A 230,686-nucleotide genomic window follows, 5' to 3' on the forward strand; every position below is an offset into this window, starting at 1 on the left:
TCACGCGCGCGCTGGTATAGCATCGCTGCGGCGCACGGCCCGTGCCCAGTCGCGTGCGGTCATAGACTGGAGCAATGCGTGAACAGGAATCGGAGCATGATGAGGAGATCCGGCAGACGCCGATCGTCGAGGAGGACATCGACCGTCCGCTGACCATCGCATTGGTGGTCGACACGGTCGGCAACCAGGGCAACGGCACGTCGAATTCGGCGTTGCAATGGGCCGCCGAACTGGAACGGCAGGGGCATCACGTGCGTCTCGTCGGCGTCGGCTCGCCCGACTATCCGGCGCGCGTCAACAAGGTGCCGCTCGTCTCCTGGGTGGCCGCCAAGCAGCAGATGCAGTTCGCCGAGCCGAGCGACACGCTGTTCCGCACCGCGTTCCAAGGCGTCGACGTCGTCCACATCTACATGCCGTTCAAATTCGGCCGGCACGCCGCGAAGGTCGCCCGTCGGATGGGCATCCCCGTGACCGCCGGATTCCACCTGCAGCCGGAGAACGTGCTCTACTCCGCCGGACCATTGCGCTACATCCCCGGCATGGAGCGGTTCCTCTACTGGCTGTTCCGCCAGTGGCTGTACAAGCGCGTCGACCACATCCACACGCCCACCGAGATGACCGCGAGCCTGCTGCGCGAACACGGGTACAAGGGGACGATGCACGTGATCTCGAACGGCTACGCGCCACGGTTCACCGCGCGCGAGCCGTTCGATCCGGACGCGCCCGCGCACGTGCCGTTCCGCGTCGTCGCGTCCGGCCGCCTCGCACACGAGAAGGACCAGATCACGCTCATCAAGGCGATCTCGATGAGCCGGCATGCGAGCGACGTCCAGTTGGTCATCGCCGGCACCGGTCCGCTCAAACGGTATCTCACGTTCCGCGCGAACCGTCGCCTCAAGCGCAAGGCGGACATCGGCTTCCACCGCAACGTCGACATGCCGGCGCTGCTGCGCTCGTGCGACCTGTTCGTGCACTGTTCGATCGCCGACATCGAATCGGTGAGCGTCATCGAGGCGATGGCGTGCGGCCTCGTGCCGGTCATCGCCGCGTCCGAACTGTCCGCGGCGAGCCAGTTCGCGCTGACCGACGCCTCGCTGTTCCCGGTGCGCGACGCGGCGATGCTCGCGCGCCGCATCGACTGGTGGATTGATCATCCGGACGAGCTCGCGCGCTGGGGCGCGGTCTACGCCGAGCACACGCGCGAGCATTATTCGGTGGAGGCGTCCGTCCACCGGTTCGTCGACATGGAACGCGAGGCGATCGCCACGGCGGAGGCATGACACGACGGGGCCGTTGTAGCGGGGACCGCTACAGCAGGGATCGCTACAGCAGGGCGATGAGCCGGTCCGTCTCCTCGTCCGTGGTGGACCAGCTCGTGCAGATGCGCATCACCGTGTGCGTCTCGTCCGCCTTCTCCATGAAGCCGAGACGCACGTCGCGTTCCAGACGGTCGATGGTCGGCTGGTCGAGCGTGACGAAGATCTGGTTCGTCGGCGCCTCGAACGTCAACGTGTAGCCCTTGTCGCGCAGCGCGGCGCGGATGCGGTCCGCCTGCGCGTTCGCGTTGCGGGCGATGCGGAAGTAGAGGTCGTCGGTGAACAGCGCTTCGAACTGCGCACCCAGCAGGAAGCCCTTCGCGAGCAGGGCGCCATGCTGCTTGATCTCGGTGAGGAAATGACGCGGTGCGGCGGAACGTTCGTCGCGGTTCGCGAACACGACCGCCTCGCCGAACATCGCGCCGACCTTCGTACCGCCTATGTAGAAGACGTCGGCGATGCGGGCGAGGTCGGGCAGCGTCATATCGCAGCCGGTCGCCGTGAGGCCGTAGCCGAGACGCGCGCCGTCGACGAACAACGGCATGTCGTAACGGTGCGCGACGTCGGCGATGGCCTCGAGTTCCGCCTTCGAGTAGACGGTGCCGTATTCGGTCGACATGGAGACGTAGACGCATCCGGGGAAGACCATGTGCTCGTGATTGCCGTCCGCGTAGAAGGTCGCGCAGTACTCGTCGAGTTCGGCCGCGTCCATCTTCCCGTCGTGATGGGGAAGCGTGAGCACCTTGTGACCGGAGTATTCGATGGCGCCCGCCTCATGCACGTTCGGATGGCCGGATGCGACGGCGACGACGCCCGCGTACGGCGGCGTGACCGCGTCGATGACGATCTGATTGGCCTGCGTGCCGCCGACCAGGAATCGGATGTCCGCCTCCGGCAGGGCGCACGCCTCGCGGATCTTCGCCTTGGCGCGCTCGCAGATCGGATCCATGCCGTAGCCGGGGTAGAGGTTCTCGTTGATGCGGGCGATCGCGTCAAGCACCGCCGGGTGTGCCGCGCGAGAGTAATCGTTCTCGAAGGAAAGCATGACGACCAGTGTAGTGGCCGGCCGCTCCCGCGCGGAGTCCGGTTTCTCGCTCCCGCATGGAGTTTCCGCTCCCGCATGGAGTTTGCGCTCCCGCTGGCGGGAGCTGTCAGCCTACGGCTGACTGAGGGTGGTCTGCATGACCGAGCGTATCCGTACCTCTTCGCTCCCGCCGGCGGGAGCTGTTCCGCGAAGCGGGGCCGAGGGGGGGGGGCGTGCGAGGCCTCGTGTCCCGCGCACAAGAAGATGGCCCCCGGAACCGAAGGGAAGAAGTTCCGGGGGCCATCTGATGGGGAAGGAGGCGATGGTACGCTTTGCTGCTTTCGCCGCGCCGCCTTGCGCGGCCTCCTTGCAATGATGAACCACAAACAACCAGTACACGTGTTTCTTTCGCGGCCCGGCGCCTGCGCCGTGTTGCCTTGCCGCACCTCGGTGAATTCACCATCGATCGCTGTTCAGTTATCTCGAAGGCGTTGCGCCTGCGGCCTTACGGCTTTCTGCGCTTCGTTGCGACCTGCCGGATTCCCGGCCGATCTTAAACTCCGGCCTTCACTGGTAAGTATACCAAAAACCGAACATGCTGCACGCTTCAACACGCCGGAAAGCCAATCGGCAGTAAGGGTGACGGGCTATGTTGAAATGAACACAAGCGAACAATGTGACCGTTCTCATGTGCGTATGCGAGCGATTGGGTGGGGCGATGACGGTTCGCAAAGGCGACGTGGGATGCAGGGTTTGCCGGGCGTGGGTTTTGCTGCGGCGCGGGCGGCCGTACTTGTGAAACGAAGGGACCGACGGTGGAACCGGTGGGGGCGTGGTGGAGTGGCGGGCGGGCGCGCCGCCTACGTGCGGCCGTCCGCGTGCGTGGAACGGAGGCGTCACCCGCCCCACCGCGCAGACATGCATCGGCGGCTGTCCGAGCGCGAAGAGCGGAGGTCAGAACTTCGCCAACGCGTAACCACCCGTGATCAGCCGTCCGCGCGCGAGGAGCGGAGGTCGCGGGCGCGCCCAACGCGGCGAGTCGGGCCTGCAGCCGTCCGCGCGCGAGGAGCGGAGGTGTGGTGCAGAGGGGACGAAATGGGCGATGCGGCGTGGGATTCCACGATTTCGCGAATAGTTGCGTGCTTTCCTGCATCGTGCTCTTGGGGTATATATGCCCTCAATCCTTGGAAACAGGCGCGACACGCCGTAGTTGGACAACGGCGGAAACTCCTGTATTGTATTCACTCGTTGCCGACCGGCGAGAGCGGGTCGAGAACAATGGTGGCTATAGCTCAGTTGGTAGAGCATCTGATTGTGGTTCAGAAGGTCGCGTGTTCGAGCCACGTTAGCCACCCCACCAAGACCCCGGGGGTAATCTCGGGGTCTTTTCGTATCCCCTCCCGTCGTTTCATCCCATGGTGCGGTAAAACCCTCATGGTGCGGTAGGCGAAAACGGCGGATTCTCGCCGATGTGGAGAAATTGTGTTGCCGCACCATGGGGATGATGGGGTTGGAATTGGAGTGTGGCGGGGTGGAAGCGAGGTTGGGGCCGGGGTTGAGGAGGGGCGTGGGTGAGAGTCTGGCGTGTCGTTGTCCGGGCGGTTCGTAATATGGATATTCGTGTGTGCCAGCGGTACGCCTTATGTGACAGGAGTACGGCGCTGGGATATCCCGTGAATCGCATGGATCGCGCGCAGCAATGCGGCGGCGAGAGAGGAACGGGCCATCGGGCCGGTGGACAGTGGCTGACTTTCCGATTCGGAACGGGGTTCCGGATGCTCGGGGGAGTGTGGCTCACGGTGCTGCGGGCCTCACGGAACCAAGAAAAACACTGAATCGGAGAATTCAAGTTGCCTACTATCGAACAGCTCGTCCGCAAGGGACGTTCGCCGAAGCCGAAGAAGTCGAAGACTTTGGCGCTCAAGGGCAGCCCGCTGCGTCGCGGCGTGTGCACCCGTGTCTACACCACCACCCCGAAGAAGCCGAACTCGGCGCTTCGTAAGGTCGCCCGTGTCCGTCTGTCCTCCGGCATCGAAGTCACCGCCTACATCCCGGGCGAGGGCCACAACCTGCAGGAGCACTCCATCGTGCTCGTGCGCGGCGGCCGTGTGAAGGATCTGCCGGGTGTGCGTTACCACATCGTGCGTGGCGCGCTCGATACCCAGGGTGTCAAGGACCGCAAGCAGGGTCGTTCCCTGTACGGAGCAAAGAAGGCGAAGTAAGAGATATGTCACGTAAAGGACCCGCTAAGAAGCACGTCGTGCTGCCCGATCCGATCTACGGTTCGACCGTCGTCGCGCAGCTGATCAACAAGATCCTCCTGGACGGCAAGAAGTCCATCGCCGAGGACATCGTCTACTCCGCGCTCGACATGGTCAAGGAGAAGACCGACCAGGAGCCGGTCGCCGTCCTCAAGCGCGCGCTGGACAACATCCGCCCGTCCCTCGAGGTGCGTTCCCGCCGAGTCGGCGGCGCCACCTACCAGGTGCCGGTCGAGGTCAAGCCGAACCGCGCCAACACGCTGTGCCTGCGCTGGCTGACTGACTTCTCCCGCGCCCGTCGCGAGAAGACCATGGCCGAGCGTCTCGCCAACGAGATCCTGGACGCCTCCAACGGCCTCGGCGCTTCTGTCAAGCGTCGCGAGGATACTCATAAGATGGCAGAGGCCAACAAGGCCTTCGCCCACTACCGCTGGTAATCACTCGCCTGAGGAAGACTAAGGATAAAGATGGCTGCAGAGCTTTCGGACCTTCATTTCGTCCGCAACATCGGCATCATGGCCCACATCGATGCCGGTAAGACCACCACCACCGAGCGCATCCTGTACTACACCGGTAAGAACTACAAGATCGGTGAGACCCACGATGGCGCCTCGACGATGGACTTCATGGCGCAGGAGCAGGAGCGCGGCATCACGATTCAGTCGGCCGCCACCACCTGCTTCTGGAGCCGTCAGTCCCACGACACCAAGGAAAAGTTCCAGATCAACATCATCGACACCCCGGGCCACGTGGACTTCACGGCCGAGGTGGAGCGCTCCCTGCGCGTGCTCGATGGTGCCGTCGCCGTCTTCGACGGCAAGGAGGGTGTGGAGCCGCAGTCCGAGACCGTGTGGCGTCAGGCCGACAAGTACGGCGTGCCGCGCATCTGCTTCATCAACAAGATGGATAAGCTCGGCGCGAACTTCTACTACTCCGTCGACACCATCAAGGAGAAGCTGGGCGCGACCCCGATCGTCATGCAGCTGCCGATCGGCGCCGAGAACGACTTCACCGGCGTCGTCGACCTGGTCGAGATGGTGGCCTACGTGTGGAACGGCACCGACAGCCTCGGTGCCAAGTACGACACCACCGAGATTCCGGACGACCTGAAGGACAAGGCCGCCGAGTACCACGAGCAGCTGGTCGAGGCCGCCGCCGAGGCGAACGACGACCTGATGAACAAGTTCTTCGAGGACGGCGAGCTGTCCAAGGAGGACATCCGCGCGGGCGTCCGCCAGCTCACCATCGAGAAGAAGGCCTTCCCGGTCTTCTGCGGTTCCGCCTTCAAGGACAAGGGCGTTCAGCCGATGCTGGACGGCGTCGTCGACTTCCTGCCGTCCCCGGAGGACGTGCCGGCCATCAAGGGCTTCGAGCCCGGCGACGAGTCCGTCGAGATCGACCGCAAGCCGACCAAGTCCGATCCGTTCGCGGCCCTCGTCTTCAAGATCTCCACCCACCCGTTCTACGGCAAGCTCGTGTTCGTGCGCGTCTACTCCGGCTCCGTCAAGCCGGGCGACAACGTGCTCGACTCCACGCGCGGCAAGAAGGAGCGCGTCGGCAAGATCTTCCAGATGCACGCCGACAAGGAGAACCCGGTCGACGTGGCCGACGCCGGCAACATCTACACCTTCGTGGGCCTGAAGAACGTCACCACCGGCGACACCCTGTGCGCCATGGACGCTCCGATCTCCCTCAACTCGATGACCTTCCCGGATCCGGTGATCCAGGTCGCCGTCGAGCCGAAGACCAAGGCCGACCAGGAGAAGATGGGCATCGCCCTCGCCAAGCTGGCCGAAGAGGATCCGACGTTCCAGGTCACCACGGACGAGGAGTCCGGCCAGACCCTGATCGCCGGCATGGGCGAGCTCCAGCTCGACATCATCGTCGACCGTATGCGTCGCGAGTTCAAGGTCGAGTGCACCCAGGGCAAGCCGCAGGTCGCCTACCGCGAGACCATCCGCAAGGCCGTCATGGACCAGGGCTACACGCACAAGAAGCAGACCGGTGGTTCCGGCCAGTTCGCGAAGGTCCTGATGAACTTCGAGCCGCTCGAGACCACCGAGGGCAAGACCTTCGAGTTCGAGAACGCCGTCACCGGCGGCCACATCTCCCAGGAGTTCATCCCGTCCATCGAGGCCGGCGTCAAGGAGGCCATGGAATCCGGTATTCTCGCCGGCTTCCCGGTCGTGGGCGTCAAGGCCACCGTCACCGACGGCCAGATGCACCCGGTCGATTCCTCCGAAATGGCCTTCAAGCTCGCGGGCTCCATGTGCTTCAAGGAAGCCGCCCCGAAGGCGAAGCCGGTCATCCTCGAGCCGATCATGGCCGTGGAGGTCCGTACCCCGGAGGACTACATGGGCGAAGTCATCGGCGATCTCAACCAGCGCCGTGGCAACATCCAGTCCATGACCGACGCCACCGGCGTCAAGGTCATCGACGCCAAGGTCCCGCTGTCCGAGATGTTCGGCTACATCGGCGACCTCCGCTCGAAGACCCAGGGCCGCGCCATGTTCACCATGCAGATGGACTCCTACGCCGAGGTGCCGAAGAGCGTCTCCGACGAGATCATCAAGGCCCAGCGCGGCGAGTGACACGCGTAGCTACGTTGATTTGCGCCACGTCTCCAGTCAGCGGTAATATCGTGTACCGCTGACTGGGTTCTGGCTCCTTCAATGTGGCACGAAACCCAGAAACCCAGTAAACCTACGAAACGTCCAGGAGGACAAAGTAATGGCAAAGGAAAAGTACGAGCGTACTAAGCCGCACGTTAACATCGGCACCATCGGCCACGTCGATCACGGCAAGACGACCCTGACCGCGGCCATCTCCAAGGTTCTGCACGAGGAGTACCCGGATGTCAACCCGGAGTACGACTTCAACCAGATCGATTCCGCTCCGGAAGAGGCCGCCCGCGGTATCACCATCAACATCGCCCACATCGAGTACCAGACCGCGAAGCGTCACTACGCTCACGTGGACTGCCCGGGCCACGCCGACTTCGTGAAGAACATGATCACCGGTGCCGCCCAGATGGATGGCGCCATCCTCGTTGTGGCCGCCACCGACGGCCCGATGGCCCAGACCCGCGAGCACGTCCTGCTCGCCCGTCAGGTCGGCGTCCCGAAGATTCTGGTCGCCCTGAACAAGTGCGACATGGTCGACGATGAGGAGCTCATCGAGCTCGTCGAGGAAGAGGTCCGTGACCTCCTCGACGAGAACGGCTTCGATCGTGACTGCCCGGTCATCCACGTCTCCGCCTACGGCGCGCTGCACGACGACGCTCCGGACCACGAGAAGTGGGTCGAGCAGATCAAGAAGCTCATGGACGCCGTCGACGAGTACATCCCGACCCCGGTCCACGACCTCGACAAGCCGTTCCTGATGCCAATCGAGGACGTCTTCACCATCTCCGGCCGTGGTACCGTCGTCACCGGCCGTGTTGAGCGTGGCCAGCTGGCCGTCAACACCCCGGTCGAGATCGTCGGCATCCGCCCGACCCAGAACACCACCGTCACCTCCATCGAGACCTTCCACAAGACGATGGACTCCTGCGAGGCTGGCGACAACACCGGTCTGCTCCTCCGTGGCCTCGGCCGTACGGACGTCGAGCGTGGCCAGGTCGTGGCTGCTCCGGGCTCCGTCACCCCGCACACCAAGTTCGAGGGTGAGGTCTACGTCCTGACTAAGGATGAGGGTGGCCGTCACTCGCCGTTCTTCTCCAACTACCGTCCGCAGTTCTACTTCCGCACCACCGACGTCACCGGCGTCATCGAGCTGCCGGAAGGCGTCGAGATGGTCCAGCCGGGCGATCACGCGACCTTCACCGTCGAGCTGATCCAGCCGATCGCTATGGAGGAGGGCCTGACCTTCGCCGTGCGTGAGGGTGGCCACACCGTCGGCTCGGGCCGTGTCACCAAGATCCTCGCCTGATTCCCATCAGAGAGATCTTCGACACGCTTGAACTAGCGTACTAAAGAACCCCGGAACCCAATCGGTTCCGGGGTTCTTTCATATCCGGGCATTGACCACCCTCAGTCTCGCTTCGCGAGCCAGCTCCCGCCAGCGGGAGCAGGAACGGACTCGCTTCGCGAGGCCGCATTGTCTTTGCCCCCGCTGGCGGGGGCTGTCGGCGAAGCCGACTGGGGGTGGTTTCCGGCTTAGTTGGAAGGTTTAGCTGGAAGGTTTAGCTGGAAGGTGGACCACCCTCAGTCAGCCTTCGGCTGACAGCTCCCGCCAGCGGGAGCGGGAAACGGACTTGCTTCGCGAGACTGTGTCGTTTTACTCAGCGGGGAATGGACTCGGTTTGCGAGACTGCATTGTGGCACGCTGGGGCGTGGACTCGGTTTGCGAGACTGTGGCGCTTTTCGCCAGCGGGCACACGGGACTCGCTCCTTTTCCACGCGCCTACACTGGGAAACATGCTTCCCTATAACAAAGCCAATGTGGCTCTCGCACGACGGCTACGCGCCAACGCGACCCCGTGGGAACGCAGACTCTGGTCCGATTATCTCCGCACGTATCCGTTCCGCTGGCAACGGCAGAAGCCGATACTCGACTACATCGTCGATTTCTACTGCGACAAAGCCAGGCTCATCGTCGAGCTTGACGGTGGAGGACATTACACGGAGGAGCAACGGCTGGCCGACCGACATCGGACCTCGGAACTCAATGGTCTTGGACTCCATATGCTCCGTTACTCGAACCTCGATGTCGACCGCCATTTCGGCGCGGTCTGTGCGGACATCGACAGAAACGTGCGAGAACGTTTGCCGATGTGACGCGTTTCCGGCTGTGTTGACCGCCCCCGGTCCGCTTCGCGGACAGCCCCCGCCGGCGGGGCAGAAACATTGTCTCGCGTAGCGAGGCGATTTCCTTGCTCCCGCTGGCGAGGAAACGGACCGGCGCAGCCGGATAGTACTCTTGCCCCCGCTGGCGGGGGCTGTCGGCGAAGCCGACTGGGGGTGGTCCACCACCAACCTAAGCGACAACCACCCTCAGTCAGCCTACGGCTGACAGCTCCCGCCAGCGGGAGCAAGAAAACGCTGTCTCGCGTAGCGAGTCCGTTTCGCCAGCGGAACGAGAAAACGCCTCGCTTTGCGAGTCCGATGTGCCGGTGTGGCGCGGTAGGGGGGTGGTGGCATAATAGCGAAGGCAAATTTTGGGTAAGCCCTCGACACTAGAAATAGGTGAGACATCGTGGCACAGACTACCAATGACATCAAGAACGGTTCCGTCCTGAACCTGGACGGCCAGCTGTGGACCGTCCTCAAGTTCCAGCACGTCAAGCCGGGCAAGGGCCCCGCCTTCGTGCGCACCACCATCAAGAACGTGCTCTCCGGCAAGATCGTCGACAAGACCTTCAACGCGGGCATGAAGATGGAATTCGAGACCGTCGACAACCGCAACCTCCAGTACTCCTACGAGGACGGCGACAACTTGGTCTTCATGGACATGACCACCTACGACCAGGTCTACGTGCCGAAGTCCATCGTCGACACCAAGTTCCTGCTCGAAGGCACCGACTGCATCGTGTCCTTCCACGACGAGACCCCGCTGAGCGTCGAACTGCCGGCCTCCGTCGTCCTGACCATCACCCACACCGAGCCGGGCCTGCAGGGCAACCGCTCCAACGCGGGCACCAAGCCCGCCACTGTGGAGACCGGCGCCGAGATCCAGGTCCCGCTGTTCATCAACGAGGGCGAGAAGGTCAAGGTCAACACCACCGACGGCTCCTACCTGGGCCGCGAGAACTGATCCGCACACCCGCTGATCACACCGATCGCACCAGTTCCAACCGGTAAACCGACGACACGAAGGACGAAAGAGCTGCATGGCACGTTCCACCGCCCGTAAGAGGGCTCTGAACACGTTGTATGAGGCGGACGAGAAGGATCAGGACATCCTGTCCCTGCTCGACGAGCGCATCGAGACGCCCGGCGCGCAGACGCCGCTGCCCGAATACGCCATCGAGATCGTCAAGGGCGTGGCCGAGCACCAGCACGAGATCGACTCCACCCTGGACGAGCACTCCACCGGGTGGAAGGTCCGCCGTATGGGCGTGATCGACCGCAACATCCTGCGTATCGCCGCCTGGGAGATCCTCTTCAACGATGACGTGCCCGACAAGGTCGCCATCGACGAAGCGCTGTCCCTCGCGAAGACGCTGTGCGACGGGGATTCCCCCGCATTCATCCACGGACTGCTGTCCGCGATCTGCACGGCCAAGGAAAAGCCGTTGGACTGATATTTCTTTTTGAACGCCTCCCCGCAACACGGGAGGCGTTTTTATGAGAGCGTGGGCCGGGCGCGACCAACCGGCACGAGAACAGAACGGCCGCGAACGGCGACATGCGCGTGTGTCCTGCGCGTGTGCGTCGGCGCGGGCCGATAACCTTGAATACGGACGACCCGAGAACGAAAAGGGGGTTTTGGTGAGCGAGATCGCGAACTATGGCAAGGACGATGCGGTCCTTGTGCTGGAGGATGGGCAGGTGTATGTGGGTGAACCCTACGGGGCCCATGGCGCGACCACGGGTGAGATTGTGTTCGCCACCGGCATGACCGGATACCAGGAGACGCTCACCGATCCGAGCTACGACCGTCAGATCGTCGTGCAGACCTTCCCGCACATCGGCGACACGGGCGTCAACCACGAGGATCCGGAATCCTCCCGCATCTGGGTGGCCGGCTACATCGTGCGCGAGCCCTCCCCGAACGTGAGCAACTGGCGCGCCGAGGGCAGCCTCGACGGCGATCTCGAAGCCAACGGCATCGTCGGCCTTGCCGACATCGACACCCGCAAGCTGGTGCGCCACCTGCGCTCCGCAGGCGTGATGCGCGCCGGCATCTTCTCCGGCGACGCGCTCCTCGGCGAGGGCGGCCGCCTCAAGACCATCGACGAGCTGCTCGACGCGGTCAAGGCCACCCCGCAGATGCAGGGTCTGAGCCTGTACGACGAGGTCTCCACCAAGGAGGCGTACACCATCGAGCCGTGCGGCGAATTCGAAGGCAAGGAGCCGCTGTACACCGTGGCCGCCGTCGACCTCGGCATCAAGGCGATGACCCCGCACCGCATGGCCGAGCGCGGCTGCCGCGTGCACGTCGTGCCCTCCACCATCACGTTCGAGGAGCTGACCGCCCTCAACCCGGACGGCGTCTTCTTCTCCAACGGCCCGGGCGACCCGGAGCAGGCCGGCCCGGAGGTCGAGCTGCTGCGCAAGGTCCTCGACGCCGGCTACCCGTTCTTCGGCATCTGCTTCGGCAACCAGCTGCTCGGCCGCGCGCTCGGCTTCGGCACGTACAAGCTGAAGTTCGGCCACCGCGGCATCAACCAGCCGGTCAAGGACCTCACCACCGGCAAGGTGGAGGTCACCGCCCACAACCACGGCTTTGCCGTCGACGCGCCGATCGGCGAGACCGTCGACGCCCCGTTCGAGAACGGCAAGTACGGCAAGGTGTTCGTCAGCCACATCGATCTCAACGACGACGTGGTCGAAGGCCTGCAGTGCGTCGACATCCCCGCGTTCTCCGTGCAGTACCACCCGGAGGCCGCCGCGGGCCCGCACGACGCCGCGTACCTGTTCGACCGATTCTGCGATCTCATGAAGAACAATCCGCGCGATTCCCGCGCCGTCTCCAAGGAAGGTAAGTGATATGCCGAAGCGCACCGACATCAAATCCGTGATGGTCATCGGCTCCGGCCCGATCGTGATCGGTCAGGCCGCGGAGTTCGATTACTCGGGCACCCAGGCATGCCGCGTCCTCAAGGAGGAAGGCATCCGCGTCATCCTCGTCAACTCGAACCCGGCCACCATCATGACCGACCCCGAGATGGCCGACGCCACCTACATCGAGCCGATCGCCACGCCGATCCTCGAGCAGATCATCGCCAAGGAACGCCCCGACGCGCTGCTGCCGACCCTCGGCGGCCAGACCGCGCTCAACGCCGCGATGGCGCTCGGCGAGGCCGGCGTGCTCAAGAAGTACGACGTCGAGCTGATCGGCGCGTCCCTCGACGCCATCGACCGCGGCGAGGACCGCGAGCTGTTCAAGAAGGTCGTCGACGAGGCGGGCGCCGAATCCGCGCGCTCCCGCATCGCCCACACGCTCGCCGAAGTGGACCGCATCGCCGACGAGTTCGGCTACCCGCTGGTCGTCCGCCCGAGCTTCACGATGGGCGGCCTCGGCTCCGGCATCGCGCACGACGAGGAGGAGCTGCACCGCATCGCCGGCGCCGGCATCCACTACTCGCCGACCGACGAGGTGCTCATCGAGGAGGGCATCGAAGGCTGGAAGGAGTTCGAGCTCGAGCTCATGCGCGACCGCAACGACAACGTCGTGGTCGTCTGCCCGATCGAGAACGTCGACCCGGTCGGCGTGCACACCGGCGACTCCATCACCGTGGCCCCGTGCTTCACCCTGACCGACCGCGAGTACCAGAAGCTGCGCGACATCGGCATCGCCATCATCCGCGGCGTGGGAGTCGACACCGGCGGCTGCAACATCCAGTTCGCCATCCACCCCAAGACCGGCCGCATCATCGTCATCGAGATGAACCCGCGCGTCTCCCGTTCCTCCGCGCTCGCCTCGAAGGCCACCGGCTTCCCGATCGCGAAGATCGCGACCAAGCTGGCCCTCGGCTACACGCTCGACGAGATCCGCAACGACATCACCCAGTCCACGCCGGCCTCCTTCGAGCCGACCATCGACTACGTGGTCACCAAGGTGCCGCGCTTCGCGTTCGAGAAGTTCCCGGGCGCCGATCCGACGCTCACCACGTCGATGAAGTCCGTCGGCGAGGCCATGGCCCTGGCCGGCAACTTCCAGGAGTCCCTCGGCAAGGCGATGCGCTCCATCGACAAGCGCCACATGGGCTTCAACTGGGACGGCCCGAAGCCGACGGCCGACGAGGTCGCCGAACTGCTCAAGGCGATCCACACGCCCACCGAGAACCGCTACCTCGAGCTCATGCGCGCCATCTGGGGCGGCGCCACCATCGAGCAGCTGTACGCGGCCACCAAGATCGATCCGTGGTTCCTCAAGCAGCTCACGCTCATCAACGAGACCGCCCAGGCGGTGCGCGAGGCCGAGACGCTGACGCGCAAGCTACTGCGCCGCGCCAAGCTCGCCGGCCTGTCCGACCTGCAGATCGCGCACCTGAGGAACCTCGGCGACGAGGGCGAGAACACGATCCGCGAGCTGCGCTGGACCTACGGCTTGAAGCCCGTGTACAAGACGGTCGACACCTGCGCCGCCGAGTTCGACGCGGCCACGCCGTACTACTACTCCTGCTACGCGGACGAGTCCGAGGTCAAGCCGCGCGAGCGCGAGGCCGTGATCATCCTCGGCTCCGGCCCGAACCGCATCGGCCAGGGCATCGAGTTCGACTACACCTGCGTGCACGCGGTGCAGGAGCTCGGCAAGGACTATGACACGATCATGGTCAACTGCAACCCGGAGACCGTCTCCACCGACTACGACATCTCCGACCGCCTCTACTTCGAGCCGCTCACCTTCGAGGACGTGCTCGAGATCTACGAGGCCGAGAAGCGCATGGGCCCGGTCAAGGGCGTCATCGTGCAGCTCGGCGGCCAGACGCCGCTGTCGCTCGCCGCGCGCCTCAAGGCCGCCGGCGTGCCGATCCTCGGCACCACCCCGGAGGCCATCGACCTCGCGGAGAACCGCGAGCTGTTCGGCGAGGTGCTCAAGAAGGCGAAGATGAACGCGCCGCGCTACGGCACCGCCCTGTCGCTGGAGGAGGCCCAGGAGGCCGCCCATTCGATCGGCTACCCGGTGCTCGTGCGCCCGAGCTACGTGCTCGGCGGCCGCGGCATGGAGATCGTCTACGACAACGCCCAGCTTGAGAAGTACGTGAACCGTGCCCTCGCCGAGGCCCAGGCCGACACGGTCGTCTCCGGCCGCCTGCCCTCCCCGCTGCTCATCGACAAGTTCCTCCAGGACGCCATCGAAATCGACGTCGACGCGCTGTTCGACGGCGAGGAGCTGTACATCGGCGGCATCATGGAGCACATCGAGGAGGCCGGCGTGCACTCCGGCGACGCCGCCTGCACGCTGCCGCCGTCCACGCTGTCCGACGACCAGATCCGCCGTCTGCGCGAGGGCACCTACGCCATCGCCAAGGGCTGCAACGTCAAGGGCCTGATCAACGTGCAGTACGCGTTCATGGCGAACACGCTGTATGTCATCGAAGCCAACCCGCGCGCCTCCCGCACCGTGCCGTTCGCCTCCAAGGCGACCGGCGTGGCGCTGGCCAAGGCCGCCGCGCGCATCATGGCCGGCGAAACCATCGCCGACCAGCGCGCCAACGGCCTGCTGCTGCCCAAGGGCGACGGCGGCGTCATGCACCGCGGCCAGCAGGTGGCGGTCAAGGAGTCCGTCCTGCCGTTCAAGCGCTTCCGCACGCCCGTCGGCAAGACCGTCGACATCCTGCTCGGACCGGAGATGCGCTCCACCGGCGAGGTCATGGGCTTCGACCGCGACTTCCCGCACGCGTTCGCCAAGAGCCAGCTCGCCGCCTACGAGGGCGGTCTGCCGACCCACGGCAACGTGTTCATCTCCGTGAACGACACCGACAAGCGCCAGCTGCCGCTCATGGCCGTGCGCCTCGTCGAGCTCGGCTTCACGATCTGGGCGACCGAGGGCACCGCCTCCGTGCTGCGCCGCTACGGCATCGACTCGAAGATCGTCGACAAGATCTCCACCCGCGTGGACTCCGATCCGGAGGCGCCGGTGAAGGTCGTGCACGCCGAAGGCTCGATCGGCAAGAACGTCGTCGAACTCATCGAGGACGGCGCGATCGACATGATTCTCAACACGCCGAACTCGCGCGGGTCGCGCTCCGACGGTTACTCGATTCGAGCCGCCGCCATCGCCGCCGACCTGCCGCAGTTCACGACCATCACCGAGTTCTCCGCGGTGCTGCTGGCCATCGAAGCGGTCAAGCGCAACGACTACCAGATCATGAGCATCCAGGAGCACTCCAAGCAGCTGTTCGCGTTGGAAAGCAAGGATTTCTGATCAACGGATTTCCTCTCACACGAAGGAAGGGATCGCGATGAGTGACAGCCCCATTGAGGAACAGGACAAGGAACGGCTCGCCAGGCGTTCGGACTTCGGTCTGCGTCTGCGCAATTCGATGGACAAGTACGGTCCGTTGTGCGTGGGCATCGACCCACACCGGAAACTCCTGACCGATTGGGGCTACAACGTCGACGCCGACGGCGCGGAGATGTTCGCCATGCGCATGCTGCAGGCCGCGAACGGACGCGCCGCCGCCGTCAAGTTCCAGTCGCCGATGTTCGAGCGTTACGGCTCGAAGGGATTCGCCGCGCTGGAACGCGTGCTGTACGCGGCACGCCAGATGGGCATCATCACGATCGTCGACTGCCTGCACGGCGGACTGTCCACGACGATCTCCGCCATCGCCGACGCCTACTTCAAGCCGGGCGCGCCGCTGAGGGCCGACGCGATCACGCTGCTGCCGTACTACGGCGCGCGATCGCTGCAGGGCCTCATCGACGACGCGCTCGACAACGGGCGCGGCGTGTTCATCGCATCCCTCACCTCCAACGAGGAGGGCAAGAGCCTGCAAAGCGCCATCCGACAGGTCGGCGACTATGAAGGCAAGACGGTGGCGTACGGCATCGCCGCCACCGCGCAGAAGAACAACCGCAACGTGGACGGCATGGGCTCCGTCGGCCTCGTCATCGGCGCGACCATCGGCCAGTGGATCAACGAGACCGGCGTCGACCCGGCCCAGTTCACCGGACCGATCCTCTCGCCCGGCTACGGCTGGCAGGGCGCCGACGCGAAGGACCTGCGCACCGTGTTCAAGGGGACGAAGGGCAACGTGCTCGTCACCGTGTCCCGTTTCATCGCCTCCCACGGACCGGACATCGCCGCGCTGAGCGAGGCCACCGAGGCGATCTCGCTCGACGTGCGTCAAGCGCTCATGGAGGCGACGCGCGTCGCCGAGCTGCCGCAGGAGCAGCAGAAGGCCGTTGCGGCGGCGACGGACGAGGCCGCGCCCGTGCCGCAGACGCCTGCCGAGACCGCCGGGACGTCCGACCACGGCGCAACCGCAACATCCGAGACGACCGGCGCGGACGCGCCGAGGGAGAGCATCACCGTGACCGACACCGATAAGACCGCCGCTTCCGCTGATTCCGCCGCCGAGGCGCAAGCCGACGCGACGACCGCTCCCGCGGGCGAAACCGCGGCCGCCACCGGCACGCAGCCGGAAGCCACGGCCGAAGCGGACGCGCAGGCGCTGCGCGGTGGCCGTCTGCTCGTGCTCACCGGTCCCGCCGGCGTCGGCAAGGGCACCGTCGAGATCGCGCTGCGTAAGAAGCACCCGGAGATCTGGGTGTCCGTCTCCGCCACGACGCGCGACCCGCGCCCGGGCGAGGTGAATGGCGTCAACTACTGGTTCATGAGCGAGGAGGAGTTCGCCGCCAAGGAGAAGGCGGGTGAGTTCCTGGAGACGGCGCTCGTGCACGGACTCGCGCACTACGGCACGCCGCTGAAGCCGCTCGAGGACCACATGGCCGTCGGCACGCCGACGATTCTCGAGATCGACCTGCAGGGCGCGCGTCGCGTCAAGGAGAAGGCCAAGGAGCTGGGACTCGAGGTGATGACCGTGTTCATCGCCCCGCCGAGCTTCGACGAGCTGGTGCGCCGCCTCACCGGCCGTGGCACCGAAACCGAGGAGCAGCGCAAGCGCCGCCTCGAGACCGCCAAGGTGGAGCTCGCCGCGGAAAGCGAATTCGACGTGACCATCGTCAACGAGAACGTCGAACAGGCCGCCGACCAGCTGTGGGACATCATCGCCAAGGAGTACGGCAAGGAGGCGTGAGCCTTCCCGTACATCCCGTACATACGTAAGCTCCCTCTGACGAGGGAGCTGTCTTGCGTAGCAAGACTGAGGGAGAGATACCGCGAACGTTACGTTGCGGCTATCTCTCCCTCAGACCGCCTGCGGCGGCCAGCTCCCTCGTCAGAGGGAGCTTTTTTGTTTTCGTCTTATTCCGCCGCGGCGGCCTTGCGGTCGGCGATGAGCTGGTCGGCGAGCTTCGGCTTCTCGGCGAGCTGGCCGGTGAAACCGGGGCGGATGTCCATGTGGAGCACGAGGCTCGTGCGGTAGCCCTGCTCGGCGAGCTTCTTCGCGGCCTCGCCGGCCACGTGCAGCACGTCGTCGAGGTTGCCCTCCACGTCGGTGAACAGCGCGTTCGTCTCCTGCGGGAGTCCCGAATCGCGGATCACCTCGATCGCCTGCGAGACGTAGGGGGAGACCTCGGATCCCGCGCCCGTCACCGACACCTGGATCGCGGCCACCGTGTTGAGATACGGCTTGCCGGTCTTCGGGTCGATGGGGACCTCCTGCTTCACGGCGAAACGGTCGGTCGCCGTGGCGAGCGCCGCGTCGCGCGCGTTCGAAGCGTCGCGCCCGGTGGCGTCATCGTTCTGCGTCATCGTCATTTCTCCTTCTCTCTCTCACCGCCACTGCCATGCGTGGTCCATCGGGCCGGAACCGTGGCCCAGATCGAGCATCGCGTTCAGCGCGCCGGTCAGATACTCCTTCGCGTGCCGGATCGCGTCGGGCAGCGTCTCGCCCTTCGCGAGATTCGACGCGATCGCCGAGCTCAACGTGCAGCCGGTGCCGTGCGTGTTCGGATTGTCGACGCGCGAACCCTCGAACCACGTGACTGTGCCGTCGGTCTCGGCGAGCACGTCGTTCGCGTCGTTCGTGTGATGGCCGCCCTTGACGAGCGCCGCGCAGCCGTAGCGCGTGACGAGGGCGCGCGCCGCAGCATCCATCGAACCGGCGTCGACGATCGCCATGCCGGTGAGCTCCTGCGCCTCGGGGATGTTCGGCGTGATGACCGTGGCGAGCGGGAACAGCTTCGACGTCAACGCGGCGATCGCGTCGTCGCTGATGAGCTTCGCGCCGGACGTGGCGACCATGACCGGGTCGAGCACGACGTTCGCCGCGTGATGGAACGTGAGCCGGTCGGCGATCACGTCGATGATGTCCGTCGCGGACACCATGCCGATCTTGACCGCCAGCGGCGGGATATCCTCGAACACGGCGTCGATCTGGTCGGCGAGGATCGTCGGCTCCGTGTCCTGGATGGAGCGCACGCCGGTCGTGTTCTGCGCGGTGAGTGCGGTGATCGCGCTCATGCCGAACACGCCGTTGGCGAGCATGGTCTTCAGGTCCGCCTGCATGCCCGCGCCGCCGGACGAATCCGAACCGGAGATCGCGAGCACGGGGGGAAGCGTGGTTGCATGTGTTGACATACGGTTCAGCTTAGTCGGGGGAGACTCGTTTTTCACCTGTTTCCGCCGTTGATTTCCGGCTCGCCCCGCCTTGGACTTCCCTCGGATTTCCCTTGATTCCGGGGCGGTTGTGTGGTGTGATGGAACGGGCCGGGACAACGGCCGGAACCGAGCAGTGGGAGAGGGGAATCATGTCCGACGACGTGTTGCGCCGTGACGGCGTGCTGGCGCGCATCACCGGATTCGACGAGGGGCGCGTCGCCTATTACGCGACGATGCCGAACGGGCGGAGCACGCAGCTCACGTTCCCGCGTCAGGAGGTGTTCGACGTGGGCGACGTGCTGCTCGTCGGCGACGGCTTCTACACGAAGGTGCCCGCCTCCGTCTGGCCGATCAAGCCCCGCGTCGGCGTCGTGCGCCGCGCATTGGAGGATGCGGTCGTGCTGGAGACCTCGGACGGGCTGGAACTCCTCGAAGGCGACTATCCGGTGGACATCATGCCCGGCAACACGGTCGAGTTCACCGACCTGTTCGGCATCGAACGCGTGCTGTGGCCGACGGCCATCCGCCCCGGCGAATCCGACCACGACGACGACATCAAACAGTACCGGATCACGCCGAGCGCCGATCCGGACCTCACGTTCGCGTCGTTCGGCGGCTACGAGCAGGTCGTCACGCGCGCCAAGGAACTCATCGAGACGCAGCTCGGCAACAGCGTGCAGATGCGCGCCATCGGTGCGAAGCCGATCAAGGGCGTGATTTTCACCGGTGCGCCCGGCACCGGCAAGACGCATCTGGCGCGCATCATCGCCAACGTGGCCGACGCGCAGTTCTACCTCGTCTCCGGCCCGACCATCGTGAGCAAATACGTGGGCGACAGCGAGGAGACGCTGCGCATGATCTTCGCCGCCGCGCAGGCCGACCAGCGCGCCATCATCTTCTTCGACGAGATCGATTCGATCGCCTCCTCGCGCGACACCGATACGAACGGCGTCGGCAAGCGTCTCGTCGCCCAGTTGCTGACGCTCATGGACGGTTTCGCGTCCAAGGGCAACGTGGTGGTCGTCGCCGCCACGAACCGCATCGAGGACGTCGATCCGGCGCTGCTGCGCCCCGGCCGGTTCGACTGGCAGATCCCGTTCCCGATGCCGGGCGAGCACGACCGTCTCGCAATCCTCGAAGTGCAGGAGCGCGCGCTTTCGACCGAAGGGGAGCTGCCCCTCGCGGACATCGCGCGGCGCACCGAAGGCTGGAGCGGCGCCGAAGTGTGCGCGATCTGGACGGAGGCGGCGCTTGTCGCCGCCAAGGACCGTCGCGCCGCGATCCGCGCCGCCGACCTCATTACCGCGTTCGAACGCGTCGAACGCCGCCCGGAGCTGCGCGCGCATCGGGGCTAGCGGAGGCTGGCACGGGACCCCGCATACGTTGAAACCCCTCTCGGATGAGAGGGGTTTCAACGTATCGGACCGGAGGGATCCTACCGGTGGGGACCGGAATCCGTCACTCGGTGGCGGTGGTGTAGAGCTTGCCGCCCTGGGCGGTGTACTTCTCGCTCATCGCGTCGAGGCCGGCGCGGATCTCCTCGGGGCTCAGCACGTTGGCGGAGACGACGCCGTCGGCCGCGGCCGGCTGCGCGTCGGCGGCCACACCGGCGAGCGAATCCTTCACGATCTGCTCCTGGGCGGCCGCGCCGCCGAACGCCTTGCGGATGTTCTGCGAGATGGCCATCGAGCAGAACTTCGGGCCGCACATCGAGCAGAAGTGCGCCATCTTGGCCGGCTCGGCGGGCAGCGTGTCGTCGTGGAACGCGATCGCGGTGTCCGGATCGTAGGAGAGGTTGAACTGGTCGAGCCAACGGAACTCGAAGCGGGCCTTCGAGATCGCGTCGTCACGGTCCTGCGCGTGCGGGTGGTGCTTGGCGATGTCGGCCGCGTGGGCGGCGATCTTGTAGGCGATCACGCCCTGCTTGACGTCGTCCTTGTTCGGCAGGCCCAGGTGCTCCTTCGGGGTCACGTAGCACAGCATGGCGGTGCCGTAGCGGCCGATCTCGGTGGCGCCGATCGCGGAGGTGATGTGGTCGTAGCCGGGGGCGGTATCGGTGGTGAGCGGTCCCAGGGTGTAGAACGGGGCGCCCTTGCACACGGCCTTCTCCAGCTCGATGTTCATGCGCACCGTGTCGAACGGCACGTGGCCCGGGCCCTCGATCATGACCTGCACGTCCTTCGCCCAAGCGCGCTCGGTGAGCTCGCCCAGCGTCATCAGTTCGGAGAGCTGCGCCGCGTCGTTGGCGTCCGCGAGGGAGCCGGGGCGCAGACCGTCGCCGAGGGAGAACGCCACATCGTACTTGGCGAAGATGTCGCACAGTTCGTCGAAGTGCGTGTACAGGAAGCTCTCCTGATGGTGGCGCAGGCACCAGTCGGCCATGATCGAGCCGCCGCGGGAGACGATGCCGGTGACGCGGTTCGCGGTGAGCGGCACGTAGCGCAGCAGCACGCCGGCGTGGATCGTCATGTAGTCGACGCCCTGCTCGCACTGTTCGATCACGGTGTCGCGGAACAGCTCCCAGCTGAGCTTCGAGGCGTCGTCCTCGACCTTCTCCAGCGCCTGGTACATCGGCACGGTGCCGATCGGCACGGGGGAGTTGCGCAGAATCCACTCGCGGGTGGTGTGGATGTCGTTGCCGGTGGACAGGTCCATCACGGTGTCGGCACCCCACTTGGTGGCCCACGTGAGTTTCTCGACCTCCTCGTCGATGGACGAGGTGACGGCCGAGTTGCCCATGTTCGCGTTGAGCTTGGTGAGGAAGCGGGAGCCGATGATCATCGGCTCGGCCTCCGGGTGGTTGATGTTGCACGGCATGACGGCGCGGCCGGCGGCCAGCTCGGAGCGCACGAGCTCCACGTCGCAGTTCTCGCGGGTCGCGACGTACTGCATCTCCGGGGTGATGATGCCGTGGCGGGCGTACCACATCTGGGTGACCGGGTGGTCCTTGGCGCGCATCGGCTTGTGCGTGCGTCCGCGCCATTCCTTCGTGGCGCGGCCGCGCTTGATGGCGCGCTTGCCGTCGTCCTGCAGGTTGCGGGCGCGGCCCTCGTAGTCCTCGATGTCGCCGCGGTCGCGGATCCAGTCGAGGCGCAGGGGCTTCAGGCCCTCCTTCGGATCGCACTTCGGGCCTTCGGTGTTGTAGTCGATGAACGGCGGGTTCGGGCCGACGCCGGGCGTGTCGGAGAGCTTGATCTCCGTGTACGGCACTTCGAGGTCGTAGGAGCCGTATTCGTAGGAGAACGGCACGGTCTTCGTCTTGCGGATGTGCGCCTTGTCGCGCTGCTTCGAGCCACGGGCGGCGATGTCGACGCGCTGCTGCTTGGCGAGCTTCTGCGCCTCCTTCGCCTCCTTCGCGTTCGTGAACTTCTTCTCGGTGGCCTCGGCGCCCGGCTCGGCGGCGCCCTCCTGCGCGGCCTGCGTGTCGACGGCCGGCGTGTGGGTGACGATGCGCGGGGCGTAGCCGTGGCGCTTGTCGCCGCGCACGGCCTTCCAGCCCTCGACCATCGCGCGGGTGGCGGCCTCCGGGTCGTCGGCGCCCGCGATCGCGGAGACCGCGAACCAGCCGGCGGCCTTCGTGCCGGCGAGCATGGCCATGTCGGCCGCGGTCACGCCGCCGCCGACCACGACCGGGAACTCGCTGGCGGCGCAGATCGTGTCGATCTGGCGCGCGTCGAGCGTCTTGCCGGAGCCGTCGTTGCCGCCGACCGAGGCCTCGGGCTTGGTGGAGGAGACGTGCAGCGGGCCGGCGCCGATGTAGTCGATGCAGCCGTCGGGCAGCTCGTTGATGAGACGGACCAGCGACTCGGTCTCGGCGGACAGGCCGACAATCGCCTCGTCGCCGAGCAGCGCGCGGGCCTCGCGCGGCTCCATGTCGGTCTGGCCGATGTGCACGCCGTCGACCTTGATGCCCTTGCGGCGGGCCTGCCAGACGACGTCCGCGCGGTCGTCAATGACGAACGCGACCGTGTCGGACTTGCCGGCGTCCTCGATGATCTGCGCCACGTCGCGGGCCATCTCGGTCAGTTCGGAGGCGTCCGCGCCCTTGGCGCGCAGCTGGATGAACGTGGCGCCGCCGTGCAGGGCCTGGTCGACCACGTCGGTCAGCGGGCGGCCCTTGCAGTCGTCCGGCCCGACCACGAAGTACGCGGAGAGGTCGAACGAATCGCGCATGGACGCGTAGGGATATTCGTTGCTCATGTGTTCCTGTTCCTTGTTGATTGGTTGGTGGAAGTTTTGCGGTCTCCTCCCGGATGGGAGGAGACAAGTCCTGTTTTTCTTCCCGCCGGCGGGAAGGGTCTCTCCCTCAGTCGCCCTGCGGTCGACAGCTCCCTCGTCAGAGGGAGCCGGGGGATGTGAGGATCGGGCTGGAGGCGATCTGGTCGGGGGTGGTGTTCCAGAGGGCGTCGAGGAAGGCGACCTGGAACGATCCGGGGCCGTTCGAGACCTGCTCGGCGGCCTCGCCGGCGCGGTCGTAGAGCGCCGTCGCGGCGAGCGCCGCGGTCAGCGGGTCCGTGACGGCGAGGTAGACGGCGGTCACTCCGCCGAGCGAGCATCCGGCGCCGGTGATCTTCGCCATCATCGCGCTGCCGCCGGGAAGACGGTAGACGGTCTCGCCGTCGGTGACGAGATCGGCCTTTCCGGAGACGGCGACGGCGGCCTCGCCTTCCGGCGCGGACGCGGCGAGGAAGCGGGCGAGCGCCTTCGCCGGTTCGACGGCGGCCTCGACCTCGTCGACGGATTCGACGCCGGCCGGCCGGGTCGCGTCGTCGGGGGAGACGAGGCCCCACATCGTCGCCAAAGCGATGATCTCGGAGGCGTTGCCGCGCACGATGGTCGGGGGAGCGGCGCGGAAGGCGCGCAGGATCTCGGTGCGCGTCGAGCCGATGCCGGCGGCCACCGGGTCGAGCACCCACTTGTGCCCGGTCTTGTGGAAGGCGCGCGCGATCTTCGGCAGCGCGTCCTTATAGAAGGGCAGCAGCGTGCCCACGTTGACGTAGTCGGCGCCGGACATGGTCGCGGTGTCGATCACGTCGTCCGGCAGGAAGCTCATCGCGGCGGCGCCGCCGGCGGCGAGTTGCGCGTTGGCGACGAGGTTGATGGTCACGAAGTTCGTGAACGACTGCGCCATCGGCGTGCGCTCGCGCACCGCCTCGGAGGCCTTCCTGATGCGCGCCTTCAATGCGGCGACGTCCGCGTCGTCGCGGTCCGCCGTGGTTGCCTGCGATGATTCGCTCATATTCACTGCTCCCTACGCTGGTCTTAACCAACAGGTTCAAAGGGTCGGGCGTCGCGCCCATCTCAACCCGCCGAGTGGCTGCGGGTTCCCCTGCATTGCGTTATCGGATTCGACGCTATGCGGTTATATGGACAACCTGTGACGAAGACGGATTCCAGCGCGTCACACCTCTTGCGTGTCGTGCGGCGGAGTGGTAGTTGTGGCGCGGCCTTTCGCCGGTCGGCGTATGCAGGTAGTCTGAACGGGTTGTAAGACCCCAAACCGTTCAAACCAGAAGGTGCATTGTGGCTCAGTCCAAACTTGATGAAGTCGTGTCCCTCGCGAAGCGTCGCGGATTCGTGTTCCCCGCCGGCGAGATCTACGGCGGGACCCGTTCCGCCTGGGACTACGGCCCGCTCGGCGTCGCGCTGAAGGACAATATCAAGCGCGAGTGGTGGCGTTCGATGGTCGTCACCCGTCCCGACGTCGTCGGCGTCGACACCTCCATCATCCTGCCGACCCCGGTGTGGGTCGCCTCCGGCCACGTCGCCGTGTTCAACGACCCGCTGGTCGAGTGCCTGAACTGCCACAAGCGCAACCGCGCCGACAAGCTGCAGGAGTCCTACGCCGAGAAGCACGGCGACAAGCTGCCGGAGAACGGCATGGCCGACATCGTCTGCCCCGACTGCGGCACCCGCGGCAAGTGGACCGAGCCGCGCGACTTCAACATGATGCTGCGCACGCACCTCGGCCCGGTCGAGGACGAGAACAGCCTGCACTACCTGCGTCCGGAGACCGCGCAGGGCATCTTCGTCGACTTCAAGAACGTGATGACCTCCTCGCGTTCCAAGCCGCCGTTCGGCATCGCCAACATGGGCAAGTCCTTCCGCAACGAGATCACGCCCGGCAACTTCATCTTCCGCACCCGCGAGTTCGAGCAGATGGAGATGGAGTTCTTCGTCGAGCCCGGCACCGACGAGGAATGGCACCAGTACTGGATCGACGCCCGCACCCAGTGGTACCTGGACCTCGGCGTCAAGCCGGAGAACCTGCGCCACTACGAGCACCCGAAGGACAAGCTGGCCCACTACTCGAAGCGCACCGTCGACATCGAGTACAAGTTCGGCTTCCAGGGCTCCGACTGGGGCGAGCTCGAGGGCGTGGCCAACCGCACCGACTTCGACCTTTCCGCGCACGCCAAGCACTCCGGCGAGGATCTGAGCTACTTCAACCAGGCCACCGGCGAGAAGTACGTCCCGTACGTCATCGAGCCGGCCGCCGGCCTGACCCGCTCCCTCATGTGCTTCCTCGTCGACGCCTACGACGTGGACGAGGCGCCGAACACCAAGGGCGGCGTCGACAAGCGCACCGTCCTGCGCCTCGACCCGCGCCTCGCCCCGGTCAAGGCCGCCGTGCTGCCGCTGAGCAAGAAGCCGCAGCTGCAGTCCGTCGCCCAGGACCTGGCCGCCGACCTGCGCCAGAACGAGTGGATGATCGACTACGACGAGTCCGGCGCCATCGGTCGCCGCTACCGCCGCGAGGACGAGATCGGCACCCCGCTGTGCATCACCGTCGACTTCGACACGCTCGACGACCACGCCGTGACGATCCGCGACCGCGACACGATGAACCAGGAGCGCGTCTCGCTGGACAAGGTCGCCGAATACGTGGACGCCCGCATCGGCGAGAAGCGCACCCGCGTGCCGATGAAGCCGGTCGCCATGGGTGGCGAGGCCTGGCCGGACTCCGTCAGGATCAACGAGGCCGGCGGCCTGTACTGATCGGCGATACGTCGCCGGAAGGCGGCGGCAATGGCCCCCTCTGACGAGGGGGCTCCCGGCTCGGCCGGGTGGGGGAGAGAAGGAGCGGCCGACGCGCCGCAGTCTCTCCCCCAGTCATCCCGCGGATGACAGCCCCCTCGTCAGAGGGGGCCTGCATGTCCCGAACCCCAGCAACGAGCGGAAGGCCTGTGACAGTGAGCGACATCACCGAAACCATCATCAACGCGCCGCACGAGACGGACGATCTCGACCCACGCACGGACGCGCCGCGCCGCGCGGCCGGCGAACCCGCCCCGGCCATCGCGCCGGTCAGGCTCGGGAACATCAGCGTGCCGACGCCCGTCGTGCTCTCGCCGATGGCCGGCGTGACCAACTGGCCGTTCCGCGTGATCTGCGAGGAATACGGGCCCGACGGCCTGTACGTGGCGGAGATGATCACCGCCCGCGCGCTCGTCGCCCGCAACCCGAAGGCCCTGCGCCTGTGCCGGTTCGCGCCCTCCGAACGCGTGCGCTCGCTCCAGTTGTACGGCGTGAACCCGGCCATCGTCGAGCAGGCGGCGCGCATCGTCGTCGACGAGCATATGGCCGACCACGTGGACCTGAACTTCGGCTGCCCGGTGCCCAAGGTGACGCGCCGCGGCGGCGGATCGGCGTTGCCGTGGAAGACCGACATCTACACGGACCTCATCCGCCGCGTCGTCAAGGTGTGCGGCGAGGCCGGCATCCCGGTCACCGCGAAGATCCGCGTCGGCATCGACCACGACCACGAGACCTTCCTCGAAGCCGGCCATATCGCGCAGGAGGAGGGGTGCGCGGCCGTCACGCTGCACGCGCGCACCACCGCCGAATACTACGGTGGGCACTCCGATTGGAGCCGCATCGGCGAACTCAAGGAACGCCTCGACATCCCCGTGTTCGGCAACGGCGACATCTGGGGCGCGGACGACGCGCTCGCGATGATCCGCGAGACCGGATGCGACGGCGTGGCCATCGGCCGCGGCTGCCAGGGCCGCCCGTGGCTGTTCGCCGACATCAAACACGCCTTCGAGGGCTCGGACGAACGCTTCAACCCGACGCTCGGCGAGGTGTGCCGCGTGATCCGCCGCCATGCCGGCCTGCTCGTCGAGTTCTACGACGGCGACGAGCGCATGGCCGTGCACGATCTACGCAAGCACATCGCCTGGTACCTCAAGGGGTTCCCGGTGGGCGGGTCCACGCGCAAGGCGTTCATGGAATGCGAGTCCCTGGCCGACGTGGACCGCGAGATCGCGCGCCTCGACCCGGACGTCACGTTCCCCGAGCGCGTGGTGGACAAGCCGCGCGGGCGCGTGCGGTTCGCCAAGAAGGTGCATCTGCCGTACGGCTGGCTCGATTCGCGCACGACCAGCCACGAGGAGCGCGAGACGCTCTTCGGCGACGACCCGATGGACGCCGGTTACTGACGCCATGGCACCGGGAGCCGACGCCCGGGACCGACGTCGGAGGCGGTGCGTGATGAAAACGTCGTCATCGCCGTGAAATACGCGTTACACGCGCGAAAATATCACACAATACGGGGGAGCCCTGCGCTAGTCTAGGGTGTAACCGTGAAGTGACAGGAGCCAAACGTGAGCGAGAACGCCCAGACTGAGTTCAACGACAAGACCAACATCAAGGTCGTCGGCGTAGGCGGTGCCGGCGGCAACGCCGTCAACCGCATGATCGCCGAAGGTCTTCAAAACGTTGAGTTCATCGCCGTCAACACCGACGCCAAGGACCTGCTGCGCTCCGAGGCCGATGTGAAGATCTCCCTGTCCGACCAGTCCAGCCGCGGCCTCGGCGCGGGCGCCGACCCGGAGAAGGGCGCGAAGGCCGCGCAGGACCACCAGTCCGACATCGAGGAGTCCCTCAAGGGCGCCGACATGGTGTTCGTCACCTGCGGCGAGGGCGGCGGCACCGGCACCGGTGCCAGCCCGATCGTCGCGCGCGCCGCCCACCAGCAGGGCGCGCTCACCATCGCGGTGGTCACCCGTCCGTTCTCGTTCGAGGGCCCGCAGCGCGCCGCCTCCGCCGAGCTCGGCATCGACAACCTCCGTCAGGAGGTCGACGCCCTCATCGTCATTCCGAACGACCGTCTGCTCGAGCTGTCCGACCGCTCCATTACGATCATGGACGCGTTCAAGACCGCGGATTCCGCGCTGCTGTCCGGCGTCCAGGGCATCACCGACCTCATCACCTCCAACTCGTACATCCACGTGGACTTCTCCGACGTCACCGCGATCCTGCGCGGCGCCGGCACCGCGCTGTTCGGCATCGGTTCCGCGCGCGGCGAGGACCGCGCCACCCAGGCCGCCGAGCTGGCCATCAGCTCGCCGCTGCTCGAGGAGAGCATCGAAGGCGCCCACGGCGCGCTCATCAACGTGGCCGGCCCGACCGACATCGGCCTGCAGGAGGCCTCCGCCGCCGTCGAGCTCGTGCGCAAGGCCATCCACCCCGAGGCCCAGATCATCTGGGGCCTCGCCCTTGACGACGCCTACGGCGACGAGGTGCGCGTCACCGTCATCGCCGCCGGCTTCGACACCGCCAAGGAACAGGCCGAGGTGAACGACGCGCAGCCGCTCGCCGTCGCCGCCCAGCAGGCGAAGGCCGCCCGCGACGCGGCTCCCGCCGCCCAGCAGGCCCCCGCGCAGCCCGCCGCTCCTGCCCAGCCGGCCGCCCCCGCGCAACCTCAGCAGGCCCAGACCGCCACGCCGCAGGCCCAGCCCGCCGCTCCCGCGGCTCCGGCCGCCACGCCGTCCCCCGCGCAGCCGCAGCAGGCCCCGGCCGCCACGCCGCAGCCGTCCACCGCCCAGCCCGACCAGTCGCCGTTCACCTTCGCCCCGACCACCGGCGGGATTCCGGCCCAGCAGCCGTACCACTACCGGAACCCCTACCAGGAGTACCCGTACGCGCCCGACGCGAACGATCCGGCCGGAGACCTCGACATCCCCGATTTCCTGCGCTGACGGCAAGACGACAACGACGACGAGAAAGGGTTAAGCCATGGCAGGGTTCATGAAGAACGCGATGTCCTATCTGGGCATGTCCGACGTCTCCGAGAACGATGACGATTTCGACATCGACGAGGAACCGGAGACCCCGGAACCCGCGGGTTCGTTCGACTCCGACCATACGGTGACCCCGATGCCGACGAAGCCCGCCGTCCCGGCGTCGGCCGCCTCGTCCCCGTCCTCGTCCACGCGCGTCGCCAACCCGTTCCAGGGGCGTCTCAGCCGCATCACGACCATCCATCCGAAGTCCTACGAGGACGCGCAGATGGTCGGCCGCGCGATTCGCGACGGCGTGCCGGTCGTGCTCAACCTGACGGGCGTGCCCGAGGCCGTCGCCTACCGCATCGTGGACTTCTCCGCCGGCGTGGTGTTCGGCGTGCACGGTTCGATGGAGCGGGTCACGCCGCGCGTGTTCCTGCTGAGCCCGTCACAGGTGAACATCAAGGTCGAGGAATCGGCCAACGCCAACAGCGCGCGCGACCTGTTCGCCGACTGAGCCACACGGTCCCCGCATCGCCCTTCCACGTCCCCGTAGCCGAAAGCCGCGGGGACGTTTCGGTATGTCATCAGCGAACACCCAGCCTGTTCCCAGCGGGGCTGATACGGTGGAGGCATGCTGTTCCTCATCCTGACGCGCATCGTCGACGGTCTTATCGACGCCTACATCACCGTGCTGTTCATCCGCATGATCCTCGACTGGGCGGCGCTGCTCGCGCCCCGCTGGTATCCGAGGGGCCTCGTCGCCAAGCTCATCGACATCGTGTACAGCGTCACCGAGCCGCCGCTGAAATGGCTGCGCCGCTACATCCCGCCGCTGCGTCTCGGCGCCGTCGCGCTCGACATGAGCTTCATCGTCCTGTACTTCGTCCTCGTGGTGCTCCGCGCGCTCATCTGACCGGCCCGTGAGCGCGCCCATGGGCGTGTCATCCGTCCGCAAACGCGGAAATACTGCATGAATGCTGGGGGGACGTGCTAATGTCATGTGTTGATACCAACGTAAGCGAGGCACAGCCCCAAAGCGAGGTGTGGATTTATGGCTCTGTTGACGCCTAAGGACATCAGGGAGCGCACGTTCCAGACGGTGCGCTTCAAGGAAGGATACGACGTCGACGAGGTCGACGATTTCCTCGACCAGGTCACCGAGACCGTCGAGGCGCTCGGCAAGCAGGCGGTCGCCGGCCAGTCGACCCAGGCGCTGGGTCCGGATGTGACCGCCCTGAACAAGAAGATCTCCGAGCTGAATGCAACGGTGCAGCAGCTCCAGGACGAGAACGACAAGCTCAAGGACGCCGCCAAGCAGGCGGCCGCCGGTGGCGACCAGGCGCAGGCCGTCGCGGCCAAGCTGGCCGAGGCGGAGTCCTCCAACAAGGCCCTCTCCTCCCAGAACGAGCAGCTCAAGGCCCAGGTCGACCAGCTCAACGCGCAGATCGACCAGCTCACCGCCCAGGCCGCCCAGGCCTCCGGCAACCAGGACGCCGTCGCCCAGCAGATCGCGGCCGTCCAGAAGGAGCGCGACCAGTTCCGCGCCCAGGCCGAGGACATGTCCCGCAAGATCGCCGCCTTCCAGCAGCAGGCCTCCGGTCTGCAGCAGCAGGCGCAGCAGGTCCAGGAGCTCACCCGCCAGCTCGAGGAGTCCAAGAAGCGCGAGAACCAGCTGCGCGAGCAGGTCGCCAAGGTCGAGCCCGACACCGAGACCGGCTCCCTGCGCAAGATCGCCGGCGCGGCCGTCGGTGCCGGCAGCGAGCCGGAGCGCGCGACCGCCATGCTCACCCTCGCCATGCAGCTGCATGACCAGTATGTGGACAAGGGCAAGGCGAAGGCCAAGGAGATCACCGAGAAGAGCCAGAACGACTACAACGACCTGATCGGCAAGGCCAACGACTACTCCAACCGCACCCGCACCGAGGCCGACGAGTACAACAAGCGCGTCCACTCCGACGCCGACGCCTACTCGAAGCGCACCCGCTCCGACGCCGACGCCTACTCGGTCAAGACCCGTCAGGACGCCGACACCTACCTCGGCACCAAGCACAACGAGGCCGACCAGTACGAGGCCGAGGTCCAGCGCCGCGCCGCCGAGTACGACCAGAAGGTCCGCACCGCCGCCGACGAGTACGGCAAGCAGACCCGCAAGGAAGCCGACGACTACGGCGTCAAGACCCGCAACGAGGCCGAGGACTACGGCAAGAAGACCCGTACCGCCGCCGACGACTACGCGAACCAGGTGCGTGAGAACCTGACCCACGAGGCCAAGGCCATCGAGGGCAACATCCAGGGCCTCAAGCAGTTCGAGACCGAGTACCGCGCCCGCCTCACCGAGTTCCTCGGCCAGCTGGTCAACCAGGTGTCGGACAACAACACCTACAGCCAGACCGAGCAGTCCGGCGACTGATTGCAGGTACGCATCCCGGTATGAACATGGTTCATCATGGACGGCCGCGCATTCGCGTGGCCGTCTTTGCTTGCGTCACCGTCATCGCGCTGGCCGTCGACCAGCTCACGAAACTGTGGGCGCTGTCCGCGCTGTCGGACGGTCGCACCGTGCGCGTCATCCCCGGCCTGCTGTCGCTCACGCTGGTACGCAACCCGGGCGCGTCCCTCGGCTTCGGATCGGGCGCCACGTGGGTGATCTCGCTGCTCGCCATCGTCGCCTGCGTCGTGCTCGCCGCGCTCGCGTGGCGGACCGCGTCGACGGCATGGTCGGCGGCGTTCGCGTTGGCGTTCGCCGGCGCGCTCGGCAATCTCATCGACCGCGTCGTCTACGCGTCGGGCTTCCTCGACGGCAAGGTCGTCGACTTCCTCAACTACGGATGGTCCGTGGGCAACGTGGCGGACATCTTCCTCATGGCCGCCGGCGTGGCCATCGTGCTCATGATCCTCTTCGACGTGCCGTTCGGCGCCCGTGACGGCGGGAAGGCGGGGAATCGCGCCGCCGCCGTGGCGGACGGCGAAGGCGCGGAAGGCGGCGTCGCATGAGCCGCCTCGCGCCGGCGCCCGACGCGCTGGTCGGCAGGCGGTTCGACGTGGCCGTCTCCAAGATGCTCGGCGTCTCCCGTTCGAAGGCCGCCGAACTCATCGACACCGGACAGGCGAAGGTGCTCGACCGCTCCATCGCGAAATCCGGCATCCTGCAGGCGGGGGAGACCGTCGAATTCGATCTCGTCGAGGAGCGCAAGGCGCCGGAGCCGATCGCCACGGACATGGCCGTCGTCTACGAGGACGACGACGTGGTCGTGGTCGACAAGCCGGTCGGCGTCGCCGCGCACGCGTCCGTCGGCTGGACCGGACCGACCGTGCTCGGCTCGCTGCGCGACCGCGGCGTGCACATCACCTCCTACGGCGCCGCCGGGCGCGAGGGCATCGTCTCACGGCTCGACGTGGGCACGAGCGGCCTCATGCTTGTATGCAAATCCGATCTCGCGTATGTGGAGATGCGTCGGCAGTTCGCCGGACACGAGGTCGTCAAGACGTATCACGCGCTCGTGCAGGGCTCGCTCAGACAGGACAAGGCGACCATCGACGCGCCGATCGGGCGAGCGAAGGTCTCCGATTTCCGCTTCTGCGTGACACCGTCGGGCAAGCCCGCCGTCACGCATTGGGACGTGATGGAGCGGTTCGGTTCGGAGGCGACGCTCGTCTCCGTGAACCTCGAGACCGGTCGCACGCACCAGATCCGCGTGCATTTCTCGTCGATCGGGCATCCGCTCGCCGGCGACCACATGTACGGCGCGAACCCGGTGCTGGCCGCCGAGCTCGGCTTGGAACGCCAATGGCTGCACGCGATGCAGCTGGAGTTCCGTCACCCGCGCACGCACGTGTGGACGACCGTCACGTCAAGCTATCCGGCCGATCTGGAGCATGCGCTCGACGTGATGCGCGCCCGTCACGCGGAAGCGCCGGCAGCGGATGCCGAGACGGCGTCGGAGACCGCGGATGCGGAGGCACCCGCCGCGGACCCGTTCGCGGCATAGGTGCGGGCGAGGCGTTCGCCCACCTCGCGCAGGCTGTCGCGCAGGGACTGCGGCTCGAGGATCTCGATGTTCCCGCCGTCCGCATACTGCAGCGCCCACCACAGGGTGGCCTTCTCGTTGGCGCGGACCCGTACCTCGTAGACGGGCTCCGCGCCTTTCGCGCCTTTCGCGCGTTTCCCGCCTGCGCCGTCCCTCGCCGCCGTTCCTGCGGGAGGCTGCGGGAGCCGGGTGACCTGCGCGTCGTCGAACCAGTCGAACAACGGCTCCAGGGGGCCGGCGATGCGCATGCGGATCGGCACCGCGGGGCCCTTCACCGGGTAGGGGCGCTCCGCCATATGCCGGTCGATGTCGAACGGCTCGCCGGGCGTGTCGCTGAAATCGTCGAGACGATGCGAGACGGAATGGTCGGCGTCGTCGATCCTCAGGTCGCGCAGACGGTCCACGTGCAGGTAGGCCAGCCCGTCGTAGATGTGCATGTGGCACACGAGATAGTACATGTTGTTCTTGTACATGAGATGGTACGGGTCGGCCCGGTATACGCGCGCCCTGCCGGTGGCGTCGCGGCGGGGCACGAGCACGCCGTCCGTGTCGTACGTGCAGTAGTGGAATTCGATGACGCGCTCATGGTCGATCGCGTCGTTGAGCACCTCGATGTTGTTGAGGAACTCCGTGTTGTAGTTCTTCGGCGTCTCGAGCCTGCTCAGGCCGCGTAGCTGGCCGGAACGCCCGGCGAACGAGTAGATCTTCGCGATGAGGTCGCGCAGGTATTCGCCGTCCGGGCGGGAGAGCATCACGCCGTCGGTGAGCAGCCGCATCTGCGCGGTGTCGAAGACCGGGTCGATGTACCAGCCGGGGCGCGGGTCGGGGCTTTCCGCGTGCACGAGATCGGCGCGGTCGAGATGCCCGACCTTGCGGCCGATCGGCGTCATGGACTCGAACGCGCGCAGATGGTTGCGCACGGTCTTCTCGTTCACCCCCAGCGTCTGCGCGATCTCCGAGGCGGTGAGCCCGTGCTCGCGGTCCGTATGCGCCGCGAGCAGTTCGATGATCTCCACCACGATCTGTGCGGTGGGCGTTTTGGGCGCGCGGGCGGCCCCCGCCGCGGCGCCATCGGCCTTACGAGTCATGCCGGCTCCCTTCCTGCGACCCTCATCGGTGAACACCATCCTACGCCCGTGGCCGAAAGGCCCTGAACAGGGCGTGCGGTAGGGTGGAACGCATGGCCAATTCGGGAGACTTCGTTCATCTGCACAACCACACGCACTATTCGCTGCTCGACGGGGCGTCCAAGATCCCGGATCTCGCCAAGTACACGGCCGAGCTCGGCATGCCGGCCGTGGCGATCACCGACCACGGCAACATGCACGGCGCGTACGAGATGTACACGAACTGCGTGGCCAACGGCGTCAAGCCGATCATCGGCATCGAGGCGTACGTGACGCCGGAGACCGCGCGCCAGGACAAGTCCCGCGTGCATTGGGGCACCGAGGACCAGCGCCGCGACGACGTCTCCGGCGGCGGCCTCATCACCCACATGACGATGTGGGCGGAGAACGACGAAGGCCTCGTCAACCTCATCAAGGCGAGCTCCGTGGCGAACCTCGAAGGCCGCGTCCAGCGCTACCCGCGTATGGACAAGGAGGTGCTCGCCACCTACTCGAAAGGCGTGATCGCCTCGTCCGGATGCCCGTCCGGCATCATCCAGACCAGGCTGCGCCTCGGACAGTTCGACGAGGCGCTGCGCGCCGCCGGCGAATTCCAGGACATCTTCGGCCGCGACAACTTCTTCATCGAGCTCATGGACCATGGTCTCAAGATCGAGAAGGAGGTCACCGCGGGCCTGCTCGACATCGCGAAGCGGCTGGACGCGCCGCTGCTCGCCACCAACGACTCCCACTACGTGCACGCCGAGGACGCGGAGGCGCAGGACGCGATGCTGTGCATCAACTCCGGCTCCCACCTCGACGACCCGGACCGCTTCAAGTTCGACGGCACCGGTTACTACATCAAGCCGGCCGCCGAGATGCGCGAGCTCTTCAAGGAGTTCCCCGAGGCGTGCGACAACACGCTGGAGATCGCCGAACGCTGCAACGTGATCTTCGATGACCACGAGGATGGCGCGTTCATGCCCCAGTTCCCCTGCCCGGAAGGCTGGGACGAGGCCTCGCTGTTCCTCAAGAAGGTCGAGGAGGGGCTGGAGCGCCGCTACGACGGCAACGTGCCCGAACACGTGTCGAAGCAGGCGGACTACGAGTGCGGCATCATCTGCCAGATGCAGTTCTGCGGTTACTTCCTCGTCGTCGCCGACTACATCCAGTGGGCGAAGGACCACGACATCATGGTCGGCCCCGGCCGAGGCTCCGCCGCAGGCTCGATGGTCGCCTACGCGATGGGCATCACCGAGCTCGACCCGCTGGAGCACGGCCTCATCTTCGAGAGGTTCCTCAACCCGGAACGCGTCTCCCTGCCGGATATCGACGTCGACTTCGACCCGGACGGCCGCCTCGACGTGATCAACTACTGCGGCGAGAAATACGGCCACGACAAGGTCGCCCAGTGCGTGATCTACGGCGTCATCAAGACCAAGCAGGCGCTGAAGGACTCGGCGCGCATCATGGGCTACGAGTTCTCGATGGGCGAGAAGGTCACCAAGGCGCTGCCGCCGTCGAAGAACGGCAAGGACGCGTCGCTCAAGGAGATCTTCGACCCCACGTCGAAGCGCTTCGCCGAGGCGCGCGAGTTCCGCGAGCTGTACGAGTCCGACCATGACGCGCACCAGATCGTCGACAAGGCGAAGACCATCGAGGGCCTGATCCGCCAGACCGGCGTGCACGCCTGCGCCACGATCATGGGAAGCGCGCCGATCACCGACACGTCGCCGCTGCTGGAACGCACCGACGGCACCGTCACGACCACGTTCGAATACCATACGTGCGAGACGCTGGGCCTGGTCAAGATGGACTTCCTTGGCCTGTCCAACTTGACGGTCATCCAGGACACGCTGAAGAACATCGTCGCCAACGGCAAGGAGGCGATCGACTACACGAAGATCCCGCTCGACGACAAACCCACCTACGAGCTGCTGTCGCGCGGCGACACGCTCGGCGTGTTCCAGCTCGATTCCGACGGCATGCGCTCGCTGCTCAAGATGCTCAAGCCCGACAACTTCAACGACATCTCCGCATTGATCGCACTGTACCGACCGGGCCCGATGTCGATGGAATCGCACATCAACTACGCGAAGCGCAAGAACGGCCTGCAGAAGATCACGCCGATCCACCCGGAGCTCGACGAGCCGTTGAAGCAGGTGCTCGACGAGACGTACGGCCTGATCATCTACCAGGAGCAGGTGCAGTCCGCCGCGCGAATCCTCGCCGGCTACTCGCTCGGCAAGGCCGACGTGCTCCGACGCGCCATGGGCAAGAAGAAGCCGGAGGTGCTGGCCAAGGAGAAGGTGCCGTTCTTCGCCGGCATGAAGGAGCACGGCTATTCGGAGGAGTCCGCGCAGGCCGTGTGGGACATCCTCGTCCCGTTCTCCGGATACGCGTTCAACAAGGCGCACTCCGCCGCCTATGGCCTCATCTCGTACTGGACCGCGTACCTGAAGACCCACTACCCGGTCGAGTTCATGGCCGCGCTGCTCCAGGGCACGAAGGACAACAAGGACAAGACCGCCCTGTATCTGGGCGAGGCGCGCCGCATGGGCATCCAGGTGCTCTCGCCGGACGTCAACGAGTCGCAGCTCGCGTACTCGGCCGTCGGCGACGTCGTGCGCTTCGGCCTCGGCGCGATCCGCAACGTGGGCGACAAGGCGGTGGCCGACATCATCGCCGAACGTTCCGGCGGACACGGCAAGTACGTGAACTTCATGGACTTCATCCGTCGCGTGCCGTTGACCGCGCTCAACAAGCGCCTCGTCGAATCGCTGATCAAGGCGGGCGCGTTCGATTCGATCGACCCGAACCGCCGCGCCCTGTTCCAGATCCACGAGACCGCCATCGATTCGGTCGTCGGATTGAAGCGCAAGCAGGCGGAGGGCCAGTTCGACCTGTTCTCCGACGACGAGGACGGCGGCTCCGAGGCGATGGGCGACGCGGACGTCACCGTGCCCGACATCGAGGATTGGGACAAGAAGACCCGCCTCAACTTCGAACGGGAGATGCTCGGCCTGTACGTGTCCGACCATCCGCTCTCCGGCATGACCGCCGTGCTCGCCGGCCTGCGCGAGATGTCGATTGCGCATCTCATCGACCGGGCGAAGACGATGGGGGAGGGCCAGCAGGTCACGCTCGCCGGTATCGTCACCAAGGTCGACAAGCGCGTCTCCAAGAAGGGCAACCCGTGGGCGCTCGTCACCATCGAGGATCTCGAGGCATCCATCCAATGCCTGTTCTTCGGCAAGGTGTACGAGGCGGCCGCGCCGAACCTCAAACAGGACGAGGTCGTGCAGGTGCGCGGCCAGGTGGAGCTGCGCGACGAGGCAGTCTCGCTCCGGGCCACCGAGCTCGACGTGCCGTCGCTCGAGGCGGAGGACGAACGGCCGGTCGTCATCACCCTGCCCGAGGTGGCGCTGAGCCGCGAGCACGTCATGCAGCTCGGCCAGGTGCTCACCAACCATCCCGGGTACTGCGAGGTGAAGCTCGCCATCGTGGACGGCGACGGCAAGGCCGAGGTCCTCACGTTCGGCGACCGGTTCCGCGTGAAACGCGACACCTCGCTGTTCGCCGAACTGAAGATCCTGTTCGGCCCCAGCTGCCTGCCCGCCGCGTAGCGCCGGGGCGGCGCGCTACCGGCGGCGGAGGGGCTTGAGCTCGAAGACCTCGTCGGACTGGTCGGCGACGGCGGGGGAGTGCGTCACGATGATGACGCATTTGCCCTCCTCATGGGCGAGCGAGCGGAAGATCGCCATGATGTCGTCCTGCGTGGCCATGTCCAGATTGCCGGTCGGTTCGTCCGCCAGGATGATGTCCGGATCGTAGCCGAGCGCGCGGGCGATCGCCACGCGCTGCTGCTCGCCGCCCGACAGGTGCAGGATGCGCTCGTTCGCGTATTCGGCGGGCAGCCTCACCTTGGCGAGCAGTTCGACGACGATATCGTGCTTCGGCCTGTCGAACGTCTTGCCGGACGCCTCCATCGACAGGGTGATGTTCTCCTCGACGGTCAGGGCCGGCAGCAGGTTGAAGCTCTGGAAGATCACGCCGATGTCGTGGCTGCGGAACCGGTAGCGGTCCGATTTCGCCAGATCGGCGCCGTTGTAGAGGATGCGGCCCTCGGTCGGGCCGGTGAGCCCGGACAGCAACGAGAGCACGGTGGTCTTGCCGGCGCCGGACGGGCCGACGATCGCGGTCACGGCACCGGCGTGGAAGCCGCGGCTCAGGTCGTCGACGACCTTCTTGCCGCCCTTCGTGTACGAGTAGGACACGTGGTCCATCTCCAGGACGGTGCGGGGTCCGGGGGTCGGGGCGGCGGTTGCGGCGGCGGCTTCCGTGGTATCGACGGTTTCGACGATTGTGGTTTCGGTGGTCATGTGATGTCCTTTCGGGAATGGGGGTCTCTCCCCCAGTCGGCTTCGCCGACAGCCCCCTCGTCAGAGGGGGCCGATCACGCGGTTGTACGGGGTGGTCGTGGATCTGCGAGCCCCCTCGTCAGAGGGGGCCGATGCTTACGGGTCAGGAGCGGTCGGCGAGGATCTGGAGGGGTTCGTAGCGGATGATCGCGACGATGCCAGCCAGGGCGGAGACGAGCGTCAGCGCGAGACCGATGAGCACGAGCTGACCGACGACCTTGAGGTTCACGGTCGCGTCGATCTCGCTCACATAGTCGACCGCCTGCGAGAATCCGCCGGGGCCGCCCTGGCCGCCGGAACGCGCCGGCTGGGAGGATTGCGCATCGGAGGAGGAACCGGAATCCGAGGAACCGTTCGAGGATTCGTTGGACGATGACGAATCATCCGAGGAGGAATCGGACGAGGAGGAGCCGTTCGAACCGCCGGGTGTGCCGGGCATGTCCGCGGCACGGCCGAACTGGGCCTGACGGCTCGACGCCTCGGACTCCTGCGAGGAGACCTGCTGGGCGAGCAGCTGGTTCGAGACGGGCACCGAGGCCGCGGCGCCACCGGCCACGCCGAGCGCGATGCCGATCATCGTGACGATGAGCAGCTCGATGACGAACTGGGCAGCGACCTTCGACTTGCGGATGCCGATGGCGGTGAGCACGCCCACCTCGTATTTGCGTTCACGCACGTTGAACAGGTTGAGGACGACGAGCACCACGGCGCCCACGGCCAGCACGATGATCAGCAACGTCAGCGCGAACTTGGCGAGGTTGTCGAGCGGTACGAGGCTGGACTCGTAGTTCTCGACATCCGCGGAGGAGACGGTGTACGTGTCGTCGAGGCCCGCCTTCTCGACGTCCTTGACGAACGTCTCGTAGTCGTCCTTGCCGCCCAGCACGTAGGTGAAGTTCAGCTGGGTGCGGGAGGCGGAGGTCTGCGTGGTGGTGGAGTCCGAGGAGGAGGAATCGGACGAGGAATCGGAGGAGCCGGTCGATTCGGTGGATAGGCCGAGCTTCTTCAGCGTGCTCACCGACGTGTAGATCGCGTTGTCCGGATCGGAGGAGGTGCCGCCCATCGGGCCGTTCGCGCCCGTGTTCGACGAGGTCGTGTTCTTGTAGATGCCGACGATGGTCAGCTCATACGTCGTGTCGTCGCCGGACAGGTCGGCCACGGTGATCGTGTCGCCCACCTTGAGCCCGTTGAAGTCGGCGAGCGCCTTGGAGACGATCACGTCGCCGTCGCTGGACGAATCGTAGCTGAACACCTTGCCGCTGGACATCGTGAACGTGCCGTTCTCCGCGGCGGCGACGGCCTCGTCGGAGGAGAATCCGACGAGCGAGAAGTCGCCGGAGTCCATGCCCATGCCGCCACCCTGGCCGCCCATGCCGCCCGGACCGCCGCCTTGGCCGTCGTCGCCCTGCGCGACGCCGGACGCGGCGGAGTCGGATGAGCCGGAGCCGGATGAGGCGGACGACGAGGATTCGGTGGAGTTCGCCTCGTTCGACGTGGTCGATTCGACCGGCTGGAACGCGTCGGTGCCGTTCACGGACGTGGTCTCCGTGTAGTACGTGCCGACGCTTACGCTGGCCGCTTTCGCGTATTTCTCATAGTCGGCGAGGGAGAGCGCGCTCTGGTCGAGCGCGTCGCGCATCGATCCGAAATCGGGCTGCTTGGACGAGCCCGACGAATCCGATGAGTCGGACGAATCCGACGAGGAGGCCTGTTTCGCCTTGCTCATCATCGCCTCGCGGTCCACGCCGATCGTGGCGGTGACGCTCGTCGAGGCGAGGCCGGTCTCGCGCGCGGTCTCGGCGGCGTTCCTGATGGACAGCCCGATCGTCGCGGCCGCGGCGATGATCGCCACGATGACGACGATGAGGATGTTGCGTCCCTTGTTGCGCACGACCGATCGCCATGCGTTCTTCAACACGAACATGGGTGTTCCTTTTTCGCTTCCATGCGCCGGGCCCTGCGCCCCGCGCCACGGCTCCAGCATGCGGCGCGGGCATGGAAGCGCCCTTGCCGCATGCTGAAGGTCTCCCGGTGCGATCGGCGTGGAAATCAGGGGAGTTTCCTGAACGCGCGCTGGAAGCTAGTCGGCGGCACGCGTCATGCGCGTGTTCCCGTCGCCGGCCGCGTCGGCCTGGGGCTGTGCGGCGCGGGTGGTGATGCGGCCCTCGTAGTAGTGGGTCTCCTTGAGCTCGCCGTCGATGACGTCCGCGAAATGCTTCTCGTGCGTGATCATCGGCGTGCCGCCGAGATCCGAGGCGTTCTGGTAGGCGGCCTGATGGTATTTGAGCCAGTGGGTCATCTCCTTCGTCTCGGACGGGTCCTGGACGGGCGCCGCCGCGTACGGGCTGTCGCCCCAGACGCCGGAATCGACGCCGGGCACGCACACGCCGTCCTCGCCGACCTGCGGCCCGTCGACGTCCGGCGCCGGTTCGAGCGTGCCCCGGACCGTCAGCCAACGCTCGTCCGCCGGGTTCTCGGCGCCGTCCAGCGCGGCGACGAATTCGTCCTCGATCTCGATGCTCGTCACCCACGTGTCTTCGGGGATCGGATGGTTCGCGATCGGCGATCCGGCGGTCACGATGTGCTCGATGTCGAACCGTTCCGATTCGTCGGAGGCGATCGCCGCGGCCACGATGCCTCCCTGCGAGTGCCCGATGATCGCCACCGGCTCGTCCGGCCGGATGCCCGCCTGCTCCATCGCCTCGACCACCATGCGCGCGCTGTCGGCGCGCCGCCGTCGCTCGGGGTCGTCGCTCATCAGTTCGATGTTCTGCTCCCATCCGAACGGGGAATCCCATTGGCCGTCCGTGCCGGGCACGGTGACCAGCCACGCGTTGGAGCCGTCCGCCTTCTCGTAGCGCTGCACCGCCACCGTACCGTAGACGAGCCCGGAATCGAGGTCGACCTTGCCGAGCCGCTCCTCGCCGAGCCGGCGCAGGTTCTCCAACGATTCGCCGACCGACGACGAGCCGCGCACCACGTCCGCGCGGGCGTCGACGCGTCTGACGGTCAGCGTGTTCCCTTGGTAGAGGTCCTTGATGGGGCCGGACCATTTGCCGATTTTGCCGGCCGCCTGGTTCACCTCGTCCGTATGCACCACGCCCTTGCCGATCTCCACGCCGGCGATCTTCGCCGCGATGCCCGACACGTAGCCCTCCTGGAACTGCGCCGTGATCCACGAGGCGTACCCGGGCGTGTAGGCGTGCTCCGCACCCATGCCGTAGAGGAGACCGCCGGAGATGCCGCCGATCATGGCCGCCGTGGCCCATACCGGGCTGGCCTGCGTGATCGCCTGCGTGAGTTCGGTGACGACACGTCGCGACTGGCGTTCCGCATCCGAATACAGCGCGTTGGCGCGCACGAGCAGATCCTCCATGCCGCGGATCTTCGCGCACGTGTCGTTGATCTCGGCTGCGCGCCGCTGGCATGCGGCGATGAGCCCGTCGTAGGGGAGCGTCGTATGCTCCTTGCCGGCCATCGACGCCGCTCCGGAGGAGAGCACCGGGCACAGGGGCACGCCCGCGCGGTCGGAGGCGATGTCGGTGGCGGCCTTCGACCAGGCGAGCGCATGGGCGGTGAGTTCGCTGGAGGCGTCCCGCAGCGCGGCCTGCGCGGCTTGGAACTCCTCGACGGTGGCGGGTGCGGACTGGTGCCCGCCGTGGATGCGCGATACGATCTGCCAGCCCATGTCACGCCTCCGCCATGCGGGCCGTGGCGGCCGCGTCGTCGTCGTGCATGTCCAGTGGCGTGCCCAGGGTCCGCAACCGGTCGCGGAACAGGGAGGCGGCGTTGCCCTCCCAGTCGAGGCCGGTGCATGAGGCGAGCGCCTCGCGTACGAGCCCGGTCACGCGCGGCGTGTCCGCGGCGACGGCCGCGATGCGCCCGCGGCTGGTCCGCACCGCCTCATGGCAGCGGCACGAATCGTCGAACATGGGTTTCGGCTGGAGGCCGAACGAGGGGGAGCCGGCGGCGGACGACGCGAACATGCGCATCGTGCCCGGGAATGTGGTGGTCAGCGTGTTCATACCGCCATTGAACGGGAACGGCCGGCTCCACGTCCAGCCGGAACGGGGGCTGTGGTCGGAGCCCCCGTTATCCACCATTCGTCCGGTGGCTTGACGGAAAACCGCCGGCGCTACCAGGGTTTGGTGGTCTGGGTCTTGGCGGTGTCCTTCTTGGTCCCGTCGTCGTTCTTCGTGGTCGAATCCGACGGCGTGGACTGCTGGTTCGCCTTGAGCAGCTCCTCGACCTGCCGTTTCTGCTTGGCGGTGAGTCCGCCGCCCTTCTTCGCGTTCCTCGACGCGCCGGCGCCGGTTCCCGAGCCGGCCGCCGCCGTGTCCGACGTGGATTCGCCCTTCAGCTTGGCGACCTCCTTGACGGTGCGGCTCGTGAGCTTCCTCGACACCTGTCGGTTCTGGCTGATCGACTGCCTCACCGAGGGGAACAGCAGGAACGACAGCGCGCCGGCGTCGTCGAACTGGGCGTCGGTCTGCTGCTGCCCCGCGCTCAACGCGTCGAGGTCCACGTCGGACTTGCCGGCCGTCTTCAGGTTCTCGTTCAACGCGGCGGTCGCCTCGTTGTAGCGCATGACCGCCACGAGGTTCACGCCGGCCACGCCCGCCGTGCACAGGGCTAGCGCGGCCAGCACGGCGAGCAGCACGCGCACGCCCATCGGCGCGCGCGCCGCCGGTCTGGGATCCCCGGCGTCCTGCGCCCGTTCACGTGCCTTCACGCTCATATGAGCCTCCTTGACAGTGCGAACTGCGCGCCCGCCTCCCAGGCGAGCAGCAGCGCGACGGCGATGGCGACCGGCCAGACGACCGGCGTCACCCTCGTGCGCTCCTTGCGCGTGTTCGTCATCTTCCACTTGTCGCTGGTCTTCGACGACTTCGCCGTGGCCATCGTGTCCGTGGCGTCCACCTTGGCGTAGGTGCCGCCCATCTCGTCGGCGATGTCCTTGAGATTGCCTTCGTCCATCTTCGACACGCCCGGCTGGCCGGTGTCCGGATCGGTGACCCACTCCTGGGAGTCGGCGTCGCCGTCCGCGGACACGCCGTCCGCGATCTTCGGGATGTTGCCGCCTTCCGTGGAGCCGACGCCCACGGTGAACGCGTCGTCGAGGTAGCTGCGCAGCGAGGAGAACGTGCGTCGCGCCTTCGACGAGGTCTGCTCGCCGTCGGTGATCACGTACAGCACGACAGCATCGTCCGGATGTTGGTCGCGGATCTGCTTCAGCGTGGTGACCAGCTGGTCGAGCGGCGCGTCCAGCGACGATCCGGACGACACGCTCGTCGCCTCCGGCGCGAGCGTGTTCGCCCAGCTGCGGATCGCCGGCGCGTCGGGCGTCAACGGCACGTCGAGCGTGCCGGACGCGCCGAAGCGCAACGCGGCGAAACTGGAGTCCGCGTACATCGTCGTCAGGTCGTCGACCGCCCTGCGCGCCGCCTCCAGACGCGTGATCGCCTCGTCGGAGCCGTAATGCGCGTCCGTGACGGCCATCGAGCCGGTCACGTCGACGGCGACCACCACGTCCGTCGCGTTCACGGCGCGCGACGTGGTCGACGAGACCATGGACGGGGTGAGCACGGCGAATCCCGTGAGCAGGCAGATGAGCGCGCGCCGCACGCAGGAGGCGAGCGTCTCGTCGCCGGCCGCGTGCCGCGCGTGACGCACGACGCCGACGACGGCGAACGCGAGCATCGCCAGCGCGATCGCGCCGCCGACCGGCCATCCGAACGCGGGGGAGAGCGTCCATACCGAATTCATCGCCTCAACCTCCAGACCACGAGCAGCCACAACGCGACCACGACGGCCAACGCCACCTCGAACCATACGGGATCGTCCACCAGCGCCGCCTGGTTCGCGCTGCGGCTCTTCGCCGAACGTCGCTCGTCGATGTCGCGCACCAGCTCGTCGACGCTCGCGCCGTTCGACTGCGTGAGGAACACGCCGCCATGCGATTCGATGAGGTCCTTCATCCGCGTGGTCGTCTCCTCGCCTTCGCTCTGGCTGGGACCGGAGAACAGGCCGTCCACCGTGATCTTCGCGCTCTTCGTCAGGTCCAGCGCCTGCTCGAGCGTGTACGTCGGCGTGCCGGACACCACGTTGTCGGTGGCGAGCACGATCGACGCGGCGCGCGTGCGCGAGACGTCGGAGTCGTCGGACGAGGACGAGCCGTAGGCGAATCCGGGCAGCATCGCCGCGCAGGAGACCACGCCGTCGCCGATTAGCGACGTCGTGTCCTTGCGGTTCTGCGTGCCCTCCAGCCAGTCGGCGATCCGCTGGTAGTCGGCGTCGCTCATCTTGTCGATGTCGTCCTGCGATTCGACGCCCTTCAACGCCTTCGACGCGGCGTCGAGCTGCTCGGCGACCAGATCGTAGTCGTCGGTCAGCGGGAACACGGTGCGCGAGGTCGAGTTGAAGATGCTCATGCCGATGCGCTCGCCCTCGAAATGGCCCACCAGATCGCGGTACGTGTCGATCACCTGGCGGTCGTAGGGCAGCGTCGAGCCGGACACGTCGAGGCACAGGACGATGTCGCGGCTCGACGAACGCTCCTCGCTCACGTCCACCGTCGCCGGACGCGCGACCATCGCGATCGCGACGGCGAGCGCGATGACGACGAGCGCGGCGGCGCACCGGTTCAGACGGCGCCACCTGCGGAACAGCGTCGAGGCGCGTTCCGTGTTGAGGTCGTCGTCCAGCGTGAACACGCGGATCGTGTCCATCCGATGCCGGCGCGACGACAGCGCGACGATCAGGATGACGATCGCGGCCGCGGCGAGCGCGCCGGCGAGCGCGGCCCACGGCCATTGCCATGACAGCTGCATCAGCGTCCCCACCTTTCCACGAGATTCGACACCCACCCGGCAGCCTCCTCGACGTTCGCCTCGCGGGCGCGCGCGTTGACTGCGGCGTCGGCGAATTCGGGCGGGTAGAGCGCGGCGATCGTCATGCGCAGCAGGTCCAGCCCGCCGCGCACGGACGGGTCGCGCGGCTCGGTGCGGATGTCCGTCAGCGTATGCGCGGTCAGGTCGCGGCCCGTCGATTCGGAGGCGAAGTCGCGTGCGATCGCCGCCAGTTCGGCGAACGCGTCCTCACGGTCGAGTTCGCCGGCCGCGTGCCGGGACACCACGTCGTCGATGCGCGCGCGCCACGCCGCCTTGTCGCCGGCGGCGCTGTGCGCGCCGCGCGGGCGCGACTTGGCGCGGGTCCTCCTCGGTCGGGAGAGCAGCGCCACGCATACGACGAGCGCGGCGGCGATCAGCAGGAACGCCGCCAGCATGGCGATGAACGGCCCGGTCATGTCGATCTGGCCCGCGGGCGTCAGGTCGTCCGATTTCACCGCGAGCGTCACGCGGGAGACGGCTCCCGCCGCGTTCAGCAGATGATCCGCGCTCATGCGGCACCTCCCATCGGGGCGAGGCCGGCCGGGGCGCGCAGATGGTTCGCCGTGTTGCCCGCCAGCGCGCGGGAGACGAGGCGAACGAACGCGTCGAACATGGCCTCGCTGGATGCGGCGCGGATCATGTGGCCGTCCGCGCGCCTGAGCTCGCGCTCCAGGGCGGCGGCCATGTAGGCGCGGTGCGTGTCCACCTCGGCCGCGGCGCGCGCGTCGGCGAGGAACGCGGGCAGACGCCGCGACCCCATGCCGTCGAGCACTCCCACCGTGCGGGCCGCGGAGAACGGGTTCACGGTGGCCACGTCGATGAGGACGATCGGATGCGTGCGCGCCACCTGGCGCAGCGCCTTCAGCTGGCCCTCGGCCAGCGCGTGCTCGTCGGTGGCGAGCACGATCAGCGCGTGGGGGTCCTTGATGCGTCTCGCATAGGCGAGCAGGGCGTCGATGTTGCGCGGATGGTCCCAGTCGCGGTCCAGCGACTCGTCGAGCGTGCGCTCGAACTGGGCGAACCCGCCGTTGAACGGCAGGCGGGTGATGCTGGCCGCGTCGGAGAGCACCAGCGACAGGTCGTCGGAACGGCGCAGCGACAGGGCCGCGAACATGCGCAGCGCGTTCGCCGCCACTTCGAAGGCGCGTTCGCCCGACTCGCAGGCCCCGGTCATCTCGCGGCCCACGTCCAGCAGCATCCATACGCGCGAGGTCACCTGACGCTCGCGGCGGACCACCATCGGACGGCCCTGGCGGGCGCTCGTCTTCCATTCGATCAGACGCGCCTCGTCGCCGGGCTCGTAGGCGCGCACGTCCATCAGCTCGTCGGAGCCGCCCGGACGCCGCGACGCATGCTCGCCCTCGATCACGCCCAGCGCCTTGCGCACGGTGGGCAGGCTCAGCCGCGTGCCCAACGCCTCGATCCTGGCCCTGATCGGATCGTCGGTTCGCGTGCCGATCATGGAACGGGGACCGCCTTGACGATGCGGTCGACGACCTGGTCGGCGGTCACGCCGTCCGCCAGCGCCTCGAACGTGAGCACGATGCGGTGGCGCATCACCTCGTGCGCCACCGACTTCACGTCCTCCGGGACCACGTAGTCGCGTCCCTTGAGCAGCGCGTTCGCCTGGCCGATGCGCGTCAGGGCGATCGAGGCGCGCGGCGAGGCCCCCAGCCTCACCAGCGAGCCCAGACCCTGGATCGGGTGCGTGCCGGCGCCGCGCGACGTGGCCGCCAGATCGACCGCATACCGCATGATCGCGTCGGAGACGTGCACGCGACGGGCCGCCGCGCGCAGGAACTCCACGTCGCGGATCGACACCTGGTCGGCCGGCAGCTGCGCCGGATCGAACACGTCGGAGCCGCGGCGGGTGAGCAGCGCCAGCATGCGGCGCTCCTCGTCGGCCGTCGGATAGGTCATCACGGCCTTCATCATGAAACGGTCCATCTGGGCTTCGGGCAGCGTGAACGTGCCCTCCTCCTCGACCGGGTTCTGCGTGGCGATCACCATGAACGGCTTCGGCAGGGCGATGCGCTCGCCGCCGATCGTCGTCGCGCCCTCGGCCATCGCCTCGAGCATCGCCGACTGGGTCTTCGCGTTCGAACGGTTGATCTCGTCGAGCAGCACGAAGTTCGCGTGGATCGGGCCGATCTGCGTGGTGAAGCGCTGCGAGGCGAAGTCGAACACCTGGGTGCCCACCAGATCGGAGGGCATGAGGTCGGGCGTGCACTGCACGCGCTTGAACGTGCCCGACACGGAGGTCGCGAGCGTCTGCGCGGCCGTCGTCTTGGCCAGGCCCGGCACCGATTCGATGAGGATGTGGCCGCCCGCCACCAGGGTGAGGATCAACGATTCACGCAGATTGTCCTGTCCGACGAGCGTCTGGGCGAAGCGCGCGCGGATGCGGTCGGCCAGCGCCGCCGCCCGCTTCACGTCGTCCGCGGCGATCGCGCTCGCGGCCGTGGGCGCCGGCGCGGGGACCCGCATGCCGGCGGGTTGAGGGGGCATCTGTGGATTCGGAGGGAAAATTGCCATGCGTTCCACTCTAACCACGTGCGATGACCGCGCATCCTGACAATCGGCTGGATGCGCGGCCGTCGGCGGTCAGGCAAGACGCCAGTCGACCGGGTCGGCCCCCATGGCCGTGAGCGCCTGGTTGGCGCGCGAGAACGGATGCGAGCCGAAGAAGCCGCGTGAGGCGGACAGCGGGGAGGGGTGCGGGGACTTGATGATGACCGCGTTGGTGAGCAGCGGCTCGAGCGTCTGCGCGTTGCGGCCCCACAGGATCGCGACGAGCGGACGCGGCTTGCCGGTCTTGGGATCGACGCGGGCGTTCAGCGCGCGGATGGCCGCCTCGGTGACCTCCTCCCAGCCTTTGCCCTGATGCGAGTTCGGCCTGCCGACGCCCACGGTCAGGCACCTGTTGAGCAGCAGGACGCCGCGTTCCGTCCACGGCGTCAGGTCGCCGTTGGACGGCATGGGCACGCCGAGGTCGTCGGTCATCTCCTTATATATATTGACTAGGCTCTTCGGCAGGGGGCGGACGTCCGGTGCCACGCAGAAGCTCAGGCCCACCGGGTGGCCGGGCGTGGGGTACGGGTCCTGTCCGACGATCAGCACCTTGATCGAATCGAACGGGATCGTGAACGCCCGCAGGATGTTGTGCGCGGCAGGCAGCCAGTGCCGTCCGGCGCGGTTCTCCTCGCGCAGGAAGTCGCCCATGCGGTGGATCGTGGGCTCGACGTCGGCCAGCGCCGCCGCCCAGCCGGGTTCGACGAGTTCGCTCAGCGGTTTGATTTCGCTCATGGCTTCACACTCTACCCGCATCCCGCCTCGCGCCGCGGCCATGTGCGCATGGCGTGGGCATGACACGGTGGGGCGTTCCGTTCGGGCGGTCATGCCGTTACACTCGGTGGGTAGTGTGACGAATGGAGGACAAGGCACCATGGCGAAAAGCGAGAAGGACCAGGCCGATTCCTACGAACCGGACGCGTTCGACAATCCGCCGAAGGGACCGGCGGGCATGCACCGTGGCGTGCGCTCGGCCGCGGCGCGGTTCGCGCCGTTCGTCGTGGTCGTCCTGGTGTCGGCGCTGTGCGGCGTCGGCGCGTGGGGCGTCTTCTCCGGCGAGTTCGGCAAGGTGAGGATGCCGTGGTCGCAGACCTCCTCCTCGTCCGCCTCGTCGTCTTCGTCCTCCTCTTCGGCCTCGGCCGCGGCGAAGAAGAAGGCCGCCGCCGCCAAGAAGAAGGCGGCCGAGGAGGAGGCGGCGAAGAAGGCCGCCGAGGAGAAGAAGGCCGCCGAGGAGGCGGCCGCGGCCGACCAGCAGGCGCAGGCCGACCAGCAGGCGCAGCAGCAGGCCGCCCAGCCCGACAAGACCAAGGGCGTGACCGTCATCAACGGCACTGGCGTCTCGGGCTACGCCGCCACCAAGCAGTCGGTGCTCGCCTCCGCCGGATACACGAACGTCGTCGCGTCCAATCCGACCGGCACCCTGCCGTCCGCCACCGTGGTGTGGTACGAGTCCGACGCGGACAAGGCCACCGCGGACGACGTGGCCTCCACGCTCGGCATCACGAACGTGCAGCAGGCCAGCGGCCTCGGCGGTTCGATCGTCGTCGTGCTGATGAGCTGACCGGATCGTGGACGCGGTTCCGCCCCCGTCGGGTCCTCGTCCATGTTCCGTTCCATTTTTCCGGCCGCCCTGTTGTCGTTGACATGGGTCGCGTCTATACTGTCCCTTTAGTCGCGAGGCGGGGGGGAGCGCGGTGTTGTAGTTCTTTATTCCCTCCGTGTCGGGAGAGATTACAGCTCACACAGCTAAGGGAAGTGCAACATGGCGCAAGGAACCGTAAAGTTTTTCAGTAATGGCAAGGGGTACGGCTTCATCACACCGGACGGTGGCGGTGACGACGTGTTCGTCCATTATTCCGTGATCTCGGGCGAGGGATTCAAGACCCTCGATGAAGGCGACAAGGTCGAATACGAGGCCGAGAAGGGCCCGAAAGGTATGCAGGCCACCAAAGTCACCAAATTGTGAACGACACGATGTGGCTTTCGTGACATCGCCCACCATGAGATCCCTAGGTTCGTGAGGTTGAGGATTCGGACCCCTCAGGTTTGCCCCGGTCGGTATGACGGGGCTTTTTTCATGCCCGGACGGGCCGGCGGGGCCGCCGGTCAAGCCGAAAGCGCAATCGCATGGAAGCGTGTTGGCACTCGACGGGGTGGAGTGCTAATCTCATGGTTAGCACTCGGAGGTCGGGAGTGATAACCGGTGGCTGACGGCCGGCGGTCACGGATGGCCATACGGGTGGATATCGGTACACCAGCCATTTGGAGGATGAACACAACCATGGCAAAGATCATTGCGTATGATGAGGATGCCCGTCAGGGTATGCTGGAGGGCCTCGACAAGCTCGCCAACACCGTGAAGGTCACGCTGGGCCCGAAGGGCCGCAACGTCGTGCTCGACAAGACCTACGGCGCGCCGACCATCACCAACGACGGCGTCTCCATCGCCAAGGAGATCGACCTCGAGGATCCGTACGAGCGCATCGGCGCCGAGCTGGTCAAGGAAGTCGCCAAGAAGACCGACGACGTCGCGGGCGACGGCACCACCACCGCCACCGTGCTGGCCCAGTCCCTCGTGCATGAGGGCCTGAAGAACGTGGTCGCCGGCTCCAACCCGATCGCGCTGCGCCGCGGCATCGAGAAGGCCTCCGACGTCATCGTCAAGGAGCTCATCGCCGCCGCCAAGGACGTCGAGACCAAGGACCAGATCGCCGCGACCGCCACCATCTCCGCCGCCGATCCGGAAGTCGGCGAGAAGATCGCCGAGGCCCTGGACAAGGTCGGCCAGGACGGCGTCGTCACCGTCGAGGACAACAACCGCTTCGGCCTGGACCTCGAGTTCACCGAGGGCATGCGCTTCGACAAGGGCTACATCGCCCCGTACTTCGTCACCAACGCCGACGACCAGACCGCCGTGCTCGAGGACCCGTACATCCTGCTGACCTCCGGCAAGGTGTCCAGCCAGCAGGACGTCGTCCACGTGGCCGAGCTGGTCATGAAGACCGGCAAGCCGCTGCTGATCATCGCCGAGGACGTTGACGGCGAGGCGCTGCCGACCCTCATCCTCAACAACATCCGCGGCACCTTCAAGTCCTGCGCCGTCAAGGCCCCGGGCTTCGGCGACCGCCGCAAGGCCATGCTCCAGGACATGGCCATCCTGACCGGCGCCCAGGTCGTCTCCGACGAGCTCGGCCTCAAGCTCGACTCCGTCGACGTCTCCGTGCTCGGCCACGCCAAGAAGGTCATCGTCTCCAAGGACGAGACCACCATCGTCCAGGGTGCCGGCTCCAAGGAGGACATCGACGCCCGCGTGGCCCAGATCCGCGCCGAGATCGAGAACACCGACTCCGACTACGACCGCGAGAAGCTGCAGGAGCGTCTCGCCAAGCTGGCCGGCGGCGTCGCCGTCATCAAGGTCGGCGCGGCCACCGAGGTCGAGGCCAAGGAGCGCAAGCACCGCATCGAGGACGCCGTGCGCAACGCGAAGGCCGCCATCGAGGAAGGCCTGCTGCCCGGCGGTGGCGTGGCCCTCGTCCAGGCCGCCAAGAAGGCCGAGTCCGATGAGGCCGTCACCTCGCTGACCGGCGAGGAGGCCACCGGCGCCGCCATCGTGTTCCGCGCCATCGAGGCCCCGATCAAGCAGATCGCCGAGAACGCCGGCGTCTCCGGCGACGTCGTGATCAACAAGGTCCGCTCCCTGCCGGACGGCGAGGGCTTCAACGCCGCCACCGACACCTACGAGGATCTGCTGGCCGCCGGCGTCACCGACCCGGTCAAGGTGACCCGTTCCGCCCTGCAGAACGCCGCCTCCATCGCCGGCCTGTTCCTGACCACCGAGGCCGTCGTTGCCAACAAGCCGGAGCCGAAGCCGGCCGCCCCGGCCGCCGGCGCCGACATGGGCTACTGATCGGAAGGCCGATCGGTTCCATCAGGTGACTGATTGAAGGGACCCGAGCGCATGGTTCGCCCATGTGCTCGGGTCCCTTCGTCGTATGCCTGCCAAGGTCACTGCGCGAAGAGGCGCGTGGCCTGGGATTCGGTCTCCGCGTAGAGCGTGGAGGCCTGCATCAGGGTGTTCTGGATTGACTCCAGCGACGTCTCCATCTGCTGCTGGGCGGCGCGCCACTGCTCGGCCACCGAGGTGAACTGCGTGGCCGCCGAGCCGCGCCAGGCGTCCTGCAGCGCGTTGAGGTTCGCGTACATGCCGGCGACGGCCTGCCTGATCTGGCTCACCGAGGCCTACACGGCCGCGCTCGAAGCTTGGATTCTCTCGGAATCCACCTGGTATTGGGGCATCGTTGTCTCCTTTGCTTGCCGGGGATTGATTGTCTGTTGGCGCAACCGGTCGCTAAGGTGGAGTCTATGATGTCTGCACGAATGAGGAATGAGAAAACGGCCCCTGTGGTCGGAGCCCCCTGTGACGGCGTGTCGCCGATGGTGAAACGGCTTGTCTGCCTGCTTGCGGCGCTGATGTGCGCGATGTGGATAACCCCCGCGGCGCTCGCCGCGGACGCCCCCACCACCACCAACGACATCACCGACACGCAGAACCTGCTCGGCAAGAACGAATCGGCCGTGTCCGACGCGATGAAGCGCACCGAGCAGGAGACCGGCGTGCACGTGCGCCTCCTCTACGTCGACACCTTCGGCACCAGCGACAAGTCCGCATGGGCGTCGACGGTGCTGGAATCCACCGACCCCGAGCCGAACACGGTGCTGCTCGCCGTGGCCTCCGGCGACGGCAGCCTCGTCGTATGCGTCTCCAAGAACTCCGACGAATGGCTCAACAACCAGAAGACCATCGACGCGCTGAGCGACGCCGCGATGAAGCCGCTCACCAAGCAGGGGGCGCAGGACTGGCCGGGGTCGGCCACCGCCATGATGGACGAGATCAGACAGCAGAAGCAGACCTCCACGAACACCGGCACGATGAAGATCGGCGTCATCGTCATGGGACTCGTGCTCGTCGTGCTGGTCGTCGTCATCGTCGTCACCGTGATCGTGCGCCGCCGCCGCGAGATCGGCAAGGACGCCGCGGCCGAGGAAACCGGGAAGACCGGGGAATCCGAGCAGACCGAGGGGAGCGCCGAGGAAGCGGAGTCCTCCGCTCCGACGACGGAACCGACACCGACGACGGAACCGGCTCCCGGACCGGCGGCCGGGGAGACCGCGGCATCCACGGCATCCGCGGCGCCCGAGGCGCCTGCGGAGGCGGAACGCCCGATGACGCGGCGCGAACTGCGCGAGGCGCGCAAGCGCAAGCGCGGCCTGTTCGGCCGCTGAACCCGCCCGGCCGCGCCCGGCATACCGCGGACGCGTCAGCAATCCACAGAGGCCTTTCAGGAAACCTACAGAGAAGCGGGTCATGCTGGGAGCCATGAGCAAGCCCATTGAAGCATCGATCGTCGTCGTGGACGACGAGCCGTCCATCCGTGAACTGCTGGTCGCCTCCCTGCATTTCGCCGGGTTCGAGGTGAACACCGCCGCCTCCGGTTCCGAGGCCATCGAGGTCATCGAGAAGGTCGAGCCCGACCTCATCGTGCTCGACGTCATGCTGCCGGACATCGACGGGTTCACCGTGACCCGCCGCATCCGGCAGGAGGGCATCGACGCGCCCGTGCTGTTCCTCACCGCGCGCGACGACACGCAGGACAAGGTCATGGGCCTGACCGTCGGCGGCGACGACTACGTGACCAAGCCGTTCAGCCTCGAGGAGGTCGTCGCCCGCATCCGCGCCATCCTGCGCCGCACGCGCGAGCAGGTGGAGGACGATCCGATCATCCGCGTCGGCGACCTCGAGATCAACGAGGACTCCCACGACGTGACCCGCGCCGGCCAGACCGTGGACCTGAGCCCCACCGAATACAAGCTGCTGCGCTACCTCATGGACAACGCCGGACGCGTGCTGTCCAAGGCGCAGATCCTCGACCACGTGTGGCAGTACGACTGGGGCGGCGACGCGGCCATCGTCGAAAGCTACATCTCCTACCTGCGCAAGAAGGTCGACGGCGTCATGGTCGAAGGTGAGGACGGCGAGAAGCACAAGGTCACGCCGCTCATCGAGACCAAGCGCGGCATCGGCTACATGATCCGCGAACCGAAGTCATGATCGTGCAGCCGCAGTTCCCGCCGAAGAACGGATCCGGCCCCGCCATGCCGCGCGCCGCCCTCCTGAAGCCGCCGAAGGCCACGGGATGGCGGCGCGTGCCGCGCTTCTTCCTCGACCATCTCGACCGCGTCTCGCTGAGCGCCAAGCTCGTCGCCTGCACGCTCGTCGTGCTCATCGTCGGCACGGTCGGCATCTCCGCGTCCATCCGCCAGCTGGTCAGCAGCTACCTGCTCGAGAAGACCGACTCGCAGATCACCTCCCAGCGCGAACTTGTGATGCGCGGCAGCTCGCTGCTCACGGACTCCGACCTGAAGAACTACGGCCTCAACACCTACTTCCTCCAGATCCGCCACGCCAAGGACGGCAAACTCACCGGGCAGATCGACACGCGCCTGTACCCGATACTCGAGGACAGCGTCGTGACCATCCCCGACCTGCCGTCCAACGACGAGATCACCGACGACATGCTCGGTCAGCCGTACACCACCGGCGCCATCGTCACCACCGTCGCGCGCATGAACGCCGCCTCCGCGTCGGGCTCATCGGGTTCATCCGGCGGCACGTCGTCGTCCGACTCCTCCGGCGCGGCATCCGACGGGACGTCGTCCGGCGCCGACGGGGCCGATGGATCCAACGGCTCCAACGGCAATGCCGGCGACAGTCCGTCCGACACGGGCGGCGCCCCCGGCGGCCCCGCCGTCGTGACGTCCACGCCCAGCAGCAAGACCCTCGACCAGGCCGCCGCGCCGTGGCGCGTCGCCGCATACCAGTGGTACGGCCTCGACGGCAGCTACCGGGGCATCGTGTTCATCGGACTGTCGCTGTCCGATCAGATCGACATCATCGACACGCTCACCAAATACTGCGCGATCGTCGGCATCGCCATCGTGCTGCTCGGCGGCTCGCTCGCCGCGCTCATCATCCAGCGCACGCTCGATCCGCTCAAACGCATCGAGAAGACCGCCGCGAAGATCGCCGCCGGAGACCTCACCCAGCGCGTGCCATGGGCGCCCGAGAACACGGAGCTCGGCTCGCTCGCCGTCTCGCTCAACACGATGCTCGCGCGCATCGAGAAAAGCTTCCACGAACAGGAGCAGACCACGGCGAAGATGAAACGCTTCGTCTCCGACGCCAGCCATGAGCTCAGGACCCCGCTCGCCGCCATCCACGGCTACGCCGAGCTGTACACGATGCAGCGCGGCATGCCGGGCGCGCTGGAACGCGCCGACGAATCCATCGCCCACATCGAGAAATCCAGCCAGCGCATGACCGTGCTCGTCGAGGACCTGCTCTCCCTCGCCCGCCTCGACGAGGGGCGCGGCATCGACATGACGCAGACCGTCTCGCTCACCGGCGTGGTCGCCGACGCGCTCGACGACCTGCATGCGCTCGACCCCGAACGCGAGGTGACGCGCGGCTCCGTCGCGTACACGCCCGCCGCCGATCTGGACCATCCGTCCGCGCTCGCCATCGAGGCCGGCGACATGACGCCGGTCACCCTCACCGGCGACGCCTCGCGTCTGCGCCAGGTGGTGACGAACATCGTCGGCAACATCCACCGCTACACGCCGGCCGACTCGCCGGCGCGCGTCGGACTCGGCGTCATGCCCGCCTCGATCACGCCGGACGCGCTCGCCATGCTGCCCTCGACGGACGAGTCGATGCGCCGCTTCCTCGACGCGGTCGAAGTGGGACGTTCGATGCACACCGGCACGAACTACGCGGTGCTGCGGTTCGAGGACCATGGCCCCGGCGTGCCCGAGGAGTCGCGCGCGCAGATTTTCGAACGGTTCTACACCGCCGATCCGTCCCGCGCCCGCGAGAAGGGCGGCACCGGCCTCGGCCTCGCCATCGCGCAGTCCGTCGTCAAGGCGCATCGCGGGCTCATCTGCGCCACGCCCACCGAAGGCGGCGGCCTCACGTTCACCATCGTCCTGCCGGTGGGTCCGGTCACGGCCGCCGGCGCGGGTCCCGTGGCCGCGGATCCGGACGGCGCGGCCGCGGGGAAGGCCCCGCGCGGATCGAAGTCCAAGGACAGGCCGGCCAAGGCGAAGCGCGGCTCCTGGTTCTCCCGTTGACCGTTCCGCCGTGCTCCCTCCCCGCCCTACGCCGAGAGCGTGTGGCGGGGGAGTGCGGTAGAATGAATCGGCTTAACGATTGGAGACAAGGAAAGCGAGAGTATACGATGCCCACCGGTCGAGTTCGTTGGTTCGATGCCGCCAAGGGGTATGGCTTCATCACCAGTGATGAAGGCGGGGACGTGTTCCTGCCCGCGGCCGCGCTGCCCACCGGAGCCACCACGCTGCGCAAGGGCGCGAAGGTCGAGTATTCCGTCGTCGAAGGACGCAAGGGTCCCCAGGCGATGGGCGTGACCCCGATCGCCTCGACGCCGTCGCTCGTGAAGGCCACCCGTCCGAAGCCGGACGACATGGCCGCCATCTGCGAGGACCTCATCAAGATGCTCGACGCCGCCGGCAACACGCTGCGCCGGCACCGTTATCCCTCCGCGGCGGAAAGCCGCAAACTCGCCACGCTGCTGCGCGCCGTGGCCGATAATTTCGATGTGGAGGACTGAGACCGTTCCATGACCGATACCACGCAGACCCCCGAACAGGACGCGACGCCGCAGGACACGCCCGCCGTGCCGCGCATCGATCCGCGCGAGCTGGCGCGGTCCGTCGCGATCGCCGTCGCCGAGGAGCCCGAGCAGGTCGGCGACGTCGTCGAGACGCACGATCTGGGCGACGGCGTGACCGATTTCCGCGTCGCCGCGCACGTCAAAGGCTATGAGGGATGGCAGTGGTCGGTCACGCTGTACCACGACGAGGAGCTGGACCGGTGGACGGTCAACGAATCCTCGCTGATCCCCACCGACGACGCGCTGATGCCGCCGCCGTGGATCCCGTGGAAGGACCGTCTGGAACCGACCGATCTGGCCCCCACCGATTCGATCGGCACCGATCCGGACGATCCTCGTCTCGAGGACGGCTTCCGCAGGACCGAACCCGTGAAGGACGACGCCGAAGCGACCGCGGCGGATGCCGCCGAGACCGGCGCGGCCGGCGATGATGCGGCCGGCGATGATGCGGATGCCGCGTCCGGATCCGCGCGGACCGATGCCGCCGACGGCTCCGGGACCGGTGAGACCGGCGCGGACGACTCGCGCGAGGACGTGGACGAGGCGGTCGAGGAGTTCGACCTGTCGCGTCGCCACGTGCTCTCCCCGCTCGGCCGGGCGCAGACCGCGAAACGCTGGTACGAGGGCCCGCGCGGCCCGAAGGCCATGTCCACGAAGACCGCGTCCGGCCACCTGTGCTCGACATGCGGCTTCTTCGTCCCGCTGAAGGGCGAACTGAACCTGCTGTTCGGCGTATGCGCGAACAAGTGGAGCCCGGACGACGGCCGCGTCGTCTCCCTCGACCACGGCTGCGGCGAACATTCGGAGATCGACCCGCCGGAGCCGAGCCGTCTGTGGGTGCAGTCGAAGCCCGCCTTCGACGACCTGCACATCGACATCATCGCGCAGAAGCCGCGCGAGGAGCGCGCCCAGGTCGAAATCCTCGAACAGGAGGAGGGCGCCGCGGACGCCGGTCATCCGGATTCGGCCGGGGCCGCGGAGCCGGATGCCGCCGCGGACGGGTCCGCCGTCGACTCGATCGCGGCGGACGACGAGACCGCCGAGGCCACCGAACAGGACATCGAGGAGAACACCGAAATCGACGCGGACGCCCCCGAGATCGAGGAGAACACGGTCGAGGCCGACGCGCCGGAGCTCGAGGCGGTCGTCGAACTCGGCACCGACGGTGACGGCATCGACGAGAACGACGCCGACGAGGCCGGAGACGACGGTGATGGCTTGGACGAGACCGAAGCCGACGCCACGGACGGGACCACGGAATCCGCGACGGAGGAATCCGCCGAACCGGACGACGCGCCCGAGCAGGACGCGGACACCGCGGAGGACGAAGCCGAACACGGCGACGTCGACGACGCGCGGTGACGCGCCACGCGCCACACGCGCATCACGCACGAGGGGCGGGAAGCGAACGCATCGCTTCCCGCCCCTCGTCGTATCCCGCGGCACGGCCGCACCGCGGGGTACGCCCACGACCGGTCGTCAGTGGACCACGGTGACCGTGCACTCGGCGAAGTTCACGATCTGACGCGACACCGAGCCGAGGAAGTGCGCGTCCAGGCCGCTCAGGCCGCGCGAGCCGACCACCAGATGGCTCGCGTACCGGGACGCGGCCACCAGACCCTTCGACGCGGTGATGTGGAAGGCGTGCGACTCGACCTCCACCCCCTCGGGGACGGGGGTGTCGGCCAGCAGGCCGGCGAGCAGCTCCTCGGCGCGACGTGTCCGAACAGTCCACGCCGACGACCACCGGGCGGCGGGACTCCTCGACCACGCCCTCGCTCGGCACGTAGTGCACGGTCTCCTTGACGGGGGAGAGGGCGTTCGCGATGTCGTCGGTCACCGACTCGTCCTCGCCGCCGGCGACGCGCACCACCGTGACCGGCACCTCGGCCGCCTCCGCGAGCGACGCGGACAGCGACCCCATGAACCAGCGGGCCACACGGCCCAGCGAACGACGCCCCACGACGATCTGCTGCGCGTCGCGGCCGATCTGGAGCAGCGCCGTCGTGCCGGACGCCTTCACCGACGTGAGCTTGAGACGCTCGGGATCGAAGTCGATGCCGGCGCACGCCTCGTCCACCCACTCGCGCAGCTGGGCGGCGATGTCGCGGCGCACCTTCGCCCACGCCTCCTCGCTGTCCGGCTCGGCGCCCATGTCCCACGAATGCGTCCAGCCGAACACCGCGTTCACGCGCTGCCCGGTCAGGGACGCCTCGCGCAGCGCCCATTTGAGCGCCGCGAACGACTCGTCGGAACCATCCACGCCGACGACGATGTCGGCCGTCGAATCATGCGGGAAATCGAATGTGGTCATCATGAACCTCCCTTGGTCATCACGTAAAGGACATCCACCAAGTCCCAGCATATCGCCTTCCATACGTCCTGAGCGGAAATACGGGACGGAACGGGGCAAACGTCACCGCGAATCGCTAAAGTGAGGGGCAGTGTCAATTGAGGAAGGACAATAATGTTCGAACGGTTCACAGACCGTGCGCGGCGCGTGATCGTGTTGGCGCAGGAGGAGGCACGCTCCCTCCAGCACAACTACATCGGCACCGAACACCTCCTGCTCGGACTGATCCGCGAAGGTGAGGGCGTGGCCGCCAAGGCGCTCGCCGCGAAGGGCGTGGAGCTCGACGCCACCCGCAAGCAGGTCGAGGAGATGATCGGCAAGGGCAACGCGACGTCCAACGGCCACATACCCTTCACCACGCACGCCAAGCAGGTGCTCGAACTGAGCCTGCGCGAGGCGCTGCAGCTCGGCCACAGCTACATCGGCACCGAGCACATCCTGCTGGGTCTCATCCGCGAGGGCGAGGGCGTGGGCACGCAGGTGCTCATCAAGATGGACGTCGACCTGGGGGAGCTGCGCTCCACCACCATCGACATGATCCGCGGCAACTCCGGCGACGGCAAGGGCAAGGGCGATCTGGCGAACGCCGGCGGCGTGGCCGACAAGGCCAACAAGTCCGGTTCGGCGATTCTCGACCAGTTCGGCCGCAACCTCACGGCCGAGGCCGCCGAGGGCAAGCTCGACCCGGTCATCGGTCGCTCCAAGGAGATCGAGCGCGTCATGGTCGTGCTCTCCCGCCGCACCAAGAACAACCCGGTGCTGATCGGCGAGCCCGGCGTCGGCAAGACCGCCGTCGTCGAGGGCCTGGCGCAGAAGATCCAGGAAGGCGACGTGCCGGAGACCCTCAAGGGCAAGCAGGTCTACTCGCTGGACCTCGGCTCGATGGTGGCCGGCTCGCGCTACCGCGGCGACTTCGAGGAGCGTCTCAAGAAGGTGCTCAAGGAGATCAAGACCCGCGGCGACATCGTGCTGTTCATCGACGAGATCCACACGATCGTCGGCGCCGGTTCGGCCGACGGCGCGCTCGGCGCGTCCGACATGCTCAAGCCGATGCTCGCGCGCGGCGAACTGCAGACCATCGGCGCGACCACGACCGACGAGTACCGCAAGTACATCGAGAAGGACGCGGCCCTCGAACGCCGCTTCCAGCCGATCCAGGTGCACGAGCCGACGATCGCCGAGACCATCGAGATCCTGAAGGGCCTGCGCTCGCGCTACGAGAACCACCACAAGGTGACCATCACCGACGGCGCGCTCCAGTCCGCCGCCGAGCTGTCGGCCCGCTACATCCAGGACCGCAACCTGCCCGACAAGGCCATCGACCTGATCGACGAGGCCGGCGCGCGCCTGCGCATCAAGCGCCTGACCACGCCGCCGGAGCTGAAGGAGCTCGACCAGAAGGTCGCGAAGCTCTCCGCCGAGAAGGAGCAGGCCGTCAAGGACCAGGACTTCGAGAAGGCCGCCTCCCTGAGGGACGACCTCGAGAAGATGCAGGCCGAGCTCAAGGAGAAGCAGAAGGCCTGGCACGAGGGCGAGTCCGACGTGAAGATGGTCGTGGACGAGGACGTGATCGCCGAGGTCATCTCCTCCACCACCGGCATCCCCGTGTTCAAGCTCACGCAGGCCGAGTCCAAGAAGCTCCTCAACATGGAGAAGGAGCTGCACAAGCGCATCATCGGCCAGGACGAGGCGGTCTCCGCGCTGTCCCGCTCCATCCGCCGCACGCGCGTCGGCCTCAAGGACCCGAAGCGCCCGTCCGGCTCGTTCATCTTCGCCGGCCCCACCGGCGTCGGCAAGACCGAGCTGGCCAAGACGCTCGCCGAGTTCCTGTTCGACGACGAGGACGCGCTCATCCGCGTCGACATGTCCGAGTTCTCCGAGAAGTACGCCGCCTCGCGCCTGTTCGGCGCGCCCCCGGGGTACGTCGGCTACGAGGAGGGCGGCGAGCTCACCGAGAAGGTGCGCCGCAAGCCGTTCTCCGTCGTGCTGTTCGACGAGATCGAGAAGGCCCACCCGGACATCTTCAACACGCTGCTGCAGGTGCTCGACGACGGTCATCTGACCGACGGCCAGGGCCGCAAGGTGGACTTCAAGAACACGATCATCATCCTGACCACCAACCTGGGCACGCGCGACATCGCGAAGGCCGCCAACACGGGCTTCAACCTGGGCTCGAACACCGAGTCCAGCTACCAGCGCATGAAGGAGCAGGTGAGCGCCGAACTCAAGCAGCAGTTCCGCCCCGAGTTCCTCAACCGTCTGGACGACATCATCGTGTTCAAGCAGCTCACCGAGCCGCAGGTGCGCCAGATCGTCGACCTCGACGTCAAGCAGCTCAACGACCGCCTGTTCGACCGCCACATGTCGCTCGAACTCACTGACGCCGCGAAGGACCTGCTCGCGCAGAAGGGCTTCGACCCGCTGCTCGGCGCCCGTCCGCTACGCCGCGTGATCCAGCGCGACATCGAGGACGCGATCTCCGAGAAGATCCTCATGGGCGAGCTCAAGGACGGCCAGCGCGTGGTTGTCGACGCGGAGGGCGAAGGCATCCTCGGCGAGTTCACGTTCAAGGGCGAGGACTTCGAGGAGCCGAAGACGGACGCGGAAGGCGGGTCCGGCGAAGGCGGTGAGCCCGAGCTGGTCGGCGCCGACGCGGCCCCGTCCACGGGCGACGCCTCCGGCGACGCGGAGTGACGTCCCGGTCGCGGCTTCGGCCATAGACGAACGAAGGGCTTCGGTTCCAGCTGGAACCGAAGCCCTTCGTCGTATGTCATGCATGGTCATGTGTCGTCATGCATCGGCGGCCGGAAGACGGTCAGGCGCTGAAGTCGACCTCGCCGAGCTTGTCGATGAGCTTCATGTTCTCCGAATAGTCGACCGGGCAGGCGATGATGTCGATGCCCGAGCCGGAGCGCAGGGCGGCGCGCAGCGTCGGGTACAGCTCGTCCGCCGATTCGATGAGGTGGCCCTTCGCGCCGAAGCTCATGCCGAGCGCCACCACGTCCGGATTGTTGAAGTCCACGTACTCGTGGCTGCCGTCATGCAGGTCCATCTTCCATTTGATGAGGCCGTACGCCTCGTCCACCCATACGAGGATCACGATGCGCGCGCCCACGCGCACCGCCGTCTCGATCTCCTGCACGTTCATCATGAACGAGCCGTCGCCCATCACCGCGAGCACCGGACGGCCCGGGTTCTCCAGCGAGGCGGCGACCGCGCCGGGCAGAGTCCACGCCATCGTCGACAGCGAATTGTCGATTACGCACGTGTTCGAATAGTACGTGGGGTAGAGGCGCGCCATCCACATCTTCAACGCGCCCGTGTCGACGAGCGCGATGTCCGTGTCGGTCTCCATCGCGCGGCGCGTGTCGGCGACGATGCGCTGCGGCTTGAGCGGGAACGAGTCGTCCTGCGCGTACGACTCGTACTCGTCCGTCAGCAGCTCGTGGATCTTCGGATGGGACACGCCGAACGTCACATGCTGGCGTGCCAGCGCGTCGACCAGCGCGGACAGGGTCGCGTCGATGTTGCCCATGATGTTCAGGGCCGTCGAGTAATGCGCGTCCGTGTCCTCGATGAACGTGTTGATGTGGATGATCGTCTTGTCGTCGTTCGGGTTGATCTTCTTCGGATCGAACTGCTGGATCGAGAAGCCGACCGCGATGATGAGGTCCGCCTCGTCGAACGCGAAGTTCTCGTAGTCGTGGCGCATGAAGCCGACCACGCCGAGCGCCAGCGGGATGCGGTCGGAGATCACGCCCTTGCCTTCGAACGTGGTCGCCACCGGCACGTTGAGCTGCTCGGCCAGGGCGAGCAGACGGTTCTCCGCGTGGCCGCGCGCCACGCCGTTGCCGGCGAGGATGATCGGATGCTTCGCGCCGCGGATGATGCTCACCGCGCGTTCGATCGTGTCCGGCGTGGGCGCGAAGCTCATCGGGTTCGGCAACGGCAGCGGATGTGCGCCTTCGGGCGCCGGCATCTCGGCCACATCCTCCGGCAGGATCAGGCAGGTGGCGCCCGGACGGTTGCGCTGGGCGATCGAGAACGCCTTGCGCACCATCTCCGGCACCGAGGCGGGCTCCATCACCATCGACGTCCACTGGGTGAGCGGACGGAACACGCTCACCAGGTCGACGATCTGATGCGACTCCTTATACAGACGGGTCACGTTGCCCTGCGCGCAGATCGCGACCAGCGGCGTCGTGCTCGCGTTCGCCTGCGCGACCGGCAGCGTGAGGTTCAGCGCGCCCGGGCCGAGCGTCGCCAGGCACACGCCCGGCTTGCCGGTCAGGTGGCCCTGTGTGGCGGCCATGAAACCGGCGCCCTGCTCGTGACGGGTCAGGACGAAGCGGATGCGCCCGTCACGCTCGATGGCCTCCATGAGCGGGATGTTCTCCTCGCCGGGGATGCCGTACATGGTCTCCACGCCCTCGTTGACGAGACATTCGACGAACAGGTCGGCGACGGTGCGGATGTGGGTCTTCTTCGATTGCTCCTGCGGCTCGGTCGCCGTGGATGCCGTTGCGTCTGTAGCGTTCACGGTAGGGATAGTGTAACAGCACCGATGTGCGTTTGGGCCTCCCGCCGCATAGTGGACGCGTGTCGGACGGGACCTCCGGCCCCCACTCAGAAGCCACTGAGAATTCACCTGCGCGACGGCATGCGCGGGAACGCCGTTCAACCACGCGGCATACCTTGCAATCGTGAGCAGGATGCAGTCAGGCCGGCGCACGAAGGCCGGCAGGCGACCGGGGGTCGCCATCGCAGGTATCACGTTCCTTCTCGTCGCGGCGCTCGCGGCCCCGCACGCGTCCGCGTCGAACCCGGGAACCGTTCCCTTCTCCGGCGCGGACGCGGCCACGGGCGAACGCACCGTCACCATCGCCGACATCACCGACTTCCACGGGCACATCGAACGCGGCGAGGCGAACGCCGCCGGATTCGCGCTCGCCGACGCGCACAACCCGGGGAACACGGTGCCCGTCTCCGCCGGCGACCTCGTCGGCGGCAGCCCCTACGAATCCGCGTACGAGAAGGACGAACCCACGCTCGAGATGGCCAAGGCGTGGGGACTGACCGTCTCCGCCGTCGGCAACCACGAGTTCGACCGCGGCGTCGCCGACTTCAACGACCGCATCGCCGCGCCCGCCAACGGCATCGACTGGCTGAGCGCCAACGTGTCCGCCGCGAACAAGACGTCCGACGGCATGCTGAGCCACGTCAAGGACTACACGATCCGCACGGTCAACGGCAAACGCGTCGCGTTCGTCGGCGCGCTCACCGACGCGCTCGGCGCCGTCGCCACGCCGCAGATCACCCGCGACGCCGACCTTGACGAGACCGCCGTCCACGCCGTCAACCGCGTCGCCGACCAGCTCAGCGACGGCGACGAGGCGAACGGCGAAGCCGACGCCGTCATCGCGCTCATCCACGCCGACGCGTCCGCCGCCGCCGGAACCGGCGCGGCGGCGCTCGACCATAACGTCGACCTCGTCTACGCCGGCCACAGCCACGCCGTCAAACGCATGACGACCGCCGCCGGCGCCCCCATCATCGAAGCGGGCAGCTTCGGGCGCGACATGGCCGTGCAGGATCTCGTCATCACCGGCTCCGGACGCACGTCGCACGTCGCCGTGCGTGACGTCGACCCCGGCAACGGCATGACGCCGACCGGCGTCGCCGGCGTCTACGCGCTCGACGGCGCGGACGGCACCGATGGCGTCGCCCATGCGAAACAGGCCGCGTGGCGGTCGGCCGGCGAGACCGACGCGCGCGTGCGCCGCGCCGCCGCCATCTGGCGGAAGGCCGCGGCGGGCGCGCGGCGTGTCGGCGGGCGTGTCGTCGGCACCATCGCGCGCGACGCCTACTTCGGCAAGGTGCCGTCGCCCGGCACGGAAAGCGCGCTCGGCGTGCTCGTCGCCGACGCCGAACGCGAGGCCGTGCGCCGCGATTTGTACGCCGGCGACCGGATACCCGTCGTCGGATTCTCCAACGAGGGAAGTCTGAGGACCGCGAACCTCGACCAGAACGGCGACGGGAAGATTACCCTGCGCGAGGTCGACAGCATGATGGCGCTCCAGTTCAAGGTCGCGAAGACCACGCTCACCGGACGCGAGCTCAAGGCCGTGCTCGCCCAGCAATGGCGCGAACACGGCGGCCGCACCGTCATCTCGCGTCTCGGCGTGTCTGGCAACGTGCGGTACCGGTACGTGACCGGCGGGCAGGCGCCCGACGTGCCGGGGGAGAGCACGGACGACGCGGGCGGCGCGTCGATCGTGGACCTCACGGTCGACGGGCGCGAGATCGGCGACGACGACCTCGTCATCGCCGCATCCAACTCGTTCCTCCTCCAGGGCGGCGACCGGTACACCGCGTTCCGCGCCGGCAGCAACTACCACGAGCTCGACATGGGGTACGGCGAGGCGCTCGCCGACTATCTCGGCCGTCACCCGGATGTGCGCATCCCGCTGCCCGTCACCGGCACCGTGCTCGTGTAGGGAAGCGAAGCCGGCTGGGGAGAGAACCATACGAAAAGCCCGCCGTGATCTCCTTCACGGCGGGCTTCTTTACGCGTGGCGTGGACCGCACTACGCGGCGCGCGGCATCACTTCACCGCGTTGAGCCACTGCTCCTTCGTGGCCTTCTCGGCCTCGAGCTTCGCCTTCTTCTTCGGGTCGGACTCGGCGGCGATCTTCTCGTCGAGCTCGGCGAGCTGGGCGTTGAGCTGCTCCTCGAAGCTGGACTTGCGGGCGTCGGCCTCCGGGTCGGACTGCTTCCAGGCGGCGTCCTCGACGGCCTTGATCTGCTTGTCGACCGCGTCCAGGCGGCCCTCGATGCGGCGCATGTCGTCACGCGGCACGTAGCCGATCTGGTCCCACTCCTCCTGGATCTTCGCGAGCTCCTGGCGGGCGTGCTTGGCGGCCTTCTCGTCGGCGACCGGCACGAGCGCCTCCGCCTTGACGAGCAGCGCCTCCTTGGCGGCCAGGTTCTCCTTCTCCGAGGAGGAGATCTGGTCGCGGTCGGCCTGACGCGCGTTGAAGAAGGTGTCGGCGGCCTCGCGGAACTGCGCCCACAGGGCGTCGTCCTCGTTGCGGCCGGCGCGGCCCGCCTTCTTCCAGCGGTCCATCAGCTCGTTGAACTTGCGGGAGGTCTCGCCCCACGCGGTGGAGTCCTTCAGCTCGTTCGCCTCGGCGATGATCGCCTCCTTGGCGTCGCGGGCCTCCTTGCGCTCCACGTCGCGGGCCTGCGCCCACTTGCGGCGCGCCTGGTTGAACGTGGTGCGGGCGGCGGAGAAGCGCTTCCACAGCTCGTCGGCGTCCTTCTTGTCGATGCGCACGTTGTTGCGCTGGTGCTCCTGCCACTCGTCGAACAGGGCGCGGAACTTGTCCGCCGTGGAACGCCAGTTCGTGTTGTCGCCGAGCGACGCGGCCAGCTCCTCGGCCTTCACGACGATGGCGGTGCGGCCTTCGATGGCCTTCGCCATCGCGGCCTTGCGCGCCTCGGCGATCTGCGCCTTCTTCGCCTCGCCGGCGGCCTTCAGCTCCTCGTACTGGGCCTTCAGGGCGGCGATGTCGCCGACGACGGCCGGAGAGGCGGTCTCCTCGGCGAGCATCTTCAGGGACTCGTCGATCTCGCGCGGCTTGACGTTGCGGGACTTGAGGCGGCCCGCCAGCGCGTCGAGCTTCGCCTTGAGGTCCAGGAAGCGGCGGGCGTACAGGGCCAGCGCCTCCTCCTTGGACACGTCCGGGAACTGGCCGACCTCGCGCTCGGTCTCGCCCTCCCTGACGTACACGGTGCCGTCGTCGGCGACGCGGCCGAACGCCTCGGCCTCGTGGATCGCGGCCTCGGCGTGGCCGCTCTTGGCGGCCGGCGCGGCGGGGCGCGCGGCGGCGGGCTTGTGGGCGAACGCGGCCGGGGACGGCGCGTGCGGCTTCGGCATCGCCGAGGGTTTCGGAGCTGCCGCGGGCGCGGTCTGTTCCACCGCGGGCTGCGTCGCCTGCTCGGTGGGCTCGGTGGTGTTCTCGGTTTCGGTGACGTTCTCGTCGGCCATGGCCAGCTCCTTACAGCTTGGAAGTATGTGCGGCGTGCGTCCCGCATCGCGATACCCGGGGAATCCGCTCGGACCCCCATGGGAATATGGCGTTGTTTGACGCAACCCTCACCTATTATATTGATTCCGTGGCTAAAGGCGCATCAATTTCAGGATTTCCAGAGTGGCTCCCCTCTGAACGCGTTGTGGAGCAGCGTGTCATCGACACGCTCCGTGAGGTTTTCGAGCTCAACGGCTTCCTCGGCATCGAGACCCGTGCCGTGGAGACCGGAGCGTCCCTGCTGAAGAAAGGCGAGACCAGCAAGGAGATCTACCTGCTGTCCCGTCTGCAGGAGGTCGGTCGCGAGTCCGACACCCCGATCGAGGAACGGCTCGGCCTGCACTTCGATCTCACTGTGCCGCTGAGCCGGTACGTGGTCGAGCATTCCGGCCAGCTCGCCTTCCCGTTCAAGCGGTGGCAGATCCAGAAGGTCTGGCGCGGCGAACGTCCCCAGGAGGGCCGCTACCGCGAGTTCGTCCAGGCCGACATCGACGTGATCGGACAGGGCGACCTGCCCGACCACTACGAGGTGGAGCTGCCGCTCGTCATGGTCTCGGCGCTCGAACGCCTGCGCGCGTTCGGCCTGCCGAAGGCGACCGTGCACGCGAACAACCGCAAGCTGTCCGAGGGCTTCTACCGCGGGCTCGGCCTGACCGACATCGAAGGCGTGCTGCGCGAGATCGACAAGCTCGACAAGATCGGCGCCGACGAGGTCGCGAAGCTCCTCGTCGAGGAGTGCGGCGCGTCCGAGGCGCAGGCGCGCGCCTGCCTCGAACTCGCCGAGTTGACCGCCGCCGACGGCGCCGAGCTCGCGTCGAAGTTCGACGCGCTGTGCGCGGCCCATGGCATCGCGGCCGATTCCGAGGCGTACGCGCTCGCCAAGCAGGGCCTCGACACGCTCGCGATGATCGTCGACCAGGCCGCGGCCATCCGCCCCGGCTCCGTGATCGCCGACCTCAAGATCGCGCGCGGACTCGACTATTACACCGGCTCCGTCTACGAGACGTTCCTCGATGGCGCCGCGTCGCTCGGCTCGATATGCTCGGGCGGCCGCTACGACAACCTCGCCTCGCAGGGCAGCCGCAAGTACCCGGGCGTGGGCCTGTCCATCGGCCTGAGCCGTCTCGTCAGCTACATGCTGCACACCGCCGGCGCGCACGCGAGCCGCGTCTCGCCGGCCAGCGTGCTTGTCGCCGTATGGAACGAGGAGGACCGCGCCGCGTCGAACGCGATCGCGAACACGCTGCGCTCGCGCGGCATCGCCGCCGACGTGGCGCCCACCGCGGCCAAGCTCGGCAAGCAGATCAAGTACGCCGACAAGCTCGGCATCCCGTACGTGTGGTTCCCCGGCCAGGAGGGCGCGGGCGACGAGGTGAAGAACATCGTTTCCGGCGACCAGAACCCGGCCGACGCCACGTCATGGGAGCCGGATACTGTTAGTGCCCGGCAAACCGTAGTCATCGACTGAGAACCGCCGTCCCCGCGTCGTGTCGGACGGCGTGTCGGGACACGTCAAGAACTGAAAGAGGAAGCATGAGCCAGACGGCTTACAGAACACACCATGCCACCGAAGTCACCGAGGCGCTGGTCGGTCAGAAGGTCACCCTCGCCGGTTGGGTCGACCGTCGCCGCGACCACGGCGGCGTCGCCTTCATCGATCTGCGCGATGCGACCGGCCTCGTGCAGGTCGTCATCTACGACGAGGACATGGCCCGCCCGCTGCGCAGCGAATTCGTCATCCAGGTCGTCGGCGAGGTCCGCCTGCGCCCGGAGGGCAACGAGAACGAACATCTCGCCACCGGCAAGATCGAGGTCGTCGCCGAGACCATCGAGGTGCTCGCCAAGTCCGACGCCCTGCCGTTCCAGGTGTCCACCGCGCTCGAGAACGAGTCCGAGAACAAGCTGCCCGGCGAGGACGTGCGCCTGAAGTACCGCTACCTCGACCTGCGCCGCCCGTCCATGCAGCACAACCTGAAGCTGCGCTCCGACATGGCCAAGGCCGCCCGCCACGCCCTGGAGGACATGGACTTCACCGAGGTCGAGACCCCGACGTTCATCAAGTCCACCCCGGAGGGCGCCCGCGACTTCGTCGTGCCGGCCCGCCTCGTGCCCGGCTCCTGGTACGCGCTGCCGCAGTCCCCGCAGCTGCTCAAGCAGCTGCTCATGGTCTCCGGCGTCGAGCGCTACTACCAGCTGGCCCGCTGCTACCGCGACGAGGACTTCCGCGCCGACCGCCAGCCCGAGTTCACCCAGCTCGACATGGAGATGGCGTACGTCGACCAGGAGGACGTCATGGCCATGGCCGAGAAGGTCATCGCCGCCATCTGGAAGACCGCCGGCTACGAGGTGCAGCTGCCGCTGCCGCGCATCACCTGGCAGGACGCCATGGATAAGTACGGCTCCGACAAGCCGGATCTGCGTTTCGGCAATCCGCTCATCGAGCTCACCGAATACTTCAAGGACACGCCGTTCCGCGTGTTCCAGGCCCCCTACGTGGGCGCGGTCCTGTTCAAGGGCGGCGCCTCCACGCCGCGTCGCCAGTTCGACGCGTGGCAGGAGTGGGCCAAGCAGCGCGGCGCCAAGGGCCTCGCCTACGTGTCCTTCACCGAGGACGGCGAGCTCAAGGGACCCGTCGCCAAGAACCTGTCCGAAGCGGAGCGCAATGGCCTGATGCAGGCCGTGGGCGCCGAGCCGGGCGACGCCGTGTTCTTCGCCGCCGGTTCCCGCGAGTCCTCCCAGCTGCTGCTGGGCGCCGTGCGCGTCGAGCTCGCCTCCCGCGCGGGACTCCTGGACCCGAAGAAGTTCGCGTTCACGTGGGTCGTCGACTTCCCGCTGTTCAAGCCGACCGACGATCCGGACGACGACGACGTGGCGGTCGGCCACTCCAAGTGGACCTCCATGCACCACCCGTTCACGATGCCGTCCAAGGACTGGATCGACAAGTTCGACCAGGATCCGGAGCACGCCATGTCCGACTCCTACGACATCGTCTGCAACGGCGAGGAGATGGGCGGCGGTTCGGTGCGTATCCACCGCGACGACATCCAGGACCGCGTGCTCAACGTCCTCGGCATCTCCTCCGAGGAGGCGGCCGAGAAGTTCGGCTTCCTGCTCGAGGCGTTCAAGTACGGCGCCCCGCCGCATGCGGGCATCGCCCTCGGCTGGGACCGCACCGTGTCGATCCTCGCCGGCGCCGACACCATCCGCGACGTCATCGCCTTCCCGAAGGCCGGCGGCGGCCGCGACCCGCTGACCGGTGCCCCGGCCCCGATCTCGGCCGAACAGCGCGCCGAGACCGGCGTCGACTACGACCCGGAAGAGGACGAGGACTGATCGTCCCCATCCAAGGGTGAGCCCCCATCAGGGGGCTCACCCTTTTTCAAACCCACCCGTTCCCATGGTGCGGTAAAACCCCCATGGTGCGGTGTCGCAAAACGGCTTGATTTCGCGGTTGTGGAGAAAGTGTGTTGCCGCACCATGGGAAGGTCACCGCACCATGGGGCGGTGCATGGACGCCTCGCGCGCCAAGGCGCGTCGATGGTATTCGCCGCGGCGCGCGTTGGGACGGAGGGACGGGTCTGCGAGCGCGCGATGCGCGCGGCTCGGCATCGCCGTGAACGGCATGCCGGCCGCGTCCGCCACACGTCGCGCGAAGTCACATCGTCCGTCGGCGTCACGTATGTCGTCGGCGAACGTCTCGATGACCGTCCACCCCATCGCGCGCAGCTCCCGGCGTTTGCGCTGGTCCCGGACGTATTGGCTGCGGAACCGGCGATGATGGTCGCCGTCGTATTCGATGGCGACACGGCGCTCCGGGTACGCCATGTCAACGACGTACCGGGTCGTTCCACCGGGAGCCGCGACGGCATGATGCATGACCGGCATCGGCAGGCCATACCGCAGCAGCGCGAGCCGCGAACGGGTCTCCTGCACGGAGTCGGACGGTCGCATGAGCGGTCGGGCCGCGTCGCATCGCGCCCGGCCGGCGATGCGGCGAAACGCCGTAAGCCGATTGGCGAGATCATCGAACGCGTACCCGAATCGTCGGACGATCGCTTCGCCGAGCACCACCATCTCGGTGAGATCCAGATATCGGGCGTATTGGATCCACGTATCGATGGGATGCACGCATACCAATCCGTTGGGGAACGTATACGTGGCGAACGGCTGGTTCCAGGTGCGGAAATCGACGCCGTCGAGGGACGATCGTGCCACACGGTCGCGCACGACGACGCGGAAATCACATCGTGGCAGTCCGCCGCATCGTGGCGTTTCGACGGCGTACAGCGTCAACGCCGTGTCCAAGGCGAAGCAGGTCGTGCGCTCCGTCCTCACCCGCGGCAGCAGCCCCAGGCACGCCTGCGCCTTTGCCGCCGCCTGTTCGTTCAGACGGCGTCTCACGTAATCGTGGACCTCGCCGTCCATGGGCGCTTCGTCATAGCCGTATGTGTTCATCCGGGCATGATAACCGAAGCCGGATCGGGAGGGACATGATTCCGGGCGATGTGGATAACCCGGTCGATTCCGGATGCCGCTGCGGCGTGTCCCGTCGGATTGTCCACAATCGGCGAAGTCGTCGTTTCGTCCTAATGTACGAACGGCATCGTGAATACGGGTTCTTCGATATGCCAGAGGAACCGAACGAAAGGAAACCAGCCAAGTTGCGCCTGTGAAGGATGACGGTACTCCAGCGGGACCACGCGTCGAAGCGTGCCGCCGCGCGTCATCCGTCAATGGGCTCAGGCTTCCGCCCGTCCGGGCGTGGCCGATCGCAGGCGACGATATGTGCCGGGCCCGTTGGCCGTATCCGGTCCCACGCCGTCATCGACATCGCATCCCAAGCGGCACGCCCGACGTGAAAGGCGCGACCCATGCAACCCTCCATCCTCACTCTCACCAATATCACCTTCACCTATCCGGACGCTCCGGAGCCGTTGTTCGCCGACGTCGACGTATCGTTCCCGCGCGGCTGGACCGCCGTCGTCGGCGACAACGGCATCGGCAAATCCACGCTCATGGCCATCGTGCGCGGCACCGTCATCCCCGATGGGGGAACCGTCACGCCCGATCCGAAACGTCTCGTCATCGGCCATTGCCCGCAAGGCGTCGACGTCTCGCCGGAACGTCTCGACATGTTCGCCGCCGACTGGTCGCCCGAGACGATCGCCGTACGCGACATGCTCGGCATGGGCGACGACTGGCCGTACCGTTACGACACGCTGTCCGGCGGCGAGAGGAAGCGCGTGCAGCTCGCCTGCGCGCTCGCCGCACGCCCCGACGTGCTGATACTCGACGAGCCGACGAACCATGTCGACGCCGTCGCGCGGGCGCGCATCGTCGACGCGATGCGCGCCTACCGCGGCATCGGCGTCGTCGTCTCGCACGACGCGGCGCTCATCGACGCGACCTGCGGCCGGTGCGTCGTCTTCTCGCGATGTCACGTCGGCTCCCGCAACGTGACCGTCGTCGACGCGGTTCCGGGCGGATGGACGCAGGTCTCGGCGACGATCGCGGCGCGCGACGACGCCGACGCCGCCGCGTTGTCCGAGGCGCGGCGCGAGACCGCCCGATTGGCGGCGTCCCGCGCGCGGGAGTTCGGCAAGGTGCGGCAGGTCGAGGCGGCGAAACGCGGCGGCCGCCATATCGACCGACACGACCATGACGCGAGGGACAGACGCCAATTGGCGAAGATGACCGGTCTCGACCGCGGAGTCACCCGCGCCTACGCGCGGCTCGACGCCCGGGCGATTGCGGCGCGGCGACGGGAGGCGGATCTCACGGTCGCGGCGAAACGCTACGACGGCGACATCTGGATGGACATTGCGCCGAGCCGCCGACGCGAATTGATACGACTGGATTCGGGCGTGGTCCGGTTCGACGGACGGGACGCCGCCGATACCGGGCCGGAAAGCGTGAACGAGGACGGCCTGGGACTCGACTCGTCCGACTTGTCCGGGTTGTCGCGGGCCGTCGTCTCCGGCGGACGCATCCGACTGTCGCCGGCCGTCGACGAGACTTCGGCCATAGGACTTGCGATCCCGACGATCTCGGTCGGCCCGCGCGACCATGTCGCGGTGACGGGGGCGAACGGCACCGGCAAGTCGACGCTGCTGCACGCGATGATCGCGCACGCCGCCGACGTGCCGAAACTGATTGTCGCCCAGGAACTCACCGACGATGACCGCGATACGGCGATGGGCCGTTTGCAGGGACTGTCCGCCGGCGACCGGGCCCGTGTGCTGGGCGCGTACGCGCGGCTCAACGCCGACCCGGACCGGTTGTTGGCCGGGGAATCCCCGTCGCCGGGCGAACTGCGCAAGCTCCTGGTGTGCCTGGCGTTGCCGGACGGTCCGCAATTGATCGTCATGGACGAGCCGACGAACCATCTCGACCTGTCGTCGAAGGCGTCGCTGGCCCGCTTGCTGGCTGATTACCCGGGCGCGCTGGTCGTCGTCTCCCACGACGAGCGCTTCCTTGGAACCTGCATTCCCATGGTGCGGTAAACCCCTCATGGTGCGGTGGCACGAAACGGCTTGATTCCGGGGTTATGGAGGAAGCGTGTTGCCGCACCATGGGGACATCGCCGCACCATGGGGATGGGGTGCGGATGGAACCGGTTATAGGGAACGGGTATAGGCGCGCCGGGCGGCGGCACGGTGGGCGCCGCTATGCTGGGCGGACGAACGCATGGCGAAGGGGGACTTATGACGTTGGAGATACTGGACTGGCATGACGGGGACCTGCTGGCGAAGCCGGTGTTCGACAAGCTGAACGCGCTGGTCGCGGCCGGGGTGCCGGAATCGAAGATCCTGGGCGTGACCATCAACACGGACGAGGAGTCGGATACCGACCTGTGGTGCCCGAAGTACGGGGTGCCGTTCTCGATCACCGGCAACGTGGTCGTCGTGCACACGCACAAGACGCGCAAGGCGCCGCCGCAGTTCGCCGCCGCGTTCGTCACGGCGGACACGCGCGCCGACCTGAACGGCGTCGTCAAGCACACGCTGGAGGTCTCCAAGGTGAGCTTCGCGCCGATCGCGGCGGCCGTCGAGGCGACCGGCATGGAGTCGGGCGGCATGTCGCCGATCGGCCTGCCGGACACGTGGCCGCTGCTCGTCGACCAGCACATCCTGTCGATCCCGAAGCTGTATCTGGGGTCCGGCGTGCGCCCCTCCAAGCTCGTGGTGGACGGTTCGATCTTCGCCGACATCCCGGGCGTGCGGTTCGTCGCGGGCCTCGGCAAGCCGCGTCCGGTGCAGTGATGCGCGTGCCCATGGTGCGGTGAAACCCCCATGGTGCGATGAATCACCCATGGTGCGGTGGCGCGAAACGGCTTGATTCCGGGGTTGTGGAGGAAGTGTGTTGCCGCACCATGGGGAAGAGGGCGCTGGGGAATGGGGCGGGATGATGGATAAGTGTCTCACATGGTGAACAGTTGATGTCCGGCTGGTAGTCTGCCGGTAACACAGTGCCGTTATACTGACCTCCCATGTCAGAGAAACTAGAAGAAACGCGCCCCGTCGCGCCCCTCGTGCCGGGCAATGAGACCTCCGGCCACCCGCTCGTCGAGCTGACCCACGTCGAGAAGCACTTCGGCGATCTGCACGTCCTGAAAGACATCAACCTCACCGTCAACAAGGGCGAGGTGCTCGTCATCGTCGGCCCGTCCGGCTCCGGCAAGTCCACGATGTGCCGCACCATCAACCGTCTGGAGACCATCGACTCCGGCGACATCCGCATCGACGGCAAAGCCCTGCCGCAGGAGGGCAGGGAGCTCGCCAACCTGCGCGCCGAGGTCGGCATGGTGTTCCAGTCGTTCAACCTGTTCGCCAACAAGACCATCCTGGAGAACGTGACGCTCGCGCCGATCAAGGTCCGCCATATGGACAAGAAGGAGGCCGAACGCCTCGCCATGGACCTGCTCGCCCGCGTCGGCGTCGACTCGCAGGCGGGCAAGATGCCCTCCCAGCTCTCCGGCGGCCAGCAGCAGCGCGTCGCCATCGCCCGCGCGCTCGCCATGCGCCCGAAGGTCATGCTGTTCGACGAGCCGACCTCCGCGCTCGACCCGGAGATGGTCAACGAGGTGCTCGACGTCATGGTCGAGCTCGCCCACGAGGGCATGACCATGCTGTGCGTCACCCACGAGATGGGCTTCGCGCGCAAGGCCGCGGACCGCATCGTGTTCATGGCCGACGGCCAGATCCTCGAACAGAACACGCCCGACGAGTTCTTCGAGCATCCGAAGACCGAGCGCGCCAAGGACTTCCTGTCGAAGATCCTCACCCACTGACGGACCGAGGGAAAGACAAGAAGGCAAGCATATGACGTTCAAACCATCAGTGAAGCGGATGGCGCGCCGCGCGATCGCCGTCGTGGCCGCGCTCGCCTGCACGATGTCGCTGGCCGCCTGCGGCTCCGACGAGGCGGGCAAGATCCGCATCGGCATCAAGTTCGACCAGCCGGGCCTCGGCTTCAAGAAGTCCGGCACCTACGTCGGCTTCGACGTGGACGTGGCCAAGTACATCGCCAAGAAGCTCGGCTACTCCGAGGACGAGATCATCTGGAAGGAGGCCCCGTCCAAGCAGCGTGAGGCCATGCTCCAGAACGGCGACGTGGACATGATCCTCGCCACCTATTCGATCACCGACGAGCGCAAGAAGGCCGTCTCCTTCGCCGGCCCGTACTTCGTGGCCGGCCAGGACCTGCTCGTGCGCAAGGACGACACGTCCATCAACGGCCCCGAGGACCTCAACGGCAAGCGCCTGTGCTCCGTGACCGGTTCGACCTCCGCTGCCACCGTCAAGGAGAAGTTCGCCTCCGAGGTGCAGCTCATGGAGCAGCCGGGCTACGCGGAATGCGCGACCGCCCTGTTCTCCGGCATCGTCGACGCGGTCACCACCGACGACATCATCCTCGCCGGCCTCGCCTCCGCCTCCCGCGGCAAGCTGCGCGTCGTCGGCAAGCCGTTCACGCAGGAGTACTACGGCGTGGGCATCAAGAAGGGCGACACCAAGTTCGCCGCGCAGATCAACAACGCGATCGTCGACATGATCCAGGACGGCTCCTGGAAGCGCGCGATCAGTGACAACACGAAGGGCACGGCGTACACGCCGAACGCGGAGTACAACCCGCCGACGCCCGACGAGGGCGAGGGGGACAAGTGATGAACGGATTCCTCGAACTGTTCAGCCAGTACGACGTGCCCGGCGCGTTCCTCGTCAACATCGAACTGACCCTGTGGAGCGCCCTGTTCTCGATGATCCTCGGCGTGATCCTCGTGGTCATGCGCATCTCGCCGATCTCGTCCCTCAGGGCCGTGGCCGGCGCCTACGTGGAGCTGTTCAAGAACCTGCCGCTCACCATCATCATGGTGTTCATGGTGCTCGGCGCGTACGCGCAGCTGAAGCTCACCTTCTCCGACACGTTCGCCACGAACTTCTTCTGGCTGGCGGTCATGGGCCTGAGCCTGTACACGGCCGCGTTCGTGTGCGAGTCGCTGCGCTCCGGCATCAACACGGTGCCGCTCGGCCAGGCCGAGGCGGCCCGCGCGCTGGGCCTCGGCTTCATGCAGTCCGCCACCGAGATCATCCTGCCGCAGGCGTTCCGCGGTTCGGTCGCCCCGCTCGGCAACACGCTGATCGCGCTGCTCAAGAACTCGACCGTCGCCGCCGCCGCGTCCGTCTCCACCGAGACGTCGTCGCTGATGAGCCAGATGATCGAGTTCCGCCCGGACGTCATCATCCAGATCTTCCTGATCTTCGCGTTCGGCTACGTGATTCTGATCATCCCGATCGGCATGCTCACCACGTACCTGTCCAACAAGCTCGCCGTGAGGAGGTGACCGAGTCATGGCCGATACTTCCAATTCCGTCCTGTTCGACGCGCCTGGTCCTAAGGGCCGCCGCACCATCCGCATCATCAACTGGGTCGCCGGCCTGGTCTTCGCCGTGCTCGTCGTACTTATGCTCATGCGTCTGCACAACCCGCCGGACGGCGAGAACCAGCTGAGCTGGGAGCTGTGGAAGCCCGCCCTCGAGAAGGAGGCGTGGACCGACTTCTACCTGCCCGGCCTGTGGATGACCGTCAAGGCGACCGTGCTCGCCGTGGTCGGCGCCGTCCTGTTCGGCCTCGTGTTCGGCGTGGGTCGACTCCTGCCGAACCCGCTCGTGCGCGGCGTGTCCGCCGTGATCGTCGAGTTCTGCCGCGCCGTGCCGGTGCTGTTGCTCATGATCTTCTTCTGGCGCTGGTTCGCGTTCGCCGGATTCCCGAGCCCCTCGTACTGGGCGGTCGTCATCGCGCTCGTGCTCTACAACGGCTCGGTCGTCGCCGAGCTCGTGCGCTCCGGCGTCGGCAATCTGCCGAACGGCCAGCGTGAGGCGTCCCTCGCCCTGGGACTCACCGAAACGCAGTCGCTCATCCAGATCGAGGTGCCGCAGGCCGTCTACGCGATGCTGCCCGCCGCCGTCACCCAGCTCGTCGTCGTCCTGAAGGACACGGCGCTCGGCTCGATCATCATGTACACGGATCTGCTGCAGGAGTCGCGTCGACTCGGCTCGATGTACTTCAACATCCTGCAGACGCTCGTCATGGCCGCGGTCATCTACTTCATCGCCTGCTGGCTGCTGTCCCGACTCGCCGAATGGCTGCCGGAACGCATGCAGCAGCGCACGGCCGCGCCCGCCGAACCCGAGCCGGTCGCGCCGATCGCCGCCGGCGACCCGTCGAACATCAACCAGATCGCCGTCGCCAAGGAGGTGGAGGAGCTGCCGCTCGGCGGTGCGCCCCGCCAGTACCACGTGCACCACCGCGGCACGAACGCGTCGATCCGCAACTGGCGCCGCACCCGCTACGAGCAGGGTTATGACGCCACGCAGCCCGAATCGCAGATCGATCCGGAGACCGGCCGTCTGATCCGCGACGAGGAGGCGGAACGCAAGGCGAAGGCCGCGAAGGCGGCGCGCCTCGCCGCCAAGGCCGCCAAGGAGAACGGCGGCGAACCGCCCGAACGCCACGACCAGTACGGCCACGGCGAGAAGCACGACCGCGCCGTCTTCAAGCCGCACGGCGACATCGGCAAGAAGGACCACAACCACGACGACATGGGGCACCGTCCGAAGATCTGAGCGACACGAAGAGTTCACCCATCGTTCGGCCGCGCCCCTCGTCGCGTAGCGAAACGGCGGATAGGTTAGGGAGCATGACACCGTTCCCGAACCTGTCCGCCGTCATCGTATCCGCGCGCATCCGGTCCCTCCGCGCCGCGGCCGCCGCGCTCGTCGCCGCGACCGCGGCCGTCGCGGCCGTCGCCGTGGCCGCCGTCGCGCCGATCCCCGGCGCCGTTCCCGCCGCGCGCGCCGACCAGTTGCCCAACCCCGACTGGGCTGCCCTCCTCGCCGACTACGAGAAGGACTACTGGAAGGCGCCCACCAGCGCGCAGGACGGCGGCAAGGTGCTCGACAAAACCGTGATGAAGCGCGACGGGGACCTCGCCGTCGCCATCAACCACAAGGGGGCCGAAGGCGCCGACGCCGACGGGCTCACCCCGCAGCGCAGACGCGCGCTCGTCGACTCCGACCTCAGGGCGCGCGAGACCATGCCCGACGCGCTCGGCCCCGTGCTCGGCCGCTACATGCGCGAAGGCATCGACGGACACCGGCTCGGCCGCGTCGTCGACCTGTTCCGCTTCGACGTCGCCTCCACCTACGAGTCGAAGCGGGCGGCCATGCACCCGCGGCCCTACCTCGACCGCTCGGTGAGCGCCTACAACGGCACGAACGACCTCGCGGGACTGCCCGCCACGCTCGACATCAGGCAGGCGCCCGCATGGGGCGACCACGTCCCCGGCTACTCGAACCTGCAGAAGAACAGCTCCTACCCGTCCGGACACACGACCACGGCCTATTCGTGGGGCGTGGCGCTCGCCGGCATGATCCCCGAACTCGCGCCGCAGATCATGGCGCGCACCTCGGAGGCGGGCAACAACCGCATCGTGCTCGGCGTCCACTATCCGCTCGACGTCATCGGCGGGCGCATCGGCGGCTCCGCGCAGAACGGGCAATACTGGCACAACGAGTTCGGCACGTCGGTCGCCCCCGCCGCGCGGCAGCTGCGCGCCTACCTCACCGAACGCTGCAGGGCGGACGGCCACGGCGCGACGCTCAAGGCGTGCATCGCGGACCTCAAAGCCACCGGCGAAGGCGGCTATACGAACGGGTTCCTCGACCCGGTGGCCGACGAGCCGGTCAGGGACCGGGCGTCCGCCGTCCGCGTCTACGTCAAGCGCATGACCTACGGATTCGCGCAGAACAAGACCGAGAAGGGCGAACCGTTCACCGCGCCGCGCGGCGCCGCCGACGTGCTGCGTCTCGCCTACCCGCAGCTGCACGCCGACCAGCGGAACGCGATCCTCGCGAAGACCGCGCTCGACTCCGGATACCCGTTATGGAAGTCGTCCGACGGCTGGCAGCGCATCGACTGGGCGAAGGCCCTGTGCGCCCGCGTCACGTTGGATGCGAACGGCGACGTCGCCAAGGTCGAGACCGCCGACGACGTCGAAGACGCGTTCGACGGTCCGACCGTCGTCAACGCGCAATACGCGGACCGCGGAAACCATCCCGACTCCGATGCGGCGGCCGGCGAGAACGGCGACGAGGCCGCCGGACCCGGGCCCGCGGCGAAGCGCCTCGATCGTCGGGCGCTCACCGCGGTCGCCCTCGGCACCGTCGCCGTCGCCGCGGTCGGCACGGCGTTGCGCGTGCGCGACCGCCGCCGCTCGCGCCGCGCCGCGTGACCGTCCGGTGCCGGCGGCGAAATCGTCGCCACACGTCCGCGGCGGCGTACAATCGGCACTATGGCCAAGGATGACAGGAAGAACGCCAAAGGCGGCGGCAGGACGCGCAAGTACGTCGACAAGGCGCTCGACCGCGCCGAGGAGCTGATCGGCTCGGTCGAGGACAGCGACAACGTGGCGGAGCGTCTCGCGCGCGCCGCGAAATCCAGCGAGCTGCTGAGCGCCGTCTGGTCGCTGCCGCCCGCGCAGCGGCTCATGTTCCACCACGGCGTCGACGTGGGGGAGCTGGCCGCGACGGGCGCGGGGAGCACCCCCGGCTTCGACGGCGACAAGTACGACGGCGAACGGTTCATCGACCTGAGCTCGTCGGGCATCGCCCGCTACCAGCGGCTCATGTACGCGAACGGCGTGAAGGGGTCGCCCAGAAGGCTGCTCATCGTGCTGCAGGGCATGGACGCCTCCGGCAAGGGCGGCATCGTGCGCCACGTGTTCCGCCAGGGCGACCCGATGGGCATCCACTACCACGGATTCGGCAAACCCACCGAGGAGGAGGCGGGCCACGGGTTCCTGTGGCGCGTGGAACGCGAACTGCCCGATCCGGGGTGGATCGCGATCTTCGACCGCTCCCACTACGAGGACATCGTCATGCCGCACGTGTACGGCACGTTCCCCGAGGACGTGTGGCGGGCCCGCTACGACATCGTCAACGGGTTCGAGCGCAATCTCGTCGCCTCCGGATGCGCCATCATCAAGATCTTCCTCGTCTCCAGCCGCGAGGAGCAGCGCCGGCACTTCCTCGCGCGCCTCGACGACCCCACCAAATACTGGAAGTTCGACGTCTCCGACCTGGACGCGCGCGACCGGTGGGACGACTACATGGACGCCTGGCAGGAGGTGTTCGAGCGGACGAGCACGCCCGCCGCGCCCTGGTATCTCGTGCCCGCCGACAACCGCTGGTACTCCAGGGCCGTCGTCTCCGAACTGCTGCGCACCACGTTGCGGAACATGAACATGTCCTGGCCGCCGCTCGAAGCGGAAGTGGACGCCGACGAGGCGCGACGTCGGCTAAGCTAGGGAACCATGACCGACGAGAAGGAATACGAGGACGACAAGCGCTACGGGTCGCTGGGGCGGCTCGCCCCGGAATGGGACGGAAGCGAACGCGAGCGCAACCTCACGGACGACGACATCTACGAACGGTTCTTCGGCTGGGTGGAGGACGTCAAGGGCATCGAGCCATGGCCCCATCAGGAGGAGGCCATCATGGACCTGCTCGCCGGCGACCACGTGATCCTCAACACGCCCACCGGCTCCGGCAAGTCGCTCGTCGCGCTCGGCATGCACTTCGCCGCCCTGTGCACCGGCCGCCGCTCCTACTACACGGCACCCATCAAGGCGCTCGTCTCCGAGAAGTTCTTCGACCTCGTCGAGGTGTTCGGCCGCGACAACGTGGGCATGATCACCGGCGACAGCCACATCAACGCGGACGCGCCGATCATCTGCTGCACCGCCGAGATCCTCGCCAACCAGGCGCTGCGCGAGGGCGAGCATGCGGACATCGGCATGGTCGCGATGGACGAGTTCCACTACTACGGCGACCTGGAGCGCGGATGGGCGTGGCAGGTGCCGCTGCTCACCCTCCCGCAGACGCGCTTCCTGCTCATGAGCGCCACGCTCGGCAACGTCGACGCGATCGCCGACAAGCTTTTCGATTTGAACGACGTGCCCGACGTGGACGTGATCGCCGACGCGCCCAGGCCCGTGCCCCTGAGCTACGAGTACACGCTCGACCCGTTGGAGAAGACCGTCGAACTCGCGTTCAGGAACGGCGAGACCCCCATCTACGTCGTCCACTTCTCGCAGGACGCCGCCCTGGAGACCGCGCAGGCGCTCGCCTCCACCGGCGTCTCCAGCAAGGAGCAGCGCACCGCCATCGCCGAGGCCATCAAGGGCGTCAAGTTCACGACCGCGTTCGGCAAGATCCTGCAGCGTCTGCTGCGTACCGGCGTCGGCATCCACCATGCGGGTATGCTGCCGCGTTACCGCCGCCTCGTCGAACAGCTCGCCCAGCAGGGCCTCCTGCCCGTCATCTGCGGCACCGACACGCTCGGCGTCGGCATCAACGTGCCGATCCATTCGGTCGTGCTCACCGCCTTGACGAAATTTGACGGCACCAAGATGCGCCGCCTCAAGGCCCGCGAATTCCACCAGATCGCCGGCCGCGCCGGCCGCATGGGCTTCGACACGGAAGGCCTCGTCGTCGCCGAGGCGCCCGAATACGAGATCGAGAACCAGAAGGCCATCGCCAAGGCGGGCGGCGACCCGAAGAAGCTCAAGAAGGTCAAGCGCAAGAAGGCGCCCGAAGGCTTCGTCACGTGGAACCAGAACACGTTCGACAAGCTCATCGACGCCGCCCCCGAAACGCTCGTGCCGCACCTCAAGATCACCCATTCGATGGTGCTCAACGAGGTCGAGCAGGGCGGCGACGCCCGTGCGCGCATCGACGACCTCATCGACGATTCCGCGCAGACCCCCGATCAGAAGGAGAAGCTCCACCAGCGCGCCGACGAGATCTTCCAGACCCTGTTCGACACCGACGTGATCGAGGTGCTCGAAGGCCGCGACGGCGGCAAGGACTACGTGATGACGCTCGACGTGCCCGACGACTTCGCGCTCGACCAGCCGCTCTCGCCGTTCCTGCTCGCCGCGCTCGAACTGCTCGACCCCGAGTCGGACACGTACGCGCTCGACGTGATTTCCATGGTCGAGGCCACGCTCGACGACCCCAAGCAGGTGCTGCGCGCCCAGGAGCGCGCCGCCCGCGACAAGGCCATGGCCGACATGAAGGCTGACGGACTCGACTACGACGAGCGCATGGACCGTCTCCAGGAGATCACCTACCCGAAGCCGTTGGAGGACATGCTCGACGCGGCGTTCGACCAGTACCGCCACGACGTGCCGTGGGCCAACGACTACTGGCTGAGCCCCAAGTCGGTGGTGCGCGACATGGTCGAGACCGCCTCCGACTTCACCGGCTACATCGCCCGCTACAACATCGCCCGCTCCGAAGGCACACTCCTGCGCTACCTGTCCGACGCGTACCGCGCGCTCGCCCGCACCGTGCCGCCGGAGAAGCGCGACGAGCAGCTGGACGACATCATCGCCTGGCTGCGCGTGCTCGTGCGTTCCATCGACTCCTCGCTGGTCGACGAATGGGAGAACGCGGGTGCGGACGGCTCCACCGACGCCTCGGAGGCGGCCGCGTCGCTCGCCGCCCCCGGCGCGCGCGACGCCGTCGTCGAGGACCGCCGCGGCCTCACGGTGCTCGTGCGCAACGCCCTGTTCCGCCGCGTCACGCTCATGGATCTCGACGATCCGGACACGCTCGGCGCGCTCGACAAGGACTGGGGCTACGGCGTGCACGAATGGGAGGACGCGCTCGACGACTTCTATGACGAGCATGAATACGTGAACACCGACGCGAAGGCCCGTTCCGCGGAGCTCTTCATGCTCGACACGAAGCACGAGAAGGACGAGCACTCGTGGAAGGTGCGTCAGATCATCGACGACTCCGACGGCGACCACGACTGGGCCATCGAAGGCGTCGTCGACCTCGACGCCACGCAGGAGAGCGGCGAGGTCGTCTTCTTCGACTACAAGGTCGGCAACGAATGACCGACAACGACCTGTTCGCGGCGTCGGACGCGCCGGACGAGGTGACGCGTCCGCTCGCCGTGCGCATGCGCCCGCGCACGCTCGACGAGGTGATCGGGCAGTCCCACGTGCTGGGGGAGGGTTCGCCGCTGCGGCGTCTCGCCAATCCGGCGTCGAAGGGCTCGCTCACCGCGCCCAGCTCGATCATCATGTTCGGGCCTCCCGGCGTCGGCAAGACGACGCTCGCCACGATCGTGGCCCGCCAGTCCGGCCGCGTGTTCGAGGAGCTGTCCGCCGTGACCAGCGGCGTCAAGGACGTGCGCGCCGTGCTCGACCGCGCGCACGAGCGGCTCGTCGCGCGCGGCGAGGAGACCGTCCTGTTCATCGACGAGGTGCACCGCTTCTCCAAATCCCAGCAGGACGCGCTCCTGCCCGCCGTCGAGAACCGCGACGTCACGTTCATCGGCGCGACCACCGAGAACCCGAGCTTCTCGGTCATCAAGCCACTGCTCTCCCGTTCCGTCGTCGTCAAACTCGAATCGTTGGAACCGGAGCAGCTCGACGACCTCGTCCGCCGCGCCCTCGAATCGGATCGCGGGCTCAAAGGCGAGGTGAAGGCCACCGACGAGGCCATCGCCGAGATCGTGCGGATGGCGGGCGGCGACGCACGCAAGTCGCTCACCATCCTCGAGGCGGCCGCCGGCGCGGTCACCGGCGACAAGGCGCGTGAGAAGGGCCGACGCCGCCCGACCATCACGCCCGACGTCGTCTCCACCGTGATGGACGTGGCCACCGTGCGCTACGACAAGGACGGCGACGACCATTACGACGTGATTTCCGCGTTCATCAAATCGATGCGCGGATCCGACCCGGATGCGGCCGTGCACTACCTCGCACGCATGATCCGCGCCGGCGAGGACCCGCGGTTCATCGCCAGACGCATCATGATCGCCGCCGCCGAGGAGGTCGGCATGGCCGCTCCGCAGATCCTCCAGGTGACGGTCGCCGCCGCGCAGGCGGTCGCGCTCGTCGGCATGCCGGAGGCCCGGATCATCCTCTCCGAGGCGGCGATCGCCGTGGCCACCGCGCCCAAGTCGAACGCGAGCTACATGGCCATCAACGAGGCGCTGGCGGACGTGGACGCCGGGCACATCGGCGCCGTGCCGCTGTATCTGAGGAACGCGCCCACCAAACTGATGAAGGAGTGGGGCAACCACGAGGGCTACCGGTACGCGCACGACTGGCCGGGGGCCGTCGCGCCGCAGGAGTACCTGCCCGAGGACCTGCGCGGACGGCGCTACTACCGGCCGAACAACCGCGGCTACGAACGCGAGGTGGGGGATCGGCTCGCCCGCATCGAGCCGATCCTGCACTCCGGCGACGGTCCGCGGGACGGACGGGACGGACGGGACGCCGGGACGGGAGCCGATCGGGAAGAACGGACGAAACAGGCGGACAGGTAAGCGGTTACGGGGTACAATGAGCCCGATACGAAACGACGGACGCGCCACGCCATCATGACCATGGCGGGAAAGGAGCACGCGATGACGCAGGACGAAAGCGCCGGTAAGATGATCCTCATCGTCGACGACGACCAGGCACTGGGCGAGATGCTCTCCATCGTGCTGGAGAACGAGGGGTTCCGGACCACCACCTGTCTCGACGGCCTGCGCGCCGTGGAGATGTTCCCCACCGTCAACCCGGACCTCATCCTGCTCGACGTCATGCTGCCCGGCATCGACGGCACCGAGGTGGCGCGGCGCATCCGCGAGACCTCGTCGAACGTGCCGATCATCATGCTCACCGCGAAGTCCGACACCGTGGACGTGGTCGCCGGACTCGAGGCGGGGGCCGACGACTACGTGCCCAAGCCGTTCAAGGTGGCCGAGCTCCTCGCCCGCATCCGCGCGCGCTTCCGCATCCGCGCCAAGCTCGCCGCGGCGGCCGGCAACGGCGGCGAGACGGGCGATTCCGATCCGCAGCACATCGAACGCGGAGCGATCGTCATCGACCGCACCGGCCACACCGCCACCAAGGACGGCGTCGACCTCGGGCTGACGCCGATGGAGTCCGAATTGCTCGCCGTGCTGGCCGCCGGCAGCGGCGAGGCCATCAGCCGCTCCACGCTCCTCAAGAAGGTGTGGGGCTACGACGGCGACGGCGACACGCGTCTCGTGAACGTGCACATCCAACGTCTGCGCGCCAAGGTCGAGGACGATCCGGAGAAGCCGCGGATCATCGTCACCGTGCGCGGCATCGGCTACAAGTTCGTCCCGCCGGAGCATGATCCCGCGCGGGCGGCGGCATGACCGGCGCCGATCTGCGCGCGCGCATCGGCGACCGGTTCAGCTGGCGTCGTCTGCTGAAAAGCGGACGCGCCGAGGTACGACGGTCGCTGCAGGCGCGCACCGTCGCCATGGTGGTCGCGGTCACGCTCATCGTGGCCGTCGTCTTCTCCGTCGTGTCGATGATCTCCGTGCGCTCCACGCTCCTCGACCAGGTCTCCACGCAGGCGCGCAACGACTTCTCGAACATGGTGCAGCAGGCGCAGACCGGGCTCGACTCGGCCGACGTCTCCGATTCGGTGCAGTACCAGCAGCTCGTCAACAACCTGGCCTCCTCGCTGCAGAACGAGGGCGCGTCGAACCTCGTGAGCGTCTATCTGCGCGGCAAGGACGACGAGAGCCGACTCATCGTGCCCGTGTCCACCGACCCCACATACGAGGACGCCGTCACCGACGACATGCGCAGCGCCGTCGCCTCCGACACGCACAGCCGCGTCTTCTACCAGCCCATCGCGATCGACGTCGAGAACCGTACGGACATGCCCGGCGCGGTGCTCGGCACCACGCTCGAATTCGGCGCCGCCGGCGGACTCGAGTTCTTCGCGCTGTTCTCCTACGAGTCGCAGGAGAACTCGCTCACCCAGATCCAGATGAATCTCATCTCCGTATGCCTCGCGCTGAGCGTGCTCGTCGGCATCGTCGTGTGGATGGCGCTGCACGGCATCATCGTCCCGGTCGGCGTCGTGGCCGCCGCGGCGGAGACCTTCGCCGCCGGCGATCTCGGCGCGCGCGTCCCCGTGACGCGCAAGGACGAGATCGGCTCCCTGCAGGACTCGTTCAACACGATGGCCGCCGCGCTGGACCAGAAGATCGACGAACTGGAGGAGGCGGTCGCGATGCAGCGCCGCTTCGTCTCCGACGTGAGCCACGAGCTGCGCACCCCCGTCACCACGATGCGCATGGCCTCCGATCTGCTCGAAAGCCGCAAGGACGGGTACGACCCGATCACGCGACGCACCGTCGAACTGCTCTCCGGCCAGATCAACCGCTTCCAGGACATGCTCGCCGATCTGCTGGAGATCTCCCGCTACGACGCGGGCTATGCGGCGCTCGACCTGGTCGAGGCCGACATGCGCGAACCGATCCGCGAGGCCGTCGACCAGGTGTCCGGCCTCGCCCAGGCGAAGCACGTGCCGATCCACACGTTCCTGCCGAACATCGAGGTGCTCGCCTACTTCGATGCGCGCCGCATCGTGCGCATCGTGCGCAACCTGCTCTCCAACGCCGTCGACTTCGCGGAGGACAAGCCGATCGAGGTGAGGCTCGCCGCCAACCGTCGCGCCGTCGTCATCTCCGTGCGGGATTACGGCGTGGGCATGCCTCGCGACCAGGTACCGCACGTGTTCGACCGCTTCTGGCGCGGCGACCCCTCGCGTGCGCGCACCACCGGCGGCACCGGTCTCGGCCTGTCCATCGCGATGACCGACGCGAAGCTCCACCAGGGCTCGATCCGCGTGCGCTCCGAACTCGGCGAGGGCACCTGGTTCCTCGTCACGCTGCCGCGCGATCCCGCGCTCGGCGTCGTGCCGGACAACGAGCTGCCGGTCGACTTCGAACGCGGCACCAGCCGTCCCGTCATCACCGGCGGCTTCGGCATCGCCGACAACCGCAGCGCCGACTACGTCAAGCACGGCTCGCGCGACGGCGGCGACGCGGGCGGCGTGAACACCATGGACGCCGCGGACGGCGGGACCGGCGACGGGAGCGCCGGCGATACGGGAAGCGACGGCCACGACGGGACGGGAGACGAATGATGGACGGACGGAACGGATCGGCCGATGGCGGCATGCCCACGCCCGTACCTGTGCCTGCGTCCGCGCCCACGGCGGGCGCGTCGGCGCGTCGGCTCGCGCGGCGCTGTGCGCGCGTCGCCGCCGCATGCGCCGTCGTCGCCGCCGTATGCGCGGCGGGCGCCTGCTCCAGCCCGATCGGACTGCCGTCGGGCGGCGGCGTGCAGGCGTTCTCGCCGGTCGAACAGCAGACGCAGCGCGTCTACACGAGTCCGGAAGGACCGTCGGACAACGACCAGCCGGAGGACATCGTCGAGGGGTTCTTCAACGCGATGCCCGCCGGCGTGCAGTCCGACGGCTACCGGGTGGCGCGCCGCTTCCTCACCACGCAGGCCGCGGAGCAGTGGAAGGGCGACGCCGGCGCCGTCATCTACGACGGCACGCCCAGGTTCACGCGCAAGGCGAGCGGGCAGACCGGATCGCCCGAGGCCTCCGGCGGCATCGTGGTCGAGGCGGAGCTCAACGTGGTGGGCAGCCTCGACGCCCACGGACTGTACACGCCCGCCCCCGCGGATGAAAGCACCACCGTGATGACGTTCTCGATGGCGCAGTCCGACGGCCAGTGGCGCATCTCCCATCTGGCGGATGGCGTGGTCGTCTCCTCGGCCGACTTCGAACAGGTCTTCCGCCAGGTGTCCGTCTACCAGTTGGACGCCGCCGGCAAGCATCTCGTGCCCGACGTGCGTTGGCTCAGCTGGCGCAATTGGCGCACCCAGGCCGTGCGTGAGGTGCTCGCCGGCGGCGCGGCCTGGCTGGGCGACGCGGTGCGCGACGTGAACACGGCGAGGACGACGCTCGCCGTGGACACCGTGCCCCTGACGGACGGCAAGCCGCAGGTGCGGCTGAGCACCGAGTTCCTCAAGCTCGACGAGGAGTCGCGCGTCGCGCTCGTCCATCTCATCCGGCTTACGCTCGGCGACGGCGTGCCTAGCGCCCAGCTGCAGGTGACCGTGGACAGTGCGGACTATTCGGGGATCGACTCCGGCTTCGACCTCGACAACGGGCAGCCGAGCGTCGGCCTCTACACGCTCACCGACGGACGCGTCGTCTCCCTCGGCTCGTCGAGCCCCCTGCGCGTCGGCGAGACCGACGGCTACCCGGGGGCGCGCGGATTCGCGTTCTCCGCCGACGGGGGAGCGGTGCTGCGAGCCGACGGCGTGGTCGAATGCCTCAAGGCTGACGCCTCCTCGTGCGGCGTCATGTTCTCCGGCGCCCGCGTCTCGTTCATCTCGGGCGGTCTCGACGGCGAGATCTGGGCGGTCTCGGACGGCGGCCACAGCCTCTATGTCTCGCGCGACGGCGTGGAACGGCATCTCTCGGTCGGTTGGCTCGGTTCGGAGTCGATCCGCGCCGTCACCGTCTCGCCGGAGGGAGCGCGTCTCGCGTTGGCGCTCGACGACGGCGTGGTGATGGTCGGCGTGAGCCGCGACGGCAGCCTCGTGCCGTCGGGACTGTCCTCCCAGCCCACCGAGATCTCGCGGCAGCGCAACGTGACGATGATGACCTTCTACAACGATCTGAACCTCATCTACGTGTCGGTCCCCTCGACGGACGACGCGGACGGCCAGGGTTCCGGCGGGGATGGCGCGTCGGATTCGTCCGGTTCGGCCTCCGGTTCGTCGTCGGGTTCGTCCGGTTCGTCCGGATCGTCGGTGGTGCAGAAGCAGCGGGGATACCGGCAGATCGCGCCCGGCCCCGTGCGCGAGCAGCGTCTGCCGGACACCACGGTGACGGGACTCGCCTCCGGGCAGATCGCGCTGTACCGCAGGCTGGCCGTGCTCGACGACCTCGGCGTGGTCCGGTCGGTGTCCGGTTCGCTCGACGGATCGTGGTCCATCGCCGATTCGCAGGTGACGGCGCTCGGCGCGCAGTGACGGACGGTGCGGCGACGATGCGGTGCACCATGCGTCGCGCATGCGTGGAAACGACAAAAGAGGGCTCCTTCCTGACGGGAAGGAGCCCTCTCTCGACGAGATGCGCGGGTCGTTCGATCAGATGCCGCCGTACTCGCTCTTGAAGAGCTCCTGCGGGACCTCGGAGTTGATCGGGACCTCGTAGATGAGGTACTGCATGTTGAACGGGATGTTGAACAGGTGACGCTTGACGCCGTAGACCTCCTCGGTGCCGAGGAAGTTGAAGTTGTCCGGGCATTCCGGCTCCCACTTGGCGAGCAGCTTGGCGGCGTCGCCGATGGTGGCGGCCACGCCGGCGAGGTGCTTGATGCCTTCCACCTGCTTGATGATGAGGAACACGGTATCCATGGGTCTCCTTTCGTGTTCGTTGTACGGTGCCGACCGCCTCATATAGGTGCATGTATAGGTGCATGCGAGGCGGCGGCGCCTCGTTACGGCGCTCTCCATAATACCCGAAAACGGCGGTACCGCGCCGATAAGCCGACGTGCGGGCGCTATGTTATCAAATCGTTATCAAGACGTTATCGAAATGTTATCCCGTGAGGTTGAACGCTCACATTGTTTGGTTCATACTTGAGCTTGTCGATGACAAACAGTCGTCAGCCAAGGAAAGGACCTTGGTGCTCGATAACTCGAGGAGGAGTATAAACATGAAGAATTGGAAGAAGGCCATCGCCCTTGTTGCTTCCGCCGCCGCTTTGGTGAGCGTGGCAGCATGCGGTTCCGGCTCCAACGGTGGTTCGGACAACGGCAAGAAGACCGTCGGCTTCGTCGCCGTCGGCCCCGAGGGTGGTTTCCGTACCGCGAACGAGAACGACATCAAGTCCGCGTTCAAGTCCGCCGGATTCGACCTGATCTACTCGCCGACCCAGAACAACGATCAGCAGAAGCAGATTCAGGCCTTCAACAAGTTCGTCAACGACGAGGTGGACGCCATCATCCTGTCCTCCACCGAGGATACCGGTTGGGACGAGTCCCTGAAGAAGGCCGCCGAGGCCGAGATTCCGGTCTTCACCGTCGACCGCAACGTCCAGGTCAAGGACTCCGACGCCAAGAAGGCCATCGTCTCCCACATCGGACCGTCCAACGAGTGGGCCGGTGAGCAGGCCGCCGAGTTCGTGAACAAGAACTTCCCGGACGGCGCCAACGGCTTCATCCTCGAAGGCCCCGCCGGCCTGTCCGTCGTCAAGGATCGTGGCGCCGGCTGGGATGCCAAGATCGCCAAGAACGTGAAGGTCCTCGAGTCCCAGTCCGCCAACTGGTCCACCGATGAGGCCAAGACCGTGACCGCCGGCCTGCTGGACAAGTACAAGTCCGACAACCCGCAGTTCATTTTCGCCCAGAACGACGAGATGGGCCTCGGCGCCGCGCAGGCCGTTGACGCCGCCGGCCTCAAGGGCAAGGTCAAGATCATCACCATCGACGGTACGAAGAACGCCCTGCAGGCCCTCGTCGACGGCGACCTCTCCTACGTGATCGAGTACAACCCGATCTTCGGCAAGGAGACCGCGCAGGCCGTCAAGGACTACCTGGGTGGCAAGAAGGTCAAGTCCGACATCCAGATCGAGTCCAAGACCTTCGACGCCGCCAGCGCCAAGGAAGCCCTGGATTCCAACTCCCGCGCCTACTGATTCGGGCCAAGCGCCTCCATCAGTGATGATCGAGAACCGCACATGAACATATAACCGATGGTGCATGAGGTAGTCCCTTGTGCACCATCATTCATGTGGGGTCGAAATATCACAAAACGGTAACAATCTTCCCTGTTCAAAGGCAACGATATGACAGACAAAACCCCTATCGTCGTGATGAAGGGCATCACGATCGAGTTCCCGGGCGTCAAGGCCCTGGACGGTGTCAATCTGACGCTGTACCCGGGCGAGGTCCACGCTCTCATGGGTGAGAACGGCGCCGGCAAGTCCACGATGATCAAGGCCCTCACCGGCGTCTACAAGATCGACGCGGGCTCCATCACCGTCGAAGGCAAGCCGCAGCAGTTCAACGGCACGCTGGACGCGCAGAACGCCGGCATCGCCACCGTGTACCAGGAAGTCAACCTGTGCACCAACCTCTCCGTCGGCGAGAACGTCATGCTCGGCCACGAGAAGCGCGGCCCGTTCGGCATCGACTGGAAGAAGACCCACGAGGCCGCCAAGACCTACCTCAAGCAGATGGGTCTGGAGCACATCGATCCGCACACCCCGCTGAGCTCGATCTCCATCGCCATGCAGCAGCTGGTCGCCATCGCGCGAGCCATGGTCATCAACGCCAAGGTGCTGATCCTCGACGAGCCGACCTCCTCCCTCGACGCCAACGAGGTCGAGGACCTGTTCGCGATCATGCGCAAGGTGCGCGACTCCGGCGTGGCCATCCTGTTCGTCTCCCACTTCCTCGACCAGATCTACGAGATCACCGACCGCCTGACCATCCTGCGCAACGGCAAGTTCATCAAGGAGGTCATGACCAAGGACACCCCGCGCGACGAGCTCATCGGCATGATGATCGGCAAGTCCGCCGAGGAACTGTCCCAGATCGGCGCCAAGAAGGCGCGCCGCGCCATCGAGCCCGGCGAGAAGCCGATCGTCGACGTCAAGGGCCTCGGCAAGAAGGGCACGATCAACCCGGTGGATCTCGACATCTACGCGGGCGAGGTCGTCGGCTTCGCCGGCCTGCTCGGCTCCGGCCGCACCGAACTCGGCCGCCTCCTCTACGGCGCCGACAAGCCGGATTCGGGCACGTACACGCTCAACGGCAAGCAGGTGTCCATCGGCGACCCGGCCACCGCCCTGAAGAACAAGATCGCGTACTCCACCGAGAACCGTCGTGACGAGGGCATCGTCGGCGACCTGACCGTCCGCCAGAACATCCTCATCGCCCTCCAGGCGACGCGCGGCATGTTCAAGCCGATTCCGAAGAAGGAAGCGGACGCGATCGTCGACAAGTACATGAAGGAGATGAACGTGCGACCGGCCGATCCGGATCGCCCGATCAAGAACCTCTCCGGCGGCAACCAGCAGAAGGTCCTCATCGGCCGCTGGCTGGCAACCCACCCGGAGCTCCTCATCCTCGACGAGCCGACCCGAGGCATCGACATCGGCGCGAAGGCCGAGATCCAGCAGGTCGTCCTCGACCTCGCCTCGAAGGGCATGGGCGTCGTCTTCATCTCCTCCGAGCTTGAAGAGGTCGTGCGCCTGTCCGACGACATCGAGGTCCTCAAGGATCGCCACAAGATCGCTGAAATCGAAAACGGCGACACCGTCTCGCAGTCGACCATCGTCGAGACCATCGCCAACACGAACGTGAAGAACTGAAAGGAGGGATGATGGCTGATAAGAAGCAAGCGGACGAGAAGAACAACATCGTCAAGAAGCTGCTCTCCTCTAACATCACCGTCGAGGTGGTCGCACTCATCCTGCTGGTTTTGCTGTGCACCGCGTTTGATCACGCGTTCCTCTCCCTGCAGTGGAACGACAACACGGGCGGTCTCGCCGGCCCGATCATCACGATGCTTCAGGAATCCGCCCGATACCTGATGATCGCCACCGGCATGACGCTCGTCATCTCCACCGCAGGTATCGACCTCTCCGTCGGTTCCGTCATGGCGGTCGCCGGCGCGGCCGCGATGCAGGCGCTGTCCGGAGGCACCAACGTGTGGCTCTCCATCCTGCTGGCCCTCGTCATCGGTCTGGCCGTCGGCTGCATCAACGGCGCGCTCGTCGCGTTCCTCGGCCTCCAGCCGTTCATCACCACGCTGATCATGATGCTCGCCGGCCGTGGCCTCGCGAAGGTCATCACCTCCGGCGAGAACACCGACGCCTCCGCGGTCGCCGGCAGCGAACCGCTCAAGTGGATGGCCAACGGCTTCATCCTGGGCATCCCGGCCAACTTCGTGATCGCCGTCGTCATCGTGATCCTCGTCGGCCTGCTGTGCCGCAAGACCGCCATGGGCATGTTCATCGAGGCCGTCGGCATCAACCCCGAAGCCTCCCGCATGACTGGCATCAAGCCCAAGCAGATCCTCTTCCTCGTCTACGCGATCTCCGGCTTCCTCGCCGCCATCGCCGGCCTGTTCGCCACCGCATCCGTGATGCGCGTCGACGTGGTCAAGACCGGTCAGGATCTCGAGATGTACGCCATCCTCGCGGTCGTCATCGGCGGCACCTCGCTGCTCGGTGGTAAGTTCTCCCTCGCTGGCAGCGCCGTCGGCGCCGTCATCATCGCCATGATCCGCAAGACCATCATCACCCTCGGCATCGATTCCGCCGCAACCCCGGCCTTCTTCGCCGTCGTCGTGATCGTGATCTGCGTGATGCAGGCACCCAAGGTTCGTAACCTGAGCGCGGAACTCAAGCGTAAGCGCGCGCTCAAGTCCTCTGAAAAGGCGGTGGCAGCATGACAAACGCTACGGCAACCCCGGCCAAGAAGGCCGTGAAGAAGACGCGTCGCATCGACGCACAGATGATTCCGACCATCGCGGCCGTCGTCATCTTCATCCTGATGATGATCATGGGCCAGGCGCTCTTCGGCACCTACCTGCGACTCGGCTTCATCTCCACCCTGTTCATCGACCACGCCTACCTCATCATCCTGGCCGTGGCCATGACGCTCCCGATCCTCACCGGCGGCATCGATCTGTCGGTCGGCGCCATCGTCGCCATCACCGCCGTCATCGGCATCAAGATGGCCAACGCGGGCGTTCCCGCCCTCGTCGTGATGGTCGTCATGCTGCTCATCGGCGCGGCGTTCGGCCTGCTGGCCGCGATCCTGATCGAGGAATTCAACATGCAGCCGTTCATCGCGACGCTGTCCACGATGTTCCTCGCCCGTGGTATCGCCTCCATCATCTCCACCGATTCGCTGACCTTCCCGGACAACAACAACTTCGACTGGATCGCGCAGAGCATCACGATCATCGACAACCCGAAGCTGAGCAACGACCTCTACTTCAACATCGGCGTCGTGATCTCGCTCGTGGTGCTGGTGTTCGGCTACATCCTGCTGCACCACACCCGCACCGGCCGCACCATCTACGCGATCGGCGGCTCCCGCTCCTCCGCGGAGCTCATGGGTCTGCCCGTGAAGCGCGCCCAGTTCACGATCTACATCACCTCCGCGACCCTCGCCGCGCTGGCCTCCATCGTGTACATCGCCAACCTCGGTTCCGCGAAGAACACGGTCGGTGTCGGCTGGGAGCTCGACGCCGTCGCCTCCGTGGTCATCGGCGGTACGATCATCACCGGCGGCTTCGGCTACGTCCTCGGCTCCGCCCTCGGCGCCCTGGTCCGCTCCATCATCGACCCGCTGACCTCCGACTTCGGAGTCCCGGCCGAGTGGACGACCATCGTGGTCGGCCTGATGATTCTCGCCTTCGTGGTCCTCCAGCGTGTGGTGACCGCGGTCGGCGAGAAGAAATAGGCGATGATCGGTCCGGGGGAGGCGCCGCCCGGCGCGGCGGTTCCCCCGGACCGATCGGAGCCCCGCAGCGGTCGCCGTCTACCGTGATGACGACCGCGGTGATAACCGAACATCGTGATAACTGAATACCGATAACTGAATAAGCGATAACTGAACATGGAGACCGGCGGGCGATACGCCATCGGTGCCCGCAAAGGCAATCCTCCTCGCCTTGAAGCAACGAGAGCTTCGCGCGGGGACCGTACGGTGACACGTCCGCCGGCATCCACCCTCTCTCTTCCTTCATTTCCTTCCTTTCATCCGCGTGTGGCCCGTCCCGAGATCCCTCGGGACGGGCCACACGCGTTGTTTCGGAAGTTCCCCATGAACTTACTTGTGGCTCATGGCTCGCGGCTCGCGGTGCGGAACGGAATTCGTATCTCTCAGCAACTTCGTATCTCCATGCGATCCGCCCCGAGGCTGCGTAAGGAATCCCGGAAAAGAGGGGGAGCCGTCCGGGAATCCTCGCACCGACTCGTTCTCTGCGCAATACATCCCGGACGATTGGGACGGAACCGGGATTTCTCGCGCCGATGGCTGTGCCGACGATTATTGTCGTCGGTGACCCGATACGAAAAATCCCGGAAACCGCTGAAGATCTCCGGGATTTCTTGCGCCGGGCTGCGACGCGATCGAGACTGGCTGCTGCGCCAAAGGGCATTGCGGTCGCGGAACGCGTATCCGGGACGATCCGATGCCGTTTGACCACCGGCGTAGAGGTATTTGCGTTGTCAGGGGTGCTTCCGCTCCGATGCGGATCGCCATCTCGCTAACGAGGGGTATCCGTCACCGCACAGGGGCAGGTGCCGACGGCGTTCTGCACCGGGGCCAAGCCATTTCGGCGCCCTCTCTACCCGAGCGGGTACCCCTCGGAGACAAGATGGCTGTCAGTCACCGTCACGAAGTACCCCTTGGAACGTAGTTAACGGTCAGTCGGCCGTCAGTCGGGTGCCGGTCACGTGGTTCGTGTCCCGTTTCGGTCGCCGGACAGACGGTTCATAGCCCGCGACGGGCGCGGGCGCGGAACGCGGCGGCGAGACTCACCCATCCGGCCACGCAGATCACGATCATCGTGGCGAACACCCACTGGCCGCCCACCGCGGTCGCGTGCATGAACTCCGCCGATCCCTCCGCGCCATGACCGGCCTGCGCGACCGCCAGAATCGTCGAGAACAGGGCGGTGCCGGCCGCGCCGCCGAACTGGAGCGCCGTGTTGAAGATCGCATTGCCGTCCGGCGCGAACTCGCGGGGAATCGAACTCAGGGCGCTCGTCATCACGTTCGAGTTGCCGAGCGCGAAGCAGAATCCGAAGATGAAGTAGAAGCCGGCGAGCATCACGGGGGTGAGCCGCAGCGCGAACGCGAACAGCAGCACCGGACCGAGCGTCGCGATGCCGAACGGCACGAGAATCGGCTTCACCGCGCCGAAGCGGTCGTACAGCCAGCCGCCCAGCGGCGCGCACACGGCGCCGATTAGCGCGCCTGGCAGCACCAGCGAACCGGCGAGGAACGCGTTCGTGCCGAGACCCAGCTGCGCCACGTTGGTGATCACGTAGCCGAATCCGATCGACACGATCGGCATCACCAGATAGGCGACCAGATGCAGCAGCACGACCGGATCGCGCAGGATGCCGAGCCTGAGCAGTGGCGAGAACGCGCGCTTCGTCAGCCAGCAGAACGCGGCCAGCGCGGCGAGGCCGACGACCACGCTCACGGCGGCGACCACGGCCGCGCGGGTGGCCGAACGTCCGGCCACGGCGGCGCTCACCGCGACGCCCGCCTGGTTCAATCCGAGGACCATGCCGACGAGCGCCACGACGATCGTCACCACCTGGAACGGGTCGAGGTAGGCGGCCTCGGTGGGGGCCTTCTGTTCGATGCACAGCATGCCGAGCAGCAGCGCGAGCAGGATGAACGGCACGGCGATCACGAAAATCGCGCGCCACGGCAGGACGGTCGTCACCGCGCCGCCGACGGTCGGGCCGATGGCCGGCGCGACCGTGATGACGAGGGAACCGACGCCCATGAGACGCCCGATCTTGGAACGCGGCGACTGTTCGAGGATGATGTTCATCATCAGCGGCGTGGCCACACCCGAGCCGACGCCCTGGATGATGCGGGCGACGATGAGCAGCGGGAACGCGTGCGCGACGATCATGATGACCGAGCCGACGAGCGCCAGCAGCACGGCGGCCACGAAGATCGCCTTCAATCGGAACCGGCGTTTGAGGAACGACGACATCGGCATCGTCGCCGCCACGGTGAGCAGATAGATCGTGGTGATCCACTGCACGGTGGCCGTGTCCACGTGGAATTCGCGCATCAGCGCGGGGAACAGCACCGTCATCACCGTTTCGGTGAGGATGCCGATGAACGCGAGCGCGCCGGTCGCGATGATCGCGCCGATCAGCTTGCCGGGAATCCTCTCGTCCGGCATGACGCCGCGCGCCTGTCCGCTTGTTTCCTTCTTCTGTTCTGTCATTGGTTGCAAAATCCCGTATCATCGTCGCGATGCCCGATACATGGGCGGAATCGCGGATGGCCTGACTGTCCAGGATGCTGAAGCCGGCCCTGGCCGCACGGATCTGCGGAGAGCTCCCGGCGTGTGCAGTGTATCGCGTCACGCTGGACAACGCCGGGAACGGTGGGGAGGGAAGGGGATGGGAAGAGGGAGGAAGCCCCCCGATTGTTCGCGCGATTACTCGCGCACGAGGCGGATGTGCTCGACGTTCTTGCGCTTGGAGCGGCGGAACAGGGTGAAGCGGTTGCCGATGGTCTGCACGACCTCGGCGCCGAGCTGGCCGGCCAGGTTCTCGGCGGCCTCCTTGGCGGTCAGACCGGAGCCGTCCTGTACGCTGAACTTGACGAGCTCGCGGTTCTCCAGGGTCTCGCTCGCCTGCTTGACGAGCGCGTCGGTCACGTCGTTCTTGCCGATGTTGATGAGCGGCTTGATCGTGTTCGCCATGCCGCGCAGCTGCTTGGTCTGCTTCTTGGTCAGTGCCATAGTCGTTTCCTTCGTTTCCTTGATTGCTTGATGGTTGTCCTGATTCGCGTCTCTTCGACGCGGCTTCGCCGTCGCCGGGGTCGTGCGCCGTACCGGGGTATTGTACCGGCAGGGTCAGGCGAGCGCCTTGCGGATGCGGTTCATGCTGGCCGGCTTGGGCGTGCCGAGCTCCTGCGCCCACAGGCTCACGTAGAACTCCTCCAAGAGCCAGCGCGCGTCCGTGGCCTTGCGCATGAGCTCCTCATGCCTCGGGCCGGCGGGTTCGGCCTTCGCCTTGGCCATGGCCTTGTCGACGAGTTGTTTCGCCTCGTCGGCCTCCCACGCCCAGCGGACGTCGCGGTTCTTGTCCGACTTGGCCTTCGTCAGGCGCATGAGGTCGGCGTGCAGGTACCGTTCGATGTGCCGCAGCGAGGCCGGGGGAGCGGCGCCGATGAACCCGGGGTGGACGAGCGTGGCGATGTGCTCGCGGATCGACTGGAGCACGGAGAGCATCGGCAGGTCCGCCTTGCCGGACACCGCCTTGTCCACCTCCGCGTAGCGTTTGAGGATCGCGATCACGTCGCGCGCCACCTGGTAGACGGTGTCCTCGTACACTTCGCGCACGTCGAGCACCGCGTTGGCGAGCGCCTCGTCGTCGGGCAGACGGTCCACGTCGGGCAGCAGTCGTTTGACGGCGGCGAGCTGCAGGTCCTCGACGAGCGCTTTCGTCGACTTGTAGGGGGCGGCGGCGAGCATGAGCGCCTCCGTGCCGAGCCAACGCGACGAGACGCGTTCGTCGGGCAGTCGCAGCGCGTCGAGCGCGCCCCGCCACAGCATCGACGCGCGCGATTCGGTGGTCGCGCCCGCCTTGTGCAGCAGGTTCGCCTGTTCGACGAGTCTGCCTTGGCCGGCGGCCTGGTCGGCCTTGCGGCGCACGGCCTTGCGCGCGGAGACCTGCGCCTCCTGCGCGAACCTGACCTGCAGGGCCTTGAGGTCCTTGCTGGTGCCGAGCGTCTTGACCGCGTTCCTGCCGCGCCTGCGGGCACGTCGGCCGTCGCCGCCGTGCCCGCCGCGTCCGTCGTCCAGCGGCTGCTCGACCGCGAACGTCATCTTCAGGTACGGGGAGAGCCGTTCGACGAGCTCCGGTCCCAGCACTTCGGGGTGGATCTGCGCGCCGACCGTCTCGATCGCGGCGCGCGTGAACACGTGCGCGAGATCCGGCCATGCGGCGCCGCCCGCCGCCCCCGCACCGCCGCCGGCCGCGCCGTCCGCGGCGTCGCCACCGGCGTCCTCCGGCGGCAGGTTCGGCTTGCGCTGCGAGCCGGAGCCGGGCAGGTCCGGGTAGTGGTCGTCGATCCACGCGCGGATCCTGCGCGTCGCGTCGGGCGCGGGTACGAACTGGACGCGCAGCTTCTTCGGCAGCGCCTTGATCATCGCGAGGATGAGCTCGTCGAGCAGGCCGGGCACGTTCCACGTGAACTGTTCCGGTGTGACGCGCGAGAGCGCCTTCAACGGCACATGCACGGTGACGCCGTCCGCCGTGTCGGACGGGTCGTACACGTAGCTCAATCGCAGGTCGATCGGCTGGCCGTCGGTGCCGAGCGTATGCCAGTGGTCCGGATAGTCGTCGAGGCTCACCGATTCGGCGGACTGGAGGCGCTCCACCTTGCTCGGGTCGAAGTCGAGCAGCGTCGGATGCGCGTCATGCTCGCCCTTCCACCATTTGGCGAGGGCGGCGACGCTCGTCACGTCGTGCGGGATGACCGCGTTGTAGAAGTCGAACAGGTCCTCGTCGGACACGGTCTCGGCGATCTGACGCGTGCGGTTCGCGTCGTCCGCCGCCTCCTCCAGCTGTTTGAGGTTCTTCGCTACGAAGTCGTCGTAGCTGAACCGCTGCTGGACGTCGCCCTCCACGAGGCCTTGACGCAGCAGGAAGTCGCGCGCCTCCAACGGGTTGATGCGTCCCCACTGCACGGTGCGGTCCTGCACGATTGGCAGACCGTAGAGGAGCACGCGCGCGGTCGCCACGGCCGAGCCGCGCGAACCGGACCAGTGCGGCTCCGCGTACGTGGTGCGCGTGAGCGTGCCGGCCAGCGGCTCCGCCCACGCCGGGTCGATGACCGCCGAATACCGGGCCCATAGGCGCGACGTCTCCACCAGTTCGGTGGACATCACCCAGCTGGGCGTCGACTTGGCGACGGCGGAGGCGGGGAACAGGGCGAAATGCGTGCCGCGCGCGCCCAGATAGTCGTTCTTCGACATCTTCTGCGCGCGCTTCAGGGCCCTTGCCCTCGCCGCGCCCTTCAGGTGCGCGTAGTCGGAGGCCTTCGGCTCGCGTACCACCTGCATGCCCATCATCGACAGGAGTCCGGCGAGCATCGACTTGTGGATGCCCTCCGCGTCCCACGAGCAGCACAGCGAATGCGCGGCCTGCTGGTTGATCGGCAGCTGCCGGATCTCGAGGCCGGCGCGCGAGGCGGGCTGCGGCTCGCCCACCTTGAACTTCATCTCGCGGCACATCTGCGTCAACTGGGCGACCAGGTCCTTCCACTGGCGCATCCTCAGCCAGCTGAAATACTCGGTCTTGCAGATGCGGCGCAGCGCGTTGTTGCTCGGATTGCCGTCCGCCTGGAACACGCGGTCCCAGATGTTGAGGGCCGTCAGGAAGTCGGAGGTCGGGTCCGCGTACCGGTTGTGGATGCGGTCGGCCTCCTCGCGCTTCTCGTCCGGGCGTTCGCGCGGGTCCTGCAGGCTCAGGAACGCGACGACGACGAGCACCGCGGCCAGCGTGTTCGGCGACGTGGTGCGCGCCGCCTCGATCACCATGCGTCCGAGTCTCACGTCGATCGGGATGCGCGCCAATTGGCGGCCGATGTGCGTGAGGGTCACCTCGCCGCGCCTCCTCGCCACCGCCTTCAGCTCGGTGAGCTCGTTGAAGCCGTCGGAGACGGCCTTCACGTCCGGCGGGTCGATGAAGCCGAAGCCGGTCACGTCCTCGGCGGTGCGGGCCACGCCCACCGACAGCATGTGCAGCACCACCGCGCCGAGCGAGGTCCTCAGGATCTCCGGCTCGGTGAAGCGCGGGCGCGTCTCGAAATCCTCGCGCGAATAGAGACGGATCGCGATGCCGTCCGCCACACGGCCGCACCGGCCGCTCCTCTGGTTGGCGCTCGCCTGGCTGATCGGCTCGATCGGCAGGCGCTGCACCTTCGCCGTCTTCGAATAGCGGGAGATGCGCGCCGTGCCCGGGTCGACCACGTAGCGGATGCCCGGCACGGTCAGCGACGTCTCCGCCACGTTCGTCGCGATGACGATGCGCTGGTGCGTGTGCGCCTCGAACACCTTGTGCTGGTCCGCGGCGGAGAGGCGCGCGAACAGCGGCATGATCTCGATGGCGTCCGCGCGGCGCATGTCCTCGGCGCGCGGACCGTAATGGTGCCGCAGCGCCGCCTCGAACTCGTGGATGTCGCGCTCGCCGGACGCGAACACGAGGATGTCGCGCGGGCCCCGCTCGTGCGAGGAGTGGATGACGAGCTCGGCGCAGGCGCGCGCCACGGCCGTCGGCATGTCGGTGATGCCGTCGTCCTCATACGACGAGTTCGCGTTGCGCGCCGGCCCGCGGCCACCGCGCGCCGGCCCGTCGTCCTCGCCGGCGATCGCGTTCGCCAGCTCCTCGTAGTCGGCGTCGCCGGGGCGCGCGCCGGTCGCGAAGCCCGGCACCTCGCGCATCAGCGCGGGCGCCGTGCCGAGCGGTTCGTAGACGACCTGCACCGGGTAGGTGCGTCCCGACACCTCGATGACCGGCACCTTCTCGTGCAGGGCGTGTTCGAAATGCTCCTGGAACTTCTCCGAATCGATGGTCGCCGACGTGATGACGAGCTTCAGGTCGCGGCGCTTGGGCAGCAGGGCCGTCAGGTACCCGAGCAGGAAGTCGATGTTGAGGCTGCGCTCGTGCGCCTCGTCGATGACGATCGTGTCGTAGCGGCTCAGCTGCGGGTCGCGTTGGATCTGCGCGAGCAGGATGCCGTCGGTCACGACCCTCAGGCGCGTCTTCGGCGAGCTTTCGTCGGTGAAGCGCACCTGATAGCCGATCTCGTCGCCGAGCCGCACGCCCATCTCGGAGGCGATGCGCTCGGCGACCGTGCGCGCGGCGATGCGGCGCGGCTGCGTGTGCACGATCTGCCTGCCGTGCGTGCCGCGCCCCAGTTCCAGCAGGATCTTCGGCAGCTGCGTGGTCTTGCCCGAACCGGTCTGTCCGGAGACGATCACCACCTGGCTGTGACGGACGGCGTCGGCGATCTCGTCGCGCGCCGCCGAGACCGGCAATTCCGCTGGATATTCGAAACGCATGCTGCTGGGCTGACTTCCTACTGGTCGTTACTTTCGCAAAACCTCAATGATACGGAATCCCTTGGAGCTCGCGTATTTGCCCACCGCATAACCCTCGCCGAGCGCGTCCGCCAGCCACGGGATCAGCGAATCCGAGCCGAGATTCCTCTGCACGACCAGATACGCAGCGCCCGTCCCCGGCTTCAGACGCGGCAGCCACGCCATCAGCAGCGTATGCAGCGCCTCCTTGCCGATGCGGATCGGCGGATTCGACCAGATCGCGTCGAACAGGAGATCGTCCGGCATTGCCTCGCACACGTCGAGCGGCTGGTCGGCGAGCGGCGCGCCCTGCGCGTCCGTCGCCGTCACATGCACGTTCGCGGCGCCGTTGCGACGTGCGTTCGACGCGGTCAGCTCCAGCGCGCGCTCGTTGACGTCCACCGCCCACACGCGCGCCTCGGGCGATTCGGCGGCCAACGCCAGCGAGACCGGGCCCCAACCGCAGCCGAGATCGAGCAGATCGCCCGTCTCGGGAGGTTCGGGCGCCTGCCTGAGCAGCACCGACGTGCCGAGATCGACGCGCGAACCGGAGAACACGCCGTTCGACGTCTCCACGTCCGCCTCGTGGCCGCGCAGGGTGACGTGCATCGTGCGACGCACGTCCTTCGACGTCGGTTCCGCCGCGAAATACTGTTCCGCCATGATGTCCTCAAACTCCTTACCGCCCCGACGCCCGCGTCGCGCGTCGCCCGGACCGTCCGTCCCATGGTGCGCATGCCGGCGCATGTCACCTCAATGATGATAATAAGGACCATAACGCAATCGAGGAACCTTCCGACAGACCAGAGGTGACATTGAGCAGCAGCACCGCAACCCGTGAACCATCGCACGCCAGCAGCACCGGCGAGGAGGCCGTCGCGACGGACGGCGGGGGAGTGCTCGCCGAAGCGTCCGAGGTGCTGCTCGACGAAGGGAACGGCGCCGGCTGGGCGGAACGCCACGACGAGGAGTGGGCGGAACGCGAGTCGCGCAACCAGCTGAAGCACGTCGCCGGCCTCGGCGAGCTTAAGGACGTCACCGAGGTCGAATACCGCAAGGTGCGCCTCGAACGCGTCGTGCTCGTCGGCGTATGGTCGAGCGCGAAGACCACGCAGGCGAAGGCCGAGGAGTCGCTGCGCGAGCTCGCCGCGCTCGCCGAGACCGCGGGCGCCGAGGTGTGCGACGGCCTGCTCCAGCATCGTCTCAAGCCGGACGCCGCCACCTACGTGGGTTCCGGCAAGGCGCGCGAGATCGCCGACATCGTCGCGCGCGAGGAGGCGGACACGATCGTCGTCGATGACGACCTGCCGCCGAGCCAGCGCCGCGGACTTGAGGACGCCGCCAAGGTGAAGGTCGTCGACCGCACCGCCGTGATCCTCGACATCTTCGCCCAGCATGCCACCAGCCGCGAAGGCAAGGCGCAGGTGGAGCTCGCCCAGCTCGAATACATGCTGCCGCGCCTGCGCGGTTGGGGCGGGTCCCTGTCGCGTCAGGCGGGCGGCCGCGCGGCCGGCGCGGACGGCGGCATCGGATCGCGAGGCCCGGGCGAGACGAAGATCGAGATGGACCGACGCGTCATCCGCACGCGCATCGCCCGCCTCAAGCGTCAGATCCGCGAGATGGCGCCCGCCCGCGAGGTCAAGCGCGGCTCGCGCCGGCGCTACGGGCTGCCCACCATCGCCGTCGTCGGCTACACGAACGCGGGCAAGTCGTCGCTGACGAACCGGCTCACCGGATCGACGGAGCTCGTCGAGAACGCGCTGTTCGCCACGCTCGACACGGCCGTGCGCCGCGCGAAGGCGCGCGACGGCCGTCTCTATGCCTACGTCGACACCGTCGGATTCGTGCGTCGTCTGCCCACGCAGCTCGTCGAGGCGTTCAAATCCACGCTGGAGGAGGTCGCCGAGGCCGACGTGATCCTGCACGTCGTCGACGGCTCGCACCCGGACCCGTTCTCGCAGATCGACGCGGTCAACGAGGTGCTGTCCGGCATCGACGGCGCCGAATCCATCCCGCGCATCATCGCGTTCAACAAGGCCGACATGTGCGACGAGACCACGCTGGAACGGCTCGCCGCGCTCGAACCGGACGCGCACATCGTCTCCGCGTTCGACGGCCGCGGCGTCGACGCGTTGCGCGACGCCGTCGAATCGCTGCTGCCCGTGCCCAACGTGCACGTGGACGCGCTCCTGCCGTACACGGCCGGCGCCCTGCTGTCCCAAGTGCGCGAATACGGCCATGTCGAAAGCGTCGAATGGCGCGACGACGGCGTGAAGGTCGTCGCCGACGTCGACGCGCATCTCGCCGCGCGCATCGTCGCCGTCGCCGTCGACTGACGTCGGCGCGGCGGCGTGCGGTGTCGCGCGGCCGCCGTCCAATATCTTCGTGGCTCGCGATGTGACTTTGCCCACATGTGTCGCGCGATGCGCGTGTGAGCGATAACAACGTTGCCGTTGCAAGGATTCCGTCAACCAACGTTCGACGCGTCGTCACGTTATGCGAGTACATTGGTAGCCGTTGGTTGAATGATGCCCGGCAACGGGCATTGACTCTAAGAGAGGTTCATTAACATGGCTGAATTGGTCAACAAGCCCACGAAGCTCGCTGTCATCGGCGCCGGCGCCGTCGGCTCCACCCTCGCGTTCGCCGCCGCCCAGCGCGGCATCGCCCGCGAGATCGTCCTCGAGGACATCGCCAAGGAGCGCGTCGAGGCCGAGGTGCTCGACATGCAGCACGGCTCCAGCTTCTACCCGACCGTCTCCATCGACGGCTCCGACGATCCGGAGATCTGCCGCGACGCCGACATGGTCGTCATCACCGCCGGCCCCCGCCAGAAGCCGGGCCAGTCCCGCCTCGAGCTCGTCGGCGCCACCGTCAAGATCCTCCAGGCCATCATCCCGAACCTGGTCAAGGTCGCCCCGAACGCCATCTACATGCTCATCACCAACCCGGTCGACATCGCCACCCACGTCGCCCAGAAGATCTCCGGCCTGCCCGAGAACCAGGTCTTCGGCTCCGGCACCAACCTCGACTCCGCCCGCCTGCGCTTCCTCATCGCCCAGCAGACCGGCGTCAACGTCAAGAACGTCCACGCCTACATCGCCGGCGAGCACGGCGACTCCGAAGTCCCGCTGTGGACCTCCGCCACCATCGGCGGCGTCCCGATGCTCGACTGGACCCCGCTGCCGGGCCACGAGCCGCTCGACGCCGACACCCGCGAGCAGATCCACCAGGACGTCAAGAACGCCGCCTACAAGATCATCAACGGCAAGGGCGCGACCAACTACGCCATCGGCATGTCCGGCGTCGACATCATCGAGGCCGTCCTCAAGGACTCCAACCGCATCCTGCCGGTGTCCTCCATGCTCAAGGACTTCCACGGCATCTCCGACGTGTGCATGTCCGTCCCGACCCTCATCAACCGCGCCGGCGTCAACACCGCCATCAACACCCCGGTCTCCGACAAGGAGCTCGCGGCCCTCAAGCGCTCCGCCGAGACGCTGAAGGAAACCGCCGCCCAGTTCGGCTTCTGATGAAAACGGCGATGCGCGGAGCGTCTTCGGCGTTGCGGTAGGCTCGACGTACCTTCGTACGCCTTCGCCTCCCGCGCCTTGAAGCCGCACGCGCGCATCACCATTTTCATAGGGTTGATGCCCAACGGCTTTTTTCGTGAAACAACCCCTGTACGGGTGCCTTGTGTGGGCCCGTACAGGGGTTGTTCTTTTCCGGCTCCCGCTGGCGGGAGCTGTCGGACGGAGTCCGACTGAGGGTGGTTCGACCTACTCGTGGAGGGATTCGTCGGAGGGGGAGTCGTAGCCTTCCGGTTCGAGCTGGAACGTGGTGTGGGGGATTGAGACCGGGAAATGCTCGCGCAGGCAATCCTGCAGCTGCTCGAGGATCACCGCCGCCTGCTCCATCGTGAGCCCCCGATCCACCACCACATGCGCCATCAGGAACGGCATGCCCGTCGACACCGTGCTCGCATGCAGGTCATGCACCGCCACCACATGCGGCACCTGCTCCAGATGCTCGCGCACCTCGTCCAGATCCAGCCCCTCCGGCGTCTCCTCCAGCAGCACATGCACCGCCTTGTGCAGCAGCGACACCGCGCGCGGGATCATCATCAGCGCGATCACGCCGCCCGCCACCGCGTCGAAGCCCATCCAGCCCGTCGACATCATCACCAAGGCGGACAGCACCACCGCCACCGAACCCAACGCGTCGTTCATCACCTCGAGGAACGCCGCCTTCATGTTCATGTTGTCGCCGCGCTGCGAAGCCAGGATGAAGATCGACGCCACATTGGCCGACAAGCCTAGGATGCCCACGAACAACAGCAGATTCACGTCGTCGATGCCATGACCGGCACCGCCGAACAGGCGCATGCCCGCCTCCACCAGCGCGTATACGCCCACGATGAGCAGCACCACCGCGCCAGCCGCCGCCGTCAGCACCTCGAGCCTCGCCCAGCCCCACGTGCGCGTGCTGCTCGGCCTGCGGCCCATCAGCACCGCCGTCACCGTCGAGGCGATCAACACCGACATGTCCGTCAGCATATGGCCGGCGTCCACCAGCAGCGCGAGGGAGCCGGTCAGCACCGCGGCCACCACCTCCACGACGAACACCGAAGCCGTCACCGCCAGCGTGGCCGTAAGCCTGCGGCGATGGGCCGCCGCCTCCCGGCCGGATGGCGACGGCGTTGCGGCCGAACCATGCGCATGATCGTGAACCATGACGACACCTCGCTTCCATCGGCCCCACGCAGGTGAGACCGTTTCTCACTACCATTCCCGGTAGCGTCCGAAAACACGAGGACCCCGGCGTTGCGGCCGGGGTCCATGACGATGACGACTATAGCACGCGCGCCGCTACAGGCGGCGCAGCACCGTGACCACGCGTCCCATGATCGTCGCATGCGTGCCGTCGATCGGCGGATAGGCGGGATTGTGCGGCATCAGCCACAGGTGCCCGTTCTCGCTGCGGTACGTCTTCACCGTGGCCTCGCCGTCCAGCAGCGCGGCCACGATGTCGCCGTTCACCGCGTCCTGCTGCTCGCGCACCACCACGAAGTCGCCGTCGCAGATCGCCGCGTCGATCATCGAATCGCCATGGACCTCGAGCATGAAGAGATTGCCGCCGGGGCCCGTCAACCGTTCGGGCAGACGCATCACGTCCTCGACATGCTGTTCGGCGGTGATCGGCACGCCCGCGGCGATGCGGCCCACCAGCGGCACGTCGCGCGACTCCCGCACCGACGCGGACGACGACGCCGGGAACGGCACCACCACGGTGGAATCCTCCGCCATCGGCGAGGAGACGGGGGAGGGGGCGTCGTCGATGCGTTCCGGAGAGGCGCCGAAGGCCGACGTCCCCGCCGTGGGCCGGAGGATCTCGATGGCGCGCCCCTTGTTGGCGTTGAGGCGGATGAACCCCTTCGCCTCGAGCGTCTGCAGCTGGTGCTTCACCGACGAGGGGCTCTTCAGGCCGGCCGCCCGGCCGATGTCGCGGAAGGAGGGGGAGAAGCCGCGCTCGCTCTGATACGTCCTGATCGCGTCGAGGATCATCCGCTGACGTTCCGTCAGCTCCCTCTCGTCCGGTTCGCCGGCGTTCCCCGGCCTGAACGGTACGGTGCCCATGCGCGCTCCTTTCCTGTGAATGATGCAAGCATAGCGCCGAAACGGGCAATCGGCAAAACATATGTTCGACACGGCGGGTTGCGATGTTCGAACATATGTGCCACAATCAAAACAACTGTTCGATGGAACGTCTGTTCGAAAGGATGTGGTCGTCATGGCGAAGACGATGGAACGGGCGGTCGTGGTGGTGTTGGCGGCCGTCGCGATGTGGATCGGCGTGGGCGTGCTGTTCTCCCCGGCGCAGGCGAGAAGCGCCACGGGCGCGATGGAGGTGACGAGCTATACGGTCCAGCCGGGGCAGACGTTGTGGACCTATGCCGAGATGATCACCCCGGAGGGCGGCGACGTGTCCGAATCGGTGGACGAGCTGATGCGTCTGAACGACATGAGCGGCACCGAGGTGCGCGCGGGCCAGCGCATCGTGGTGCCCAGGGACGCGGCGAGGTGACGGGCTCCGGGGCGTGTCGAAACCCCGCCGCGGCGGGGCGCGGGGTGGGTCACGGTATGGTGGATGGCATGCATTGCCCGTATTGTCACCATGCCGAGACGAAGGTCATCGAGACCCGCGTCAGCGAAGACGGCTATTCGATTCGTCGTAGGCGCATGTGCCTGCATTGCAACAAGCGTTTCACCACACTGGAGACCACCACCTTGCTGGTCGAGAAGCGGTCCGGAAGCCTGGAGCCGTTCAACAGGGACAAGGTCATCTCCGGCGTGCGCAAGGCCTGCCAGGGGCGTCCGGTCAAGGAGGACGACCTGAGGAAGCTCGGCCAGCGCGTCGAGGAGGATCTGCGATCCACCGGACAGGCCCAGGTCACCTCCGACGAGGTCGGCAAGGCCATCCTTAAGCCGTTGCGGGAGCTCGACCAGGTCGCTTACCTGCGGTTCGCCAGCGTCTACCAGAACTTCGAGGACCTGTCCGACTTTCAGCGCGCCATCGACGCGCTCAAGGACTGAACGGACCATACCGATCCTCGGCATCTTCGGCAAGGCCCCGGTGTCCCGTTCCGGAACAGGAACGGGACACCGGGGCCTTGCCGTGTCCGTCCCGGGCCGCCGGCGGACGGCGACGAGGACGGACACGCGGCGCGACGGGCGCGACGCGTCAGGAGATCACGCGCATGCGGATGGTCCCCTCGATGGAGCGCAGGGCCTCCAGGGCGGTCTTGGAGGGGCGCTGGGACACGTCGGTCACCACGTAGCCCAGTTCGCCCTCGGTGCCGAGCGACTGCGCGGCGATGTTGATGTTCTCCTCGCCGAGCACGCGGTTCACGCGGGCGAGCACGCCCGGCAGGTTGGCGTGCAGGTGGGCGATGCGGGCCACGCCGCGGTTCGCGCCCAGATTGATCTGCGGCAGGTTCACTGACAGCGAGGTCGAGCCCTTCTCCCAGTAGTCCTCGAGTCGCTGCGAGACGAAGTGGCCGATGGCCTCCTGCGCCTCCAGGGTCGAGCCGCCGATGTGCGGCGTGAGAATCATGTTGTCCTCGTCGGCCAGCGCCGTCTCGAACGGGTCGCCGGTCTTCTTCGGCTCCACGGGGAACACGTCCACGGCCGCGCCGGACAGGTGGCCGGAGTCCAGATGCTGCTTCAACGCGCCGAGGTCGGCGACGAAGCCGCGCGAGGCGTTGATGAAGATCGCGTCCTGCTTCATGTGGGCGAACTGGTCCTCGCCGAAGAAGCCGGTGTTCGACTTGCGGCCGTCCACGTGGATCGTCACCGCGTCCGACTGTTCGAGCAGCTCGTTGAGCGTCGCGCAACGGTGGGCGTTGCCGAGCGCCAGCTTCTCCTCCAGATCGTAGAAGACGACGCGCATGCCCAGGGCCTCGGCGAGCACGCTCAGCTGGGAGCCGATGTTGCCGTAGCCGATGATGCCCAGGGTCTTGCCACGCACCTCATGCGAGCCGGTGGCCGTCTTGTCCCATACACCGTGCTTGAGATGGTGCGTGTGGGCGGGGATGCGGCGCATCAGGCAGATGATGTCGCACAGCACCATCTCCACCACGGATCGCGTGTTCGAATACGGGGCGTTGAACACGGCGATGCCCTGCTCCCCGGCGAAATCGAGATCCACCTGGTTGGTGCCGATGCAGAAGCAGCCGACGGCGGACAGCGTCGGGCGCGCCTCGAGCACGCGGCGCGTCACGCTCGTCTTGGAACGCACGCCGACCACGTCGACGCCGTCCAGCGCGTCGATGAGCTCGTCCTCGTTCAGCGCCCCCTTCATCGTCTCCACTTCGAACCCGTGGTCGCGCAGCGACTTGGCCGCATCCGGGTGAATGTTCTCCAACAACAGTGCTTTAGGCATATTCCCCACCTTAGAGTTCCAGGTCCTTTTCGTCCAATGAGGTCCGCACGATGGCCAGACGCTGCGTCGGACGGGTCATCGCCACGTACAGGTCGGCGGCCGCCACCAGGCGGCTCGGCGCCTCCTGGTCGATGAGCCCGGGCTCGACGAGCACGACCGCATCGTATTCGAGGCCCTTCACCGTCTCGGTGCCGCACACGTCCACCTGACGGTCCCAGGTCTCCTGTTCGGCGAGCCTGCGCGCCTCGTCGTCGCCGAGGACGGCCTTCAGCTGCGGCGCGAGCGCCCGGCGCAGCTCGAAGCGCAGCGCGTCGGGGGCGATCACGGCCACACGGCCCGAACCGTCCTGGGCGACGAAGCGCTTCGCGAGCTCGGCCGCCTGCCGGGCCGCCGCCCCGACCAGCTCGTCGCGCGTGCCCACCGTGGTGCGGGACACGGAATCCGCGATCCGCCGCACCGCGTGCACGGTGGAGATGTAGAGCCCCTGCGCCTCGGCGAACCGCCCGGCCAGGTCGGACACCTCCTGCGGGTTGCGGTAGTCGATGGTCAGCTCGTTGAGGTCCCAGCGGCCGCGGCCGAACAGACGGTTCATCGTCTTCGGCCACGAGCGGGTGCCGCCGAGTGCGCTGGTCTGCGCCACGTCGCCCACGATCGTGAACGAGCGGGACGGGCAGCGGCGCATGAGCATGCGCCAGTCCATGGCGGTGAGCTCCTGCGCCTCGTCGACGACGATGTGCCCGTAGGTCCATTCGCGGTCGCGGCCGGCGCGCTGGGCCGTCGCCTCGCCGTCCGGGCCGTTGATCTGGTCGACGAGCATCTGCGAGGTGACCAGACCGGTGCCGATGCCGTTCTGCGCGAGCGTGTCCTGCGCGAACCGCAGCTGTTCGGCCTGCGCGGCCTCCTCGCGCCGCCGCTTCGAGGCGATCTTCGGGTCCTCGCCGAGCAGCTCCAACGCCTCGTCGAGCAGCGGCACGTCGGAGCGGGTGATGGCCGAGCCCTTCGGACGGGTCAGTTCGGCGACGTCCTCCTCGCCGAGCCAGGGGGCGAAGCGGCGCAGCTTCGCCGGCTTGGAGAACATGTCGTCGATGAGCCACGCGGCGTTCATCGGCAGCCAGGCGAGGTTCAGGGCCACGCGGACCTTGTCGTTCATGCGCAGCAGCGAGACCGCGCGGTTGAGCTCGTCCTGGTCGGGCGTGTAGTCGAGCTGCTCCTCGTAGCGCGTGCGCATCGCGGAGATCATCGACTTGACGAAGGTCTCGCGCGCCTTGTTGTGCGGCTGGCGGGTGCGCTTGGCGTCGCCGATCGCCTGTTCGACGTCCACGGCGAGCATCGGCACGCTCATGCCGTTAATCTGCACGACCGGCAGGTCGGCGGGCACGCGTTCGCGCGCGGCGACGGCGTTGCGCACCGCGTTGGCCATGCGGTGGTCGCCCTTGAGCTGGGCGGCGCGCGGCGAGTCCGTGGCGGTGGCCTCGACGCCGGGGATGAGGTCGGCGATGGTGCGCGAGACCACGCCGGTCTCGCCGAGGGACGGCAGCACCTGGTCGATGTAGTGCAGGAACGTCGTGCTGGGGCCGACCACGAGCACGCCGGAACGCTCCAGTGTGCGGCGGTGCGTGTACAGCAGGTAGGCGGCGCGATGCAGCGCGACCGCCGTCTTGCCGGTGCCGGGGCCGCCCTGCACGACCACCGCGCGGTCCATCGCGGAACGGATGATGTGGTCCTGCTCGGCCTGGATCGTGGCGACGATGTCGGTCATCTTGCCGGTGCGGCGCGAGCTCAGCGAGGCGAGCAGCGCGCCCTCGCCGGTCAGCGTGCCCGATTTGGACGCCTCGCCGACCTGGTCGGAATGGACGTCGAGCACCTCGTCCTCCAAGGCGACCACGTCGCGGAAGCTCAGGGTGATGTGGCGCCGCATCACGATGTCGCCGTGATGGGAGGGGGTCGCCTCGTAGAAGGGCCGTGCGGCCTCGGCCCTCCAGTCGGTGAGCATCGGCACATGCCGTTCGTCGGACAGGCCGATGCGCCCGATGTAGCGGCGCGACCCGGAGACGTCGTCGAGACGGCCGAACACGAGCCGGTCCTCCACGGCGCGCAGCTGGGTGAGCCGGTCCTCGTACATGGTGGCGAACGAGTCGCGTTCGGTCCGTTGGGTGGGCGAGCCATGCGAGCCCGCGGCACGCACGGTGTCGAGACGTTGCCTGGCCTCCGCGCGCAACGCGTCCAGACGGTCGTATGCGCGGCTGACCGCGCGCTGCTCCTCCTCGATCTGCGAGGCGTAACTCGACATGTGTTCCGTTTCCCCTGTTCTGGTCTCCTGAAAACTTGAGTGTTCCAATCTACTCCTCACCCCCAACGAGCGCGGGACGCGGTCCATTCTCCACGGGTGAATTCCCGGTGAATTCCGTCCGCGTGGCGTCCGGGGCGGCGAAAAAGCGCGGATTGTGTGCGCGTGTGGGGAACGATGGGGAAAAGTGGGGTAGAGTGGGGAGGCAGTGTGGTCGGAGTGTGTCTGGATGTCGCGCGAAGGAGGTGGGGCGGATGGCCGGCGAGACCGTGAACGGGATGCAGGCGGAGGGGTTCGGCCCCGCCCAGGGGGGAGCGAACCTCGCCGGCTATCCGGGATACGCCGGCTATCAGGCGTACCCGGGATACCCCGTCATGGGGGCGCCCGTAGCGTCCGGAAACGAGCCCGGCGTCGCCGGAGGCGGCATGGCGGGCGTGCCGGCCCCCGCGCCGCAGGCAATCCAGCCGCAGGCGGCGCTCCCGCCGCTCATGCTCGGCACCTACACCCCGAAGATCGACGCGAAGGGACGCATGGCGCTGCCCGCCAAGATGCGCGCGCAGCTCGGCACCGGGCTGGTCATGGCGCGCGGACAGGAACGTTGCGTGTACCTGCTGCCCGCCATGGAGTTCCGACGCATCGCGATGCAGATCCAACGCACCTCGATGGGCGACAAGGCGGCGCGCGACTACCTGCGCGTCTTCCTGTCCGGCGCCGTCGACCAGGATCCCGACAAGCAGGGGCGCGTGCTCGTGCCGCAGATGCTGCGCGACTATGCGAACCTCGGCAGCGACATCGTCGTGATCGGCGTGGGCACCCGCGCGGAGATCTGGAACCGCGAGGCGTGGGAGACCTACCTCGCCGACAAGGAACAGGGATACGCCGACATCGCCGACGACGTCCTGCCGGAGGTGGGACTGTGAGGACCGTGACCGCCGGCGACGCCGTCCCCGGCGCGGACGACGAACGAACCAGAACCAACGGAACCATCGGAACGCAGACCGCGACGACGGTGAACCACGAACATTCCAAGGAGCACGACATGAGCGACATGAGCGCCGCGACGAGGGACCCGGCCACGATCCACCAGCCGGTCCTGCTCGACGACTGCGTGCGTCTGGTCACCTCGGGGCTCGACCGCTCGGACCATCCGGTGATCGTCGACTGCACGCTGGGACTCGCCGGACACGCCACCGCCTTCCTCAAGGCGGCGCCGCACGCCCGCCTCGTCGGCATCGACCGCGACGCCGAGGCGCTCGCGCTCGCCACCGAACGCATGGGACGCGAGGGCCTCGCCGACCGCTTCGTCCCCGTGCACGCGGCCTTCGACGAATTCACCGAGGCGCTCGACGCGCACGGCATCGGCCGCGTCGACGCCGTCTTCATGGACCTGGGCCTGTCGAGCCTGCAGATCGACGAGACCGACCGCGGCTTCTCCTATTCCCACGACGCGCCGCTCGACATGCGCATGGACGTGAGCCAGCCGCTCACCGCGGCCCGCGTGCTCGCCGAATACGACGAGCGCGCCCTGACGCGCATCTTCCGCACCTACGGCGAGGAGAAGTTCTCCCGTCCGATCGCCCGCGAGATCGTCAGGCGGCGGCAGGAGGAGGGGCCGCTGGCCACCTCCGCCCAGCTCAACGCGCTCGTCGACGAGGTGATCCCGAAGGCGCACCGTCCCGCCGGCAACCCCGCCAAGCGCGTGTTCCAGGCATTGCGCATCGAGGTGAACGGCGAACTCGACAAGCTCGCGCGCACCCTGCCGCAGATCGCCCTGCGCCTCGCCCCCCACGGGCGCATCGTCGTCGAGTCCTACCACTCGCTGGAGGACAAGACCGTCAAGACCTTCATGGCCCAGGGACTCACCGCCGACGTGCCGCCCGACATGCCGGTCGTCCCGCCGGAGGCGCGCCCGTTCTTCAGGGAGCTGACGCGCGGCGCCGTCAAGGCGGACGCCGAGGAGATCGCGGCGAACCCACGGTCCGCGTCCGTGCGTCTGCGCGCCGTCGAACTGTCGAGGCCGCTTCCCGTCCGCGCCGTCGAACGGTTCGGACGGGACGCGCTGCCGCGCGGCGCGCGCGCCGGCCGCGCGGCGGACGACCGCCGCAGGCACGGAAGGAGGAACTGACATGGCGACCCCAGCACGCACGACACGTTCCGTCGCGTCGCGTCGCCCCGAACCCGCCTCCCGCCCGGCGTCCCGCCCCGAGCTGCGCGTCGTCGACGGCGGCGCCGACGCCCGCGCCGGCCTCGTCGAGGGGCTCGGACGGTTCATGACGTGGGTGAGGACCCGTTCCGCCCCGACCGTGCACATCGTCGTGGCGGTGACGTTCCTCGCCGGCACGCTGATCGGCGCGCTCATGCTGCGCACGCAGATGGTGAGCAACGCCTTCGAGGTCTCCCAGCTCGAGACCTCGATCAGCCGCCTCACCCAGGACGTGCAGGACGACCAGGCGAAGCTCGACCAGCTCGAGGCGTCCCTGCCCCAGAAGGCCAGCGACATGGGCATGGTCCCGCAGTCCGGATCCGTCACCATCGATTTGAACGGCTACCAGGAGCCACAGGAAGGCGGCCAGTGATGATGAAGCGCATCAGGGCGTTCGCCCGCGCCCACGGGATGGACGGCTTCATGGTGAAGAGCCTCGCCGTCGGGATCGCGCTCGCCGTGATCGGCACCGTGTGCCTCGGCAGGCTCGCCTGCGTGCAGCTGCTCGAAGGCCGGGCCACCGCCCAGGCGGCCACCAACGCGCGCACCTCCAAGGTCGTCACCAGCGCCAACCGCGGCAAGATCCTCGACGCGAACGGCACCGTGCTCGCCCAGAGCGTCGAACGCTACAACATCATCGGCGTGCCGGACGCGGCCACCGGGTTCACCCCCGTGTCCTGCGGCTCCAAGCAGGCCGAATCCCTCGGCTACTGCCATGAGATCGACGGCAAGCCGGTGGGCGCGACCGGCGCGGCCGCCGTCGCCCGTCTGCTCGCCCCCATCCTCAAGATGGACGCGATGGAGCTCGGCGCCATGCTCAACGGCACCGGCCAGTACGTCGTCATCAAGAAGGACGTCACCCCGCAGGTCAAACGCCAGATCGACAAGCTCGGCCTGTACGGCATCGTCTACGGCGAGCTCAGCAGCGAGCGCGTCTACGCGGAGAGCACGCTGCTCGGCTCGCTGCTCGGCGGCATGAACGACGACGGGCACGGCGCGGCCGGTCTGGAGCAGACGCTCGACAAGACGCTGAGCGGCACCGATGGCTACACGGTCTACCAGCGCGGCAACGGCGGCGAGGTCATCCCCGGCACCGTCACCGAGTCGAAGGAGGCCGTCGACGGCAAGGACGTGACGCTGACCATCGACTCCGACGTGGATTGGTACGTGAAGAAGGTCCTCACCGAGGGCGTCCAGTCCAGCCACGCGCAGTGGGGCATCGCCGTCGTCATGGACACGCGGACCGGCGGCATCGTCGCCCTCGAGGACTCCGACCAGGTCAAGGCCGGCTCCGACGAGGCGAAGCTCTCGGTCTCGCGCGCGGTCAGCCAGACCTTCGAGCCCGGCTCGATCGGCAAGGTGCCGGCGCTCGCCGCGATCCTGCAGAACGGGGCGCACAAGATCACCGACAAGTTCTCCGTGCCCTACGAGTACACGAAGAGCAACGGGCAGAAGTTCCACGACGCCGTCGAGCACGCCACGAAGCACTGGACGCTCGCCGGCATCCTGCAGAACTCCTCGAACGTCGGCATGGTCATGGCCTCCGAGAACGTGACCTCGCAGCAGCGCTACGACATGCTCACCAAGTTCGGCATCGGACAGCCCACCGGCCTGAACCTGCCCGGCGAGTCGCAGGGCGTGCTCGGCACGCCCGAATCGTGGGACGGCCGCACGAAGGACACGATCCTGTTCGGCCAGGGCTACACGGTCAACGCGCTGCAGCTGACGCGCGCCGTGTCGGTCATCGCGAACGGCGGCGTCATGCGCCAGCCGTCGATCATCAAGTCCGTGACCGACGCCGACGGGCACGTGACCGACGAGTCCCACGGCGAGGCGACGCGCGTCATCGACGAGAGCGTGTCGGACGAGATCAAGAACGCGATGGAGTCGGTCGCCGAGGAGTACAAGACCACGGCGGGCGTGGATGGCTACCGCGTGGCGGCGAAGACCGGCACCGCCGAGGTCGTCGGCTCCACCGGCCAGCTCACCTCGATCATCGCCGACTTCTCCGGCATCATCCCCGCCGACGATCCGCGCTATGTCGTGACCGTGGTCATGCTCGACCCGGACGGCATGTATGGTGGTACCACATCCGGCAAGCTGTTCGCGCAGATCGGTGAATTCCTCATGCAGAAGTACGAGGTGCCGACCTCGTCGCCGCGCACGGATGCTATTCCGGTTGAGTGGTAACACGGGCGAAAGGGAGAATATGAGCGCAGTGAGCGAGTCCATCATGCAGCGCATGACACTCGGGCATCTCGTCGAGCACTACGGCTGGGATCTGGTGCCGCCGTTCGCCAAGTCCGTCACCGTCACCTCGCTCGCCGACGACATCGACTCGGTCGCCCCCGGCGCGCTCCTGTGGTCGGACCACGACCTCGACGTGGACGCGCTGCGCCGTGCGCGCCGCAAGGGCGCCTACGCGGCGATCGTCCCCGAAAGCACGCGGGGCAACCTGCCCGAGGACCCCGACATGCCGATCCTGTACGCGTCACCCACCGACGAGGAGCTCGGCGCGCTGGCCGCGCAGATGGCCGGCAACCCGTCCAACACGCTCGCCGTGTTCGCCGTGAGCGGCGGCACGCCGACCGAAAGCGTCGCCGTGGTGGACAAGCTCGCGAAGTTCCTGCACATGCTCGGCAATCCGGTGGGCGTGATCAGCGTCGGCGGCTCGTATTCGCTGGAACGCGGCCTCGATCTCGACTATCCGCTCGGCGTGCTCGACCTGCAGCGCACGCTCGCCGTATGCGCCGAGGACGGCGCGGCGGCCGTGGTCATCGCCCTGGACGATCTGACCGTCTCCACGCACGCGCTCGAATCGGTCAGCGTCGACGTGTTCGGCTCGGCGACGCCCGCGCCGGCGAACGCCGACCGAGCGGTGATCGAACGCATGCAGGACGAATACGGCTTCCGCGCCGACGAGCAGATGCGCGTGACCAGCCGCACCGAGGAATCGGACACGCTGGCCCGGATCGCGACCACCACGGACACGGACGAGGAACGGCGGCGCCTGTCCCTCGCCATCGCCATGGTGCTCGCCGCGGGAGTGCGGCGCAACAACATCAGGAACGCGCTGCGGGTGGCCGGCGACCTCTCATGAGGCGCGCCGCCGTGACGCGCGCCCGCCCGTGACGCGGACGGCCGCGCGACGGACGGAACGATTGAAGAACGACCGAAGAACGACAACGAACGACAAACGAGGAGCTCAGGTTTGACGGACAGCACAATGATGCCGATGACCATCGGCCAGATCGCGGAGGCGACGGACGGACGCATCGTCCCGCCGGCGGCAGGACAGGTGCCGGAAGGCACGGTCGCGCGCCACACGGTCAGCGATTCCAGGCAGGTCGGCGAGGGCGGCGTGTTCGTCGCCATCAAGGGCGAACGCGTCGACGGACACGACTATGCGGCGCGTGTGGGCGCCCAGGGCGCCGTCGCGGCGATCGTCGACCACGAGGTCGCCGGCGCCGACGTCACCCAGATCGTCGTCGACGACACGGTCGCGGCGCTCGGCGCGCTCGCGAAGCGCAACATCGAACTGCGCCGCGCCACCGGCGAGCCGTTCACGCTCATCGGACTGACCGGATCGGTCGGCAAGACCACCACCAAGGACCTGCTCAAGGCGCTGCTCGCCACGATGGGCGAGACGGTCGCCCCGGTCGGCTCGTTCAACAACGACATCGGACTGCCGCTCACCGCGCTGACGGTGGGGGAGTCCACCCGATACTTCGTCGCCGAGATGGGCGCCAACCACGTCGGCGAGATCGCCGGGCTCACCCGCATCGCCCCGCCGGACATCGCCATCGTGCTCAAGGTCGGCGTCGCGCATCTGGGCGAATTCGGCTCCGTCGAACGCATCGCGCAGGCGAAGTCCGAGATCGTGCGCGGCCTCGCGCCCGGCGGCACGGCCGTCCTCAACGCCGACGACGCGCACGTCGCCGCCATGGCCGCCATCGCGCCCGGCGACGTCCTGTGGTTCGGCGTCGACCCGGCCAACGCCGGCAAGGACGCGCTCACCGCGCGCGACGTGGCCTGCGACGCGACCGACCGCGCGTCCTTCACGCTCGCCGCCGACGACGGCGCCGACGCGCACGTGACGATGGGCATCCCCGGCGCGCACAACGTGATGAACGCGCTCGCCGCCGCCACCGTGGCCCGCCGCCTCGGCATGGGACTCGACGACATCGCCCGCACGCTCGGCGAACAGAAGCGCATCAGCCCGCACCGCATGGCCGTCTCCACGGTGCGCGAAGGCGACGCCGAATTCACGCTCATCGACGACTCGTTCAACGCGAACCCGGATTCGATGAAGGCCGGCATCGACGGACTCGCCCGCTGGGGCGCCGGAAGCGGCCCCGAACCGTATCGCGTGGCCGTGCTCGGCGCGATGCTCGAACTCGGCGGCGACGAACGCGGCCTGCACCGCGGCATCGGCGAATACGCCGCCCACGCCGGCATCGATCGGGTCATCGCCGTCGGCTCGCCGGACGACCCGGAGTTCGACGCGCTCGCCGCCTCGATCGCGCAGGGCGCGACGGAGGCGGGCATGGACGCCGACGCCGTCGCGCAGGTGCACGACACCGACGCGGCCGACGCGCTCGTGCGCGAGGCGGCCCGCGGACATGCCGGCACCGTCGTGCTGCTCAAGGGATCGCACGCCTCCGGGCTGAGCGCGCTCGCCGCGCGCTGGACCCCGGACGCATGACGCCGCCGCACACCGCCGCAAACCGGGAACATGCCGGGGACGAGACCCCGGCGAGGGAACAGACAGGGAAAAGGAACAGCAAGTGATCGCGCTCATCATTGGAATCCTCGTGTCGTTGCTCGTCACGATCGTCGGCACGCCGATGCTCATCCGCCTCGTGCACAAGCTGCACTACGGCCAGTATATCCGCCAGGACGGCCCGCAGTCGCATCTGGTCAAGCGCGGCACGCCGACGCTCGGCGGCGTCGTCATCAACCTCGCCATCCTGCTCGGCTGGGGCGCCTCCGCGCTCTACCGCTACCTGCGCAACGGCGACGTGCCCTCGTGGTCGGCCGTGCTCGTGCTCTTCGCGATGCTCTCGATGGGCCTGCTCGGCTTCATCGACGATTTCGCCAAGGTGCGCAAGAAGCAGAACGAGGGCCTGACCGTGCGCGGCAAGTTCATCGGCCAGTTCATCTTCGCCACCGTCTACGCGGTGCTCGCGCTGCTCATCCCCACCAAGAACGGGTTCCCCAGCGCGCAGGCCGGCATGAGCTTCATCGAGAAGCCGTTCCTGAGCTTCGACTTCGCCGGACGCGCCGTCGCCATCGTCATCTTCGTGATCTGGGTGAACTTCCTCATGGCCGCGTGGACGAACGCGGTGAACCTCACCGACGGCCTTGACGGCCTCGCCGCCGGATCCTCGATGATCGCGTTCACCGGCTACGGCGTCATCGCGTTCTGGGAGAGCTACCACCTCAAGGGCGCCGGCCACTACGGCTTCGCCTACGGCGTCTCCGACCCGCTCGACCTGACCATCATCGCGATCTGCGCGGCCGTCGCCTGCATCGGCTTCCTGTGGTACAACACCAACCCGGCCGAGATCTTCATGGGCGACACCGGCTCGCTTGCGCTCGGCGGCCTGTTCGCCGCGCTCTCCATCGCCACGCACACCGAGTTCCTCGCCGTCATCATCGGCGGCCTGTACGTCATCGAGGCGATGAGCGACGTCATCCAGGTCGGCTACTTCAAGGCCACGCACAAGCGCGTGTTCAAGATGGCCCCCATCCACCACCACTTCGAACTGTGCGGATGGCAGGAGTCGAAGGTCGTCGTGCGCTTCTGGATGATCGAGCTCATGTTCGTGCTCATCGGCCTCGTCGTCTTCTACGGCGATTGGGTGACCCGCTCCGGCCTGCTGTTCAGCTGAGTCCGGCCGGGCCGGCGGCCGGACCGGCGTTCGGCGTAACAATCGATTGGAATAATGCCGCTGGAGCCGCGGCGTGACCCGTCACGGCATCGCGGACATCATGCGGACATCCTAAGGGGGATCAAGACATGGACATCACAGGAAAGACGGTCGTCATCGCGGGACTCGGCGTGTCGGGCACGTCGCTGGCGGAGGTGCTGCGGGAGCGCGGCGCGCACGTGATCGGCGTCGACGAGCGCAAGCCGGAGGCCGACCTCCACTCCTTCGACCAGATCGACTGGGACACGGTCGACTACGTCATGTCGTCGCCCGTGTTCAACCCCCGCACGCCGTTCGTGCTCGAGGCGCAGCGCCGCGGCATCCCGGTGATGAGCGAGGTCGAGTTCGCGTGGCGTCTGCGCGTCGACTCCGCGCGCACCGGCGAGCCCGCCGGCTGGATCGGCATCACCGGCACCAATGGCAAGACCTCCACCACCGAGATGACCTCCGCCATGCTCACCGCCTGCGGGCTCGACGCGCCATGCGCCGGCAACATCGCCTCCGGCAACATGGCGATGTCGCTGTCGCGCTGCGCCACCAACCCCGCGCACGACGTGCTGTGCGTCGAGCTGAGCTCGTTCCAGCTGCACTTCACCGATTCGCTCGCGCTCGACTGCGCCGCCATCACCAACATCGCCGACGACCATCTCGACTGGCACGGCGGCCGCGAGAACTACGCCGCCGACAAGGCCAAGGTGTTCCACGGCGTCAAGCGCGCGCTCGTCTACAACGCGGACGACGTGCTCGTCACCGCCAAGGCCGGGGCCGCCGAGCCCGCGGACGGGTGCCTCAAGGTCGGATTCACGCTGCATGAGCCCGAGGCCGGTCAGATCGGCGTCGCCGACGGCTGGATCGTCGACAGGAGCGGCGTCGCGGGCGGCGAGCCCGGCGAGGCGACGCGCATCGCGCCCATCGCCGAGTTCACGCATCTGACCGAGCCCGACGGCACCATCTACCCGCACCTGCTCGCCGACGCGCTCACCGCGCTCGCCCTCGTGCTCGGCTACGGCGCCGACAAGGACAAGGCGCTCGAAGCGCTGAAGGCCTTCCACCCGGGCGGCCACCGCATCGAGACCGTCGCCGCCACCGCCGCCGACGCGGAAGGCCGCACGATCCGCTTCGTCGACGATTCGAAGGCCACGAACGCGCACGCCGCCAACGCCTCGCTCACCAGCTTCGCCGACGGCACCGTCGTGTGGATCGCCGGCGGCCTCGCCAAGGGCAGCCGGTTCGAGCACCTCGTCGCCGACCGCAAGGCCACGATCAAGGCCGCCGTCATCATCGGCAAGGACCAGCGTCCGATGCTCGACGCGTTCGCCGCCTCCTCGCCCGACACCCCGCTCACCGTCATCGACCCCGAACCGAACGGCACGGTGATGGACCGCGCGGTCGAGGCCGCCGGCGCGTACGCCGCGCCCGGCGACGTGGTGCTCATGGCGCCCGCCTGCGCCTCCATGGACCAGTTCGTCTCCTACGCCGACCGCGGCAACCGCTTCGCCGAAGCCGCGCGCCGCTGGGTGAAGGCGTATGGCGAAGACTGATCGCGACCATCCCGGCATCCGTAGCCTGCTCAACCCGCTGTGGTGCTACCACGGCTTCCGCATGGCCGTACTCGGCCTGAGCGTCTTCGGCGTGATCATGGTGTTCTCGTCGTCCGCCGTCTCGTCGGCGTCGGCCGGCCGGTCGCCGTTCACCGATTCGCTCAGCCAGGTCGGCGTGTGCGTCGTGGGTCTGGTGCTCGGCATGCTCGTCGGCGCGTGCCCGACGCGGCTCTACCGGAAGGCCGGATTCCCGCTCGTCGTGGTCGCGGCCTTCGTCCAGGCGCTCACCTTCACGCCGCTCGGCGTCGGCCAGTACGGCAACAACGGCTGGATCGCCCTGCCCGGCACGTCGCTCACCTTCCAGCCCGCCGAGTTCACGAAGTTCGCCCTGTGCGTGTGGATGCCGTCCGCGCTGATCGCCGCGCGCCGGATCCTCGGCGACCGGACCGGATGGAAGGACGTGTTCTCCGCGTACCGGGCGGTGCTCATCGTATACGGCGCCTGCCTGGTGCTGGTGCTCGGCGGCAAGGACCTCGGCACCGCGATGGTCGTCATGCTCATCGGCTTCGTCGCCCTGCTCGTCTCCGGATTCCCGGGGAGGAAACTGGCGGCGATCGCCGGAATCGGCATGGCCGCCGTGGTCGCGATGGTCGCGTCCAGCCCCAACCGCCGCGAACGCGTGCTCGCCGCATACACGCAATGCTCCGCCGCCGACGCGCAGGACATCTGCTACCAGTCGACGCACGCGCGCTACGCGATCGCCTCCGGCGGGTTCCTCGGCGTCGGCCTCGGCAACTCGCGCGAGAAATGGAACTATCTGCCGGCCGCGCACAACGACTTCATCTTCGCGATCATCGGCGAGGAGACCGGCTTCGTCGGCTGCGCGATGGTGATCCTCATCTTCGCGATCCTCGGCTGGTGCCTGCTGTTCAGCGCCATGCAGGCCAAGGACCGCTACAGCGCGATCGCCCTCATGTGCGTGGCCACCTGGTTCGTCGGGCAGGCGTTCGTCAACATCGGCGTGGTCGTCGGCATCTTCCCCGTGTTCGGCGTGCCGATGCCGTTCGTCTCGTCCGGAGGCTCGTCGATGCTCATGTGCCTGATGACGGCCGGATTCGCCAGCGGGCTCATGCGGCAGCAGCCGCAGGTCAAGGCGGACACGTCCAGACTGTAGATGGCCGCGCGCCTGACTATGCTCGATACCCATGAAGCATATCGTCCTCGCCGGCGGCGGCACCGCCGGACACGTCAACCCGCTGCTCTCCGTCGCCGACGCGATCCGGGGGATCGACCCCGACGCGAAAGTGACGGTCATCGGCACGGCCGTCGGACTGGAGAAGGATCTCGTCCCGGCCGCCGGATTCGAACTCGACGCCATCGACAAGGTCCCGTTCCCGCGCCGCCCCAACCTCTACATGCTGCGGTTCCCCGCGAAATGGAGGGCAGAGACGCGCAAGGTGCGCGGCATCCTCGAGGCGCGCGAGGCCGACGTGGTCGCCGGCTTCGGCGGCTACGCCTCGGCACCCGTCTACGCGACCGCGCACCGCATGGGCCTGCCCATCGTCATCCACGAGCAGAACGCGCGCGCCGGCATGGCCAACAAGCTGGGCGCCCGCTGGGCCGACTTCATCGGCACCGTGTACGAGGGCACCGGCCTGAAGCCGGGCAAGGGGACCGAGATCGAACGCGTCGGCCTGCCGCTCAGGCCCGCCATCGCCTCGCTCGTCGGCGAGCTGGTGAAGGACCGCGCCGGGGCGCGCCGCCGCGCCGCGGCCGAGCTCGGCGTCGACCCGGACCGTCCGCTCGTGCTCGTCACCGGCGGCTCGCTCGGCGCGGTCAGCCTCAACCGCGCCGTCGCCGCGGCCGCGGGCGACATCCTCGCCCATGCGCAGGTCATCCACCTGACCGGTCGAGGCAAGGCCGACGAGGTGCGCGGGCTCGTCGACGTGAACGCCGGCGAGGGCCATCTTGCCGGACTGCGCTTCAACGACGGCGACGCCGCGGGGCAGGGCGACTACCATGTCGCCGAATACCTGGAACGCATCGACCTGGCGTTCGCGTGCGCCGACCTCGTGATCTGCCGTTCCGGCGCGGGCACGGTCGCCGAGCTCACCGCGCTCGGTCTGCCCGCCGTCTACGTGCCGCTGCCCATCGGCAACGGCGAACAGCGGTTCAACGCGCAGCCGGTCGTCGAAGCCCAGGGCGGCGTCATGGTCGCCGACGCCGACATGACGCCCGACTGGGTGCGCGGTCACATCCCCGCCCTGCTCGCCGATTCCGAACGGCTCAGGGCCATGGGCGCGAAGGCCTGGGAGTACGGCATCCGCGACGCGGCCGACACGATGGCGCGCCGCATCCTCGCCCTGGCCGGCACCGGCCGCGAATAGGCCGATACGCGAGTGGACCGATACGACATATCCGACCATAATGGAACAGGCCCGTGCCGCGGACAGACGCGGATGGGCCGCAGATCATTCCCACAAGGAGCACGTTTCGTGAGCGCAGACACCTCATCGTCCATCATCCTCGACCCCGCACGCGCGGCCTTCCGTCCGGAAGAGACCACCGACACGCTGGGGGCCACGCATTTCATCGGCATCGGCGGCGCCGGCATGTCCGTCCTGGCCGAAATGCTCCACGAACGCGGCGTGGCCGTGTCCGGCTCCGACCGTGAGCGCAGCGTCAAGACCGACCGCCTCGAATCGCTCGGCATCACCGTCGCGTTCGGCCAGAAGGCCGAGAACGTGGCCGACGCCGACACCATCGTCTATTCGAGCGCCATCAAGCCGGACAACCCGGAGATCGTCGCCGCGCACGAAGCCGGCAAGCGCATCGTCCACCGCAGCGACATCCTCGCCCTGCTCATGCACGGCAAGCGCGCCGTCACCGTGGCCGGCGCCCACGGCAAGACCACCACCAGCTCGATGCTCGCGCACGTCCTCGAACACTGCGGCGAGGAACCGAGCTACGCGATCGGCGGCTCCATCCAGGGGCCCGACGGCACCACCATCGACGGCGGCCACGTCGGCGCGGGCGCGCCGCTCGTCGCCGAAGCCGACGAATCCGACGGCAGCTTCGAGAAATACCGTCCCGAGATCGCAATCATCACCAACTGCGAGGCCGATCATCTCGACCACTACGGCGACGAGGCGCACTACCGCGCCGCGTTCGTCGAACACGCGGGGCACGCGACCGGTCACATCGTCATCTGCGCCGACGACGCCGACGCGCTCGCCGTGCTGCGCGCGCTCGATCCGTCGGTCGCGGCGCACGCCATCGCCTACGGCACCGCCGATCCGGCCGAAGCCGGCGACCTCAACGGTGCCGCCTACGTGCACATCGAATCGGAGAACGAGACCGCCGGGACCGGCGCCGAACACTTCACGCTCCATCTGCCGGAAGCGGTGACCGGCGGCGAGCCGGTCGACCAGCCGGTCACGCTCGCCGTGCCCGGACTGCACAACGCGCGCAACGCGGCCGCCGCGATCTCCGCCGCCGTGCTGCTCGGCGTGGTGCCGTCCGCCGCGGCCGCCGCGATTGCGTCGTTCCGCGGCGCCGCACGCCGGTTCCAGGTCCGCGGCACCGTCAAGCAGGTCACCGTCGTCGACGACTACGCGCATCACCCCACCGAGATCGCCGCGCTGCTCGACGCCGCGCGCCGCCGCTACCCGAAGTCGACGATCCGCGTGCTGTTCCAGCCGCACCTGTTCAGCCGCACGAAGTTCTTCGCGCGCGAGTTCGCCGAGGCGCTCGCCAAGGCCGATGACGTGATCGTCACCGGCGTGTTCCCGGCGCGCGAGAAGCAGGAGGACTTCCCGGGTGTGGGACCGCTCACCATCGTGCGTGAATCGCAGGGGATGACGGGCGTCGAATTCCGCGCCGTCGACGACATGAACCTCGCCGCCCGCATGATGGCCATGCGCGCGCACCACGGCGACGTCGTGTTCACCGTGGGTGCGGGCGACATCACCGAAATGGACGAGGTGATCCTGCACGCGCTCGAAGCCCACCGCGAAAGCTGCGAGTGATGGCGGGACGCGTCGTCAGGTCGGACGGCGGTGCGTCCGGGCGGGAAGCCGGCGGATACGACGATTCCAGTAGGTTCGCGGACTCCGGCGGATACGGCGGTTCCGGCAAACCCCGTGAGACGCGTTCGTCCGCAGTGTCCGGCAGGTCGGTCGCGCGCCGCCGCTCCGGCGGGGCGGCGGGCCTCGACGCGCCGCACACGGCCGGAATCGGATCGGAGACGGAACGCCGCCCCCGCCGGGCCGTCGGCGAGGCCGGCTCGCGAGAACCGGTGTCACGTTCCGAACCGGGACAGTTCGTCGACGCGCGCCGGCTCGCCAGCGAGGACCTCGTCGCCCGGACGTTGCAGGAGAACTCCGGCACGCTCGGCCTCGCCACGCGACCCAAGGTCGTGGACTTCAAGGCGCGCGCCAAGGAGCGCAGGCGCGTGGGCGCGCGCATCATCGCGTTGCGCGTGGGCGTCGCGGTGCTCGTGACCGCCCTGGTCGTCGGATTGGGATGGCTGCTGTTCCTGTCCCCGGTGCTGCGGCTCGAAGCCTCGCAGGTGACTGTCTCCGGCGCCAACGAATGGGTGAGCGAACGCCAGGTGCGGCAGATCGTGGACGGACAGACCGGCAAATCGCTGCTGCTCGTCGACACGAACGCGATGACCGACGAGATGACCGCCATCGCCGGCGTGAGCCGGGCGGAGGCGGTGAAGAAGTTCCCGCACGGGCTCGCCGTGACCATCAAGGCGCAGCGGCCCGCGGCCATGCTCAGGGAGAAGGGCTCGGACGCGCTGACCGCCGTCGACGCGAAGGCCCGCATCCTGAACTCGGTGTCCGCCAACGCCTCCGTGGAGGGCGTGCCGGTGATCGACGTCGGCGACGTGGACGCCGGGCTCAAGAGCCGGGCCGTCAAGGAGACGCTCACGATACTGGATTCGCTTCCCGAATCGCTGCGCAAGCAGATCACCAAAGTGACCGCCGGCACGCAGGATTCCGTGACCACCGAACTGAACGGCGGCGAACATGTGATCGTGTGGGGCAACTCCTCGGATCTGAAGCTCAAGAAGGCCGTGGTCGACAAGATCCTGTCCGACCCGAACGTGATTGGCGACAAGACCGAGATCGACGTGTCCGCGCCGTTGCGGCCGGTGCTGCGCTGACAGCGTAAGTGCCGGCCCCGTTTGCGATAGGCGGAGGCCGGGTGTATTCTGAAAAGTCCGGCCGCAAGACCGGAGCTTGATAATTCAAGAATGGGGTCGATCGGTTTCGACGGTGACCTGTTCGTCGCAGGGAAGCGTGCCGAGAACGCCGGGTCCGCTCGTGGATGCCCCCGGCAAAAGAATAAGTGCTAAATCTAACCGCACTGAGTTCGCTCTCGCTGCCTGAGCTTCGCGCCAGGATTAACCAGTGAGCAGCCGCTCCGTTCACTCCTCCTCGTCCTTGGGGGGATGCTGAGCGTCGTTTAGAGGACTTGCTGATGTGATCGAGTCACAGGGTCGCATCGGGACTTTTACTGCGAATATGCCCGCCAACGGTTGTCCGCGACATAGTTGGGAGCAGAAAAACCGCCGCATGGCCAGCGGACTACGCACGTAGAAGACTGAGGGTACGGTCACCGGACCGGGGTTCAATTCCCCGCGACTCCACCACACGAAAGCGCCGCTCCGAAAGGGGCGGCGCTTTTTCGTTGCAATACCGGGTTCCGCATCGTAGAAGAGGACCTTATCGATGTAATCGAAGTCCTCGGAATCAAGAATCTCGCGTATGCGTTGAATCATTGAATACCGCATCTGGTCGAAGACGTTCAACCCGCCATTACCGACAGGCCCTATCTCCATTCCCCGAACCACGATGATCTTGGCATGATCGTCTCCGCTCCGGTTCCGACAGGGATTGATAACCTTGAATTGGACAAGGACATCATGTCGGGACCGATGGAGGGGGTAAGCGAATGAAGCCGTTCAGCGAGTTACACAAGGAAGCCTCACGGGCAGCGCAGGCCGAAGGCCTTAGCTTGGAGGAACCCGCCGGCGTGCATGACGGCGAGCTCATCTTCTACGTCGTCCCGGCCGACTACGAACCGGGCATGGTATTGGGACTGCCTCAAGCATTCTTCGTGGACATGGAAACCGGCAGGGTCCGATACTGCACGACGGACGAAAGCGAAATGCTTTGCGACCGCGGATTCCTCGACAGGTTGGGCCCCGTCCCCGAATAATCCAAACGCCGATTCATCCCTCAACCCGTCATGAAGTCTGTGGTGGGTGTTTCCGGTGTGATGCTGTGCCGGAGAGGCATCGTCTATCCGCGGTTCTTGCGTGGCCTTCCGCCGCCGACACCGCGGCCGGGGCGTGCCGCGTTCCACGCGTCAATTGTCTCGGGGAGCCACCCGCGTGTGCGTCCGATGGTCGCGTCCGGTTCGGGCAGCTTATAGTTCGAGACCGCGGCTGTACTGATGCCGAGTAGTTTCGCCACATCGGTGACGCCGAGATATTCAGTCGTCATCACGACCTCCGAAAAGGCAGAGACGGAGGACGTCGAGGCCGGCCGCAACGGCGAACAGCGCCGTTACCCAAGGCTGTGCGCCGGCAACAACACAGGCGGCTGCGATGATGGCGAACGTGAGCCCGCCGATACTTTGTGTCTTGTATGTCATGGTGATTCCCGAGATTGGATGATGGAGTGCCTTGAAATGTCACCCACACGTAACAGCGCGTGTGTTGAAAGAAGGTGTCAATCCAAGGCACTCCATCATTGTTATATTTTTGTCGGACGAATCGTCGGAGGACTCGTGCGTCAGGCTTCCTCGTGCCAGTGCGGGTTCTGGCCGAACGTGTAGCCCTCCGGATTGTCCATCGCGGCGATGTCGCGCATGTCCTGCTCGTCGAGCGTGAATCCGGTCAGGTCGAGGTTCGCGCGCTGGCGTTCGCGGTGCATCGACTTCGGGATCGCCACGTCGCCCAGCTGGATATGCCAGCGCAGGATCGCGGCGACGGGGGAGACGCCGTGCTTGGCGGCGATGCGCGTGATCGTCGGATCCTTGAGCATCTGGTTGGCGCGTCCCAGCGGGCTCCACGCCTCGGTGATGATGCCGTGCGCGTCGTCGTAGGCGCGCTGTTCGTTCTGCTGGAAGAACGGGTGCAGCTCCACCTGGTTGACCGCGGGCGTCACGCCGGCGGCGCGGATGAGCAGGTCGATGTGGCCGGGCAGGAAGTTGCTCACGCCGATATGCCTGACGATACCCTGCTGCTGCGCGTCGACCAGCGCCTGCCACGCCTCCACGAACTGGCCCTGCGACGGGTTCGGCCAGTGGATGAGATACAGGTCGATGTAGTCGAGGCCCATGCGCGCCACCGACTCCTCGATGGTCGCGCGCGCCTGGTCGTACTGGTGGTGGCGGCCGGGCAGCTTCGAGGCGACGATGATGTCCTCGCGGGGCACGTCGGATTCGCGGATCGCCTTGCCGACCACGCCCTCGTTCTCGTAGTTGAACGCCGAATCGATGAGACGGTAGCCGACCTCGAGTGCCGACTTGATCGCCTCCACGCCGGCGAAGCCGTTCACCTTGTACGTGCCGAAGCCGATGGCCGGCAGTTCCAGCCCGTCATGCGCGCGGCGCACGGGGATGGCGGGAGGATCGAGCAGTGTTGCCATGATGGTTCCCTTCATTGGACATATGGTCGTATGGTGCGGGCGCATCCGCCGCATCCCCACCAACTCTACGCGCGTTCCGCCCGTCCCCGATCCCGGATTCGCGACACGCCGAAACCATGTGACGTGGGTCTCGAGAGGAACCGGACATTCGGATGAGCGGCGGCGGATAATGGCGATATGGATGTCGAAATGCATGGGAATGACGTGCTGAAGGTCGGTGTCGCTCAGTTCACGGTGGCAAAAGAACCGGCCGCGAACCTTGAGATCATCGAGGGGTATGCGCGGCAGGGTGCGGAGAACGGCGCGCGGGTGCTGCTTCTGCCGGAAGGACTGATTGCGCGCGACGACGGGGATCCCTCGTATACGGCGCGCATGGCGCAGCCGTTGGACGGTCCGTTCGTCACCGGATTGCGTCATATCAGCGAACGGTATGGCATCACGCTGATGGGCACCGTGCATGTGCCGGCGGACGCCCTGGACGCGGCGGGTGCGACCGCCCGACGGGTGTCCAACGTGTTCGTCGTCATCAGGGATGGCGAAATCGCTGCGACCTACCGCAAACTCCATCTGTACGACGCGTTCGCGGAACGCGAGTCCGACACGGTCGAGCCGGGCGATGCGCTCCCGCCGATCGTGGACATCGACGGATGGCGCATCGGCGTGATGACCTGCTACGACCTGCGGTTCCCCGAGACGGCGCGCTCGCTGGCCGTGCGCGGTGCCGACGCGATCGCGGTCTCGGCCGCATGGGTGCGCGGCCCGCGCAAGGAACGCCATTGGGAGATCATGGCCGCCGCACGCGCGTTGGAGAACACCTGCTATGTGCTCGCCTGCAGTGCGACGGGAGCGAGGACCATCGGATTGAGCCGCATCATCGACCCGCTCGGCGAGGTCGTCGCGGCGGCGGGCCCGCAACCGACGCTCATCACCGCCGGACTGCGTCGTGACGCGCTCGCCGCCGCCCGCCGGGCGCTCCCGGTCCTCGCCAACCGCCGTTTCGCCGATCCCGCGCTGGCTTAGGCTCGCGGTTCCGCGACCGGAATCCGACCATTCAGAATCTTCCATCCGACGGCATGTCGAGCATTGCGGCGCGCGGATTGTCGCCGGCGTGCCCGTGGAACCAGTCGGCGATGCTGGTCTCGCTCACCGGTTCGAGATTCCACGCGTCGAGGCCCACGTTGAGCGCTTCCGGGCGGGCGCCTTCGGGCGAGAGCTGGTGCGTGTGGCCGTAGAGCAGACGACGGCCGTCGAACGGCAGCGCCTTGTCGCGGAACCGCACGGCGTCGTCCGGCCAGCCGTAGGCGAGATCCTCGCGGTACGGGAAATGCGACAGGTTCACGGTCTCGACCGCGTCCGGCCGTGCGGCGTCGAGACCGATGAGACCGACCGTGCCGTTCGACTCGATCGAGGCGAACAGGTTGCGGGCGGGACGATCGTCCAGCCACCAGTCGTCATGGTTGCCGATCACCGCGTGCAGATGCCGGCAGCGCAGCCGCCTCAGACAGTCCTTGAGATGATTGACGGATGTGCGGAATCCGATGTCGCCGAGAATCCACAGCTCATCATCCTCGCCGACCAGCCGGTTGATGTTCGCGACGACGGCCGCGTCATGCGCGTCCGTGTCAGCCGCGGTGCGGAAGCTGAGCCGCGAATCGTCGAGCACGACGCCCTTCGCCCAATCCTCGGCGGCCTTGCGCCCCTGGTCGGCGAGCAGCGCGGCGTAGCGCGTGCGACCGGGATCGAACCTCGTGAATCCGCGCAGCACGCTCACCAGCGGATGCCCGAAATGCGTGTCGGTGGTGAAATACCTCATATGCGTGTTCCCTCCTCGGAATGGATTATGGTACCGATACCGGTCATGGGGCGTCCCGGCGGGGAATGCCGGCTTTGAGCAGTTTCATCGTCAACGGCGTCCTCCGCATGACGTCGTCATAGTTGAAATGGACGATTTCGCGTGCGCCTGCACGCTTCAAGGCCTCATCCCGGCGGCGTTCGTTCGCTACGATCTCCTGGATGCTTCGATTATCGGTCATGTCGGGATCGATGTATTTGCGTGTGCCGTCATATTCGCCGACGACCGTCGCGCCATCCGCCAGCGTCCACACGAAATCGGCGCGGTACTCCGCTCCGGTCTGCGGGTCCCTCACCGGCACCTGAAGACGGGGCGTGGAGAATCGTTCCTCGATCATCGTTCCGCGTGCCAACGATTCCCCGCCATTCTCGCTTTTCGCGTTCACGTGACGCAGCAGACGCAGGGCCGAGCGTGGATCGGCGTGCATCCGGCCGATCGCGTCGAGCACGTCCTCGGCGGTGATTCCCTTGGCGAACGCCGAGTCGAAGAACGGCAATGAGAAACGGAATTCATGTGAGCCGGCGCAATCGAGCAACGTCATGGCGGGCGGCAACAGGAACAATCCCGTTTCCTCGTGTTCGATCCGCGCCGCCGCCGTCTTCGGCACATAGACGCGTTTCAGATGACGGTCGGGACGGTGCGTGCCATGATTCGATGTGGCGATCGTCACGGAACCGTCGTGCAGACACCATTGATGTTCGAATCCGTAGGCCACTGCGGCGACGAGTCCTCCGAACACCCATGTGCGATGGGCTTGTGCGAGCGTGCGGGCGATGTGCATCGTGCGTTCCGGAGGATTCAGCCCGTTCCAATAAACGGTCTCGGCGTACAGCGACGGAATTCCCGGATAGACGCATGTGAAATCTCCGGCTTTCGCGCGCCTGCGCAACGCCGCCTGCTCGGCCGTATTGCGGGAATACGCGCATCTGCCTGCACGCTGGGCGTCCGCCATCAGCTTCGTCACCGTTCTATGCGTTCTCATGGTTCGACCGTAGCCGATTCGCACTCCGCGGAGGGTGCCGAGCGCCCCTTGTGGTCGGAGCCCCCTCTTTCGGCGTGCCCGTTACAGGAATCGGCGGAATCAAGCCGATTCGCGCACAAGGTGCCCGATGTGGATAACGGTGATGGCGCCGGGCTGCGGGAGGTTTCCATCTTGCGTCGGTTCCGTGCCATGGGTGGCGGAACGGTGACGCTAGGAGGGGATTGAGCATCGGTTGCGTGCCATCCTTGGCACGGAAACGACGGTGGAGGGTCCTTTAGCGTCGTTTCCGCGCCACACTTGGCACAGTTCCGACGCTGAGAGCTCTCCCGGCGTCGTTTCCGGCCAGCGGATGGTGTGCATGCGACGCCGTTGGTATGGAAACGACGCGGAGGGGAAGCGACGCGGAAGGGGAAGGGCGCACCTACGATGAGCGGCCGGCGAACGGATGGCCTATGACGGCAGGGGGTCGGCTATCATTGTGGGGTTTGGGCATGTGAGGCCATATAGACGGCACAGAAGAACAAGCAGGAGCACAGGAACCATGTCATTCGAGCATCCGAACAGGAACAACGAGACCATCCAGGACGTCGAGCTGGACATCATGAGCCGTCCGCCGGAGCATAACACCACGAATCTCGACCTGGACCGCATGAACCTGATGCTCGACGTGCTGGGGCACCCGGAGGAGTCGTTCCGCGTGATCCACGTGACCGGCACCAACGGCAAGGGGTCCACCGCACGCATGGCCGAGGCCATCTGCCGCGCCTACGGCATGCGCACCGGCCTGTACACGTCGCCGCATCTGGAGAAGATCAACGAGCGCATCGCCATCGACGGCCAGCAGCTCTCCGACGACGACTTCATCGACGCGTGGGACCAGATCAAGGACCTCGTCGCGCTCGTCGACCGCAAGATGGAGGAGCAGGGCAAGCCGCGCATGAGCTTCTTCGAGGTGCTCACCGCCATGGCCATCTGGAAGTTCGCCGATGCGCCCGTGGATGTGGCCATCGTCGAGGTCGGCATGGGCGGCGCCTGGGACGCCACCAACGTGCTCGACGCGGACGCGGCGATCATCGGCCCGGTCGACATGGACCATATGAAGTGGCTGGGCGACACCGTGGAGGAGATCGCCACCGAGAAGGCCGGCATCATCAAGCCCGGCTGCACCGCCGTCATCGGCCCCCAGCCGCATGAGGAGGAGGTCATGCCGATCATCGAGGCGACCGCCGAACGCAACCATGCGAAGCTCGTGCGCGACGGCTACGAGATGGAGGTCGTCAACCGCATGCCCGCCGTCGGCGGACAGGTCGCCACCCTGTCCACGCCGCTCGGCACGTACACCGAGGTCCCGATCGCCAAGTTCGGCGAACATCAGGCGCACAACGCGCTCTCCGCGCTCGCCGCCTGCGAGGCCGTGATCCCCGTCTCCGGCGCGTTGGACGGCGACATCGTCGCCGAGGCGCTCTCCAGCGTGAGGATTCCGGGCCGTATCGAGCAGATCCGCACCTCGCCGACGATCATCGTGGACGGCGGCCACAACGTGAACGCCGCCGAATCCCTGCGCGCCGCCATCGAGGAGAACTACCACTTCGAGCAGCTGGTCGGCGTGGTCGCCATGATGGAGGACAAGCAGGTCGAGGAGTATCTCGGCGTGCTCGAACCGGTCCTGAGCCAGGTGGTCGTCACCGAGAACTCGTGGCGCGACCGCGTCATGTCCGCCGACGACCTGGAGAAGATCGCCGTCGAGGTGTTCGGCCGCGACCGCGTCGTCAAGGAGCCGGAACTGCCGGACGCGATCCAGACCGCCGTCAACATGGTCGACGAGGCCGACGAGCTCGGCGTCGGCTACGGCCACGGCGTGCTCATCTGCGGCAGCTTCGTCACCGCCGGCGACGCCCGTGAGATGCTCGAAGAGCATGCGAGCCCGATCATGAGGAAGGCGATGAGCATCCACCAGCCCGTCGTCGAGCCGGACGACGGCGACGCCGGCAAGACCGGCTCCGACTCCGACGAGGACGACGGCGACGACGTGCTCGGCGGTCTGTTCGGCGGCGAGGAGCGGTCCTCCGCCGACACGAATACGAACGCCGACGCGAACGCCGACACCGCCACGAACGCCGCCGACAAGGCCGAGTAAAGGACGACCAAGGGGTGTATCTCAAGGAACTGACGCTGCGCGGCTTCAAATCGTTCGCCTCGGCGACCACGCTGCGCTTCGAGCCCGGCATCACCGCCGTGGTAGGCCCGAACGGCTCCGGCAAATCGAACATCGTCGACGCGCTCACCTGGGTGATGGGCGAGCAGGGCGCGCGCAACCTGCGCGGCACGTCGATGGAGGACGTGATCTTCGCGGGCACGTCCTCCCGTCCGGCGCTCGGCCGCGCGCAGGTGAGCCTCACCATCGACAACACCGACCACGCGCTCGACATCGACTACACGGAAGTCACGATCTCGCGCACGATCTTCCGCAACGGCGGCTCCGAATACGCGATCAACAACTCGCCATGCCGTCTGCTCGACATCCAGGAACTGCTGAGCGACACCGGCCTCGGCCAGCAGATGCACGTGATCGTCGGCCAGGGTCGTCTCGACCAGATCCTGAGGGCCGACCCGGCCGGGCACCGCGCGTTCATCGAGGAGGCGGCCGGCGTCCTCAAACACCGCAAACGCAAGGAACGCGCGCTGCGCAAACTCGCCAACACGGACGCCAACCTGCGCCGGCTCGACGACCTGCTCGGCGAGATTCACCGACAGCTCGGCCCGCTCGGCCGCCAGGCCCGTGTCTCCCGCCGCGCCGACGCGATCAAGGTCACGCTGCGCGACGCGCAGTCGCGCCTCTACGCCGAGGACGCCGTCAAGGCGATGCGCCGCCGCGACCGTGCCCACGAGGAGCTCGCGGCCGTACGCGGCGACCTCAACGCCCTGCGCCGCGAACTTGCGCAGGTCAAGGTGCGCATCGAACAGGTGGAGGCGCAGGCCGGCGAAGCCGACCCCACCATCGAACGGCTCGACCGGTCTTGGCATGAGCTCACGCAGCTCAAGGAACGCTTCGGCTCGCTCGCCGCGCTCGCCGACGAACGCGGCCGTGCGCTGTCCGCGGCCGTCGCGCCGGAACGCGGCGAGGATCCCGACATCCTCGACCATCGCGCCGCGGAACTCGACCGTCAGGCCGCCGAAGCGCGGGACGCGGAACAGGATGCGCGGCTCGCGCTCGAACAGGCCACCGAGACGCGCGCCGCCGACGAGCGGCGACTCGCCGGCATGCGACGTACGATCGCCGAAGTCGACCGCGCCTCACGGGAACGCGACGCGCGCGCCGCACGGATGCGCGAGCTCATCGCGCGCGAGGAGGCCGCCGTCGAACTGGGGGAGGGACGAGGCAAGGACCTCGCGGCGCAACGCGAATCCCTGCTCGCCCAACAGCATGACGCGCGCACGCGGCTTACACGCCTGCGCGAGCAGACCGGAACCGGCGACGACGGGAACGTCGCGTTGGACGAGGCGCGTGCCGCGCTCGACGAACGTCGCGGCGCCCTCGACGCGCTGCTCGCCGAACAGCGGGACCTCCAGTCCGCGATCATCTCGCTCGACGCCAAATCCGAGGCGCTGAAGGATACGCTCGAGTCACGTGGCGACGCCGGTTCGCTCGAATCCGATCCGGGCGTGACCGTGCTCGGGCGTCTCGCCGACCTCATCCACGTCGCCGACGGATGGGAGGAGGCGGTCGCCCATGCGCTCGACGGGTATGCGGGCGCGCTCATCGTCCCCGACGACACGGCCATGCTCGCCGCGTTGCGCGCCGCCCGCGAACGCCGCATCGGCAAAGCCGCGGTCATCAACGCGGGATGCGACATCCCGGATACCGCGGGAGCATCGGCCGATGCCACGGAAGGCGACACCGAGGAAGGCGACGCGGTCGCCGGTACGCCCACGCTCGCCTCGCTCGTCGCCGCGAACCCCCATGCCGCGGATCCGGCGCTCGCCGCCCGCGTCGTCGCCACGGTGCGCGCCCTGCTCGCCGACACGGCCACGGCCGACCGGCTCGAGGACGCGCAACGCATCGTCGCCGCAGGCGAGGCGGCCCGCGCCGTGACGCGCGCCGGCGACGTGCTGGTCGCCGGCGTCGCCGCGGCGGGCGGCGCGGGCTCCGCGCAAAGCGACCTGTCGCTGGCCGCACGCCGCGACAAGGCGCTGCGCCGCGCGAAGGAACTCGCCGCACGGCTCGAACAGCTGGAACCCAAGGTGTCGCAGGCGCGCACCGCGCTCGCGCAGGCGTCGGCGAACGTCGACGCCGAGACCCGACGACGCACCGAACAGCGGCTCAAAGCCGAACAGGCGCAACGTGAGACGCGTGACATCCGATCGCGTCTCGACGGCGTCACGCGTGAGCTCGCACGACTCGACGAACGGCTCGCCGCCGCGCGCGAGGAGCAGGAGAACCATCGTGCCCGTCTCGCCGACCTCAATGCCGCGCTCGACGCGGAAACGACGGGCGACGCGGGACGACAGGACGCCGACGGACTCGCCGAACGCGCGCGGGAGCTCGAGACGACGCTCGCCACGGCCCGCGACCGGGAGGTCGCCGCGAAGATCGCATGGACGGAGACGAAACGCAAGGCCGAATCGCTGCAACGTCAGACGATGCTCCTGCACACGCAGGCGCAGGCGGCGCGCGAACGCCGCGAACGGCTCGACAGGCTCGCCGCGGAACGTCGCGAACGCGCCGCGCACGCCCGGACGCTCGCGCGGAAGGCCGGCGCGGCGGCGTCGAAGGCGGAGCAGGCGATCGCGAAGGTCGTCGCCGAGCGCGACGCGCTTCGGGCCGCGGCGGCGGGACGCAACGAGGAGCTGCGCGAGCTGCGTGAACGCCGCAACGGGCTCGAACCAAAGGTCGGCGGACTGGCGGAACGCGAGCATGCGCTCGACGTGGACCGCGAGCGCTACGCGGGCGAATACGCGCAGATCGAACGCAAGACGGGCGACGAACTCGGCATGACGGTCGAGGAGCTCGTCACGGGGTACGGTCCGGACCGGCCGGTGCCGGTGCTCGACGAGCACGGCCGTCCGATTCCCGTCGAGACCGCCGATACCGACGCGACCGATACCACCGATGTAACCGCCGCCGATACCACAGCCGATGCGGCCGCCGACGGCGCTCCCGCCGCCATCCGCACCACGCCGTACGTGCGCGAGGAGCAGGAGCGGCGTCTCGACAAGGCGAAGCGCGACCTCGCCAAGCTCGGCAAGGTGAACCCGCTCGCCACCGAGGAGTACGAGGCGTTGGAGGAGCGCAACCGGTACCTGAACGGGCAGCGCGACGACGTGGCCCGTTCGCGCGACGACCTCATGCGGCTCATCCACGACCTCGACGCGACGATGGTCGACGTGTTCCGCACCGCCTTCGACGACACCGCCAAGGCGTTCGAACAGGTCTTCGCGACTCTGTTCCCCGGCGGCACCGGACGTCTGCGGCTCGAACGCCCCGACGACCTGCTCTCGACCGGCGTGATCGTCGAGGCGAGCCCCGCCGGCAAGCGCGTCAGGCAGCTGAGCCTCCTGTCCGGCGGCGAGCGTTCGTTGACCGCGCTGGCCCTGCTGTTCGCGATCTTCACCGCGCGCCCCAGCCCGTTCTACGTGATGGACGAGGTGGAGGCCGCGCTGGACGACGTGAACCTCACGCGCCTGCTCGACGCGCTGGATGACCTGCGCGAGCACGCCCAGCTCATCGTCATCACGCACCAGCAGCGCACGATGTCGATCGCGGACGCGCTCTACGGCGTGACGATGCGTGCCGACGGCGTCACCGCCGTGGTGAGCCAGAAGCTCGACGGCGGCCTCGCCATCGCCGATTGAGCGAAGACACGAAGACGCGGAAGCCCCCTTCCACCCGCTACGGGATGGAAGGGGGCTTCGTCATGCCGCCGGAAGAGCCGGAAGAACCGATCGGCTCACGCCTTGCGTGACTCGCGCAACGCCTTGGCGCGGACGATCGTATCGTCCACGAGCACGGCCTGCGCGTCCACGAGCGGCAGCTGGGGCATCGGGAACGCCTCGTTCAGCACGCTCAGCTCGGTGCAACCGAGGATCAGCGCGTCGGCGCGCACCGGTCCGGACGGGTCGAGCATGTCGCGCAGTACCGACTCGTAGCGTTCCAGGTTCAATCCGCCGTCGCCCTTCACGTCGTCGTAGATGAGCGACGTGATGCGGTCCTGCAGCGCGTCGTCCGGTTCGACGAACTCGTAGCCCGCCTCCTCGACGGCCTGACGGTACACGCCCGCGGCGCGCGAGCCGAGCGTGCCGAGGAAGCCGACGCGCTCGCACGTGCCCGAAGGCGCATGTGGGTACAGTTCGGCGAGGCGCGCGACCGCCCCGCGCGGCATGTGCAGGATCGGCACGGGGGTGAGCGCCTGGAAATGGTCGTAGAAATAGTGCGCCGTGTTGCAGGTGAGCACGATGAAGCTCGCGCCCATCGCGGTCGCCTTCTCGATGTCGTCGGCGATCACCGGGAACGGGTCGTCGTCAGACTGGCCGGTGATGAACGCGGTGCGGTCCGGCACGGCGGCGTCGTTGAACACGACGTAGTCGAGGTACTCCTGGTCGCAATGCGCGTGCGTGCCCTCGTTGACGAGACGCACGTAGCTTTCCGTGGCCAGCGATCCCATGCCTCCCAGCACGGCGAAGAACGGTCTTCTCACTTCAATGCGCCCTTCTGTCGGAAGTACTTGGCGTAGCTCTTCTTGTAGATTGAGAACATGTGGCGGATCATCAGCCAGCGCAGCGGGTTCATGTCCTTCGAGTACTCGAGCGTGGTGCCCCAGTCGCCGGCCTTCATCATCGCCATGCCGCGCGCCTTGTCCTCGCCTTCGGCGACGTAGTCGGTGAAGATCGAACGCGGGATCTCCAGCCACAGCTTCGAGCCGCGGCCGAACACGGTGTTCCCGTCGAACGGCGTGTCCTCGACGAGGTCGTCGACGAAGTACTTCGCCAGGTTGAAGCCGTTGAGCGTGACGAAGTAGCTGGAGCGGCCCTGGCGCAGGTTAATCTCGAACAGCTTGTACTCGCCGTCGCGCTCGTCGTACTTCATGTCGAAGTTCGCGACGCCCTCGTAGCCGATGCTCTCCAGGAACGCCTTGATGCGGTCGAACACGCCCTGGTTGAAGTCCGGGATGATGGCCGCGTAGTTGCCGGCGGCCACGGGGGAGGGGTCCTCGAGCAGCGGGTGGCCGAGGAACATCATGCGCACGCGGTGGTGGTGGTCCACGTAGGCGTTGAGCACGCGCATGCGCGAGTCGTCGCCGGGGATGAAGTCCTGGATGATCATCTCGGACTTGTAGCCGGCGTCGTAGGCGCGGCGGATCATCACGTCCAGCTCCTCGGGGCGCTCGAAGATGTACGCCTTGCGGCGGCCCTCGAAGTCGATGTCGAGCCATTCGACCGAGTTGGCGGGCTTCATGGCCACCGGGTAGGAGAACGGCAGGTCCTTGTACGCGCCGAGCCTCACGTCCTCGGCGGTCACGGTCTTCGTCTTCGGATGCGGCAGGTCGTACTTCTCGCACAGCTTGTAGAACGTGGCCTTGTAGGCGAGCTCGCGCGACAGGCGGATGTCGAGCGTGTTGTAGACGAAGTACTTCCTCAGGTCGTCGCCGCACTGGCTCAGCAGGTTCGCGTACACGTCGCCGCAGGGGATGAGCAGCAGCGCGCGGTCTGGGTCCTCGGCCTTCATGCGACGACCGAGGTCGAGCATGAAGTCGCGGAACGTCACGAAGTTGTCGAAGTCGGGCACGATGTGCACGTTGACGATCTTGCTGAACTTGGTGGGGCTCAGCTGGAAGTACGCGTACGCGTCGGAGACGATGCCGTACTCCTCGTGGAACGCGCGGGCCATGCCGTACACGTTGATGTCGCTGCCAAGCAGAATCGGTTGGAATCGGGTCATGGTTGCTCACCTTACTCCCTGCGCATGCCGTTCGAGCGCGCGCCGCACGACGTTCGCGTCGCCCGGCCACGCCACCGGCCTGCCGTCGATGATGTTGCGCGTCTCATGGCCCTTGCCGATGACGAGCACGATGTTGAGCCTCCCGTGCTCACGCGCGTCGGCGCGGGCCTCGTCGATGGCCGTCCCGATCGCCTGTTCGCGGTCGACGATCACCTTCGCCGTCGCGTCCGGGTCGGTCACGTGGGAGGCCATCTCCTCGGCGATCGCGCGCGGGTCCTCGAAGTTCGGATCGTCGGTGGTAAGGATGAACGACTTGGCGCGTCCCAGCGCGCCCTTGACGATGCCCTCGCGGCGGTCGATGGCCTTGCCGCCGGTCGATCCGGCGACGAGCGTGATGCGCGGGTCCCGTTCGCCGTACACGCGCAGCACCTCATCGACGACCGACTTGGTGGAGATGTAGTTGTGCGCGTAGTCCACGTACACGTGCAGGTTCTCGCCTTCGGTGAAGCGTTCCATGCGTCCCGGCACCTGCACGCGTTCGACGGCGCGCATCGCCGGGTCGTCGAACGGCACGCCGGCCTTCATCGCCAGCGTCATCGCGGTGCCCGCGTTGAGGAAGTTGAATTCGCCGAGCATGTCGAGCTCGAGCGTGACGGTCGCGCCGCCGCTCGTCACGCGGATGCCGGTCTTGCGCGACGGGTCCACGGCGATCGTCACGTCGGCGGGCGTCGTGTGTCCGGTCGCCGGGTCGTCGAGCGCGAACGTCGTGACCGTCACGCCGGCGCGTCGCGCGTCCTCGCGCAGCAGGTCGGCGTGGTCGCAGTCGGCGCCGAGCACGAGCGTGCGCGAGTTCGCGATGATGCGGCGCTTGCAGTAGAGGTAGTCCTCGAACGTGGGGTGTTCGATCGGGCTGATGTGGTCGGGGGAGATGTTGAGGAAGGCGCCGACGTCGAAGGTGAGTCCGTAGACGCGGTTCACCTTGTACGCCTGGGAGCTGACTTCCATCACCATGTACTCCATGCCGGCGTCGGCGGCCTCGCGCATCATGCGGAACGCGTCGAGCGATTCGGGCGTCGTGAGCTTGGACGGCGTCCACGTATGCCCGTCGAGGCAGCAGGTGAGCGAGCTCATCATCGCCGCGTGGCCGTGCGAGTACTCGTTGAGGATCGCGTGCGTGAAGTAGTCGGTGGTGGTCTTGCCCTTGGTGCCGGTGATGCCGATCAGGGTGAGCGCGTCCTGCGGGCGTCCGTAGAATTCGGCGGAGAGCAGGCTCATCGCCTTGTGCACGTCCTCGACGATGAGGCCCGGCGCCTTCGTGCGGTCCGTGTAGGGGGTCTCGGCCACGTAGGCGCCGAGACCGCGCCCGTCGATGCCGTCGAGGAACTCGGGTTTGAACCGTCCCTTGACGAACAGCAGCGTGCCGTCCGTCACCTCGCGGGTGTCGTAGGTGATGGACGGGATCGGATCGTCGGCGCCGGGCAGCGTCGAGGCGTCCATCGTCCAACACTCGCCCGTGACGATCTCACGAAGCAGATGATGGTTATCCAGCAGCTTGGCCGCGGCGGCGAGACTCAACGGCGAAGTCGTGGTGGGCATATGGTTCTCTCCCTAGTATCGTGCGGTGACGCGGGTCTCCCCGGCGTCACGGCACGATACTACTCCACCGCCGCCCGCCGTGCGATGGCCTTGGGGGACGGGCACGGCGGGCGCGGGACGGCCGTGCCCGCCGGCGTCTCACCGCGACGCCAGCAGCCGTTCGACCACCCGGTCGTCGCCCTCGTACGGCACGTGCCTGTTGCGGTCCTTGATCCAGCGTTCGTCGCCCTTGCCGATGACGAGCACCACGTCCGTGCGTTCCGGATGCGCGCGGGCCTCGTCCAGCGCGTCGGCGATGGCGGCGACGCGGTCGATGATCGTGGCGGTGGCGACATGCGGGTTCGTCACGTGGGAGCGCATGTCGCGGCAGATGTCCTCGTAGGGTTCGGTGTCGGTGTCCTCCGCGGTGAACACGAAGCGGGCGATGCGGTCCTGCGCCGCCTCGACGATCTCCCGGCGGCGGTCGAGCGCCTTGTCGCCCGCGGCTCCGGCCACCAGCGTGACGACGGGATCGCGGCCTGCGTAGCGTGCGTCGACGAAGTCGAGCAGCGCCTTGACGGAGACGTGGTTGTGCGCGTAGTCGACGATGACGTCGGTGTCGCTCGCCTCGTCGCGGAAGCGCTCCATGCGCCCGGACACGCGCGTCGTCTCCATCGCGTGCAGCGCGCCCGCCTCGTCGGCCGTCACGCCGGCGGCATGGGCGATGGCCACGGCGGCCAGCGCGTTCTCGTAGTTGAAATCGCCGGCGAGGTCCAGCCGGTATCCGCCGAGGTCGCGCCCGTCGAGACGCATCGCGTAGGCGTCGTGGCCGTCGTCCGTGGGCCAGCCGATGGCGTCGGCCGGCGCGTCGCCATCGGTCGGCGCGGAGTCCAGCAGTGCGAAGTCGGTCACGGGCACGCCGGCGGCGGCCGCGTCCTCGCGCAGCAGGTCGGCGTGGTCGGCCCGTGCGTTGAGCACGAGAGCGCGGCTGTTGTCCACGATGAGGCGCTTGCAGCGGAGGTAGTCCTCGGCCGTGGGGTGTTCGATCGGGCTGATGTGGTCGGGGGAGATGTTGAGGAACGCGCCGACGTCGAAGGTGAGTCCGTAGACGCGGTTCACCTTGTACGCCTGCGAGCTGACCTCCATGACGAGGTACCTCATGCCGTTGTCGGCCGCCTCGCGCATCATGCGGAACGCGTCGAGCGATTCGGGCGTCGTCAGATCCGATTCGACGTAGGTGCGCCCGTCGAGGCAGTTGTCCACCGAGGAGAACAGGGCGCAGCGGCCTCCGGAACGCGCGTTGAGCACGGCCTGCGTGAAATAGGCGGTGGTGGTCTTGCCCTTGGTGCCGGTGATGCCGATTAGGGTGAGTTCGTCCTGCGGGCGTCCGTAGAACTCGGCGGCGAGCAGGCTCAGCGCCTTGCGCGCGTCGTCGACGATCAGTCCGGGCGCGGCGGTGTGGGCGGACATGTCTGTCTCGGCGATGTAGGCGGCGAGACCGCGATCGTCGCAGCCGTCGAGGAATTCGGGGCGGAAGCGCCCCTTGCACACGAGCATCGCGCCGGGGGCGACCTCGCGGGTGTCGTAGGTGATCGAGGCGAACGGCTCGTCGGCGTGGGGCAGCGCCGTGGCCGTCCTTGACCAATGTCCGCCGTGGATCACCTCGCGCAACAGGTGGTGGCGTTCGAGCAGTGCCGCGGCGGAGTTCAGGGTCAGGGCCATCGGTGTCGCTTCCTTTCGCGGCGGGCCCCGGGCCCGCCCGTTCGTATCGGTCGTATGTCGTCGTGCGTCCGGTCGTGTGCTCGGTCGTGTACGGGCCGTTCCCGCGGGATTCCCGTCCGGACGGCTCCACTGTGGGCGACGAATCTCGACGTTCGCTGGGAGGTGTCTTGGATTCCCGTCGCAGGATGCCGACGATATCCCGTGGACGGCGATTACAATGGGCAACCGTGACCAGCGAGACGAAAGAGACGATGGCGGAGCGCCGCGCGCGCTTCGAGAAGCTCGCCATGCCCGCGCTCGACGCACTGTACCGGCGGGCGATGCGCCTGACCAACGATCCGGACGATGCGCAGGATCTCGTGCAGGACACCTTCGAGAAGGGATTCAAGGCGTTCGACTCGTTCACCCCGGGAACGAACTTCGAGGCGTGGATGACCACCATCGAACGCAACGCCTACTTCAACCAGTATGCGAAGGCGAAGCGCCGTCCGCAGCGGGCGAACGACACGAGCGGCGAATACGACGACTGGGACCTGTACGAGGCGTCCGAGCATTCCTCGGACGGGCTCAAATCCGCGGAGGACGAGTATCTGGACGCGTTCGCGCCCGAGGAGATCATGCAGGCGTTGGCGAAACTGTCGCCCGAACGCCGGCAGGTGTTCATCGACACGGCGATCGACGGCAAATCGTACCGGCAGGTCGCCGAGGAGCAGGGCGTCGCCATCGGCACGGTGATGAGCCGGCTCAACCGCGCGCGCACCCAGCTCAAGCACGAGCTCGCCTCCTATGCGCGCGAGCGCGGGTACGGCTCGCAGCTGCCGGCGAAGCCGTCCTCCGCCTCCGGTTCACCCTCGGCGAAGTCGGGGCGCGGCCGTGCCGGCTCGGGTGTTTCCGGCGATAATGGAACCGACGGCAAGGGAAAGGGGACGCGATGAACGAGCGATCCGTGGAGCAGGTCAGCAGCGTCTCCATCACCCGCGTGAACGCGGACGGGACGGTCAGCCGCACCGAGGTGCATATCGCTGAGACGCGCGTCGTCGGCGCGGACTCCCCGGACGTCGCCGCGTCCGGCATGGGGGAGTGCTTCGACCCGTCGACCTGCTGCTCCGAGCGCGAGCAGGCGATGATCGCCGCGCTGCGCGCCTATCTGCGGCCCGAATCGGCGCCCGAATGTCTCAAGGCGCGGCTGAAGACGTGCCTCGACCACTGTTGCGGCGAGCAGTAAGCGGGTGTCTCGCACGGGGACATGTGGCACCTCGTTTGTGATGTCTCTCCCTCAGTCGGCTTCGCCGACAGCTCCCTCGTCAGAGGGAGCCGAGGACTCGGACATCAGAGGGAGCCGAGGACTCGGACATCAGAGGGAGCCGGGGACATGAGAAAACCCGCCTGGGCGCGAGGCTCAGGCGGGTTTTCCGCGTCTTGAACAGACAAGAATCAGGCGTTGGGGCGCTTGCCGTGGTTGGCGGCCTTCTTACGACGATCCTTGCGCTTACGTCCGCGCATGCCCATGATGGACTCCTTTACTGGAAAGATAAATAAGCCTTCGGCATTATGCCACAGAGCGCGGACGCGCCGCAAACCGCGTTTCGGGCGATGCCCGTCAGGCGGTTCGCGGCACGTGCCGTGGAAAGGGGCGTCAGTCGATCTCGGCCTTGATGAACAGCTTCGTCACGCTGGACTCGCCCGGCTTGATCACGATGAGGTCCTTGCCGGTGTTGAACGCGTTCGCGTAGGCGGTCTGCGGTTCGACGGCGGTGCCCGCCGGGTGCTTGAACGCCGGGAAGCCGGTGCCGGTGCACACCTGGAACGAGGTGACCGTCTCGTCGCCGCCCACGTGGACGGTCAGGCCGTCCGGACGGTGGAACGTGGCGGTCGCGGTGCCGTCGGCGGCGTGCTCGACGTCCGTCCACGCGTCGTCGTACGGCTGCTCGGTGAGCAGGCGCGGCTCGCGGAAGTCGTACTTCGTGCCGTCCACCGGCTCGGTGCCGGTCGGGATGAGGTTCTCGTCGACGGTGACGTGCGTGCGGGCGGGCACGGTGAGCGTGCACTGCGCGTTGTGGCCGTCGATCTCGTCGCCGTAGCCGTTGAAGCCGTTGTCGAGCCACGGGTGGATGGCGAGCGCCCACGGGGCGTCCACGTCGCCGTTGTTGGTGGCCTCGACGGTGATCTTCAGGCCGTCGTCGGTGAGCTCGTGCGTCGCGGTGACGGTCACGTCGAACGGGTAGCCGAGCAGGAACGGCACGCGCCACGACTGGGTGACGGAGCTCTCGGTGAGGGATTCGAGCTTCCAGAAGGAGCGGTAGCCGTAGCCGTGGATGGCGGTGTTCTTGTCGTGCTCGTCGATCGGCAGCGCGTACGTCTTGCCCTCGAAGGTGTAGACGCCGGCTTCGATGCGGTTCGGGAACGGCACGAGCAGCTGGCCGTGGCAGCAGGTGACCGGGTCGTCCGGGCCGAGCGGGACGATCACGTTCCTGCCCTTGTAGGTGACTTCGCGCATCGTCGCGCCCAGTTCGGTGATGACGGCCTTGTAGTCGCCGTGGGTGATCGTGTACTGCTGTCCCGTGCGCGGGGGAAGGTTCTTGGCCATATATCTCACTCCAGAGTGAATATAGAGGTTGTTGTAGTGTACGCGACAACTTGCGTTATCGCTAACACGTCCAGTCTAGCCCCATTTTCACGCCGCGCCGCGCATGTCGCCGGCGAATCGCGCGCGGCGCGGCCGGTCGCGGTGCCCCGCGGTGCGGTAGAGTGCATCCAGTAGGGAGGGCGGCGCCGGACGCGCCGATGCCCCGCGACAGTCGAGAAAGGTCCCTGATTCCCATGGCGAAACGCATCGTATTGGCCGATCCGCGCGGATTCTGCGCCGGCGTGGACCGGGCGATCCTCACCGTGCGCACGATCCTCAAGGGTTCGCACGGCGCGCCGGACGGCGATCTGCCGCCCGTGTACGTGCGCCGGCAGATCGTGCACAACAAGCATGTGGTCGAGGATCTCGCCTCGCAGGGCGCGGTGTTCGTCGAGGAGCTGGACGAGATCCCCGACGAGGCCGCCGCCGCTGGCGTGCCGGTCGTGTTCTCCGCGCACGGCGTGTCGCCCGCCGTCAAGGCGGAGGCGAAGGCGCGCGGGCTCAACGTGGTGGACGCCACCTGCCCGCTCGTCGCCAAGGTGCACCGCGAGGTGCTGCGGTTCGCGCGTTCCGGCTACGAGATCGTCTACATCGGTCACAAGGGCCACGACGAGGCGGTCGGCGTCGTGGGGGAGGCCCCGGAGCACGTGCATCTGATCGAGCACGAGCGCGACGTCGAGGGGCTGGACTTCACGCCGGATACGAAGCTCGTGCTCCTGAGCCAGACCACGCTGAGCGTCGACGAGACGGCCGGCACGATCGCCGCGCTGAAGGCCCGCTTCCCGTGGATCGAGATGCCGCCCAGCTCGGACATCTGCTATGCGACCTCCAACCGCCAGGCCGCCGTCAAGCTCGTCGCCGAACGCTCCGGATGCGTCGTGATCGTGGGGTCGGCGAACTCGTCGAACTCCGTGCGCCTCGTCGAGGTCGCACAGGAGGGGCTGGGGGAGCGCGGCCGCGCCCACCGGGTCGACGACGCCGGCGACCTCGACCCCGCATGGTTCGAGGGCGTCGAGGCGGTCGGCGTCTCCTCCGGCGCGTCCGTGCCCGAGGAGTACGTGGACGGCGTGATCACCGCGCTGCGGGAACTCGGCTACACGGACGTCGAATCGGTGGAGACCACCAAGGAGACCATGCACTTCGTGCTGCCTGCGGAACTCCGCAGGCAGCCTTCGCGGTAAACCGCTCACTTCGCCTACGGAAAGCTCACCGGGCTTTCCGCTATACGGCTCAGTCGTCGGAGCTTCGCCGCCGGTAACTTCGCAGGCGATGACCGCGCCGGCGGCGATGCACAGGACCGTCACATCGCGTTGGTAGGGTATTGGCAGTCGAAATCAACCCCGAGGAGATGGAATACCTTATGTGCGGAATCGCCGGATTCGTCAACGACGACCCGATCGACGTCAAGTGCCCGGTCATCAAGCGGATGACCGATATCATCGCCCACCGCGGACCCGATTCGGAAGGCAAGTACGTGGACGAGCACGTGGCGCTCGGCCACCGGCGCCTGAGCATCATCGACCTCGGCGGCGGCCAGCAGCCCATCTACAACGAGGACGGCAACCTCGTCATCACGTTCAACGGCGAGATCTACAACTACCAACCGCTGCGCGCCCAGCTCATCGAGGCCGGACACACGTTCACCACCGAATCCGACACCGAGGTGCTGCTGCACGGCTACGAGGAGTGGGGCGTCGAGCTGCTGCAGAAGATCCGCGGCATGTTCACCTTCGTGATCTGGGACAAGACCAGGAAGGAGCTGTTCGGCGCGCGCGACCACTTCGGCATCAAGCCCTTCTACTACGCGAAGATGAACGGCACGTTCATGTACGCCTCCGAAATCAAGAGCCTGCTGCAGCACCCCGACTTCGTCAAGGAGCTCAACCGCGAGGCGCTGAAGCCGTACATGACCTTCCAGTACCCGCCGTTCGCCGAGACCTTCTTCAAGGGCGTGTTCAAGCTGCCCGAAGGCCACTACTTCACGTACCGCGATGGGAAGATGGACATCCACCGCTACTACGACGAGCGCTTCCGCGAGTCGGACGTGACCCTCGATCATCTCGTCGACACCATCGACGACACGGTCATGGGATCCGTCAAGGCCCACCAGATCGCCGACGTGGAGGTCGGCTCGTTCCTCTCCTCCGGCGTGGATTCCAGCTATGTGGCCGCCGTGGCCCGACCGCAGCACACGTATTCGATCGGCTTCGGCAAGGGCACCTACAACGAGAGCCAGCAGGCCGGCGAACTCGCCGGGATCCTCAAGCTCAACAACACGGCCGAGGCCCTGACCGACGAGGAGGCGTTCAGCGCTTTCCCGCAGATCCAATGGCATCTCGACGAGCCCGACTCCAACCCGAGCTGCGTGCCGCTGTTCTTCCTCTCGAAGCTCGCCGCGCACGACGTCAAGGTCGTGCTCTCCGGAGAGGGCGCCGACGAGCTGTTCGGCGGCTACATCGACTACGGCGTGCACACGAAGTCGAAGGTCATCAAGGTCGTCACCCGCTGGCTCACCCACCTGCCCGCCGGCGCCCGTCACGCCATCGCCCGCTGGTGCAAGGGCAAGACCTTCCACGGCGCATGGCACCTGTACGCGAACCTTGCGCCCGCCGAGGAGAGCTTCATCGGCCAGGCCCGCGTGTTCGAGGAGTCCGAGTCCGACCGCATCCTGAAGCCCGCGTACCGCAAGGCGCCCAGCGTGCAGAGCATCGTCGACAAGACCTATGCCCGCATCGAGGGCAAGGGGCTGAGCGAGCTCAAGAAGAAGCAGTACCTCGACATGCACCAGTGGATGCCCGGCGACATCCTCCTCAAGGCGGACAAGCTCACCATGGCCCATTCGCTCGAGCTGCGCGTGCCGCTGCTCGACAAGGTGCTCATGGGCGTCGCCGAACAGGTGCCCACCAAGTGGCTCATCAACGACGAGAACACCAAGTACGCGTTCCGCCAGGCCGCCGGCCGCCACCTGCCCGAGGAGTGGAAGAGTCGCGAGAAGCTCGGCTTCCCCGTGCCGATCAAGAAGTGGCTGCGCGAGGAGAAGTACTACAAGCTGGTGCGCTCCGTGTTCGAACGCGACTACGTGAACGAGTTCTTCGACCAGGACGCGATCCTCAAGATGCTCGACGACAACTACGCCGGCAAGACCGACGACCGCCGCCGCATCTGGACCATCTACACGTTCCTCACCTGGTACGACGTGTACTTCGTGCACGACGGCTCCAAGCCGGCCGTGCTCGACCTGGGCGACTGAGCGCCGTTCATCGGAAGGCTTGACCGCGACCGCGGTCAAGCCTTCCGGCTATCATCAGTGCGGTTTGTGTGCACACACAGGTTGGACCAATCCATGCTGTCCATATTGTCGGGAGGGCGGCGCGCGGGACAGGCCCCGCGCCGCGCGGTTACGCGACAAGAACAAACAGAATCAATCAAGAGAGGTTTCGATGGCGGTTCGCGGTGATATCCGTAATGTGGCGATTGTGGCTCACGTCGACCACGGCAAGACCACGCTGGTGAACGCGATGCTCCAGCAGTCCCACGTGTTCAACGAGCGCGAGGAAGTTCCGGATCGCGTGATGGACTCCAACGATCTGGAACGCGAGAAGGGCATCACCATCCTCGCGAAGAACACGGCCGTCGAGTACACCGGCCCGCTGGCCGCCAAGTACGGCCACCCGGAGGGCATCACCCTCAACATCATCGACACCCCCGGCCACGCCGACTTCGGCGGCGAGGTCGAGCGCGGCATCTCCATGGTCGACGGCGTCGTCCTGCTCGTCGACGCCTCCGAGGGCCCGCTGCCGCAGACCCGCTTCGTGCTGCGCAAGGCGCTCGAGGCGAAGCTGCCGGTCATCCTGTGCGTGAACAAGGTCGACCGTCCGGACGCCCGCATCGAGGAGGTCGTCGGCGAGACCTCCGACCTGCTGCTCGGCCTGGCCGACGACGTGCAGCACGAGGGCATCGACCTCGATCTCGATCAGCTGCTCGAGATGCCGGTCATCTACTGCGCCGCCAAGGCCGGCTACGCCTCCGCCAACCAGCCGGAGAACGGCGGGCTGCCGGACAACGACAACCTCGAGCCGCTGTTCGAGGCCATCATCTCCAACATCCCCGCCCCGGAGTACGAGGAGGGCGCGCCGCTGCAGGCCCACGTCGCCAACATCGACTCCTCCGACTTCCTCGGCCGTCTCGGCCTCGTGCGCATCTACAACGGCACGCTCGAGAAGGGTAAGACCTACGGCCTGAGCCGCGTCGACGGCTCCATCGAGAACTTCCGCGTCGCCGAGCTGCTGCGCACGCAGGGCCTCGAGCGCCAGCCCGTCGAGTCCGCGGGCCCCGGCGACATCGTCGCCGTTGCCGGCGTCAACGACATCATGATCGGCGAGACCATCGTCGACCCGAACGACCCGAAGCCGCTGCCGCTCATCCACGTCGACGACCCGGCCATCTCCATGACCTTCGGCGTCAACGACTCCCCGCTGGCCGGCACCGAGGGCAAGGACCACAAGCTCACCGCCCGCATGATCAAGGACCGCCTCGACCGCGAGCTCATCGGCAACGTGTCCATCAAGGTGCTGCCCACCGACCGTCCGGACGCCTGGGAGGTGCAGGGCCGCGGCGAACTTGCGCTGGCCGTGCTCGCCGAGCAGATGCGCCGCGAAGGCTACGAGCTGACCGTCGGCCGCCCGCAGGTCGTCACCAAGAAGATCGACGGCGTGATCAACGAGCCGATGGAGAACACCACCATCGACGTGCCCGAGGAGTACATGGGCACCGTCACCCAGCTCATGGCCGACCGCAAGGGCCGCATGGACGGCATGACCAACCACGGCTCCGGCTGGGTGCGTCTGCAGTTCACCGTGCCGTCCCGCGGCCTCATCGGCTTCCGCACCGCGCTGCTCTCCGCCACGCGCGGCACCGGCATCTCCTCCTCCATCTCCGCCGGCTACGCGCCGTGGGCTGGCCAGATCACCATCCGCCAGAACGGCTCGATGGTCTCCGACCGCAAGGGCGTCGCCACCCCGTACGCCATGCAGCGTCTCCAGGCGCGCGGCAACTTCTTCGTCGAGCCGCAGTCCCCGGTGTACGAGGGCCAGGTCGTGGGCGTCAACAACAAGCCCGACGAGCTGGACGTGAACATCACGCTCGCCAAGCACATGACCAACATGCGCTCCTCCACCGCCGACGTGCTCGAGACCCTCACCCCGCCGATCAAGATGAGCCTCGAGGAGTCCCTCGACTTCGCGAACGAGGACGAGTGCGTCGAGGTCACCCCGGAGTCCATCCGCGTGCGCAAGATCATCCTCGGCCGCGAGGACTGGTACAAGTGGCGCGCCAAGCAGCGTCGCCAGAACGCCGCCCAGCAGGGCAAGTGACGAAGTGACGGAGCGCGCGAAGACCACGGCCGGCTCCGACGGGCGGCCGTGGTCGCACCGGTTCGGTCCTCTGGGCCGGACCGTCGTCACGTTGCTCGCGGGCGCGGGCGCCGCGTTCGTCGGCACGCTCGCGCACCGCATGGGCGCGGCCTCGAACGTCCCCTACGGGCTTCTGCTCGCGTTCCTCATCATCGCCCTGTCGACATACTGCGCCCGCGCGCGCCAGGGCGTGACCGGCCTCGCCCTGCATCTCATCGTCTCCTCGGCCGTCGCCTGGGGCCTCGCCCTCGTCCCCGGCCCGGGAGGCGACGCGCTCGTCGTCGCCGGATTCAGCACGCCGACCACGTTCTTCAGCCAGCACGCCGGCTACATCTGGCTGTACGGCGTGATCCTCGTGCAGGTCGCCATGCTGGTCCCGCCCGCATCATGGTTCCGCATCCCCGCCCCGAACGGCAAGTGACGGTACAGTGGTGTCCTATGACACGCGAAACCCTGTTCTATCTCGGGCCAGAAGGCACGTTCACGCATCAGGCGGCCATGGAGGCCGCCGTGCAGCTCGCGGATGAGACGACGGGGGAGACGGGCTTCGACCTCGTCCCCCTGCCCGACGTCCCCGCCATCATGGAGGCCGTCCGCTCGGGCCGCGGCCTGGGCGTCATCGCCTGGGAGAACAACGTCGAAGGCTACGTCGTGCCGAACCTCGACGCGCTCATCGACGCGACCGACGTCGCCGGCCTCGCGCGCGTGCGCGTCGACGTCGCGTTCGACGCGTTCACACGACGCGGCGACAATCCTCTCGCCGCGCGCGACGCCGGGGAAACCTCCGACGGCGCTGGTTCCACCGCGATTCCCGTCTCCGCGCACCCGCACGGCCTCGCCCAGTGCAAGCGGTTCATCGCCGACCACCATCTCACGCCCACACCCGCGTCGTCGAACGCGGCCGCCTGCCGCGACCTTCAGCCGGGCGGCGTCGCGCTCGGGCCGCGCATCTGCGGCGAACTCTACGGACTCGACACGCTCGCCGCGCGCGTGCAGGACTTCGCAGGCGCGCACACCGACTTCCTCGTCCTCGGCAGGCGCGACGACGTGCGCGCGTCGAACGACCGCGCACGCGCGCGCGAAACCGACTTCGAGACGATCATCACGTTCATCCCGCTCGTCACCGGCCCCGGCGTCGTCGCCAACGTGCTCGACATCCTGCGCGACGCGGGGCTCAACATGACCAGCTTCATGTCCCGTCCCATCAAAGGCGACGACGGCACGTACAGCTTCATCGACACGCTCGACGCCGCGCCGTGGGAGCCGCGCTTCCGCGACGTGCTCGCGACGCTCGCCGCGCACGGCATCTGGCTGAAGACGCTCGCCGTCTACCCGCGGCGCGAACGCTCCAACCCGCCCGTCGAGGCGTGGAGGCTGCCGCAGGGCGGCGTGCATCTCGACGCGACGCGCATCAGCGACGACTGGGAACAGGACAAGACCACGAGGAGGGAACTGCTGTGGTAGACACGACCGCCACGACCGCCGGACATCGCACGCCCGCATCCGCCGGGCCGGTCGGCATCATCGGGCTCGGACTGATCGGCGGCTCGCTCGCCCGCAGGCTCGTCTCCCGCGGCATCGACGTCGTCGCATGGAACCACCGCCCCCACCCGTACGCCGAGGCCGAGAAGGCCGGCATTCGCTGCGCGCCGACGCTTGACGCGCTCGTCGCCGCGCGGCCCTCGACGATCATCCTGTGCAACCCGTTGAAGGCGATGCCCGCCATCCTCGCCGTGCTCAAGCCTCTGATCGACGGCACCCCCGGCCTCGACGTGACGCTCACCGACGTGGGCAGCGTCAAAGGCATGGTGCGCGACCAGGTGAAGGCCGCCAGGCTCGGTGACCGCTACGTGGGCGCGCATCCGATGGCCGGCAACGAGCTGTCCGGCTGGGCGGCCGCCGACCCGCACCTCTACGACGACGCCCTGTGGGCCATCACCGTCGACGAGACGACCGACTACCGGCGGTTCCTCGACGTCGCCCGGCTCATCACCGCCGGCGTCGGCGACCGCGTGATCGTCCTCGACGACGACACGCACGACAAGGCGGCCGCGCTTATCAGCCACATGCCGCACGTCGTCGCCACCGCGATGATCAACACGCTCGTCGCCAGCCCCGACCGCAACATCGCGGCCGCGCTCGCCGCGGGCAGCTGGCGCGACATGACGCGCGTCGCCCTGACCGACCCGGACCGCACGCGCGCCATGGTCGAGGAGGACGCCGAGAACGTCGAACGGCTGCTGCGCGACGTGGCCTCCCGGCTGCTCAAGGTCGCGAACCTGCTGCACGGCGAACAGGACGCCCGCGACATCGCCGTCGGCGCGCAGGCCCAGACCGACATGCTCGGCTTCTTCGCCGAAGGCCAGCCGTTCCGCGACTACAAGGCCGCCCAGCGCGCCATCGCCGCGCGGCAGGCGGGGGAGTGGGAGCCATATGAGACGGTCGAGCTGCATATCGACCCGGCCGGCGACTGGCGCGGCGAACTGCTCGCCTCCGCCCGTCGCGGCGAGCACATCATCGCCTTCGACGGCCCCGACGCCGTCCGCGTCGAAATCCGCTCCGCCGTCTGACCGGAGTTTCCCTACGGCCTCGTCCGCGGCCGCTCCGGCACCGGTTTCAGCGTGGCGATCGTGTCCGCGTCGATCGTCACGTGCTGTTGCGGGCGCGAGCCGTTCGCGGCCGCGTCGCGCGACAGTTCGAGCGTGCGCCCGTCCCAGCCGAGCACGTGGCCCACGTAGTCGCGGAACTTGGTGCGTCCGTCGGCCGGGTCCACGCCCTCGATGACGCGCACGACGACGCGTGCGCCCGACGGTATCTGCCTCGGCAATGCCATGATTCGTCCTTTCCCCGAAATGATCCGTTGCATGGTCCGTTCCGGACGTCGATGTCCGGTATCTGCCACTGTACTCCCCGATTCCTCCGTTCAGTCCGTCGCCACGGCGTCGAGCACCGGCACCTTCAGCGCGCGTCGCGCCGGCGGCAATGCGGCCACGACGCCCACGAGGATCGACGCGGCGAGGAACGCGCCCAATTGCCCCCAGGGGACCGACAGCCGTTCCAATCCGTTTGACGCGTACACCTCGCGGATCACCGCGCCCGCCGCGACGCCCGTCACGACGCCGAGCAGCGTGCCGAGCACGGCGATCAGCGACGCCTCGATCGCGAGCATGCCGCGCACCTGCCCGCGCGACGTGCCGATCGCGCGCAGCAGGCCGATCTCGCGCGTGCGTTCCGACACGCTCAGGGCGAGCGTGTTCACGATGCCGAACACGGCGATGACGATCGACAGGGCGAGCAGCGCGTACAGGATGATGAGAATCTGGTCGACCATCGTCGACATCGTCGACTTGAACTCGTCGCGGTCCTGCACGGTGATGACGTAGAACGGTTTGACCGCCTTGACGAGACGCTTCTTCACCGCGGCCGTGTCCGCGTGCGGAGCCGCGTTGATGAACAGCATGATCGTGAACATCGTGTTCTCGTTGTTGATCTGCTCCGCGCGCTTGTCGTTCATCAGCACCATCGACCGGTAGACGGAGTTCTCGATGACCGCGCCGACCTTCATCTTCACATGCGTGGTCTCGGTGGTCGTGCGCACCAGCGTCGACGGGTCGACCGGCTGCGCCTGCCCGGCCATGAGCTTCGCCTGATAGTCGGCCTGCGCCTTCGCGGTCGCCTCCTCGTCGACGACGACGCGCCGGCCGTTGACCTGCACCGTGTCGCCGACCTTCCAGCCGTTGTCCTGCGCGACGGACAGCCCCACGACGAGTTCGCCGGACCTGAGCGCCCGGTCCGCGTCGCCGGAGTTCGCGACGGGCGCGAACACCTTCGAGAACAGGGACGGCTGTTCGGCGAACGTCATCGCCTGCGCCGCGTCGTCGCCGGAACCGTAGGTGACGCCCATGAGCATGCGGCTCTGCGACACGGAGGCGACGCCCTTGGTCTTCCTGATCGCCGTGACCGCCTCATCGGGGATGCGACCGGAGGACGCGCTCATCGCGGTGAAATCGGATTTGAGCCCCGTGTCGACGATGCCGGCGACCGATGCCTTCGCCGACGAGGCGACCACGCCGAGGCAGCTGACGATCGCGACGCCGACGAACAGGGCGGCCGCCGTGTTCGCCGTGCGCCGTTTCTGCCGCGTCAGATTGCGCGCGGCGAGACGTCCCGTCACCGGGAACACATGCGCGGGGACCCAGCCGAGCACGACGCCGGCCGGGCCGACCAGCGCCGGCGCGAGCACGATCACGCCGACGACGATGAGCGCCGCGCCCGCGCCGAGCGGCCATCCGACGCCCAACCGCGACGCCAGATCGTTGAGGAACGCGACCGGCGTCGGCTCTCCTCCGTCGCCCGCCGCTGCGATCCGATGGCAGAAGACCCAGCACAGGGCGCCGAACGCGATCATCACGGTTCCGGCGACGCCGCGCGGCAGCACCGGCTTCTCCGGGTTCACGGTCTCGTTCATCGCCTGGATGGGCGGCGCGGTCGCCGCCCTGCGCGCCGGCAGCGCCGCGCCGACCAGCGTGACCGCGAGGCCGACGACGAGGCCGACGAGCATGTCCGTCGGGCCCGGATCGGCGGCGCCGGTCATCGGTGTGCCCGCCTGCGCGAGTCCGAACACGATGAGGCGCACCATGCCCCAGCCGAGCGCGATGCCCGCGCCCGAACCAATCAGGCCGAGCAGCAGCGCCTGCACGATCACCGTGGAGAACACCTGCGCGGGGGAGGCACCCACCGAACGCAGCAGCGCGTAGCCACGCATCGATTCGCGCACGATCATCGAGAACGTGTTCGCGATGATGAACGAGCCGACGAACAGGGCGATGACGCCGAAGATGAGAATCAGCGGCTGGATGAAGCCCAACTGGTCCTTGATGGACCGCGAGTATTCGTCGCGCAGCTGGTCGCCGGTGATCGCCGTGGCCTTCGCGTCCTTCGGCAGCGCGTCGTCGATGCGTTCGGCGAGCTCCCGCTGCTGCGCGTCGTCGAGGGGAACGCCGCCGTCGGCGGAACCATACACGCCGATGACCTGGGTGACGCCGATTTCGCCGGTCTGCTCCTGCTGAAGGTCGCGCGCGACCGAAGGGGCGAGGCCGATGATGATCGCGCCCGCCTGCGAGACGTCGGTATCGAAGACGCCGACCACCTTCACGTCCTCCGGTCCGGACGGGTAGACGAGCTTCGTCGTGTCGCCCACCGCGAGCCCCGCGGTCTCGGCGGCGAACGCGTGCAGGGCGATCTCGTGCCGGTTCTTCGCCCAACGGCCCTTGGCCAGATGCGCGGACCGCCAGGTGCCCCGCTCCAGGCCGATGCCCATCGTCGGCGAACCCATCGTGGAGACCGCGTTGCCGTCCTTGGCGACGAGCACGAGCGAACCGGACACGGAATACGTGACGCCCGCTGACTCGACGCCTTTCACCTTGGCGATGTCGTCGGCGAGCGACACGTCGATGTCGTTGTACGTCTTCAACGACGAGGACAAGTCCGAGCCTGTCCCCGTCGTCGCGGCGTCGTCCTTCTTCTCCTTGACGCCGCGCACGTACACGTCGGCGTCGGTGTTCGAGCCGAGCATCTGGTCGACCTGGTCGTTCATCATCGCGCGGAACGCGAACGAACCGACCACGAACGAGACGCCCAACGCGATCGCGATGATCGACATGACGAACCGCGGCAGATGCGCCCGCGCGTCACGCAGCCCGATCCGGATCATGCGGCCTCCTCGTCCCCCTCCGGTCCCCGCGCCTCGTCGCCTTCGGTGGCGAACTGCGCGAGGATCTCCTCGTACGTCGGGTGCCTGAGGTCGCGGGTGATGCGCCCGTCGGCGAGCACGAGCACGCGGTCCGCGTAGGAGGCGGCGCGCGGATCGTGCGTCACCATGACGATCGTCTGCCCGTACTTGCGCACCGAATCCTTGAGGAATCCGAGCACCTCGCGGCTGGACCGCGAGTCGAGGTTGCCGGTCGGCTCGTCCGCGAAGATCACGGAAGGTCGAGCCATGATCGCACGCGCGCAGGCGACGCGCTGCTGCTGGCCGCCGGACAGCTGGCTCGGCCGGTGCTTCAGGCGCGGGCGCAGACCCACCACGTCGACGACCTTGTCGAACCATGCGCGGTCGATGGGCCGTTTCGCGATCTGCAGCGGCAGGAGGATGTTCTCCTCCGCGGTGAGCGTGGGCACCAGGTTGAACGATTGGAAGATGAAGCCGATCTGGTCGCGCCTGAGTCTCGTCAACTGGCGCTGGCTCATCGACGAGACCTCGAGGCCTTCGACCAGCACGCGACCCGAGGTGGGTGTGTCGAGCCCGGCCATCATGTGCATGAGCGTGGACTTGCCCGAGCCGGACGGCCCCATGATCGCGGTCATCTCGCCGCGCGTGAACGCGACGTCCACATGGTCGAGGGCGGTGACGCGCGCGTCCGCGTCGCCGTACGTCTTCGTCAGGTCGATGGCCCGCGCCACGACCTCCCCGTCGTCGCGTCGTCCGACGTCGTTCCGATTCCCGTTCCGTCGTGCCGCATGTCGTGCCATCGCCGCCCCATTTCCCACTATCGCGAACGGTTATAGTCTATCGGAGAACGGCATGGAGGAAAGGATCGGCATGCGCTTCGACGACCGGTTGCGGGAATTCCTCGCGTATCTCGGGGCGAACCGCGGGCTGAGCGCGAACACGCTCAAGGCGTACGGGACGGACGTGGGGGAGTGCCTGCATCTCCTGGAACTGCGCGGCGTCGAGGATCTGAACGAGGTGACGCCCGACGACCTGCGCGCGTGGATGGCGCACGAGTCGCGCTCGCACGCGCGCTCCAGCATGGCGCGCAAGACCGTCGCCGTACGCCGGTTCTTCGCGTGGGCGCACGGGCATGACGTGACCGCGACCGATCCGGCCGCCATGCTGATGACGCCGAAGATTCCCGGCACCCTGCCCGCCGTGCTCACCGAAGCGCAGGCGTCCCGGCTCATGGGCGAAGTCGAGGAGCGGGCGCACGGCGTGCCCCGCGGCGCAGGAGACGACGGCGGCGACGGGCGTGCGGCGGCCGGCGACGTGACGCGGGACGGCGGCGCCGCCGATGACGGAGTCCTTGGCGAGGCGATGCGTCTGCGCGACGCGGCGATCCTCGAACTGTTGTACGCGACCGGCATCCGCGTGGCCGAACTCGTCGGACTCGACCTGACGGACGTGGATTTCTCGAACCGCACCGTCAGGGTCACCGGCAAGGGAAACAAGCAGCGGGTCGTGCCGTTCGGACTGCCCGCGTCGCGCGCGCTGGAATGGTGGATCGGACGCGGCCGGCCGCCCGTCCTTGCGGCGGCCGCGTCGCGCGACGCGCATGGCGCGCGCGGCGACGGACGGCGTTCCGTTCGCGACGGGCGAACGGAAACGGCACGTCGCGACACCGGGCGGGACGCGCGTGCGGACGCCGCGGCCGCGCTGTTCCTCGGCGCGCGCGGCGGGCGGCTCGACCAGCGCATCGTCCGCCGCGTCGTGCACGAGGCGTCGCGGCGCGCCGGCGTGCCCGACATCTCGCCGCACGCGCTGCGCCACTCGGCCGCCACGCACCTGCTCGACGGGGGAGCGGACCTGCGCGAGGTGCAGGAGATGCTCGGCCACTCCTCGCTCAAGACGACGCAGCGCTACACGCACGTCTCGATCGAACAGCTGAAGTCGCGCTACGCGCAGGCGTTCCCGCGCGCGTGATCCGGGAGCGGCGCGGGCGCGGCCGACGATGTCCGGAATGTGGAACGGCGGCGACGATGACGTGATTCCCGGAGAACCGGGACGGAACCGGCAGGAAACGCCAAGGTCTTTCACCGAATATTCGCAATTCGGTAACACAACGTCTCCGTTCTGCGGCACAATGGGACGCGATCAGCAAGGGGGTTGGCTGGCCGTGAGGCCACCGGCCCCCTTCGCGTGACAGGGCGCGGAACCCCCGCGCCCGGATGAAACAGGAGAATCCATATGAAGAAGAAAGCCTTCGCGATCGCCGCGGCCGTGTGCGCCGTCGCGACCATGCTGGGCGGCTGCGGCTCTTCGAACAACGCCGGCAGCAGCACCGCTTCGAACAACATCATCACCTCGTACGCCTCCGAGCCGCAGAACCCGCTGATCCCGGGCAACACCAACGAGACCGGCGGCGGCAAGCCGGGCGACCTGCTGTTCGCCCGCCTCGTCTCCTTCGACGCCAAGGGCAACGCCTCCAACGAAGTGGCCGAGTCCATCACCCCGAACGACGACGCCACCCAGTACACGATCAAGCTCAAGGACGGCTGGAAGTTCACCGACGGCACCCCGGTGACCGCCGAGTCCTTCACCAAGTCCTGGAGCTACACCGCCAACGCGAAGAACGCGCAGAAGTGCTCCTCCTTCTTCTCCACCATCAAGGGCTTCAACGAGCTGCAGGACGCCAAGAACCTGAAGGGCGACGAGCAGCTCTCCGGCCTCAAGGTCGTCGACGACCACACCTTCACCGTCGACATGTCCCAGCCGGACGCCACCTTCCCGATCAAGGTCGGCTACCTGGCGTTCGCCCCGCTGCCGGAATCCTTCTACAAGGATCCGAAGGCCTTCGGCGAGGCCCCGGTCGGCAACGGCCCGTACAAGTTCTCCAAGTGGGATCACAACAAGGAGATCGATCTCGTCAAGAACCCCGACTACAAGGGCAATGACGTGGCCAAGAACGACGGCGTGACCTTCAAGATCTACACCGACGACAAGGCCGCCTACGCCGACATCCAGGCTGGCAACCTCGACGTGATGGAGTCCGTCCCGGCCTCCGCCACCAAGACCTTCCAGAAGGATCCGAAGGTCCAGGCCTACAACAAGGCCGGCTCCGTCTCCCAGACCTTCACCATCCCGTCCAACCTCGAGCACTTCCAGACCAACACCGAGGAGGGCCAGCTCCGTCGCCAGGCCATCTCCATGGCCATCAACCGCAAGCAGCTGACCGAGAAGGTCCTCGGCGGCGTCGCCACCCCGGCCAAGGACTTCACCTCCCCGCTCACCCCGGGCTACTCCAGCAGCCTCAAGGGCGAGAGCAACCTCGAGTTCAACCCGACCAAGGCCAAGGAGCTGTGGGCCAAGGCCGACGCCATCTCCAAGTACGACGGCCAGCTGACCTTCGCCTACAACGCCGACGGCGGCGCCAAGCCGATCTACGACGCCATCGTCAACCAGCTGAAGAACAACCTGGGCATCGACGCGGCCACCAACCCGATGCCGACCTTCCAGGAGTTCCGTGACGCGGTCACCAACCGCCAGATCAAGGGCGCCTTCCGTACCGGCTGGCAGCCGGACTACCCGTCCGCCGAGAACTACCTGTTCCAGCTGTACGCCTCCGCCGCCGCGGACGGCAACGGCTCCAACGACGGCGACTACAAGAACGCCGAGTTCGACAAGCTGATGGACGAGGCCTACGCCGCCAAGACCACCGACGCCGCCAACAAGATCTACCAGCAGTCGCAGGAGATCCTCCTCAACGACCTGCCGGCCATCCCGCTGTACTACTCCAACGCCACCGGCGTCGCGAGCACCAGCGTCAAGGGCTTCGAGATGAACTGGCAGAACCTGCCGGTCTACGAGGAGCTGACCAAGTGAGCCTGACGCTCGCCTGATCCGATTCCTCTCTCGAATCGAGACCACAAGGGGGACGGAACCCATCCGGGTTCCGTCCCCTTCGTCGTATCCCGTCCACCTGTGATTCATCATTGTGAAACATTCGTGTCGGCACATAGGGTAAACTAACGGGGTACTGAGCGACCGGCCAGGGCGGCTTCGACGCGCCCGAAAGGCGCATCCGAACGGCGTCACGCACCGGTCCGTGAAACAAGGAGAAACCGATGGGCAAATATCTTCTGCGCCGTATCCTGCAGATGATCCCCGTGGTTCTCGGTGCGACGCTTCTGGTCTATGCGCTCGTCTTCGCGCTGCCGGGTGATCCGGTCAAGGCGATGTTCGGCGACAAGCCCGTCAACGAAGCGGTCGCCGCCCAGATCCGCGCCGAATACAACCTCGACAAGCCATTCATCATCCAGTACCTGCTGTTCCTCAAGAACGCGTTCACGCTGGACTTCGGCAACACGTTCGCTGGGCAGCCGGTCATCGACGAGATCGGGCGCGCGTTCCCCGTCACCATCAAGCTGGCGGTCATGGCGTTCGTCTTCGAAGCGGTCTTCGGCGTGGTGTTCGGCATCATCTCCGGCCTGAAGAAGGGCAAGTGGTACGACTCGGTCATCCTGATCGTCTCCCTGCTGCTCATCTCCGTGCCGACGTTCGTCACCGGCTTCGCCGGCCAGTACTTCCTCGGCGTGCAGTGGAGCCTCATCCCCGTCACGGCCAGTGCCAACCCGACGTTCACCGAGCTGCTCTTCCCGGCGATGGTGCTGGGATCGGTCTCGATGGCGTACATCATCCGACTCACCCGTTCCGAGGTCTCGTCGAACATCGCCCTCGACTATGTGCGCACCGCGCGCGCCAAGGGCATGTCGAACAAGTCAGTGATGGTCCGCCACGTGCTGCGCAACTCGCTCATCCCCGTCGTCACCTACCTCGGCCAGGATCTCGGCGCGCTCATGGGCGGCGCCATGATCACCGAGCAGATCTTCAACATCCACGGCGTCGGCTTCCTCACCTACCAGAGCATCCTCAAGGGCGAAGGCAACCTCGTCGTCTCCATTGTCACGCTGCTGCTGCTCGTGTTCGTGATCTGCAACCTGATCGTCGACCTGCTGTACGCGGCGCTCGACCCGCGCATCCGCTACGAGTGACGAGGGAGGAAAGGACATCATGACCGACGAAACCAAACCCGCCGTCTACGAGACGCTGCCCGGCCAGGAGCGCTACGTCGCCCCGCTCGACGAGACCCCGCTGCAGGCCGTCGACAAGGTCGACGAATCCGCCCCCGCCACGAGCATGTGGGCCGACGCGTGGCGCACGCTGCGCAAGAACCCGCTGTTCATCATCTCCGGCGTGCTCATCGTGTGCATCGTCTTCGTGGCGCTGTTCCCCGGCGTCATCACGAAGATCGACCCGAACTACTGCAACCTCGACAACTCGCTCGAGCCCGCCGAGGCCGGCCACCCGTTCGGCTACGACTTCCAGGGCTGCGACGTGTTCGCCCGCACCGTCTACGGCACCCGCACCTCGCTGTCCGTGGGCCTGCTGACCACGATCATCGTCGTGGCCATCGGCACGCTCATCGGCGCGGTCGCCGGCTTCTGCGGCGGCTGGGTCGATGCGCTGCTGAGCCGCATCATCGACATCTTCTACTCGATCCCGTTCCTGCTGGGCGCCATCGTCGTCCTGCAGATGTTCCGCACCTCCACCTCCATCTGGAAGGTCGTGCTCGTGCTCGCCCTGTTCGGCTGGGTGTCCACCGCGCGTATCGCCCGCGGTTCGGTGATGGAGGCGAAGAACCTCGAGTTCAACACCGCGTCCACCGCGCTCGGCTCCACGCCGATGAGGAACCTGTTCCACCACATCATCCCGAACGCGCTCGCCCCGATCATCGTCATCGGCACCACGTCCCTCGGCTCCTACATCGTGTCCGAGGCGACGCTGAGCTTCCTCGGCGTCGGCCTGCCGACCACGACCGTCAGCTGGGGCGGCGACATCTCGCAGGCGCAGGTCAACCTGATGACCAACCCGATGGTCCTGTTCTACCCGTCCGTGGCGCTGGCCATCACCGTGCTGAGCTTCATCATGATGGGCGACGCCGTCAAGGACGCCCTCGATCCGAAGAGCCGCACGGCCTGAGTGTGAGGTAGGAAGACAAATGGAAAACACGAACGATGCCAAGATCGTCGAGATGCAGAAGGCCCACGGCCCGCTGCTCGAGGTGAAGAACCTCGCCATCGACTTCACCACCGACGACAAGCGCGCCGTGCACGCCGTGCGCAACGCGTCCTTCTCCGTCTACCCTGGCCAGTGGGTGGCCATCGTCGGCGAATCCGGCTCCGGCAAGTCCACGTCCGCCATGGCCGTGCTCGGCCTGCTGCCCGGCACCGGCCACGTGGTCGGCGGCTCCATCAAGCTCGACGGCCAGGAGCTCACGGGCCTGAAGCCGAAGGACTTCGACAAGCTGCGCGGCGACAAGATGGGCCTCGTCCCGCAGGACCCGATGAGCAACCTCAATCCGGTGTACCGCATCGGCACGCAGGTCAAGGAGGCGCTCACCGCCAACAACATGGACGTGGCGCACGAGAAGCGCTCCGCCCTCGCCAAGGCCCTGGCCGGCGAGGAGGCGGACGTCGAGCTCAAGGGCAACGACGACGAGACGTTCGTCGGATCCGCCGAGCTGCCCGCCCTGCTCGACGCCGCCAAGGCCGCGCTGGCCGAGGCCGGCGTCGGCGAGGAGGCGGCCGCCAAGTCCATGGACTACTTCAAGGGCGAGTGGGTGCCCGGCTCCGAGACCCGTTGGCGCGTCGCCGACGACCTCATCAAGGCCGGCGTCGCCGACGACAAGGCATGGGCGATCGCCAAGGCCCACGTCACCGGCTCCACCGTGGACGACCGCATCGCGGGGCTCCTTTCCGAGGCGGGCCTGCCCGACGCGGCCACCCGCGCCCGCCAGTACCCGCACGAGTTCTCCGGCGGCATGCGCCAGCGCGCGCTCATCGCCATCGGCCTCGCCTGCCGCCCCGACCTGCTCATCGCCGACGAGCCGACCTCCGCGCTCGACGTGACCGTGCAGAAGAAGATTCTCGACCATCTGCACATGCTCACCGACTCGCTCGGAACCGCCGTGCTGTTCATCACCCACGATCTGGGCCTCGCCGCCGAGCGCGCCCAGCACATCGTCGTGATGTACAAGGGCCAGGTCGTCGAATCCGGTCCGTCGCTCGAAGTGCTCCAGCACCCGCAGCACCCGTACACGAAGCGTCTGGTCGCGGCCGCCCCGTCGCTCGCCTCCCAGCGCATCATCTCCGCGCACGAGCGCGGCGAGGACGCGGACGCGCTGCTCGAGCACCACATCGTCGGCGAAGACAAGCTCGAGAAGAGCGAGGACGTCATCGTCGTCGACCATCTGACCAAGGAGTTCAAGCTTCCGCGCAAGAAGGAGATGTTCAAGGCCGTCGACGACGTGTCCTTCTCCGTCAAGCGCGGCTCCACGCTGGCCATCGTGGGCGAGTCCGGCTCCGGCAAGTCCACCGTGGCGAACATGGTGTTGAAGCTCCTGACGCCCACCTCCGGCAAGGCGCTCTACGAGGGCAAGGACATCGCCTCCCTCACGGGCAAGGAGCTCCTCGAGTTCCGCCGCCACGTGCAGCCGGTGTTCCAGAACCCGTACGGCTCGCTCGACCCGATGTACTCGATCTACCGTTCCATCGAGGAGCCGCTGCGCATCCACGGCATCGGCGACAAGACGAGCCGCGCCAAGCGCGTGCGCGAGCTGCTCGACATGGTCGAACTGCCCGAGTCCGTGATGACCCGCTACCCGAACGAGCTGTCCGGCGGCCAGCGCCAGCGCATCGCCATCGCGCGAGCCATGGCCCTCAACCCGGACGTGATCGTGTGCGACGAGGCTGTCTCCGCCCTCGACGTGCTCGTGCAGGACCAGGTGCTGCACCTGCTCAACGACCTGCAGGCCGAAAAGGGACTGAGCTACCTGTTCATCACCCACGATCTGGCCGTCGTCCGCCAGATCGCCGACGAGGTCGTGGTGATGCAGCATGGCCGTCTGGTCGAGCACGCCACCACCGACGAGGTGTTCAACCACCCGAAGATGCAGTACACCCGCGACCTGCTCGACGCCATCCCCGGCGGCAAGCTCCAGCTCGGCCTCGACTGAGCCTTAGCCCTTTCCCTCGGCCCCCCTCTGACGAGGGGGCTCCCGGCGAAGCCGGGTGGGGAAGAGACCCGAAACGCATGACGAAAGGCCCCCTCTCACACGAGTGAGAGGGGGCCTTTCGTCATGCATGCCCGTATAGTGAGCCGCATGATCTCCATCACGACATCGAACATGAACGGCATCCGCGCGGCGAAACGCAAGGGCGTGGAGGAGTGGGCGCGACGCAACACGCCCGACGTGTGGTGCATGCAGGAGGTGCGCGCCCCGCAGGCCGAACTCGACCCGATCCTCGACGGTCTCGCCGCCGACTACGCGGAGGCGGGCCGCGTCGAAGGCCCGGCCGCGCTGCACCGCGTCAACGAGGTGTGCCGCGTCAAGGGCCGCGCCGGCGTCGCCCTGCTCTCCGACCTGGAGGTGACCGCCGTGCGCCACGGACTGCCCGGCCTCGACGAGGACGTCGATTCGGGCCGTTGGATCGAGGCGGACGTCGTCACCCCGCAAGGCTATTCGATCACCGTCGCATGCGTGTACGTGCACGCCGGCAACGCCGACGACGCGACGAAGATGGCGCAGAAGTTCCGCTTCCTCGACACGATGCTCACGCGCATGGGCGAACTGCGTGACGAGGCGGCGAAGGGCGGACGCCAGGCCGTGCTGTGCGGCGACTTCAACATCGCGCACACGCCGCTCGACATCAAGAACGCGAAGGGCAACGTGAAGCACGCGGGCTTCCTGCCCGAGGAGCGCGCCTACGTGGACCGGTGGCTGGACGAGTACGAGTTCGTCGACGTGATGCGCGACCTCGCCGGCGACATCCAGGGACCGTACACGTGGTGGAGCCAGCGCGGCCGCGCCTTCGACAACAACGTCGGCTGGCGTCTCGACTACCAGTTCGCCACGCCGGAGCTCGCCGAGACCGCGCGCGGATTCGTCATCGACAAGGCGCCCGCCTACGATCTGCGCTGGTCCGACCACGCGCCCCTCACCATCCGCTACGACGTGTGACCTACGGGCAGCCGAAGGTGTTAGGCTTAACAGGGTCGCAACCGTAAAGAACGTAGCAACGAAACGAGGAACCATGGGACTGTTCGGATTCGGCAAGAAGAAGGACAAGGCCGCGAAGGCCGCCGTCGAGACCGAGGACGAGGACGCGAAGGCCGCCGCGGCCGCGAACGCCGCCGCCAAGGCCGACAGCGAGACCGCCGAGGAGACGGCCGCCGCGGCCCTGCCGGAGGCGAGCAGCGAATACGCGGGACGCGGCGAGGAACGCGGCCCGTGGGACGTGGACGACGAGGACGTGCCCGACTACGACGACTACCTCGACCTCGGCGCCTACTACCTGCCGTTCATGCAGCACATCGAGCTGCGCATCAAGGCGAACCGCGCCACCCGCGCCATCCTCGGCTCCACCATCACCTACAAGAACTCCAGCCTGGAGATCGAGGCGTACGCCGCGCCGAAGACCCTCGGCCTGTGGGAGGATTGGCGCGACGACTTCCTCGCCGCCAACAAGAAGGCCTCCGCCGTCGAAGGCGTGTTCGGCACCGAGCTGCGCCTGCCCGTCGAGATCAAGGGCGGCAAGACCCTCACCACGCGCATCGTCGGCGTGGACGGCCCCCGCTGGATGCTGCGCGGCATCTTCTCCGGTGTGGCCGCCACCGACCCGGACGCCGAGGAGACCGAGGCGCTCAACCGCTTCTTCTCCGACATCGTCGTCGAGCGCGGCGAGGAGCCGCTCGCCCCGCGCGACCTCATCCCCATGCACCCGCCGGTCAGCCCGTCCGAGCGCAGGGCCGCGAAGGCCGCCGCCGAAGGCGAGACCGAAGCACAGGGCAAGGAGCACCTGAAGGACGTCCCCACCCGTCCGGACGGCCCGCTGAGCCAGGACCAGCAGACGGAGGTCAAGACCACGCTCTCGCGCGGCCCGATGTTCTCCGAAGTCCGCTGACGTGGGCGCGAACGTGGCCGATCCGAATCAGAGGAAGCGCACCGGTCTCGGCGCACTCGCCGGGGCCGGCGACCGTGCCGGCGACGGCGCGGGGGAGGACTTCTCCGTCATCGAGGCGATCGGCGGCCCGCGCGGCGTCGTCGAATCGATGCTGCCCGGCGTCGTGTTCGTCGTCCTGTTCATCGCGACGAACGACCTGAACCTCACCATCGGCGTGTCCGCCGCGCTGGCCGTCATCCAGGTGCTCGCGCGTCTCATCCAACGCCAATCGGTGATGGGCGCGCTGAGCGGCCTCATCGCCGTGGGCATCTGCCTCGTCTGGGCGTGGAAGAGCCACGAGGCCCGCAACTACTACATGCTGGGCTTCCTCACGAACGGCGTGTACGCGGCGCTGCTCGCCGTCTCGCTCGCCGCGCGCGTGCCCGGCCTCGGCCTCGTCATCGAATTCATCCGCCAGATGCCCACCGAACGGTTCCGCGCATGGTTCCACGACTGGATGGACGACAAGGCGCTGAAACGCGCGTACATGATCATCACCGCCCTGTGGCTGGGCCTGTTCGCCCTGCGCCTCGCCGTGCAGGTGCCGCTCTACATGACCGATCATGTGGCGGCTCTCGGCGTGACCCGTCTCTTCATGGGCATCCCGTTCTGGGCGCTCGCCATCTGGGTGAGCTACCTCGTCATCGCGACGCCCCTGCACCGCCACAAGGCGGCCGCACGCGCCCGCGAGGCGACCGAATAGACCGAATAGGTATCGAAAACCGAAGACACAGCCGAAGAAGACACAACCGAAAAGGAACCCATGGAAGCCGAAGTCCGCATCGAACGCTACGCCGACCAGGGCCGCTGCGTCGCCCACATCGACGGACGCGTCGTGTTCGTCCGTTTCGCCCTGCCCGGCGAGCACGTCCGCATCGCGCTCGACGAGCCGCACGACCGCGACGACCGGTTCTGGACCGGCGAGGTCGTCGAGGTCATCGAACCGAGCGACGACCGCGTCCCGCCCGCATGGCCGCTCGCCGGCCCGCTCGCCATGGGCGGCGGCGTCGGCGGCGCCGACCTCGTGCACGTCTCCCTGCCCGGCCAGCTCAAGTGGAAGGCGGTCACCGTCTCCGAACAGCTGAGCCGGCTCGGCCATATCGACGTGGCCGTGCCCATCGAACGTGAGGACGGCGACGAGGCGCTCGGCGGCTTTCATTGGCGCACGCGCATCGAGATGATCGCCGACGAGGATGGACGTCCGTCGATGCGCCGTCGCGGCACGCACGTGCGCGTCCCCCTCGACACGATGCCGCTCGCCACGAAGACCCTGCTCGATGTAGCCGCCGGGCAGCACGTGTGGGACGGCGGCTTCGAACCCGGCTCGCAGATCCGACTCGCCGTGCCCGAGCCGCGCGGAGGCGTCGCCATCCGCGACAATCACGCGATTCTCGTCGACGGCGAACTGACCGCCGGTTCGCGCGTGCTCAACGAGCAGGTCACGGTCGCCGGCACCACATTCACCTACGAGGTCGACGCGAACGGCTTCTGGCAGGTGCACCGCGAAGCGCCCGTCGCGCTCGCGAACCACGTGATCGACCTGGCGCGCCGCGAACTCGACGGCCGCGACGACGCCGTCATCTGGGACCTCTACTCCGGTTCCGGACTGTTCACGCTGCCGCTGGCGACGCTCGTCACCCCGCGCACGCGCATGTTCAGCGTCGAAGGCGGCCGCGACGCGGTCAAAAGCCAGCAGCGCAACCTGCGCCGCATGGACCTCGCGGACGTGGACGCGCGCTGCGGCGACGTCGCCCGCACGCTCGCGCACGTGCCCGCGCATCTCGCGAACCCCGACCTCATCGTGCTCGACCCGCCGCGCGCCGGTGCCCGCGCCAAGGTGTGCCGTCAGATGGCCGAGGCGGGCGCACGCTCCATCATCTACATCGCATGCGATCCGACGTCGCTCGCGCGCGACACGGGCACGCTGCGCGGCCTCGGCTACGAGCTCGCCGACGTGCGCGCCTACGACATCTACCCGATGACCCACCACGTCGAGACCGTGGCACTGTTCCGCCGCGGAGGGGACGCCGCGTGACGGGGGGTGCCGCCTTGCGGGGTGCCGCGATCCGGTCGGTTCGTGCCATCGCATGCTCGTTGTGTGCTGTGGCGCTGCTGGTGCCGGCCGCGTGCGCGCCGCATGGCACCGCGGTCGGCGACACGCAGGGCCGCACGCCGTCCATCGCGCACGTCGGCACGGTGCGCGACGACGCGGTGATCGGCGTCGTCGGCTCCGCCACGGCCGCCGCTGATTCGGTGGTATTGGACGCGTTCGCCGACGCCGGGTTGGAAGCCGTATACGTGTCGGTGAAGGATTCCGGGGATTCCTCTGGGTCTTCCAGTTCCTCCGCTGGGTCCGGTTCCGATGATTCCGCGGCGGCCGCCGCCCGCGCCCAGCAGGGCGTGCGCGACATGGTCTCGCGCGTCGTGAACCTCATCATCATCGCCGACATCGATGTCACGGTCGACTCGTCTGGCTGGGATTCCGCGTTGCAGGACGCCCGCGACGCCGGCATCCCCGTCGCCCTGCTCTCGCCCGTGCACGCGCCCGCCGACGAACGCCTCTATGCCGCGACGCTCACCATCAACGACCGTGCCACCGACGCCACGCCGATCGATGACGCCGCCATGACCATCCTCAACGACGAACCCCACGCCCGTCAGATCACCGTCAGCACGGTTCGGTAGGGGATAGGGAGAGTCGCACAGGATGGGGATGAGGCGTCGTTCTCATGCCGTTTCTCCCGGTGCAATCTGCCGTTCGGCCGTCGGTTCTCCGTTGTTTGACATCGGTTCTCTGCTGTCCGGTATCGGTTTCCCATTGTTCGGTATCGGCCCTGTCGTTCGGCGTCGGAACCCGCCACCCGGCGTCGGTTCTTCGCCATGCTCGGCGCGGAACCGACACTGGGTGTCTCCTAAGCGTCTGTTCCGTGCCAGCCATGGCATGCTCCCGACACTGAATCCCCGCTTAGCGTTGTTTCCGTGCCAAGCTTGGCAATCCGACGATGCCCAAGACCTCCGCTGACGTCGCTTCCCTGCCATGCGTGGCGTGCTCCCAACGCCGGAAGCTGTCCCAGCGTCGGGAGCACGCCACGCACTGGCTCCGAATGATGCTGAGGGAATGTGGTGCCGGGCAATTGCTGTGCTGCTGTACCGTGCACGCGTACATGCGGTGCTGGGGAATCAGTCGGGTAAGCCGTTCCGATGTTCGCAAATCATGTGGGATATGCCAGGATGGAGGAACCGCCGACGCAATGCCGGCTGGCAGCCGATGGAAGAGGTGTCTGTATGAGTGTCGCCGCGAGGATGTTCGATGCGGGCGTCGACCCTGATGTGATTCGCGTGTACGCCGCGCTCGGCATTGATTTGGATCAGGCCATGACGTTCGTCGAATTCGCCGAGGTGATCGGCACCGTCATGCAGGAGGAGCTGGAGCGTTACGACGACGGCTCCGACGATGAGGCGTACGTGCTGCGGGGAGCTCACATCGGCCATTTCAAAGACGCCGTGAAGAACGGCGTCATGCAGCACATGCTGGAACGTTGGTAGAGCTCCTGCATAAAGGGAAGAATGAAAACGGAATACGCCCCGAATACTTGGCTATGGGAATCAGGAACGTCCATAGAAGTCCTCGGTGCTGTACTCCTTCCACTTGAGATACATCTCCCGATAGTTCTTCTTGATGAACTTCTGGATTATGGAGACTTCCTTTGCGGTAAGTCTGCCTTGGCGTTCCAAAGTAGTATCGCCGTTGGCCTTGACGAAGAACTTCGCTGAACCGGATTCGGTGAGTTTGGTGTCGCTGGCGTGTACATGCATGCATTCGATGACACAGAATGAAGTGAAATACAGATAATACCCGGCAACCATGAATTGGAAGTACTTAGGCATGATTCTCCTCTAGGAATTCCCGGTTGTTCCGGTAATACTCCTGAACGATGCCGACTTCCATATCATCCATACTGGTCTCCAGCACGGTGCCGTCGCGATCGAGTACGGTGGCCGAGTCGGGACTATTGAGGTTCAGTACTCTGACATGGCCGTTTTCGGCGTTGGTGAATGCGTAGCCATTGACGATCATTCCCGCAGCGCTGGCGATTGCCGCGATATCAGGCATGGGCTATCCTCACTTTCTTGATTGGTTTGAGAAAACGGGCGGCATCGATGTAAAGATCCTTGAGGATGGGCTCCAAATCGATGTATTCTTCCTCGGGCATGGCATTGTGCCTGTACTTCGCGTCTACGACCAGGTATCCGTCGTCGTCCCATTGTTTGATATCCGTGTACCGCTCCAGCGAATAGGGAGCGCGGAAACGTATACGCCGACCTCCATATTCGAACACGGTGAAGCCGTTTTCCGCGCCGAGATACGCCGTGTCGTTTCCTGGTTCCGGATTGTATGCAGATGGTGCGCACATGGTCGGTTTCCTCCTTCCGGCGCCTGTCGCAAAAGCGATTCCGTGTTGTTTTCGATTATAGGTGTCGGGGCGTGTACCGTTTTCCGCCGGGGCGTGAAGGAGCTGCCACGTAAAAGCGTGCGTGTGGAACGCGTTGAGCGGAGGTCCATCAACCTCGAATCGGCCCACGGCCAGCGAGCCGCCATCGAGCAGAGGCCAGTCGAACGAGCCGTGGGTGCCGCGCGTCCACAGGATTCATTCCGATTCCATACGCCCATATCGCGCGTGAGCCCGAAGGGGCCCTCAACACTACCGGTGCATTGTAATAGCATGCAAATATACATGGTTTCAAGCATGGAGGTTTGATATGGCTATGCTGACCGTCCCCGTGGATACCTTGGTTCCCATCAGCCGCTTTGGCCGTGGCACCGCAAGCGCCGAGTTCGCGAAGGTCGCGGACAACACGCCCGTCACCGTGCTCCGCAACAACGAGCCTGTGTATTTCATCATCAACGAGCATGACTACCGTCATTTCCGGGAATTGGAGGAGGAGATCAAGGCGTTGCGCAACGCGGAAGCTCGACGTCAGGCGACCAGTGGCGAATACACTCACTCCTTCAAGTCCGTCGACGAGATGGATGACTATTTCGATGCGCTCTGAACCACTGACCATCGCGACCATCAGAGCCTTCGATCAGGATGTGAAAGCCCTGAAGAAGAAACAAGTCGATTTCAGACGGATGAAGCCGGCGATTCGTGCGCTGGTGAACGGAGAGACCGACGTATTGAAGACGAAATACCGCGATCATGCGTTGACGGGTCAATGGAGCGGATTCCGTGAATTGCATATCGACGGCGATTTGCTCGTCTACTTCATCGACGGCGACAAGCTGGTGCTCGTCCTGACCCGTACCGGCACGCACGACGAACTCTATTCATCGAAGACGCCAAAGAGCCTCATACGGGGCTACAAGGACGCGGATAGACATGGATTCGGTGGTTGATGATTCGCCGGTGCGCCGGAATTCCAATCAACCTTCGTGAGGTTTCGACCTTACCGAAGCATTGGTGCTGCACAGGCCATCTTCGCACTCGTGAAGCAGATACTTGTTGGCAAGTTCGACAAGAATAACGCCGCAACGATAGACACGACCGCGGAACTACGGGCGATACGGCGAGGCCATGCGCCAGTACACCAGCAACAGCCGCATCCCCGGATATGCGGGCCCGCCGGATCTGAACTACTTCCGCGGCACCACAGCACAGTGGAACAAGTACGCCAACTCCGGCAACACCATAGTCACGCCCGCGCCGACGCCGCAGCCTTCGGTACCGCGCCGGAGGCCGCCGCTTCCATACCCAAACCAATCTTAAGGAGAAGATTCATGGATATTTCCGCAGCGACCGCCCTCGCCGCCGGCATCGTCGCCCTCGTCGCGCCCGCCTTGGTTCAGGCGTTCAAGAGCGCCTCCCCGCCGACTACGTGGGCTTGACCAGCCTCGGCGTGAGCATCCTGCTCGGCGTCATCGCCATCTCCGCCACCAACGGCTTCCACGGCTACGGCTGGGGCATCATCCTGACCGGCGTCATCGGCGTCGCACAAGCCGTCTACACGCTCGTGAACCAAGCGTTCAACGGCAAGCTCAGCAAAGATAATGAAGCCGGATACCATCAATGAGCTAAGCCCGTCTCGTGATGTTATGCACGAGACGGGCTTTTTCTTGTGTGAAAACCACCTGAAGGTTATTTAGCGTCCATCCCGAATCCTTGTTCACGGTATCGTCGGATCTGTCCTCTTCGGTAGGTTGGTGCAATTAGACCGATGCCGGTGCTTTCGGGAGGATAAACCGGTGTCGCTAGTTCCATCCGCCGACGAGTTCGAGGCAGCAGTGGCCCGTCACCGGGCGCCCCCGGTAGGTGCCGACCACCTTGCTCGCGCCTTCGTATTTGCAGCCGGAGGGGTTCGGCGAGGCGATTTCCTGTTCGTCCATGATGGACGTGACGGTGAGTTTCGCTTCCCATTCGGGGATGGAGACGGTCCATCCGGTCGGATATTTCATGCCTGTCGTGGGGCTTTCCCACACGTTGAAGGAGTCTCCGGCCATCGGATCCACGCCGGTGAAGGATTGGGTGCCGTCTTGGTGCAGGACGCTCGCCCAGCAGTGCTCGTCGCCGGTGGCCAGTTCGGTTACACCCCATAGGCTGATCACGTCGGGATCGTTGTCGAAGCAGAGGTTCATCCACAGCCATTTGCAGTTGTAGCCGTCCTTGAGGCTTCTGCCTTTGGGCATGCCGGCGAACTGACGGTCCATCCATACCATCCCCTCCACCTCGTGGCGCTGGCCGTCGAGAGTGATGACGCCTTTGGCGGCCATGTGCGGGAACGAGTATTGGTAGTTGGCCACTCCGGCGATCTGGAAGTAGCCGGTACCGAGACTGTAGAGTGGGTATCCGGTGCCGTGCAGGTCGAGGTAGATGGATCCGTCCGGCATGGCCGATGCGATGCGCATGTTGTCGAGATCGCCTTCGATGACGTCCTTGTCGGTGTGGATGTGCAGTCCCTGGCCTGCGACTTGTCCTCGCCTGACCTTGTAAAAGCGGTCTTCGTGACGGTAGATGCGTCCGGTCTCGTCGGTGATGGACAGCACGCTGTTGATCATGCGCACCGGCAGGTATTTGGAGAGCTGCAGGACGCTGACGTGGTACATGAAGTCAAGGGTGTGGCCGCCCGCCTCGAAATGACCGACCCAGAACCATGAGTTGCCGGCTTTGTCGGTGCGTATGAATGTGTCTTGGATGGGATCCACCAGCGGTTCGGTGCCGTGGTGGAAAGTGCGGATGTTGTGGGTCAGCGAGTTGTTCGTGGTGTTCATCATGTCTCGTTTCGTTTTGGTTCCGTGTTGTCTGTTGATGCGTTGTCGTTTCGGTCACTGTCCGACGAGAGTCCGTTTCGTCGTGCCTCGGTGCGTTCGAGTCGCCAGAAGCGCCGTGATGAGGGCGGCCGCGAGGATGACCGCGATGGCGGCGAATGCCAGCGTCGAGCCGAGTATGGATTGCGCGTGGCCGGTGGCGGTGGGCGCGAGGGTGGTGGACAGCGCGGAGATGGATACGATGAGGGCTGTGCCCATCGAGGAGGCGATCTGTCCGACGGTGTTGGTCACGCTTTGCGCGTGCCCGATGTTTTCGTTGTCGAGCGCGTTGATGCCCCAGGTGTTCACCGGGGTCATGGCGAACATGAGTCCCGTGTAGAGCACGGTGTAGGCGCATGCTGTGAGGATAACCGAGGCGTCCGCGCCGAGCAGAGCCATGAGCACGCCGCCGATGGTCATGACCGTCAGGCCGGGCAGGGCGACCTTGCGGATGCCGTATTTGTCGAACATGCGGCCCGAGACGATGCCGCAGCATGCGCCGATGAGGGCGCCGGGAAGCATGGCGAGCCCGCTGGCGGTGGCGGATGCGCCGAGCACGGTCTGAATGAACATCGGCACCATGACGTTGCAACCCATGAGGGCCGCCTGCATGCATGCCACGATGATCACCGAATGCGCATAGGTGCGGTTGGCGAGGATTCCGACGCGCAGCATCGGTTCCTTCGCCTTGAGCTGTCGGCGCACGAACACGGCCACGAGCAGCACGCCGACGACGATCAGCGAGACGGTGAGCATCATGTTGCCGGTGGACGTGAACGTGGACAGCCCGTACAACAGGCATGCCAGACCGACCGAGGAGAGCAGCACGGAGACAAGGTCGAACGCACCCGGTTGGAAGCCGTCGAAGTTACGCAGGTAGACGGCGGCCAACGCGATGACGATCAGCGAGACTGCCGCCATGATGACGAACAGCGTGCGCCAGCCGAACGAGTCGATGATCACGCCGGAGACGGACGGGCCGAGCGCCGGGGCGAAACCGACGACGAGTCCTGTGATACCCATTGCCGTACCGCGGCTTTCCTTGGGGAACACGAGCAGGATCACCGCGGTGACCATCGGCATGATCGCGCCGGTGCACAGGGCCTGCAGCACCCGGCCGACCATGAGCAGGGGGAAGGTCGACGCGAATGCGGCGACGAGACTGCCGGCCGCGAACAATGAGATGCATCCAATGAACAGCCTGCGGGTGGAGAAGCGCCCCATGAGGAACGCGGCGAGCGGGATGACCATCGCCTCGACCAGAGAATAGCCGCTGGACAGCCACTGAACGGTGGTGGAATCCACCCCGAGGTCCTTCATGATGGACGGCAGCGCCGGCGTGACCACCGACATGTTGAGCACGGCCAGCAACGTGCCCATGAGCAGCACGATGACCATGATCCATTGTTTTCTGTTGATGCCAAGTTTCACAATAACACTCCGATAAGCAATAGTTATTGATTATTCAACGAGCATCAATTATTATCGAAACGCAACGGATGACAACCACCGATATGCGACATACCTCGCTTATACGACGATTTGCCCGAATCGTCGTATAACACTCGGCTTATGGTCGGCGAGGGAATGACGCCACCGGCAAACGAACAGACGAAAGGGGCATGATGACCGATCTACGCATCGTCAAGACCCGCAAGGCGATCCGCGAGGCGTTCCTGCGCCTACGGGCATCAGGAGTTCCGGTCTCGAAGGTCAAGGTCAAGGGCATCTGCGACCTTGCGCTCGTCAACCCGAGCACGTTCTACAAGCATTACCTCGACGTATACGACCTCAACGACAAGCTTGAGGACGAGACCATCGACGCGATGCTGGAGCATTACCCCGACAAGGACAAGATCCTGTCCGATCCACCCGCATTCCTCAATGGCTGGAGACCGGCCATCGACAGCCAGATCGACGATCTGCGCGTCCTGTTCGCAGGCCGCCCCGAAGCCATGTTCCGCAAAATCGAATCGACGCTCGTCGAACGTTACTCCGCCCGAGCAGCGAACGAACGCGAGCGCATCGCCGCCGTCTTCTCCATCGCCGGGGCCCTCCACTCGCTTGGCCTGCTCAAGCTGGAAGGCGGACAAAGCGACGACGAGATCATCGCGGCGGTCGTCGAAAACCTCAACGCCATCGCCGCTCGGATCCCCGACGGACGATAACAAACACCCCTTATACGAATCAACGGCATCATCACACGGACACCCATCAATCACCCATCAATCATCATGGAACAGACAACACAACGCCATCCCGCACCATCGTCGGCAGCGCGATTCGTTCGACGTGCGGCACCACCGGACTGTGGGTCGGCACGCTCATCGTCGGCTGCTCGATTGCGGTGGGCAACGTCCTGGTGCCGGCCATAGTCAAACGTGACTATCCCGGCCGCACATCACTGGCCACCGGCATCTACTCCGCATGCATGGCCGGCATGGCCGCGTTCGCTTCGGCCGCGACATTGCCCCTGTCCGACGCTCTCCCCCGATCGGATTGAAGACCTCGACCACCGAGGAGACGACGCAACTGTCGGGCATGGCGCAATGCGTCGGCTACCTGCTCGCCGCGGTCGGCCCCACGTTGGCTGGAACGCTCTACGACATTACTTCGGGATGGCGCACGGTACTCATCATGCTGGCCATACTCGCCGTCGCGCAGACCGCCATTGGCGTCATCGTCGGACGGGGTACGGGAGTGAAACGATGACCCTGCTCGATGGAACAACCTATGATGCGGCAGTACGCGCACGGTCGGTGGGCTACTACCGCAATCGGCGGCTGATCCTTGCCGACGTGAACCTCACCATTGCCGCCGGCGGACGATGGGTGCTGTTCGGACCGAACGGCGTGGGAAAATCCACACTGCTGGAAATGATCGCGATGCGCACCTACCCCAACGTCGGCGAACTGCGCGTCTTCGGGGACCGAACCGTCGCGGGCTCGGACCCGGAGCGCCGTCGCACCCGCATAGCCATCGTCTCGTCGGCGTTCGGGCACAACATCGGGTCGGAAAAGAACCCGCTCACAATCGTCGCCTCGGGGATTCCACGAGGAACGAAGGATTCGGCCGACGAGGCATACGAGAAGGCGTATGCGATGATGCGCCGGCTCGACATCGCATATCTGGCCGGCAAACAGTGGCGCAACCTGTCCGAAGGCGAACGCACGAGGGTGATAATCTCCCGCGCACTCGTCTCTCCGGCGGATCTCTTGATCTTCGACGAGCCGACCACCGGCCTTGATTTGGGCGGCCGTGAAACGGTGCTGCGAGAACTGTCGGCATTGGCCTCACGACGGGACAACCGCACCACGACGCCGGGAACCATCACGTTCGCCGGACCGATAGGCGAAGGCCTTACCGACGAACGTCTTGCATCGATGTTTGGCATCTCGCTGCATGTGGAGCGCACAAGGGGACGATGGAAAGCTGCGTTCAGATCACGTCTCGCATGAGTGCCCTGAACGAATGTCTCATAGCCGGTTGTCGCCGTTCTCCAGTCATTGCGCCTCATTTGACTGGGGAACACCTGCGCCGATGCGGACACAGCCGGGACACAATGACCGCGGGGAACAGCGAAATCAACGGCAATCAACGAATCTCGCGAAAGTCAGCAAAATGGCGTCATTGCAACGAAAACGTAACTGACGAAGCTCACGAAAACCAATGAAGCGACCCTTCAAAATAACAAGGGGTTACCCAGTCATCCTGGGGAATGATGGGGTGGAGGCCGACTCTTCGATAAGCCGGCCTCCACCCCATCAGATTGGTGTGCTCAAAGCCGAGCCACCACTGCGCTCGCCGATCCGATCAGAAATCGAAATCGTCCGGGTCGGCGCCGTTGCGGCGGCCGGTCTCCAGGGCGCTGACGGCGGCCATGTCGGCGGCGGTCAGGTTGAAGTCGAACACGTCGAAGTTCTGGCGGATGCGGTCGGCGTGCGTGGACTTCGGCAGGACGACCACGCCGCGCTGGATGTGCCAGCGGATGACGACCTGCGCCGCCGACTTGCCGTACTTCGCGCCGATCTCGGCCAGACGCGGGTCGGCGAGCAGCGTGCCGCCGGTGCCGCCGAGCGGGCTCCACGCCTCGACGGCGATGCCGAGGCCGTGCGCGAAGTCGACGAGCTCCTGGTTCGCGAACTGCGGCGACGATTCGATCTGGTCGGCCGCGGGCGTCACGTCGCTATCCTTCAGCAACTCCTCGAGATGATGGCGCTGGAAGTTGCTCACGCCGATTGCCTTCGCGCGTCCGGAGGCGTAGATTTCCTGCATGTCGTTCCACGCTTGTCGCCAGCCGTCGGCCGGCCAGTGGATGAGATACAGGTCGACGTAGTCGACGCCGAGACGGTCGAGGCTCTCCTGGAACGCGTCCTTCGCGCGGTGCGCGCGGATGTCGTCGTTCCACAGCTTCGTCGTGAGGAAGATGTCCCCGCGCGGCACGCCGGAACGGCGGATGCCCTCGCCCACGGACTCCTCGTTGCCGTAGATCCTCGCCGTGTCGATGTGACGGTAGCCGGCTTCGAGCGCCGCGGTGACCGCGTTCACCGTCGTGTCGCCGTCCGGCGTCTGGAACACGCCCAATCCCACCTGCGGGATGACCGTGCCGTTGTTCAATGTGATCGTCGACTGGATAGCCATGACGCTCCCTTCTCGCGCAATGATGCTGCAATGGTGCCGCAATGATGCTGCAATGATGCCGCAATGATGCTGCAATGATGCTGACGCAACCATTCTACGGAGCTACGCACGGTAGGGTAGTGGGCATGAGTGCGAATTCAGCGATTGGCGTGGGCGATGACGTGGACGAGACCGGTCTGACGGCAGCCGAGGTGCGGGCGCGCGTCGCGTCCGGGGCGGTCAACAGGGTGAAGGACTCCACGTCGCGCTCGGTGAAGGACATCGTGCGCGCCAACGTGTTCACCCTGTTCAACGGGATCATCCTCGCGGCGATGATTCTCGTGCTCGCCACCGGATCGTGGAAGGACGCGGTCTTCGGCTTCGTCATCATCATCAACACGGGCATCGGCATCGTCACCGAACTGCGCGCGAAACGCACGCTCGACAGGCTCTCCATCCTCGTCGCCTCCGACTATCTCGTGCGCCGCGACGGACGCGACGTGACCGTGCCGCATGACGGCATCGTCATGGACGATCTGCTCTGGGTGCGCTCCGGCGAACAGGTGCCCGCCGACGCGGAGATCGTCCGCGACTGGGGGTTGGAGCTCGACGAGTCGATGCTCACCGGCGAATCGCGCACCGTCCGCAAGCATGAGGGCGACGCCGCCTACTCCGGCTCCACGGCCGTCTCCGGGATGGCGCTCGCACGCGTCACCGCCGTCGGCGCACGGTCGTACGCAGCCACGCTCACCGCGAAGGCCAAGGTGTACAAGAAGACCGTCTCCGACCTCAACAAGGGCATCAACACGATCCTCAAGTTCATGACGTTCCTCGTCGTGCCGCTGTGCGTGCTGCTCATCATCTCCCAAATCCACACGGTCGGCGGATGGTCGGTCGCGCTCGCCACCGGACAGTGGCGGCAGGCGGTCGTCTCCGCCGTCGCCGGCGTCGTCGGCATGATCCCCGAAGGACTCGTGCTGCTCACCTCGCTCAACTTCGCCGTCGCCGCGATGCGTCTCGCACGGCACGAGACCTTGGTGCAGGAGCTCGAATCCGTGGAGACGTTGGCGCGCGTCGACTGTCTGAACCTCGACAAGACCGGCACGATCACCGACGGCGGCATCGCGCTCGACCGGGTGGTCATGCTGCGGGGCGGCGACGGCAGTGACGATGGCGGTGATGGCGGCGATGCGACGTCCGGGGAGCGGGAGACGACGCAGGCGCTCTACGATCTCGCGAACGAGGAGCAGCCGAACGCGACCGGCCGCGCCGTCCTCGACGGGCTCGGGGCACGTGGGTACGCGCCGGGCGAGGTCGTCGCACGTGTGCCGTTCTCGTCGTCGCGCAAGTGGAGCGCGGTGACGGTCGCGGGCGGTGCGACATGGTATCTGGGGGCGCCGGAGGTGCTGTTGGCGGCGTTGGACGGCGACCACGCGGCGCTGCTGGAACGGGTCGAGACGATCGCGAAGGAGGGCAGCCGCGTGCTGCTCGTCGCGCGGGCGCGTGCAGACGGCCAAGGCACGGCGTCCGGGGACTTGCCGGGATCTCTCCCTCAGTCGGCTGGCGCCGACAGCTCCCTCGTCAGGGGGAGCCAAGATGCAATCGCGCTCGACCGGCGCGCGGTGCCGGTGGCGCTGGTGGTGTGCTCGGAGCGGCTGCGCGCCGACGCGGAGGCGACGCTCGCCTGGTTCCGCGAACAGGGCGTGCGATGCCGCGTCATCTCCGGCGACAATCCCGTCACCGTCGGCGCGATCGCGCGTAAGGTGCGGCTTGCCGGCGACCGGGATCCACGCATCATGGACGCGCGTCTGCTGCCCGACGATCCGGCCGAACTCGGTCGCGTCCTCGAAAACGTGGACGTGGTCGGCCGCGTCCTGCCCGACCAGAAGAAGCTCATCGTCGACGCGCTGCATGCGCGCGGCTACACGGTCGCGATGACCGGCGACGGCGTCAACGACGCGCTCGCCCTGAAGGAGGCGGACCTCGGCATCGCGATGGGCAACGCCGCGCCTGCCACCAAGGCCGTCGCCCAGGTCGTGCTCGTCGACTCGAAGTTCTCCCACCTGCCCGACGTGGTCGCCCGCGGACGGCAGGTCATGGCCAACATGGAACGCGTCGCCGGCCTGTTCCTCGTCAAGACCGTGTACTCGGCGCTCATCTCGCTGGGTGTGGTGCTCACGCAGATCCCATACCCGTACCTGCCGCGCCATATCACCTACATCGGCGCGCTCACCATCGGCATGCCGGCCTTCATCCTCGCGCTCGCGCCGAACACGCGCCGCTACATCCCCGGCTTCCTGAAGCGCGTCGTCGGATTCGCGCTACCCGGCGGCATCGCCACCGCCCTGTCCGTGCTCATCACCGCATGGACGCTGCCGCGCATCATGGGCTGGGACGTGGCCGGTTCGGCGGCGGACCTCGCCTCGTTGCGCGCCACCGAGGCGATCGTCCTGTTCGTCATGGGCGTGTTCGTGCTTGCCCGCGTCGCGCGCCCCCTGAACGGCTGGCGCGGCGCGCTCGTCGCCGTGTTCGCCGCCGCCGGCGTCATCGGCATGTTCATCCCGTTCGTCGCGCGCTTCTTCGCGCTCGTCGTCCCCACCGGCGCGCTCGTCGCGCCCACGCTGATCGCGCTCGCCGGCGCGGCCGCCGTGTTCGCCGTCTGCCTTGCCGCGGTGCCGTGGGCGTCGCGCACGGCGCTCGGCAGGCTGCTCGGCCGCGCCGCTGGAGACCGGGCGGACGCGCGTCCCGTCGGTCGCGCGGACCGTCGCGACGGAAAGTGAGCGTTCACTCCGCACGTGCGCGGCGGTCGGCGTATTGTCTCACGTTTCAAGCCGACACGCCAGAGGGAAAGTTACGTTCCCGTACCATTTCGAGTGGATAATCGGCGATATCAAGCCGGTCCAATGATTCGGAGGAAGCATGTCCCTACGTGACGACCAACTGGCGACGCTCCACGCCGCCGGCAAGGATTTCGACTACTACAAGATCGCCGACCTCGACGGCGTCGACCACCTGCCCTACTCGCTGAAGGTGCTCGTGGAGAACCTGGTGCGCAACATCGACGGTGCCAACATCACCGACGACCACGTCAAGGCGCTCCTCGACTGGGATCCGGACGCCGAACCCAGCCACGAGATCCAGTTCACCCCCTCCCGCGTCGTCATGCAGGACTTCACCGGCGTGCCGTGCATCGTCGACCTCGCCACCATGCGCGACGCCGTGAAGAACCTCGGCGGCGACCCGGAGGTCATCAACCCGCAGGTCCAGTCCGACATGGTCATCGACCATTCCGTGCAGATCGACAAGTACGCGCTGCCCAACGCCGTCGAACTCAACATGGACATCGAATACCAGCGCAACGGCGAACGCTACCAGTTCCTGCGCTGGGGCCAGCAGGCGTTCCGCAACTTCCGCGTCGTGCCGCCGGGAACCGGCATCATCCACCAGGTCAACATCGAATACCTCGCCAAGGTCGTCATGACCAAGAGCGCCGAGGCGTCCGGACTGGGCGACGGCCGCGAGCTCGCCTACCTCGACTCGTGCGTCGGCACCGACTCGCACACCACCACCGAAAACGGCCTCGGCGTGCTCGGCTGGGGCGTCGGCGGCATCGAGGCCGAGGCCGCCATGCTTGGCCAGCCGATCTCCATGCTCGTGCCGCGCGTCGTCGGCTTCAAGCTCACCGGCTCCATCCCCGAGGGCGTGACCGCCACCGACGTGGTGCTCACCATCACCGACATGCTGCGCAAGCACGGCGTCGTCGGCAAGTTCGTCGAATTCTATGGCGAGGGCATCGCCTCCGTGCCGCTCGCCAACCGCGCCACCATCGGCAACATGAGCCCCGAATTCGGCTCCACCTGCGGCATCTTCCCCATCGACGACGTCACGCTCGACTACCTGCGCCTGACCGGCCGCTCCGACGAGCAGGTCGCGCTCGTCGAGGCCTACGCGAAGGCCAACAAGCTGTGGGGCGACGCCAAGGACCCCGACTACGTCGAGCCGAAGTACTCCGAATACATGGAGCTCGACCTCGGGACCGTCGTGCCGTCCATCGCCGGCCCGAAGCGCCCGCAGGACCGCATCGTCCTGTCCGAGGCGAAGGAGACGTTCGAGAGGACGCTGCCCGCCTACGAGACCGAGAAGACCGTCAAGGAGCCGGTGCCCGTCTCCACCGACTTCCGCGGCGATTTCGAGCTGAACAACGGCGACGTGGCCATCGCCTCGATCACCAGCTGCACGAACACCTCCAACCCGTCCGTCATGGTCGCCGCCGGCCTCATCGCCCGCAACGCGCACCTCAAGGGTCTGAAGCCGAAGCCGTGGGTGAAGACCTCGCTCGCGCCCGGCTCGCAGGTCGTCGCCGACTATCTGAAGGCCGCGGGCCTCCAGGACGACCTCGACGCGCTCGGCTACGAGCTCGTCGGCTTCGGCTGCGCCACCTGCATCGGCAACTCCGGCCCGCTGCTGCCCGAGATCAGCGAGGCCATCAACGCGAACGACATGACCGTCACCGCCGTGCTGTCCGGCAACCGCAACTTCGAAGGCCGCATCAGCCCGGACGTCAAGATGAACTACCTCGCCTCGCCGCCGCTCGTCATCGCCTACGCGCTCGCCGGCACGATGGACTTCGACTTCGAGTCGCAGCCGCTCGGCCAGGACGCGGACGGCAACGACGTGTACCTGAAGGACATCTGGCCGACCAACGAGGAGGTCGCCGCCGTGGTCAATGGCACGGTCAGCCGCGAGATGTTCCTCAAGGACTACGCCTCCGTGTTCGAGGGCGACCATCGCTGGAAGGGCCTCGACGTGCCCGAGGGCGAACTGTTCCAATGGGACCCGAAGTCCACGTACGTGCGCCGCCAGACGTTCTTCGACGGCATGAGCGCCGAGCCCGCCCCCGTGTCCGACATCCACGGCGCGCGCGTGCTCGCCCTGCTCGGCGACTCCGTCACCACCGACCACATCTCCCCGGCCGGCGCGTTCAAGGCGTCCAGCCCCGCCGGCAAGTACCTGACCGAGCGCGGCGTGGAGCCGAAGAACTTCAACTCCTACGGTTCGCGCCGCGGCAACCACGAGATCATGGTACGCGGCACGTTCGGCAACATCCGCCTGCGCAACCTTCTGCTCGCCTCCACAGGCAACGAGGTCACGCCCGGCGGCTACACCTACGACTTCACCACCGGCAAGCCGTCCACGATCTTCGACGCGTCCCTCAACTACAAGGCCGAGGGCACGCCGCTCGTCGTGCTCGCCGGCAAGGAGTACGGCACCGGCTCCTCGCGCGACTGGGCCGCGAAGGGCACGCTGATGCTCGGCGTGAAGGCCGTCATCACCGAAAGCTTCGAACGCATCCACCGTTCGAACCTCATCGGCATGGGTGTGCTGCCGCTCCAGTTCCCCGAAGGCGAGTCCTACGCGTCGCTCGGCCTCGACGGCACCGAGACCTACGACATCGCCGGCGTCGATGAGCTCAACTCCGGCGTCACGCCGAAGACCGTGCACGTGACCGCCACGAAGGCCGACGGCTCGACGGTCGGATTCGACGCGGTCGTGCGCATCGACACGCCCGGCGAGGCCGACTACTACCGCAACGGCGGCATCCTCCAGTACGTGCTGAGGAACCTCATGCGCAAGTAGTCGGTGCATGGCCGGCCGCAAGGCGGAACGAGAGAAGGGGTCTGGAACGGTTGTGTTCCAGACCCCTTCTCTCGTATCGCACTACCCGACTGACCGTTTCCCGGCGCGTGCCGCGCGTCAGCCGGCCTGCTGGCGGTACTTCTTCCAGATCTCCGACAGTTTCATGCCGTCCGACGTGCGCTTCCACACGTCCAAGCCGCCGCTCGCCTTGCCGCCTGCCGCCGCCTTCGCCGCAGCCGTGGGGGAGGCGTGTTCGGAACCGTCGTCGAGACGGAATTTGCCGGTCTCGGTCACGGTCGCATACCAGCGTTCGCCCTTGCGCGGACGCTCCCAGACGAGCCTCTCGCCGGGGATGAGCAGCCCGGCCTTGACGACCTGACGGATGGTCACCCGCCGCGACCCGTGCGACGGCTTGGCCGCCGTGGCCTGGGCGAGCGCGTCGTTGTCCTGGCTGGTCAGATCCGTGTGGTTCTCGTCGTATCGGATCTGCCAGTAGTCGGCGATGAGGCGGATCGTCTCCTCCTGACGGTGTTTGAGCATCGCCGGCGTGCACTCGTTGAAGTCCTTCAGCCCGTCGGTCAGCGGGAACCTGCGCGAGTCGGCGCGCATGAGGATCCGGTCGCGGCGCTGCATGTACTCGCCCATGCGGTCGAGCTGGTCGGGAGCGCCCTGGGCGAGCGCCATGTTGCCGAGACGGTACATCCAGTAATCGTGGTCGTCCTGCGACCAGTTCGCGAACGACGCGGAGCGTTCGATGTCCAACGGCATGACCGCCAGCGCGCTCAGACGGCGCGGGCGCGTCAGGTGCGCGCCCGCGGCCTGCTCGTTCGCGCGGATGAGCAGCAGGCGAATCAGCTCGTCGTCGCCCTGCATCTCGCTGTGCAGCCGGATCAGCGCGCCGGTGCGGTCGTCGGCCCTGACGGCCAGACCGCGCACCAGATTCGTCGGATACCCCTTGTCGAGGTCGCGGATCGCGGCCGTCATGTGGCCGCGGCGCGTGAACGAGTCCACGCGGTTCAACGTGTCGACGCCGGTGATGCGTTCCAGAGCGGCGAGCACTTCATTGAGACGGTGCGCATCATGGCCGCCGAGCGTCTTCACCGTCGCGTTCGCGCGTGCCGCGCGGCCGGCGCGCGACGCGAACGGCGACACGTCGGGGGAGCCGAGATGGCGATACGAGTGGACGAGCGTCCACATGGCGACGGCCTTCCACTCATGGTTGCGGTAGTCGTTCAACGCCTCGAGCCGTGATTTCACATCGTCGGGCAGCACGGTGTCGGGCGCGTGGGCGATGACCTGCCATGCGGCCGCATAGGGGGCGAGCGTCCCGTCGATGAACGCGGGCACGTCGCCCGCGTCGATGCGCGGCTGCAGCACGTCGGCGAGGAACTCCTCGATGAGCTTGTCGGTGGAATGCTTGTGCGTGAGGACCATGTGCAGCGTCGCGAAGAACTCCTCGGTGGACTGCGGGTCGTCGCCGAGCGGGTCCATGATGTCGTCCCAACGCGCGGCGTACGCGTCCATCTCCGCCGGCTTCAGCGCGGACGTGGCGCGCGCCTTGAACACGTCGGACGCGGTGAGCGGCAGTCCGCGCATGTTCATCACGTCGAAGATGCGGTGCGCGCCGTCCAGGTCGTCGGTGGTGACGATGACCAGCGTGACCATCTTGACCATGTACGAGGCGAACGCGCGACGCTCCTCCTCGCCCAGTGAGGACAGCTCGTCGTAGACGCGTTTCGTGTTGCGCGTGATGTTGCGTTGCGCCGCGGTCGTCCAGTCCTCGTCGCCCAGATCGAACAGCGCCTCCAGATTGCCTTCCTGCACGTATTCGCGGAAGAAGGCGGCGTCCCGTTCGCGCAGCGTGAGCCGCGGCTCGTTGACGATGCCGCGCAGCTTGTCGCCCGGATCGACGATGAGATGGTCGAGCAGGGTCATCCACTCGGGGTCGCGTTCCAGGTCGCGCAGCGCGGCGATGATGATCGACAGGGAGACGAGACGCTGCTGGCCGTCGATCACCTCGTAGCGGGGGCCGCCCTCACGCACCAGGATGAGCGAGCCGAGGAAGTAGGGCGTCTCCGGCGTCTTGCACGCCTCCAGCAGATCGTTCACCAGCTGCAGGATGTTCTCGGGCTTCCAGATGTAGGCGCGCTGGAACGAGGGTATGAACAACCGGTAGTCCGGCGTGAACACATCACCCAGCGGCAGTTCCTTGGCGTTGATACCCATGTCATGTTCCTTCCGGCGTCTTCGGCCGGCCCCGCGAACCGCAGCGGAGCGTGACGACCCTATGCGTTTTTGTCACGTAACAGCCTAGCAGCGTGCGGCGTGTCCGGCGGCCATCGCGAGCCGGGGATGTTGCGACTTGCCTCACATGATCCGACTTGCCCCGCATGATCCGCCGGGTGATCCGCCGGGATGTGGCCATGATCGGTGGCCGCGGGCGGCTACGGGCGCACCGGCAGGTCGGCGCGTTCCACGAGACGCGCCATCTGCACGCGCCCCATCGAGAGCTTGTCCGCGGCGTTCGACAGGTGCGCCTTCGCGGTGCGTTCCGAGATGAACATGCGTGCGGCGATCTGCGCGTTCGTGAACCCCTCGGCGGCGAGGACCACCGCCTCGCGCTCGCGTTCGGGCAGCGCGTCGAGCATGGCGCGGGCCTCGTCGCGCCGGGACGTCGGCCGCTGGGCGTGCAGTCCGCTGATGAGCTGACGTTGGCTCGCCGGGTTGAACTGCGGCGCGTCGGCGCATACGCCGAGCACGCGCCGGATGATGTCGCCGGGGGAGTCCGTCTTCGACACGAACCCCTCCGCGCCGGCCTCCACGGCGCGTTCAACGGTGTTCGACGGGCTCAGCGAAGTGAGCATCAGCACGTGGGGCTGCCGGGGGAGCGCCCGGAGCCGACGCGTGGCCTCGATGCCGTCCATGTCGGGCATGGCGATGTCCATGAGCACCACGTCCGGATGTTCCTCGGCCGCCTGCCGCACCGCGTCGGCGCCGCTCGTCGCCGTGGACGACATGATGCGGCCGTCGGAATAGTCGGTGAGGATCAGCGACATCGCCTGGCAGATCATCGGATCGTCGTCCACGACGATCACCCGCACCGGAGATTCCGCGTCGTCGACCACGACAAGCCGGAGGACGCAGAGCGGGGACTCCACGAAGGCGGACGGCGACGCGTCGTCGGAGCGAAAGGCCGGGAAGACCATCGAGCTGCAGGCCACCGCCACCGGCGACGGCACCGTCATCTGGACGAAGAGCGGATCGAGCAACACCGAGCAGTTCTCCGGCTCCTGGTCGAAGACCTTCACCGGCGACGAGACCAAGGACCTCACCGGTGTGAGCGTCACCGGCGACGTCATGGGCGGCAACGACCAGAAGGTCACCTGTAAGGTCATCGTCAACGGCGAGGAGAAGGACGCCAAGGAGGCGACCGGAGCCGCCGGCAGCGCCTTCTGCACTGTGCCGCTGTTCTGACGCGGATGGGCCGGGTCGGGCTGTGGGCTGAAATTCCCAGACAACGCCAAGTTGGCCGCGTAGGATGGGAACCGTCGATAACGAGAAGGAGCGAACATGACATTCGGTCAGCAGCCCCAGCCCAATCCCAACTACGAGCCGCAGGGCAACAACACGTTGAACACCGGCTACGGCGCACCGCAGTATCAGTACGCGGGCCAGCAGAACACCGGATACAACCAGTACAGCCAGCAGATGCCGACCCAGTACGGTCAGCCGCAGTACGGCCAGCCCCAGTACGCGTACGCGGGGCAGGGCGGCGCCGCGGCCACCGTCAACGGCCAGGTCGCCTACTCCTATGAACAGGCGGAACGCGTCTCCGTCACCAAGGCGTACGGCGAGATGACCATCGGCCTCGTCGTGACCGCCCTGGTCGCCGTGCTCGCGCAGATCACCGGCGCCTACTACTACTTCCTCGCCGCCACCGGCGTGATCGGCCTGATCGGCCTGTGCGTCGTCCAGGTCGGCATGGCCGTCGTGCTCGGCATGCGCATCACGAAGATGAGCGTCGGCGGAGCCCGCGCCATGTTCTACGTGTACGCCGCGCTCATGGGCTTCACCCTGAGCTCCATCTTCTGGGTGTACGACCTCGGCCAGATCGGCGTCGCGCTCGGCGTCACCGCCGCGTTCTTCCTCGCCCTGACCATGTTCAGCCTCACCACGAAGTTCGACATGCTCAAGTTCGGGCCGATTCTCATGGTGGCGCTCGTCGTCCTCATCATCACCCAGCTGGTGCTCGCGTTCATCCCCGGCGTGAGCGGCATGACCCGGCTCGTGTGCGCCATCGGCCTCGTCATCTTCGCCGGCATGACCATGTACGACGCGCAGTCCACGAGGGCCCTGTTCAAGGCGTATGAGGCGCAGGGGCCGGAGATGATCAAGAAGATCTCCATCCTGTGCGCCCTCAACCTGTACCTTGACTTCGTGAACATGTTCCTCTACATCCTCCAGCTGTTCGGCAGCAGGGACTGATAGGAAAACGCGGGGAACCACCCGCCCAGGCCGCCGCCGATCGGCCGCAAGGGCGGCATCACGAATCATCGGAAGGCCCGACCATCATGTGGTCGGGCCTTCCCATATCCGTGCACGCGCACGGTAGGTTGAATCCCTATGGGAAGAACGGGAACACAGGGACGACAGGACATCATCGGCATGCTGTGCCTGACCGCATGCGCGCTCATCTGGGGGTTCGCGTTCGTCGCGCAGGTGCAGGGCATGGACGCGGTCACCCCGCTGTTCTTCAACGCCACGCGCTTCACGCTCGGCGCGGTCTCCCTCGTCCCCATCCTGCTCGTGCGGCATGGGCGTAAAGGCGGGATCGCCGAGACAGCCGACGTCGATGCCGGACCGGATCCCCAAACGTCTCGGACGGCGAAGCCGCCGTTCCGCCGTGCGCTCGCCAACCCGTTCGTCGTCGGCGCCATCTGCGGTGTCGTGCTGTTCACCGCGAGCACCCTCCAGCAGTACGGCATTCTCTACGGCAAATCCGCCGGCCGCGCCGGATTCCTCACGGCCCTGTACATCGTGATGGTGCCGTTGCTTGCCTTCGTGTTCCTCCGTCGTCGCATCGGTGTCCTCGTCGGCGTGGCCGTCGTGCTCGCCGTCGCCGGATTCTACTGCCTGTGCATCACCGACGGGTTCGGGTCGATCGGCCTCGCCGACCTGCTGCTTCTGTTCACCGCGCTCCTGTTCGCCGCGCACATCCTCGTCATCGATGAACTCGGTGCCAAGGTCGATGCAATCGAACTGTCGTTCATCCAGTTCTGCACGACCGCCGCGCTCAGCTGGATCGGTTCCGCCGCGGAAGGCTCCATCGACTGGACGGGAGCCGCGGCCGCATGGGAGCCGATCGTCTACGCGGGCATCGGATCGGTGGGCATCGCCTACACGCTGCAGGTCATCGGCCAGCAGTGGGTGCCGCCCACGCAAGCCAGCCTGCTGATGAGCCTCGAATCGTTCTTCTCCGCCGTGGGCGGGGCGATCTTCCTCGGCGAGGTGATGACCCCACGCGGCTATCTCGGCTGCGCGCTCATCTTCCTCGGCACCATGCTCGCCCAGACGCCCGCGAAACTGCCGAAGTGGATGCGTCGCGGCTAGCCCGCGGCACCCGGTCCCGCCCGACTCAGTCCGAGGTCTTCGGCGTCTGCTCGACCACCGGCGCGCCGTTGATGTCGCGGTGGATGTTCTGCATCTGCACCTCGATGTTCTGGAGGGACCGCGCGCAGTCGAGCAGCGTTTGCGAATGTTCGCTGAGTTTCGCATCCGGCAGGTCCGCCTTGTAGCGCAGCGCGTGTTCGAGGCTCGCCCAATAGTCCATGGCGATGGTGCGGAACTGCACCTCCACCGGCGTGTAGTGCGCGCCCGACGAGAGGAACACGGGCACCGCGTAGATCACGTGCAGGGAACGGTAGCCGTTCTGCTTGGGACGTTTGATGTAGTCCTTGACGCGCAGCACCTGGATGTCCGACTGGGCGGACAGGTAGTTCGATACCGAATACACGTCGTCACGGTAGTTGCAGATCACGCGGATGCCGGCAACGTCGAACAGGTTGTCCTTGATTGAATCGACGGCGATCGGCAGTCCCTTGCGTTCCAGTTTGCCGATGATCGATCCCACCGATTTGAGGCGCCGTTCCATGTGGTGGATCGGGTCGTGCGCGAACCGTACCTGGAACTCGTTGTCGAGGATCTCCAGTTTCGTCGAGATCTCGTACATCGCGCCTTCGTACACCTGCATGAGATCGACGAATTCGGTGATCTGGTCGGCGTCGAAGACGCTGTCCGACAGGTTCAGTCCCTTCAATCGGGCTTTGAGGTCGGAGGTGCTCAATCGGGAATGACGGTCAAGTATCACGGCAACGATTATAGCCGCGGGGACCATGCGAATCCGGACGTCTGCTGAAAATCTCCTCACGTGCCGTCGATGCCGGGCACCCATGGTCACCCCGCGCTCCGTCCGCGTCGCATACCATGTACGGGACATGCCGTGACCCGGCCGTCCCATAGAATGGAACGCTGTGAATGAAGACATGATGACCGAGGCGGAGCGCGCCTCATACGACGTCGAGACCGCCGACGCGGCCGCCATCGCCGGCCGGCGAGGCAAGGGCGTGTTCCACATCGACACGCTCGGCTGCCAGATGAACGTGCACGATTCGGAGCGCATCGCCGGCGTGCTCGAGGCGGATGGCTACGTGCCCGCCACCGAGGAGCAGGTCGCCTCGCGCGACCTCGACCTGATCGTGCTCAACACGTGCGCGGTGCGCGAGAACGCCACCGAGAAGATGTACGGCACGGTCGGCCGGTACAACCGCGTCAAACTCCACCGTCCGAATCTGCAGATCGCGGTCGGCGGCTGCATGGCGCAGATCGACAGGCGGAAGATCGCCGACAAGGCCCCGTGGGTGTCCGCCGTGTTCGGCACGAAGAACCTCGACTCGCTGCCGCGCCTGCTCGACCAGAACCGCGCCACCGGCAAGCCGCAGGTCGAGGTGACCGACGCGCTCGAGCACATGCCGAGCGACCTGCCCGCCGCCCGCGCCTCCCGCGTGAGCTCGTGGGTGGCGATCTCCGTCGGCTGCAACAACACGTGCACGTTCTGCATCGTGCCCACCACGCGCGGCAGGGAGCGCGACCGCCGCCCCGGCGACATCCTCGACGAGATCCGCCGCTGCGTCGCCGGCGGCGCGAAGGAGATCACGCTGCTCGGCCAGAACGTGAACTCGTTCGGCTACGGCATCGGCGACCGGTACGCGTTCAGCAAGCTGCTGCGCGCCTGCGGCGAGATCGAGGGATTGGAGCGCGTGCGCTTCACCTCGCCCCACCCGGCCGCGTTCACCGACGATGTGATCGCCGCGATGGCCGAGACCCCGAACGTGATGCACCAGCTGCACTTCCCGCTCCAGTCCGGCTCCGACCGCATCCTCAAGGCGATGCGCCGATCCTACCGTTCCGCCAGGTTCCTCGACATCCTCGGCCGCATCCGCGCCGCCATGCCCGACGCGCAGATCTCCACCGACGTGATCGTCGGCTTCCCCGGCGAGACGGAGGAGGACTTCCAGGCCACGCTCGACGTGATGCGCGAGGCCCGCTTCTCGTCCGCGTTCATGTTCATCTACTCGCCGCGTCCGGGCACGCCGGCCGCAGCCATGGAGCAGCTGCCGCACGACGTCGTCCAGGAACGGTTCGAACGTCTCGTCGCGCTGCAGGAGCAGATCACCGAGGAGAACCTCGCCACGTTCGAGGGACGTGACGTCGAGGTGATGGTCACCGGTCAGCAGGGCAAGAAGGATTCGGACACGCACCGCGTCACCGGACGCGAGAAGACCGGCGTGCTCGTCCACATCGGCGTGCCGGAGGGCGAGCCGACGCCGCGGATCGGCGACTTCGTGACCGCGACCGTCACGCATGCGGGACGCCACAACCTCATCGCCGACCCGGATCCGAGGAAGGGGCAGACCTACCATGTCCGCCACTGAAGCGTCTTCGGCCTCCTCCGCCGGGAACGGAACGCCGGCCGCCGAGCCGCGTGTCGTCTCGATCGTCGGCCCCACCGCCTCCGGCAAGACCGGTCTCGGCATCGCCATCGCCGAGCGTCTCGCCGCGGCGGGGCAGAAGGCCGAGATCGTCAACGCGGACGCCTACCAGATGTACCGCGGCATGGACGTCGGCACCGCGAAGGCGACGAAGGAGGAGCAGGCGCGCGTGCCGCACCATCTCATCGACATCATCGACCCGGATGACACGATGACCGTCGCGCGCTTCCAGAAGCTCGCGCGCGACACGATCGCCGACCTCAAGGCGCGCGGCGTGCGCCCGATCCTCGTCGGTGGCTCCGGCCTGTACGCGCGCGCCGCCATCGACGACATCTCGTTCCCCGGCACCGATCCGGCGATCCGCGCACGACTCGAGGAGCGCGAGAGGACGGAGGGCGCGACCGCGCTGTTCGAGGAGCTCAAGGCGAAGGATCCGCAGGCCGCCGCGCGCATGGACCCGCGTAACCCGCGCCGCACGATCCGCGCGCTCGAGGTCATCGAACTGACCGGCAGGCCGTATTCGGCGAGCCTGCCGCGCTACCGCTACGTGATCCCGTCCGTGCAGATCGGCCTCGACTTGGACCGTCGCGAACTCGACCGGCGCATCGGCATCCGTACCGCGAGGATGCGCGAGGACGGCTTCCTCGACGAGGTGCGCCGCCTGCGCCCGCATCTGGGCTTCACCGCCGGCCGCGCGCTCGGCTACCAGCAGATGATCGACCTGCTCGACGGCATGTGGGACGAGGAGGAGGACGCCTGGGCGGACATCGCGCAGAAGACGCGCCGTCTCGCCCGCAAGCAGATGGGATGGTTCGGCCGCGATCCGCGCATCCACTGGCTCGAGGCGCTGAACCCGCGGCTCGTCGACAACGCGATGGCGATCATCGCGCACGCCGACGCCGGCGACTACGACGCGATCGACGCGCACGCCGACGAATACGTCCAGCATCATCTCGGCGACATCGCCTGACCGCGGACGCGACGAGGCCCCCGGAACGTTCCCGTGAACGTCCCGGGGCCTCGTCGATGCGGGTCGGCCCGCCGGAAGCCGTCAGTGCGCGGGGCCCTGCTCGAACCCGGCGATGAGGAACACGCGCGTCGGATTCGCCGGACGCACGATCGCGGCGAACATGCGCTCGAAGCCGGACGTGTCGCCGCAGTAGGCCGCGTGCTTCGCCGCCTTGTACGCCTCGCGAGTCACCGGGCCCCAGTCGAGGTCCCAGCCAGCGTCGTGCGCGAGACGCGAGGCGAACATGCGCAGCGTCATCGCATTGCCGCCTCGGAACGGGTGCAGGTAGCCGAGCTCGTCGTAGACGTGGGCGAGACGATGCGTGAACTCGCCGCGGTCCAACGCCTGCAGATTGCGCCGCTCCGCCAGCTCGGTGGCGATGTTGAGCGCCCCCGTCTCGATCAGGCCGGCCGGGAAGAACGCCTCCGGGTTGTGGGCGAGCGCCGTGTCGTTCGTCACGCCACGCGACGTGTCCGACGTGCGCAGACGGCCCGCGTCGTCGAACACGCCCTCGAACAGCCCTTTGTGGATGGCGGTCAGCTCGTCGAGGTCGCCGGTCGGCCGCCACGGGCGCTCGACCAGCAGCACGGTGCGGGCGAACACGGATGCCGCATGGTCGCGCGCATGGTCGTCGAGCGAACCGTCCGCGAGCCGCGAGGCGCCCACCACATGGGACGTCTCGCCGTCCGCCGCGTCGATGAGGGCGCCCACGTCGATCCGGCCCGCCTCATAGTCGGCCGCGGCGCGCATCGTCGCATCGCCCGGCTTCATCGAATCCAACGCGCAGTTCTTCAGTGCAAATGCGACTGCGCTCGCACGTTCGGCTGGAGTCATGCAACCCATGATAAACCACGACGCATGCGCCGGGGCGTTCCCTCGCCCGCCGTTATGGGGAATTGACGATGATTCGCGCGGCATGCGCGCCACGGTACGAGCGATTCGCTACATTGGAGTGCGCTATGGCAAAGACACGAGGAAGCAGAGGCGCCGGTTCCGGCGCGAACGACGGGCGGACCCGTCGCATGGATCCGGTGAACGAGGGGGACTACATGGACGAACCGTGGTGGCGGCGCGCGTTGCTCGCCGTGCCGCGCGCGCTGGGCTCCGCGGTCCGTTCCGTGTCCGGCGTGGGCGAGTTCGACCCCGCATACCGCCGTGACGGCCTGTGCTTCGCGCTGCTCGTGTTCGGCGTGCTGTTCTGCGCGTCGGAATGGTTCCGCGTCCAGGGGCCGTTCGGCCGTCTCCTGCATGCCCTCGCGTCTGGCGTGTTCGGCGTGATGAGCGTCATGCTGCCCATCCTGCTGTTCCTCGTGGCGTTCCGGCTGATGCGCAACTCCGGCCGGGGGTCCGGCAATCCGCGCGTCATGACCGGATGGGTGATGCTTCTGTGGTCGGTCTGCTCGATCATCGACGTAGCGCTCGCCGCCGGCACGCCCGGATTCGACTGGACCGCGATCCAGAACGCGGGCGGCCTCATCGGCTACGCGCTGGGGTCGCCGCTCGCCTGGGGCCTTTCTCGGGCGTTCGCCATCGTCGTGTTCGTCATCGTCGGCCTGTTCTCGCTCCTGCTCATCTCGGGTCTGCATGTCACCGATCTGCCCGGACTGTGCCGCCGCATCGTCGCGCGCGTCCAGGGGCGTTCCGCCGACGACGAGAAACGCGACGACGACTTCCCGAACGAGGTGCGCGTCGGCGACGGCACCATCGCGTTCGCCGACGGCGTGCCCGCGCACGACGGCGAGGACGGGACGGACGACGCCGCGTCGCGCGGCGGCTCCGGCGCGTTCGGATGGCTGTCGCGCCTGTTCTCGCGACGTCGTTCCGGCGACGACCCGTCGCTCGACCGGTACGACGCCGACGATCCGTTCCGCGTCGCCGCGAAGCATCACGGCGACGCCGCCGAGACCACCGTCATCGCACCGGATTCGCTCGACCTGCCCGCCGTCTCGCCCACCTACGCCGACCCGTGGGCACCGATCGCCTCCGCCGCCGACGACGCGACCACCGTGATGGGCGCCGCCGCGGACCTGCCCGCCGGCGCGCCCGCGGCCGACGTGGTGCCCGCGCATACGGCGCAGCCCGCCACCGTGGCGATGGGAGCCGGCACGGGCGCCTACGGCGCCGACACCGGCGAACAGGACATGACCCCCGCCGTTCCCGCGGCCTCCGCCCCGTCCGAACCACACGTCGATCCGGTCTCCGGCGAGATCGTCGACACCGGCGACGCGAACGGGGGAGCCGGGACCGGGGCCGGAGAGGCGGTCGAAACGGCCGAGCCGCCGTACCGCCTGCCGGACCTCGACCTGCTCGTCAAAGGCAAGCCGCATGCGGCCCGCACCCCCGCCAACGACCGCGTGATCCGGGCCCTGACCTCCACGTTCCAGCAGTTCAAGGTCGATGCGAAGGTCGTCGGCTTCCTGCGCGGCCCGTCCGTCACCCAGTACGAGGTGGAGCTCTCGCCGGGCGTCAAGGTCGAGAAGGTCACCAACCTCCAGCGCAACATCGCCTACGCGGTCGCCAGCTCCGACGTGCGCATCCTCTCGCCGATCCCCGGCAAATCCGCCATCGGCATCGAGATCCCGAACGAGGACCGCGAGATCGTGCACCTGGGCGACGTGCTGCGCTCGCAGGGCGCGCTCGCCGACCCGAATCCGATGCTCACCGGCATCGGCAAGGACGTGGAGGGCAAGTTCGTCACCGCCGACCTCACGAAGATGCCGCACCTGCTGGTCGCCGGCGCCACCGGCTCCGGCAAGTCGAGCTTCATCAACTCGATGCTCACGTCGATCATCATGCGCGCCACGCCCGATCAGGTGCGGCTCATCATGGTCGACCCGAAACGCGTGGAACTGTCCGCGTACGCGGGCATCCCGCACCTGCTCACGCCGATCATCACCGATCCGAAGAAGGCAGCGCAGGCGCTCGAATGGGTCGTCAAGGAGATGGACGCGCGATACTCCGACCTCGAATACTTCGGGTTCCGCCACGTCAAGGACTTCAACAAGGCGGTGCGCGCCGGACAGGTGCACGCGCCCGCCGGCTCGAACCGCAAGGTCGCGCCCTACCCGTACATCCTCGTGGTCGTCGACGAGATGGCCGATCTGATGATGGTCGCCAAGAACGACGTGGAAAGCTCGATCCAGCGCATCACGCAGCTGGCGCGAGCCGCCGGCGTGCACCTCGTGCTCGCCACGCAGCGCCCGTCCGTCGACGTGGTCACCGGCCTCATCAAGGCGAACATCCCGTCCCGGCTCGCGTTCGCCACCTCCTCGGCCACCGATTCGCGCGTCATCCTCGACACGACCGGCGCCGAGACGCTGATCGGCCAGGGCGACGCCCTGTTCCTGCCGATGGGCGAGGCGAAGCCGAAGCGCGTGCAGGGCTCGTGGGTGTCCGAATCGGAGATCCGCAAGGCCGTCGAGTTCGTGCGCACCCAGCGCAAGCCGAAATACCGCGAGGACATCGAGCAGATGGCCAAGGAGGCGGAGAAGAAGGGCAACGAGCCGGACGAGGAGATCGGCGACGACATGGACGTGCTGCTGCAGGCCGCCGAGCTCGTCGTCACCACGCAGTTCGGCTCCACGTCGATGCTCCAGCGCAAGCTCCGCGTCGGCTTCGCGAAGGCCGGACGTCTCATGGACCTGCTCGAGTCGCGCGGCGTGGTCGGTCCCTCCGAAGGCTCGAAGGCGCGTCAGGTGCTCGTCCAGCCGCAGGACCTGCAGACGGTGCTCGCGTTCATCCGCGGCGACGGCCCCGCGCCGCAGTCGGCGGGCGCGACGCAGGCGTGACGGTTCCGCCGGCGCGGGCGCGGGCGCGACGCGACGGGAAGACGGGAAGATGGAAGAACGGGACGGCCTCTTGGGATTCCTACAGGAATCCGTCAGACCGTTCCCTTCCCGAGGTAGAGCAGTGAGGGTAACGTGAAGACCATGACCGACGAACAGATCGTAGAAAACAAGAAGCCGTCACTGCTGGACGGATGGAACGCCCCGCCGAACCTCGTCACCTACTCGCGCATCGTGCTTGTCGTGGTGTTCCTTGTGCTGTACGTGAAGGCCGGCCCGTGGGGCGGCGACGACCAGACCCTGCGCTGGGCCGCGGCGATCATCTTCATCATCGCCGCCTCCACCGATAAGCTCGACGGATGGATGGCCAGGAAGTACGACCAGGTGACCGAGCTCGGCAAGCTCATGGATCCGATCGCCGATAAGCTGCTCACCTGCGGCACGCTCGTCGTCGCCTCCGTGTTCGCCGAATTCCCGTGGTGGGCTACCATCCTGTTCCTCGTGCGCGAGATCGGCATCACCGTGATGCGCTTCTTCGTGATGGAACGCCCCGGCGGCAAGGTGATCGCCGCCGCATGGCCCGGCAAGCTCAAGACCCTCTTCCAGTGCATCGGCCTGGCCATGCTGCTGCTGCCGCTGTGGGTGTTCGACGAGGGGCAGGCCATGCCGATGTGGCTGAGCGCCTACTACTTCCTCACCTACGCGCTGCTCTACGTGGCCCTCGTCCTGTGCCTCTACTCCGGCGGCGTGTACCTCTACAACACGTTCATCGGATCGAGGAAGCGCTGACGTGCAGCGCGACACGTTCGCCGCGGCGATCCTCAGGACCTGCGAGACGCGCGGCCTGAGGATCGCATGCGCCGAATCGCTGACCGCCGGGCTGCTCGCCGACGCGTTCGTGCGCATCCCCGGCGCCTCCGCCGTCTTCCTCGGCTCGGCGGTCACCTACGACATCCGCGCGAAGGCGTCCATCCTCGGCGTCGACCGTGCGTTGCTCGCCCGCGAAGGCGCCGTGCACCCGGAGGTCGCGCGCCAGATGGCCATCGCCACGGCGCGTCTGTACGCGCAGCCGGAGGACGGCGACACGGTGATTGGTCTCGCCACCACCGGAGTCGCCGGGCCCGGTCCGGACGGCGACAAGCCCGCCGGCCTCGTCTACATCGGCGTGTCGCTTCCCGCGCCGGCGGCCGCGCTCGCGCCGGATCCGCGGGAGACGTGGATCGGGGCGGAAACGCCGATCGGCACGGTCCGTCTCGACGCGACCGACGACCACGGCCGTCGCACCGTCGCTGTCGAACTGCGGCTTGACGGCACCAGGCAGCAGATTCGGGAGCGTACCGTGCTGCGCGTCCTGCAAAACGTGAGCCAGTTCACATCAACTTTCTGAAGTTTCCCGCTTCGCTCTGGGAATAGTCCGTGCCGTCGGGCTGTTGGAAGTGATATCGAGCGATACGAGACCCCGTAGGAAAGGGATGGGAACATGGAGACGATGACGCGAACCGAACAGACGACGATGAACCCCGCCGCGGCGATGGTCCGCCCCGGCGCCGCCCGCATGCGCGAGCTCACGCCCGCGCAGCGCCGCGCCGTCATGTTCGCCCAGCAGCAGATGATCCAGGCGCGCGCCGCGAAGAAGGCCAAGGCCGAGGCCGAGGAGGCCCGCCGCCGCATGTGGGAGGAGGCCGACGGCGAGGAGCGTCCGGCGCGCGCCGCGGTCCAGTCCGACGCCAGGCGCGAAGCCGAACGCGAACCGGCCGAGCTGACGTTGCGCGAGGCCATCGGCCGTGTGCTGCGCGATCTGCGCACGCGCGACCACAAGACGCTGCGCGAGGTCAGCGAGAAGGCCGGCGTGTCGCTCGGCTACCTGTCCGAGGTGGAGCGCGGCCAGAAGGAGGCCAGCTCCGAGCTGCTCAGCTCCATCGCCGAGGCGCTCGGCGTGAGCACCGCGCAGCTGCTGCGCATGGTCGCCGACCGCCTCGACATGATCGGAGCCTGAGCCGGTGAGGGAACGCGAGTTCTGGCAGCTGCTCGAGGAGGTGTTCGGCCGGAGCTACGGACGGGCGCTCTCCCATGACCAGCAGCTGCCGCGGTTGGCGAACATGACCGTCGTCGAGGCGTTGGACGCGGGGGAGGAACCTCGTGTGGTGTGGAACGTACTGTGCGACCAGATGGGGGTTCCCGACTCCGAGCGCTGGGGACGGGATCATAACGCGCCGCCGATGCCCGCGCGGTGAGGCCGGCGGTCGCGTATCGCGCCGCGCCGATTTGTGTGCATGTCGTGAAGTCGAACAAATGTTCGTGCCTGTGCGCTATAGTTATCCACAGCGATAACCAACTGCGTTGCGCGTGGCGTTGCCGCGCTGCGGGCCGGAACCGTTGTCCCGATTGGGTTCGCCGCCTTCCCCGCGTCGTATGAGATGCGGCCGGGGGAGGGGCTCCGACCACAGGGGCGGTCCCGTCTTGCCGTGGCCCGGGTCGGTCCCATACCGTGGGAACGGCAGATCCGCCGCAACCGCGAAGGAGGACATCATGGCACAGAAGACGGGCGCCGCATCGGGCAAAGGGCAGACGGCCGGCGGCAAGGACGATCTCGACGCGCGCCGCAAGGCCGCGCTCGACACCGCGCTGGCGCAGGTGGAGAAGAGCTTCGGCAAGGGGTCGGCGATGAGGCTCGGCGACCGTCCCGAACAGAACGTGGAGGTCATCCCCACCGGCTCGCTCGCCCTCGACATGGCCCTCGGCATCGGCGGCCTGCCCAAGGGGCGCGTCATCGAGATCTACGGCCCCGAATCGTCGGGCAAGACCACACTTGCGCTGCACGTGGTCGCCAACGCGCAGCGCAAGGGCGGCGTGGCCGCGTTCATCGACGCGGAGCACGCGCTCGACCCGGTGTACGCCCGCAAGCTCGGCGTCGACACCGACTCCCTCATCGTCTCCCAGCCGGACAACGGCGAGCAGGCGCTGGAGATCGCCGACATGCTCATCCGTTCCGGCGCGCTCGACGTGATCGTCGTCGATTCGGTCGCCGCCCTCGTGCCCAAGGCCGAGATCGACGGCGACATGGGCGACAGCCACGTGGGCCTGCAGGCCAGGCTGATGAGCCAGGCACTGCGCAAGATGACCGGCGCGCTCGCCCAGGCGGGCACCACCGCCATCTTCATCAACCAGCTGCGCGAGAAGATCGGCGTGTTCTTCGGCAGCCCGGAGACCACCACCGGCGGCAAGGCGCTGAAGTTCTACTCCTCGGTGCGTCTCGACATCCGCCGCATCCAGACCATCAAGAACGGCGAGGAGGCCATCGGCAACCGCACGCGCGTCAAGGTCGTCAAGAACAAGATGGCCCCGCCCTTCAAGTCCGCCGAATTCGACATGCTCTACGGCGAGGGCATCTCGCGCGAGGGTTCCGCGCTCGACATGGCCATCCAGGTCGGCGTCGTCAAGAAGTCCGGTTCCTGGTTCACCTACGACGGCGACCAGCTCGGCCAAGGCCGCGAGAAGGTGCGCCAGTTCCTCAAGGATAATCCGGCCATCACCGAGGAGATCGAGAACAAGGTCAAGGCCGAGTTCGGCCTCATCCAGCCGACCGACCAGTTCGCCGAGGACGACGCCACCAAGGCCGCCTCCGAGGCCGACGCGAACACCGAGTCGGTGGCCGCCAGCGAATCCAACGAGTCCGCGAAGGCGCCGGCGAAGACGTCGGCGAAGCTGTCGGCGGACGCCAAGACGACGGCCAAGGCCTGACGTGATCAGCGCCGAGTCGTTTCTCGCGGGGATGGGGAAGCCTCCCATCCCCGCGGCGCGGGACGATGTGCCCGGAACATCCGGTGGCGCCGCCCGCGATGGGGCCGCGGATTTCGACGCCTGCCGCGAGGCGGCGTTGCGCCTGCTCGATGCGGCCCCGCGCGCATCCGGCGCGCTTCGCGACCGTCTGCTGGGCAAAGGCTACGAGGAGGATGTGGTCGACGGCGTCATCGACCGTCTGATCCAGGTGCGTCTGCTCGACGATCGTGAATACGCCGAAAGCGCGATGCGCTACTGCGTGGGCAGGATGATGGGCCGGCGCGGCGCCGTCGCGGAGCTGACGCGCAAGGGCGTCGCGCGGTCGATGGCCGAGGAGGTCGCCGGCGAGGCCGACGCCGACGGCGCCTTCGAGGACGCCGCATGGGAGCTGGGACGCAAGGTCGCCCGCAAGACCGAAGGACTCGACCGTCAGGTGCGCATGCGCCGGTTCTGGTCGGCAGGCGGGCGCAAGGGACATGACGCGGAGACGCTGCGTCGCGTCGCGTCGGAACTGTTCCGGTGAACCGTCGCTCCGCCCGGGGCCATCATGGCCCATCGTTCCGTCGTATCCGTCGGAACCGCGAGCGGGGATCAGGAATTGAGGTGAGACCCCTTATACCCCGGGTTCTGTCGTGCCGTGCGCGAACGCGCGGCACGGATGGCCATCCATCTCGACCTGACGTCGCCGCCAGGCTCTAGCAGCCTACCCGATGGCACGGGCGAGCAGCCCTTACCGCCATCTGCTTGGCCTTGCTCCCGATGAGGCTTGCCATGCGGCCCGCTGTTGCCAGGGGTCCGGTGGTCTCTTACACCGCCGTTTCACCCTTACCCGTCGAGGACGGGCGGTCTGTTCTCTGCTGCGCTATCTCTCAGGTCGCCCTGGGCGGACGTTATCCGCCATCGTGCTCTGCGGAGCCCGGAAGTTCCTCAGCCCGAGTCCCATGCGGGACCTGGGCCGCGGCCATCAAGGGGTCTCGACCGCACAACTATACACGACCGTCCGACACGTCGCCTCGACGGACGCTGGAAGACACGCGGGGCGCGTCGGCTCCCGTCCATGCGGAATCCATGCAATCACGCGGATGTTGCACGTATGCGTCGGGGAAATGACGAAGAACCGGTATTCTTTCCGCGAGTTCTCCCGCCGTTAACGCCCGGTTCGTCTAGAATGGGGCGTACCCGGACGGTGAAGACGCCGTACGGAACGCAAATAGCGGGCAACCGCTTGAGTTAAGGGAGGTCCACATGGAAATCGTCGTTACCGGACGTCACACGCAGGTCAAGCCCAGGTTCCGTGATGTCGTAGAGAACAAGATGAATCGTGTGACCGCTATCGCGCCCGATGCGCAGCGCGCCCAGGTGGTGCTGTCGCATGAGGGCAACCCGCGTCAGGCGGATACCGCCAAGCGCGTGGAGATCACCATCATCGCCGGCCGCACCGTGGTGCGCGCCGAGGCATCGAGCGCCGACGAGTTCAGCGCGCTCGACCTGGCGATGGACAAGCTGACGCTGCGTCTGCGCCGCACGCGCGACCGCCGCAAGGACCACCGCCGCGGCTACACGAACCCCGTCCCGGTGGACATGGGCGTCGTCGAGCCGCCGGTCGTCGAGGAGGAGGCTCCGGAGGAGGAGCCGAACAACAGCCCGGCCGCGGCCGTCGCCTCGGATCTCGGCCCCGGCGAGTCCGTCGAGGTCCAGGTGGGCGACACCCCGATCGTCATCCGTCGCAAGCTTCACATCGCCGAGCCGATGAGCATCGACGAGGCGCTGTACGAGATGGAGCTGATTGGACACGACTTCTTCCTGTTCGTCAACAAGGAGACCGGCCGTCCGTCCGTCGTCTACCACCGTCACGGCTGGAGCTACGGCGTGTTCGAGATCGACACCCCGGAGAACGTGAAGGCCGCCGAGTGACGTCGATTCGACGCATCCGACACGATTGACCGATGAGGGGGCCGCGCCCATGGTGGCGCGGCCCCCTCATCGTATGCGCGGCCCGATGCGTGCGGGACGGAAAACGGTTTCGTTGGCGTCCTCCCGCCGGCCGTCGGCGAAAAAGGCCGCCGAATATGAGGAAAATGTGCGGGCTTATCGCGATTATCGCGTAAGATAATCGGCAGTGTGTCCGCGCAGGCGCGACACGGACGTGCGGTCCAGGCCGCGCGGGCCGCGTCGGATGGGCGGTCCAAGGTAACGACACAGGAGCGAACAGTGGTAGATATCGTTGACAAGGCACTGCGCATGGGCGAGGGCCGGCAGATCAAGAAACTCGAGAACGTCGCGAAGGCCGTGAACGCGCTCGAGGACGAAATCTCGGCGCTCTCCGACGAGGAGCTCAAGGCGCAGACCCCGAAGTTCAAGCAGCAGCTGGACAACGGCAAGAAGCTCGACGACATCATGCCCGAGGCGTTCGCCACCGTGCGCGAGGTCTCGAAGCGCACCCTCGGCCAGCGCCACTTCGACGTGCAGCTCATGGGCGGTGCCGCCCTGCACTGGGGCAACATCGCCGAGATGAAGACCGGTGAAGGCAAGACCCTCGTCGCCACGCTGCCGAGCTACCTCAACGCGCTCGAGGGCAAGGGCGTGCACGTGGTCACCGTCAACGACTACCTCGCCAGCTACCAGAGCGAGCTCATGGGACGCATCTACCGCTTCCTGGGCCTCAACGTCGGCTGCATCATCACCGAGCAGAAGCCGGCCGAACGCCGCAAGCAGTACAACGCGGACATCACCTACGGCACAAACAACGAGTTCGGCTTCGACTATCTGCGCGACAACATGGCGTGGGAGAAGAGCGAGTTGGTGCAGCGCGGCCACCACTACGCCATCGTCGACGAGGTCGACTCCATCCTCATCGACGAGGCCCGCACCCCGCTCATCATCTCCGGCCCGGCCGAAGGCGACGTGACCCGCTGGTACCGCACCTTCGCCAAGCTGGTCCTCAAGCTCACCCGCGACGAGGACTATGAGGTCGACGAGAAGAAGAAGGTCGTCGGCATCAAGGATCCGGGCATCACCAAGGTCGAGGACTTCCTCGGCATCGACAACCTCTACGAGCCGAGCAACACCGCGCTCATCGGCTACCTCAACAACGCGATCAAGGCGAAGGAGCTGTTCCTGCGCGACCGCGACTACGTCGTCACCCACGGCGAGGTGCTCATCGTCGACGAGCACACGGGCCGCATCCTGCCCGGCCGTCGCTACAACGAGGGCCTGCACCAGGCCATCGAGGCGAAGGAGGGCGTCGAGGTCAAGGCCGAGAACCAGACGTTCGCGACCATCACGCTGCAGAACTACTTCCGCATGTACGACAAGCTCGCCGGCATGACCGGTACCGCCGAGACCGAGGCGGCCGAGTTCATGAGCACCTACAAGCTGGGCGTGCTGCCGATTCCGACGAACCGCCCGATGATCCGCCAGGACAAGGACGACTTCATCTTCCGCACCAAGAAGGAGAAGCTCGCCGCCATCGTCAAGGACGTGGCCGCCCGTCACGCCAAGGGCCAGCCGGTGCTGCTCGGCACCGCCTCCGTCGAGAGCTCCGAGGTCGTCTCCACGCTGCTCGACGTCGCCAAGATCCCGCACCAGGTGCTCAACGCGAAGCAGCATGAGAAGGAGGCCGCGGTCGTCGCGGTCGCCGGCCGCAAGGGCGCCGTCACCGTGGCCACCAACATGGCCGGCCGTGGTACCGACATCATGCTCGGCGGCAACGTCGAGTTCCTCGCCGACGCCAAGCTCAAGTCCGAGGGCTACTCCCCGGAGGACACCCCGGAGGAGTACGAGAAGCGTTGGCCGGGCACCCTCGCCGAGGTCAAGGCGCAGGTCAAGGACGAGCATGAGGAGGTCAAGAAGCTCGGTGGCCTGTACGTGCTCGGCACCGAACGCCACGAGTCCCGCCGCATCGACAACCAGCTGCGCGGCCGTTCCGGCCGTCAGGGCGATCCGGGCGAGTCCCGCTTCTACCTGTCCCTCGAGGACGACCTGATGCGCCTGTTCAACACGCAGCTCGTCGCCCGCGTCATGGCCAAGGGCCTGCCGGAGGGCGAGCCGATCCACGCGAAGAGCGTCTCCAAGGGCGTGCGCACTGCGCAGAAGGCGCGCGAGTCGCAGAACTTCGAGATCCGTAAGAACGTGCTCAAGTACGACGACGTGATGAACAAGCAGCGCACCGTCATCTACTCCGAGCGCCAGGCCGTGCTCAAGGGCGAGGATATCCACGAGGACATCCTGCGCTTCATCTCCGACACCGTCACCAGCTACGTCAAGGGTGCCAACAACGGCTCCGACAAGCCGAAGGACTGGGATTGGGAGGGCCTGTTCAAGGCGCTCAACACCGTGATTCCGACCGAGGTGACCGTCGACGAGGTCAAGGAGGCCGCCGAAGGCAAGAAGGGCGAGAAGGCCGTCGAGGCGGTGCGCGACGTGATCGTCGCCGACGCGAAGGCCAAGTACGCCGAGTTCGAGGAGACGCTCGGCGCCGAAGGCCTGCGCCAGCTCGAGCGCCGCGTCGTGCTCGCCGTGCTCGACCGCAAGTGGCGCGAGCACCTGTACGAGATGGACTACCTCAAGGACGGCATCGGCCTGCGCGGCATGGGCCAGCGCGACCCGCTGGTCGAATACCAGCGCGAAGGCTACCAGATGTACAACTCGATGGTCGAGGCCATCAAGGAGGAGTCCGTCCAGCTGCTCTTCCACGTGGACATCCGCGAGGTCGCCCGCACCGAGGACACGACCACCGAATCCGACGAGGACGCGGCCGTCGACGCCACCGAAAGCGAGCTCGGCATCACCACCGCCACCGAGGCCGCCGGCCCCGACGAGGACGGCGAGACCGAGGCCGAGGCCGCCGAAGGCGAGGTCGAGGAGGAGTCCGAGCAGGACGAGACCGAGAAGGAGGCCATCGCAGAGGCCGCGAAGGCGTCCGAGGCCGGCGAGACCACGTCCGCCATCTCCGGCCCCGCGCCGATCAGCCACGCCGAGGGCAAGGTCCCGGCCAACAAGCGTCCGAAGAGCGAGGAGCTGAAGACCCCGTGGGCCGACGGCCGCACGTTCCCGGGCACCGGCCGCAACGCCCCGTGCCCGTGCGGTTCGGGCCGCAAGTACAAGATGTGCCACGGCCAGAACGAGAAGTGAGCCGTGACGCGTCGTTGACGCATCCGACGTCATGAACGTCGCGATGACGATCCCCCGCCGATGGGCAGCTCAGTGCCCCCATCGGCGGGGGATTATGCGTATGCCGCGGGGAATGCGCGCGGCGGGAGCTTCTGCGCCGGCATGACGCGGTCGGGCCGGCGCAGCCTCGTCAGCGCACGGTGAACCCCTGCGAGACGGCGTATGCCTTCAGACGCCGTTCCCATTCGCCCAGCAGTGCGGCGCTGTCGCCGCCGGGGCGCAGCGCAGGCGCGATCATGCGCGTGAACTCGGCGTCGAGCTGGCTGTAGAACGGCAGGTTGTCCCAGTCGCGGTTCACGCGCGCGGCCGATTTGGCGTACACGTCGTAGATCGGCTGGTCGAAATACGGGTCGATGGCGCCGCGGCGCGTCAGATCCTCGACGTAGCCGGCCGCCGCGGACACGCCTCCCGGCGCGCGCAGCTCCACCGACGCCGGATCGAGCTGGAACCATCGGATGAACGTCAACGCCGCCCGCCGGCGGATCTTGGGAAGCCCCGCGCTGATCGCCAACGTCGAGCCGCCGATCTCCGAGGTCATCACCATCGAGGGGTCGGCGAACGCCGGGGGCAACGCCACCTTCCACAGCCCCCTGTCCGCCGGATAGGAGGAGGCGAGGATCTTGCCCAGCCAGTTGGCGTGGGTGATGGTCAGGTACTCGCCGGACTCCGGGGCCGTCATGTACCGGTTGTCCCATAACGGTTCGGCCTTGAGGACGTGGTCGTCAAGGCATTGCTGGATGAACCGGGCGACCGAGACCACCGTGTCGTCGGTCATATGGAACTCGATCGTGGAATAGTCCCGTACGCTCCACAGACGTGTGCCCGCCGCACGGAAGAACGACAGGTAATGCTGCACGTCGTTGGTGTCGAGCACGCCCATGAACCGCCGCGGGTTGCGGGTGCGCAACGCCACGCCCTCCTCGTAGAACTCGTCCCAGGTGCGCGGCACCTTGAGCCGGTAGCGTTCCAGGAGGTCGGAACGGTAGAACATCACGGTCTGCGACTGGTCGCCGGGGATGCCGTACAGTTTGCCGGCGTAGTGCGCGGACCGCAACGCCGCCCTGTCCACGAGCGAGCCCAGTTCTCGTTCGAGCCGTTCGTCGGTGAGGTCCTGCAGCGCGCCGGACGCCGCGAGCTGGGGCAGGGCGGTGCGTTCGACGTTGATCACGTCCGGCACGGACCGGTGGTTGATGACGCGCTCCCAGTACAGGGACAGCGTGTTCTCCTGCGTGCGTCCCTCGATCGGGTCGACGACGATGTGCGGGTGGGTGCGCATGAACTCGTTGATGCGCGGCATCGTCTCGTTGAACGCGTTGGACAGCATCGTGATGACGATGGTGTCGCTCGAGCGTTTGATCTCCGCGTATGGTCCGAGCTTCATCGTCGATCGCTTATGCGGGTCCAGCGAGTCCCGCGGCACGAACGTCGCCTCCAAGGTGATGGGCTCGGGGCGGACTACCGACGGATTGCGCACCGAGTCGACAAGCGCGTCGGCCGCCGTGACGGCCATGTCGGAGGCTTTCATGTCGATGGTGGCGAGCGTGGGGGAGAGCATCGACGACATCTCCGTGTTGTCGAAGCCGATTACCGAGACGTCCTCCGGGACCCGCAGTCCGTTGCGTCTCGCCGCGGCGATGAATCCCGCCGCAAGATCGTCGTTGAACGCGAATACCGCGTCGGTGGGGCGGATGAGGTATTGGTCGACGGCCCTGGTGCCGCCGGCGATGCTCGGATCGCATTCGCGCACCACGCGGTAGGTCATGTCGTAGCGGAAGGCAGCCGCACGGATGTAGCGTCGTCGGTATTCGTTCGACCAGGAGCCTGCGGGGCCCGCCAGATAGGTGATGGACGAATGCCCGGTCCTCTTCAGCTGACGCACCGCGTCGTCGATGGCGTGGGCGGCATCGACCGTGACGCTCGTGAGCCCGGGGATGGTCCGGTTCAGCAGGATGACCGGTTTGACCAGCATGATGCGTCGGATGTCCGGTTCGCTGAGTCTCGAGGAGAGCAGCGCCACGCCGTCCACGTTGCGCATCACGTACGACATGGCCCTGCGTTCGATGGCGGGCCGCTGGTCGGTGTCCAGGGTGATGAGTCCGTACCCTTTGGGTTCCAATCGGCGCTGCATCGCGTTGATCGCGGACGTATACAGGGCGTTGTTCAGGGTCGGCACGATGGCGGCGAGCATGCCGGTGGGCGGCAGGCCCTCGCCGGAGCCGTCCCGGTCGGGCGTCAGGTACCCGAGCCGTTCGGCGATGCCGCGGATGCGGAATTCGGTCTTCGCCGAGATCCGTCCCGGCTGGGACAGGGCCCTCGAGACGGTCGATGGGCTGACGCCGGCCTCGCGGGCGATGTCGTAGATGGTGGTCTTCCGTCCCATGACGTGCCTTTCCGAATCATGAGCAACATCTTCCACCGAGATTATGGCAACCTTGGGCAACAAGCGCAATGGGGATGGTGATTCGCGCGAACATGAATCCTGTCAACGGTTCCGGGCGTGGAAGCCCGGAACGGATTACACGCAGGAGACAAGTTCACTTGGAGGAACCATGTCCATAACCATCACATCCGCGACGAAGGTGACGGGCGCGACGCCGTCGCGCGCCGTGTCCTTCGCCGTCGAGGACATCGAACGCGACCTCGGTGCGACGATTGCGCCGTCCGACCTGCCCGGCGCGGACATCGTGCTCGTCGAGGAGCCGCGCGATCCCGAGACCTACGAGGTGCGCGTCGCCGGCGGCGGCCTGGAGATCCACGCCGGCGACGATTTCGGCTTCATCTACGGACTCTACGCCGTCAGCCGCGAGGTGCTCGGCGTCAAGGACCTCTGGTTCTGGAACGACCAGCGGTTCGCGCCGGTCCCGGCCATCGAGGTCGCCGACGACTTCACGCTCGCGTCCAAGCCGACCGCCGTCAAGTACAAGGGGTTCTTCATCAACGACGAGGTCCTGCTCGAGGACTGGCAGGTCGACAACGACAAGGAGAAGCCGTGGAGGCTCGCCTTCGAGACCGTGTACCGTCTCGGCGGCAACATGGTCATCCCCGGCTCCGGCCAGCGCGGCGAGCCGCATCTGAAGCTCGCCCAGGACATGGGCTTCTACATCAACCAGCACCACGCCTGCCCGCTCGGCGCGCGCATGTTCGCCTCCGCCTACCCGGGCGTACGGCCGAAGTGGCCCGAGGAGGAGCCGCGTTTCGAGGCCCTGTGGCGCGAGGCCATCGAGGCGCAGAAGGGCAAGCGCACCGTGTGGACGCTCGGCTTCCGCGGCCAGGGCGACCAGCCGTTCTGGAACTTCGACCCGCGCTACGCCACCGACGAGGCGCGTGGCAGGCTGCTGAGCGAGATCATCCAGCGCCAGTACGACATGGTGCAGGACGCCGACCCGGGCGCCCAGTGCGTGATCTACCTCTATGGCGAGGCGATGGAGCTCTACCGCGCCGGCGTCCTCACCTACCCGAAGCAGGTCGCCAAGATCTGGGCCGATAACGGCTTCGGGCGCATGGTTTCCCGCCGCCAGGAGAACAACAACCCGCGCGTGCCCGCCATGCCGACGAACGACGGCGACAACGGCATCTACTACCACGCGAGCTTCTACGACCTGCAGGCCGCCAACCACACCACCGACATCTGCAACGACCCGAGGCTTGTCGCCAAGGAGCTCGAGGACGTGATCGCGAACGGCGGCGACGACGTGTGGATCGTCAACGCCTCCAACATCAAGCCGCACGTCTACTTCCTCAACTTCATCGCCGCGATTTGGCGCGAGGGATCGATCGACTTCGAGAAGACCGCCCGCGCGTACGCCGCCGACTACTACGGCGAGGACAACGCCGACGCCGTGTTCGACCTGTACGAGGAGTACTGGAAGGCCTCCGTGCAGTACGGGCCCAACTGGGACGACCATGCCGGCGAGCAGTACTTCAACCATGTGCCGCGCATGCTCGTCACCCAGTGGCTCAGGGACCGCCAGGCCCCGGCGCAGGACCTGCGCTGGATGCACGACGCGGCGAGCCTCAAGGAGCAGATCACGTTCTACCGCGATCTGATCGCCCCGGCCGTCGCGCGCTACGCCGACCTGGCGGACCACGTCGAGCTCGCGGCCATCTCCGCCGAACTGCGCGGGCAGGACGCGGCGGCCGAGCTCATCCGCGACTCGATCGGCGTCGAAGCCGGCATCTACGAACACTCGGTGGCCGCCTCCGTGCACGTGTGCGACGCCCTCCTCGCCGGATACGACGAGGACTGGAAGCACGCGTTCTACGCGGCCGGTCTCGCGGCCGAGGAGTTCGACGCCGGCGACCGTGCGATGCGCGACCGCGAACACGGCAAGTGGGCGGGCTTCTGGCGCAACGACTGCCTGACCGACGTCAAGCAGTCCGCGTGGGTCGCACGCCAGCTCATGGGCTATCTCAGGTGCGTCGGCGACGGCCCCCACTACTACCAGTGGCTGCGCGACTTCACCTACCCCGAATGGGAGAAGGACGTGTTCGTGATCATGAACATGGAGAACCATCCCACCGACGACGAGATCTTCGCCGCCATGAAGACCAAGTGGCGGCACTGAGCGCCGCAATCGCAATCAAGGAAAGGAATGCAATGACGCAGCACGACAAGACCCCCGAGGCCAAGGCGCCCCAGGGCCGCAAGATCACCCTGCTCAACGCGGTCGGATACGCGTTCGGCGACTTCTACGGAGGCGGCTTCGGCCAGATCGCCACCTACCTCACCCTGTTCTGGACCACGTTCGCGGGCCTCAAGGTCGCCCAGGCCGGCTCCATCGTCGGCATCGCGACGATGCTCGCCGCGTTCTCCGCGCTCGTGTTCGGCACGCTGTCCGACAACCTCTACAAGTACAGGATCGGCCGCAGGTTCGGCCGCCGACGCTTCCTGATCCTGCTCGGCGTGCCCACGCTTCTGGTCACCATCCTCATGTTCGTGCCGGGCATGCCGGTGTGGGCCTACTTCGTGGTGTACGCGCTGTGGATCATCGCCAACCAGCTCATCATGACCCCGTACTCGGTGCTCCCGAACGAGATGACCACCGACTTCAACGGCCGCACCCTGCTGAGCACCACGCGCATGCTGTTCTCCGGCATCTCCACCGCCGTGATCCCGCTCGGCATGGCCGCCTTCCTCAAGGCGCTGGGCGACAAGCAGAGCTCCTCCTACACGATCTCGATGGGCTTCTTCATCGTGCTGTTCGCGGTGTTCGTGTTCATCGCCTACAAGTCCACGTGGGAGCTGACCCCCGAGGAGGCGGGCTTCGACGAGGCCGCCATCGAGGCCGAGGCCAAGGAGCCGTTCGACTTCGGCAAGTGGCTCCAGGGCGTCATCGACATCTTCGTCGGCTACTTCTCCACGCTGCGCAACAAGACGTTCCGCAAGCACATCCTCATCTACCTGCTCGGCCAGTCCTTCCTCGACATCTTCGGCCAGGTGTGGCTGTTCTTCGTGCTCTACAACCTCAACAAGCCGGTCGCCTTCGGCTCCGCGCTGCTCGGCATGGCCCTGATCGGCGAGCCGCTCAAGCCCGTCTTCGGCTGGCTGTTCGCCAAGCTGGGACCGCGCAGGATGTTCTCCCTGAACTTCGCCGGCGCGATCATCGGCCTGCTCGGCCTGTGGGGCCTGTGGCAGACCGCCGCCCAGAACGACACCTCCGCCTGGAACGCCATGCTCTACGTGGTCATGGTCTGGTGGCTGGTCTTCCGCGCCATGACCTGGTTCATCCCGTGGAACGTGTTCCCGTTCATCCCGGACGTCGACACGATCATGGCCGGCGAGAACCGGGGCGGCCTGTACATCGGCTTCCAGCAGTTCGCCCGCAAGATCACCGCCGGTCTGTCCGCCATGGCGTGGGGCTGGTACCTCGGGGCCAACGGCTTCGTCGAGGAGGCGTTCAAGGCGGGCAAACCGCAGCCCGACCAGGCGGTCAACGCCATCGGCACCGTGCTCGTGTGGTGGATCATCGCCGGTCTCGCCGTCGCGTGGATCATCTCCTTCACGATGAAGCTCGACAAGAAGACCGACGCCGTCCTGCTCAAGGAGATCGACCGTCTGAAGGCCGGCGGCCTGAAGAAGGACGTCGACCCGGAGACGAAGAGGATCGTCGAGCAGCTCACCGGCATCCGATACGAGCAGTGCTGGCCGCAGACCACCGAGTGATCCACCGGGTGATCACCGGGTGATTCGACGGTCCGTCCGCCGGACGCGGCGGCGGGGAGGCTTCTCCCGCAACGGGGAGCCTCCCCGCCGTTCTGCTATATGGAAGTTCCGTCGGAGGGAAACGCGCGGCGGCTACAATGAGCGGCGTTACTGGTGAATCGGTCGCGCCGCACGCGCGACAAGGAGGAACAATGGCAGAGATCACATGGAAGTCGATTCTCACCAAACTGGTCGGGGGAGACCATCTGAGCGCCGGGGAGTCCGAATGGTTCGTCGATGACCTGATGAAGGGCAACGCCGCGCCGGCAGCCGTGGGTGCCGCGCTCGCCATGCAGCAGCAGCTGGGACTCACCCCCGAGGAGGTGTCCGGCGCGGCCAAGGCCATGGTGTCGCACGCGGTGCCGCTGAACGTCTCCGGCGAGACCACCGACATCGTCGGCACCGGCGGCGACGGCTTCTCCACCGTGAACCTGTCCACGATGGGCTCCGTCGTGGCCGCGGCCGCCGGCGTGAAGATCGTCAAGCACGGCAACCGCGCCGCCTCCTCGAAGTGCGGTGCCGCCGATGTGCTCGAGAAGCTCGGCCTTCCGCTCGAGCTGAAGCCCGAGGCGGTCGCCGAGGTCGGCGACGAGGTGGGCATCACCTTCGCGTTCGCCCGCACCTTCCACCCGGCCATGCGCTTCGTCGGCCCGATTCGCGCCGCGCTCGGCATCCCGTGCGTGTTCAACGTGCTCGGACCGCTGACCAACCCGGCCCGTCCCGCCCATGTGGCCATCGGCTGCGCCAAGCGCGAGGTGAGCCCGATCATGGCCGCCGTGTACGCCGCCAACGGCCAGTCCGGCATGGTGTACACCTCCCATGAGGGTCTCGACGAGCTCGCGCCCACCGGTCCGGTCTCCGTGTGGGAGATCCGCGATGGCAAGGTCACCGAGACCGAGTTCGACCCGACCGTCGAACTGGGCCTGGAGAAGATCGACGTCGCGACGCTCAAGGGCGGCGAGCCCGAGGTCAACGCCCAGGCGTTCCGCGACTTCCTCGCCGGCAAGGACATCCCCGCCCGCACCACCGCGCTGCTCAACGCCGCGTCCGCCATCGTCGCCGACGGCCATCTGGTCGCCGGCGGCACGCTCGCCGAACGCTTCCGCGAGGCGTATGCGCTTGCCGAGAAGACCGTCGACTCCGGCAAGGCCTCGGCGCTGTTCGACAAGTGGATCGCCGTCGCGCAGTCCAAGGCCTGATCCGGTTCCGGCCCGTCCGCGGCCCGTTTCCGGGTGTATCCGTTCCCGATGCCCCGACCGCCCTTCGGCGGCCGGGGCATCGTCGTCTCCGAAGCGTTTCCGCCACCTCCGATCCGGCATCCGGAGTTTGGCAACCTGTGGCAACAACCCCCTGGTGTGGCATCGCAACCATTAGCCTGACGGTGTCCTCGCAAAGCGGTGGGGACGGAATGCAACAAACGGAACCACAGGAACCAGCGAAGGAGACACCATGGGATTCGGGAAAGCGACGTCGCGGCTGGCCGCGGCCGCGGCCATAGGGGCGATGCTCATCGGATTGACGCCGGCGGCGGCCCAGGCCGCCACCGTGCCGATGCACGAGTACAAGGAACAGAACGCGGCCACGTCGGGAACCACCTACTACGTGTCGACGTCCGGCAAGGCGGCGAACAGCGGCACCTCGCAGGATGCGCCGTGGACCCTCGACAAGGTCAACGAGACCACGTTCAAGCCCGGCGACCGCATCCTGCTCAAGGCGGGCGACACCTGGCGGGCGACCGGCGAGGCGAAGCTCGACTACGACGAACCGACCGCGCTGCTGCACCCGCTCGGCTCGGGCAGCGCCGAGGAGAAGATCGTCCTCGGCTCCTACGGTTCCGAGAACGGATCGCGGCCTGTGCTCGCCGGCGACGCGAAGGTCAACGACGTCGTCCAGCTCAAGGACCAGCAGTACTGGGACATCTCCGGACTCGACGTGAGCAACGAGGCCGCCGGATTCACCGGCAACGACGAAGGCGGCGCCATCGACGAGAAGAACGGCGCGCTGGTCGCCGACCTGCGCGGCATCCACATCTACGGCCAGTCCTCCACCAGCCTCAGCGGATTCGACCTGCACGACCTGTACGTGCACGACGTGACCGGCGAGGTCTCCTGGATCACGCAGAGCGCCATCGCGATCCCCTTCGACGAAGGCGTCGCGAACATGAGGAAGCAGACCAACGGCGTCAACATGAAGGGCGGCTGGGACTTCTCCAAGCGTACCGCCGCCATCCTCATGGAGACGTTCAAGCCCACCGGAGAGCCGACCCGGTTCCACGGCGTGACCGTCGAGGACAACGACTTCCGCCGCAACTCGTTCGGTGCGTTCACCATCAAGCAATGGTACGGCGGCTCCCACAAGTACGCGGCCTGGGACGGCCGGGCCGAGAACGGCTACCAGTCGAAGGCGCGCATGCACACCGACGTGACGGTCAGGAACAACTACATCGACCAGACCGGCGTCTACAACGGCGACGGCATCTACCTCACCAGCGTGCAGGGCGGCCTGGTCGAAGGCAACGTCATCGGGCATCCGGGCGTGTGCGGCATCGAACTGTACTTCGCCGACAACGTGACCGTCCAGAACAACGAGGTCTTCGAATCCCAGCGCAAGGCGGGCGGCGGCGACTCCAACGCCATCGACCCGGACCGCAACTGCACCAACATCGTCATCCAGTACAACTACATCCACGACAACGGCGACGGCATCCTGATCTGCGGTTACGACTACAACACCGTCGTCATCCGCTACAACGTGTTCTTCAACAACCGCGCGAAGATCCTGCGCGACTGCATCTACGGCGGCACCGTCGACGTCTACAACAACGTGTTCTACCAGGGAAGCGACATCCAGAAGCCGATCACGGCCGGAGACACCCCCACATGGGTATCCGCCAGCAGCAACGGCGAGGTGTGGACGTTGAAGAACAACATCTTCTACTACGAGGAGAACTCCACCGGCAACAACCTGAGCAACCACACGATGTCCGCGGGCAGGAACGTCGACTACGACCACAACGTCTACTACGGGTTCAAGCCGACCTCGTCCAATGACGCCCACCCCGTGGTCCTCGCCTCCGGCGAACCGCTGTTCGCGGGACAGCTCAAGGAGCACGCCTACCCGACCTCCGTCGCCGGGCGCGTCAGCGCCTTCGACGCGCTCAGGCTCGCCGACCCGAAGGTCGACGGCACCGGCGTCCCGTACCAGTGGAACGACAAGCTCGTCGCCGCCGACAAGATCTTCGGACTCGGCGACTCCATGTCCAAGGATTACGCGGGCGCGACCATCGACGCCGTCACCCCCGACCCCGGCATCTACGAGACCACGTTCACCGGCGTGGGCGGCACGCTCGCCGACGCCTACGCGACGCCGATCGCCGGAGCCACCGTCACGTTCACGGCCGCGCAGGACACGGCCAGGACCTACGGCGCCGCCACCAGCGCAAGCGGCTACTACCATATCGCCGACATCCCGGCCGGCGACTACGCGATCGCCGTCACCGGCAAGGACGGCGCGACGCTCCTCGCCACGAAGGGCACGGTCAAGGGCGCCTACACCACCATCGACCTGAAGACCGCCTCCGACACGGGCACCGTGACCGGCACCGTCACGGGCCTTGACGGCAAGCCCGTCGACGGCGCGGCCGTCACCCTGACCGTGGGCGGGCGCACGCTCGACGCGACCACCGACGAACACGGCCGTTACACGCTCAAGGACGTGCCGGTGACGACCGACGCGATCGCCGCCACCCTCACCGTCGCGAAGGACGGCTACCGCGACGCCTCCGAACAGGTGCAGGTCAAGGCGGACGCCGTGACGCAAGTCGGGCTCACGCTCGCCGCCGTGACGTCCGTCGAACTGGACGGCAAGACGGCGACCATCAGCGGCGACGGACTGACGAAACGCGACGTCGCCGACGCGGCGTTCAGCGGCGGCGGCTGGACCGCGTTCGAGAACGCCAAGGCCGGCAGCTGGGCCGAATACGCGATCGACGTGCCCGCGGACGGCACCTACGACCTGACCGTGTTCACCAAGGACAAGAACAACCGCGCCACCGTGCGCCTGTCGGTCGACGGGGCGGACGTCGGCAAGCCGATGGTGATGAGCTCCTCCGCCAACGACACCCGCAAATCGTACGACTTCGACGGCGTCGCGCTGAAGGCCGGCAGGAACGCCATCCGCTTCACCGTCACCGACGTCGCCAAGGGCAACCTGTTCGGCCTGGACGCGCTGACGTTCGCCGGCACGACGCCCAAGGCCGCGGTGACCTACGTGGACAAGTCCGCGCTGCACGCCGCGATCGCCAAGGCGCAGACGCTGGACGAGAAGGCGTACACCGCCGACTCGTGGAAGCCGTTCGCCGAGGCGCTGGCATCGGCGAAGCACGTGCTGGACGACGCGACCGCCGATCAGGACGCGGTCGACGCGGCCGTCGCCGCCCTGGCCGAGGCGCAGAGCGGACTGTCCGCCGTCACGCCGATGCCGGAGCCCGAGCCGCAGCCGACGCCCGGACCGGGTGACGGGCAGCAGCGTCCGTCCGACGGCGCCGACGGTTCCGGCTCCGCCGCCGACGGCGCGTCCGCCGGCGATGGACGGAACGATACGGCCGCGAACACCGCCGCGAAACGCCACGCGCTGCCCGGCACCGGCGTGGACGTCGCCGTCGCGTTCGCCGTCGCCATCCTGCTCGCCGTCGCGGGCGTCGCGCTCGGCCTGCGCCGCCGTGCGTGACGACCCCGAGCGACCGCATGCGGAATCCCGCACGTCCCATCAGGGCGTGCGGGATTCCGCATGCGGTACGTGATGACGGCAACTATGGCAACAAGCCGCAACAGGATCACGCCGTTGATAGACTTGTCTCGATCCCGGCCGATGAAGGCCGTCGGACGACACGAGACGAACGGTGATGACGGAGGAACGTCATGAGCGCTTTCACGGAATTCGGCACGCTGGTCAGGAACCGGCGCGCACCCAAGGACAGACCCAAGGACACCAAGACGGCGCTGGGGTTCCTCGCGCCGTGGCTCATCGGCGCGGTGTTCCTGAGCCTGATCCCGATGCTGTATTCGCTCGTGATCTCGTTCACCAAATACAACATGATCAAGCCGCCGAGGTTCGTGGGGTTCATGAACTACCGTCACATGCTCGTCGACCCGCGGTTCCTCCACTCGCTCGAGGTCACGCTCACCTACGTGGTCGTCTCCGTGCCGCTGCAGCTCGCCGCCGCGCTCGCGCTCGCCGTGGCGCTCGACCGCGGCATGCGGGGGCTCGCCTTCTACCGCTCCGCGTTCTACCTGCCGTCGATGCTCGGCGGCTCGGTCGCCGTGGCGGTCCTGTGGAAGATGGCGTTCGGCGCCGACGGCCTGTTCAACGCGTTCCTCGGCTTCATCGGCATCGACACGTCGATGAGCTGGATCGCCAACCCGGACACCGCCAACTGGACGCTCATCGCCCTGCATGTCTGGCAGTTCGGCTCGCCGATGGTCATCTTCCTCGCGGGACTCAGGCAGATCCCGCGCGAACTGTACGAGGCGGCCAGCGTCGATGGCGCCGGCCCATGGCGCAGGTTCCGGTCGATCACCCTGCCCATGCTCTCGCCGATCATCTTCTTCAACCTGGTGATGAGCGTCATCAACTCGTTCCAGACGTTCACGCAGGCGTACGTCGTCTCCGGCGGCACCGGCGGACCGTCCGACTCGACCCTGTTCTACACGCTCTACCTCTACCAGCAGGGATTCGCCTCCCTCAGGATGGGATACGCCTCGGCGATGGCCTGGATCATGGTGCTGATCGTGGCCGCGCTCACCGGGATCAACTTCGCGCTTTCGAGGTTCTGGGTGCATTACGATGACTGACACGACAAGGACGAAGGATATGGCAACCGACAAGACGGCCGGCAGGGCGTCCGTCGTGGCCGCATGCGACGACAAGGCGGCCGCCCACGCCGATCTCGGATCGGGGGAGGGCATGATGCCGGACCGGGGCAGGGGAGCGGCGCGCGTGGTCGTGGCCGTCGCGAAGCAGATCGTCGTGCTGCTGCTCGCGATCGTCATGCTCTACCCGATCTTGTGGATGGTCGCGAGCTCGCTGCGCCCGCAGAACGAGATCTTCACGAACATGGGACTCGTCGTCACCCACCCGCTGTGGGAGAACTACGTGGCCGGATGGAACGCGCTCAGCCACCCGTTCGGCCGGTACGTCCTCAACTCGCTGATCATCGTCGTGTTCGCGATCGTCGGCAACATCCTCACCTGCTCGATGGCCGCCTACGCGTTCGCGCGCCTCGACTTCCGGTTCCGCGGTCCGCTGTTCGGCTTCATGCTGCTCATGCTCATGATCCCGATCCACGTGGTCGTCATCCCGCAGTACATCATGTGGAACTCGCTGCACATGATCAACACGTTCGTGCCGCTCATCGTGCCCAAGTTCCTCGCCATGGACGGGTTCTTCACGTTCCTGTTCTATCAGTTCCTGCGCGGGCTGCCGCGCGACCTCGACGAGGCCGCCCAGATCGACGGCGCCGGCCACGCGCGCATCTTCTTCCAAATCCTGCTGCCGCTGATGAAGCCCGCAATCGGCACCTGCGCCGTGTTCACGTTCATCTGGACGTGGAACGACTTCTTCACCCAGCTGCTCTACCTCACCAAGCCCGACATGATGACCGTGCCGATCGCCCTGCGCACGTTCATCGACTCGCAATCCCAATCCAGCTACGGCCCGATGTTCGCGATGAGCGTGGTGAGTCTCATCCCGCTGTTCCTCGTGTTCACGTTCGGGCAGCGGTATCTGGTCCAGGGCATCGCCACCACGGGAGGCAAATGATGTTCAGACGGTTGTGGAGGAAAAGCGCGAGGCTCGCGGCGGCCGTGTCGGCGGCCCTGGCCCTGTGCGCGCCAGCGGCGTGCGGCGGTTCGGTCGGAGCCTCCGACGTGCCGGTCGAGCCGGCGGAGGGCGACGTGACCATCAGGCTCGACTGGTGGGGCGGCGACGCCCGCGTCAAGGCCACCGAACAGGCCGTCAGGGCCTTCGAGAAGAAGCATCCCCGCATCCACGTCGAGACGGAATACTCCGACTGGACCGGATACTGGGACAAGCTCGCCGTCCAGTCCGCCGGAGGCAACGCGCCGGACGTCATGCAGATGGACGAGCTCTACCTCGCCTTCTACGGTTCGATGGGGTCCCTGCTCGACCTCGACAAGGCCTCGGACTATCTCGACCTCGACGGCATGGACGCCTCGCTGAAGCGGATGGGGCAGGTCGAAGGCCGTCAGGTCGCGGCGCCGATGACCACCACCCAGTACGGCGTCATCGTCAACAACGATGTGCTCGACAGGCTCGGCCTCACCCTGCCCGACACGGACCATTGGACGTGGAACGAGTTCGCCGACTTCGCGAAGCAGGTCACCGAACGCTCCGGCGGCAAGGACATCGGCGCCATCGCCCCCAACAACGGGTTCGGCCTGCAACTGTGGGCGCGCCAGCACGGCGAGCGCCTGTTCGAGGGGAACCGCATCGCCATCTCGGCCAAGACGCTGGCGTCCTTCCTCCAGCTGCCGGCCGACTGGGCCGGCAACGGCATCGAGGGCAGCGCCGAACGCTGGAGCGAGAACACGGCGGCCGCCATGAACGACAGCGACTTCGGCAAGGGGCGGCAGGCGATGATGCTCACCCAGACCACGCAGATCACCCCTTACGCCCAGGCCGCGGGAACCGACGACATGACGCTCGTCCCGCTGCCTCAGGACGATCCGGGCGTGAAGGCCATGTACCTCAAGCCCGGCATGTACTGGGCGATCTCCTCGCAGTCGCGCCATCCGGCCGAGGCGGCGATGCTCGTCGACTATCTGCTCAACGACGCCACGGCCGGGCGGATTCTCGGCACCGAGCGCGGCATCCCGGCCAACGACGCCATCCGCAGGGACCTGGCCGCGAAGGCGACCGGCACCGACCGCACGGCGCTCGACTTCGTCGACGCCATCCGCCACACGTCGGGCGAACCGCCGGCCATCACCCCGAACGGCGCCTCCGAGCTCGACAAGACCATCGTGCGCTATCAGCAGGATGTCGTCTTCGGCAAGCGCACGGCGCCCGACGCGGCGCGCGCGATGATCGCCGAACTGCAGGAGTCCATCGACTTCAACTCGTGACGCTTGCGTGACGAGGTCACACACGCGCGCCGTCGTCGAAATAGCCGCCGCGGTCGCCGGTCTGCCGCCTGCGGTTCAGGATCTTGCCGATGAGCCCGCCGAGGCCGATGATCGTGCACATGCTGAACACGAAGCTCAGCAGCCATCCCAGAATCGGCACCGAGCCGATGCCGGGGATGAACATCGTGGCGACCGAGCCGACGAGTCCGACGACGAGCAGAATCCAGCACACGAGCGTCGAACGCCTCACCGGGCCGATCTCGGGGTTCGGGGGAGTGAAGCCGCCGTCATCGTAGGAGTCCATCACCCTGTCCGTGTCGAGCCAGCTGGAACCGGTGAAATCGCGCGGCCCATGGCTGGCTCCCGTGCGTGAGAACGCGTCGGGAGCCAGGTCGTCGATGTCGATGAGCCGTTCCTTCTCGCGGCGTTCCGCGTGCTTTTCGAAGCGTTTCGCGTTGCGCGACGACGCCACCGACTTGAGCTCGTCCTTGTGCTCCGCCTCGAATGCCGCCCACGCCGCGTCGAGATTGCCGAGATCCGGCTTCGCCGCCGAGTCTCCCTTGCGGTCGTCGCCATCCGGCGTGGGGGTTGGCCGCTCGTCGCCCGCATTGGTATTGTTGAGGTCAGTCATACATACCACTCTAATGCGCGGCCATGGCCTGCGCGGGGAGGGAAACGCCAAGTGCTCTACTGGTTCTTCGTCAAAGTGTTCGGTCCCATCGCTCGCCGTCGCCTCGGCCCCACGGCCAAGGGGCTGGAGAACATCCCGCGCAAGGGCGGGGCCATCATCGCCGCCAACCATCTGGCCGTCATCGACGACGCGCTCATCCCGATCACCTGCCCGCGCATGGTGCATTTCATGGGCAAGGCCGAATACTTCGAAGGCAAGGGGATCAAGGGCAAGTTCAAGAAGTGGTGGTTCACGTCCGTGGGCGTGTTCCCCGTCGACCGTTCCGGCGGCAACAAGTCGCTGGGTGCGCTCGAGCATGCGCGCGAGATCATCGAGGACGGCCACCTGTTCGGCATCCACATCGAGGGCACGCGCAGTCCCGACGGCCGCCTGTACAAGGGGCACACGGGCGTGGCCCGCCTCGCGCTCGAGACCGGCTGCCCGATCGTGCCGACCGCGCTCATCGGCTCCGACAAGCTCCAGCCGATCGGCACGTCGATTCCGAAGAAGGGCAGGACGCAGGTGATCTACGGCAAGCCGATCCACGTGGAGAGGAAGCCCTCCGACGAGATCACGCACGACGACCTGCGTTCCCTGACCGACCATCTGACCGCCGAGATCCAGAAGCTCAGCGGCCAGGAGTACGTGCCCGAATACGCGCAGAAGATCAAGGCCGAGCTCAAGGCGAAGAAGGAGGCCGAAGCGGCCGCCGCGTGACGGAGTCCGTCTCCGCCAAGAACCCCCTCAGTCGTCCGTAGGACGACAGCTCCCCCTGAAGGGGGCGCAAGGAGACAATCCTGCGCCCCCTTCAGGGGGAGCTGGCCGGCGAAGCCGGACTGAGGGGGTTTCGCGTACCGCGTTCACACCACGCCCGCGCACTGCCCGCGCACCACGTATCACTCACACCACGGTGAGCGTGACGACCGTCTTGTTGCCCTTCTCGTCGCGTACGCGCACCTGCTGGCCCGGGTCGGGGCTCTGCAGGCGCACCGTGTGCGTCACGTCGCCGAGCGGCGCCGACTTCTTCACCTCGAGGCCGAGCGCCTCCAGCGTCTTGGATGCCTCGTCGTAGGTCTTGCCGCGCACGTCCGGGATGGTCACCATCTCCGGCCCCTTCGAGACGACCACGTCCACCGAGTCGCCCCAGTGCAGCTGCGTGTCCTTCGCGACGGACGAGGAGATCACCTTGCCGGAGTCGATCGTGTCGCTGTACTCCTCGCTCCAGTTCGCCTTGAGCTTGAGGTCGTCGAGCGCGGTGGCGGCCTCGTCCTTCGTGCGTCCGACGATGTCGGGCATGGTGACGGGCATCGGGCCCTTCGACAGGGCCACGTCGATCTCCGCGTTGTGCTTGAGCGTGGTGCCCGGGTCAGGGGAGATGCTCAGGGTCGCGCCTTCGGGCAGCGTCTCCGAGTACACGTCCTTCGACTGGTCGTGCTTCACGTTCGTGAATCCGGCCTTGCTCAATGCGTCGAGCGGGGCCTTGCCGTTCGCCGAGTTCGGGTCGAGGATGTCGTCGGGGATGGTCGCCATCCTCACGCCGCGGGACACGACCACCCTCATCGTGGGGGTGTCGCGCTTGCTCACGTGCGTGTTCACCTCGGCGTCCTTCCCGTGCAGCGTCGCGAGGATGATGTGCCCTTCCTCGATGGTGTCGCTGTATGCGGTCGACGTCTTGTAGGGGATGCCCAGCACCTTGAGCGTGCCCTCGTACGTCTTCCATGCGGCACCTTCCAGCGTGCACGCCCGGTTCTCCTCGCAGGTCACGTCGTCCGGCTTCGGCAGCTCCCAGTAGCTTCCCGGTCCGCGGTAGTACCACCATGCGCCACCCCCGCCGGCCGCGAGCGCCACGACGAGCAGCGTGACGAGCGTGATGACGATGGCCTTGCCGTGGCCTTTCCTCTTGCCGGCCGGCGCCACGTCGGCGGGAGCGGCCGGCGGTGTCGCGGCCGACACGGTCGCGGCGGCGTGCTGGACCGTCGGCCGGTCCGCGACGGTCGCGAGCGTGCCATCCATGCCGGCGAGCGGCGTGACGGCACGCGGCACCGGCGTCGTGCCCTGCGCGTCGTCTGCCACCGGCTGCAGCGCGACGGTCTCGGCGTTCGCCGTCGCCTGCGCGTCGGCGGCCGTGGTGCGCGGCGCGGCGGGCTTGTCCTCGAAATCGAACAGGCTGAGCGCCTGCGTCTCCTTCGGTTCGGCCACGGGGACGAGCACCTGCGTCGCCGCCGCCTCCATGGCCGTCGTCGGCGGCAACGTCACGGTGGCCTCCGTCGCCGGCTGCATGGCCTGCGGCAGGGCACGCGTCGGCTGCGGTTCCGCCTCGCCGCGTGCGGCGTCGTGCGGCGTCCCATCGTGCGGCGCGCCGTCCGTCGCGTCATGTTCGGGAGGCATCGGCGGTTGCGGCGGCGCGACCGGGGGAGCGGGCGGCAGTCCCGCGCCGGCGAGCCGCGCGCCGACCGCGGCGGCGCCGGCGGCCGCGCGGCCCGCGACGGGAACCGTCGTTTCACCGGACGTCGCCTCACCGGCCGGTTCCGCGTCGGGGCGACGGTACTGCCATGCCTCCACCGTGAGACCGCGCATCACGTCGCGCAGTTCCGCCGCCGCGGCCGTCGCGTCGGCGGGACGCGCGTCGATCGAGCGCGCGGTCAGATGCGCGACGAACCGCGCCACGGACGGATCGATGCCCGGGCACGGGACGGTGAGGGACGGCACGTCCTCGTGGACGTGCTTGAAGACGAGGGTGACGGGATTGTCGGAGATGAACGGTACCTGGCCGACGAGCATCTCCCACGCCATGATGCCCACCGCGTACAGGTCCCCCTGCGGCGTCGCCTCGTTGCGCTCGATGGTCTCCGGCGGCAGGTAGGCGGCGGTGCCGAGCAGCATGCCGGTGGAGGAGAGCGTCGCCTGCGAGGTGGCCTTCGCCAGACCGAAGTCGGTGATCTGCACGCGGCCGCGGTCGTTGAGCATGATGTTCTCCGGCTTGATGTCGCGGTGCACCACGTTCACCTGATGCGCGCTCGACAGGCCGTCGAGCGTCTCGGCGACGATGCGCAGCGTCTGGCGCACGCTGAACACGCCCTGGCCGTTCATCTCATGGCGCAGGTTCACGCCGTGCACGTACTCCATGACCAGATAGGCGCGCCCATCGGATTCGCCGGCGTCATACACCTGCACGACGTGCGGGTTGGCGATGCGCGCGGCGGATCTCGCCTCGCGGCGGAAGCGTTCGAGGAACTGGTCGCGGTGCGGTCCCTGCGCGAGCTGCGTGTGCATCATCTTGATGGCCACCGTGCGTCCGAGCCGTTCGTCCTGCGCCTCGTACACCGTCGCCATACCGCCCTGCGCGATCTGGCGCACGACGCGGTAGCGGCCTTCGATCACCTGGCCTACGGGGGTGTTTGCGGCTTCACTCATAGGATTGCGTCCGTGTCCTTACGTCACTCACGAAAAATCACCGGGATGCGCCCGTGGGCGACATGTCGCCCACGGGCGCATCCCCTGCCGTCCCACTCTAGCGTTCGGCCACGTCCGGCACGAAACGCGCGCACGCGTCCACGAGGCGCCTGCGGGAGTCCCCGTCGAGCCCAAGCGCGTCGATCGCGGCGAGCGAACGCTCCCACAGGCGCGTGATGCGTTCGCGTGAACGCATCACGGCGCCGGTCGAGGAGAACAGTCCGATGGCGCGGCGCACGTCCGCCTCGTCGCGTTCCGGCGCGCGGAACATCGCGGCGAGCTCGTCGTGCTCCGCGTCCGAGCCGGCCTCGAGCGCGTCGGCGAGGAGCACTGTGCGCTTGCCCTCGCGGATGTCGCCGCCCACCGGCTTGCCGCTCGTCCGGCTCGACCCGACCACGTCGATCAGATCGTCCTCCAATTGGAAGGCGAGTCCCAGCGGCACGCCCACGGAAAGCGCCCGGGCGCGCGCCTCGCCGCGTTCCGCGCCGGCCGCGAGCAGGGCGAGTTCGAGCGGCGCGATTGTCGTGTAGCTCGCCGTCTTCCACCGGAACACGCCGAGCGACGCCTCGGCCAGGGCGCGCGGGTCGTCCAGCGACGCCTGTTCGACCGCCAGGTCGAGGATCTGGCCGATCTCCACCTCGCGCTGCATGGTGAGGAACGCGGCGACCAGCGCGGACGGGTCGGCGAGCCGCCCGGCCGCGCTGTTGGCGATGTCGACGCATGCGGTGGCCAGGAGGTCGCCGAGCATGAGCCCCAGGCCGCGGCCGATCGCCGCGTCCCCCGTCCGGTCCTCCAGCGCCCGGTGCGCGCTCGGCTTGCCGCGGCGCAGGTCGGAGTCGTCGATGATGTCGTCGTGCACGAGCGCGGCCGTCTGGAACACCTCGATCGCGCACGCCATGTCCACCATCGCGTCCCGGGCCGCCGGATCGCCTCCGAACGCGTCGTACGCGGCGAGGGCGAGCAGCGCGCGCAGGCGTTTGCCGCCCTCGCTGGACGTCACGCCCTGGCCCACGACCGCGTCCATCATCGACCGGCAGGCGGCGGGGATGGGGGAGTCCGCGCCGGCGGCGTCCTCGGCGGGCACGCCGGCCCGTTCGGCCACCAGGGCGGCGATGCGCGGTTCGATCAGGGACCTGTCAAGAGCTCTCAAATCCATGCCTCTAAGTTATCCACAATGACCGCCGAAAACAACCGGATGCGGAATCGGCTCCGGCAAAGGCCCGACGGGGTGTTATCCACATTGCCCGCGGGGCGTGCGCCGGCCATGTCCCGGCCGTCATACTGGCATCACGGCCGCGGGACCCCGCGGCCGCCGACCAATCGAACATCAAGGAGGATGCCATGACACGACACCGACGCAGAAGGAAGGACGCCTCGCCGGGCGCGGGTGGACGGGCCCATCGCCCCGTGCACGCCGACAGCCCCGACGAGTGCCGGGAGTTCCTCGATGGGCTCGACGAGCTCGACGGGGACGTGATCGACGGTCTCGTCGGCCAGCTGCGCGAGGAGCGGCGCGAGCGCGGCCCCGAGGCCGGCAACAACGAATGGATGGACGGGCCGCTCGACGAGTGGCTCGACAACATCGACCACGGCCGCGTCGACCTCGACGAGGAGACCATGGCCGCGATCGCCGTCGGCATGCACGAGGTGCTGGCGATGCGCGACGCGCTGATCCTGTCGCTGATCGTCGACCGCGCCGCCTGCGACAGGGACACGCTGATGGCCATACTGTCGCGGCCGCGCACGCCTCCCGTCTCCGCCCTGGTGCGCGATCTGATGACCGCGGCGTTCGAGGGCGACGACGGGCCGGACATGGACCGCTGCCAGGCGGGGGTGACGATGTTCTCCGCTATGGCCTGCCTGATGCCGCTGTCGATGACGGCGCAGCCGTTCGCCGCCATCGCCTACGTGCTGTGGTGGCTGGGCGACTGCCGCGCGCCAGTCTACGCGCTGCGCTCGCTCGCGGCCGACGAGGGGTGCACGCTGGCGGCGATCGTGCTGGGCGCGGCCGAACGCGGGCTCGGTCCGGCGTGCAGCTGCGTGTGAGCATGCGGCCCGTCCCCGCGGCGCGCGGATTCCTTCGCGACGGGAATAATCGTCCCTATGGGGTGGTTTACTCACATAGTTGACGATTTGCCCTTGCCAGAAGTGTGCCCATGTGGTATATGAGGCGGGGCGAGGAACCGCGAGGAGGATAAGTTTGGCTACCAAGAGCACGACGGCTGGCGACAAGACCGAGGACACCAAGGACACGAAGCCCGCCGCCGCCAAGAAAGCCAGCACCGCGCGCAGGACGGCCGCGAAGAAGACGGCCGCGAAGACCACGGCACGCAAGCCCGCCGCGAAGCGTCCGCGCAGGAAGAAGGACGAGCCGGCGAAGCCGGTCGAGGCGGACGAGGTCGACGAGCTGGACGACGAGAAGGACGATCTCGACGTCGACGACCTCGACGATCTCGACGAGGACCTGGACGGCGACGACGTCGACGACGAGTCGGACGACGCGGAGGACGAGGACTCCGACGACGACCTCGACGATGACGACGACTCCGAGGACGACGACGAGGACGACAAGCCCGCCGAGGTGGAGGAGCCCAAGCAGAAGGGCGCCTTCGTCGTGCGCGACGATGACGACGACTACGAGCCGCGTCCGCGCCGCCGCGGCGGCAAGATCGGCAACCCGAAGCGCCGCGTGATCACCGCCGGCGCCACCGCCGACCCGGTCAAGGACTACCTCAAGCAGATCGGCCGCGTCAACCTGCTGAACGCCGAGCAGGAGGTCGACCTGTCCGAGCGCATCGAGGCCGGCCTGTACGCCCAGCACCTGCTGGACACCGAGGGCGACACGATGGACTTCAAGCGCAAGCGCGAGCTCAAGTGGGCGGCGAACGACGGCAAGAAGGCCAAGGACCACCTGCTCGAGGCCAACCTGCGACTCGTCGTCTCCCTCGCCAAGCGCTACACCGGCCGCGGCATGCTCTTCCTCGACCTCATCCAGGAGGGCAACCTGGGCCTGATCCGCGCCGTCGAGAAGTTCGACTGGAAGAAGGGCTTCAAGTTCTCCACGTACGCGACCTGGTGGATCCGCCAGGCCATCACCCGCGCCATGGCCGACCAGGCGCGCACCATCCGCGTGCCCGTGCACATGGTGGAGGTCATCAACAAGCTCTCCCGCGTGCAGCGCCAGATGCTGCAGGATCTCGGCCGCGAGCCCACGCCGGACGAGCTGGCGCGCGAGCTCGACATGCCGGTCGAGAAGGTGCAGGAGGTGCAGAAGTACGGCCGCGAGCCGATCTCGCTGCACACCCCGCTCGGCGAGGACGGCGACTCCGAGTTCGGCGACCTCATCGAGGACACCGACGCCATCGCCCCGTCCGACGCGGTCGCGTTCTCGCTGCTCCAGGAGCAGTTCAAGAGCGTGCTTGAGACCCTTTCGCCGCGCGAGTCCGGCGTCATCAAGATGCGCTACGGCCTCGAGGACGGCCAGCCGAAGACCCTCGACGACATCGGCCGCGTGTACGGCGTGACCCGCGAACGCATCCGCCAGATCGAGTCGAAGACCATGTCTAAGCTGCGCCACCCGTCCCGTTCGCAGACGCTGCGCGACTTCCTGGATCAGTGATCGGCGGCCGCCGACCAACCATCGTTCAACACTAGGGGATTATGGCGAAAGAGGAATACGGCGCCAAGGACCTGGCCGTCCTTGAGGGCCTGGATGCGGTGCGCAAGCGTCCGGGCATGTACATCGGCACCACCGACTCGCAGGGCCTCATGCACTGCCTGTGGGAGATCATCGACAATTCCGTCGACGAGGCGTTGGCCGGGTTCTGCACGAACATCGTCGTGACGCTGCACACCGACGGGTCGATCGAGGTGGCGGACGACGGCCGCGGCATCCCGGTCGACAAGGAGCCGAAGACCAAGCTCACCGGCGTGGAGGTCGTGCTCACCAAGCTGCACGCCGGCGCGAAGTTCGGCAACTCCTCGTACAACGCGGTCGGCGGCCTGCACGGCGTCGGCTCGTCGGTCGTCAACGCGTTGAGCTCCCGTCTTGACGTGTGGGTGGACCGCGACGGGCTCACGCACCACATGTCGTTCCACCAGGGCCATCCGGGCGTGTACGCGGACGCCGACCCGGCGAACCCCTCGCCCGACTCGCCGTTCAAGCGCACGCGCAAGAACCGGCCCACCGAGCTGGAGATCGTCGGCAAGGTGCCCGCCAAGCGCACCGGCACGCGCATCCGTTACTGGGCGGACAAGGAGATCTTCAACAGCACCGCCGAGTTCTCCTACGAGCAGCTCATCGACCGCGTGCGCCAGACCAGCTTCCTCGTGCCGGGCCTCAAGATCACCGTCATCGACGAGAACGTGCCCGAAACGGGCGACGCGTCGCTCGACGAGATGCGCGAGGTCGACGTGGCCGCGCCCGCCGAGGTCGACGCCGCGGCCGAAACCGGATCCGAGGCGGCGACCGATGCCGCCGCATCCGTCGCCGTCACGTCGGGGGATTCCGTCCCGTCCGATGCGGTCGCCGTGGCGCAGGCCGACGCCGCCGCGCACACGCACGCCCGCGTCGAGGAGTTCCTCCACACCGGCGGCGTCAGGGATTTCGTCGACTTCCTCTCCCACGGCGAGCCCATCTCCGACATCTGGCGCATCCAGGGCGAAGGCACCTACGAGGAGGAGACGCAGGCCGTCGGCGAGAACGGCGAACTGCACGCGCAGAACGTGACGCGCACCTGCGGCGTCGACATCGCCCTCAGGTGGGTGAACGGCTACGACACGGTGATGCGCAGCTTCGTCAACATCATCGAGACGCCGGGCGGCGGCATGCACGTCGACGGACTGATGAACTCGATCACCCGGCAGGTGCGCAAGGCCGTCGAGGCGAACGCGCGCAAGCTCAAGGTGAACCTCAAGGACCAGCACATGCGTGTCGAACGCGACGACATCATGGCCG

Annotated in this window: 178 protein-coding genes, 1 tRNA gene, 2 other RNA genes, 5 pseudogenes and 1 riboswitch (2 of these 187 running past the window's edge); of the genes and pseudogenes, 126 read left to right on the forward strand and 60 right to left on the reverse strand. The window is 67.1% G+C overall.

The window, feature by feature from the left end; all coding sequences use genetic code 11:
- On the forward strand, window positions 1-20 hold the final stretch of the coding sequence (locus AC1AYN_RS01710) for a pyridoxal phosphate-dependent aminotransferase (RefSeq protein WP_476531691.1). 1,198 nt of this gene lie to the left of the window's left edge; 20 of the gene's 1,218 nt are visible here — the last part of the coding sequence; its start codon lies off the left edge, out of view; the stop codon is at window positions 18-20.
- Window positions 21-74: 54 nt separating this feature from the next.
- Window positions 75-1,280, forward strand: a complete 1,206-nt coding sequence (locus tag AC1AYN_RS01715) for a glycosyltransferase (protein ID WP_476531693.1) — start codon at window positions 75-77, stop codon at window positions 1,278-1,280.
- 43 nt (window positions 1,281-1,323) lie between these two features.
- Here AC1AYN_RS01715 and AC1AYN_RS01720 read toward each other — a convergent pair whose 3' ends face one another.
- A complete protein-coding gene (locus AC1AYN_RS01720) occupies window positions 1,324-2,361 on the reverse strand; it encodes a threonine aldolase family protein (protein ID WP_476531695.1) in 1,038 nt (345 codons plus the stop codon).
- Window positions 2,362-3,621: 1,260 nt separating this feature from the next.
- On the opposite strand from AC1AYN_RS01720, the gene AC1AYN_RS01725 reads away from it, so the two are divergent.
- The 12 genes and pseudogenes from AC1AYN_RS01725 (at window position 3,622) to gmk (ending at window position 17,475) form a co-directional block, all read left to right on the forward strand.
- A tRNA-His gene (locus AC1AYN_RS01725) sits at window positions 3,622-3,697 on the forward strand.
- A gap of 493 nt (window positions 3,698-4,190) precedes the next feature.
- Complete coding sequence (gene rpsL / locus AC1AYN_RS01730; RefSeq protein WP_003825774.1) at window positions 4,191-4,562, forward strand: 30S ribosomal protein S12; 372 nt, start codon at window positions 4,191-4,193, stop codon at window positions 4,560-4,562.
- 5 nt (window positions 4,563-4,567) lie between these two features.
- On the forward strand, window positions 4,568-5,038 hold the full coding sequence (gene rpsG, locus AC1AYN_RS01735) for a 30S ribosomal protein S7 (RefSeq protein ID WP_034526982.1): 471 nt from the start codon (window positions 4,568-4,570) through the stop codon (window positions 5,036-5,038).
- A gap of 30 nt (window positions 5,039-5,068) precedes the next feature.
- Entirely contained in the window at window positions 5,069-7,192 is a 2,124-nt protein-coding gene (fusA, locus tag AC1AYN_RS01740) for an elongation factor G (RefSeq protein ID WP_476502011.1), read from the forward strand.
- Window positions 7,193-7,331: 139 nt separating this feature from the next.
- Window positions 7,332-8,531: an elongation factor Tu gene (tuf, locus tag AC1AYN_RS01745; protein WP_034526986.1), complete on the forward strand. Its 1,200-nt coding sequence runs from the start codon at window positions 7,332-7,334 to the stop codon at window positions 8,529-8,531.
- A 488-nt stretch (window positions 8,532-9,019) separates the two neighbouring features.
- Window positions 9,020-9,379 carry an endonuclease domain-containing protein gene (locus AC1AYN_RS01750; protein WP_476531697.1) on the forward strand — a complete coding sequence of 120 codons (360 nt, stop codon included), beginning with the start codon at window positions 9,020-9,022 and terminating at the stop codon, window positions 9,377-9,379.
- A 418-nt stretch (window positions 9,380-9,797) separates the two neighbouring features.
- Entirely contained in the window at window positions 9,798-10,355 is a 558-nt protein-coding gene (gene efp, locus AC1AYN_RS01755; RefSeq protein WP_034526990.1) for an elongation factor P, read from the forward strand.
- A gap of 76 nt (window positions 10,356-10,431) precedes the next feature.
- Window positions 10,432-10,845 carry a transcription antitermination factor NusB gene (nusB, locus tag AC1AYN_RS01760; RefSeq protein WP_101622084.1) on the forward strand — a complete coding sequence of 138 codons (414 nt, stop codon included), beginning with the start codon at window positions 10,432-10,434 and terminating at the stop codon, window positions 10,843-10,845.
- Window positions 10,846-11,032: 187 nt separating this feature from the next.
- Window positions 11,033-12,253, forward strand: coding sequence for a glutamine-hydrolyzing carbamoyl-phosphate synthase small subunit (gene carA, locus AC1AYN_RS01765; RefSeq protein WP_476531699.1), 1,221 nt, complete (start codon window positions 11,033-11,035; stop codon window positions 12,251-12,253).
- 1 nt (window position 12,254) lies between these two features.
- Complete coding sequence (gene carB, locus AC1AYN_RS01770; protein ID WP_476531700.1) at window positions 12,255-15,638, forward strand: carbamoyl-phosphate synthase large subunit; 3,384 nt, start codon at window positions 12,255-12,257, stop codon at window positions 15,636-15,638.
- Window positions 15,639-15,675: 37 nt separating this feature from the next.
- Window positions 15,676-16,584: pseudogene (gene pyrF, locus AC1AYN_RS01775) on the forward strand (orotidine-5'-phosphate decarboxylase); the annotation flags it as partial.
- Window positions 16,585-16,890: 306 nt separating this feature from the next.
- Complete coding sequence (gene gmk / locus AC1AYN_RS01780; RefSeq protein ID WP_476502044.1) at window positions 16,891-17,475, forward strand: guanylate kinase; 585 nt, start codon at window positions 16,891-16,893, stop codon at window positions 17,473-17,475.
- A 167-nt stretch (window positions 17,476-17,642) separates the two neighbouring features.
- On the opposite strand, the gene AC1AYN_RS01785 is transcribed toward gmk, so the two are convergent.
- Complete coding sequence (locus AC1AYN_RS01785; protein WP_476531702.1) at window positions 17,643-18,092, reverse strand: thiamine-binding protein; 450 nt, start codon at window positions 18,090-18,092, stop codon at window positions 17,643-17,645.
- Between the two features lie 21 nt (window positions 18,093-18,113).
- Window positions 18,114-18,920, reverse strand: a complete 807-nt coding sequence (gene thiD, locus AC1AYN_RS01790) for a bifunctional hydroxymethylpyrimidine kinase/phosphomethylpyrimidine kinase (protein ID WP_476531704.1) — start codon at window positions 18,918-18,920, stop codon at window positions 18,114-18,116.
- Window positions 18,921-19,087: 167 nt separating this feature from the next.
- Here thiD and AC1AYN_RS01795 point away from each other — a divergent pair, with 167 nt between their 5' ends.
- A complete protein-coding gene (locus tag AC1AYN_RS01795; RefSeq protein ID WP_476502043.1) occupies window positions 19,088-20,296 on the forward strand; it encodes an AAA family ATPase in 1,209 nt (402 codons plus the stop codon).
- A gap of 103 nt (window positions 20,297-20,399) precedes the next feature.
- Here the strand turns inward: AC1AYN_RS01795 and thiC are convergent, their stop codons facing one another.
- Window positions 20,400-23,141 (reverse strand): phosphomethylpyrimidine synthase ThiC, encoded by a 2,742-nt coding sequence (thiC, locus tag AC1AYN_RS01800; protein WP_476531706.1) that lies wholly within the window; start codon window positions 23,139-23,141, stop codon window positions 20,400-20,402.
- A 136-nt stretch (window positions 23,142-23,277) separates the two neighbouring features.
- Complete coding sequence (gene thiM, locus AC1AYN_RS01805) at window positions 23,278-24,180, reverse strand: hydroxyethylthiazole kinase (protein ID WP_476531708.1); 903 nt, start codon at window positions 24,178-24,180, stop codon at window positions 23,278-23,280.
- Window positions 24,173-24,282, reverse strand: a riboswitch (TPP riboswitch). It overlaps the preceding gene by 8 nt.
- A gap of 182 nt (window positions 24,283-24,464) precedes the next feature.
- Between thiM and AC1AYN_RS01810 the strand changes: the two genes are divergently transcribed.
- The 8 genes from AC1AYN_RS01810 to AC1AYN_RS01845 all read left to right on the forward strand — a co-directional run bounded on the left by AC1AYN_RS01810 (window position 24,465) and on the right by AC1AYN_RS01845 (window position 32,940).
- Window positions 24,465-25,940 carry a glycine--tRNA ligase gene (locus tag AC1AYN_RS01810; protein ID WP_476531710.1) on the forward strand — a complete coding sequence of 492 codons (1,476 nt, stop codon included), beginning with the start codon at window positions 24,465-24,467 and terminating at the stop codon, window positions 25,938-25,940.
- 194 nt (window positions 25,941-26,134) lie between these two features.
- On the forward strand, window positions 26,135-27,382 hold the full coding sequence (dusB, locus tag AC1AYN_RS01815) for a tRNA dihydrouridine synthase DusB (RefSeq protein WP_476531711.1): 1,248 nt from the start codon (window positions 26,135-26,137) through the stop codon (window positions 27,380-27,382).
- 165 nt (window positions 27,383-27,547) lie between these two features.
- Complete coding sequence (gene ftsZ / locus AC1AYN_RS01820) at window positions 27,548-28,924, forward strand: cell division protein FtsZ (RefSeq protein ID WP_476531713.1); 1,377 nt, start codon at window positions 27,548-27,550, stop codon at window positions 28,922-28,924.
- A gap of 37 nt (window positions 28,925-28,961) precedes the next feature.
- Window positions 28,962-29,465 (forward strand): cell division protein SepF, encoded by a 504-nt coding sequence (locus AC1AYN_RS01825; RefSeq protein ID WP_476502001.1) that lies wholly within the window; start codon window positions 28,962-28,964, stop codon window positions 29,463-29,465.
- A gap of 117 nt (window positions 29,466-29,582) precedes the next feature.
- On the forward strand, window positions 29,583-29,864 hold the full coding sequence (locus AC1AYN_RS01830; protein WP_476531715.1) for a YggT family protein: 282 nt from the start codon (window positions 29,583-29,585) through the stop codon (window positions 29,862-29,864).
- Window positions 29,865-30,002: 138 nt separating this feature from the next.
- Window positions 30,003-31,361, forward strand: coding sequence for a DivIVA domain-containing protein (locus tag AC1AYN_RS01835; RefSeq protein WP_476501999.1), 1,359 nt, complete (start codon window positions 30,003-30,005; stop codon window positions 31,359-31,361).
- A gap of 26 nt (window positions 31,362-31,387) precedes the next feature.
- Entirely contained in the window at window positions 31,388-31,945 is a 558-nt protein-coding gene (locus AC1AYN_RS01840; RefSeq protein WP_476531717.1) for a signal peptidase II, read from the forward strand.
- Window positions 31,942-32,940, forward strand: coding sequence for an RluA family pseudouridine synthase (locus tag AC1AYN_RS01845; protein ID WP_476531719.1), 999 nt, complete (start codon window positions 31,942-31,944; stop codon window positions 32,938-32,940). The genes AC1AYN_RS01840 and AC1AYN_RS01845 overlap by 4 nt, the downstream gene beginning before the upstream one ends.
- Here the strand turns inward: AC1AYN_RS01845 and AC1AYN_RS01850 are convergent.
- Window positions 32,853-34,067, reverse strand: a complete 1,215-nt coding sequence (locus tag AC1AYN_RS01850) for a helix-turn-helix transcriptional regulator (protein ID WP_476531721.1) — start codon at window positions 34,065-34,067, stop codon at window positions 32,853-32,855. The two genes, AC1AYN_RS01845 and AC1AYN_RS01850, sit on opposite strands and share 88 nt — an antisense overlap.
- A 92-nt stretch (window positions 34,068-34,159) precedes the next feature.
- Here AC1AYN_RS01850 and dnaE point away from each other — a divergent pair, with 92 nt between their 5' ends.
- Window positions 34,160-37,711: a DNA polymerase III subunit alpha gene (dnaE, locus tag AC1AYN_RS01855; protein ID WP_476531723.1), complete on the forward strand. Its 3,552-nt coding sequence runs from the start codon at window positions 34,160-34,162 to the stop codon at window positions 37,709-37,711.
- A gap of 15 nt (window positions 37,712-37,726) precedes the next feature.
- Here dnaE and AC1AYN_RS01860 read toward each other — a convergent pair whose 3' ends face one another.
- From AC1AYN_RS01860 to AC1AYN_RS01910, 11 genes are all read right to left on the reverse strand, one after another.
- Window positions 37,727-38,371, reverse strand: coding sequence for an ABC transporter ATP-binding protein (locus AC1AYN_RS01860; RefSeq protein WP_476532308.1), 645 nt, complete (start codon window positions 38,369-38,371; stop codon window positions 37,727-37,729).
- Between the two features lie 238 nt (window positions 38,372-38,609).
- On the reverse strand, window positions 38,610-40,430 hold the full coding sequence (locus AC1AYN_RS01865; RefSeq protein ID WP_476531724.1) for an FtsX-like permease family protein: 1,821 nt from the start codon (window positions 40,428-40,430) through the stop codon (window positions 38,610-38,612).
- Window positions 40,431-40,586: 156 nt separating this feature from the next.
- Complete coding sequence (locus AC1AYN_RS01870) at window positions 40,587-42,194, reverse strand: PGAP1-like alpha/beta domain-containing protein (RefSeq protein ID WP_476531726.1); 1,608 nt, start codon at window positions 42,192-42,194, stop codon at window positions 40,587-40,589.
- Between the two features lies 1 nt (window position 42,195).
- A complete protein-coding gene (locus AC1AYN_RS01875) occupies window positions 42,196-42,609 on the reverse strand; it encodes a hypothetical protein (RefSeq protein WP_476531727.1) in 414 nt (137 codons plus the stop codon).
- Between the two features lie 32 nt (window positions 42,610-42,641).
- Entirely contained in the window at window positions 42,642-43,244 is a 603-nt protein-coding gene (locus tag AC1AYN_RS01880; protein ID WP_476531729.1) for a DUF6466 family protein, read from the reverse strand.
- A complete protein-coding gene (locus AC1AYN_RS01885; protein WP_476531731.1) occupies window positions 43,241-44,272 on the reverse strand; it encodes a VWA domain-containing protein in 1,032 nt (343 codons plus the stop codon). Before AC1AYN_RS01885 ends, AC1AYN_RS01880 begins: the two co-directional genes overlap by 4 nt.
- Window positions 44,269-45,336 carry a VWA domain-containing protein gene (locus AC1AYN_RS01890; RefSeq protein ID WP_476531733.1) on the reverse strand — a complete coding sequence of 356 codons (1,068 nt, stop codon included), beginning with the start codon at window positions 45,334-45,336 and terminating at the stop codon, window positions 44,269-44,271. The genes AC1AYN_RS01885 and AC1AYN_RS01890 overlap by 4 nt, the downstream gene beginning before the upstream one ends.
- Window positions 45,336-45,908, reverse strand: a complete 573-nt coding sequence (locus AC1AYN_RS01895; RefSeq protein WP_476501987.1) for a hypothetical protein — start codon at window positions 45,906-45,908, stop codon at window positions 45,336-45,338. Before AC1AYN_RS01895 ends, AC1AYN_RS01890 begins: the two co-directional genes overlap by 1 nt.
- Window positions 45,905-46,858 carry a DUF58 domain-containing protein gene (locus AC1AYN_RS01900; RefSeq protein WP_476531735.1) on the reverse strand — a complete coding sequence of 318 codons (954 nt, stop codon included), beginning with the start codon at window positions 46,856-46,858 and terminating at the stop codon, window positions 45,905-45,907. Before AC1AYN_RS01900 ends, AC1AYN_RS01895 begins: the two co-directional genes overlap by 4 nt.
- A complete protein-coding gene (locus AC1AYN_RS01905) occupies window positions 46,855-47,931 on the reverse strand; it encodes an AAA family ATPase (RefSeq protein WP_476501985.1) in 1,077 nt (358 codons plus the stop codon). Before AC1AYN_RS01905 ends, AC1AYN_RS01900 begins: the two co-directional genes overlap by 4 nt.
- A gap of 69 nt (window positions 47,932-48,000) precedes the next feature.
- The gene (locus AC1AYN_RS01910; protein ID WP_476531737.1) at window positions 48,001-48,702 is read right to left on the reverse strand and encodes a uracil-DNA glycosylase; all 702 of its coding nucleotides are present in this window, start codon (window positions 48,700-48,702) and stop codon (window positions 48,001-48,003) included.
- Between the two features lie 139 nt (window positions 48,703-48,841).
- On the opposite strand from AC1AYN_RS01910, the gene AC1AYN_RS01915 reads away from it, so the two are divergent.
- The 3 genes from AC1AYN_RS01915 (at window position 48,842) to groL (ending at window position 51,874) form a co-directional block, all read left to right on the forward strand.
- Window positions 48,842-49,528 carry a LytR C-terminal domain-containing protein gene (locus tag AC1AYN_RS01915; RefSeq protein ID WP_476531739.1) on the forward strand — a complete coding sequence of 229 codons (687 nt, stop codon included), beginning with the start codon at window positions 48,842-48,844 and terminating at the stop codon, window positions 49,526-49,528.
- A 201-nt stretch (window positions 49,529-49,729) separates the two neighbouring features.
- Window positions 49,730-49,933: a cold-shock protein gene (locus tag AC1AYN_RS01920; protein WP_034529900.1), complete on the forward strand. Its 204-nt coding sequence runs from the start codon at window positions 49,730-49,732 to the stop codon at window positions 49,931-49,933.
- A 315-nt stretch (window positions 49,934-50,248) separates the two neighbouring features.
- Window positions 50,249-51,874, forward strand: coding sequence for a chaperonin GroEL (gene groL / locus AC1AYN_RS01925; protein WP_476501982.1), 1,626 nt, complete (start codon window positions 50,249-50,251; stop codon window positions 51,872-51,874).
- Window positions 51,875-51,972: 98 nt separating this feature from the next.
- On the opposite strand, the pseudogene AC1AYN_RS01930 reads toward groL, so the two are convergent.
- Window positions 51,973-52,263 (reverse strand): annotated as a pseudogene (locus AC1AYN_RS01930) (WXG100 family type VII secretion target).
- 138 nt (window positions 52,264-52,401) lie between these two features.
- Here AC1AYN_RS01930 and AC1AYN_RS01935 point away from each other — a divergent pair.
- The 5 genes from AC1AYN_RS01935 (at window position 52,402) to AC1AYN_RS01955 (ending at window position 58,076) form a co-directional block, all read left to right on the forward strand.
- Window positions 52,402-53,250 carry a TPM domain-containing protein gene (locus AC1AYN_RS01935; RefSeq protein ID WP_476531741.1) on the forward strand — a complete coding sequence of 283 codons (849 nt, stop codon included), beginning with the start codon at window positions 52,402-52,404 and terminating at the stop codon, window positions 53,248-53,250.
- A 94-nt stretch (window positions 53,251-53,344) separates the two neighbouring features.
- Window positions 53,345-54,076, forward strand: coding sequence for a response regulator transcription factor (locus AC1AYN_RS01940; protein ID WP_476501979.1), 732 nt, complete (start codon window positions 53,345-53,347; stop codon window positions 54,074-54,076).
- 275 nt (window positions 54,077-54,351) lie between these two features.
- Window positions 54,352-56,154, forward strand: a complete 1,803-nt coding sequence (locus AC1AYN_RS01945; protein WP_476532309.1) for a sensor histidine kinase — start codon at window positions 54,352-54,354, stop codon at window positions 56,152-56,154.
- A 107-nt stretch (window positions 56,155-56,261) separates the two neighbouring features.
- Window positions 56,262-56,651, forward strand: a complete 390-nt coding sequence (locus AC1AYN_RS01950) for a cold-shock protein (protein ID WP_476501978.1) — start codon at window positions 56,262-56,264, stop codon at window positions 56,649-56,651.
- 9 nt (window positions 56,652-56,660) lie between these two features.
- A complete protein-coding gene (locus tag AC1AYN_RS01955; protein WP_476531742.1) occupies window positions 56,661-58,076 on the forward strand; it encodes a DUF3027 domain-containing protein in 1,416 nt (471 codons plus the stop codon).
- A gap of 117 nt (window positions 58,077-58,193) precedes the next feature.
- Here the strand turns inward: AC1AYN_RS01955 and AC1AYN_RS01960 are convergent.
- Window positions 58,194-59,028 (reverse strand): annotated as a pseudogene (locus AC1AYN_RS01960) (universal stress protein).
- Window positions 59,029-59,181: 153 nt separating this feature from the next.
- On the opposite strand from AC1AYN_RS01960, the gene AC1AYN_RS01965 reads away from it, so the two are divergent.
- Window positions 59,182-61,761 (forward strand): ATP-dependent Clp protease ATP-binding subunit, encoded by a 2,580-nt coding sequence (locus AC1AYN_RS01965; protein ID WP_476531743.1) that lies wholly within the window; start codon window positions 59,182-59,184, stop codon window positions 61,759-61,761.
- Window positions 61,762-61,882: 121 nt separating this feature from the next.
- On the opposite strand, the gene AC1AYN_RS01970 is transcribed toward AC1AYN_RS01965, so the two are convergent.
- A complete protein-coding gene (locus AC1AYN_RS01970) occupies window positions 61,883-63,541 on the reverse strand; it encodes an acetolactate synthase large subunit (protein WP_476532310.1) in 1,659 nt (552 codons plus the stop codon).
- A 238-nt stretch (window positions 63,542-63,779) separates the two neighbouring features.
- Between AC1AYN_RS01970 and AC1AYN_RS01975 the strand changes: the two genes are divergently transcribed.
- Window positions 63,780-65,564, forward strand: a complete 1,785-nt coding sequence (locus tag AC1AYN_RS01975; protein ID WP_476532311.1) for a bifunctional metallophosphatase/5'-nucleotidase — start codon at window positions 63,780-63,782, stop codon at window positions 65,562-65,564.
- 107 nt (window positions 65,565-65,671) lie between these two features.
- Here the strand turns inward: AC1AYN_RS01975 and AC1AYN_RS01980 are convergent, their stop codons facing one another.
- A complete protein-coding gene (locus AC1AYN_RS01980) occupies window positions 65,672-67,117 on the reverse strand; it encodes a DUF349 domain-containing protein (RefSeq protein WP_476531745.1) in 1,446 nt (481 codons plus the stop codon).
- 128 nt (window positions 67,118-67,245) lie between these two features.
- Between AC1AYN_RS01980 and hisS the strand changes: the two genes are divergently transcribed.
- Both hisS and aspS read left to right on the forward strand, forming a co-directional pair.
- Window positions 67,246-68,625 (forward strand): histidine--tRNA ligase, encoded by a 1,380-nt coding sequence (gene hisS / locus AC1AYN_RS01985; RefSeq protein ID WP_476501973.1) that lies wholly within the window; start codon window positions 67,246-67,248, stop codon window positions 68,623-68,625.
- A gap of 65 nt (window positions 68,626-68,690) precedes the next feature.
- Window positions 68,691-70,490, forward strand: coding sequence for an aspartate--tRNA ligase (gene aspS, locus AC1AYN_RS01990; RefSeq protein ID WP_476501972.1), 1,800 nt, complete (start codon window positions 68,691-68,693; stop codon window positions 70,488-70,490).
- Between the two features lie 153 nt (window positions 70,491-70,643).
- On the opposite strand, the gene AC1AYN_RS01995 is transcribed toward aspS, so the two are convergent.
- The gene (locus AC1AYN_RS01995; protein WP_476501971.1) at window positions 70,644-71,582 is read right to left on the reverse strand and encodes an endonuclease domain-containing protein; all 939 of its coding nucleotides are present in this window, start codon (window positions 71,580-71,582) and stop codon (window positions 70,644-70,646) included.
- A 446-nt stretch (window positions 71,583-72,028) separates the two neighbouring features.
- Between AC1AYN_RS01995 and AC1AYN_RS02000 the strand changes: the two genes are divergently transcribed.
- The 13 genes and pseudogenes from AC1AYN_RS02000 (at window position 72,029) to AC1AYN_RS02060 (ending at window position 89,610) form a co-directional block, all read left to right on the forward strand.
- Complete coding sequence (locus tag AC1AYN_RS02000) at window positions 72,029-73,660, forward strand: ATP-binding cassette domain-containing protein (protein ID WP_476531746.1); 1,632 nt, start codon at window positions 72,029-72,031, stop codon at window positions 73,658-73,660.
- Window positions 73,661-73,861: 201 nt separating this feature from the next.
- Window positions 73,862-74,419, forward strand: coding sequence for a YbaK/EbsC family protein (locus AC1AYN_RS02005; RefSeq protein ID WP_476531747.1), 558 nt, complete (start codon window positions 73,862-73,864; stop codon window positions 74,417-74,419).
- Between the two features lie 227 nt (window positions 74,420-74,646).
- Complete coding sequence (locus AC1AYN_RS02010) at window positions 74,647-75,447, forward strand: amino acid ABC transporter ATP-binding protein (protein WP_476501968.1); 801 nt, start codon at window positions 74,647-74,649, stop codon at window positions 75,445-75,447.
- 31 nt (window positions 75,448-75,478) lie between these two features.
- Window positions 75,479-76,321: a glutamate ABC transporter substrate-binding protein gene (locus AC1AYN_RS02015; protein WP_476501967.1), complete on the forward strand. Its 843-nt coding sequence runs from the start codon at window positions 75,479-75,481 to the stop codon at window positions 76,319-76,321.
- Window positions 76,321-76,998: an amino acid ABC transporter permease gene (locus AC1AYN_RS02020; RefSeq protein WP_476502039.1), complete on the forward strand. Its 678-nt coding sequence runs from the start codon at window positions 76,321-76,323 to the stop codon at window positions 76,996-76,998. Before AC1AYN_RS02015 ends, AC1AYN_RS02020 begins: the two co-directional genes overlap by 1 nt.
- Window positions 76,999-77,005: 7 nt before the next feature.
- A pseudogene (locus AC1AYN_RS02025) lies at window positions 77,006-78,103 on the forward strand (amino acid ABC transporter permease); the annotation flags it as partial.
- Window positions 78,104-78,354: 251 nt separating this feature from the next.
- Entirely contained in the window at window positions 78,355-79,947 is a 1,593-nt protein-coding gene (locus tag AC1AYN_RS02030; protein ID WP_476501966.1) for an acid phosphatase, read from the forward strand.
- Between the two features lie 60 nt (window positions 79,948-80,007).
- On the forward strand, window positions 80,008-81,021 hold the full coding sequence (locus tag AC1AYN_RS02035; RefSeq protein ID WP_476501965.1) for a PPK2 family polyphosphate kinase: 1,014 nt from the start codon (window positions 80,008-80,010) through the stop codon (window positions 81,019-81,021).
- 6 nt (window positions 81,022-81,027) lie between these two features.
- Window positions 81,028-83,622 carry a DEAD/DEAH box helicase gene (locus tag AC1AYN_RS02040; protein WP_476531749.1) on the forward strand — a complete coding sequence of 865 codons (2,595 nt, stop codon included), beginning with the start codon at window positions 81,028-81,030 and terminating at the stop codon, window positions 83,620-83,622.
- On the forward strand, window positions 83,619-85,064 hold the full coding sequence (locus tag AC1AYN_RS02045) for a replication-associated recombination protein A (protein WP_476501963.1): 1,446 nt from the start codon (window positions 83,619-83,621) through the stop codon (window positions 85,062-85,064). The genes AC1AYN_RS02040 and AC1AYN_RS02045 overlap by 4 nt, the downstream gene beginning before the upstream one ends.
- A gap of 81 nt (window positions 85,065-85,145) precedes the next feature.
- A complete protein-coding gene (gene mtrA, locus AC1AYN_RS02050; protein ID WP_476531751.1) occupies window positions 85,146-85,910 on the forward strand; it encodes an MtrAB system response regulator MtrA in 765 nt (254 codons plus the stop codon).
- Complete coding sequence (gene mtrB / locus AC1AYN_RS02055; protein WP_476531753.1) at window positions 85,907-87,700, forward strand: MtrAB system histidine kinase MtrB; 1,794 nt, start codon at window positions 85,907-85,909, stop codon at window positions 87,698-87,700. The genes mtrA and mtrB overlap by 4 nt, the downstream gene beginning before the upstream one ends.
- The gene (locus tag AC1AYN_RS02060) at window positions 87,697-89,610 is read left to right on the forward strand and encodes an LpqB family beta-propeller domain-containing protein (protein ID WP_476501960.1); all 1,914 of its coding nucleotides are present in this window, start codon (window positions 87,697-87,699) and stop codon (window positions 89,608-89,610) included. Before mtrB ends, AC1AYN_RS02060 begins: the two co-directional genes overlap by 4 nt.
- 117 nt (window positions 89,611-89,727) lie before the next feature.
- Here the strand turns inward: AC1AYN_RS02060 and AC1AYN_RS02065 are convergent, their stop codons facing one another.
- Window positions 89,728-89,997, reverse strand: coding sequence for a hypothetical protein (locus tag AC1AYN_RS02065; protein WP_476501959.1), 270 nt, complete (start codon window positions 89,995-89,997; stop codon window positions 89,728-89,730).
- A gap of 302 nt (window positions 89,998-90,299) precedes the next feature.
- Here AC1AYN_RS02065 and fruE point away from each other — a divergent pair, with 302 nt between their 5' ends.
- From fruE to fruG, 4 genes are all read left to right on the forward strand, one after another.
- A complete protein-coding gene (fruE, locus tag AC1AYN_RS02070) occupies window positions 90,300-91,280 on the forward strand; it encodes a fructose ABC transporter ATP-binding protein FruE (RefSeq protein WP_476501958.1) in 981 nt (326 codons plus the stop codon).
- Window positions 91,281-91,430: 150 nt separating this feature from the next.
- Window positions 91,431-92,960 carry a fructose ABC transporter ATP-binding protein FruK gene (gene fruK, locus AC1AYN_RS02075; protein WP_476501957.1) on the forward strand — a complete coding sequence of 510 codons (1,530 nt, stop codon included), beginning with the start codon at window positions 91,431-91,433 and terminating at the stop codon, window positions 92,958-92,960.
- An 11-nt stretch (window positions 92,961-92,971) separates the two neighbouring features.
- The gene (gene fruF / locus AC1AYN_RS02080) at window positions 92,972-94,045 is read left to right on the forward strand and encodes a fructose ABC transporter permease FruF (protein WP_476501956.1); all 1,074 of its coding nucleotides are present in this window, start codon (window positions 92,972-92,974) and stop codon (window positions 94,043-94,045) included.
- A complete protein-coding gene (gene fruG, locus AC1AYN_RS02085; RefSeq protein ID WP_476501955.1) occupies window positions 94,042-95,064 on the forward strand; it encodes a fructose ABC transporter permease FruG in 1,023 nt (340 codons plus the stop codon). The genes fruF and fruG overlap by 4 nt, the downstream gene beginning before the upstream one ends.
- Before the next feature lie 1,035 nt (window positions 95,065-96,099).
- Here fruG and AC1AYN_RS02090 read toward each other — a convergent pair.
- From AC1AYN_RS02090 to AC1AYN_RS02105, 4 genes are all read right to left on the reverse strand, one after another.
- Window positions 96,100-97,584, reverse strand: a complete 1,485-nt coding sequence (locus AC1AYN_RS02090) for an MDR family MFS transporter (RefSeq protein WP_476501954.1) — start codon at window positions 97,582-97,584, stop codon at window positions 96,100-96,102.
- Window positions 97,585-97,800: 216 nt separating this feature from the next.
- Window positions 97,801-98,106, reverse strand: coding sequence for a YhbY family RNA-binding protein (locus AC1AYN_RS02095; protein WP_476501953.1), 306 nt, complete (start codon window positions 98,104-98,106; stop codon window positions 97,801-97,803).
- Window positions 98,107-98,220: 114 nt separating this feature from the next.
- On the reverse strand, window positions 98,221-102,435 hold the full coding sequence (gene hrpA / locus AC1AYN_RS02100) for an ATP-dependent RNA helicase HrpA (protein WP_476501952.1): 4,215 nt from the start codon (window positions 102,433-102,435) through the stop codon (window positions 98,221-98,223).
- Between the two features lie 27 nt (window positions 102,436-102,462).
- Window positions 102,463-103,116, reverse strand: coding sequence for a class I SAM-dependent methyltransferase (locus AC1AYN_RS02105; RefSeq protein ID WP_476501951.1), 654 nt, complete (start codon window positions 103,114-103,116; stop codon window positions 102,463-102,465).
- A gap of 233 nt (window positions 103,117-103,349) precedes the next feature.
- On the opposite strand from AC1AYN_RS02105, the gene hflX reads away from it, so the two are divergent.
- Both hflX and AC1AYN_RS02115 read left to right on the forward strand, forming a co-directional pair.
- Window positions 103,350-104,789 (forward strand): GTPase HflX, encoded by a 1,440-nt coding sequence (hflX, locus tag AC1AYN_RS02110; RefSeq protein WP_476502038.1) that lies wholly within the window; start codon window positions 103,350-103,352, stop codon window positions 104,787-104,789.
- A 234-nt stretch (window positions 104,790-105,023) separates the two neighbouring features.
- On the forward strand, window positions 105,024-105,986 hold the full coding sequence (locus AC1AYN_RS02115; protein WP_163196046.1) for an L-lactate dehydrogenase: 963 nt from the start codon (window positions 105,024-105,026) through the stop codon (window positions 105,984-105,986).
- Between the two features lie 246 nt (window positions 105,987-106,232).
- On the opposite strand, the gene AC1AYN_RS02120 is transcribed toward AC1AYN_RS02115, so the two are convergent.
- Together AC1AYN_RS02120 and lexA are read right to left on the reverse strand one after the other, a co-directional pair.
- A complete protein-coding gene (locus AC1AYN_RS02120) occupies window positions 106,233-107,186 on the reverse strand; it encodes a cation diffusion facilitator family transporter (protein WP_476501950.1) in 954 nt (317 codons plus the stop codon).
- Window positions 107,187-107,321: 135 nt separating this feature from the next.
- On the reverse strand, window positions 107,322-108,089 hold the full coding sequence (gene lexA, locus AC1AYN_RS02125; protein WP_476531755.1) for a transcriptional repressor LexA: 768 nt from the start codon (window positions 108,087-108,089) through the stop codon (window positions 107,322-107,324).
- Between the two features lie 154 nt (window positions 108,090-108,243).
- Here lexA and AC1AYN_RS02130 point away from each other — a divergent pair, with 154 nt between their 5' ends.
- Together AC1AYN_RS02130 and nrdR are read left to right on the forward strand one after the other, a co-directional pair.
- Complete coding sequence (locus AC1AYN_RS02130; RefSeq protein WP_476531757.1) at window positions 108,244-108,537, forward strand: LysM peptidoglycan-binding domain-containing protein; 294 nt, start codon at window positions 108,244-108,246, stop codon at window positions 108,535-108,537.
- 68 nt (window positions 108,538-108,605) lie between these two features.
- On the forward strand, window positions 108,606-109,046 hold the full coding sequence (gene nrdR, locus AC1AYN_RS02135; protein ID WP_476502037.1) for a transcriptional regulator NrdR: 441 nt from the start codon (window positions 108,606-108,608) through the stop codon (window positions 109,044-109,046).
- A gap of 148 nt (window positions 109,047-109,194) precedes the next feature.
- Here the strand turns inward: nrdR and serA are convergent, their stop codons facing one another.
- Together serA and AC1AYN_RS02145 are read right to left on the reverse strand one after the other, a co-directional pair.
- Window positions 109,195-110,394, reverse strand: coding sequence for a phosphoglycerate dehydrogenase (gene serA, locus AC1AYN_RS02140; protein ID WP_476531759.1), 1,200 nt, complete (start codon window positions 110,392-110,394; stop codon window positions 109,195-109,197).
- Window positions 110,395-110,404: 10 nt separating this feature from the next.
- Window positions 110,405-112,684, reverse strand: coding sequence for a HelD family protein (locus tag AC1AYN_RS02145; RefSeq protein ID WP_476531761.1), 2,280 nt, complete (start codon window positions 112,682-112,684; stop codon window positions 110,405-110,407).
- 422 nt (window positions 112,685-113,106) lie between these two features.
- Here AC1AYN_RS02145 and mraZ point away from each other — a divergent pair, with 422 nt between their 5' ends.
- The 14 genes from mraZ (at window position 113,107) to AC1AYN_RS02215 (ending at window position 128,589) form a co-directional block, all read left to right on the forward strand.
- Entirely contained in the window at window positions 113,107-113,601 is a 495-nt protein-coding gene (mraZ, locus tag AC1AYN_RS02150; protein ID WP_476502036.1) for a division/cell wall cluster transcriptional repressor MraZ, read from the forward strand.
- A gap of 128 nt (window positions 113,602-113,729) precedes the next feature.
- On the forward strand, window positions 113,730-114,806 hold the full coding sequence (rsmH, locus tag AC1AYN_RS02155) for a 16S rRNA (cytosine(1402)-N(4))-methyltransferase RsmH (RefSeq protein WP_476532312.1): 1,077 nt from the start codon (window positions 113,730-113,732) through the stop codon (window positions 114,804-114,806).
- 1 nt (window position 114,807) lies between these two features.
- Window positions 114,808-115,257: a cell division protein FtsL gene (gene ftsL, locus AC1AYN_RS02160; RefSeq protein ID WP_476531762.1), complete on the forward strand. Its 450-nt coding sequence runs from the start codon at window positions 114,808-114,810 to the stop codon at window positions 115,255-115,257.
- Entirely contained in the window at window positions 115,257-117,074 is a 1,818-nt protein-coding gene (locus AC1AYN_RS02165) for a peptidoglycan D,D-transpeptidase FtsI family protein (RefSeq protein ID WP_476531763.1), read from the forward strand. Before ftsL ends, AC1AYN_RS02165 begins: the two co-directional genes overlap by 1 nt.
- Before the next feature lie 19 nt (window positions 117,075-117,093).
- Window positions 117,094-117,984, forward strand: a complete 891-nt coding sequence (locus tag AC1AYN_RS02170) for a UDP-N-acetylmuramyl peptide synthase (protein ID WP_476501942.1) — start codon at window positions 117,094-117,096, stop codon at window positions 117,982-117,984.
- Window positions 117,985-118,110: 126 nt separating this feature from the next.
- Window positions 118,111-119,589, forward strand: coding sequence for a UDP-N-acetylmuramoyl-tripeptide--D-alanyl-D-alanine ligase (locus AC1AYN_RS02175; protein ID WP_476532313.1), 1,479 nt, complete (start codon window positions 118,111-118,113; stop codon window positions 119,587-119,589).
- Window positions 119,590-119,671: 82 nt separating this feature from the next.
- Window positions 119,672-120,778 carry a phospho-N-acetylmuramoyl-pentapeptide-transferase gene (gene mraY / locus AC1AYN_RS02180; RefSeq protein ID WP_476501941.1) on the forward strand — a complete coding sequence of 369 codons (1,107 nt, stop codon included), beginning with the start codon at window positions 119,672-119,674 and terminating at the stop codon, window positions 120,776-120,778.
- 128 nt (window positions 120,779-120,906) lie between these two features.
- Window positions 120,907-122,358, forward strand: a complete 1,452-nt coding sequence (gene murD, locus AC1AYN_RS02185; protein ID WP_476531766.1) for a UDP-N-acetylmuramoyl-L-alanine--D-glutamate ligase — start codon at window positions 120,907-120,909, stop codon at window positions 122,356-122,358.
- Window positions 122,345-123,532 (forward strand): peptidoglycan glycosyltransferase FtsW, encoded by a 1,188-nt coding sequence (locus AC1AYN_RS02190; protein ID WP_476501939.1) that lies wholly within the window; start codon window positions 122,345-122,347, stop codon window positions 123,530-123,532. Before murD ends, AC1AYN_RS02190 begins: the two co-directional genes overlap by 14 nt.
- Before the next feature lie 31 nt (window positions 123,533-123,563).
- Entirely contained in the window at window positions 123,564-124,745 is a 1,182-nt protein-coding gene (locus tag AC1AYN_RS02195) for a UDP-N-acetylglucosamine--N-acetylmuramyl-(pentapeptide) pyrophosphoryl-undecaprenol N-acetylglucosamine transferase (protein ID WP_476531768.1), read from the forward strand.
- A 135-nt stretch (window positions 124,746-124,880) separates the two neighbouring features.
- A complete protein-coding gene (murC, locus tag AC1AYN_RS02200) occupies window positions 124,881-126,386 on the forward strand; it encodes a UDP-N-acetylmuramate--L-alanine ligase (protein WP_476532314.1) in 1,506 nt (501 codons plus the stop codon).
- Window positions 126,386-127,531, forward strand: coding sequence for a cell division protein FtsQ/DivIB (locus tag AC1AYN_RS02205; protein WP_476531770.1), 1,146 nt, complete (start codon window positions 126,386-126,388; stop codon window positions 127,529-127,531). The genes murC and AC1AYN_RS02205 overlap by 1 nt, the downstream gene beginning before the upstream one ends.
- Window positions 127,532-127,623: 92 nt before the next feature.
- Window positions 127,624-128,020: a transfer-messenger RNA gene (gene ssrA, locus AC1AYN_RS02210) on the forward strand.
- 302 nt (window positions 128,021-128,322) lie between these two features.
- Window positions 128,323-128,589, forward strand: a complete 267-nt coding sequence (locus AC1AYN_RS02215) for a hypothetical protein (RefSeq protein ID WP_476531772.1) — start codon at window positions 128,323-128,325, stop codon at window positions 128,587-128,589.
- 83 nt (window positions 128,590-128,672) lie between these two features.
- On the opposite strand, the gene AC1AYN_RS02220 is transcribed toward AC1AYN_RS02215, so the two are convergent.
- The 3 genes from AC1AYN_RS02220 to AC1AYN_RS02230 form a co-directional block, all read right to left on the reverse strand.
- Entirely contained in the window at window positions 128,673-128,876 is a 204-nt protein-coding gene (locus tag AC1AYN_RS02220) for a helix-turn-helix transcriptional regulator (protein ID WP_476531774.1), read from the reverse strand.
- On the reverse strand, window positions 128,866-129,027 hold the full coding sequence (locus AC1AYN_RS02225) for a hypothetical protein (protein WP_476531776.1): 162 nt from the start codon (window positions 129,025-129,027) through the stop codon (window positions 128,866-128,868). The genes AC1AYN_RS02220 and AC1AYN_RS02225 overlap by 11 nt, the downstream gene beginning before the upstream one ends.
- Before the next feature lie 140 nt (window positions 129,028-129,167).
- Window positions 129,168-130,016 carry an aldo/keto reductase gene (locus tag AC1AYN_RS02230; RefSeq protein WP_476532315.1) on the reverse strand — a complete coding sequence of 283 codons (849 nt, stop codon included), beginning with the start codon at window positions 130,014-130,016 and terminating at the stop codon, window positions 129,168-129,170.
- A 198-nt stretch (window positions 130,017-130,214) separates the two neighbouring features.
- On the opposite strand from AC1AYN_RS02230, the gene AC1AYN_RS02235 reads away from it, so the two are divergent.
- Window positions 130,215-131,045, forward strand: coding sequence for a nitrilase-related carbon-nitrogen hydrolase (locus tag AC1AYN_RS02235; RefSeq protein WP_476531778.1), 831 nt, complete (start codon window positions 130,215-130,217; stop codon window positions 131,043-131,045).
- A gap of 31 nt (window positions 131,046-131,076) precedes the next feature.
- Here AC1AYN_RS02235 and AC1AYN_RS02240 read toward each other — a convergent pair whose 3' ends face one another.
- On the reverse strand, window positions 131,077-131,838 hold the full coding sequence (locus tag AC1AYN_RS02240; RefSeq protein ID WP_476531780.1) for a metallophosphoesterase family protein: 762 nt from the start codon (window positions 131,836-131,838) through the stop codon (window positions 131,077-131,079).
- A 43-nt stretch (window positions 131,839-131,881) separates the two neighbouring features.
- The gene (locus AC1AYN_RS02245; protein ID WP_476531782.1) at window positions 131,882-132,547 is read right to left on the reverse strand and encodes a hypothetical protein; all 666 of its coding nucleotides are present in this window, start codon (window positions 132,545-132,547) and stop codon (window positions 131,882-131,884) included.
- A gap of 853 nt (window positions 132,548-133,400) precedes the next feature.
- On the opposite strand from AC1AYN_RS02245, the gene AC1AYN_RS02250 reads away from it, so the two are divergent.
- Together AC1AYN_RS02250 and smc are read left to right on the forward strand one after the other, a co-directional pair.
- Window positions 133,401-134,996, forward strand: coding sequence for a bifunctional folylpolyglutamate synthase/dihydrofolate synthase (locus AC1AYN_RS02250; RefSeq protein WP_476531784.1), 1,596 nt, complete (start codon window positions 133,401-133,403; stop codon window positions 134,994-134,996).
- A 14-nt stretch (window positions 134,997-135,010) separates the two neighbouring features.
- The gene (gene smc, locus AC1AYN_RS02255) at window positions 135,011-138,712 is read left to right on the forward strand and encodes a chromosome segregation protein SMC (protein WP_476531786.1); all 3,702 of its coding nucleotides are present in this window, start codon (window positions 135,011-135,013) and stop codon (window positions 138,710-138,712) included.
- Between the two features lie 95 nt (window positions 138,713-138,807).
- On the opposite strand, the gene AC1AYN_RS02260 is transcribed toward smc, so the two are convergent.
- The 4 genes from AC1AYN_RS02260 to AC1AYN_RS02275 form a co-directional block, all read right to left on the reverse strand.
- Entirely contained in the window at window positions 138,808-139,554 is a 747-nt protein-coding gene (locus tag AC1AYN_RS02260) for an aspartate/glutamate racemase family protein (RefSeq protein WP_476531788.1), read from the reverse strand.
- Window positions 139,551-140,795, reverse strand: a complete 1,245-nt coding sequence (locus tag AC1AYN_RS02265) for a carboxylate--amine ligase (RefSeq protein WP_476501919.1) — start codon at window positions 140,793-140,795, stop codon at window positions 139,551-139,553. The genes AC1AYN_RS02260 and AC1AYN_RS02265 overlap by 4 nt, the downstream gene beginning before the upstream one ends.
- A 6-nt stretch (window positions 140,796-140,801) precedes the next feature.
- Window positions 140,802-142,391, reverse strand: coding sequence for a UDP-N-acetylmuramoyl-L-alanyl-D-glutamate--2,6-diaminopimelate ligase (locus AC1AYN_RS02270; protein WP_476531790.1), 1,590 nt, complete (start codon window positions 142,389-142,391; stop codon window positions 140,802-140,804).
- Between the two features lie 138 nt (window positions 142,392-142,529).
- Window positions 142,530-144,092, reverse strand: a complete 1,563-nt coding sequence (locus AC1AYN_RS02275; RefSeq protein ID WP_476531792.1) for a UDP-N-acetylmuramoyl-L-alanyl-D-glutamate--2,6-diaminopimelate ligase — start codon at window positions 144,090-144,092, stop codon at window positions 142,530-142,532.
- 251 nt (window positions 144,093-144,343) lie between these two features.
- Here AC1AYN_RS02275 and AC1AYN_RS02280 point away from each other — a divergent pair, with 251 nt between their 5' ends.
- On the forward strand, window positions 144,344-145,027 hold the full coding sequence (locus AC1AYN_RS02280) for a sigma-70 family RNA polymerase sigma factor (protein ID WP_476502032.1): 684 nt from the start codon (window positions 144,344-144,346) through the stop codon (window positions 145,025-145,027).
- Window positions 145,024-145,317, forward strand: coding sequence for a hypothetical protein (locus AC1AYN_RS02285; RefSeq protein WP_476501916.1), 294 nt, complete (start codon window positions 145,024-145,026; stop codon window positions 145,315-145,317). Before AC1AYN_RS02280 ends, AC1AYN_RS02285 begins: the two co-directional genes overlap by 4 nt.
- A gap of 209 nt (window positions 145,318-145,526) precedes the next feature.
- On the opposite strand, the gene AC1AYN_RS02290 is transcribed toward AC1AYN_RS02285, so the two are convergent.
- Together AC1AYN_RS02290 and AC1AYN_RS02295 are read right to left on the reverse strand one after the other, a co-directional pair.
- The gene (locus AC1AYN_RS02290; protein ID WP_003817083.1) at window positions 145,527-145,601 is read right to left on the reverse strand and encodes a 50S ribosomal protein bL37; all 75 of its coding nucleotides are present in this window, start codon (window positions 145,599-145,601) and stop codon (window positions 145,527-145,529) included.
- A gap of 127 nt (window positions 145,602-145,728) precedes the next feature.
- A complete protein-coding gene (locus AC1AYN_RS02295) occupies window positions 145,729-146,679 on the reverse strand; it encodes an aldose 1-epimerase family protein (RefSeq protein WP_476531794.1) in 951 nt (316 codons plus the stop codon).
- A gap of 233 nt (window positions 146,680-146,912) precedes the next feature.
- Between AC1AYN_RS02295 and AC1AYN_RS02300 the strand changes: the two genes are divergently transcribed.
- From AC1AYN_RS02300 to AC1AYN_RS02325, 6 genes are all read left to right on the forward strand, one after another.
- Window positions 146,913-147,899 (forward strand): 4-hydroxy-3-methylbut-2-enyl diphosphate reductase, encoded by a 987-nt coding sequence (locus tag AC1AYN_RS02300; protein WP_476531795.1) that lies wholly within the window; start codon window positions 146,913-146,915, stop codon window positions 147,897-147,899.
- 179 nt (window positions 147,900-148,078) lie between these two features.
- Window positions 148,079-149,968 (forward strand): asparagine synthase (glutamine-hydrolyzing), encoded by a 1,890-nt coding sequence (gene asnB / locus AC1AYN_RS02305; RefSeq protein ID WP_476531797.1) that lies wholly within the window; start codon window positions 148,079-148,081, stop codon window positions 149,966-149,968.
- 190 nt (window positions 149,969-150,158) lie between these two features.
- On the forward strand, window positions 150,159-152,090 hold the full coding sequence (gene typA / locus AC1AYN_RS02310; RefSeq protein ID WP_476501912.1) for a translational GTPase TypA: 1,932 nt from the start codon (window positions 150,159-150,161) through the stop codon (window positions 152,088-152,090).
- 4 nt (window positions 152,091-152,094) lie between these two features.
- A complete protein-coding gene (locus AC1AYN_RS02315; protein ID WP_476531799.1) occupies window positions 152,095-152,550 on the forward strand; it encodes an alcohol dehydrogenase in 456 nt (151 codons plus the stop codon).
- 17 nt (window positions 152,551-152,567) lie between these two features.
- Window positions 152,568-153,593 (forward strand): prephenate dehydratase, encoded by a 1,026-nt coding sequence (locus AC1AYN_RS02320; RefSeq protein ID WP_476531801.1) that lies wholly within the window; start codon window positions 152,568-152,570, stop codon window positions 153,591-153,593.
- Window positions 153,587-154,699 carry a prephenate dehydrogenase gene (locus AC1AYN_RS02325; RefSeq protein ID WP_476531802.1) on the forward strand — a complete coding sequence of 371 codons (1,113 nt, stop codon included), beginning with the start codon at window positions 153,587-153,589 and terminating at the stop codon, window positions 154,697-154,699. The genes AC1AYN_RS02320 and AC1AYN_RS02325 overlap by 7 nt, the downstream gene beginning before the upstream one ends.
- Window positions 154,700-154,710: 11 nt before the next feature.
- On the opposite strand, the gene AC1AYN_RS02330 is transcribed toward AC1AYN_RS02325, so the two are convergent.
- The 3 genes from AC1AYN_RS02330 to AC1AYN_RS02340 form a co-directional block, all read right to left on the reverse strand.
- Window positions 154,711-154,962, reverse strand: coding sequence for a DUF6725 family protein (locus AC1AYN_RS02330; protein WP_476501909.1), 252 nt, complete (start codon window positions 154,960-154,962; stop codon window positions 154,711-154,713).
- A 90-nt stretch (window positions 154,963-155,052) separates the two neighbouring features.
- Entirely contained in the window at window positions 155,053-157,842 is a 2,790-nt protein-coding gene (locus tag AC1AYN_RS02335; RefSeq protein ID WP_476531804.1) for an ABC transporter permease, read from the reverse strand.
- Window positions 157,839-158,660 carry an ABC transporter ATP-binding protein gene (locus tag AC1AYN_RS02340; RefSeq protein WP_476531806.1) on the reverse strand — a complete coding sequence of 274 codons (822 nt, stop codon included), beginning with the start codon at window positions 158,658-158,660 and terminating at the stop codon, window positions 157,839-157,841. The genes AC1AYN_RS02335 and AC1AYN_RS02340 overlap by 4 nt, the downstream gene beginning before the upstream one ends.
- A gap of 52 nt (window positions 158,661-158,712) precedes the next feature.
- Between AC1AYN_RS02340 and AC1AYN_RS02345 the strand changes: the two genes are divergently transcribed.
- The 11 genes from AC1AYN_RS02345 to AC1AYN_RS02395 all read left to right on the forward strand — a co-directional run bounded on the left by AC1AYN_RS02345 (window position 158,713) and on the right by AC1AYN_RS02395 (window position 171,452).
- Complete coding sequence (locus AC1AYN_RS02345; protein WP_476531808.1) at window positions 158,713-159,828, forward strand: tyrosine recombinase XerC; 1,116 nt, start codon at window positions 158,713-158,715, stop codon at window positions 159,826-159,828.
- A gap of 264 nt (window positions 159,829-160,092) precedes the next feature.
- Entirely contained in the window at window positions 160,093-161,727 is a 1,635-nt protein-coding gene (locus AC1AYN_RS02350; protein ID WP_476531810.1) for a peptide ABC transporter substrate-binding protein, read from the forward strand.
- Window positions 161,728-161,969: 242 nt separating this feature from the next.
- Entirely contained in the window at window positions 161,970-162,896 is a 927-nt protein-coding gene (locus AC1AYN_RS02355) for an ABC transporter permease (protein WP_476501904.1), read from the forward strand.
- 19 nt (window positions 162,897-162,915) lie between these two features.
- A complete protein-coding gene (locus AC1AYN_RS02360) occupies window positions 162,916-163,884 on the forward strand; it encodes an ABC transporter permease (protein WP_476531812.1) in 969 nt (322 codons plus the stop codon).
- A gap of 19 nt (window positions 163,885-163,903) precedes the next feature.
- Complete coding sequence (locus AC1AYN_RS02365) at window positions 163,904-165,919, forward strand: dipeptide ABC transporter ATP-binding protein (protein ID WP_476531814.1); 2,016 nt, start codon at window positions 163,904-163,906, stop codon at window positions 165,917-165,919.
- 147 nt (window positions 165,920-166,066) lie between these two features.
- Window positions 166,067-166,924 carry an exodeoxyribonuclease III gene (locus tag AC1AYN_RS02370; protein WP_476501901.1) on the forward strand — a complete coding sequence of 286 codons (858 nt, stop codon included), beginning with the start codon at window positions 166,067-166,069 and terminating at the stop codon, window positions 166,922-166,924.
- 73 nt (window positions 166,925-166,997) lie between these two features.
- Complete coding sequence (locus AC1AYN_RS02375) at window positions 166,998-167,867, forward strand: DUF3710 domain-containing protein (protein ID WP_476531816.1); 870 nt, start codon at window positions 166,998-167,000, stop codon at window positions 167,865-167,867.
- Between the two features lie 13 nt (window positions 167,868-167,880).
- The gene (locus AC1AYN_RS02380) at window positions 167,881-168,609 is read left to right on the forward strand and encodes a DUF3159 domain-containing protein (RefSeq protein WP_476531817.1); all 729 of its coding nucleotides are present in this window, start codon (window positions 167,881-167,883) and stop codon (window positions 168,607-168,609) included.
- Between the two features lie 60 nt (window positions 168,610-168,669).
- Entirely contained in the window at window positions 168,670-169,941 is a 1,272-nt protein-coding gene (locus tag AC1AYN_RS02385; protein WP_476531819.1) for a class I SAM-dependent RNA methyltransferase, read from the forward strand.
- Window positions 169,942-170,009: 68 nt separating this feature from the next.
- Window positions 170,010-170,591 (forward strand): hypothetical protein, encoded by a 582-nt coding sequence (locus tag AC1AYN_RS02390; protein WP_476531821.1) that lies wholly within the window; start codon window positions 170,010-170,012, stop codon window positions 170,589-170,591.
- 600 nt (window positions 170,592-171,191) lie between these two features.
- The gene (locus tag AC1AYN_RS02395) at window positions 171,192-171,452 is read left to right on the forward strand and encodes a hypothetical protein (RefSeq protein ID WP_476531823.1); all 261 of its coding nucleotides are present in this window, start codon (window positions 171,192-171,194) and stop codon (window positions 171,450-171,452) included.
- Between the two features lie 60 nt (window positions 171,453-171,512).
- On the opposite strand, the gene AC1AYN_RS02400 is transcribed toward AC1AYN_RS02395, so the two are convergent.
- Genes AC1AYN_RS02400 through AC1AYN_RS02410 form a run of 3 tightly spaced genes read right to left on the reverse strand, consistent with a single transcriptional unit; the run spans window position 171,513 to window position 172,321 of the window.
- Window positions 171,513-171,794: a DUF4160 domain-containing protein gene (locus tag AC1AYN_RS02400; protein WP_476531825.1), complete on the reverse strand. Its 282-nt coding sequence runs from the start codon at window positions 171,792-171,794 to the stop codon at window positions 171,513-171,515.
- The gene (locus AC1AYN_RS02405) at window positions 171,787-172,020 is read right to left on the reverse strand and encodes a DUF7723 family protein (RefSeq protein ID WP_476531827.1); all 234 of its coding nucleotides are present in this window, start codon (window positions 172,018-172,020) and stop codon (window positions 171,787-171,789) included. Before AC1AYN_RS02405 ends, AC1AYN_RS02400 begins: the two co-directional genes overlap by 8 nt.
- The gene (locus tag AC1AYN_RS02410) at window positions 172,013-172,321 is read right to left on the reverse strand and encodes a DUF7724 family protein (protein ID WP_476531829.1); all 309 of its coding nucleotides are present in this window, start codon (window positions 172,319-172,321) and stop codon (window positions 172,013-172,015) included. The genes AC1AYN_RS02405 and AC1AYN_RS02410 overlap by 8 nt, the downstream gene beginning before the upstream one ends.
- Before the next feature lie 346 nt (window positions 172,322-172,667).
- On the opposite strand from AC1AYN_RS02410, the gene AC1AYN_RS02415 reads away from it, so the two are divergent.
- The 3 genes and pseudogenes from AC1AYN_RS02415 to AC1AYN_RS02425 all read left to right on the forward strand — a co-directional run bounded on the left by AC1AYN_RS02415 (window position 172,668) and on the right by AC1AYN_RS02425 (window position 173,978).
- On the forward strand, window positions 172,668-172,961 hold the full coding sequence (locus AC1AYN_RS02415; protein WP_476531831.1) for a prevent-host-death family protein: 294 nt from the start codon (window positions 172,668-172,670) through the stop codon (window positions 172,959-172,961).
- Window positions 172,939-173,304, forward strand: a complete 366-nt coding sequence (locus AC1AYN_RS02420) for a type II toxin-antitoxin system RelE/ParE family toxin (protein WP_476531833.1) — start codon at window positions 172,939-172,941, stop codon at window positions 173,302-173,304. Before AC1AYN_RS02415 ends, AC1AYN_RS02420 begins: the two co-directional genes overlap by 23 nt.
- A 381-nt stretch (window positions 173,305-173,685) precedes the next feature.
- A pseudogene (locus AC1AYN_RS02425) lies at window positions 173,686-173,978 on the forward strand (hypothetical protein).
- A 178-nt stretch (window positions 173,979-174,156) separates the two neighbouring features.
- On the opposite strand, the gene AC1AYN_RS02430 reads toward AC1AYN_RS02425, so the two are convergent.
- Window positions 174,157-175,176 (reverse strand): lipocalin family protein, encoded by a 1,020-nt coding sequence (locus AC1AYN_RS02430; protein WP_476531835.1) that lies wholly within the window; start codon window positions 175,174-175,176, stop codon window positions 174,157-174,159.
- A 51-nt stretch (window positions 175,177-175,227) separates the two neighbouring features.
- Window positions 175,228-176,640, reverse strand: coding sequence for a DHA2 family efflux MFS transporter permease subunit (locus AC1AYN_RS02435; protein ID WP_219130881.1), 1,413 nt, complete (start codon window positions 176,638-176,640; stop codon window positions 175,228-175,230).
- Window positions 176,641-176,831: 191 nt separating this feature from the next.
- On the opposite strand from AC1AYN_RS02435, the gene AC1AYN_RS02440 reads away from it, so the two are divergent.
- From AC1AYN_RS02440 to AC1AYN_RS02450, 3 genes are all read left to right on the forward strand, one after another.
- On the forward strand, window positions 176,832-177,377 hold the full coding sequence (locus AC1AYN_RS02440; protein ID WP_476531837.1) for a hypothetical protein: 546 nt from the start codon (window positions 176,832-176,834) through the stop codon (window positions 177,375-177,377).
- 331 nt (window positions 177,378-177,708) lie between these two features.
- Window positions 177,709-177,921, forward strand: coding sequence for a hypothetical protein (locus tag AC1AYN_RS02445; RefSeq protein WP_476531839.1), 213 nt, complete (start codon window positions 177,709-177,711; stop codon window positions 177,919-177,921).
- Window positions 177,918-178,667 carry an ATP-binding cassette domain-containing protein gene (locus AC1AYN_RS02450; protein WP_476531841.1) on the forward strand — a complete coding sequence of 250 codons (750 nt, stop codon included), beginning with the start codon at window positions 177,918-177,920 and terminating at the stop codon, window positions 178,665-178,667. The genes AC1AYN_RS02445 and AC1AYN_RS02450 overlap by 4 nt, the downstream gene beginning before the upstream one ends.
- Before the next feature lie 355 nt (window positions 178,668-179,022).
- Here the strand turns inward: AC1AYN_RS02450 and AC1AYN_RS02455 are convergent, their stop codons facing one another.
- On the reverse strand, window positions 179,023-179,850 hold the full coding sequence (locus tag AC1AYN_RS02455) for an aldo/keto reductase (RefSeq protein WP_476531842.1): 828 nt from the start codon (window positions 179,848-179,850) through the stop codon (window positions 179,023-179,025).
- Between the two features lie 125 nt (window positions 179,851-179,975).
- Between AC1AYN_RS02455 and AC1AYN_RS02460 the strand changes: the two genes are divergently transcribed.
- On the forward strand, window positions 179,976-182,609 hold the full coding sequence (locus AC1AYN_RS02460) for an HAD-IC family P-type ATPase (RefSeq protein ID WP_476531844.1): 2,634 nt from the start codon (window positions 179,976-179,978) through the stop codon (window positions 182,607-182,609).
- 139 nt (window positions 182,610-182,748) lie between these two features.
- Window positions 182,749-185,466, forward strand: a complete 2,718-nt coding sequence (gene acnA, locus AC1AYN_RS02465) for an aconitate hydratase AcnA (protein ID WP_476531846.1) — start codon at window positions 182,749-182,751, stop codon at window positions 185,464-185,466.
- A 117-nt stretch (window positions 185,467-185,583) separates the two neighbouring features.
- Here acnA and AC1AYN_RS02470 read toward each other — a convergent pair whose 3' ends face one another.
- Both AC1AYN_RS02470 and AC1AYN_RS02475 read right to left on the reverse strand, forming a co-directional pair.
- Window positions 185,584-187,692: a GmrSD restriction endonuclease domain-containing protein gene (locus tag AC1AYN_RS02470; RefSeq protein WP_476531848.1), complete on the reverse strand. Its 2,109-nt coding sequence runs from the start codon at window positions 187,690-187,692 to the stop codon at window positions 185,584-185,586.
- Window positions 187,693-187,910: 218 nt separating this feature from the next.
- On the reverse strand, window positions 187,911-188,537 hold the full coding sequence (locus AC1AYN_RS02475; RefSeq protein ID WP_476531850.1) for a response regulator: 627 nt from the start codon (window positions 188,535-188,537) through the stop codon (window positions 187,911-187,913).
- On the opposite strand from AC1AYN_RS02475, the gene AC1AYN_RS02480 reads away from it, so the two are divergent.
- The 3 genes from AC1AYN_RS02480 (at window position 188,506) to AC1AYN_RS02490 (ending at window position 191,076) form a co-directional block, all read left to right on the forward strand.
- Window positions 188,506-188,940: a hypothetical protein gene (locus tag AC1AYN_RS02480; protein ID WP_476531852.1), complete on the forward strand. Its 435-nt coding sequence runs from the start codon at window positions 188,506-188,508 to the stop codon at window positions 188,938-188,940. The two genes, AC1AYN_RS02475 and AC1AYN_RS02480, sit on opposite strands and share 32 nt — an antisense overlap.
- A gap of 96 nt (window positions 188,941-189,036) precedes the next feature.
- The gene (locus AC1AYN_RS02485) at window positions 189,037-189,951 is read left to right on the forward strand and encodes a Bax inhibitor-1 family protein (RefSeq protein WP_476531854.1); all 915 of its coding nucleotides are present in this window, start codon (window positions 189,037-189,039) and stop codon (window positions 189,949-189,951) included.
- A gap of 180 nt (window positions 189,952-190,131) precedes the next feature.
- A complete protein-coding gene (locus AC1AYN_RS02490) occupies window positions 190,132-191,076 on the forward strand; it encodes a DMT family transporter (RefSeq protein ID WP_476532316.1) in 945 nt (314 codons plus the stop codon).
- Window positions 191,077-191,101: 25 nt separating this feature from the next.
- Here AC1AYN_RS02490 and AC1AYN_RS02495 read toward each other — a convergent pair whose 3' ends face one another.
- Complete coding sequence (locus AC1AYN_RS02495; RefSeq protein WP_476531856.1) at window positions 191,102-191,860, reverse strand: GTP pyrophosphokinase; 759 nt, start codon at window positions 191,858-191,860, stop codon at window positions 191,102-191,104.
- Between the two features lie 148 nt (window positions 191,861-192,008).
- Here AC1AYN_RS02495 and miaB point away from each other — a divergent pair, with 148 nt between their 5' ends.
- The gene (miaB, locus tag AC1AYN_RS02500; protein WP_476502026.1) at window positions 192,009-193,457 is read left to right on the forward strand and encodes a tRNA (N6-isopentenyl adenosine(37)-C2)-methylthiotransferase MiaB; all 1,449 of its coding nucleotides are present in this window, start codon (window positions 192,009-192,011) and stop codon (window positions 193,455-193,457) included.
- Entirely contained in the window at window positions 193,444-194,484 is a 1,041-nt protein-coding gene (gene miaA, locus AC1AYN_RS02505; protein WP_476531858.1) for a tRNA (adenosine(37)-N6)-dimethylallyltransferase MiaA, read from the forward strand. Before miaB ends, miaA begins: the two co-directional genes overlap by 14 nt.
- Window positions 194,485-194,565: 81 nt before the next feature.
- Here miaA and AC1AYN_RS02510 read toward each other — a convergent pair whose 3' ends face one another.
- The gene (locus AC1AYN_RS02510; protein WP_476531860.1) at window positions 194,566-195,357 is read right to left on the reverse strand and encodes a Fic/DOC family protein; all 792 of its coding nucleotides are present in this window, start codon (window positions 195,355-195,357) and stop codon (window positions 194,566-194,568) included.
- Between the two features lie 125 nt (window positions 195,358-195,482).
- Here AC1AYN_RS02510 and AC1AYN_RS02515 point away from each other — a divergent pair, with 125 nt between their 5' ends.
- The 7 genes from AC1AYN_RS02515 (at window position 195,483) to AC1AYN_RS02545 (ending at window position 202,611) form a co-directional block, all read left to right on the forward strand.
- Window positions 195,483-198,311 carry an FtsK/SpoIIIE family DNA translocase gene (locus AC1AYN_RS02515; RefSeq protein ID WP_476531862.1) on the forward strand — a complete coding sequence of 943 codons (2,829 nt, stop codon included), beginning with the start codon at window positions 195,483-195,485 and terminating at the stop codon, window positions 198,309-198,311.
- Window positions 198,312-198,452: 141 nt separating this feature from the next.
- Window positions 198,453-199,097: a CDP-diacylglycerol--glycerol-3-phosphate 3-phosphatidyltransferase gene (pgsA, locus tag AC1AYN_RS02520; protein WP_476531864.1), complete on the forward strand. Its 645-nt coding sequence runs from the start codon at window positions 198,453-198,455 to the stop codon at window positions 199,095-199,097.
- Window position 199,098: 1 nt separating this feature from the next.
- Window positions 199,099-199,695, forward strand: a complete 597-nt coding sequence (locus AC1AYN_RS02525; protein WP_476531866.1) for a CinA family protein — start codon at window positions 199,099-199,101, stop codon at window positions 199,693-199,695.
- 93 nt (window positions 199,696-199,788) lie between these two features.
- Complete coding sequence (locus AC1AYN_RS02530) at window positions 199,789-200,304, forward strand: helix-turn-helix domain-containing protein (RefSeq protein WP_476501882.1); 516 nt, start codon at window positions 199,789-199,791, stop codon at window positions 200,302-200,304.
- Between the two features lie 4 nt (window positions 200,305-200,308).
- On the forward strand, window positions 200,309-200,542 hold the full coding sequence (locus AC1AYN_RS02535) for a DUF3046 domain-containing protein (protein WP_476531868.1): 234 nt from the start codon (window positions 200,309-200,311) through the stop codon (window positions 200,540-200,542).
- Between the two features lie 295 nt (window positions 200,543-200,837).
- Window positions 200,838-202,049: a recombinase RecA gene (gene recA / locus AC1AYN_RS02540; protein WP_476531870.1), complete on the forward strand. Its 1,212-nt coding sequence runs from the start codon at window positions 200,838-200,840 to the stop codon at window positions 202,047-202,049.
- Between the two features lies 1 nt (window position 202,050).
- On the forward strand, window positions 202,051-202,611 hold the full coding sequence (locus AC1AYN_RS02545) for a regulatory protein RecX (RefSeq protein ID WP_476531872.1): 561 nt from the start codon (window positions 202,051-202,053) through the stop codon (window positions 202,609-202,611).
- Between the two features lie 77 nt (window positions 202,612-202,688).
- Here AC1AYN_RS02545 and rnpB read toward each other — a convergent pair.
- An RNA gene (gene rnpB / locus AC1AYN_RS02550) (RNase P RNA component class A) lies at window positions 202,689-203,065 on the reverse strand.
- A 268-nt stretch (window positions 203,066-203,333) separates the two neighbouring features.
- Here rnpB and hpf point away from each other — a divergent pair.
- Together hpf and secA are read left to right on the forward strand one after the other, a co-directional pair.
- On the forward strand, window positions 203,334-204,002 hold the full coding sequence (gene hpf, locus AC1AYN_RS02555; protein ID WP_476501878.1) for a ribosome hibernation-promoting factor, HPF/YfiA family: 669 nt from the start codon (window positions 203,334-203,336) through the stop codon (window positions 204,000-204,002).
- A 297-nt stretch (window positions 204,003-204,299) separates the two neighbouring features.
- On the forward strand, window positions 204,300-207,221 hold the full coding sequence (gene secA / locus AC1AYN_RS02560; protein ID WP_476501877.1) for a preprotein translocase subunit SecA: 2,922 nt from the start codon (window positions 204,300-204,302) through the stop codon (window positions 207,219-207,221).
- 169 nt (window positions 207,222-207,390) lie between these two features.
- Here the strand turns inward: secA and AC1AYN_RS02565 are convergent, their stop codons facing one another.
- Window positions 207,391-209,640, reverse strand: a complete 2,250-nt coding sequence (locus AC1AYN_RS02565) for an extracellular solute-binding protein (protein WP_476531874.1) — start codon at window positions 209,638-209,640, stop codon at window positions 207,391-207,393.
- Between the two features lie 169 nt (window positions 209,641-209,809).
- Between AC1AYN_RS02565 and AC1AYN_RS02570 the strand changes: the two genes are divergently transcribed.
- From AC1AYN_RS02570 to AC1AYN_RS02600, 7 genes are all read left to right on the forward strand, one after another.
- Window positions 209,810-211,825, forward strand: a complete 2,016-nt coding sequence (locus tag AC1AYN_RS02570; RefSeq protein WP_476531876.1) for a glycosyl hydrolase 115 family protein — start codon at window positions 209,810-209,812, stop codon at window positions 211,823-211,825.
- Window positions 211,826-211,857: 32 nt separating this feature from the next.
- Window positions 211,858-213,423 (forward strand): MFS transporter, encoded by a 1,566-nt coding sequence (locus tag AC1AYN_RS02575; protein ID WP_476531878.1) that lies wholly within the window; start codon window positions 211,858-211,860, stop codon window positions 213,421-213,423.
- A 191-nt stretch (window positions 213,424-213,614) separates the two neighbouring features.
- Window positions 213,615-214,661 (forward strand): anthranilate phosphoribosyltransferase, encoded by a 1,047-nt coding sequence (gene trpD, locus AC1AYN_RS02580; protein ID WP_476531879.1) that lies wholly within the window; start codon window positions 213,615-213,617, stop codon window positions 214,659-214,661.
- Between the two features lie 250 nt (window positions 214,662-214,911).
- Entirely contained in the window at window positions 214,912-218,190 is a 3,279-nt protein-coding gene (locus AC1AYN_RS02585; RefSeq protein WP_476531881.1) for a carboxypeptidase regulatory-like domain-containing protein, read from the forward strand.
- A 191-nt stretch (window positions 218,191-218,381) separates the two neighbouring features.
- Window positions 218,382-219,314: a carbohydrate ABC transporter permease gene (locus tag AC1AYN_RS02590; protein ID WP_476531883.1), complete on the forward strand. Its 933-nt coding sequence runs from the start codon at window positions 218,382-218,384 to the stop codon at window positions 219,312-219,314.
- Between the two features lie 19 nt (window positions 219,315-219,333).
- Complete coding sequence (locus AC1AYN_RS02595; RefSeq protein WP_476531884.1) at window positions 219,334-220,281, forward strand: carbohydrate ABC transporter permease; 948 nt, start codon at window positions 219,334-219,336, stop codon at window positions 220,279-220,281.
- The gene (locus AC1AYN_RS02600) at window positions 220,278-221,606 is read left to right on the forward strand and encodes an ABC transporter substrate-binding protein (protein WP_476531886.1); all 1,329 of its coding nucleotides are present in this window, start codon (window positions 220,278-220,280) and stop codon (window positions 221,604-221,606) included. Before AC1AYN_RS02595 ends, AC1AYN_RS02600 begins: the two co-directional genes overlap by 4 nt.
- A gap of 16 nt (window positions 221,607-221,622) precedes the next feature.
- Here AC1AYN_RS02600 and AC1AYN_RS02605 read toward each other — a convergent pair whose 3' ends face one another.
- A complete protein-coding gene (locus AC1AYN_RS02605; RefSeq protein WP_476531887.1) occupies window positions 221,623-222,237 on the reverse strand; it encodes a hypothetical protein in 615 nt (204 codons plus the stop codon).
- 51 nt (window positions 222,238-222,288) lie between these two features.
- On the opposite strand from AC1AYN_RS02605, the gene AC1AYN_RS02610 reads away from it, so the two are divergent.
- Window positions 222,289-222,993, forward strand: a complete 705-nt coding sequence (locus tag AC1AYN_RS02610; RefSeq protein ID WP_476531889.1) for a lysophospholipid acyltransferase family protein — start codon at window positions 222,289-222,291, stop codon at window positions 222,991-222,993.
- Between the two features lie 183 nt (window positions 222,994-223,176).
- Here the strand turns inward: AC1AYN_RS02610 and AC1AYN_RS02615 are convergent, their stop codons facing one another.
- Together AC1AYN_RS02615 and AC1AYN_RS02620 are read right to left on the reverse strand one after the other, a co-directional pair.
- Window positions 223,177-225,690 (reverse strand): protein kinase domain-containing protein, encoded by a 2,514-nt coding sequence (locus AC1AYN_RS02615; RefSeq protein WP_476531890.1) that lies wholly within the window; start codon window positions 225,688-225,690, stop codon window positions 223,177-223,179.
- Window positions 225,691-225,787: 97 nt separating this feature from the next.
- Window positions 225,788-226,885, reverse strand: a complete 1,098-nt coding sequence (locus AC1AYN_RS02620) for a polyprenyl synthetase family protein (protein ID WP_476501872.1) — start codon at window positions 226,883-226,885, stop codon at window positions 225,788-225,790.
- A gap of 185 nt (window positions 226,886-227,070) precedes the next feature.
- On the opposite strand from AC1AYN_RS02620, the gene AC1AYN_RS02625 reads away from it, so the two are divergent.
- The 3 genes from AC1AYN_RS02625 to AC1AYN_RS02635 all read left to right on the forward strand — a co-directional run.
- On the forward strand, window positions 227,071-227,775 hold the full coding sequence (locus AC1AYN_RS02625; RefSeq protein ID WP_476531892.1) for a DUF4192 domain-containing protein: 705 nt from the start codon (window positions 227,071-227,073) through the stop codon (window positions 227,773-227,775).
- Window positions 227,776-227,929: 154 nt separating this feature from the next.
- Complete coding sequence (locus tag AC1AYN_RS02630) at window positions 227,930-229,348, forward strand: RNA polymerase sigma factor (protein ID WP_476501870.1); 1,419 nt, start codon at window positions 227,930-227,932, stop codon at window positions 229,346-229,348.
- Window positions 229,349-229,389: 41 nt separating this feature from the next.
- Window positions 229,390-230,686: the 5' portion of a DNA gyrase/topoisomerase IV subunit B gene (locus tag AC1AYN_RS02635; RefSeq protein WP_476531894.1), read on the forward strand. Its footprint extends 992 nt past the window's final position; the window shows 1,297 of its 2,289 coding nt (coding positions 1-1,297); the start codon lies at window positions 229,390-229,392; its stop codon lies beyond the right edge, outside the window.

Source organism: Bifidobacterium sp. LH_413 (genome assembly GCF_056357015.1).

Excerpts from the sequence above, each read along its gene's own strand:
- AC1AYN_RS01715 (WP_476531693.1), top strand. The coding sequence starts at position 75 with ATGCGTGAACAGGAATCGGAGCATGATGAGGAGATCCGGCAGACGCCG.
- AC1AYN_RS01720 (WP_476531695.1), bottom strand. The coding sequence starts at position 2,361 with ATGCTTTCCTTCGAGAACGATTACTCTCGCGCGGCACACCCGGCGGTG.
- rpsG (WP_034526982.1), top strand. The coding sequence starts at position 4,568 with ATGTCACGTAAAGGACCCGCTAAGAAGCACGTCGTGCTGCCCGATCCG.
- fusA (WP_476502011.1), top strand. The coding sequence starts at position 5,069 with ATGGCTGCAGAGCTTTCGGACCTTCATTTCGTCCGCAACATCGGCATC.
- tuf (WP_034526986.1), top strand. The coding sequence starts at position 7,332 with ATGGCAAAGGAAAAGTACGAGCGTACTAAGCCGCACGTTAACATCGGC.
- AC1AYN_RS01750 (WP_476531697.1), top strand. The coding sequence starts at position 9,020 with ATGCTTCCCTATAACAAAGCCAATGTGGCTCTCGCACGACGGCTACGC.
- nusB (WP_101622084.1), top strand. The coding sequence starts at position 10,432 with ATGGCACGTTCCACCGCCCGTAAGAGGGCTCTGAACACGTTGTATGAG.
- carB (WP_476531700.1), top strand. The coding sequence starts at position 12,255 with ATGCCGAAGCGCACCGACATCAAATCCGTGATGGTCATCGGCTCCGGC.
- AC1AYN_RS01785 (WP_476531702.1), bottom strand. The coding sequence starts at position 18,092 with ATGACGCAGAACGATGACGCCACCGGGCGCGACGCTTCGAACGCGCGC.
- thiD (WP_476531704.1), bottom strand. The coding sequence starts at position 18,920 with ATGTCAACACATGCAACCACGCTTCCCCCCGTGCTCGCGATCTCCGGT.
- thiC (WP_476531706.1), bottom strand. The coding sequence starts at position 23,141 with ATGAGCAACGAATATCCCTACGCGTCCATGCGCGATTCGTTCGACCTC.
- thiM (WP_476531708.1), bottom strand. The coding sequence starts at position 24,180 with ATGAGCGAATCATCGCAGGCAACCACGGCGGACCGCGACGACGCGGAC.
- AC1AYN_RS01825 (WP_476502001.1), top strand. The coding sequence starts at position 28,962 with ATGGCAGGGTTCATGAAGAACGCGATGTCCTATCTGGGCATGTCCGAC.
- AC1AYN_RS01830 (WP_476531715.1), top strand. The coding sequence starts at position 29,583 with ATGCTGTTCCTCATCCTGACGCGCATCGTCGACGGTCTTATCGACGCC.
- AC1AYN_RS01835 (WP_476501999.1), top strand. The coding sequence starts at position 30,003 with ATGGCTCTGTTGACGCCTAAGGACATCAGGGAGCGCACGTTCCAGACG.
- AC1AYN_RS01840 (WP_476531717.1), top strand. The coding sequence starts at position 31,388 with ATGGTTCATCATGGACGGCCGCGCATTCGCGTGGCCGTCTTTGCTTGC.
- AC1AYN_RS01845 (WP_476531719.1), top strand. The coding sequence starts at position 31,942 with ATGAGCCGCCTCGCGCCGGCGCCCGACGCGCTGGTCGGCAGGCGGTTC.
- AC1AYN_RS01850 (WP_476531721.1), bottom strand. The coding sequence starts at position 34,067 with ATGACTCGTAAGGCCGATGGCGCCGCGGCGGGGGCCGCCCGCGCGCCC.
- dnaE (WP_476531723.1), top strand. The coding sequence starts at position 34,160 with ATGGCCAATTCGGGAGACTTCGTTCATCTGCACAACCACACGCACTAT.
- AC1AYN_RS01860 (WP_476532308.1), bottom strand. The coding sequence starts at position 38,371 with ATGGACCACGTGTCCTACTCGTACACGAAGGGCGGCAAGAAGGTCGTC.
- AC1AYN_RS01865 (WP_476531724.1), bottom strand. The coding sequence starts at position 40,430 with ATGTTCGTGTTGAAGAACGCATGGCGATCGGTCGTGCGCAACAAGGGA.
- AC1AYN_RS01870 (WP_476531726.1), bottom strand. The coding sequence starts at position 42,194 with ATGGGCTGGCAGATCGTATCGCGCATCCACGGCGGGCACCAGTCCGCA.
- AC1AYN_RS01875 (WP_476531727.1), bottom strand. The coding sequence starts at position 42,609 with ATGGTGGATAACGGGGGCTCCGACCACAGCCCCCGTTCCGGCTGGACG.
- AC1AYN_RS01880 (WP_476531729.1), bottom strand. The coding sequence starts at position 43,244 with ATGAGCGTGAAGGCACGTGAACGGGCGCAGGACGCCGGGGATCCCAGA.
- AC1AYN_RS01885 (WP_476531731.1), bottom strand. The coding sequence starts at position 44,272 with ATGAATTCGGTATGGACGCTCTCCCCCGCGTTCGGATGGCCGGTCGGC.
- AC1AYN_RS01890 (WP_476531733.1), bottom strand. The coding sequence starts at position 45,336 with ATGCAGCTGTCATGGCAATGGCCGTGGGCCGCGCTCGCCGGCGCGCTC.
- AC1AYN_RS01895 (WP_476501987.1), bottom strand. The coding sequence starts at position 45,908 with ATGAGCGCGGATCATCTGCTGAACGCGGCGGGAGCCGTCTCCCGCGTG.
- AC1AYN_RS01900 (WP_476531735.1), bottom strand. The coding sequence starts at position 46,858 with ATGATCGGCACGCGAACCGACGATCCGATCAGGGCCAGGATCGAGGCG.
- AC1AYN_RS01905 (WP_476501985.1), bottom strand. The coding sequence starts at position 47,931 with ATGGCAATTTTCCCTCCGAATCCACAGATGCCCCCTCAACCCGCCGGC.
- AC1AYN_RS01910 (WP_476531737.1), bottom strand. The coding sequence starts at position 48,702 with ATGAGCGAAATCAAACCGCTGAGCGAACTCGTCGAACCCGGCTGGGCG.
- AC1AYN_RS01915 (WP_476531739.1), top strand. The coding sequence starts at position 48,842 with ATGGCGAAAAGCGAGAAGGACCAGGCCGATTCCTACGAACCGGACGCG.
- AC1AYN_RS01920 (WP_034529900.1), top strand. The coding sequence starts at position 49,730 with ATGGCGCAAGGAACCGTAAAGTTTTTCAGTAATGGCAAGGGGTACGGC.
- groL (WP_476501982.1), top strand. The coding sequence starts at position 50,249 with ATGGCAAAGATCATTGCGTATGATGAGGATGCCCGTCAGGGTATGCTG.
- AC1AYN_RS01935 (WP_476531741.1), top strand. The coding sequence starts at position 52,402 with ATGGTGAAACGGCTTGTCTGCCTGCTTGCGGCGCTGATGTGCGCGATG.
- AC1AYN_RS01940 (WP_476501979.1), top strand. The coding sequence starts at position 53,345 with ATGAGCAAGCCCATTGAAGCATCGATCGTCGTCGTGGACGACGAGCCG.
- AC1AYN_RS01945 (WP_476532309.1), top strand. The coding sequence starts at position 54,352 with ATGCGCGGCAGCTCGCTGCTCACGGACTCCGACCTGAAGAACTACGGC.
- AC1AYN_RS01950 (WP_476501978.1), top strand. The coding sequence starts at position 56,262 with ATGCCCACCGGTCGAGTTCGTTGGTTCGATGCCGCCAAGGGGTATGGC.
- AC1AYN_RS01955 (WP_476531742.1), top strand. The coding sequence starts at position 56,661 with ATGACCGATACCACGCAGACCCCCGAACAGGACGCGACGCCGCAGGAC.
- AC1AYN_RS01965 (WP_476531743.1), top strand. The coding sequence starts at position 59,182 with ATGTTCGAACGGTTCACAGACCGTGCGCGGCGCGTGATCGTGTTGGCG.
- AC1AYN_RS01975 (WP_476532311.1), top strand. The coding sequence starts at position 63,780 with ATGCAGTCAGGCCGGCGCACGAAGGCCGGCAGGCGACCGGGGGTCGCC.
- AC1AYN_RS01980 (WP_476531745.1), bottom strand. The coding sequence starts at position 67,117 with ATGGCCGACGAGAACGTCACCGAAACCGAGAACACCACCGAGCCCACC.
- aspS (WP_476501972.1), top strand. The coding sequence starts at position 68,691 with ATGAGCCAGACGGCTTACAGAACACACCATGCCACCGAAGTCACCGAG.
- AC1AYN_RS01995 (WP_476501971.1), bottom strand. The coding sequence starts at position 71,582 with ATGGACGGCGAGGTCCACGATTACGTGAGACGCCGTCTGAACGAACAG.
- AC1AYN_RS02000 (WP_476531746.1), top strand. The coding sequence starts at position 72,029 with ATGCAACCCTCCATCCTCACTCTCACCAATATCACCTTCACCTATCCG.
- AC1AYN_RS02005 (WP_476531747.1), top strand. The coding sequence starts at position 73,862 with ATGACGTTGGAGATACTGGACTGGCATGACGGGGACCTGCTGGCGAAG.
- AC1AYN_RS02010 (WP_476501968.1), top strand. The coding sequence starts at position 74,647 with ATGTCAGAGAAACTAGAAGAAACGCGCCCCGTCGCGCCCCTCGTGCCG.
- AC1AYN_RS02015 (WP_476501967.1), top strand. The coding sequence starts at position 75,479 with ATGACGTTCAAACCATCAGTGAAGCGGATGGCGCGCCGCGCGATCGCC.
- AC1AYN_RS02020 (WP_476502039.1), top strand. The coding sequence starts at position 76,321 with ATGAACGGATTCCTCGAACTGTTCAGCCAGTACGACGTGCCCGGCGCG.
- AC1AYN_RS02030 (WP_476501966.1), top strand. The coding sequence starts at position 78,355 with ATGACACCGTTCCCGAACCTGTCCGCCGTCATCGTATCCGCGCGCATC.
- AC1AYN_RS02035 (WP_476501965.1), top strand. The coding sequence starts at position 80,008 with ATGGCCAAGGATGACAGGAAGAACGCCAAAGGCGGCGGCAGGACGCGC.
- AC1AYN_RS02040 (WP_476531749.1), top strand. The coding sequence starts at position 81,028 with ATGACCGACGAGAAGGAATACGAGGACGACAAGCGCTACGGGTCGCTG.
- AC1AYN_RS02045 (WP_476501963.1), top strand. The coding sequence starts at position 83,619 with ATGACCGACAACGACCTGTTCGCGGCGTCGGACGCGCCGGACGAGGTG.
- mtrA (WP_476531751.1), top strand. The coding sequence starts at position 85,146 with ATGACGCAGGACGAAAGCGCCGGTAAGATGATCCTCATCGTCGACGAC.
- mtrB (WP_476531753.1), top strand. The coding sequence starts at position 85,907 with ATGACCGGCGCCGATCTGCGCGCGCGCATCGGCGACCGGTTCAGCTGG.
- AC1AYN_RS02060 (WP_476501960.1), top strand. The coding sequence starts at position 87,697 with ATGATGGACGGACGGAACGGATCGGCCGATGGCGGCATGCCCACGCCC.
- AC1AYN_RS02065 (WP_476501959.1), bottom strand. The coding sequence starts at position 89,997 with ATGGATACCGTGTTCCTCATCATCAAGCAGGTGGAAGGCATCAAGCAC.
- fruE (WP_476501958.1), top strand. The coding sequence starts at position 90,300 with ATGAAGAATTGGAAGAAGGCCATCGCCCTTGTTGCTTCCGCCGCCGCT.
- fruK (WP_476501957.1), top strand. The coding sequence starts at position 91,431 with ATGACAGACAAAACCCCTATCGTCGTGATGAAGGGCATCACGATCGAG.
- fruF (WP_476501956.1), top strand. The coding sequence starts at position 92,972 with ATGGCTGATAAGAAGCAAGCGGACGAGAAGAACAACATCGTCAAGAAG.
- fruG (WP_476501955.1), top strand. The coding sequence starts at position 94,042 with ATGACAAACGCTACGGCAACCCCGGCCAAGAAGGCCGTGAAGAAGACG.
- AC1AYN_RS02090 (WP_476501954.1), bottom strand. The coding sequence starts at position 97,584 with ATGACAGAACAGAAGAAGGAAACAAGCGGACAGGCGCGCGGCGTCATG.
- AC1AYN_RS02095 (WP_476501953.1), bottom strand. The coding sequence starts at position 98,106 with ATGGCACTGACCAAGAAGCAGACCAAGCAGCTGCGCGGCATGGCGAAC.
- hrpA (WP_476501952.1), bottom strand. The coding sequence starts at position 102,435 with ATGCGTTTCGAATATCCAGCGGAATTGCCGGTCTCGGCGGCGCGCGAC.
- AC1AYN_RS02105 (WP_476501951.1), bottom strand. The coding sequence starts at position 103,116 with ATGGCGGAACAGTATTTCGCGGCGGAACCGACGTCGAAGGACGTGCGT.
- AC1AYN_RS02115 (WP_163196046.1), top strand. The coding sequence starts at position 105,024 with ATGGCTGAATTGGTCAACAAGCCCACGAAGCTCGCTGTCATCGGCGCC.
- AC1AYN_RS02120 (WP_476501950.1), bottom strand. The coding sequence starts at position 107,186 with ATGGTTCACGATCATGCGCATGGTTCGGCCGCAACGCCGTCGCCATCC.
- lexA (WP_476531755.1), bottom strand. The coding sequence starts at position 108,089 with ATGGGCACCGTACCGTTCAGGCCGGGGAACGCCGGCGAACCGGACGAG.
- AC1AYN_RS02130 (WP_476531757.1), top strand. The coding sequence starts at position 108,244 with ATGGCGAAGACGATGGAACGGGCGGTCGTGGTGGTGTTGGCGGCCGTC.
- nrdR (WP_476502037.1), top strand. The coding sequence starts at position 108,606 with ATGCATTGCCCGTATTGTCACCATGCCGAGACGAAGGTCATCGAGACC.
- serA (WP_476531759.1), bottom strand. The coding sequence starts at position 110,394 with ATGCCTAAAGCACTGTTGTTGGAGAACATTCACCCGGATGCGGCCAAG.
- AC1AYN_RS02145 (WP_476531761.1), bottom strand. The coding sequence starts at position 112,684 with ATGTCGAGTTACGCCTCGCAGATCGAGGAGGAGCAGCGCGCGGTCAGC.
- mraZ (WP_476502036.1), top strand. The coding sequence starts at position 113,107 with ATGGCGGGCGTGCCGGCCCCCGCGCCGCAGGCAATCCAGCCGCAGGCG.
- rsmH (WP_476532312.1), top strand. The coding sequence starts at position 113,730 with ATGAGCGCCGCGACGAGGGACCCGGCCACGATCCACCAGCCGGTCCTG.
- ftsL (WP_476531762.1), top strand. The coding sequence starts at position 114,808 with ATGGCGACCCCAGCACGCACGACACGTTCCGTCGCGTCGCGTCGCCCC.
- AC1AYN_RS02165 (WP_476531763.1), top strand. The coding sequence starts at position 115,257 with ATGATGAAGCGCATCAGGGCGTTCGCCCGCGCCCACGGGATGGACGGC.
- AC1AYN_RS02170 (WP_476501942.1), top strand. The coding sequence starts at position 117,094 with ATGAGCGCAGTGAGCGAGTCCATCATGCAGCGCATGACACTCGGGCAT.
- AC1AYN_RS02175 (WP_476532313.1), top strand. The coding sequence starts at position 118,111 with ATGATGCCGATGACCATCGGCCAGATCGCGGAGGCGACGGACGGACGC.
- murD (WP_476531766.1), top strand. The coding sequence starts at position 120,907 with ATGGACATCACAGGAAAGACGGTCGTCATCGCGGGACTCGGCGTGTCG.
- AC1AYN_RS02190 (WP_476501939.1), top strand. The coding sequence starts at position 122,345 with ATGGCGAAGACTGATCGCGACCATCCCGGCATCCGTAGCCTGCTCAAC.
- AC1AYN_RS02195 (WP_476531768.1), top strand. The coding sequence starts at position 123,564 with ATGAAGCATATCGTCCTCGCCGGCGGCGGCACCGCCGGACACGTCAAC.
- AC1AYN_RS02205 (WP_476531770.1), top strand. The coding sequence starts at position 126,386 with ATGGCGGGACGCGTCGTCAGGTCGGACGGCGGTGCGTCCGGGCGGGAA.
- AC1AYN_RS02215 (WP_476531772.1), top strand. The coding sequence starts at position 128,323 with ATGAAGCCGTTCAGCGAGTTACACAAGGAAGCCTCACGGGCAGCGCAG.
- AC1AYN_RS02220 (WP_476531774.1), bottom strand. The coding sequence starts at position 128,876 with ATGACGACTGAATATCTCGGCGTCACCGATGTGGCGAAACTACTCGGC.
- AC1AYN_RS02225 (WP_476531776.1), bottom strand. The coding sequence starts at position 129,027 with ATGACATACAAGACACAAAGTATCGGCGGGCTCACGTTCGCCATCATC.
- AC1AYN_RS02235 (WP_476531778.1), top strand. The coding sequence starts at position 130,215 with ATGCATGGGAATGACGTGCTGAAGGTCGGTGTCGCTCAGTTCACGGTG.
- AC1AYN_RS02240 (WP_476531780.1), bottom strand. The coding sequence starts at position 131,838 with ATGAGGTATTTCACCACCGACACGCATTTCGGGCATCCGCTGGTGAGC.
- AC1AYN_RS02250 (WP_476531784.1), top strand. The coding sequence starts at position 133,401 with ATGTCATTCGAGCATCCGAACAGGAACAACGAGACCATCCAGGACGTC.
- AC1AYN_RS02265 (WP_476501919.1), bottom strand. The coding sequence starts at position 140,795 with ATGACCCGATTCCAACCGATTCTGCTTGGCAGCGACATCAACGTGTAC.
- AC1AYN_RS02270 (WP_476531790.1), bottom strand. The coding sequence starts at position 142,391 with ATGCCCACCACGACTTCGCCGTTGAGTCTCGCCGCCGCGGCCAAGCTG.
- AC1AYN_RS02275 (WP_476531792.1), bottom strand. The coding sequence starts at position 144,092 with ATGGCCCTGACCCTGAACTCCGCCGCGGCACTGCTCGAACGCCACCAC.
- AC1AYN_RS02280 (WP_476502032.1), top strand. The coding sequence starts at position 144,344 with ATGGCGGAGCGCCGCGCGCGCTTCGAGAAGCTCGCCATGCCCGCGCTC.
- AC1AYN_RS02285 (WP_476501916.1), top strand. The coding sequence starts at position 145,024 with ATGAACGAGCGATCCGTGGAGCAGGTCAGCAGCGTCTCCATCACCCGC.
- AC1AYN_RS02295 (WP_476531794.1), bottom strand. The coding sequence starts at position 146,679 with ATGGCCAAGAACCTTCCCCCGCGCACGGGACAGCAGTACACGATCACC.
- AC1AYN_RS02300 (WP_476531795.1), top strand. The coding sequence starts at position 146,913 with ATGGCGAAACGCATCGTATTGGCCGATCCGCGCGGATTCTGCGCCGGC.
- asnB (WP_476531797.1), top strand. The coding sequence starts at position 148,079 with ATGTGCGGAATCGCCGGATTCGTCAACGACGACCCGATCGACGTCAAG.
- typA (WP_476501912.1), top strand. The coding sequence starts at position 150,159 with ATGGCGGTTCGCGGTGATATCCGTAATGTGGCGATTGTGGCTCACGTC.
- AC1AYN_RS02320 (WP_476531801.1), top strand. The coding sequence starts at position 152,568 with ATGACACGCGAAACCCTGTTCTATCTCGGGCCAGAAGGCACGTTCACG.
- AC1AYN_RS02330 (WP_476501909.1), bottom strand. The coding sequence starts at position 154,962 with ATGGCATTGCCGAGGCAGATACCGTCGGGCGCACGCGTCGTCGTGCGC.
- AC1AYN_RS02335 (WP_476531804.1), bottom strand. The coding sequence starts at position 157,842 with ATGATCCGGATCGGGCTGCGTGACGCGCGGGCGCATCTGCCGCGGTTC.
- AC1AYN_RS02340 (WP_476531806.1), bottom strand. The coding sequence starts at position 158,660 with ATGGCACGACATGCGGCACGACGGAACGGGAATCGGAACGACGTCGGA.
- AC1AYN_RS02345 (WP_476531808.1), top strand. The coding sequence starts at position 158,713 with ATGGAGGAAAGGATCGGCATGCGCTTCGACGACCGGTTGCGGGAATTC.
- AC1AYN_RS02350 (WP_476531810.1), top strand. The coding sequence starts at position 160,093 with ATGAAGAAGAAAGCCTTCGCGATCGCCGCGGCCGTGTGCGCCGTCGCG.
- AC1AYN_RS02355 (WP_476501904.1), top strand. The coding sequence starts at position 161,970 with ATGGGCAAATATCTTCTGCGCCGTATCCTGCAGATGATCCCCGTGGTT.
- AC1AYN_RS02360 (WP_476531812.1), top strand. The coding sequence starts at position 162,916 with ATGACCGACGAAACCAAACCCGCCGTCTACGAGACGCTGCCCGGCCAG.
- AC1AYN_RS02365 (WP_476531814.1), top strand. The coding sequence starts at position 163,904 with ATGGAAAACACGAACGATGCCAAGATCGTCGAGATGCAGAAGGCCCAC.
- AC1AYN_RS02370 (WP_476501901.1), top strand. The coding sequence starts at position 166,067 with ATGATCTCCATCACGACATCGAACATGAACGGCATCCGCGCGGCGAAA.
- AC1AYN_RS02375 (WP_476531816.1), top strand. The coding sequence starts at position 166,998 with ATGGGACTGTTCGGATTCGGCAAGAAGAAGGACAAGGCCGCGAAGGCC.
- AC1AYN_RS02385 (WP_476531819.1), top strand. The coding sequence starts at position 168,670 with ATGGAAGCCGAAGTCCGCATCGAACGCTACGCCGACCAGGGCCGCTGC.
- AC1AYN_RS02395 (WP_476531823.1), top strand. The coding sequence starts at position 171,192 with ATGAGTGTCGCCGCGAGGATGTTCGATGCGGGCGTCGACCCTGATGTG.
- AC1AYN_RS02400 (WP_476531825.1), bottom strand. The coding sequence starts at position 171,794 with ATGCCTAAGTACTTCCAATTCATGGTTGCCGGGTATTATCTGTATTTC.
- AC1AYN_RS02405 (WP_476531827.1), bottom strand. The coding sequence starts at position 172,020 with ATGCCTGATATCGCGGCAATCGCCAGCGCTGCGGGAATGATCGTCAAT.
- AC1AYN_RS02410 (WP_476531829.1), bottom strand. The coding sequence starts at position 172,321 with ATGTGCGCACCATCTGCATACAATCCGGAACCAGGAAACGACACGGCG.
- AC1AYN_RS02415 (WP_476531831.1), top strand. The coding sequence starts at position 172,668 with ATGGCTATGCTGACCGTCCCCGTGGATACCTTGGTTCCCATCAGCCGC.
- AC1AYN_RS02420 (WP_476531833.1), top strand. The coding sequence starts at position 172,939 with ATGACTATTTCGATGCGCTCTGAACCACTGACCATCGCGACCATCAGA.
- AC1AYN_RS02430 (WP_476531835.1), bottom strand. The coding sequence starts at position 175,176 with ATGATGAACACCACGAACAACTCGCTGACCCACAACATCCGCACTTTC.
- AC1AYN_RS02440 (WP_476531837.1), top strand. The coding sequence starts at position 176,832 with ATGATGACCGATCTACGCATCGTCAAGACCCGCAAGGCGATCCGCGAG.
- AC1AYN_RS02450 (WP_476531841.1), top strand. The coding sequence starts at position 177,918 with ATGACCCTGCTCGATGGAACAACCTATGATGCGGCAGTACGCGCACGG.
- AC1AYN_RS02455 (WP_476531842.1), bottom strand. The coding sequence starts at position 179,850 with ATGGCTATCCAGTCGACGATCACATTGAACAACGGCACGGTCATCCCG.
- AC1AYN_RS02460 (WP_476531844.1), top strand. The coding sequence starts at position 179,976 with ATGAGTGCGAATTCAGCGATTGGCGTGGGCGATGACGTGGACGAGACC.
- acnA (WP_476531846.1), top strand. The coding sequence starts at position 182,749 with ATGTCCCTACGTGACGACCAACTGGCGACGCTCCACGCCGCCGGCAAG.
- AC1AYN_RS02470 (WP_476531848.1), bottom strand. The coding sequence starts at position 187,692 with ATGGGTATCAACGCCAAGGAACTGCCGCTGGGTGATGTGTTCACGCCG.
- AC1AYN_RS02475 (WP_476531850.1), bottom strand. The coding sequence starts at position 188,537 with ATGATCTGCCAGGCGATGTCGCTGATCCTCACCGACTATTCCGACGGC.
- AC1AYN_RS02485 (WP_476531854.1), top strand. The coding sequence starts at position 189,037 with ATGACATTCGGTCAGCAGCCCCAGCCCAATCCCAACTACGAGCCGCAG.
- AC1AYN_RS02490 (WP_476532316.1), top strand. The coding sequence starts at position 190,132 with ATGCTGTGCCTGACCGCATGCGCGCTCATCTGGGGGTTCGCGTTCGTC.
- AC1AYN_RS02495 (WP_476531856.1), bottom strand. The coding sequence starts at position 191,860 with ATGGTCCCCGCGGCTATAATCGTTGCCGTGATACTTGACCGTCATTCC.
- miaB (WP_476502026.1), top strand. The coding sequence starts at position 192,009 with ATGATGACCGAGGCGGAGCGCGCCTCATACGACGTCGAGACCGCCGAC.
- miaA (WP_476531858.1), top strand. The coding sequence starts at position 193,444 with ATGTCCGCCACTGAAGCGTCTTCGGCCTCCTCCGCCGGGAACGGAACG.
- AC1AYN_RS02510 (WP_476531860.1), bottom strand. The coding sequence starts at position 195,357 with ATGACTCCAGCCGAACGTGCGAGCGCAGTCGCATTTGCACTGAAGAAC.
- AC1AYN_RS02515 (WP_476531862.1), top strand. The coding sequence starts at position 195,483 with ATGGCAAAGACACGAGGAAGCAGAGGCGCCGGTTCCGGCGCGAACGAC.
- pgsA (WP_476531864.1), top strand. The coding sequence starts at position 198,453 with ATGACCGACGAACAGATCGTAGAAAACAAGAAGCCGTCACTGCTGGAC.
- AC1AYN_RS02530 (WP_476501882.1), top strand. The coding sequence starts at position 199,789 with ATGGAGACGATGACGCGAACCGAACAGACGACGATGAACCCCGCCGCG.
- recA (WP_476531870.1), top strand. The coding sequence starts at position 200,838 with ATGGCACAGAAGACGGGCGCCGCATCGGGCAAAGGGCAGACGGCCGGC.
- hpf (WP_476501878.1), top strand. The coding sequence starts at position 203,334 with ATGGAAATCGTCGTTACCGGACGTCACACGCAGGTCAAGCCCAGGTTC.
- AC1AYN_RS02565 (WP_476531874.1), bottom strand. The coding sequence starts at position 209,640 with ATGGGACGGAAGACCACCATCTACGACATCGCCCGCGAGGCCGGCGTC.
- AC1AYN_RS02570 (WP_476531876.1), top strand. The coding sequence starts at position 209,810 with ATGTCCATAACCATCACATCCGCGACGAAGGTGACGGGCGCGACGCCG.
- AC1AYN_RS02575 (WP_476531878.1), top strand. The coding sequence starts at position 211,858 with ATGACGCAGCACGACAAGACCCCCGAGGCCAAGGCGCCCCAGGGCCGC.
- trpD (WP_476531879.1), top strand. The coding sequence starts at position 213,615 with ATGGCAGAGATCACATGGAAGTCGATTCTCACCAAACTGGTCGGGGGA.
- AC1AYN_RS02585 (WP_476531881.1), top strand. The coding sequence starts at position 214,912 with ATGGGATTCGGGAAAGCGACGTCGCGGCTGGCCGCGGCCGCGGCCATA.
- AC1AYN_RS02590 (WP_476531883.1), top strand. The coding sequence starts at position 218,382 with ATGAGCGCTTTCACGGAATTCGGCACGCTGGTCAGGAACCGGCGCGCA.
- AC1AYN_RS02595 (WP_476531884.1), top strand. The coding sequence starts at position 219,334 with ATGGCAACCGACAAGACGGCCGGCAGGGCGTCCGTCGTGGCCGCATGC.
- AC1AYN_RS02600 (WP_476531886.1), top strand. The coding sequence starts at position 220,278 with ATGATGTTCAGACGGTTGTGGAGGAAAAGCGCGAGGCTCGCGGCGGCC.
- AC1AYN_RS02605 (WP_476531887.1), bottom strand. The coding sequence starts at position 222,237 with ATGACTGACCTCAACAATACCAATGCGGGCGACGAGCGGCCAACCCCC.
- AC1AYN_RS02615 (WP_476531890.1), bottom strand. The coding sequence starts at position 225,690 with ATGAGTGAAGCCGCAAACACCCCCGTAGGCCAGGTGATCGAAGGCCGC.
- AC1AYN_RS02620 (WP_476501872.1), bottom strand. The coding sequence starts at position 226,885 with ATGGATTTGAGAGCTCTTGACAGGTCCCTGATCGAACCGCGCATCGCC.
- AC1AYN_RS02625 (WP_476531892.1), top strand. The coding sequence starts at position 227,071 with ATGACACGACACCGACGCAGAAGGAAGGACGCCTCGCCGGGCGCGGGT.